The following is a 226613-nucleotide window of genomic DNA, read 5'->3' as shown; positions in this document are numbered from 1 at the left end:
GTCGCTGGCCCAGATGGAATACATGCTGCCGCGCCTGCGTGGTTGGGGTGAGTCGATGTCGCGCCAGGCCGGTGGACGCGCCGGCAGCAATGGCGGCGTCGGCCTGCGCGGCCCGGGTGAGACGAAGATCGAGACCGACCGCCGCCGGATCCGGGAGCGGATGGCCAAGCTGCGGCGCGAGATCCGCGCGATGAAGACCGCGCGGACGGTGAAACGCCTCGAGCGCCACCGCAGCGGTGTCCCGACGATCACCGTCGTCGGATACACCAACGCCGGGAAGTCGAGCCTGGTCAACGCGATGACCGGATCGGGTGTCCTGGTGCAGAACGCCTTGTTCGCGACGCTGGACCCGACGACACGCCGCGCGCGCCTGGACGACGGTCGCGAGGTGGTCTTCACCGACACGGTCGGATTCGTCCGCCACCTGCCGACCCAACTCGTCGAGGCCTTCCGGTCGACCTTGGAGGAGGTCGCCGACGCCGACCTGCTGATCCACGTGGTCGACGGGGCCGAGGCATTCCCGCTCGACCAGGTCGCCGCGGTACGCACCGTGTTGGCCGAGGTACTCGAGGAGAGTGGTGACGGTGCCGCCGCGCCACCGGAGCTGTTGGTGGTCAACAAGATCGACGCGATGGACGGTCTGGCGCGCGCGGAACTGGCGGCAGCGCTGCCGGGGGCGATCTTCATCTCCGCCCGAACCGGGGAAGGCCTCGACGGGCTCTTCAACCGGGTCCGCGACGAGGTGGGCCGCCACGACGTCGAGATCTTCGTCGATGTGCCGTTCGACCGTGGCGACGTCGTCTCGCGGATCCATGCCGACGGCGAAGTCCGATCGACCGAGCATCACGCCACGGGGACGAAAATGAGGATCCGCGTGCCCGCCGCGCTCGCCGGGGAACTCGAGGAGTTCACCCGGACCGGCGGCTGAGGGGTCGTCAGATCCGGCGCATCACCGTCACGACCTTGCCGAGGATGACGGCGCGGTCGCCGGGGATCGGCTCGAACAGCGGGTTGTGCGGCATCAGCCACACGTGGTCGGCGTCGCGCTTGAACGTCTTCACGGTGGCTTCGCCGTCGATCATCGCGGCGACGATGTCGCCGTTGTCGGCGACGTTCTGCTGCCGGACCACCACCCAGTCGCCGTCACAGATCGCGGCGTCGATCATTGATTCGCCGATGACGCGCAACAGGAAGTGGGTGCCGTCCCCGACGAGTTCGCGGGGGAGTGGGAAGACGTCTTCGACGGCCTCCTCGGCGAGGATGGGGCCGCCCGCGGCGATCTGTCCGAGGACCGGCACGTACGTCGGTGCGGGCATCCCGTCGGTCCCGGCCGCGGCGCCTCCGGGCGGCGGCTGGTTCTTGTCCGGCGCGACGTTCACCGCGCGTGGTCGGTGGGGGTCGCGCTTGAGGAGGCCCTTGGTCTCCAGGGTGCGCAACTGGTAGGCCACCGATGAGGTCGACACCAGGCCGACGGCGTCGCCGATCTCGCGGATGCTCGGCGGGTAGCCGCGCTCACGGACCGACTTGCGGATGACTTCCAGCACGTCGCGCTGGCGCTGGGTCAGGGTTGCCTCGACGGCCGCCGGTGAGTCGGTCAGGCCGGCCTGCGGCTTCTTCTTGGCCATGGTTTCTCCTGTTCTCGGTTGAGCCCCACGGTAGCGAAACAAACCGACAGTTTCAAACATTTGTTCGACGTGTCGCGAGACTTTGTCAGACGGGCGTGGTAGAACTTCGAACATCAGTGCATCGAACGTACGAACGAGGAGATCGAAGATGAGCGCATCGGTGATGTACCGCCCGGGCCACCCGCACCACGCCGTTCCGACGTCGCGGCCGATCGCCGCGGCGGGCCATCGGCAGCGTGTGGTCCAGCCGCACCGCGGGCCCGCCCGGTCGGAGGGCCGGGCGCTGCGTGGGCCGCGCGACACGCGGCTGCCCGCACCCCGCCCGGGCCGGGGCAGCGAGTGCACCGGACCGGCCCATGGCCGTCCGCGGGTCGCACGGCCGGCGCCGGACAGCCGGGTGTTCGCCCGGCGCAAGGCCGCCGCGGCCATCCTGGTGGGCGCCGCGCTGGCCGGGCTGGTGTGGCTGTTCGCCATCGTCGGCGGAAACTACGAGGCGGCGTCGGCGCCGGCTCCGGTCGCCACGTCGGTTGTGCATGTTCGCGGCGGCGAGACGCTGACGGCAGTCGCGGCCCGGATCGCACCCGACATGCCGCGACAAGCAGTGGTGAACCAGCTGCGGGCGCTCAATTCGATGACCTCGCCGACGTTGACCGTGGGCCAGGCACTGGTCGTCCCGGTGTACCGCTGATCGGCGTTCGCCGGTGAGGGGCGCACCGGTATTGTTGGGGACATGCATTGCCCCTTCTGCAAGCACGAAGACACCAAGGTCGTGGATTCGCGCCTTGCCGACGAGGGGCAGGCGATCCGCCGCCGCCGTTCCTGTGTCGAGTGTGGCCGCCGGTTCACCACGGTGGAGTCGGCCGTGTTAGCCGTCGTCAAGCGCAACGGGGTGACCGAGCCGTTCAGCCGCGAGAAGGTCATGAAGGGGGTTCGTCGGGCCTGCCAGGGGCGGCAGGTCGACGAGGACGCCCTCGCCCAGTTGGCTGCGCAGGTGGAGGACGCGGTCCGTTCCTCGGGGTCGGCGGAGATACCCAGTCACGAGGTGGGATTGGCCATCCTCGGGCCGCTGCGCGATCTCGACGAGGTGGCCTACCTGCGCTTCGCCTCGGTCTACCGGTCCTTCGAGTCGCTCGACGACTTCCAGCGCGAGATCGACCTGCTGCAGGCCCATCGCGCCTGATTCCGTCAGGTGAAGGCGTCGAATGCCTTGAGCACTCGCTTTTCGGACACCGGATGGGCGGTGCCGAGCCGTTGGGCGAACAATCCGACGCGCAACTCTTCAACCATCCACTGGGCGTAGTCGTTGAACGGTTCGCGGCGGTGTTCGGGCAGCTGGTGGAGCCGTTGGTTCCACCGTTCGATGACGCGGTCGACGGCGGCGAGGGCGTCCCGGTCGCGGGCCGCACCGGTGTCGAGTGATTCGAGTCGGATGATCGCCGCCCGAAGGTAGCGGGGGACCTCGGCGAGGCGGTCGATCGGAGTGCTGCCGATGAAGCCGTCGAAGACGAGGTTGGCCAGCTGTTCGGCGACATCGTCGGCCGCCAGCGTTCCGGTGCGCGAGTCAATGGCCGCGTGGACCTCGGGGACCAGCGCAAACACGTCCAATGCCGCGAAGAAGGCGGTCGGCGCCCGGTCGGTGATCTGCGGGGCGAGGTCCGCGCGCAACGCGGCGAAGGCCGACGGGGTGCGCAGTGCGGATGCGCGGGCGGTGGGTACGGAGTCACGGATGGCGCGGCGGGTGCAGTCGGCCAACAGGGCGTCGAGGTCGGGGTAGGGGTGCTGACTCAGGGCCAGCCGTTGCGCCGGGTTCAACGAGGACGCCGTCTTCCTCGACAAGGCCGGGGTCGACGCGGCGAGCAGCGTGATGACGGCCGGCACCATGGCCGCGTCGCGGGCGGGGGCGGTCGGGAAAAGAGCGGATGCGACGGTCGTCGCGTCGACGGGCGAGAGGCCCGGGTACCGGGTCACCCGCTGCCCGGCGATGTCGGCGGAGACCGACTCCTCGAGATCCCCGAAAGTCTCGGCCGTCCACGTCGAGGCGGTGACCCGATCCGGCGCGGTGCGCGCGCCGGGCGCCTCCTCGTCGCGTTGCAACCGGGCCAGCGAGCGGCTGGTGGCGACGATGTCGCCGCGCTCGTCGACGAGGGCGAAGTTCATTTGGAGGTGGTCGTCGATGCGCGCGAGGTTGAACGTGTCCGGGGTGATCGTCGTCCGCGTCAGGGCCGACAACTCCCGCGCCACGCCGGTGAGCAACGGCTCACTGCGCGGCTTGAGGCGGGCGAGCACCGCTGCGGCGAATTGCGGTGAGGGGGAGGCGAGTCGGCGGATCTGTTTGGGCAGCGTCTTGATGAGGGCGGCCACGAGCTCTTCGCGCATTCCCGGGACCGTCCAGTCGAATCCGGCCGGGCGCACGTGGTCGACGAGGTCGCGCGGGATCTCGACGGTGACGCCGTCGTCGGGGTCCCCGGGGGCGAACTTGTATCTCAGCCGCAGGCGCAACTCGCCCTGTGCCCAGGTTCCCGGATAGTCGGCCTCGGAGACCGGGCTGTGTGCGACGACGTCTTCGGCCCGCAGGTCCAACAGGTCCGGTTCGGTGCGCGCGGCCTGCTTCCACCAGGCGTCGAAATGCTGGGCCGAGACGACGTCGGCCGGGATCCGGGCGTCGTAGAAGGCGAAGAGCTGATCGGCGCTGATGACCAGATCGCGCCGGCGTGCCCGGCTCTCCACCTCCGCCGCATCGTCGAGCAACGCGCGGTTGCGGGCGAAGAAGGCGTGCCGCGTCCGCCAGTCGCCGTCGACGAGGGCGTGGCGGAGGAACAACTCGCGGCACAGCGGCGGGTCGATCTTGGTGTAGGTCACCCGGCGCGACGCGGCGAGCGTGACGCCGAACAGGGTGACGCGCTCGTAAGCCAGGGTCGTCCCCTGCCGCGACGACCAGTGCGGCTCGCTGTAGGAGCGCTTGCAGAGATCGCCGGCGAGGCGCTCGGCCCACGCCGGGTCGATACGCGCCACGGTGCTGGCATAGGTGCGCGAGGTCTCGATGAGTTCGGCCGCCATGAGGAAGGCGGGCGGTTTCTTTGCCAGCGGTGACGACGGGAAGATCATCAGCGAGGTGTTCCGCGCGCCGAGGTATTCCTTGGAGTCGGGCTTGCGTGCGGCGATGTTGGACAAGAGCCCGGCCAGGATCGCCTGGTGGACCGCGTCGGGGTCGCGGTCCCCGGAGCGCTGGACGCCCCAGCCGAGGTCCTTCACCGTTCGCTCGAGCTGTCGGTGCAGGTCGCGCCACTCGCGGATACGGGTCCAGTGGAGGAACTCCCGTTCGCATTGGCGGCGGAATTGGTTGCCCGACAGCGCCTTTCTCGACTCCGCGAGGTAGTCCCACAGGTTCAGCAACGAGAGGAAGTCGGAGCCGGGCTCGTCGAATCGACGGTGGGCCTCGTCGGCGGCCTCCCGCTTGTCGGCCGGACGCAGCCGGACATCGGGGATCGACAGCGCCGATGCGACCACGAGAACGTCGGCGACGCAGCCGAATTCGTGTGCGGCGACGAGCATCCGGGCGGGTCGGGGATCGATGGGCAGCCGGGCCAACGAGCGGCCGACGGCGGTCAGCTTGGGGGCACGGTCGGGTCGGACGGTGATCGCGCCGAGTTCGCCCAGCTCGGCCAGACCGTCGGCGATCGCGCGGCTCGACGGCGGTGAGACGAAACCGAAGTCGGCGATGTCGCCCAGCCGCAGCGACACCATCGAGAGAATGACCCCGGCCAGGTTCGAGCGGAGGATCTCCGGATCGGTGTAGGGCGGGCGCGCCTCGAAATCCTCCTCGTCGTAGAGGCGCAGGCACACGCCGGCCGCGACACGTCCGCAGCGTCCGGCACGCTGGCGCGCACTGGCCTGGGACACGGGCTCGACCGGAAGGCGGGTGACCTTCGTGCGCGGCGAGTAGCGGGAGATTCGCGCCGTACCGGTGTCGACCACGTACCGGATGCCCGGAACGGTGAGGGAGGTCTCGGCGACGTTGGTGGCCAACACGATTCGGCGCCCGTTTGACGGGGTGAAGACGCGGCGCTGCTCGGCGATGGACAGCCGGGCGTAGAGCGGGACGATCTCGGCGCCGTGCGACTCCCGGTGGGCGAGTGCCTTGGCCGTCTCCCTGATGTCGCGCTCGGTGGGCAGGAAGACCAGGATGTCGCCGGTGGCCCCCGCCCAGAGCTCGCTGACCGCGGAGTCGATGGCCGCGGCTTGCTCGGTCTCCGGTGCCGGCGGCCGGTAGCGCAGTTCCACCGGATAGGTCCGCCCCGAGACCTCGATGATCGGCACGCTGTCGGTGGCGGTGGCAAAGTGCCGGGCGAACCGTTCGGGCTCGATCGTCGCCGAGGTGATGATCACCTTGAGGTCGGGTCGGCGGGGCAGCAGTTGCTTGAGGTAGCCGAGGATGAAGTCGATGTTCAGGCTGCGCTCGTGCGCCTCGTCGATGATGAGCGTGTCGTAGGCGCGCAGCATCGGGTCGCTGGCGATCTCGGCCAGCAGGATGCCGTCGGTCATCACCTTCACCAGCGTCGAGTCGGCGACCCGGTCGGAGAAGCGCACGCAATAGCCGACCGCGTCGCCGACGTCGGTCCGGGTCTCCTCGGCGATCCGCTCGGCCACCGACGTGGCGGCGATGCGCCGCGGTTGGGTATGGCCGATGAGGCCGTCCACCCCTCGTCCGGCGGCCAGACAGATCTTCGGCAACTGGGTCGTCTTGCCCGAACCGGTTTCGCCGGCGACCACGATCACCTGGTGCTGCGCGAGTGCGGCGGCGATCTCGTCGCGGCAGCCGCTGACCGGCAGCTCGTCGGGGAAATGGAGGTGGGGTCGCTGGGCGCGCCGCGCCTCGATCAGGCCGGGCCGGGCGCCGCGCGGTCGGGAGGGGCGGGACGGCGACATGATCAGACCAGCCTACGTGGGCGCCGGCCGTCCGGCCCACCCAGACGGGTGTCCCGCGACGGGGCGCACGGTGACACCGCCACCGCGATTCCGCCCACCCGGCGGACTCGCGGAGTCCGCGTCGGCCATGATGGGGGTATGACGTATTCGCTCTGGCACGGTTTCGCCGACATGGCTTCGGTTGTGAAGAACGGCCCGTTCGTCCTCACCCGCGGCGAAGGCGCCTATGTCTTCGATGCCGAGGACAACAGGTATATCGACGCGACGGCGGGTCTGTGGTTCACCAACGTCGGGCACGGTCGTACCGAGATCGCCGACGCGGTGGCCGCCCAGTTGGGCAAGCTCGCCCACTTCTCCGGGTTCGGCGACCACGCCGCCGATGTGTCGATCGAGTTGGCGGAACGCCTGGCGGCGATCGCGCCGGTTGCGGGCAGCAAGATCTTTTTCACCTCGGGCGGTAGCGACGCGGTGGAGACGGCGGCCAAACTGGCCCGGCGCTACTGGCACGAGGTCGGCCAACCGGACCGCACGATCATGGTCGGCCGGTCGAAGGCCTATCACGGCATGCACGTGGCGGGGACGTCGTTGGCGGGGATTCCGGCGAACGGCGAGGGTTACGGCGAGCTGATGCCCGGAGTCGAGTCGATCGCCTGGGACGACGCCAAGAGTCTGCTGGGTCTGATCGAGCGCATCGGCGCCGAGCGCATCGCCGCCTTCTTCTGCGAGCCGATCATCGGGGCCGGCGGGGTGTACCTGCCGCCCGATGGCTACCTCGACGAGGTCCGCGGCATCTGCCGCGACCACGGGATCCTGTTCGTCGCCGACGAGGTGGTCACCGGCTTTGGCCGCGGTGGAGCCCAGGAGTGGTTTGCCTCGTCGCGGTTCGACCTGGCCCCGGACATGATCACCACCGCCAAGGGGCTGACCTCGGGCTACGTTCCGATGGGGGCGGTGTTCATCGCTCCGCACCTCGCCGACCCGTTCTTCGGCGGCGGCGTGTGGTGGCGGCACGGCTACACCTACGGCGGTCATGCCGGCGCGGCTGCCGCGGCGCTGGCCAACCTGGACATCCTCGAGCGGGAGAACCTGCTGCAGCGCGCGAGTGCGTTGGAAGGCGAGTTGGCAGAGGCCTTTTCGCCGCTGGCCGGCCTCGACGCCGTCGCGGAGGTGCGGACGGGGCTGGGGGCGGTCACCGCGGTCCAGCTCGCCGATCCCGCGCAGGCGCCGACCGCGGTGGCGCATCTGCGCCGGGCCGGCGTGGTCACCCGGGCGGCCGGCCAGGGCGCCCTGCAGGTGTCGCCGTCTTTCGTGATGACCACCGAGCAGGTGCGCGACATGGCGGATCGCTTCGGCGGCGTGCTCGAGCAGCTCTGACGAAACAACGCTGCCCCGGCTCCGCGGATTGCGCGGGACCGGGGCAGTGTCGATTGTCCGGTGTGCCTAGCTCAGTGCGCTCTTGGCGGTGAGGGCGGCGGCGACACCGTTGACGGTCGCGGCGACCTTGACGGCCTCCCAGACCTGCTCTTTGGTCAGGCCTGCCTTGCGCACCACGTCGGCATGTGCCGCGGTGCAGTCATGACAGCCGTTGATGGTCGATACGGCCAGGCTCCAGAGTTCGAAGTCGACCTTCTCCACCCCGGGGTTGCCGATGATGTTCATGCGCAGGCCCATGCGGACCTCGCCGTACTCGGCGCCGAGGAAGCTCTTGGCGCGGTAGGCGATATTGTTCATGCCCATGATCGATGCGGCGCCGAGGGCGGCGTTGTAGGCCTCGCCGGACAGGACGTCGGCGGCCTCTTCGCTGATCTCGGCCAGCACCGTGGCGTTACCGGTCGCCACGGCGGCGGCCAGGAACGTGCCCCACAACTGCTGCTCGGTGAGCTCGGTGGTGCGGCTGAGGGTGCCGAGGTTGAGTTTGAGGTCCTTCGCGTACTCGGGAAGGGCTTCCTTGAGGTTGTCGATGCTCATCGGTATCAGACGCTCGCGCTCATCAGCTCGCCGGCGGCGATCGTCGGGTCACCCTTGCGCCAGTTGCAGGCGCACAACTCGTCGGACTGCAGGGCGTCGAGGACGCGGAGCACCTCGTCGACGTTGCGGCCGACCGAACCGGCGGTCACCGACACGAACTGGATCTCGTTGTTCGGGTCGATGATGAAGGTCGCGCGGTCGGCGACGCCATCGGCGTTGAGCACACCGGTGGCCTCCACCAGCTCGCGCTTGAGGTCGCTGAGCATGGGGAAGGGGAGGGTCTTGAGGTCCTCGTGCTGTGCGCGCCACTGGAAGTGGACGAACTCGCTGTCCACCGAGGCGCCCAGCACATGGGTGTCGCGGTCGGCGAACTCGTCGTTGAGCTTGCCGAAAGCGGCGATCTCGGTGGGGCAGACGAAGGTGAAGTCCTTCGGCCAGAAGAACACGATCCGCCACTTGCCGGCGTAGTCGTCGCTGGAGACCTGGGTGAAGTAGTCGTCGGGCTGCTGGGCGTCGACAGCCGAAAGGTCGCCACCGATCACCGCGGTGAGGTTGTAGGCGGGGAACTGGTCGCCGATCGTCAAGAGTGCCATCAGAATCCTTCGTTTCGTTGGGGGCGGATTTCGCTGACTTCCATTGTCGTCGTCGAAGCCTGAAAGGTCTACGTGATTGTTAGCACTATATTGATAGGCATGACCGATGAAAGTTATCAGCCCTCTCCGGCCGGCCTGCGTGCTTTCGTCACCGTGGCCAGAAAGCTCCACTTCGGCAGTGCCGCAACGGAATTGGGGATCAGTCAACCGGCGTTGTCCCAGGCGCTGGCGACGCTGGAGGCTGGTCTGGGCATGCGACTGGTGGAGCGGACAACGCGGCGTGTCTTCTTGACATCGGAGGGCGAAGAACTCCTGCCGAAAGCGGTCGCGGTGGTGCGGGCGATGGATGAGCTGACGTTGGCCGCGCGCGGCGCCGAGGATCCGCTGCAGGGTGCGCTGCGGCTCGGACTGATCCCCACCGTCGCCCCCTACGTCCTGCCGGCGATCCTGGCCGGTGTCGCCGTCGAACTCCCGATTCTGAGATTGCAGGTCGTCGAGGACCAGACCGCGCGTCTACTCGCCCAACTCCGCGACGGCACCATCGACTTGGCCGTCCTGGCCCTGCCCGCCGAGGCGCCGGGGACCGCCGAGGTGCCGATGTACGACGAGGATTTCGTCCTCGCGCTCCCCGCGGGCCATCGGCTGGCCGGCCGCAAGCGGGTCGACCCCGCCGCGATGGCGGAGTTGCCGCTCCTGCTGCTCGACGAGGGCCACTGTATGCGGGACCAGGCGCTGGAGGTCTGCCAACTGGCGGGTTTCCGGCCCGACCTCGGCCAGACCCGGGCCGCCTCGCTGGCCACGGCGGTGCAATGCGTCGAGGGTGGACTCGGCGTCACGCTGATCCCGGCGACCGCGGTCGACGCGGAGACCGCCGGTGGTCGGCTCGCGACGGCGACCTTCGCGGCGCCTCGGCCGGGCCGCCGCATCGGTCTGGTCTACCGCGAATCGGCTGGTCGCGCACAGGCTTACGCGCGCTTTGCTGCGTTGCTGCGGGATGTCATCGTCGCGGCGTCTCCGGGGGTCGGAATCCGGCCGGCGCCCGACACGGTGCCGGGGCAAGCCCAGGGGGTGCGCCGGGGGCGGGCGCCCATTGCTTAGAGTGGTGGCGGACACATTTCGACGACGAGGGATCTCCATGCACCACCTTGGCAGGGCAGCGTTGGCCACCATCACCGCGGCGGCAGCCGTCGCGGTCGCCGTCGTCGGGTCGGGTGACGCCGACGCCGCACCGCGTTACACGGCGAATTACCCGACGCCGATCACCGGTACGAGTACCACGGGAGCCTGGTGGCAGGGATTCCTGCTCAACCGGGCGCAGACGCGCCAGTTCCACGAGGACGGCACGTGGACGCGGTTCAGCTGGTGGGATCCGGCGGCGTACAACAGCGAGATGGCCAGGGCCTTCAACCCCAAGCGCGGTGGCACCGGCTGCATCGTCGTGATGACCGTGGTGCGCAACAAGGCGGGGGTCGTGAGCCTGGCGACCGGACCCAACTACATCCGTGACGAGGCGTACGCCACGCAGCGCCCGGACGCGCCGAACGCACTGTACTGGAGCACCAAGAACTTCCGCTGCGTCTAGCCGGGCGGTCCGGCCAGCGCGGACCACTCGTCGAGCAGGCTCGAGTCGGTGTCGCGGATCATCTCGGCGAGGTTGTCGGTGATCTCGGCGAGACCGGGATTGTCCAGCAGCGCCTGGGGGAGTCCACTGCGCAGCACTCGATAGCAGTCGGAGAGATACCGCAGCACCACGCCTTCGCTTCGCGCCAACCCGTGGCGGGCGATGAACTCGTTGAAGGTCATGTCCGCCTCGAGCATCTCGCGCAGCACCGATTTCGGCGACGGTGGAGTCGACGAGACCCACGGATGACCGCGCCGGTAAATGGCAAAGGCCTCGGTCACGGTGTCGCGCAACGGTTGTGGCCAGGTGACCTCGTCGAGGCGGGCCATGCGCTCCTCGTATTCCATCCCGGCCGCTTTGAACTCGGCCATCGCGGTGTCGCGCGCCGCCTTGCGCTGGGCCACCAGGACCGGGCGGGGATCGTCGAGGGTGGCCTCGATCAACGAGACGATGTCGAGGACGTAGCCGGGGTCTTGGTCGTCGAGCAGGTCGAAGGCGGCCAGGGCAAAGGCGGAGAGCGGATTGGTCAGCGCAAAGTTGGCAGGAACGTCGACCGAGAGCGCGATGCCCTTGCCGTCGGCATCGGGGGAGGGCAGGCGCGTCACGATTCCGGTGTCCAGCAGGTCGCGGTAGAGCGCGATCGTGTGCCGGATGTGCGACAACTGCCGGGACCGCGGTTCATGGTTGCCCTCGAGCAGGTGGCGCAGGGCGGCGAAGCAGTCGCCGGGCCGCGAGACCACTTCCATCAACATGGCCGTGGTCACCTGGAAATGTGAGCGCAGCGGCTCGTCGTCGGCGGTGGTCAATGACTCGAAGGTCTTCTCCCCCCATGAGACGAATCCCTCCGGTGGGCGGCGGCGCACGATTTTGCGCAGCTTCTTCGGATCGCTGCCGGCCTTGGCCACCGCACGCGCGTTCTCCACGTCGTGCTCCGGTGCCTGTGCGACGACATAGCCGACGGTGTCGAACCCGGCCCGGCCCGCACGACCGGCGATCTGGTGGAACTCGCGGGCCCTCAATCGGCGCACCCGTCGCCCGTCGTACTTGCTCAACGACGCGAACAAGACCGTCCGGATCGGGACGTTGATCCCGACACCCAGGGTGTCGGTGCCCGCGACGACGCGCAGCAGTCCCTGCTGGGCGAGCCGTTCCACCAGCCGTCGGTACCGCGGGAGCATCCCCGCGTGGTGCACGCCGATGCCCGACCGCAGGAGTTTGGACAGGGTCTTGCCGAAACCGGTGCCGAAACGGAAGTCGCCGATCGCCTCGGCGATCGCGGCCTTCGTCTCTTTGTCGGCGATGGTCGCGCTGAGTAGGGCCTGTGCCCGTTCGACCGCGGCGGCCTGGGTGAAATGGACGACGTAGACGGGCGCTTTCCCGTCGGCGACGAGGTTCTCGATCGTCTCGTGGATCGGGGTCAGGGTGTAGTCGAACTCCAACGGGACCGGTCGGGCGGCGTCGGTGACGGCCGCGGTGTCGCGACCGGTCCGCTTCTGCAGGTCGTCGACGAAGAACCCGACGTCGCCGAGGGTGGCCGACATCAGGAGGAATTGGGTGCGCGGCAACTCGATGAGCGGCACCTGCCAGGCCCACCCGCGGTCGGGGTCGCCGTAATAGTGGAACTCGTCGGCGACCAACAGGCCGATGCTGGACTCGGGCCCTTCGCGCAAGGCGATGTTCGCCACGACCTCGGCGGTCGCGCAGATGATCGGCGCGTCGGGGTTGACCGTCGCGTCACCGGTCGCCAAGCCGACCTGCTCGGGGCCGAAGACGTCGCACAGCGCGAAGAACTTCTCGCTGACCAGCGCCTTGATCGGGGCGGTGTAGAAGGCGCGCTCGCCCCGGGCGCGGGCAAAGGCGATGGCGCCGGAGGCGACGAGGGATTTGCCCGACCCGGTGGGGGTCGCCAGGATCACGTGGCTGCCGGCGGCCAGCTCCAGAAGCGCCTCGGCCTGGTGCGGGTAGAGCTCGAGACCGGTCCCGGAGGCCCACTGCTCGAACTCGTCGTAGGCGACCGACGGATCGGCACTGACCCGAAGCGGTGCCGGATCAGTGCCGAGGGGTTCGGTCACGCGGTGGCCGGGCCGTCGCCGCCGTCGCCGTCCTCGTCGGCCTGCTGGGCCTGTTCGGCCAGGTAGCGCTGGAACTCGTCGCCGATCTCGTCGGCGCTGGGGAGCGGCTCATCCGCGGCGAGGAGCGAGACCTGCTGTTCCTGCGCCTGGGTGTAGGCGTCGTACTGCGACTCCAGTGCGGCCACCACCGAGGCGATCTCGCCGTTGTTGGCCAGTTCGCTGTCGATCTGCACCCGCAGTGCCTCGGCGGCGCTGTCGAGGGCCTTCGTCGGCAGGTCCAGCGACGTCAGGCCGGCCAACGTGCTCAGCAACCGGGAGGCGGCGGCCGGATAGGTCGACTGCGCCAGGTAGTGAGGCACGTGCACCGAGATCCCGGAGGTCCGGTACCCGTGCTCGGAGAGGCGCAGCTCCAGCATCATCGAGGCGCTGCCGGGCAGTTTCATCGGTGATCCCCACCGCGGCAGGTCGCCGAGGTACTCCACGTCGCTGCCGTGGGCGGTGATCGTCGACGGGCGCGTGTGCGGGACGGCCATCGGGATGGCGTTGAGGCCGATGACGTCGCTGACGCCGAAGCGGTCCGACAGACCGCGGACCGCGGCGGTGAACTGCTCCCACCGCAGATCCGGCTCGACGCCGGAGAGCAGCAGGAAGGGCACACCGGCGTTGTCGCGGATGGCGTGCACGGTCAGCGACGGCATCTCGACGCCGGTGAAGGCCTGGCCGGAGAAGTCCATGACGGGACGGCGCGTCCGGTAGTCGACGAGCTCGTCGGTGTGGAATGTGGCGACCAGCTCGGAGTCGAGGCTGTCGCGCAGATGCCGTGCGGCCACCGCGACGGCGTTGCCGGCGTCGGCGAAGCCGTCAAGGGCGTGGATCAACACGGGTCCCACACCGGCGTCTTCGGCGACGCGGGGTGCGGGGAATTCCAGCTCGTAGAGCGAGCTGTGCTCGGCGGGCTCGAAACCCATTCGTCCTCCTTTGAAGGCGGTTAGTCGATTGTCCCAGATCCGTGACCGGGACTCATACCGCGATCAACGCCGTGCGGCGGGCTGGCATTCCCCGGCGCCGAATGGCACAGTGAAGAATGTGGCAGAAGTGACTGATGGGACGCGGCGTGCCCTGGGTGCCGCGGCGGCGGTTCTCGCGGTGGCGGCGGTGGGTGCGTGCGCCGTCGACGGCGACCCCGTCGATTCCATGGCGCACCGCAGCGTGGCGGCCTCGGCCTTTCCGGTCGAGCCCGGCGCCGAGGTCACCACGATTCCGCCCGCGCAACTCTCGGCCATCGTCGGCGACATCTCCGGTCTACCTGTGGGTGCGCAGATCGACCCGCCCGATTGCGCACCGCAACCGATCTCGCCACTGGCGACCGACACCGCGGTGCAGACCGCATTCGGCCGGGCACCGGCACCCGGCGCGCCACCGCCCGCCTACACGACGGTGATCACGCGCACCGGGGACCGGCTTGACGACCTGGCCGCCACGGTGACCCGCTGCCGGCACTACACCCGCCACTCGGCCGTCCCCGTCGCCATCGACCAGCGGGTCCTCGACGATGTGCCCGCGGTGTCGGGCGCGCGGGTGTTCGGATACGTCCGCCTGGAATCGTCCCCGGGGGTGGCCACCACCCTGTTGGTCGCCCAACGCGGGAACATCCGGGTCTATGCGACGCGTCGGATCGCCGGCGACGCCGACGCCGACGCAGTCGATCCCGCGCTGGTCAGGCTGTTCACCGCGGCTGCGGCCGAGGGCCTGCGCTAGCGGACCCGCGCCCGGTCGCGCGCGGTCGGGGGGAACCGGATCGCCGCCGGCTGCGTCTCAGTTGGCATGACGAACAACGTGCCGACCCTGTCCCTGGACACCACCAGCCTCCTCACCGCGATTCCCGGACTGCTGGGATTCCTCCCCGAACAGTCCTTGGTGGTGATCGCTTTTGACGCCGACTCCTCGATCGCGGTGACCGCCAGACACGACCTGTTGCTCGACCGCGCCGGTGACCCGACGTCGGATATGCACGCGACGATCGCGACGATCGGGCAGGTGTGCGAGCGCGACGGTGTGATGGGCGTGGTGGTCGCCATCGTCGACGACCGATACCCGGAGTTCTCGCCGGTCTACCGGCGGGTCTGCGCACAGGTCGACACGGTGCTGCGGGAGGCCGGGGTACCCGACGGCGTCTGCGCGGGATTCGCGGTCAGCCGGTTCGCGGCGGGGGAGCCGTGGCACGCGCTGTGGTGGGACCTCGGCGGGCCGGGACCGCGCGGGGCACACCGGTGCGACCCGGCGGAGGCCGGCTTCGGGTGGGGCGTGCTCGACGACCCGCAGGCGTCGCCGGTGGCCCTGGAGCGGTCGCTGCGCACGGGTCGGGTGGTATTGGCCAGCCGGGCCGAGATCGCCGACTCGCTGACCCCGGTCGCGCACTGCACCGACGCCGGCTGCGACGGCAAGCGCCGGTCACCGCGCCGAGCGACGACGCCGACCGCGGAGGCCAAACTGCTCCGCAAGGCGCTGCGCCTGCTCACCGGCCCGGCGGCACCCGAGATGACCTGTGCGACCGTGTCACTGTTGGGCCGCGCGGTGACGACCCTCGGGGTACGGGACGCGCTCCTCGCTCTGGCCGGGGGAGAACACCGGTTCACCGCCGAAGCCGCGTGGCGCGAACTCGCCCGGCGCAGTCGGGGAAAGGTGCGCGCGAGTGCCGCCACGATGCTGGCCCACCTGTACTACCTCGGGGGCGAGGGCGCCTACGCCGGCGTCGCGCTTGACGTCGCCCTGACCGAGTGCCCGGACTGGCGCTTGGCGGGATTGCTCAACTCCGCCCTCGTCGGTGGGGTACACCCGTCGATGCTCTGGGAGATCCTCGGCGAGTCGTATGCGGCCGCGGCCGGACTCGGCGTCGACCTGCCCACGCTCTCGCCATACCGCTCGATCTGATCGAACGGCATACGCGGCGAAGCGGCGCGGGAGCGGCTCAGGCCTTCTCGACGAAGATCGAGTGCGCCATGTCCTCGGGGAGTTCGAGGCCGTCGTGGCCGGGGGTGGTGACCACGAACGTCCGGTCCTTGCGGGTCACCGTGACGCGCGCGTTCGGCACGATCCCGACCTCGCGCAGCGTCACGATCAGGTCCTGGTCGGACTGCGCGTGCTCGGAGAGCCGGCGGATGACGACCGCCTGGGGGCCGGACTCGGTCAGTTCGGCCATCCGGACGGCGTGGTCGTCGACCGGCTTGGCCTCGGCGCCGAGGAGTTCCAGACCCGGGATCGGGTTGCCGTACGGCGACGTCGTCGGGTTGTCGAGGACGGCGAGGATCCGCCGTTCGACGTTCTCGCTCATGACGTGTTCCCAGCGGCACGCCTCGTCGTGGACCTCGTCCCAGGGGAGGCCGATGACGTCGACGAGCAACCGCTCGGCGAGGCGGTGCTTGCGCATCACCGCGATCGCGAGATCCCGACCCTTGTCGGTCAGCTCCAGATGGCGGTCACCGGCGACGCGCACCAGGCCGTCGCGTTCCATGCGTGCGACGGTCTGCGACACGGTCGGGCCACTCTGCTCCAACCGCTCGGCGATCCGTGCCCGCAACGGAACGATTCCCTCTTCCTCGAGGTCGTAGATCGTCCGCAGATACATCTCGGTGGTGTCGACAAGATCATTCACGTGAATCCCTGCACCCTTTCATCCCCGCTCGTGCTACCCGCAACCCTACCGTGAAACCACAAGCGGTCGGCGATGTGACGCGCACGGGCTAGCCTGATCATTGTGCCGGACATGACAGCGGGAGCGGTGATTTGGAGCGATGGCTTCGAGGCATACCGCTGGGCCCGCGAACACCCGATGAACCCGGTGCGCCTGGTCCTCACGATGAGTCTGGCGTCTTCGCTGGGCGTCCTCGACGGAATCGACCCGGTGCCGCCACTCGCCATCGACGACACCTCCCTGACCGTGGTGCACACCCAGCACTACATCGACGCGGTCCGCGCGGTCGGCGGGCCCGACGGCGGCTCGAACCGCAGCCTCTACGAGCAGGTGTACGGCCTCGGCGACATGGACAACCCGATCTTCCCCGGGATGCATGAAGCCGCGCGGATGCTGGTCGGGGGCTCGATCGCGGCCGCTGAGGCCATCGCCTCGGGCCGGGTGCGGCGCGCGGTGAACATCGGCGGCGGCATGCACCACGCGATGGCGTCGCGCGCCGCCGGGTTCTGCGTGTACAACGACTGCGCGATCGCCATCGACTGGTTGCTCGACCACGGCTTCGACCGCATCGCCTACATCGACATCGACGCCCACCACGGTGACGGCGTCGAGCGCGCGTTCACCAATGATCCGCGGGTCCTCACCGTCTCCCTGCACCAGCACCCGGCGACCCTGTGGCCCGGGACGGGTTGGCCCACCGAGGTCGGTGGCGCGGATGCGGCGGGTTCCGCGGCCAACGTGGCCCTCATGCCGGGCATCGTGGACTCCCTGTGGTTGCGGGCGTTCCACGCGGTGGTCCCGTCGCTGATCAGGGAGTTCAAGCCGCAGATCATCGTCAGCCAGTGCGGCGCCGACAGCCACTCGGCCGATCCGCTCACCGACCTGAGCCTCACCGTCGACGGTCAGCGCGCCGCGATTCTGGCCATGCGCGACTTGGCCGACAGGTACTGCGAGGGCCGGTGGTTGGCGGTCGGCGGCGGCGGCTACGGGGTGGTCAACGTGGTACCCCGGATCTGGACGCACCTCATCGCCGCGGCCCTCGGCCGCGACATCGATCCGACGCGCGTCATCGGCGAGGCCTGGATGGCCGACGCACACCGCATCGCCGCCACGGTCGCGCCGGAATACACCGCCGAGCCGATCGGCGTCATGGGGGACGGTGGTTCGGTCGACTTCACCCCGTGGGACGGGAACGCCGGGGCGGACCCGCCGACGGGCGTCGACGAGCGCGCCTTCCGACAGACCGACCGTACGATTCTGGCCACCCGCCGGGCGGTGTTCCCGCTGCACGGCCTCGATCCGGAGGACCCCCGTGACTGATCCCGCACCCGCGGACCAGGCTCCCGACTCCCGCCAGCGGTGGGAATACCCGCGGGAGTGGGCCGCCGACGTCCTGGCCTCCGACGGCGGCGTCGTCCACATCCGGCCCATCGTCCCCGACGACGCGGACGACGTCGTCGAGTTCCACGCGGGACTGTCCGAGCGGACCCGCTACATGCGCTACTTCGGGCCGACCCCGACGCTGCCGCCGCGCGAGGTCGCGCGGATGACGACGGTCGACTACCGCGACCGGGTCGCGCTCGTCGCACTGTTGGGCGGCAAGATCATCGCGATCGGCGTGTACGAGGGCCTGGCCGCGGCGGGAAAGCCGCACTCGGCCGAGGTCGCCTTCGTCGTCGACGACGCCCACCAGGGCCGCGGCCTGGGGCCGATCCTGCTCGAACACCTCGCCGGTGCGGCCGCGGAGAACGGCTTCACCCGGTTCGAGGCGGAGGTCCTCGCCGAGAACGCCAACATGGTGACCGTCTTCCGCGATGCCGGGTACCAGCTCAGCCGCAGCTTCGACGGTTCCAACGTCCACGTGGAGTTCCTCATCGATCCCACCGAGGCGCTGTTGTCGGTCCGCAACGGGCGCGAGCGCGCCTCGGAGGCCCGCAGCATCGCGAACCTCGTCCGACCGACGTCGGTGGCCGTCATCGGCGCCTCGTCGGACCGGCGGAAGGTGGGTAACGCCCTCCTCGCCAACATCATGTCGGCGGGGTTCACCGGGCCGGTCTACCCGGTAAACGGCCCGGGGCAGCACGCGGCGGCCGACGCGGAACCGGCGGAGCCCGGCCCGGCGCGCACCCCGTCGGTGTTGGGGATCCGTGCCTATCCGACCGTCCGCGACATCCCCGACCCCGTCGACCTGGCCGTGGTGGCCGTCCCCGCGGCCATCGTCGACGACGTGCTCGACGACTGTCTGGCCAAGGGCGTCAAAACCCTCGTCGTGGTCTCCGCCGGGTTCGCCGAGTCCGGCGAGGCGGGGCAGGAGAACCAGCGCCGCCTCGTCGCCGCCGTGCGGGAGCACGGGATGCGGCTGGTCGGCCCGAACGCGCTGGGTGTGGTCAACAACGACCCGACCGTGTCGTTGAACGCGACGCTCGCGCCGCGGGTCCCCGACGCCGGTCGGGTCGGTTTCTTCTGCCAGTCGGGCACGTTGGGCATCGCGATCCTCGACGCCGCCGCGCGGCGCCAGATCGGCTTGTCGACCTTCGTGTCGGCCGGCAACCGGGCCGACGTGTCCGGCAACGACGTGCTCCAGTACTGGGACTCCGACGATTCCACCGACGTGGTGCTGCTGTACCTGGAGACCTTCGGCAACCCGCGCAAGTTCTCGCGAATCGCCCGTCGGTTGTCGCGGTCGAAACCCATCGTCGCGGTCAACACGCCGGCCGCCGGCGACGACCGCGTCGCGCAGATGGTTTTCGAGCAGGCCGGGGTCATCGGCGTCGGCACCATCTCCGAGCTCTTCGATGCCGGGGCGCTGCTGGCGTATCAGCCGCTTCCGGCGGGGCCGCGGACCACGATCGTCGGCAACTCCTCGGCCCTGGCCGGACTCGCGGCCACGGTCGGCGCCGGGCTGGGCCTCGACGTGGTCGCCACGGTCGACGTCGGTCCCGCGGCGTCGGCCCAGCAGTTCAGCGCGGCGGTGTCTGATGCGGTGAACGGCGACGCGTGCGACGCGGTGATCGCGGTGTTCGTCCCGCCGGTGGCGGTCGAGGCCGACGAGTATGCCGCCGAGTTGCTGACGGCGTGCGCGGGGTCGGCGAAGCCGGTGGTGTCCACCTTCCTCGGCAGTGAGGGACTGCTCACCCCGCCGTCGCACAACGGGGCGCCCGGTACCCCCGGGCGCGGGTCCATTCCGAGCTTCCTCAGCCCGGAACGCGCCGCGGCCGCCCTGGCCCGGGCCTGGCGCTACCACGCGTGGCGGCAGCGGCCGGAGTCGAGTGCGACCCGGCCGGCCGGGACGGATCCAGAACCGGTGCGCGCGCGGATCTTGGAGCTCCTCGCCGAGAACGACAACGAAACGGTGGAACTCGGGGCCGTGGCCACCGCCGAACTGCTCGCCGGGTACGGGATCGACGTGGTGCCGTTCATCGAGGTGCGGTCCATCCACGAGGCCTCCTCGGCGGCCCGAGATCTCGGGTTCCCGGTGGCGGTCAAGGCGGTGTCACCGCTGTGGCGGGGGCGTCCCGACCGGGAGGGCACCCGGCTGGACCTGCCGGACGCCACGTCGGTGGTCACGGCCTACGCCGAGCTGACCGACCTCACCGGTGACGACGTCCTGCACGTGCAGCGCATGGCTCCCAAGGGGGTGGCGACCATGATCCGGGCCGCCACGCACCCGCGGTTCGGCAGTCTGGTCTCCTTCGGTCTGGCCGGATACACCTTCGAGTTGCTCGACGATGCGGCCTACCGGGCCTTGCCGCTGACCGACTTGGATGCGCGGGAACTGGTGGCCGCACCGCGCTCGGCGGCGCTGCTGACCGGATACCAGGGCCAGGCGCCGGTCGACCTCGAGGCGCTCGCCGACTTGCTGATGCGGGTGTCGTTCCTCGTCGAGGACATTCCCGAGGTGCGCGAGGTCGTCTTGGACCAGATCCTCGCCTCCGGTGACGGCGCCCGCGTGCTCAACGCCCAGATGTCGATCGGCCCGGTGTCACGGGGGATGGACACCGGGCCGAGGCGGCTGGGGGATTGACGGTCGGTCAGACGGCGTAGGCGCGCAGACGCTCGGCACGATCGCCGGCGCGCAGCTTCACCATGACCTCGCGCTCGATCTGGCGGACCCGCTCGCGGGACAGTCCGAATGCCCGGCCGATCTGGTCGAGCGTGCGCGGCTGGCCGTCGTCAAGGCCGTAACGCATCCGGATCACCTGCTGCTCGCGGTCGTCGAGGGTGGCGAGCACGCTGCGGATGTCGGAGTGCAGCAGTCCGGCGATAACGACATTCTCGGCCGAGGTGGCCTCGGTGTCCTCGATGAAGTCGCCGAGCGGCGCCTCCTCGTCGGTGCCGACCGGCATGTCCAGGCTCACCGGGTCGCGGCTGTGGTCGAGCAGATCGGCGATCTTCTCCGCCGGGATGCCCGACTCGGCGGCCAACTCGTCGTCGGTGGCCTCGCGGCCGAGCTGCTGGTGCAACTCGCGCTTGATGCGGGCGAGCTTGTTGACCTGCTCGACGAGGTGGACGGGCAGGCGGATGGTCCGGCTCTGGTCGGCCATGCCGCGGGTGATCGCCTGACGGATCCACCAGGTGGCGTAGGTGGAGAACTTGAAGCCCTTGGCGTAGTCGAACTTCTCCATCGCGCGGATCAGACCCAGGTTCCCCTCCTGGATGAGGTCCAGCAGCGGCATCCCGCGACCGGTGTAGCGCTTGGCCAGCGACACGACGAGGCGCAGGTTCGCCTCCAATAGGTGGGCCCGGGCCTGGTCGCCCTGGCGGGCGACCTCGGTCAGATCGCGCTTGCGGGCCGGGCCGAGTCGGGGGCGGGTGGCCAGCAGGTGCTTGGCATACAGCCCGGCCTCGATCTGTTTGGCGAGTTCGACTTCTTCTTCGGCGTTCAGGAGTGCGGTACGGCCGATGCCGTTGAGATAGACGCGCACCAAGTCGGCTGATGGCGATTGCGCATCGAGGTCCGATTCGGTCAGAGCGGGGCGAACAGCGGACTTAGTCGTCATGGGCGGCCTCCTGGGTTCGAGTGCGTACAAACCCCTCAACGCCCACCGGTGCCCGAATAGTTCCCGCGATGGCGAACGGGCTCCTGAGAAGTGGCTGAAAACTCCGGGCGCTACTGCGAGGAATCGCCCGGGGAATCGCCCACGGTCTCGCCGGGGAGCTCGCGCGGATCGGCGAGTTCGGAATCGACGACGGTCGACGGGGCTTCCAGCGCCGCTTCGGCTTCCTCCCGGTGGTGGCCGTAGTGGTATTCGGCCACCTCGTTGCGGCTGCGGGCCGGCCGGTCGTTGGCCACGAGCACCGCCACCCACGGCAGCGGGATCGAGACCGCGACCACCGCCAGCGCGAGAAGCCCGTTGTGCGTCCATCCGTAGACGATGCACGCGAGGATCAGCGCGGGCACGCGGAAGGCCATCATGATCAGGTATTTGCGGACGCGTGCGCGGTGCTGCTCCTCGGGGCTGTTCTCAGCCCGGGTGATGAGGAACGCCTCCTCGGCGGCATGTGCGCGCATACCTCCACTGTCCCACCTCGGCGTGCCGAGCGCACCCCCGGGTTCGGTTGGCGTTCGAGGGCGCAGGCGTCACAATGGATCCATGGCTACCGAGACCATTGAACGGCCCGAGGTCGACGAGCGGACCGACGACGGCACCGACATCCCCAAGGTCTTCCACTACGTGAAGAAGGACAAGATCGCCGAGAGCGCGGTCATGGGCAACCACGTCGTGGCGCTGTGCGGCGAGGTCTTTCCGGTCACCGCGGCACCCAAGCCCGGGTCGCCGGTGTGCGAGAAGTGCAAGAAGATCTACGAGAAGATGCGCAAGGGCTGATTGCTCCTCGTCGGCCTGCTACTCCTCGGCCCCGGTCCGGGGTCGACGCGCCAGTGCGCCACTGCCCAGCCGGGCCGGCAGCCCCTTGATGCCGTCGGTGACCCCGGCGGCGAGTTCGGCCCGCTGTTCGTCGAGCCAGTGCCGGGCCCGCACGCCGCGCGACGGCGATGACGGCCACAGGGACTCGATCGTCGCGTTGAGTTCGGCGCCGAGGACGATCGCGAAGCCGAGGAAGAACGCGAAGAGCAGGAAGGCGATCGGGGTCGCCAGCGCGCCGTAGGTATACCCGCTGCGGGTCAGCGCGGCGAGATAGAGGCGCAGGATGTAGGTGGCGAGCCAGAAGACCGTCGCCGCCACCACCGCGCCCGGGAGCAGCCGGTGCCAGGGCAGCGGGTGGCGCAGGGCCAGGTGGTACAGGGTCGTCAGCATGAGGATCAGCACCAGGCCGACGAGCGGGAAGTAGGCGATGTCGATGACCGTCGACACCGTCGGGCCCCACGACGGGGCGACCATCCGCCGCAGCAGGCTGGGCCCGATGGCGACGAGGGGGAGGACGACCACCGCCCCGGCCAGGAACGCGACGTACACGATGAGGGCGAAGATGCGCTGCCACACCGGGTTGCGCACGCTTTCCTGATGGTGGGCGGTGGTGATCGCGGCGATATAGCAGGACATCGCCGACGATCCGGCCCACAGCGAGATGACGAAGGCCACCGAAGTCACCCCGGCGCGGCCGCGGTTCAGCATGCTGTCGAGGGTCGGGCCGATCAGGTCGTCGACGACGTCGGGGGTGAAGGTCCGTTCCGCGAGTCCCACGATCCGGTCGTGGATGATCGTCGTGATGTCGGGGTTCATCCAACCCAGGAAGTAGCCGATGCTGCCGAGCAGTCCGAGGATCAGCGGGGCGAAGGAGAGTGCCTGCCAGAAGGCGGCCTGGGCCGACCAGCCGATGATTCCGTGGTCCCACGCGCCGACGATCGTGCGCCACACCAACGTGGGGATCCGTCGCCAGAACGGGATACCGGCATCGTCGGGCACCGCCTCGTCGGCGTCGTCGGTGGAGTCGGTGGCGTGGTCGTCGGTCATGACCTGCTCCACCTTTCCCGATGCAGACGCGGCGCCGTGGGTGGCGCGCCGCGCGGTCGGGGCACTAGTAGACTCGGAGGGGTTGTCCGACCGCTAGAGGAGTGTATTCGCGCGTGACATCTGATGCTGTGTCGGCCATGCCGTTGCGCGCGTGGCAGCGCCGGGCGCTCACCAAATATCTGACCGGCAAACCGCGCGATTTCCTCGCCGTCGCCACCCCCGGAGCCGGAAAGACGACGTTCGGTTTGCGGATCGCCGCCGAATTGCTGGCCGACCGGACGGTCGAGGCGGTGACCGTCGTCGCACCCACCGAACACCTCAAGCACCAGTGGGCGCAGGCCGCCGCGCGGGTCGGGATCGCGCTGGACTCGAACTTCTCCAACTCGACCGGCGCGACCAGTTCAGACTTCGACGGCGTCGTCCTGACGTACGCGCAGGTGGCCTCACACCCCTCGCGCCACCGGGTCCGCACTGAGAACCGGCGGACTTTGGTGATCCTCGACGAGGTGCACCACGCGGGCGACGCCAAGTCCTGGGGGGATGCCATCCGGGAGGCGTTCGACGACGCGACCCGACGACTCGCGCTGACCGGTACGCCGTTCCGCTCCGACGACTCGCCCATCCCGTTTGTCGTTTACGAGCCCGAACCCGGCGGTGGCGCGCGATCCAAGGCCGACCACACCTACGGCTATGCCGACGCCCTCGCCGACGGGGTCGTGCGTCCGGTGGTCTTCATGGCGTACTCCGGCCAGGCGAGCTGGCGCACGAGCGCCGGCGAGGAGTACACCGCCCGGCTGGGGGAGCCGCTGTCGGCCGAGCAGACCGCGCGGGCATGGCGCACCGCCCTGGATCCACACGGCGACTGGATCCCGGCCGTCCTGCGGGCCGCGCACACCCGGTTGACCCAGCTGCGGAACTCCGGGGTCCGCGATGCGGGCGGTCTGGTGATCGCCACCGACCAGACGGTGGCGCGCGACTACGCGGAGCTGCTTACCGCGATTTCGGGGTCCAAGGTCGCGCTGGTGTTGTCCGACGATCCGGGCTCGTCCAAGCGCATCGCCGAGTTCGCCGAATCCGACGACATGTGGATGGTTGCGGTGCGCATGGTGTCCGAGGGTGTCGACGTTCCCCGGCTGGCCGTCGGCGTCTACGCGACGAGCGCGGCGACGCCGCTGTACTTCGCGCAGGCCATCGGCCGCTTCGTCCGATCCCGCCGGCCGGGGGAGACCGCCAGCGTCTTCCTGCCGTCGGTGCCGGTGCTGCTCGACCTGGCCAGCCAGCTCGAGGCCGAGCGCGACCACGTCCTGGGCAAGCCGCACCGCGAGGAGGGCCTCGACGACGCGCTCATCGCCGAGGCCAACGCGCAGGTCGATGAACCGGGCGAGGATGAACCCGCCTTCCAGTCGCTGCACGCCGACGCCGAGCTCGACCAGGTCATCTTCGACGGCTCGTCGTTCGGCACGGCGACCTACGCCGGCAGCGAGGAGGAATCGGACTATCTCGGCCTGCCCGGGCTCCTTGACGCCGACCAGGTGCGCGAGCTGCTGTCCCGCCGTCAGAGCGAGCAGATGTCGAAGCGCACGGCCGCGGCTGCGGCGAATCCGCGAGACGGCGCCCCGACGACCAGCACGGCGGCGGCGACGCTGCAGTCGCTGCGCAAGGAGCTGAACTCGTTGGTGGCTTTGCACCACCACCGCACCGGTAAGGCCCACGGCGTCGTGCACCGCGAGCTGCGGGAGCGGCTCGGCGGCCCGCCGACGGCGATGGCCACAGTCGAGCAACTCACCGAAAGGATTCGGGTGCTGCGGGAATGGCGCTGACCCAGCCGTCACCCACAGGGCCGTCACCCACTAGCCGGCGAAACAGCGAAACGCCGCGAGTCTTCAGGCTCGCGGCGTTTCGCTGTCGTAGGTGGATCAGCCGGTCAGACCAGTTCGGCGGTCGGCTCGGTGATGGTCGCGCCCATCTTCGCCAAGCCGGCTTCGTGCTCGGTGAAGTGGTGGCGGCAGAAGAAGAGCTCGCTGCCGGAGGGGAGCACGGCGATCACCTTGGCTGCTGCGCTGCAGCGGTCACACCGATCGGCAGCGGTCAGCATGCGCGTCGTAGTCGTAGTCGTAGCGGTGGTGGTCATGGTTCCTCCGTCCCGGGCGAACAATCGTCCCTCGTGAGAGTAGGCGAGGAATTCCGCCTCTTCACACTCTGTCAGACGTTTGACGGTTCCGGTTTGTTCCCGAGCCCCGGTGTGTCGGATCCCACGTCGCGTTTTCCGGCACCGCTGCAGTGGTCGGAGGCCGGACCGGGGTTGGTCGGCACCGTTCGTGCGCCCGGCGTTGTGCTGGCGTAGTGGACCGGCCCCGACCGGGGCCGCTTTTCGCTATGGGGTTCTCAAGGTACGTGCGCAGCCCCTTCGGAGGCTGCTCTCATCGGGCCGCGGCTGTTGTTAGGCGGCGGCGTGGTCAGCGAGGGTGAGGGTGCGTCGGTGGTGGCAGCGGTAGGTGTGGTGATGCAAGCTGCACAGCAGGACGGTGTTCTTGACGTTCGTCTCCCCACCGTCGGCCCAATGCTGAATATGGTGAGCTTGCTTGGATTGGGCCCGCTCGCTGGCGCTCCCGGCGCCCGGGCACCACGACGGTGGCTTGCCGCAGCCGGGGAATTGGCATCCGCCGTCGCGTGCTTCTAACGCGCGGCGGAGGGTGCCGGTGACGAATGCGGCGAGTTCGTCGTGGTTCATGTGCCCCCCAGGCTCGGGTTCGCGCCATATTGTGCGGACTCGAGTTAGAAACTGTGTGCTGATGTCCTTCTATCTACATCCTACACTAGATCAGGGGTCTGACAACCGCAGATTTATGGTTTGACCTGCAGTGACAATGGAGAAACAGTGAGGCGCCCGCCCCCAATTGGTGGGGGCGGGCGCCTTTGCTGTTTCGATGTCAGGTGACGCGCGGTCAGGTCGATGCGCGCGGACCTCGCTTAGCTTCTAGTCCAAGTAGTCGCGCAGGACCTGTGAACGCGACGGGTGACGCAGTTTGCTCATCGTCTTCGACTCGATCTGCCGGATCCGCTCACGGGTGACCCCGTAAACCTGGCCGATCTCGTCGAGGGTCCGCGGCTGGCCGTCGGTCAGGCCGAAGCGCAACCGGACCACGCCGGCCTCGCGCTCGGACAGGGTCTCCAGCACCGACTGCAGTTGGTCCTGCAGCAGGGTGAAGCTGACCGCGTCGACGGCCACAATGGCCTCGGAGTCCTCGATGAAGTCGCCGAGTTGGCTGTCGCCCTCGTCGCCGATGGTCTGGTCCAGCGAAATGGGCTCGCGCGCGTACTGCTGGATTTCCAGCACCTTCTCCGGCGTGATGTCCATCTCCTTGGCCAACTCCTCCGGAGTCGGCTCGCGACCGAGGTCTTGGAGCAGCTCGCGCTGGATGCGGCCGAGCTTGTTGATCACCTCGACCATGTGCACGGGGATGCGGATGGTGCGGGCCTGGTCGGCCATGGCGCGGGTGATCGCCTGACGGATCCACCAGGTCGCGTAGGTCGAGAACTTGTAGCCCTTGGTGTAGTCGAACTTCTCCACGGCGCGGATCAGACCGAGGTTGCCCTCTTGGATCAGGTCGAGGAAGGCCATCCCGCGGCCGGTGTAGCGCTTGGCGAGGGAGACCACGAGGCGCAGGTTCGCCTCCAGCAGGTGGTTCTTGGCCTTGGTGCCGTCGTAGGCGACCTCGCGCAGCGCGCGTCGCTGGGCCATCGGCACCTTCTCGCCGGAGGCCTGCAGGCGGGTGAGGAGCTCGGCAGCGTACAAACCGGCCTCGATCCGCTTCGCGAGCGCGACCTCCTCCTCGGCGTTGAGCAGTGCGACCTTGCCGATTTGCTTGAGGTAGGCACGGACCGAGTCGGCCGAGGCGGTGAGCTCGGCATCCTTGCGGGCCTGCCGCAGCGCCTCGGACTCTTCCTCGTCCCAGACGAAATCGCTGGACTCCTTGGCGTCCTTCTCGTCCTTGCCGCCCTTGGCGTCGGTGGCCTTCGAGTCGGACTCGTCCTCGTCGCCGGCATCGGCGATATCGGCCTCTACGTCGTTCAGATCGACGTCGGCATCATCGATGTCTTCGATCGAGTCGGGACCTGCGTCCAACTCGGTCTCGTCGACCTGCGGATCCTGCTCGCCCTTGGTGGTTGCCTTCGTACCGGGGGCAGCCTTCTTGGCAGCGGCCTTCTTCGCCGGAGCCTTCTTGGCGGCGGCCTTTTTCGCCGGAGCCTTCTTGGCGGGCGCCGCCTTCTTAGCCGGAGCCTTCTTGGCGGCGGCCTTTTTGGCGGGCGCGGCGGTCGTCGCCGTCTCGGCGGACTCGTCGTCCTTCTTGGCGGTCGCCTTGCGCACGGTCTTCGAGGCGGCGGCGGTCAGCTTCTTCGCCGTGCTCGCAGCCTTGCCGGCCGTGGTCTTCTTCGCCGGGGCGGACGTGCGCGCGGTGGTCTTGGAGGCAGCCACGGACAACCTTTCGAACTCGCAACGGGGCAGCGTCGTGAGACGGGACGGGCAACCGGAATGCGGCTGTGCCGGTGGCGATGTACGACGCGCGGGGTGGGTCTGGTGTGGTTGTGACCGATCGAGCGATCGTCGCAACGCGTTCCATTGTAACGAAACACTCAGGTTTGGGCGGTAACCACCAGGTCAGGCGGCAGGCCTCAGGGCCGCAGACCCGCTTGTGCGGCCATCGCCGCGCCGACGATCCCGGCCGTGTTGCGCAGCGTGGCCGGCGCCGCCGGGGTCGAATTGGTCAGCAGTGGCAGCCACTTGTGCGATTTGCGGCTGATCCCACCGCCGAGGATGAAGAGCTTGGGCGAGAACAACTTCTCATACTCCGCCAGCACCCGGGACAACTCTTTCGCCCACCGGGCGTAGCTCCAGTCGTTGTCCTCCTTCACCCGGGCCGACGCCCGCTCCTCGGCGATCGCGTCGCCGACCTGGAGGTGCCCGAGTTCGGTGTTGGGCAGCAGCCGACCGCCGTCGAACAGGATCGCCGAACCGATACCGGTACCGAGGGTCAACATGATGACCACACCCTCGACGTCGTCGACCTGGCCGCCGTAGCGCGCCTCGGCGAGGCCGGCGGCATCGGCATCGTTGAGCACGGTGAACCCCTCGGCGGACACGTGCTCGCCGAAGAGGGCGTACGCGTCGGTCCCGATCCACCCCTTGTCGATGTTCGCCGCGGTCCGCACAACCCCGTCGACGACCACGCTGGGCAATGTGATCCCCACCCGGCCCGTCCAGGAGAAGTGTTCGACGATCGCGGCCACCGTGGTCGCGACGGCCTTCGGGGTGGCGGGCTGGGGGGTTTTGATCTTGTGTCGATCGCCGACGAGGGTTCCGGTGGTGAGGTCGACGATCCCGCCCTTCACCCCGGATCCTCCGACGTCGACCCCGAAGGCGTAGCGGGGATCGCCCGGGTCGATGGCGACCGGCTCCGGTTCGGCGGTCGTCGTTGCGGTCGAAGCAGCGGACATCGGATCGGCCCCTCTCGGCTCATGCGTCACGGTCGGACGGCGATGGGCCCAGGCTATCGGGGACAATGGGAGGGTGAGCACTTCTCCCGCGAAACCCATCGGCCCGGATTGGACGCCGGCCCAGTTGGTCGAAGTGGCGGTTGCCGTCGCCGAGACCGCGGCCGACCACGTACGCCGCCGCCGCCCGGAGCTCTTCGCCAACGGCGCGGCCAATCGCGGTGTGGTGCAGACGAAGTCGGCTCCGACCGATCCGGTGACGGTGGCCGACACCGAGTCCGAGGACGTCATCCGCGCGGAACTCGCCCAACGGCGCCCGGGGGATGCCGTCCTGGGTGAGGAGGGCGGAGGCGACCGCGAAGCGCCCAGCGGAATCCGGTGGGTGGTCGACCCCATCGACGGGACGGTCAACTTCCTCTACGGGATCCCCGCCTACGCGGTCTCGGTCGCGGCCCAGGTCGACGGCCGGTCGGTGGCCGGTGCGGTGGTCGACGTCGCACGGGGCGTGACTTACCACGCATCACTGGGCGGCGGGGCCTTCCGGACCGACGCCTCGGGCACGATGGCGCTGTCGGCCAGCGCGGCGACCGATCCGGCGCTGGCATTGGTGGCCACCGGCTTCGCCTATTCGGCCCAGCGTCGGCGCGAGCAGGCCCGGATCCTGTGCGACCTGCTGCCCGCCGTCCGCGACATCCGGCGGATCGGCGCCGCAGCCATCGACCTGTGCCTGGTCGCAGAGGGATCAGTCGACGCGCACTACGAGCATGGACTGTCCCCGTGGGACTGGGCGGCGGGGGCGCTCATCGCTGCCGAAGCGGGGGCGGTGGTCATCACCCCGTCGGCCGACTCGCGGTCCGACGCCGGCGACGTCACCGTCGCGATCGCACCGGGGCTCGCCGACCCCTTGCGGGCGGTGCTCGACGGGTGCGGCGCGCTCGCCCCCCTGCCGCTGGCCTGACCGGCACGCCGCGGGTTCGGGACAGTCCCCGGTCAGCACCGCCCGGAGTGGACCGCCCGGATCAGGGCCGGGTCGACGCCGGTCTTGTTGCGGGGGTCGGCCGACCGCAACGCCTCCAGGGCGGCCTGCGCATCGGCGGACTGTTCGGTGCCGGTGAAGTACTCGCCGAGCACCAGGTCGACGTCGGTGCCGGCGCGGCCGTCGGTCACCAGCTGCGCGCATGGGACGGCCAACGACAAGGCCGCGGCACTGGCCTTGCCGGCCTCGCCGAAGCGGATCTGGCCGACACAGTTCAAGTCCCGGTTGGGGTAGACGGGGTCGTCGCCGATGGCGTTGTCCTGGACCGGGGTGAACCCCTGGTTGATCAGCTCGTCGGCGATGGCCTGGGCCTTGCCGCGGTGATTCGACGCGTTGAGCACGCGCACACCGAAGGTCGCGAGGGCAGCCGGTGCCACATCGACGAGGTCGTCGCGGTTCATCGCGGTCAGCTTCGGGGCGGGTGCGGCGTTCGGGGCCGCGGGGACCGCCGAGGCCGCCGACGGTTGGTTGCAGTCGACGGGGACACGCGAATCGGCGCCGCCGGTGAGCGCCACCGTCCAGACGACCGCACCCAGGGCGGCGAGGATGGCGGTGGCGATGATGGCCGGGGTGGGTACGCGCCGGCGGAACGGGCGGCCGTTGTGGTCCTTCGAGTAGCCGTTGGTGATTGAGGCGACCACGCGCACCCTTCCTACTCGTCCTGCAGCGGTTCGTTCTGCCGTGTGCTCCACGCCGAAAACGATGGCGGCGCGGATCTGCGATTCACTGTAGCGGGGTGATGGGAGCGGAGGGTGGACGCCGCGCCCGCGGCGGATAATTGACTTCGCGTCGGCGCCGCGCTAGATTGCGCCTGCCTCGAAACAGCCACCCCGCGAAGCAGCAATGACAAAGTGTGATGTAAATCACAGGGAAAAACGGTTGATCGCGGCAACAAATCCGGGAGTCGCGGCGTTGGAAGGCGACACCGGCGGAGACCACCAGGCGTGCAGGCGCTAGCGACAGGGGATAGGAGCCAGAGACATGGCCACTGATTACGACGCACCACGGCGGACCGAATCTGATGACATCAGCGAAGACTCGCTCGAGGAGTTGAAGGCGCGGCGCAGCGAGGCGCAGGCGGCATCGGTGGACGTCGACGAGGTCGAGACCGCCGAGTCCTTCGAGTTGCCCGGCGCCGACCTGTCCGGTGAGGAGCTCTCGGTCCGGGTCGTGCCCAAGCAGGCCGACGAGTTCACCTGCTCGCGATGCTTCCTCGTCTACCACCGCAGCCGACTGGCCCGGGAAAAGGGCAACGAGCGGATCTGCATCGACTGCGCGTGAGCACACGCCCCGAGTTGGGCGGGCCGGTCAGGCCAGTTCGATATCGGGGCGCGAGACTCGCGGCCGCAGTCGGCTGCGCTTGCGGCGCAGCAGCACGGTGCGCGAACCGTCGGGATAGAGTCGCGTTCGTTTTAACTCCCAGCCGCCGAACTCCGCCTGGATCGCCAGGCGCATGGTCGCGCTGATCCTCGTCACCTCCGGCGGCAACCGCAGCAGCAGCGCTTCGACGTCGTCGGCGACCGTCTCGGCCTCCCAGCCCGGAGGCAGCCGCCCGGTGCGCGTGCCGGGCAGGTCCAACGGTTCACCGTCGACGGGGGGAGTCTCAGGGCTGGACACGCTGCAGCCCCCCGCCGGTGGCCGACAGCACGAACACCACCCCGGATGCCGGATCGACCGCGATCGAGTCCGGCTGGCGCACGGTGGCGAAGCGGGCCCGCTCGCGCGGCTCTCCGGCGGACAGGTCGTATCCCACCACCCGGTTGGCCGCGGTCAGCGACACCCAGAGCAGGTTGCGACGCGAGTCGTAGGCCAGGCCGTACGGGCCGTCGGCGACCGGGAATCGGAACCGCATGATCAGCGGATTGCCGTAGAACCCGAGCAACTGGCCGTCGCGGGGGTTGGCGACGAGGAAGCGGCCGAACCGATCGGCGATCAACGTCGTCGCGCCGTTGCCGGCGCGCAGCGCGGCACCCCGTTCCCCGCCGTTCGGGTCGACCGTGGTCACCAGGGATTGCGCCCGGTCCAAGACGACGATCTGGCGCCGTCCCTCAAACCGGCCGACAGCGACCTCGTCGACGCGCACGAACCCGCCGATGTCGCGGGTCTGGGTCAGCGCCGCGTCGAGGATCAGCAGGTGGCCGTGCTCGGTGCCGACGAAGACCTGGGGGCCGTCCACCGCGACCGACAACCCCGGTCGGGCCAGCGGGCGCACGGTGGTGGTGCCGTCGGCGGCGATGCGGGCCACCGAGGCGGGGCCGACGGCGACGAAGCCGTCACCGTCGGCGGTGATCGCCCGCACCTCGGGAGTGGCTGCCACCAGGGCCGGGCGGCTCGGGTCGGCGGGGGAGAACAGCGACACCGACCGTCCGTCGCGGGCAATCGCCGCCAGTGATCGGGCAGTCGTGGTGAGCGCGATGGCCGACCCCAATCGCGGCGCCTCGACGACGGCGCCCGCCGGCGGCTCGGCGACCGGCGGCGCCGACAGCGGGGTCTGCGGGGCCACCGTCGGCACATCGGGCCGACCGTGCTCGTCACCCGATCCACAACCCGCCACACCGACGGTCAACACGGCGGTGGCGGCGAGAACGACGAGGGCGTGCGGGCGCAAGGACATGCGCCCTATATTGCCAGCACTGGAGTCGTGAACCGTGGCGGCACCACGTCCGACGGGGGCAGACCACCGGCCGCCCCGGCCCGCCGATCCCCCGTGGGTAGGATGGCCCGTCGTGGTGGAGATGACATGGCTGCAGACGATCGTGTTGAGCGTTGTCCAGGGCCTGACCGAGTTCCTGCCGATCTCCTCGTCGGGGCATTTGCTCATCGTGTCCCGGCTCCTGTGGAACGACGACGCGGGCGCGTCGTTCACCGCGGTGTCGCAGCTGGGGACCGAGTTGGCCGTGCTCGTCTTCTTCTTCAAGGACATCGTCCGGATCGTCATCGCCTGGTTCGCCGGGCTGGTCCATGCGGACAAGCGCGGGGTCGACTACCGGGTCGGCTGGGCGGTCATCGTCGCGACCATCCCCATCGGCGTCATCGGCTTCGCCTTCCGGGACCTGATCCGCGATCGCAACCTGTGGCTCACCGCCATCGTGTTGATCCTGTTCTCCGGGGTGTTCTGGCTCGCCGAGCGCTACGCCACCCAGCGGCGATCCCTCGACGACGTCACCATGCGCGACGCCGTGGCGATGGGATTGGCCCAATGCCTGGCGCTCATCCCCGGGGTCTCGCGCTCCGGGGCGTCGGCCAGCGCCGGCCTGTTCGCCGGCCTGGACCGCGAATCGGCCTTCCGGCTGTCCTTCCTCCTGGCCATCCCGGCGGTCTTCGGCGCCGGCCTGTTCAGCCTCCCCGACGCCTTCGAGCCGAGCGTGGAGGGCCTGTCCGCCAGCGGATGGCAGTTGCTCGCCTCGGTGGTCATCGCCTTCGTCGTCGGGTACGCCGCCATCAAATGGTTGCTGCGATTCGTCGCCCACCACTCGATGAACTGGTTCGGCGCCTATCGGGTCGCCCTGGGTCTGGTCCTCATCGCCCTGCTGGCGACCAACACCATCGCCGCGAGCTGAGCGCGGCGCCCGACGGCGCCCGTAAAGTGGACCCATGGCAGTCATCTTGGTGCGACACGGACGCTCGACGGCGAACACCGCCTCGGTGCTCGCCGGACGCAGCCCCGGTGTTGCGCTCGACGACGTGGGGCGCGCCCAGGCCGCCGAACTCCCGGACCGGCTCGGCGAGCGCGGCGCCCGACTGCGCGCGATCGCCCGGTCCCCGTTGCAGCGCTGCGCAGAGACGGTGGCCCCCCTGGTCGCCGGCCTCGTCGACGTCCCCGAGGTGGTGGTCGACGACCTTGCCGAGGTCGACTACGGGGAGTGGACCAACCGGCCGTTGGCCGAGCTCGCCAAGGAACCGCTGTGGCAAACCGTCCAGCGCCAACCGTCGGCCGCCGTCTTCCCCGGTGGGGAGGCCATGTCCGCGATGGCCAGCCGGGCGGTGAGCGCGGTGCGCGAACTCGACGCGCAATACGGCGGCGAGGACGGCTCCGGCCTCTGGGTGGCGTGTACCCACGGCGACATCATCAAGGCCGTCATCGCCGATGCCATGGGACTGCACCTGGACGGCTTCCAGCGCATCGTCGTGGAACCGGCCTCACTGTCGGTGGTCCGCTACCACCCCCGCCAGACCGTGGTGCACACGGTGAACAACACCGCCCGCCTGTCCCTCCCGGCCCCCGGGGCGGAACTGGCGGGGACCGCGGTCGGCGGCGCGACCGGGACGGCGGGAACCGGAGCAGGAGGAGGCCGCTAGATGTCGCGCGCGATTCACGTCTTCCGCACCCCGGACCGCTTCGTCTCCGGCACCGTCGGGGAGCCCGGTGACCGGACCTTCTACGTCCAGGCCGTGCACGCCAACCGGGTGGTGTCGGTGATGCTCGAGAAGCAGCAGGTCGCCATCCTGGCCGACCGCATCGACGCATTGCTCGACGAGGTGGCCCGCCGCTTCGACACGCCGGTTGCCGAGGCCACCGACGAGGTCGAGGACCTGCAACCCCTCGTCACCCCCATCGACGCGGAGTTCCGCGTCGGCACGATGGGGCTGGGCTGGGATGCCAACGAGAATTCCGTCGTCGTCGAACTGCTCGCGGTGACCGAGGAGTCGCTGGACGAGAGCATCGTCCTCGACGACCGTGACGACGGTCCTGACGCGCTGCGCGTGTTCCTCACCACGGAGGCGGCGCGCAGCTTCGCCGCCCGCTCCGAGGCGATCGTGTCGGCCGGCCGGCCGCCCTGTCCGCTGTGCGGTGAGCCGTTGGCCGCCGACGGCCACGTCTGCGTGCGGACCAACGGGTACAAGCGGGAACCGGTCTCGCTGGAGCCCTACGACTTCGACATCGACGACGATTCGGCCTGACCGATGGACGGGACGGGCGCGAACGGTGTGGCGCAGGTGCTGGCCCACGGCGACTTGGAGATCCTGGGCCGGATTCCCCACGCCAGCAATGTCACCCTCGTCGCCCTTGTCCGCGGGGCCGACGGCACCGAGTTCCGCTGCGTCTACAAACCGGTCAGCGGTGAGGCACCGCTCTGGGACTTTCCCGACGGCACGTTGGCCGGGCGCGAAGTCGCCGCCTACGTGGTGTGTGCCGACCTCGGCTGGGACACGGTGCCCGACACGGTGTTTCGTGACGACGGGCCGCTCGGGCCCGGAATGGTCCAGCGCTGGGTCGACATCGCCGACGAGCCCGATCCCGTTGCCCCCGACCTCGTCGACCTGTGCGGTCCGGATTCCGTCGTCGCCGGTTACCTGCCGATTCTGACCGGGTTCGACCCGCGCGGCGACGAGGTGGTCCTGGTGCATGCCGACGATCCGCGGCTGCAGCGGATGGCGGTGCTCGACATCGTGCTCAACAACGCCGACCGCAAGGGCGGCCACATCCTGGCCGGTTCCGACGGGGTGGTGTACGGCATCGACCATGGGATCTGCCTGCATGTCGAGGACAAGCTGCGCACGGTGCTGTGGGGCTGGGCGGGTCGCCCCGCCCCGGGCGGTCTGGTCGTCGACGTCGACGGCTTCGCCGAGCGGTTGGCCGATCCCGACGGGGAGCTCGCCACCACGCTGGGCGCACTGATCACCCCGGATGAGATCGCCGCGCTGCTGACCCGTGCGCGCCGCCTGGTCGACGACCCGGTGCTGCCGGTTCCGCCGGACCACCGGCCGATTCCGTGGCCGCCGTTCTGACCGCATAAGCTGGCGGGCATGCAGTCGTGGTCGTCGCCCGTTGTGCCCGAGCTGGCCGGAACGCCGCCGGCCCTTCGCCTCTACGACACCTCGGCCCGGCAAGTGCTGCCGCTGGCCCCGGGCCCGGTGGCGACGATGTACGTGTGCGGAATCACCCCGTATGACGCCACCCACCTCGGGCATGCCGCCACCTATGTGACGTTCGACCTGGTCAACCGGCTTCTTCGCGACGCCGGCCACGAGGTCCGCTACGTGCAGAACGTCACCGACGTCGACGACCCGCTGTTCGAGCGGGCCGAGCGCGACGGGGTCGATTGGCGCGACCTGGGCAGCAGCGAGATCCAGTTGTTCCGCGACGACATGACCGGGCTGCGTGTGTTGCCGCCGGCCGAGTACGTCGGCGCGATCGAGACGGTCGACGAAGTGGTCGCGATGGTCGGTGCGCTGTTGGAGTCGGGCGCGGCCTACCTCGTCGACGATCCCGAGTACCCCGACGTCTACTACCGCATCGATGCCACCGAGCAGTTCGGCTACGAGTCCGGCTATGACCGGGAGACGATGGCGCGGTTCTTCGCCGAGCGCGGCGGCGACCCGGACCGGCCGGGCAAACGCGACAGCCTCGACGCCCTGCTGTGGCGTGCGCGCCGCGACGGCGAGCCGTTCTGGCCGGCCCCGTTCGGCGAGGGCCGTCCCGGTTGGCACGTCGAATGCTCGGCGATCGCACTGAACCGCCTTGGCATGGGATTCGACATCCAGGGCGGCGGCAACGACCTGATCTTCCCGCACCACGAGTTCTCCGCCGCGCACGGCGAGGCGCTGACCGGCGCGCGCCGTTTCGCCCGTCACTACGTGCACACCGGGATGATGGGGCTCGACGGGGAGAAGATGTCCAAGAGCCGCGGCAACCTGGTGTTCGTGCACAAGCTGCGCGAGGCCGGGGTCGACCCGGGCGCGGTGCGCCTGGCGCTCGCCGCAGAGCACTATCGGGCCGACCGGATGTGGACCGACGCGGTCCTCGACGAGGCGGTGGCGCGGCTGGGCCGGTGGCGCGCGGCGGTGGCGACCGGCGCCGGACCCGACGCGGCCCCGGTCATCGCGCGGGTGCGCGCCCACCTGGCCGACGACCTCGACACCCCCAAAGCCCTTGCCGCCGTCGACGGGTGGGTCGCCGACGTCGAACTGGGCCTCGGTTCGGCGGGGGGCGGGGCCGACGCGGTGGTGACTGCCGTCGACGCGCTCCTCGGCATCGACCTGCGCTAAAGTCCGATCGTGGCTCAGGTGAATCAGATCCCCGCCGACACCGATGAGGGTGTGTGGACGGTCGTGACCCGGACGTCGACCTACCTGTTGGACTTCGGTGAGAAAACCCTGCTGCGCGCCCCCGGTGTGGGCAGCAGCAGCGACGGGACCTGGGAGGTCAGCGAGCTGCGCCGCGACTCCGAAGACATCCCGCTGTTGGGGGTGAAGGTCTGCGAGGTCGGTTCGTCGGCCCAGTTCTGGGTCCGGGCCGTCGACGACCCGGAGGTGCGCACCTGGCGCATCACGACCCCGGTTGTGACGATCGAACGCATCGGCTGACGCCGGATCAGGCCGGGCCCGATCCCGAGTCGCGCCGGCGCAGGTAGCGCTCGAAATCGGCGGCCAACTGCTCGCCGTCGATCTCCGGCAGCGCGTCGGGATCGGTCGACGTCGCATCGTCCTGGGCCTCGAGCTGGCGGATGTAGGCCGCCATATCCTCGTCCTCGCCGGTCATCTCGTCGACGGTGTGCTCCCACTCGGCGACGCGGGTGGGGAGTTGGTCCAGCGGAATCTCCAGGTCGAGTACCTCTTCGAGGCGGCGCAGCAGCGCCAAGGTGGCCTTGGGGTTGGCGGCCGAGGAGATGTAGTGCGGGACGGCGGCCCACAACGAGACCGACGGCACCCCGGCGGCCACCAGCCGGTCCCGCAAGACCCCGGTGATCCCGGTGGGCCCCTCGTATTGCGACTCGGAGAGCCGGTAGCGCTTGGCGGCCTCGGCACTGAACGCCGAACCGCTGACCGGGACTGGTCGGGTGTGCGGGGTGTCGGTCAGCATCGAGCCGAGCATGACCGCCGAGGTCACCCCGGCGATCTCGGCGACCTCGGCAATCTCGTCGACGAACGCCCGCCACCGGAAGTTCGGCTCGATCCCGCGCACCAGCAGGAGGTCGTGGTCGGCGCCGGGCGGGGTGCAATAGGAAAAGGCGGTCGTGGGCCAGTCGATGCGCCGGCTGACCCCGTCGACCAGGCGGACCGTCGGGCGGTTGACTTGGAAGTCGTAGTAGTCGTCGGCGGCGACTTCGCAGACCTGCTCGGCATTCCAGAACAGCGACAGGTGCTCGACCGAACTCGTCGCCGCCTCGCCGGCGTCGTTCCACCCCTCGAAGGCGGCCACCAGCACGGGAGAACGCAATTCGGACAGGATTTTGCGCGGTTCGGTGGCCATGAAACAAGCCTACGGCGGATCGGTTTGATAGGGCGAATACTCTGGAAGGCATGGAAACCGCTTCACCGAACGCCTCGAACTACGACACGACCCTGTTGTCGGCGATGTCGCAGCGCGTACTGATCGGTGACGGTGCGATGGGGACGATGCTGCAGGCGGCGGACCTCACGCTGGACGACTTCCTGGGGCTGGAGGGGTGCAACGAGATCCTCAACGAGACCCGCCCGGACGTGTTGGCCGATATCCACCGCGCCTACTTCGACGCGGGCGCCGATCTCGTCGAGACCAACACCTTCGGCTGCAACCTGTCCAACCTCGGCGATTACGACATCGCCGACCGGATCACCGACCTGGCCTACCGGGGGACCGCGATCGCGCGCGGCGTCGCCGACGAGTTGGGCAAGACCGCCTACGGGACCGACCGGTTCGTCGTCGGGTCGATGGGGCCGGGCACCAAGCTGCCCAGCCTCGGCCACACCACCTTCGACGTTCTGCGCGGCGCCTACGAGCAGTGCGCGACCGGCATGCTCGACGGGGGTGCCGACGCGATCTTGATCGAGACCGCGCAGGACCTGCTGCAGGTCAAGGCCGCCGTGATCGGATCACGGCGGGCGATGGCGCGGGTCGGCCGGCATCTGCCGATCATCGTCCACGTCACCGTCGAGACCACCGGCACGATGCTGCTGGGATCGGAGATCGGTGCGGCCCTGACCGCGTTGGAGCCGCTGGGGATCGACGTCATCGGACTGAACTGCGCGACCGGTCCCGCCGAGATGAGCGAGCACCTGCGGTACCTGTCGCGCCATGCGCGCATCCCGGTGTCGGTGATGCCGAACGCCGGGTTGCCGCTGCTCGGGCCCAACGGGGCGGTCTACCCGCTCACCCCGGAGGAGCTGACGGTGGCGCTGAGCGACTTCGTCTCCGAGTTCGGCCTGTCGATGGTCGGCGGCTGCTGCGGCACGACGCCCGAGCACATCCGGCAGGTGGCGCAGGCGGTCGGCCAGGTGCAGCGCGCCCCCCGCGAACCCGACCATGAATCGGCCACCTCGTCGCTGTACACCTCGGTGCCGTTCGACCAGGACGCGAGCTTCCTGGTGATCGGCGAACGGACCAACTCCAACGGCTCCAAGGCGTTCCGCGACGCGATGATCGCCCAGGACTACCAGCACTGCATCGACGTCGCGAAGGAGCAGACCCGCGACGGCGCGCACATGCTCGACCTCAACGTCGACTATGTGGGGCGCGACGGCGCGCAGGACATGGCGGCGCTCGCCTCGCGCTTCGCCACCGCGTCCACGCTGCCGATCATGATCGACTCGACCGAGCCCGAGGTGATCCGGGCGGGCCTGGAGGCGCTGGGCGGGCGTTGCGCGGTCAACTCGGTGAACTTCGAGGACGGTGACGGGCCCGGTTCGCGGTACCAGCGCATCATGGAACTCGTCGTCGAGCACGGCGCCGCCGTGGTCGCCCTCACCATCGACGAAGAGGGCCAGGCGCGCACCGCCGACCACAAGGTCGGCATCGCCGAACGGCTGATCACCGACATCACCACGACGTGGGGCCTCGCCGAGGAGGACATCATCGTCGACGCCCTGACCTTCCCCATCTCCACCGGGCAGGAAGAGGTCCGCCGCGACGGCATCGAGACAATCGAGGCAATCCGCCGGCTCCGCGAGGCCCACCCGACGATGCACTTCACGCTGGGTATCTCGAACATCTCGTTCGGGTTGAACCCGGCGGCGCGCCAGGTGTTGAACTCGGTCTTCCTGCACGAATGCGTCCAGGCCGGATTGGACACCGCCATCGTGCACGCGTCGAAGATCCTGCCGATGGCGCGGATCCCCGACGAGCAGCGGGAGGTCGCCCTCGACCTGGTCTACGACCGCCGGCGCGACGGTTACGACCCGCTGCAGCGGCTGATGGAGTTGTTCGAGGGGGTGTCGGCGGCGTCGGCGCGCGAGAGCCGGGCCGCCGAACTGGCGGCATTGCCGTTGTTCGAACGCCTCGAGCGGCGCATCGTCGACGGGGAGCGGGCCGGGTTGGAACCCGACCTCGACGACGCGATGGCGCAGGTCCCGCCGCTGGAGATCATCAACAAGACCCTGCTCAACGGGATGAAGACGGTGGGCGAGCTGTTCGGCTCGGGCCAGATGCAGTTGCCCTTCGTCCTGCAGTCCGCCGAGGTGATGAAGGCCGCGGTGGCCCACCTCGAACCGCACATGGAGTCGACCGGTGACAGTGGCAAGGGCCGCATCGTGTTGGCGACGGTGAAGGGCGACGTCCACGACATCGGCAAGAACCTCGTCGACATCATCTTGTCGAACAACGGCTACGAGGTGGTCAACCTCGGGATCAAGCAGCCGATCAATACCATCCTGGAGGCGGCGCGCGACAAGAACGCCGACGTCATCGGGATGTCGGGGCTGTTGGTCAAGTCCACGGTCGTCATGAAGGAGAACCTCGAGGAGATGAACTCCCGGGGGGCCGCCGACATCCCGGTCCTCCTCGGCGGTGCCGCATTGACCCGCGCCTATGTCGAGAACGACTTGACCGAGACCTATGAGGGCGACGTCCACTACGCCCGGGATGCCTTTGAGGGCCTCAAGCTGATGGACGACATCATGGCGGTGAAGCGGGGCGAGGGCCCGGCGCCGGACAGCCCCGAGGCGGTGGCGGCGGCGCAGAAGACCGCCGAGCGCAAGGCCCGGCACGCCCGGTCGAAGGCCATCGCCGCCAAGCGCAAGGCCGCCGAGGTGCCGGTGGAGGTGCCGGACCGCTCCGATGTCGCCGCGGACAACGAGATCCCGGTGCCGCCGTTCTGGGGCAGCCGGATCGTGCGCGGCATCCCCGTCGCCGACTACCTGCAGACCCTCGACGAGCGGGCGCTGTTCCTCGGCCAGTGGGGGTTGCGCGGGGCGCGCGGCGGCGAGGGGCCGACCTATGAGGAACTGGTCGAGACCGAGGGGCGCCCGCGGTTGCGGTACTGGGTCGACCGGCTCGCCACCGAGGGGATCCTGGCGCACGCGGCGGTCGTCTACGGCTACTTCCCGGCGGTGAGCGACGGCGACACCGTCCACGTGCTCACCGAGCCCGATCCCGACGCCCCGGTCCGGGTCAGCATGACTTTCCCGCGCCAGCAGCGGTCGCGCTTCTTGTGCATCGCCGATTTCATCGCCTCCCGCGAGCGGGCGAAGGAGCTGGGCCGCCCAGACGTGTTGCCCTTGCAGCTGGTCACGATGGGGACCGAGATCGCCGACTTCGCCAACACGTTGTTCGCCGCCGACGCCTACCGCGACTATCTCGAGGTACACGGCATCAGCGTCCAGTTCACCGAGGCCCTCGCCGAGCACTGGCACCAGCGGGTCCGGTCGGAACTGGCCTTCGCCGGCGGGTCGATGGCGGCCGAGGACCCCGACGATCCCCAGGGGTTCTTCGACTTGGAGTACCGCGGGGCCCGCTACTCCTTCGGCTACGGGGCCTGCCCGAACCTGGAGGACCGCGCCCACATCGTCGACCTGTTGGAATCGGAGCGGATCGGGGTGACCCTGTCCGAGGAACTGCAGCTACACCCGGAGCAGTCCACCGACGCCTTCGTCCTGCACCACCCCGAGGCCAAGTACTTCAACACCTGAACCGATGAGAGGATGGCCGGGTGACTAACCGGTACCCCGCGGCCGTCCTGTGGGACATGGACGGCACCCTGATCGATTCTGAGCCAATCTGGGACGTCGCCGTCACGGATTTCGCCGCGCGCCACGGCCTGACCGTGACGCCGGAACTGCGCGAGGCGACGCTGGGCAACTCGCTGCCCGACGCCATGGCCAAGGTGTATGACGCGGCCGGGATCGGACCCGGGGACCGCGACACCGCCGCTGACGAACGATGGCTCATCGACCATGCCGGCGGCCTGTTCCAGGCCGGCCTGCCGTGGCGGCCGGGGGCGCAGGAGGCGCTCGACGCCGTCGCCGGGGCCGGGATCGCCATGGTGTTGGTGACCAACACCGTGCGCGAGCTCACCGAGGTCGCGCTGGCGAGCATCGGCCGGTCCCGCTTCAGCGCCACCGTGTGCGGCGACGAGGTGCCGATCGGCAAGCCGTCGCCGTTCCCGTATCTGCGCGCGGTCGACCTGCTCGGTTACGCGGCGTATTCCTGCCTGGTGGTGGAGGACTCGCCGACCGGTGCGGCGTCGTCGGCCGCCGCGGGCTGCCCGTCGCTGATCGTGCCGTCGGCGGTGCCGGTCGACGCGGCGCCCGGACGGGTGTTCCGCGAGTCGCTCGTCGGACTCGGCGTCGAGGAACTGGCCCAGGCCTGGCGCGACGCCCTGGTCGACGGGTGAGGGCTCGACGCTGCCGTCTGTTGGCGGCGTCGGCGCTGGTGCTCGGCGGCCTCATCGTCGGCCCCGCGGGTGCGGCCCGCGCGGCGGGCGTCTGCTCGCCGACGGTCGCGGCCGTCGGGTTCTCCGACGCCTTGGACAAGACGACCGCGGCGGGGGAGTCGGTGGCCGGGATCTCCGCGCTCGCCCACGACCGCCGGTCCGGGCGGTACCTGGCGCTGCCGGACCACACCGAGGCCACCGCCCTGGTGTGGCCACTCGCCGGACTCGACGATGTGCCGGTGGCCCGACCCCGGGTCGCCGGGCCGCCGCTGCGGCTGCGCGGCCCGGACGGCCGGTTGCTGCCCGGCCGGTCCGACACCGAGGGGCTGGCGGTGCTGGCCGACGGGAGTCTCGTGGTGAGCGCGGAGACCGGCCCGGCCCTGCGGGTCTTCGGCCGCGACGGCGCCTGGCGCTATGACGTCCCCGTGCCACCGCGGTTCGCGCCGGCACCGGTCGGGCGCGCGGTGCCCAACGCCGGATTCGAAGGGTTGGCCGCGACGCCGTCGGGGCGGCGGCTGGTCGCCGCCATGGAGCGGCCGCTGCTCGGCGAGGACCCGGGCAGCGTCGTCTTCCTCGACTATCGGATCGGTGCCGCCGGGCGGTTCATCTTGGCCCGCGAACTGCGCTACCGACCCGCCCCGGGGATGCGCGTCGCGGAGATCGCGGCCTACCGCGAGGACCGGCTGGTGGTGCTCGAGGCGGCATACTCGGCCCGCCGGGGAAACAGCGTGGTACTCGCCGACGCGCAGATCGGACCCGCCGCGGGCCCCGGACGCACCCGTGTGGTGCATCGCCGGCCGCTGGCCGACCTGGTGCACTGCCCGACGATGGGGGCGCGCAGCCGGGAGTACCAGCGCAACCCGCTGCTGGACAACTACGAGGCGATGGCGGTGGTGCCCCGCGCCGGTGGGTACACGATCCACCTGGTCTCCGACGACAACCACTCGAAGCACCAGACCACCCGGTTGCTGACGTTGTGGGCCACCCTGCCCTGACCGGGCGCGAGGGAATGCGATTGGGACCGGTGGGGATGACATGGGAAGATGGGAAATCGTGAAAACCTTCGACGAGTTGTTCGCCGAGTTGGGCGAGAAGGCGCGGACCCGCCCCGAGGGCAGTGGCACCGTCGCCGCCCTCGATTCGGGTGTCCACACGCTGGGCAAGAAGATCATCGAGGAGGCCGGCGAGGTGTGGCTCGCGGCCGAGCACGAGTCCGACGAGTCGCTCGGTGAGGAGATCTCGCAGTTGTTGTACTGGCTGCAGGTGATGATGATCAAGCGCGGGCTCGGCCTCGACGACGTGTACCGACATCTGTAGTCCGTCGTTTCCGCCCGATCTGTCCCCCCACTACCGATAGGACACCCATGCTGCGCGTGGCAGTTCCCAACAAGGGCGCGCTTTCCGAGGCCGCCGGTGCGGTGCTCGCCGAGGCCGGATACCGTAAGCGGTCCGACGCCAAAGACCTGACCGTCCTCGACACCGCCAACGACGTCGAGTTCTTCTTCCTGCGCCCCAAAGACATCGCCATCTACGTCGGCCAGGGGACCCTCGACCTCGGTATCACCGGCCGCGACCTGGCCGCCGACTCCGGTGCCGCGGTCGACGAACAACTCGCGATGGGCTTCGGTTCGTCGACGTTCCGCTACGCCGCCCCCGCCGGGCAGGAGTGGTCGGTGGCCGACCTGGCCGGCAAGCGCATCGCGACCTCGTATGAGAACCTCGTGCGCGCCGATCTCGCCGCCAAGGGCATCGACGCGGAGATCATCCGCCTCGACGGCGCGGTGGAGATCTCCATCCAGCTCGGCGTCGCCGACGCGATCGCCGACGTCGTCGGGTCGGGGCGCACCCTGCGCCAGCACTCGCTGGTGGCCTTCGGGGGGTCGCTGTGCGACTCCGAGGGCGTCCTGGTGTCCCGCACGGGGGTCGAGCTGGGCAAGTCGGCCCGTCAGTTCGTGGCCCGGGTGCAGGGCGTGGTGTTCGGCCAGCAGTACGTGATGATCGATTACGACTGCCCGCGCGAGCTCCTCGACCGGGCCTCGCAACTCACCCCCGGGCTGGAGTCGCCGACGGTGGCGCCGATGGCCGATCCCGACTGGGTCGCGGTGCGCGCGATGGTGCCGCGCAAGGAGCACCAGAACCTGATGGATGAACTCGCCGAGCTCGGCGCGAAGGCCATCCTCGCCACCGACATCCGCTCCTGCCGGTTCTGACCGGTCCGCGCCGGCGGCCTCAGTGTGCGCTGAGCAGCACGGTCTGCGCGGTGCGCCCGACGAATCCGTCCTCGTCGTAGAGGTCGGCGAACGTCGCCCCGTAGCCGTCCGGGCCGGCGCAGAGCTCGGCGTCCAAGGCGATCCACGTGCCGACGGGCCGGCGCAGCAGGTGCAGCGTCGTGTCGAGGTTCATCCACGTCCACTGTCGGGGGTCGAGTTCGCTGCCCACGCCGTTGGCCACGTCGGCGACCACGCACAGCGAGTCGAGCAGGTCGGTCGTCTCCCCGGCGACCAGCGCCGGGATGGGGCGGATCCACACCGCCGACAAGCGTCCGTTGCGGCCCGGCACCCAGGCCGTTTCAGTCGTACCGATGAAGCCGACGGTGCCCCAGTCGACGCCGAGCGAGGAATCCGGGGTGACCCCGGCACGGATCTCCAGTTCCCCGGGCAGCGGGGTCATCGGCTCGCGGGGGCTGTGGTCGATGGCCGCCGACGCCGAGCCCCGGGCCACCCAGGCGCGGGCCGTCGCGGCGGTGCGGAAGGCGCCGTTGCCGTCGGCGACCTGCAGCTCGGCGCCGATGAGGCTGATCTGGCGCCCCGGACGCAGGACTTCGCCGCGCACCCGGTTGGTCCCGAGGCCGATGGCGCCGAGAATGTCGGTGGTGATGCGGGAAAAGGCGACCGGACCATCATCGCCGCCGGCCGCATGCCGCAGCGACCGGGCGAGCAGTCCGGTGGGCGGCCCGCCGTGCTGGATGTCGGTGGACCACACCGAGACTACCGATTCCGACGGGGTGAAGTACTCCCACCCGTCACCCGCCTGCGCCTGCGCGGGGTCGGCCGGGAGATAATAGGCATTGTCGGTGATGTACTCGTCCACATCGCCCACGTTATCGGCCGCGAATTGTGGATCAACCCCCGCCCGCGGCGTCACCGCGATTCACGAGGAGAACCATCCGATGCCGACCACCGGGCCGTTCGAGGTCGGAGACCGGGTGCAGCTGACCGACGCCAAGTCGCGCAAGTTCACCGTCATCCTCGAACCCGGCAAACTGTTCCACACCCATCGCGGCGCTATCGCCCACGATGATCTGATCGGTTCGCCGGAGGGCTGCATCGTCGCGGCGACCAGTGGGACCGAATACCTCGCGCTGCGGCCGCTGCTCACCGACTTCGTGCTGTCGATGCCGCGCGGCGCCCAGGTGATCTACCCGAAGGATTCGGCGCAGATCATCACCGAGGGCGACATCCACCCGGGCTGCCGGGTGATCGAGGCCGGCGCCGGATCGGGTGCACTGACGTGTTCGCTGCTGCGGTCGGTGGGCCCGTCGGGCTCGGTGCTCTCCTACGAGATCCGCGACGACCACGCCGACTACGCCCGCCGCAATGTCGAGACCTTCTTCGCCGGTGCGCCGGAGAACTGGGAGCTGCGCGTCGGCGACCTGGCCGACCACGACCCGGCTGACCAGGCCGATCGGATGATCCTGGACATGGTCGCGCCATGGGAGCCGCTGGAGACGGCGCGCCGCACACTCAAACCCGGCGGCGTCCTCGTCGTCTACGTCGCCACCGTGACCCAACTGTCGCGGATCATCGAAGCGCTGCGCGACCAAGAGTGCTGGACCGAGCCGCGCGCCTGGGAGTCGATGGTGCGCGAGTGGAGCGCCGTGGGTCTGGCGGTGCGCCCGGAGCACCGGATGCAGGGACACACCGCCTTCCTGATCACCGCCCGGCGCCTGGCGGACGGGCAGACCACGCTGCGCCCGCACCGGCGACCCACCGGACGGACGAAACCCTCCGGCGGCGAGGACGCGGACACCGCCGCCGAATCGGAGCAGTAGCGCGAATCACCCGGCCCGCCGGACCCGGGTGTGCACATCGGGGGCCGATCGCCGGTAGCGTGGAAGTGGCGCGGGATAGGAGTCAGTCGTGACTAACGAACATTCGGGTATCAACCAGCCGGGCGGCGGGGCCCGCCCCACCGGCACTGCCGAGCAGTTGCAGGAACGGGTCGACAACCTCTCTGCCCGCAACGCGAAGCTCCTCGAGACGCTCAAAGAGGCCCGTCAGCAGCTCGTCGCCCTGCGCGAGGAGGTCGACCGCCTCGGGCAGCCGCCCAGCGGCTACGGCGTGCTGCAGGCCGTCTATGCCGACGATTCGACCGTGGACGTGTTCACCTCCGGCCGCAAGATGCGGTTGACGGTGTCGCCGAACCTGGACGTCGACGAGATGCACATCGGCCAGACGCTGCGCCTCAACGAGGCACTCACCGTCGTCGAACGGTGCGACTTCGACGTGTCCGGCGAGATCGCGACCCTGCGCGAGGTGCTCGCCGACGGGGAACGGGCGCTGGTCGTCGGCCATGCCGACGAAGAGCGCGTGATCGTGCTCGCCGAGCCGCTGCGCCCGTCGACCGACTCCGACGACCAGCGTCGGAAGCTGCGGCCCGGGGATTCGCTGCTCATCGACAACAAGGCCGGGGTCGCGTTCGAGCGCATCCCCAAGGCCGAGGTCGAGGACCTCGTCCTCGAAGAGGTGCCGGATGTGGACTACTCCGACATCGGCGGACTCGGGCGGCAGATCGAACAGATCCGGGATGCGGTCGAACTCCCGTTCCTGCACAAGGAGCTGTTCCGCGAGTACTCGCTGCGTCCGCCCAAGGGGGTCCTGCTCTACGGCCCGCCCGGTTGCGGTAAGACGCTGATCGCCAAGGCGGTCGCCAACTCGTTGGCCCGCAAGATGGCCGAGGCGCGCGGCGACGACGCCCACGAGGCCAAGTCCTACTTCCTCAACATCAAGGGCCCGGAGCTGCTCAACAAGTTCGTCGGCGAGACCGAGCGGCACATCCGCCTGATCTTCCAACGCGCCCGGGAGAAGGCTTCCGAGGGCACGCCGGTGATCGTGTTCTTCGACGAGATGGACTCCATCTTCCGCACCCGCGGGTCGGGCGTCTCCTCCGATGTGGAGACCACCGTCGTCCCGCAGCTGCTCAGTGAGATCGACGGGGTCGAGGGCCTGGAGAACGTCATCGTCATCGGCGCCTCCAACCGCGAGGACATGATCGATCCGGCGATCCTGCGGCCCGGCCGCCTGGACGTGAAGATCAAGATCGAGCGGCCCGACGCGGAGTCGGCCATCGACATCTTCTCCAAGTACCTCACCGAGGACCTGCCGATCCATCCCGACGACATCGCCGAGTTCGGCGGCGACCGTGGGGCGTGCGTGCGCGCCATGATCGAGCGCGTCGTCGACCGGATGTACGCCGAGAGCGAGGACAACCGGTTCCTCGAGGTCACCTACGCCAACGGCGATAAAGAAGTCATGTACTTCAAGGACTTCAACTCCGGTGCGATGATCCAGAACGTCGTCGACCGCGCCAAGAAGTACGCGATCAAGGCGCAGTTGGAGACCGGTCAACCGGGGCTGCGGATCAGCCACCTGCTGGATTCGATCCTCGACGAGTTCGCCGAGAACGAGGACCTGCCGAACACCACGAACCCGGACGACTGGGCGCGCATCTCGGGCAAGAAGGGCGAGCGCATCGTGTACATCCGGACGCTGGTGACCGGCAAGAGCTCGGGTGCGAGCCGCGCGATCGACACGGAGACCTCGACCGGCCAGTACCTCTAGGACGGTCGCCGGGCAGGGGGGCGCTCGCGCACCCCGCCGCGATCACTACGCTGGAGGGTATGCAGCGAATCATCGGGATCGAAGTCGAATACGGCATCTCCGCGCCGGGGGATCCCTCGGCCAACCCGATCATGACCTCGACCCAGGCGGTACTCGCCTATGCGGCGGCGGCCGGGGTGCCCCGGGCCAAGCGGACCCGGTGGGATTACGAGGTCGAGTCGCCGATGCGCGACGCGCGTGGATTCGATCTGGGTCGGTCCAACGGTCCGGCGCCGATCATCGACGCCGACGAGATCGGCGCGGCCAACATGATCCTCACCAACGGGGCGCGGCTCTACGTCGACCACGCGCATCCGGAGTACTCCGCACCGGAGGTCGCCGACCCGCTCGACGCGGTGATCTGGGACAAGGCCGGCGAACGCGTGATGGAGGCCGCCGCCCGCCACGTCGCCAGCGTGCCCGGCGCGCCGCGGCTGCAGTTGTACAAGAACAACATCGACGGCAAGGGTGCCTCGTACGGCACCCATGAGAACTACCTGATGGACCGCAACACCCCGTTCGCCGACATCGTCACCGGGCTGACGCCCTTCTTCGCGTCGCGCCAGGTGATCTGCGGCTCGGGCCGCGTCGGAATCGGCCAGTCCGGCGACGAGGCGGGCTTCCAACTCTCCCAGCGCGCCGACTACATCGAGGTCGAGGTAGGGCTGGAGACGACGCTCAAGCGCGGCATCATCAACACCCGCGACGAGCCGCATGCCGATCCCGACCGCTACCGCCGGCTGCACGTCATCATCGGCGACGCCAACCTGGCCGAGACCGCCACCTACCTGAAGGTGGGCACCACCGCCCTGGTCCTCGACCTGGTCGAGGCGGGGGTCGACCTGTCCGACCTCGAATTGGCCCGTCCGGTCGCCGCCGTGCACACGATCAGCCACGACCCGACGCTCACCGCCACGGTCGCACTCGCCGACGGGCGCGAGATGACCGGACTGGCGCTGCAGCGCGAGTACCTGGCCCGGTGCCAGCGCTTCCACAACCTGCACCACGGCGACGACGAGGCCGCCGCCCGCGTCCTGTCCACCTGGGCCGACGTGCTCGACAAGCTCGAGCGCGACCCGATGGAATGCGCCGACCTGTTGGACTGGCCGGCCAAGCTGCGCCTGTTGGAGGGCTTCCGGCTGCGCGAAGGGTTGTCGTGGTCGGCGCCGCGGTTGGCCCTGATCGACCTGCAGTACTCCGATGTGCGGCTCGACAAGGGCCTGTACAACCGGCTGGTGGCCCGGGGTTCGATGAAACGCCTGGTCGACGAGGCGCAGGTGACCGCAGCGGTGACCGCGCCGCCGCCGGATACGCGCGCCTACTTCCGCGGCGAATGCCTGCGCCGATTCGGTGCCGATATCGCGGCGGCGAGCTGGGATTCGGTGATCTTCGACCTGGGTGGGGATTCGCTCATCCGCATTCCAACGCTGGAACCGTTGCGCGGCAGCCGTTCCCATGTCGGGGAATTACTCGATTCGGTGGCGTCGGCGGCCGAACTCGTCGACGAGTTGACGGCCAAGTAGCCGGGAGCCGACGCACAGGTTCGGATAGGGTGGAATTCAATTCGCTTGAATGGAGGCGGCATGGCCCAGGAACAACAGCGGTCCGGTGGTGGCGGCGACGACGATGATCTCGGTCCCGACGGCTCGGCCGGTCAGGAACGCCGCGAGAAGCTTGCCGAAGACACCGACGACTTGCTCGACGAAATCGACGACGTGTTGGAGGAGAACGCCGAGGACTTCGTGCGCGCATACGTGCAGAAGGGCGGCCAGTGAATCGGTCGCCGGACATCTCGTCGTTCACCGAGTACCTGACCAAACACGCACCCGAGCAGTTGCCCGGTCGCCGGGTCGGATCGGATGTGGCGGTGGGCGCGGTGGATTCGATTCCCCACGGCACGACAATCGTCGCGGTGTCCTATGCCGGCGGGGTGGTCCTCGCCGGTGACCGGCGGGCGACCGCGGGCAACCTGATCGCGACCCGCGACATCCAGAAGGTCTTCATCACCGACGACTACTCGGCCGTCGGCATCGCCGGCACGGCCGGGATCGCAATCGAGATGGTCCGGTTGTTCGCGGTGGAGCTCGAACACTACGAAAAGATCGAGGGCGTCTCGCTGACCCTCGACGGCAAGGTGTCCCGGTTGGCCGCGATGGTGCGCGGCAACCTCGGCGCCGCGCTGCAGGGGTTGGCGGCGATCCCGCTGCTCGTCGGCTACGACGCCGACGCCGCGGATCGTTCGGCGCGGGGACGGATCTTCTCCTTCGACGTCGCCGGCGACCGCCACGAGGAGTTCGGCGGATACCAGGCGATCGGTTCCGGTTCGGTCTTTGCGAAGTCGTCGTTGAAGAAGCTCTACCGCGGCGACCTGACCGCCGACCAGGCGCTGGCCATCGCCGTCGAGGCGCTCTACGACGCCGCCGACGACGATTCGGCGACGGCCGGCCCGGACACGGTCCGCAAGATCTTCCCGACCGCGGTCACCGTCGGGCCCGACGGTGCCGACGAGGTCGCACCGGAGCGGATCGCCGCCGTCGCGGTGGAGATCATCGCCGGCCGGGAGGCGCGCTATGCCGCCGACCGTGGTGCGGACGGGCAGGGGGAGTAGCCGATGACGTTCCCGTATTACGCCAGCGCCGAGCAGATCATGCGCGACCGCTCCGAGCTCGCCCGCAAGGGCATCGCCCGGGGCCGCAGCGTCGTGGCCCTGACGTACGCCGACGGCGTGCTGTTCGTCGCCGAGAACCCGTCGAACACGCTGCGCAAGGTGTCGGAGATCTACGACCGCATCGGATTCGCGGCGGTCGGCAAATACAACGAGTTCGAGAGCCTCCGGCGAGCCGGAATCCAGTTGGCCGACCTGCGCGGATACAGCTACGACCGGGCCGACGTCAGCGGACTGTCGCTGGCCAACGCCTATGCGACCACGCTCGGCACCGTGTTCACCGAACAGCCCAAGCCCTACGAGGTGGAGCTGTGCGTGGCCGAGGTCGCCAAGCCCGGTCGGGACACCCCGTCGCAGTTGTACCGCATCGGCTACGACGGCTCGGTCGTCGACGAGACCCGCTTCCTGGTGATGGGCGGGCACACCGACGCGATCACCTCGGCCCTGGCGGAGTCCTTCGAACCGGGGATGTCGCTCCCGGCGGCGCTGGGCGTCGCGGTGACCGCCCTGGCCAATCCGACCCCGGCGGCCCCCGACGGCGGCCGCCCGGGTGCCAACGGGGGATCCGAACCGGCCGCCCCGGCGCCGCGCGAGCTGACCGCGGCCGACCTCGAAGTCGCCGTCCTCGACCGCACCCGGCCGCGGCGGGCCTTCAAACGACTGGGCCACGACGACGTCGCGGCCCTGCTGGCCCAGGGGTCCGCCACGCCGACCACCACCGGAAAGGACTGACGCCGTGCAGCGCCGGATCATGGGGATCGAGACCGAGTTCGGGGTCACCTGCACCTTCCGGGGGCATCGCCGGCTCAGCCCGGACGAGGTGGCCCGCTACCTGTTCCGGCGCGTCGTCTCCTGGGGCCGGTCGTCGAACGTCTTCCTGGACAACGGGTCGCGTCTGTACCTCGACGTGGGATCGCACCCGGAGTACGCGACGGCCGAGTGCGACGACATCAAGACGCTGATCAACCACGACCGGGCGGGGGAGCGGATCCTCGTCGACCTACTCGTCGACGCACAGAACCGGCTGGCCGACGAGGGGATCGGCGGCGACATCTACCTGTTCAAGAACAACACCGACTCGGCCGGCAACTCCTACGGATGCCACGAGAACTACCTGGTGGTGCGCTCGGGCGAGTTCTCTCGGATTTCCGACGTGCTGTTGCCGTTCCTGGTGACCCGCCAGCTCATCTGCGGCGCGGGCAAGGTGCTGGCCACCCCCAGTTCGGCGCAGTTCTGCCTGTCCCAGCGCGCGGAACACATCTGGGAGGGCGTGTCGAGCGCGACGACCCGCTCGCGGCCGATCATCAACACCCGCGACGAACCGCACGCCGACGCCGAGAAGTACCGGCGCCTCCACGTCATCGTCGGCGATTCGAACATGGCCGAGCCGACCACCATGCTGAAGGTCGGGTCCGCGTTGCTCGTGCTGGAAATGATCGAGGCCGGGGTGAGTTTCCGGGATTTCGCCCTCGACAACCCGATCCGCGCGATCCGCGAGATCAGCCACGATCCGACCGGGCGCCGCCCGGTGCGGCTGGCCGGCGGTCGCGAGGCCAGCGCCTTGGACATCCAGCGCGAGTACCACGCGCGCGCGGTCGAACACCTGGCCAACCGCCAGCCCGACGAGATGCTCAGCCAGGCCGTCGACCTGTGGGGGCGGGTCCTCGACGCGGTGGAGTCCGACGACTTCTCCCGCGTGGATACCGAGATCGACTGGGTGATCAAGCGCAAACTGTTCAACCGCTACCTCGACCGTTATGACATCGACCTGGCCGACCCCAAGATCGCCCAACTCGACCTCGCCTACCACGACATCAAGCCCGGCCGGGGTATCGCCGACGTGCTCACGCGCAAAGGGTTGATCTCACGGGTGACCACCGACGAGGCGATCGACGAAGCCGTGCACACGCCCCCGCAGACCACGCGGGCGCGGCTGCGCGGCGAGTTCATCAGCGCCGCGCAGGCCGCGGGACGCGACTTCACCGTCGACTGGGTGCACCTCAAGCTCAACGACCAGGCCCAGCGGACCGTGCTGTGCAAGGACCCGTTCCGATCGGTGGACGAGCGCGTCGATCGCCTCATCGCCTCGATGTGAGCCCTACTGTGGGAGCCGTGCGCAAACGCGAGAAGGTCGAGCGGCAGCTCAATCTGGTCATCTGCCTGTTGTCGGCGCGCCAGTTCGTCTCCGCCGAGTACATCCGGCGCAATGTGGGCGGCTACTACGAGAACGACAGCAGCGACGACGCGTTCTACCGCATGTTCGAGCGCGACAAGGCCGACCTGCGCAACCTGGGCATCCCGCTGATCACCGGGCCGGCCTCCGGCTCCGGCGAGAGTGAGGACGGGTACCGCATCGACCGGGAGCGCTACGAACTGCCCGACATCCACCTCGAAGCCGATGAGGCGGCCGCGGTCGCACTGGCCACCGCGCTGTGGGACAGCTCCGAGGTGGCCGCGATCGCCCAGAGTGCGGCGCTGAAGTTGCGCGCCGCCGGGATCGACGTCTCCGCCGACCAGGAGTGGGAGGTGGGGCCGTCGTCGGCGGCTCGCGGCGCGGGCGACGAACGCGTGTTGCGCGCGCTGCTGGAGGCCAGTGAACAGCGGCGCGCGGTGGAACTGACCTACCAGCGCCCCGGTGCCCGCCCAGCCCCGCGCCACCTCGAACCGTGGGGCGTGGTCACCCACCGCGGCCGCTGGTATGTCGTGGGATATGACCGGGACCGTGGCGAGCGCCGCACGTTCCGGTTGTCGCGGATCAGCGAGGTGCGTCCGACGGGCAAGCGGGGTGCCTTTGACCCGGGCGCCGGGCCGGGCGAGTTGCGCGCCCTGGTCGCCGAGGCCGCGTCGGCGTTTCGCGCAGAGGTCACCGAGGCGCGGATCTGGGTCGCCGCCGACCGGGCCGCCGGGTTGCGCCGGGTTGCGGTTTCCGCGACCCCACTGGACTTCGACGGCGAACCCGGCGACGAACTCGTCGTGCGGTACGACGTGGCGTCGGCCATGGTGCGATCGGTCCTCTCGGCCGGCCCGGACGCCGTCGTTCTGGAACCGGAGGCGCTGCGGACCGCAGTGATCGCGGCACTGGACGCGATGGCGGTGCCGCGATGACCGATACGACGGTGTCGCGGTTCTCGCGACTGCTGGCCATGGTCCCGTACCTTGCGGCGCGACAGGGGATCGCGGTCACCGAAGCGGCCGCCGACCTGGGCATCACCGAGGCCCAACTCACCAAGGACATCGAGCAGTTGTTCGTGTGCGGGCATCGCACCAACGGCTTCGAGGACCTGATCGACGTCCAATACGACTCCGGATTCGTCCGCGTCGAGTTCACCGCAGGGATGAACCGGCCGCTGCGCCTCACCGCTGCCGAAGCGGCGCTGCTGCAGACCGCGCTCGCGACCCTGGCCGACATCCCCGGGGTGGGTGCCGACGCCATCGCCCGGGCCATGGCGAAGATCGAGTCGGCGCTGGCGGTGCCGGTCCGTCCCGAACGCAAAGGACTGCGAGCCCGCGGCGAGGAACTGGCGGCCGCGGAGGCGGCCCGGCGCGAGGCGGCACGCCGCGAGGACGCGGCGCCGACCGACACGGACAAGGTCCCGACCGGCCGGGAGGCCGTCTACGACGCAGTGCGCGCCTCGGTTCGCGAGCACCGGGCGCTGCGGCTGCGGTATTACACCCCGGCCCGCGACGCGGTCGGGGAACGCGTCGTCGACCCGATCGCGGTCCAGCTCATCGACGGCAACGCGTATCTGCAGGCGTGGTGCCGCCAGTCGGAGGGCATCCGGCTGTTCCGGTTCGATCGGATCGAGGTGGCCGACCTGCTCGACGAGCCCGCCGCCCCGCCGACGACGGCCACCGGCACCACGGCTCCGGCCGGGTGGGAGGGCCAGGACTTGCCGACCGCGGGTATCGAGGTGGACCGCGACGCCCTTTGGGTCATCGAGAAGTATCTCGTCGACCTCGTCGACGACCCGGCCGCGGCCGATGGACCACAGGATTCGCCGGTTCGCGCCCGGGTGCGGTACGGGTCCGACGAGTGGCTGGTCCGCTTCGTCTTGGGGTTCGGCGGCAAGATCGCCGTCATCGACGAACCGAGACTGGCCGCCGAGGTCGCCGACCGCGCCGCGGCGGCACGAGCCCGCTACCGGTAACAGTCGGCGTCGGGGGCTGGTGGACACGACGGTGTCGCGTAGACTGGCCAGCGAGAACTCGCCCCTTTTCGGATCAGGAGAAGCCCATGACCGGGTGGATGCAACCGTCGCACATCATCATCATCGCCATCATCTTCCTGCTCCTTTTCGGTGCCGGTAAGCTGCCCGCCGCGGCACGCGGCCTGGGCCAGTCGCTGCGGATCCTCAAGAGCGAGATGCGCGAGATGACCAAGGACGACTCGGCCGACGATGACTCGACCAAGGACGCGCCGCGACGCGAACTGCCCCCCGGTGAGGCCTCGCTCGACGCCGAATCCTCGTCGGAAAAGAAGTCCGCGTAGCCGACCGTCCGGAAGGAATCTGCCCTTAACCCGCGCGTGCGCATCCCCTTCGATCCCCGCCGACGCCGCAGCAAGGTCAACCCCGACGGCACCATGTCGTTGGTGGACCACCTGCGCGAGTTGCGCGGCCGCCTGATCTTCTCGTTGGTCGCCATCGCCGTGACCACGGTCATCGGCTTCATCTGGTACTCCTACGGTCCGTGGCGGATCGAATCCCTCGGCGAACTGCTGCGCGCCCCGTATTGCAGCCTCCCCGAGAACGTCCGGGTCACCCAGGCGAACGGGGAATGCCGGCTCTTGGCCACCGGGCCGTTCGACCAGTTCATGCTGCGGCTCAAGGTTGCGCTGACCGCCGGGGTCGTGCTCGCCGCGCCGATCTGGTTCTACCAGCTCTGGCAGTTCATCACGCCGGCGTTGCGGCGCAACGAGCGTCGGTACGCCGCCTTCTTCACCATTCTGGCCAGCTTGTTCTTCGTCACCGGGGCGGTGTTGGCCTACTTCGTCGTGGCCCGTGCCTTCCAGTTCCTGATGACCGTCGGCAGCGATGTCCAGGTGTCGTGGTTGACCGGCGACGGCTACTTCGGCTTCGTCCTCAACCTGCTGGTCATCTTCGGCATCAGCTTCGAACTCCCGCTGCTCATCATCGCGCTGAACCTGATCGGCGTGCTGACCTATGAGCGCCTCAAGAACTGGCGGCGCGGTCTGGTGTTCGGCATGTTCGTGTTCGCCGGGGTGGTGACCCCCGGTTCGGATCCGTTCACCATGTTGTCGCTGGCCTTGGCGCTGACCGTGCTGTTGGAGTTCGCCATCCAGTTCGCCCGTGTGCACGACAAGCGCAAGGCCCGGCGGCAGGCCGCGCTCGCCGATCTCGACGTCGACACGGCCAGTTCGATCCCGGCGCCTGGTCCGGCGCCGTCGGCTTCGGTCCTGGCCACGGCTCCCGGCGCGACGGCGACCCGGGAATCCGTTCGCGACGAACAGAACTTCGATGACATCCTGTAGTCGATGACTACCGGATCCCTGCCGACGGGCGCCCTCGCGGATTTCGCCGCGCGGCAGTCCTTCCGCCTCGACGACTTCCAGCGGCGCGCCTGCGAGGCACTGGCCGCCGGTCACGGCGTGCTCGTCTGCGCCCCGACGGGCGCGGGCAAGACCATCGTCGGCGAGTTCGCCGTGCACCTGGCCCTGGCCACCGGGACCAAATGCTTCTACACCACGCCGATCAAGGCGCTGAGCAACCAGAAGTTCCACGACCTCGTCGAGATCCACGGCGCGGGCAACGTCGGTCTGCTCACCGGTGACAACTCGATCAACTCCGACGCGCCGATCGTCGTGATGACCACCGAGGTCGTCCGCAACATGATCTACGCGGATTCGCCGGCCCTGGACGGGCTGTCCTACGTGGTCATGGACGAGGTCCACTTTTTGGCCGACCGGTTCCGCGGCGCGGTGTGGGAAGAGGTCATCCTGCATCTCGACCCCTCGGTGCGCGTGGTGAGCCTGTCGGCGACGGTGTCGAACTCCGAGGAGTTCGGCGCATGGATCCAGACGGTCCGCGGGGATACCACCGTCATCGTCGACGAAGTCCGGCCGGTGCCGCTGTGGCAACACATGCTGGTGGGCAACCGCCTCTTCGACCTCTACGACCGGCGCAGCGTCGGCGAGGGCAAACCGAAGGTGAACTCCGATCTCACCCGCTATATCGCCCACCGCAACCTCTCGGGTGCCCACGATGATGACCGCGACGGCCAATACCGGCGGCCGGGCACCGGCCGGTCGGGGTCCGGCCGGTCGGGTCCCAATCGGTCGGGTCCCAGACGGGGCCGCGGTGGTGCGGGGGACCGGCGCGGAGCCCGGCCCCTGTCGCGTCCCGACATGGTGGCGCGGTTGGACCGCGACGGCCTGCTGCCGGCGATCGACTTCATCTTTTCCCGGGCCGGGTGCGACGCGGCGCTGGCCCAGTGCGTCCGGTCGGGGATCAACCTGCTCGACGACGACCAGCGCACCGAGGCGTTGGCGATCGCTGACCGCCACCTGGCCGAACTGTCGCCGACCGACGCCGAGGTGCTCGGCGCGCAACAGTGGCGGTTGGGTATCGGCCGTGGATTCGCCGCCCATCACGCGGGCCTGCTGCCGACGTTCCGCCACGCGGTCGAGGAGCTCTTCGTCCGGGGGCTGGTGCGCGTGGTCTTCGCCACGGAGACGCTGGCGCTGGGTATCAACATGCCCGCGCGCTCGGTGGTCCTCGAACGACTCGTCAAGTACAACGGCGAGGCGCATGTGGATCTGACGCCGGGGGAGTTCACCCAGCTGACCGGGCGGGCCGGCCGGCGCGGGATCGACACCGAGGGGCACGCCGTGGTGGTGTGGACGCCTCAGCTCCAGGTCGCCGAGGTGGCCGGGCTCGCCGGCGCCCGAACCTTCGCGCTGCGCAGTTCGTTCGCGCCGGAATACAACATGGCGGTCAACCTCATCGACCGGCTCGGCCTGACCGGCTCCCGCGAGTTGCTGCTCCGTTCGTTCGCCCAGTTCCAGGCCGACCGGTCGGTGGTCGGGCGCGCGCGCAAGCTCGACGGGCTCGGCCACGAACTGCGCAAGACAGAAGGCGACCTGCGCCGCGCCGCGCAGCGACACGGGATCGACGAGCCGGATCCGGACGGGCCGGGCGAGCAGTACGGGGGATTCACCGGCTATATGGAGTTGCGCGAGGACATCCGGCGCCGTGAGCGCGACCTCAAGTTCCATCAGCGCAACGACACCCAGATCGAGATCGCCGATGATTTGGCGAATCTCAAACGGGGCCAGATCATCGGGCTCTACGGCAATCGGCACCGCGGCGTCGCGGTCGTCGTGGAGACCGCCGAGAACGTGGTCGACCCCAAGCCGATGGTGGTGGCCGAGGACGGGTGGTGCGGCCGCGTCGGCGTCCGCGACTTCCTCAACCCGCCGACGGTGCTGGGCAACATGCGGCTGGCACGGCACGTCGACCGGCGCACCGGTCGGGGGCGGCGCGACCTGGCCTCGGCGTTGCGGGCCACCGGGGTGAGTCTGCCCAAGGGCAAGCAGCGCAAGCGGTCCGCCGCGGCCGACGACGCCGAGTTGGCCCGATTGCGCGCCCGGTTGCGGGCCCATCCGGCCCACGACGCTGATGACGACGGCGAGCTCACCCGACTCGCCCAGAAGCGCAACCGGCTGCTGCGCGACGTCCGTTCGCTCGACGCGGAGATCGCCGGTCGGACCTCGGAACTCTCGGTGACCTTCGACAAGGTCGTCGCCGTTCTCGTCGAGTTGGGCTACCTGTCCGCGGTGGACGAGGGGATGGTGGTCACCGACGCCGGCATGCGGCTGCGCAAGATTTACAGCGAAAGTGACCTATTGGTCAGCGAATGTCTGCGCGAAGGGGTGTGGGCCGGATTGGCATTCGAAGAACTGGCCGCCGTGGTGGCGAGCCTGGTCTACACCTCACGCCGGGACTCCGCCGCCTCGTCGGACCGGATGCCGGGTTCCGCGGCGCTGCGCGGGGCGCTGTCGGACACGAACCGCATCTGGCGCGACGTCGTCGAAGTGGAGTTGCGCCACGGCGTCGCGCCAACCCGGGAACCGGATACGGGGTTCTCGGTGGCCGTCGCGATGTGGGCCTCGGGGAGGTCCTTGGCCGAGTCGTTGATGGCCGCCGGGGAGGCCGGGGCACTGCTGTCGCCGGGGGACTTCGTCCGGTGGAACCGCCAGGTCATCGATCTGCTCGACCAGATCGCGGGGTGTACCGAACCCGGTGACGGGGTCGGCCGTGCGGCTGTCGCGGCCATCGGCGCCATCCGCCGGGGAGTTGTCGCGGTCGAGATCGGCTGACGTGCGGTAGCGTTGTGCCGTCTGCCACCACCGTTTGGTCGGTGAGCCGTAGCGATGAGGGAGGACCGCCATGACTGATCCGCAGCAGCCGGGCTCGGATGACGCCATTGCCATTGATCCGAGTGACGACGTGACCGCAGTTGTCGAGTCGCCGGGGGCGAACACGGCACCGGCAACGGAGAACGACGTGACGGCGCCGGTGGTCCCCCCGTTGACCGCGCCGCAGGCCCAACCGACCCAACCTGCCCAGCCGGCCGAGCCGGCCCAGCAGTACCCCTCGGCGGCGCAACCGGCCCAGCCCGCCTACCCCGCCCAGCCGGCCTACCCTGCCCAGCCCGGCTATCCCGCCCAGCCGGCCTACCCGGCCCAACCTGGTCAATCGGCCTATCCCGCCCAGCCGAGTGCGGCCCAGCCGGTCCAGGCGGCCTATCCGGCCCAACCCGGACAGGCACCGTACCCGGCGCAGCCGGGACAGGCGTCGTACCCGGCGGAGGGCGGTCAACCGATCTACCCGGCACAGTCGGGCCAGCCGCAGGTGCCGGTCCCGCCCGGCATGTCCGCACCGCAGACGCCCTACGGCCAGCCTGGTCAGCCCGGTCAGCCGCCGTACCCGGGTGCGTTCGGTCAGCCCGCGCCCAAGAAGGGCGGCGCCGCGCTCAAGATCATCCTCGGGATTGTGGGTCTGGTCGTGATCCTCGGCGGGATCACCGCGTTTACCGCCTTCGTGGCACCGGGGTGGGCGCCGAAGAACCTGTCGCAGTCCGGCGCCGAGGCCGGTGTCCGCCAGGTCCTCATGAAGGACTACAAGGTCGAGAAGCTCTCGCAGGTCAGTTGCCCGGACAATCAGCGGGTCAAGCAGGGCGAGTCCTTCAACTGCACCGTGCAGACCAGCGACGGCAAGCAGAAGGTGACCGTCACCTTCACCGACAACAAGGGCGCCTTCGAAGTCGGCCCGCCGCACTAATCGCCGACTGGGCCCTCAATCTCGTCGACTGGGCCCTCAAATCCGTCGACTGGGCCCTCAAATCCGTCGACTGGGCCCGGCGCTACTCCCCGTCGGGCCAGTGCAACGCTGCCGCGAGGCGCCCCAGCGCGGATTCGATGCCCAGTTCGGCCCCGAGTGATGCGAGTGCGTCCGCATCCGCGGGTGCGGCGGGCAACCGGTCGTCGCCGGACTCGATCAACTCGGCATCGGTCTTGACGAATACGACGGTCCGCGCAGCGCTCAGGTAGTCAGCCGATTCGAGTAGCGCGGCTCGAGCCCGCGGCTTGACCGCAGCCGAACCCGCGCCGGCCGCGTGCTCGAGGGCGTCAAGACTGCCGAATTCGACGAGCAGCTTGGCCGCGGTCTTCTCCCCGATGCCGGGCACCCCCGGTAGTCCGTCGGACGGATCGCCGCGCAGAATCGCCATCTCGGCATAGTCCGCACCCGCTCGGGCCGCGGTCAGGCCGTACTTCTCCGCCACCTCGACCGGACCCATCAGTGCCGCCTTGGCCAGGCCCTGGCCCACGTAGAGCACGCGGACGGGGACGGGGTCGTCGGCGACCACTTGGAGGAGGTCGCGGTCCCCGCTGACGACGAGGACGGCGTCGTCGGCCTCGTGGAACGCCAGTGTGCCGATCACGTCGTCGGCTTCGCAGCCGCGGGCCCCGGCCGTCGCGATCCCGGCGTGGCGCAAGACCTCGTCGATCATGTCGACCTGCGGAGTCAGCGTGTCGGGGACCGTCTCGACGTCGTGTCCCGATTCGGACTGATCGGCGGTCTCGGCGACGCGGTGGGCCTTGTAAGACGGGATCAGATCGGTGCGGAACGCCGGCCGCCAATCCAGGTCGAGGCAGACGACGAGCCGGGTCGGCTCATGTTTGGCGACCAGTGCCGCGATGGTGTCGACGAATCCGCGCACCGCGTTGACCGGGCGCCCGTCGGGGGCGGTCACCTTCTCCGGGATGGCGAAGAACGACCGGAACCACAGACTTGCACCGTCGAGCAGCATCAGCGAGGACATGCGTGCCAGTCTCCCACGCACCGTCGGGAGTAGCGTGGAGGAGTAGGGCATGACCGGAACGGGGTGGCAGTGGCGGTGCGGGAGTCGCGGATGTTCGCGTCGCTGTCGCACCGGAACTACCGCATCTACTTCGTCGGCGCGCTGGTGTCCAATATCGGGACATGGATCCAGCGGGTCGCCCAGGATTGGCTCGTCTTGGAGTTGTCCGGGGGTTCCGCGGTGGCCGTGGGCATCACCACGGCCCTCCAGTTCCTCCCGGCATTGCTGCTCTCGCCGGGCGGCGGTCTGCTGGCCGACCGGGTGGACAAGCGCCTCCTGCTGGCCGTGACCCAGACGTGGATGGCCGCCTCCGCCCTGGTCCTGGGGGTCATGGCCATCGCCGGCGTCGCGCGGACTTGGCACGTCTACGTGATCGCGCTGGTGTTCGGCATCGGGTCTGCGGTCGACGTCCCGGCCCGGCAGGCATTTGTGACCGAGGTCGCCGGGCGGGCGAATCTGACGAATGCCATCGGTCTCAACAGTGCGTCCTTCAACGCGGCGCGGTTGATCGGCCCCGGGGTGGCCGGATTGATCATCGGCGTGTGGGGCAGTGGCTGGGCGATCTTGACCAACGCGATCAGCTACGCGGCCATGCTGCTGGCCTTGATGGCATTGCACGTGGCGGATCTCGACCGTACGAAGCCGGTCGCCCGGGCCAAGGGACAGGTTCGCGAGGGCTTTCGTTACGTCGCGGCGCGGCCCGACCTCCTCGTCGCCCTGGGCGTCGGGTTCGCGGTGGGCACGTTCGCCCTGAATTTCCAGCTGACCAATGCGGTCATGGTCAGCAAAGAGTTCGGCCTCGGCGCGCGCGCCTATGGATGGGCCGGGTCGGTGATGGGCATCGGCTCGCTCGCGGGTGCCCTGCTCGCCGCGCGGCGCAGTCGCGCGCCCGCGCTGAAATGCGTCGTCGGGGCTTCTCTCGTCTTCGCGGTGCTGCTCGGCCTGCTCGGATTCATGCCCGGCTACTGGACATACCTGCTGTTGCTTCCGCTGGTCGGTCTGGCCGGGCTGCTGACGATGACGGCGACGAACATGTTCGTCCAGACGACGAGCGATCCGTCACTCCGCGGTCGGGTCATGGCCCTGTACGCGATGGTGATGATGGGCGGCACCCCGATCGGTGCGCCGCTGATGGGCTGGTTGGCGCAGGTCTTCGGCCCCCGGGCACCACTGATCGGCGGGGCGGTGCTGCAAGTGGCAACGATCGGTGCGGTACTCGTGGTCGTGCGTGCGAGATTCGGTTCGGCCGATCAATGGCGGCCTGCCGGGTCAGTCGACCAGGGCGCGGCCCCCGCCGACGAGGTCCCGCCGGAGGTAGCACTCCCACCCGAGTAGCGCCTCGCGCGCGGCATCGTCGAGCGCGCGGATGGCACGCAGAGTGCGGCTGCGCTCGAACTCGGTCCGGTGGGCCTGCAGTGCCCGCCACTTCCTATCGAGGACGCCGCGGACGTCGACGACGTCGTCGATCCGATCGTCGGGGGTGCCGAACCGCATCAGTTCCTCGGCTTCCGCGGGACGGCCGGCCACCCGCGTCGTCATGACCTGTTCCCATGCCTGGCGGGAACGCGATTCGCTCACGGTGACGAAATAGAGGGAGGACACCCGCCACGGCGCGCCCGCATCGAGGTAGAGGTGGGGCTCGGCGGCGGCTTCAGCAGCGGCCAAACACAACCGATGGGTGTGGATGTGATCTGGATGGCCGTAAATACCGAAGGCATCGGTCGTGAGGATGATGTCGGGCCGCAAGTCGCGCACGTGCCGGGTCAGCGCCCCCACCGCATCGTCGAAGGGCACGTCCACCAACGGCGGCAGGTCCGACGAGGTGGGTACGCCACCGTCGGCATAGCCCAGCATGATCGGTTCGCGGGGCAGGCCCAGCGCTTGAAGTGCGTCGACGAGTTCGCGGTGCCGGGGCTGCCCGGCCGCCCAGGTCGTGGTGACGACGTCGGCCTCCCCGCCCGCGGCGCAATGCCGGGCCAGGGTGCCGCCGGTCCAGATCGTCTCGTCGTCGGGGTGGGCCTGTACGCAGAGGATGCGCGGTGGTGTCATCGGCGCCCGATCAACCGCTGACGTTCGAGGTGCATTTGGCGACGATGAGCTTGGGGCTCCCGCCCCGGACGTAGCCGTAGGCCTTGTTGATCGCGGCCTGCCTGGTGGTGCTCCAGGCCCAGCCCCAGGACGCGTCGTTCTGCGATTGGGCCAGGGCCCCGCATGCGTTGCGGAACCACAGCACGCTGGAGCAGCTGGAGACGCCGCACTTGCTGTTGGCCAGGCTTTCCGCGCCCGACTGGGTCGCCGAATTGATCGCCCAGCCGACGTTGCCCGTCGGGATTGACACGGAGAACGCGCCGAAGAGGTTGCGCGACGCCGGCGTGGTGGTCGTCGTCGGCGGGCGATACGGCGTGTAGGTCGTCGTCCAGGGCGACGGGGCCGTCGTCCAGCGGGTGGTGGTCGTCGACGAGGCGCGGGAATCGCTCTTCTTGCCCGACAGGGTGACGACGGCGAAGGTGCCGAGGCCGACCAGCAGCAGCGCGACCAGGGCGATTCCGCCGATGATCAGCGCAATCACCCCGCCGTTGGACTTGCGCGGGGGCGGCGGGCCGTAGCCGCCGGGGCCGAAGCCTGGGCCCTGCCCTGGCGGAGGGTAGCCCGGTCCACCGGCCGGATTGGGGTTCGTCGGCGCCGGATAGGCGTAGCCGGGAGGTGGCGGCGGCGTTCCGGGAGGAGGCATGCCCGGGCCACCCGGCCCCTGCGGTGGGTAGGTCATGGTCCAAGCATAGGCAGGACCGCCCCGTGTCCCGTCGACGATGTGCGCTAATACACTGGTCGAGCGAATGGATGAGACCCCCGGCGGGGCCGGGGCCGACCGAAGGGAATGATCGCGACATGGTGGCACCGGAGACGATGGAGTTCCAGGCCGAGACGCGCCAGCTACTCGACCTGATGGTGCACTCGGTCTACTCGAACAAGGACAGCTTCCTGCGCGAGTTGATCTCGAACTCCTCCGACGCACTCGACAAGCTGCGGCTGGAGTCGTTGCGCGACAAGGAACTCGAGGTCGACACGTCGAACCTCAGGATCACCCTGGTTCCGTCCGCCGACGGTGACGAGCGAACCCTGGTCGTCGCCGACAACGGGATCGGGATGAGCCGCGACGAGGTGGTCGAGCTGATCGGGACCCTGGCGCGTTCGGGCACCGGGGAACTGCGCCGCAAACTCGCCGAGGCGAAGGACGCCGCCGCCTCCGACGCACTGATCGGGCAGTTCGGAATCGGCTTCTACTCCACGTTCATGGTCGCCGACAGGGTCACCCTGGTGACGCGGAAGGCCGGCGAGACGATCGGGACCAAGTGGGAGTCGACCGGTGACGGGACCTACACGATCGAGGCCGTCGACGAGGCCCCGCAGGGGACCAGCGTGACCCTGCAACTCAAGCCCGCCGACACCGAGGACCATCTCCACGACTACGCCGACCCGGCGCAGTTGCGGGCGCTCGTCAAGCGCTACTCCGACTTCATCAGTTGGCCCATCCAGATGGAGGTCCCGGTGACCCCCGGCGATGAGGACGCCGACGGGGATGGCGAGGCGAAAGACGGAGACGCCACCGAATGGGACACGCTCAACTCCGGTAAGGCGCTGTGGGCGCGGCCGCGTAGCGAGGTGTCCGAGGAGGAATACGCCGAGTTCTACCGGCACGTCAGCCATGCCTGGGATTCACCGTTGGAGGTGATTTCGGTCAAGGCCGAGGGCACCTTCGAATACGAGGCGTTGCTCTTCCTGCCGACGCAGCCGCCCTTCGACATGTTCACGCCGCAGCACCGCGGCGGGATCCACCTCTACGTCAAGCGCGTGTTCATCATGGATGACGCCGACCTCCTGCCGGAGTACCTGCGATTCGTCACCGGCGTCGTCGACGCGGCCGACCTGTCGCTGAACGTCTCGCGGGAGATTCTGCAGCAGGATCGGCAGATCCGCGCGATTCGACGACGGCTGACGAAGAAGGTCGTCGCCACCGTCGGCGACTTGCGCTCGTCGCGGCCCGATGACTACGCGACCTTCTGGGAGGGCTTCGGCCGCGTCTTCAAAGAGGGGTTGGTCAACGATCCGGACAACCGCGAGGCGGTGTTGAAGGCCAGCGTGTTCGCCTCGACCCGTGATGGCGACGGCGACGGTTCCGCCTTGACGTCGATCGCCGAGTACGTCGGCAGGATGAAGCCCGGTCAGGACGCGATCTATTACATGACCGGGGAGTCGCAGCAACAGATCCGCAACTCGCCGCACATGGAGGCCTTTGCCGCCAAGGGCATCGAGGTGCTGACGTTGTCGGACCCGGTGGACGAGATCTGGGTCGACGCCGTCGGCGAGTTCGAGGGCCATCGGTTCACGTCGATCGCCAAGGGCACCGTCGATCTCGACGCGGCCGAGTCCGACGAGGACAAGGCTGCCGCTGCGGAGGAATTGGAGAAGCGCGGCGAGGAGTTCGCCGGGTTGCTGTCGTGGCTGGGTGGGGTGCTCGGCGACGACGTCACCGAGGCCCGGCTCTCGACGCGGCTCACCGACTCTGCCGCCTGCCTCGTCGGCGATGCCTATTCGATGTCGCCGCAGTTGGAGAAGCTCTACCGCGCATCGGGGCAGCCGGTCCCACATGTCAAGCGTGCACTGGAGCTCAACCCCGATCACCCGCTGGTCGTCGGATTGAACAAGGCGGTGGCCGACGAGGGGTCACGCGACGGACTCAAGCAGACTGCGCAACTCCTGTACGGCTTGGCGTTGTTGGCCGAGGGCGGCGAGCTCGCCGATCCGGCTGCCTTCGCCAAGACGTTGGCCGACTCGTTGGCGACTCAGCTCGACGCATAGTCATCGACGTCGGGTGGGCCCAGTCGACGAGATCGTGGGCCCACTCGACGGGATTGAGGGCCCAGTCGACGAAGAACAGGGCCCATTCGGCGGATATGAGGGCCCAGTCGGCGGAACTGGAGAGCTAACGGCCGGCGTAGGCCACGAGGCCGGTGATCGGGTGATCCTCGGGGAGGTCGAGCAACTGGGCCACCCCGTCGAGCGGGATCCCGTGGGGATCGGCGACCGTCACGGTCGGATGGGTGTGCGCGAGACGTTCGCGGAACCGGTTCTGCAGCCGGGGGTTGGTGGTGATCACCTTGCCCATCCAGCTGACCCGCCAGCGGTCGCCGGACTGCCAACCGGCCCCGCGTAGCGCCGCGGACACCGAGGCGGCGAGTTCGTCGGCGGCCCCCAGGATGATCTGCTGCGCGACCTCGTCACCGTCGTCGGCCGCCGCGGCGACGACCTTGGCGAAACCGGCCGTGCGCCGGACGCGCAACGGATCGGCCTGGACGATCATGTAGATCTCGGGGAGGGGACCGAACTCGGTCTCGGCCAGACGGGTGAGCGCGGTGCCCGGGCCGCGGCCGTCGAAGGCGCGCAGCGCGGCCTCGACGCCGGCCCGGCCGATCCAATAGCCACTTCCGGAGTCGCCGAACATTCCCCAGCCGTCGACCTTGGCCGTGCTCACCCCGACGCCCAACGTCACCACGCCCGTCCCGGCCGCCACCACCGCGCCCGGCGTCAACCGGTTGGCGCCGAGGAAGGCGGTCACCGAATCGTGCGCGACCGCGACGCGGGTGACGCCGATCGACTCGCAGGCCGCCAGCAGTTCGGCGGGGCGGGTGGCACCCGGGGTGAGCCCCGAGATACCGGCGCCCAACTCCGCACCGGGCAGCTGCCGCCCGCCGAGTGCCTGGCTGACGAGCGCGGCGACCTGCGGGATTACCGGGTGATCGGTGCGCACGCCGGGCACTTCGACTGGGTCGGCGGTATCGGCGGCACCGGCGTTGACGACGCGCACCCGGGCGCCGGTCTGACCGCAGTCGATTGCGATGCGGGGCCGGGGCTGCGCGGCGTCGGACACGGCGTCGGGCCTACTTCCCCTGGAACTTCGGCGGACGCTTCTCGAAGACCGCGGTGATGGCCTCGGTGAGGTCTTCGCTGGGCAGGAAGGCCGCATTCCAGGTGGCGACGTAGCGCAGCGAGTCCTCAACCTGCGCCCGGCGGCTGTGGTCGAGCACGGTCTTGACGCCCTGGACGACGAGCGGCGGGAGGTCGGCGATCTCGCGGGCGGCGGCACGGGCGGCGGCCAACACGGCGTCACCGTCCTCGTACACGTCGTTGACCAGGCCGATCTTCTCGGCGCGGGCGGCGTCGATGTCTTTGCCGGTGAAGGCCAGCTCGCGCAGGTGTCCGTCGCCGACGATGGCGCCGAGGCGGGCCAGCGAACCCATGTCCGCGACGATGGCCACGCGGACCTCGCGCACCGAGAACTTGGCGTCGCTGCTGGCATAGCGGACGTCGGCCGCGGTGATCAGGTCGACACCGCCGCCGATGCACCAACCGGAAATGGCGGCGATGACGGGCTTGCGGCAGTCGGCCACGGCGTTGATCCCCGCCTGCATCCGCTTGATCAGATCGTGGAACTCGGTGCGCGGTCCGGCTTTTGCGTCGGCGGCGAGAACCTTGCCGAAGTCGCCGGACATCGCGGGTAGGTCGAGGCCGAAGGAGAAGTGCTTGCCCGAACCGGCCAGGACCACGGCGCGCACCCCGGGGTCGCCGTCGAGGGCGGTGAAGAGCGGGAGGAGCTCACTCCAGAAGTCCGGCCCCATCGCATTGCCCTTGCCGGGGCCGATCAGGGTGACTTCGGCGATTCCGTCGTCGACGGAGACGTCGAACGCTTTCCATTCCTGCACATTCGTCATGGGTGATTACGGTACCCCGGCGCCGTAGACGACTCCGCGCCGATACCGAGAAGTGCGCAGTTGTAACGTGTTCTAGAAGTGGCCTAAGCGATTGCGAGGTAGGGGATGTCGTTGATTGGCGATTTCGGGGTGGATCCGATGACCCCGGAACAGTTCGACGCGGAGGCGGCGCTGTTCGGCCCGCTGACCGATTCGGTCCGGACGCTGATGGAGGCGACGCTGATGTCGGAGGCCGAGGCCGACGATGTCGCGCGGGCGCGGGCCCTCGTCGATGAGGCGGCCGCGTTGCTGAACACCCGGCGCGGCGGCATCGCGCTGGGGACGCGGTGGGGTACCGACGGAATCCGACGGTCGTGGGGCAATGCGGTGATGGGCTTGCGCAACCCGGTCGCCCCGCCGTTGGAATTCACCCACGACGACGACGGGCCGTCATGGGCGGAAGCCGAGCTCGGCGGTCTCTACGAGGGGCCACCCGGGCTGGTGCACGGCGGGGTGGTGGCGCTGCTCCTCGACCAGGCGCTGGGATCAGCAGCCTTCTACGCGGGTTCACCCGGGATGACGGGCACGCTGACGGTCCGCTACCGGCAGGGCACCAAGCTCGGCCCGGTCCGGGTCGAGGCCGCCTTGGACCGTGTCGAAGGGGTGAAGTCTTTCGTCGTCGGCACGGTCATCACCCCCGACGGGGTGTGTGCCGAGGCCGAGGGGATCTTCATCCTGCCGCGCGAGGTCCGCCACCTGGCGGGTGAGCTGGCGCAGTCGTTCCACCCGGGCGAAGGCTGAGGCGTGTCAGAATCCGGCGCATCCCGCGCCGGTTGGGGACAATGGGCGCCGTGAGCACCACAGCGTCGGTCATCGCCCTGTCCACCCCCCGCGCCGCCGAAGCGGTGGCGGCCTACACCGAACTCTTGGGGCCGGGCATCCCCGACGGTCGGGCGCATTACTGGCATACCGGCTCGACCATGCTGGTGGTCACCGAGGGAGACCCCGATGCCCGGGTGTTGGTACCGGCCGCCGAATTGGTCCGCGGTGCGGCCGCGGAGGAGGCGGTCACCCTCCTGAAGCGCAGGGCGATCCCGACGGCGCCGGCCGAGCCCATCGGCGGGGCCGCCGTCCACACCGCCGCAGACCTGCCGATCGGGGTGATCGACACCGCTGCACTCGACACCGCTGCACTCGACACCGCTGCACTCGACCCCGGTGCGGGCGGTCCGGCGACCGAGTCAGCGCCCGGCCCATCGGAGGTCACCCGTCTCGACCACATCGTCATGAGCGCACCCTCGCGAGACGGCGCCCTGGCGTTGTTCGGTGCGGGGCTGGGATTCGACTTCCGCCTCGAGCAGCGGTTCACCCCTGCTCGCGGAGGGGAGGCGGTGCACCAATTGTTCTTGCGCGGCGCCGGATCGGTCGTCGAGATCCTGGTCAGCCCGCAGGCGCCGCGGATCGACCTGTGGGGACTGGCCTGGACCAGTGCCGACCCGGACGCCACGCATGCGCGGCTGACCGACCGCGGCGCGGACCTGAGTGAGATCCGGCGCGGCCACAAGCCCGGCACGCGCGTGTTCACGATCCGCGGCGACGACCTGGTCCTGCCGACCATCGTGATCGGCCACGACTGACCTCTCCAACGGCCCTGGGGGTTAACCCCCGCCGGGTTGTCCGGTTAACGCCGTTTCGTCCGCGCCGCGCGATGCCTAGATTCAAGGCATGGCTGTTGCAACCGACGTCCTACCCGCCCCGCCGCGCGAACCGATCGCGAATGCGGTGCCCCGCCGCGGCACGAGGGGGCGGATCGGCGTAGTCCCCACCGCGTCGATGCTGACCACCGCGGCCATCGCCACGGTGTGGTTCTGGATTCCGTTGGGCATCCTCATCGTCGCGCTGTCGTCGATTCCGTCGGTGATCGGTTTCCTCATCGCCGCGGTGATCTTCGTCTACCTCATGCGCGGTGTCGAATGGGTGGAGCGCCACCGCAGCGAGGCGGTGTTCGGCATGGGCATCGGCGTCCCGCCGCGGCGAATGTCGCCGTACTCCGGATTCCAGGGCTGGGCGCACCAACTGTGGCTGGATTCGACCAGCGCGCGCTTCTGGAAGGGCGCCGCCCACCACTACCTGCGGATGCTCTACGACATGCTGGCCGCGGGGCTCGCCCTCGCCCTGGTGGCATTCGCCTTTCTGGGACCGGCCGCGGCCACCGCCGTGCGGCGCAGCGACGCCGAGGCCGGGTTGAGCTTCCTGCCTCCGGCGCTCGCCTGGGTGTTCGCGGTCGTGGCGGTCGTCGCAGCGGTGGCGGTCCTCGTCTTCGCGCCGGCACTCGACGCCGTGATCGACCGCTGGTTGCTGTCCCCGTCGCCGACGGCGGTCCTGCGGCGTCAGGTCGACGCGCTGGCCGACGCCCGGCAGGGGGCGGTGTCCTCGGCGCAATCGGAGCGGTACCGCATCGAGCGCGACCTCCACGACAGCGTGCAGCCGCGGCTGGTGTCGCTGGCAATGACGATCGGGTTGGCCCGGACCAAGCTGGACACCGATCCACCCGCTGCTGCAGCGTTGATCGACGAGGCGCATGCCGACGCCAAGAGCGCGTTGGTCGAGCTGCGCAACGTCGTGCGCGGCATCGCGCCGACGATCCTGGCCGACCGCGGCCTGGACGCGGCACTGTCCTCGGTCGTCGGGCGGGCCGAGACCTCGGGTGTGGCGACGACGCTCGACGTCGACCTGCCCCGGCGCCTGCCCGACGAGGTGGAATCGGTGGCCTACTTCGTCGTCGCCGAGGCGCTGACCAATATCGCCAAGCATGCGGCCGCCACGCAGGCGGTGGTCACCGTGCGATTCGACGAGGCCACCGGCCTGCTCCACGTGTCGGTCTTCGACGACGGTCGGGGCGGCGCGGTCATCGACGCGGGGGACACCGCCACCGGGTTGGCCGGCCTCGCCGCGCGGGTGCGGGCCGCGGGCGGCTCGTTCGATGTCTCGAGTCCGAGCACCGGGCCGACCATCGTTACGGCGGTGCTGCCATGCGCATCGTGATCGCCGAGGATTCCGCCCTGCTGCGGGCCGGAATCGAGCGCATCCTGGCCGACGCCGGACACCAGGTCGTGGCCGGGGTGCCCGACGCCACCAACCTGCTGCACCTGGTGGAACGCGAACGGCCCGACCTGGCCATCGTCGACGTGCGAATGCCGCCGACCTTCACCGACGAGGGGATCCGCGCCGCCGCCGTGTTGCGCAGCCAGAACCCCGAATCCCCGGTGCTGATCCTGTCGCACTATGTGGAGGAGCGCTATGCGTCGGACCTCATCGCCTCCGACACCAAGGGATTCGGCTATCTGCTGAAGGACCGGGTGGCCGACGTGCCCGCGTTCCTCGACGCGGTGGAGGTGGTCGGCGGCGGGGGAACCGTGCTGGACCCCGAGGTGGTGTCCCAGATCCTCGTCCGTTCGCATCGGCGCAGCGCGCTGGACCAGCTGACCCAACGCGAGCGCGACGTCCTGCAACTGATGGCCGAGGGCAAGACGAATGCGGCCATCGCGGCCGGCCTCCACGTCTCGGTCGGTTCGGCCGAGAAACATATCGCCTCCATCTTCGCCAAGCTCGGGTTGGCGGCCGATGACAGCGGGAACCGCCGGGTACTGGCCGTTCTGCGCTACCTCGAGAACTGACCCGAACCGCCCACCCCGGAAGGACACCCCATGACGGTCACCACCACCCCCGCCCCGGTCGACCCGCCCCCGAGTTTGACGCCGGGCGGCCGCACCGCGGTCCGCACGCTGTTGGTCCTCGCCGCCACCTCGGTCCTGGTCGTCGGCCTGGCGGGATTGGGAGTCCTGGCCTGTGGGGTGAGCAGCGTCCGCGTGGTCGCCGATCACCGGGTCCTTCCGGGCGACATGGACACGCTGGTCATCGACACCGGGTCGGTGCCGGTGGCGGTCCGCGTCGATACGGGCCGAGACACCCGGGAGGCGACCGCGGACCTGCGGTTGGCCACCACGTCGGGCAGCGGGCGGCACCGGCTGGTCGTCGACACCGACGGCACCCACAGCCGCATCCGGATCACCGGAGCGCCTGCGTCAGGGTTCTCCTGGGCGCGCGGCGGCGAGATCGTCGTCTCGGTGCCGCGGGAGCAGGCGCGCCGGATGACGGTGCGCACCGAACAGCAGTACGGTGCGGCGATCGTCACCGCCGACCTCGACCGGCTCGTCGCCAACGTCCGCAACGGCGCGGTCGTGCTGCGGGGCTCGGCCCGGGCCATCGAGGCGCATACCGTCAACGGCGAAATCGTCGCCCGCGAGCCCATCGCGGTCACCGAGAGCTTCCTCGCCACGGCGACGTCGGGTGATATCACCGTCGACTTCCGCGACACCGCGCCGCGCCGGGTCGAGGCGACCACCCGCGACGGCGAGGTGATCCTGGGGCTGCCCGAGCGCGGCCCCTACCTGGTCCGGGTACAGGCGGGCGACTCGGCGAAGGTCCGGGTGCCCGAGACCACCGACGCCGCGGCCGCGGTGAGCGAGGTCATCGCACGGTCGGACAACGGGGCCGTCGTCGTCGACCGCGTCGCCCCGCGCGGATAGCGGGCGGGCCGGCGGAATTCGCGAGGCCCCCGACGGGTTGTCCCAGGCATGACCGACTTCGCCGACGAGGCTGCCTTCGACCCGACGATCACCGCCGGAGCGGAGATCGAATTGGGGCTGGACACGTTCGGCGACATCACCGTCGACGAGTCGGGGACCCGCCTGAGTGGGGCGCAAGTCATTCGCAACGTCGTCGACGAGGCGGTGTTGGCCGACAGCCTCGGCGTCGACTTCATCGGCCTCGGCGAGCACCACCGCGACGACTTCGCGATCACCGCTCCCGACGTGGTGCTGGCGGCCATCGGGGGACAGACCTCGCGGATCCGGCTGGGCAGCGCGGTCACCGTGCTGAGCTCCGACGACCCGATTCGCGTCTACGAGCGGTTCGCGACCCTCGACGCGCTGACGAACGGCCGCGCCGAGGTGATCCTGGGCCGCGGATCGTTCACCGAGTCCTTCCCGCTCTTCGGATACGACCTCGACGACTACGAGATGTTGTTCGAAGAGAAACTCGCCCTGTTCGCGCGGTTGCGCACGGAACGCCCGGTCACCTGGTCGGGCACGCACCGCACGCCGCTGACCGCGCAGGAGGTGTACCCGAAGACCGAGTCCGGGTCGGTGACGGCGTGGATCGGGGTGGGCGGCAGCCCGGAGTCGGTGGTCCGCTCGGTCAGCCACCAGATCCCGATGATGCTCGCGATCATCGGCGGCGCCCCCGCGCGGTTCGGCCCGTATGTGGACCTGTATCGCCGGGCCCAGCAGCAACTGGCCCCGGAGACCGGGCAGCGGGCGCCGATGCCGTTGGGTGCGCATTCGCCCGGACACATCGCCGACACCGACCAGCAGGCGATCGACGAGTACTGGCCGCACTACCGCGCGATGAACGACCGCATCGGCCGGGAACGCGGCTGGCCGGCGGCGACGAAGGACAAGCTGGTCGCCGAGGCCCGCAACGGCTCGCAATACGTCGGGTCGCCCGAGACGGTGGCCGCCCGGATCGCCGAGACCGCTCGGAATCTGGGATTGTCGCGGTTCGACCTCAAGTACGCCTCGGGGACGATGCCGCACGAGATGCTGATGCACAGCATCGAGCTCTACGGCACCCGCGTCATCCCGCGGGTGCGCGACCTGCTGTCCGGCGACTGATACCGACGGGCCTCAGGCGCGAAAGCGCCGCAGCCGCAGGCTGTTTCCGACGACGAAGACGCTGGAGAAGGCCATCGCGGCACCGGCGAGCATCGGGTTGAGCAGGCCCAGGGCGGCCAGCGGGATCGCGGCCACGTTGTAGGCGAAAGCCCAGAACAGGTTCGTCTTGATCGTCCGCAGCGTCGCCCGGGACAGCCGGATCGCCGTCGCCGCGCCGCGCAGGTCGTCGTTGACCAGGGTGATGTCGGAGGCCTCGATCGCCACGTCGGTACCGGCCCCCATCGCCAGCCCGAGATCGGCCTGCGCGAGCGCCGCGGCGTCGTTGACCCCGTCGCCGACCATGGCCACGGTCCGGCCGTCTTGCTGCAGCGCGGAGATCGCGGCGACCTTGTCGGCGGGCAGCACCTCGGCGATGACCTCGTCGATGCCGACGGCGTCGGCGACGGTGTGGGCGACCGCCCGGTTGTCGCCGGTCAGCAGCACCGGGTGCAGGCCGAGGTCCTTGAGGTGGGCCACCGCCTGGGCGCTCGTCGGTTTGACCGAGTCGGCCACGACGAGCAGACCGGCCGGTGCGGCGTCGACGGCCACCGCGACCACGGTGTGCCCGAGCTGCTGCGACGCGGTGAACGCCGTGTCCAGGTCGGGCGGCAGCGCAATCCCGTTCTCGGCCAGCAGTGCGGGTCGGCCGATCAGGACCTCCCGGCCGCCGACGGTGCCGCGCACCCCGTTGCCGGCGAGGTTGGCGAAGCCGGTCACCTCGGGCAGGTCGCCGGCCTCGGCCCGCGCGCCGCGCGCGATGGCCGCGGCGATCGGGTGCTCCGAGGCGTCTTCGACGGCACCGGTGGTCCGGATCAACTCGGTGCGGTCGACTCCCTCGGCGGGGATGGCGTCGACGAGGGTCATCTCGCCGGTGGTCACGGTTCCGGTCTTGTCCATGACGACGGTGTCGACCCGCCGGGTGGACTCGAGGATCTCCGGGCCCTTGATGAGGATGCCCATCTGGGCGCCGCGGCCGGTGCCGACCAGCAGCGCCGTCGGGGTGGCCAGCCCCAGCGCGCACGGGCAGGCGATGATGAGGACAGCCACGGCGGCGGTGAAGGCGGTGGTGGCACCCGCGCCCGCGCCCAACCAGACCCCGAGGGTCGCCACCGCGATCACCAAGACGACCGGGACGAAGACACCGGCGATCCGGTCGGCGAGGCGGGCGACCGGTGCCTTGCCCGATTGAGCTTGAGTGACCAACCGGGCCATCCCGGCCAGCGTGGTGGCGTCGCCGACCCGGGTCGCCCGGACCACCAGCCGTCCACCGGAGTTGACCGTCGCACCGATCACCGCCGAGTCGGGGCCGACCTCGACCGGCACTGATTCGCCGGTCAACATCGATTCGTCCACCGCGGAGGTGCCGCTGACGACCACCCCGTCGGTGGCGACCTTCTCACCCGGGCGGACGACGAACTCGTCGCCGACCCGCAGCTCGGCGACGGGGATCCGACGCTCGGTGCCGTCGCGCAGCACGGCGACGTCCTTGGCGCCCAGGTCGAGGAGTGCGCGGAGCGCGGCCCCGGCCTCGCGCTTGGCACGCTTCTCGAAGTACCGCCCGGCCAGGATGAACATGATCACCCCGGCCGCGACTTCGAGGTAGATGTGCGACGCGCCGTCGCCGCGGGTGACGGCGAGGGAGAACGGGTGGCGCAGACCGGGTTCGCCGGCGGTCCCGAGGAACAGTGCGTAGAGCGACCAGGTGAACGCGGCGAGCGTTCCCACCGAAACGAGGGTGTCCATCGTCGCCGCTCCGTGGCGCAGGTTGATCCACGCGGCCCGGTGGAACGGCCAACCGGCCCAGACGACGACCGGGGCGGCCAGGGTCAGGCTGGCCCACTGCCAGTAGGTGAACTGCCAGGCCGGGACCATCGCGAGGACGATCACCGGTATCGACAGGATCACCGCGCCGATCAGGCGGTTGCGCAGCCCGGTCAGCTCGGCCTCGGCGGCGAGGGTCGCGGGGTCGGCGGCGTCGGACGAGTCGCGCGCCGGCGGCTCGGGCAGGCGGGCGGTGTATCCGGCGCCCTCGACCTCGGCGACCAGGTCGGCGGGGTCCATCGTCGACGGGGCGCTGACATGGGCGGATTCCGTCGCGTAGTTGACCTCGGCGGTGACCCCGTCGAGCTTGTTGAGCTTGCGCTCGATCCGGTTGGCGCACGAGGCGCAGGTCATCCCGCCGATGGCCAGGTCGAGGACCGTGGTGTCGCCGGTGGTCTCGGTGTCGGGTGCCGACATGGCGGCGGCTCCTCTCGAATCGGTGGTGGTGCTCAGTGCGCGGCGTCGACCACGAAGGCGGCGGTGCGCACGACGCCGTCGACCTGGAAGTCGAAGTAGAGCAGGTAGCGCCCGCTCGACGGGACCTGTGCGTGGAAGGCGACCGTGCCGGATTCCCCGTGCGCGCCGTGCTCCCCGCTGTCCCCGTGGCCTTCGTGTCCTCCCTGGCCGCCGTGATTGCCCTCGGCGGTGTCGAGCGGGTGGACGTGGGTGTAGGCGAGGTCGCCGCTGCGCAGCGCCACCAGATGTCCCCGGGCGCCGAGGTAGGGCTGCAACGGCGCCGGGTGCCCGTCGTGGGCCACCCGGATGGTCAGCGTCTGCGCCGCATCGGGGGAGAGGTCGCCGGTCAGCGTCGCGGTGAACCCGTCGACGGTGCTGATCCGGCTCGGCGGGGCCGAGACCGGGGCGAAGTCGCCGCCGACCTGCAGGTCGCTGCCCAGGACGACCGGTGTGTCACCGTCTCGGTCGCCGGGGACGAAGTCGGCCAGGACCCGGTAGGTGCCCGCGGCCGCGGCGCGCCACGGGGTGCGCCACACGCCTGCCCCGTCGCGCTGCGGATGCAGGTGGGCGAAATGTGCCCCGTCGGCGCGCACCACGATCAGGTGCAGCTGCTTCTCGTGGGCGGTGCGGAAGTCGGTGAGCGGCTTGCCGTCGGCGCCGGTGATGGAAAAGTGCAGCGTCGCGGTGTCGCCGGCCCGTACGGGGCCGGTGAGCCCGGTCAGCGCATAGCCCTGCGCCGTGCGGCTGGTGCCGGCGACGGCGGCGTGGTCATCGTCGTGGGTGCCGTGGGCGGTGGACTGGTCGTGCTGATTGGGGGAGGCGTCGCGCCCGTGTTGGTCGGGGACGGCATAGCGCCCCACCAGCAATGCGGCCACGAAGACGGCGACCAGCCCGGCGGCGAACAGGGCCAGGCGGCTCGGCGCGTTCACCCCGGCCCCGTCAGGCCCGGACTGCGGAGTAGCCGGCCTCGGTGACCGCGGCCAGGATCGCGGCGTCGTCGACGTCGCCGGCGGCGGTGACGGTCAGCGAACCGGTGGCGGAGCTGACCTGGACGTCGGTGACGCCGGCCACCCCGTCGACTTCTTCGCGGACCGACGCCTCGCAATGCCCGCAGGTCATCCCGGTGACTTGGTACTGAGCCGTGCTCATGGCAACCCCTCGCTGGTCGGGGCGGTTCGCTGCCGAACCGCCGATACCCCCCCAAGGTATACCCAGGGGGGGTATCGGTCAAGACTCGTCGGAGCGGGTGGAACCGGTCCTAGTCGCGCACCTCGAGGACCTCGTAGGCGCCGTCGGCGTACTCGGCGCGGATGCGCTTCTTGTCGAACTTGCCGACCGACGTCTTGGGGACCTCGGTGACGAAGGCCCAGCGCTCGGGCAATTGCCAGCGGGGGACCAGGTCGCCGAGGTGGGCGCGCAGCTTGGTCGGGTCCGCGTCGGTCGCGTCGGCGACGACGGCCAGCACAAACGGCCGCTCATCCCACTTGTCGTCGGGAACCGCCACGACGGCGGCCTCGGTGACGGCCGGGTTGGACATGATGGTGTTCTCCAACTCGACCGAGGAGATCCACTCGCCGCCGGTCTTGATCAGGTCCTTGGTCCGGTCGACGATCGTCATGTACCCGTCCGGGCTGATGGTCGCGACGTCGCCGGTGCGCAGCCAGCCGTCGGCGAACTTGTCGTCGTTGGAGACGTTGCCCTCCGGCGAGTAGTAGGCGCCGGTGATCCACGGCCCACGGACCTGCAGCTCGCCGGCCGCCTCGCCGTCCCACGGCAGGATCGAACCGTCGTCGGCGACCAGGCGGGCCTCCACCGAGGCGGGGAAGCGGCCCTGGGTGACGCGATAGGCGAAGGCGTCGTCGTCGGCAACGCCGAACGGCGGTCGCGACACGGTGCCCAGCGGCGACGTCTCGGTCATGCCCCAGGCGTGGGTGATCGGTGCGCCGAACCCGTCGAACTGGCGGATCATCGACGGCGGGACCGCCGCTCCGCCGACGACCACCTCGCGCAGGTGGCTGATGTCCTGCGGCGTGGCGGCCAGCTGCGCGGCCACGCCCTGCCAGATCGTCGGCACCGCGGCGGCGAAGGTCGGCTTCGCGGCGGCCATGATCGCCAGCAGCGGCTCGGGCTGCAGGAACCGGTCCGGCATGACCAGCGTGAGACCGGCCATCATCGCCGCGTAGGGCAGGCCCCACGACATGACGTGGAACATCGGCACGATCGCCAGCACCGAGTCGGTGTTGCCCAGTCCCATGCCCGACGAACTGCAGACCTGCATCGAGTGCAGCCAGATGCTCCGGTGGCTGTACACGACGCCCTTCGGGTCGCCGGTGGTGCCGGAGGTGTAACACATCACCGCGGCGTCGGTCTCGCTGATCTCGGGCCATTCGTAGGTGGTCGGCTCGTCGGCGATGAGTTCGTCGAAGGAGTGCACGGTGATGCCCTCGGGGGCCTCGAAGGCGCTGGCCGGTCCGTTGGCGACGATGATGTGGCGCACCCCCGGGGTGCCCTTCACATACTGCGCGAGCATCGGGGCGAGCGAGGCGTCGACGATGATGGCCTGGTCGTCGGCGTGGTTGATGATGAAGACCGCCTGCTCCGGCGAGAGCCGCAGGTTCAGGGTGTGCAGAACCGCGCCCATCGCGGGGACCGCGCCGTAGGCGATCTGGTGCTCGTTGTTGTTCCACATGAACGTGGCGACGCGGTCACCCCGGTTGATGCCGAGCTTGGCCAAGGCATGCGCAAGCTGCGCGCTGCGGTCGCCGAGCTCCGGGAAGGAGATGGGGCGCAACTCGGAACCGGTCCAAGTGGTGACCCCGGTTTCGGGGAAAGTGCGACGGCTGTACTCCACCAGTCGCGCAATGGTCAGCTCGCCGGTCTGCATGGTCGATGCGATCACAATCCTGCCTTCCTAGTCATGGTGTGACTCAACTTACAGCCAGGCGTGCAGACCGGATATCGGGGTCCGATTTCGGTGATTGGGCCGGGAGATCAGAGCTGCGCGGCGGCGTTCTCGTCGAGGAACCAGACCGTGGCGTCCCGTCCGTGGGCCCCGGCGCACGGCCAATCGGCCGCCGCCGCGCCGTGCACGCCGGCGGCGACCGCCTCGGCCTTGTCGGCGCCGGCCACCAGGAACCACACCTGCCGTGACGAGTTCACCGCGGGCAGCGTCAGGGTGATGCGCCGCGGCGGCGGCTTGGGTGAGTCGGTGACCGCGACCACCGACCGGGAGGTCTCGGCGACGGCGGGCGTGTGGGGGAACAGGGAGTTGATGTGGCCCTCTCCGCCCATCCCCAGCAGGTGGACGTCGAATACCGCGCCGTCGGGCCCCGGCTCGAGTGCATCGACGACCGCCCCGTACGCCGCCGCGGCGGCCACGATGTCGTCGCCGAACTCGCCGTCGGAGGCGGGCATCTCGAACACGCGGCACCCGGAGGCGTCGGGGTCGTCGAGGAGGGCGGCGCGGGCCTGGCCGACATTGCGGTCCCCGTCGTCGGCAGGGACGAACCGGTCGTCGCCGAAGTAGAGGTGCAGCGCCGGGAAGTCGATCTCGGCCGCCCGGCCGACGAGCGCCTCGAGCAGTGCGATGCCGTTGCTGCCGCCGGTGAGGACGACCCGGGCCAGGCCGCGTTCGCGCTGGGCCGCGGCGATGGTGTCGACGAGCCGGTCGGCGGCGGCGGCCACCAGGCCCGCGGCACCGGGGTGGATCGACGTCTGTGGTGCGGGGGTCTGTGGTGCGGGGGTCATCTCATCACCTCGTGGTGTGCAGGAGCCGTTTCGTGCCGTGCAGCGCACGGGCATAGGTCTCGTCGGGGTCGAGGCGGCGGAGTTCCTCGGCGAGGCACTCGCCGGTGGTCCGCTCGCGCCAAGGACTGCGCACATCGGGGCGACCGGGGTCGCGCACCAGGGTGTCCGGTCCGTCGGCGGTCAGGGAGAGCAGGCCGTCGGCACAGTCGATGTCGACGCCGAGGTCCCCGGTGAGGCGTTCGGTCGGGACGCGCAGGCATTCGGCCAACCAACCCGCGAGCAGGTCCAATCCGACCGACGGGCCCGGGCCGCTCACCCGCACCGCCAGCGGCTTGCGCGCGGGCACCCGGTCGAAAGCGGCGGCCAGCAGGGCCCGCCACGGGGTGATCTGCGCCCATGCGATGTCGGTGTCGCCGGGGGAGTAGCTGCGCAGGCGCTGGGCCACGATCCCCTGGGCGTCGAAGCGGTTGGTCCCGTCGAGGATGCGCCGGCCGGCCAAGGCGCCCAACCGGTCGCGGGCCGGGTTCTTCGGGGAGGTACCCGGCCACCAGGTGACCACCGGGGTGTCCGGCAGCAGGAACGGCGTCACCACCGCGTGCGCGTGGGCGCCGAGTTCTCCGAACAGGTGCAGGACCACGACCTCCGACGCGCCGGCGTCACCGCCGACCCGGATCTCGGCGTCGAGCCGGGCGCCCTTGCGGCGGTCGGCCGCCGCGGCGACGATGACGCGGCAGGGGTGTTCGCGGCTGGCCTCGTTGGCCGCGGCGATGGCCGCCTCGGTGTCATCCCCGGGCTCGGTCTTGACGATGAGCGTCAGGACGCGACCGATCGTCACCGCGCCGCCCAGGTCGCGCATCCGCACGAGTTCCTTGGAGATCTCGGTGGTCGAGGTGTCTGAGAGTGTCTTGATCATGGTCGCCGCCAGCTCCGGCCGGTGCGCGCGAGCATCTCGTCGGCGCTGTGCGGCCCCCAGGTGCCCGATTCGTAGGTCTCCGGTTTGCCCTTCTTGGCCCACGAGTCGAGGACGGGGTCGAGGATCTCCCAGGACAACTCGACCTCCTCGTTGACCGGGAACAACGACGGTTCGCCCAGGAGCACGTCGAGGATGAGGCGCTCGTAGGCCTCCGGCGAGGCGACGGTGAACGCCTCGCCATAGCTGAAGTCCATGTTCACGTCGCGCACCTCCATCGACGATCCCGGCACCTTCGAGCCGAATCGCAGCGTCACCCCCTCGTCGGGCTGTACCCGGATGACCAGGGCGTTCTGTCCGAGCTCCTCGGTCATCGTCGCATCGAAGGGCAGGTGCGGCGCCCGTTTGAACACCAGCGCGATCTCGGTGACGCGGCGCCCCAGGCGTTTGCCGGTGCGCAGGTAGAACGGCACACCCGCCCATCGGCGCGTGTCGACCTCCAGCGCGATGGCCGCATAGGTCTCGGTCGTCGAGTCGTGGGCGAAGCCCTCCTCGTCGAGCAGGCCGCAGACCTTCTCGTTGCCCTGCCAGCCGGGGCCGTACTGGCCGCGCGCGGAGTTCTCCGCCAGCGGCAGGATGTTGCGCGTGGCGGAGAGGACCTTGATCTTCTCCGCCTGCAACTCGGACGGGGCGAACGACACCGGTTCCTCCATGGCCACCAGCGCCAACAACTGCAGCAGGTGGTTCTGGATGACGTCGCGCGCGGCGCCGATGCCGTCGTAATAGCCGGCACGGCCGCCCAGACCGATGTCTTCGGCCATGGTGATTTGGACGTGGTCGATGTAGTGGGCGCTCCACACCGGGTCGAACAGCTGGTTGGCAAAGCGCAGCGCCAGGATGTTCTGCACGGTCTCCTTGCCGAGGTAGTGGTCGATGCGGAACACCGAGTCCTCGGGGAAGACGCTGTTGACGACCTCGTTGAGTTTGCGCGCACTCGCCAGGTCGTGCCCGAAGGGCTTCTCGATCACCACGCGCCGCCACCGACCCTCATGCGGTTGGGCCAGTTCGGAGCGCTTCAGCTGGTCGCAGACCACGGGGAAGGCGTCGGGCGGAACCGAGAGGTAGAAGGCGTGGTTGCCGTCGGTGCCGCGTTCGGCGTCGAGGGCGGTCAGCGTCGACGACAACCGCGCGAAGGCGTCGTCGTCGTCGAAGGTGCCCTGGACGAACCGGAAGCCCTTGGCCAACTCGCGCCACACGTCCTCGCGGAACGGGGTGCGGGAATGGGCGCGCACCGCGTCGTGGACGATCTGGGCGAAGTCCTCGTCGGCCCAGTCGCGCCGGGCGAACCCGACGAGGGCGAAACCGCTCGGCAGCAGCCCGCGGTTGGCCAGGTCGTAGATCGCCGGCATCAACTTGCGGCGCGCGAGGTCACCGGTGACGCCGAAGATCACCATGCTGCACGGGCCGGCGATCCGGGGTAGCCGCTTGTCGTTCTCGTCGCGGAGCGGGTTGTGCCGACGTGCGGCACGGGCGGACGGCACCGGCGTCAGGCCTTGGCGCCGAGTTGGTCCGCCGTCGCGGCCAGCAGATCCGACCACGCGTCGATGAACTTGGTGACGCCCTCGTCCTCGAGTAGGACGAAGACGTCGTCCAGATCGACGCCGGCGGCGGCGATCTGGGTCATCGTCTCCCGGGCCGAGGCCTCCTGGCCGATGATCGACTCGCGGTCGACCCATCCGTGGTCGGCAAAGGCCTCCATGGTCTTGCCCGGCATCGTGTTCACGGTGTCGGGGGCGACCAGCTCGGAGACGTAGAGCGTGTCGGCGTAGTCGGGGTTCTTGGTGCCCGTCGACGCCCACAGCGCCCGCTGCGGCCGGGCGCCCTGCGCGGCCAGATCGGGGAACCGGACCTCCCGGGTGAAGACGTCGAGGTAGCGCGCGTAGGCGAGGCGGGCGTTGGCCAGCCCGGCCTTGCCGCGCAGGGCCAGCGCCTCGTCGGTGCCGATCGCCTCGAGACGCTTGTCGATCTCGGTGTCGACGCGCGAGACGAAGAAGGACGCCACCGAGTGCAGGGTCGCGATGTCGTGGCCGGCGGCGAGCGCGGCGTCGAGCCCGTCGAGGAAGGCCTCGATGACCTCGCCGTAGCGGTCGACGGAGAAGATCAGCGTCACGTTGACGCTGATGCCCTCGGCCAGCACCCGGGTGATCGCCGGCAGACCGGCTTTGGTGGCCGGGATCTTGATGAGCAGGTTGGGCCGGTCGACCGCCTGCCACAGCTCGATCGCCTGCGCGACGGTGCCGTCGGTGTCGTGGGCCAGGCGCGGATCCACCTCGATCGACACCCGGCCGTCGACGCCGTCGGACTCGACGAAGACCGGTGCGAAGACGTCGCACGCGTCGCGCACGTCGTCGGTGGTGATGGTGCGGATCGCGGCGTCGACATCGGCGCCGCCGGCGGCCAGCGCGGCAACCTGCTCGGCGTAGCTGTCGCCGGCGGACAGGGCGGCCTGGAAGATCGACGGGTTGGTCGTCACGCCGACCACCGACCGGGTCGCGATCAACTCGGCCAGCCGGCCGCTGCGCAGCAAATCGCGCGACAGGTCGTCGAGCCAGACCGAGACCCCGGCCTCACTCAGTTCCGCCAAACGCTCGTTCGTACTCATTCGGGCCACTCCTTCAGATGGTGGGTCGGCCGCGCCGGCCGGGTGGTTACTTCGCCTTGGCGATGGAGCGCTGCGCCGCCTCGGTGACGGCGGCGGCGGTCACGCCGAACTTCTCGTACAAAACCTCGTATCCGGCCGAGGCGCCGTAGTGCTCGATGGAGACGATCTCGCCGGCGTCGCCGACGAATCGGTACCAGGTCAATGCGATTCCGGCCTCCACCGCGACCCGCGCCCGGACCTGCGGCGGCAGCACCGAATCCCGGTACTCCTGCGGCTGTGCGTCGAACCATTCGACGCAGGGCATGGAGACGACGCGGGCGTCGACGCCGGTCTCGGCCAGGGCGGCCCGGGCCTGCACGGCAAGCTGGACCTCCGAGCCGGTGGCGATGAGGACGACGTCGGGGGTCTCGCCCGTCGAGTCGGCGAGGATGTAGCCGCCGGCGGCCACGCCCTCCGCGGACGTGCCCTCCAGTACCGGCACGTTCTGCCGGGTCAGGGCCAGGCCCGCCGGGTTGTCGCGCCGGGTCAAGACCTGTGCCCAGGCGTGGGCGGTTTCGTTGGCGTCGGCCGGGCGGATCACGTCGAGGTGGGGGATCGCCCGCAGCGCGGCCAGGTGCTCGATGGGCTGATGGGTCGGCCCGTCCTCGCCGAGGCCGATCGAGTCGTGGGTCCACACGTAGATCGGGTCGATCTCCATCAGCGCGGCCAGTCGGACGGCCGGGCGCATGTAGTCGGCGAACTGCAGGAAGGTGCCGCCGTAGGCGCGCGTCGGGCCGTGCAGCACGATGCCCGAGAGGATGGCGCCCATCGCGTGCTCGCGGATCCCGAAGTGCAGGGTGCGCCCGTACGGGTCGGCGGTCCAGGTCGACGTGGAGATCGACGCCGGGCCAAAGGATTTCGCCCCGGCGATGGTCGTGTTGTTCGACCCGGCGAGGTCGGCCGAGCCGCCCCACAGCTCGGGCAGCACCGGGCCGAGCGCGCCGAGCACCTTGCCCGAGGCGCTGCGGGTTGCGACGGACTCGCCGGCATTCCAGCTCGGCAGGGCGTCGCGCCAGCCGTCGGGGAGTTCGTGGGCGTGCAGCCGGTCGAACAGTGCCTTGCGGTCCGGCGCACCGGCGGCCCAGGCGTCGAAGGCGGCGGTCCAGTCGGCCCGCACCGCGGCGGCCCGCTCGGCCAGCGAGCGGGTGTGGCTGATGACCTCGTCGGATACCGCGAAGTCGGCCTCGGGGTCGAAGCCGAGGATCTTCTTCGTCTCGGCGATCTCCTCGGCGCCCAGGGCCGCGCCGTGGGCCGAGCCGGTGTTCATCTTGGTCGGCGCCGGGTAGCCGATTACGGTGCGCAGGCAGATCAGCGACGGACGGTCGGTCACCGCCTTGGCCGCCTGCACGGCTGCCTCGATCCCGACGACGTTCTCTCCGCCGTCGACGTTCTGCACGTGCCATCCGTAGGACCGGTAGCGCTCGGCGACGTCCTCGGACAGGGCGATGTCGGTGTCGTCCTCGATAGAGATCTGGTTCTGGTCGTAGAAGACGATCAGGTTGCCCAACTGCTGGGTCCCGGCCAGCGAACTGGCCTCGCCGGTGACGCCCTCTTGGATGTCGCCGTCGGAGGCGATGACATAGATGAAGTGGTCGAAGGGGCTGGCGCCCGGCGCGGCGTCGGGGTCGAACAGGCCGCGCTCGTAGCGCGACGCCATGCTCATGCCGACGGCGGAGGCAAGGCCCTGGCCGAGCGGGCCGGTGGTGATCTCCACGCCCTTGGTGTGGCGGTACTCCGGGTGGCCGGGGGTCAGCGAGCCCCAGGTGCGAAGGGCTTTGAGGTCGTCGAGTTCGAGTCCGAAACCGCCGAGGTACAGCTGGACGTACAGGGTCAGACTGCTGTGCCCGCAGGACAGGACGAACCGGTCGCGGCCCACCCACTCGGGGTCGGTCGGGTCGTGGCGGAGGACGCGCTGGAACAGGGTGTAGGCCAGCGGGGCCAGGCTCATCGCGGTGCCGGGGTGGCCGCTGCCGCACTTCTGCACGGCGTCGGCGGCGAGCAGCCGGGCGGTGTCCACCGCGGCGGTGTCGACATCGGTCCAGTCGTCGGGATGGGCGGGCTGGGTCAGCTTGGCGATCTCGTCGGTGTGGACCACGGTGGTGCGTTCTCCTGGGATGGGCGTGACGGTGTCAGCTTCAGCCTAGTAGGGAAGTGGCCCGACGACAGAAGGGGCGGCGGTGAACGGCCCGGTTCGGTCGCCGGCGAGTCCCGGTCTACACTTCGTAGTAGTGCGATCCGCGGTCGACCGGTCCGGTCCCGCGGAAAGAGTCCCAACAAGTGCGGAGTGGCATGGTGAGCGGTGAGCGCGCGGGCACGAGCCCGGTGGTCGATCACTCGCCCGAAGATTCGGTGCCCACGCGCGTGCGCAACATCCTTGCGGCCTATATCGCCCTGACCAAGCCGCGGGTGATCGAGCTGTTGCTGGTCGCGACCATCCCGGTGATGCTCCAAGCCGACCGCGGCCACGTCGACATCGGGTTGATCGCGGCGACGCTCATCGGCGGTTGGTTGGGTGCGGCGAGCGCCAACACCCTGAACATGGTCGCCGACGCCGACATCGACCAGAAGATGCGGCGGACCCAGCGCCGGCCGTTGGCCCGCCACGCGGTGACCCCGCGCGCGGCACTCGTCTTCGGCATCGTGCTCGGCGCGGCGTCGTTCGTCGTCCTGTGGCGGTTCGCCAACCTGCTGGCGGCGATCCTGGTGATGATCACGATCGCCTTCTACGTCGGCGTCTACACCTTGATCCTCAAACGCCGCACGTCGCAGAACGTGGTGTGGGGCGGTGCGGCAGGATGCATGCCGACCCTCGTCGGCTGGGCCGCGGTCACCGGATCGCTGAGTTGGCAGCCGGTCGTGCTGTTCCTGGTGATCTTCTTCTGGACGCCGCCGCACACCTGGGCGTTGGCCATGCGCTACCGCGAGGATTACGAGGCGGCCGGGGTGCCGATGCTGCCGGTGGTGGCGACCGAGGAGTACGTCACCCGCCAGATGGTGATCTACACCGTCGCGACGGTGGTGACCTCCCTGGTGCTGATCCCGGCGACCGGAGTCATCTACGCCGCCGTCGCGATCGCCGCGGGTGCCTGGTTCACCCAGCGCGTGTGGAAGCTGTACCGCGAGACGCGGGCCGGCAAGGAAGTCGTCCCGCTCAAGGTCTTCCTCCAGTCCAACGAGTACCTGGCCGCCCTGTTCTGCGGTCTGGCCATCGACGCGGTGTTCCACCTGCCGACCATCGCGTCTTACTTCTCCTGAGCCGGGCCCTCGATCCCGCTGCGGTCGGGTGCTAGGCGGTCAACACGATCGACCCGGTCGTCTTCCGCGACTCGAGATCTCGATGCGCTTGTGCCGCGTCGGCGAGCCGGTAGTGCGCCCCGACGCGGATGGCCACCGCACCGCCGGCCACCGCCTCGACGAAACGGGTGCTGCGCAGGGCGAACTCCGCGGCGTCGGCGATGAAGTGCGCGAGCGTCGGGCGGGTCACCGACAACGACCCGGCGCCGTTGAGCCGCTGCAGGTCGAAGGGGGGAACCGGACCGCTGGCGGCGCCGAAGAGGACGACGGTGCCGCGGATCCGCGTCGCGGCAAGACTCTGCTCGAAGGTGTCCGCACCGACCCCGTCGTAGGCCACCGCCACGCCCTTGCCGTCGGTGAGGTCGGCGACGCGGGCGGCCAGGTCCGGGCCGTAGCGCAGCACGTGGGTGGCCCCGGCACCGCGGGACAGTGTTTCCTTCTCGTCGGAGGAGACCGTGGTGATGACGGTGATCCCGGCCGCGACGGCCAGCTGGGTCAGGATCAGGCCGACCCCGCCGGCCCCGGCGTGCACGAGAATGGTGTCCCCGGCGCGCGGATGGGCGGCACCGTCGAGGAGGTAGTCGGCGGTGAGCCCCTGCAACAGCATCGTCCCGGCCGCGTCGTCGGCAATCGCTGCGGGGACGGGCACCGCGCGATCGGCACCGACGACGACCCGCTGCGCATACGACCCGGCCGCATCGCACCAGGCGACCCGGTCGCCGACGGCGATCCCCGTGACGCCCTCGCCGACGACGGCCACGACGCCGGCACCCTCGGATCCCGGGATGTAGGGCGGATGGCTGGGGTACAGGCCGCGGCGCAGATAGGTGTCGATGAAGTTCACCCCGGCCGCCCGCGTGTCGACGACGACCTGCCCCGGGCCGGGTACCGGATCCGGTGCCTCCTGCCAGGCCAGGACGTCGGGTCCGCCGTGTTCGGTCACCACGATCGCGTGCATGTTCCCAGTTGTACACCCGGTGCGCCGGGCCGCAACACCGGCGACCCGCCGCGGCCCGGCGGCGAAGTATCATCGTTGCCATGAGCGAGGACAGCGCGCAGACGACTGCCGAGACCACCGGCCCCTCCGCCCCCGCCGGGGTGGTCCATTCCATCCGTCGGTACGTGAGCCGCGAGGGCGGTTCGGCGACCGCGGTCCTGCAGCCGATCGGCGAGGCCGGGGTGCGCATCACCCTCGTCGGCGGCGACGGCGGATACCTTGGCGACCGCGTGGTCGCCGACGAGGCGACCGCCCAGGCGGTGGTCGACGCGGTGGACGGGCTGAGCGTCTCCGACGAGTGGACCCGCGAACTGGTCTCGACCGCGCGGATTGCGCCGTCGCACTGGCGCAAGATGGCCGGCTGGGTGGCCCACCAGACCCGGTTCCCGAAGGCCCGCAACAGCGCCGAGCTCGACTGATTCGCCCCCGCGACCTGCGAATCTACGACACTGCGTAGTATGAGCGTCGTGGCCGCCAACCCGATCGTCGCGACGTGGTACCGCGTCGTCGACCTCCTGCCCCTGCCCGGACTCCGCACGCAGCGGCGCATCGCGCTCGCCGCCTTGCTGGCCCAAGCGCTGATCGCCCTCACCGGTTCGGTGGTCCGCGTGACCGGGTCCGGTCTGGGCTGTCCGACCTGGCCGAAGTGCCACGACGACTCGCTGCTGCCGCTGCCTTCCGAAGAGGTGCCCTGGTGGCACCAGGCCATCGAATTCGGCAACCGACAGATCGCCGTGTGGATCGTCGTCACCACCGCCGCCGCGGTCGTCCTGGCCGTGTCCCGGGCACGTCGGCGCCGCGAGGTCCTCGTCTACGCGTGGATCCTGCCCGCCTCGACGGTGGCGCAGGCGGTCCTCGGCGGGATCACCGTGCTGACCGGCTTGAAGTGGTGGGTGGTCGGCGCCCACCTGCTCGTCTCGGCGGCGATGGTCTGGATCGCGGCCACCCTCTACGCGAAGGTCGCCCAGCCCGACGACGGGGTCCGCGTCGATGCGGCGCCGCCGACGGCCCGCCGCCTCGTCGCCGCCTCGGTGGTGGCGTTGTCCCTGGCGCTGGCCGCGGGGGTGACGGTCACCGGTGCCGGACCCCACGCCGGCGACCGCACCAGGCCCGAGGCGATCGACCGGCTCAAGGTGAGCATTCCGCTGCTGACCACCGTGCACGGATTGCTCGTCGTGGTCTACTTGGCGCTGATCCTGGCGGCGCTCCTGGTGATCCGTCGCGCTGAACCCGACCCGGTCGTCCTGCGGCGCAGTCGCATCGTCATCATCGCCGTGGTGGCGCAGTCGTTGATCGGCATCGTCCAGTACTTCACCAACGTCCCGGCGCTGCTCGTGGTGCTCCACGTGGCCGGCGCGTGTTCGGTGGTCGCCGAAACGGCCATTCTGTACCAGGTCATGCGTCCCCGCGTCGCGGTGGGCGAGCGCGACGAGCTCAGTCGAATCTGAACCACTTCACCGCCGCGGCGGTGCCCAGCACGGCCCACACGGCTAACACAAGGAAGGCGGGGAGGGCGAAGCGGCCCTCGCCCGCCTCGCGCAGCGCGTCGGCCAGGGCACCCGACGGGGTACCGCGGGCGAAGGTGCGCGCCCCGTCGGGGACGCGCGAACCCAAAACCACCAGGCTCGCGAAACCGGCCAGGACGAACCAGATCAGGTTGGCCGCGGCGAGGACGACTTCCGCCTTGCCGGTGCCGCCCAGCGCCAGCCCCAAGGCCGCGAACATCACCGTGCCGAGCACGATCGCGACGGCCGCATAGCCCATCCCGCCCGCGTTGGGCCGCCAGCCGAACACGGCCGCGATGCCGCTGAGCAGGACCATCTGCGCGAGGACGACGATCAGCACGGCGATCGACTTCCCGGCGATGATGCCCCACCGCGGGATGGCGGTGGCCCCGAGGCGCTTGAGCGCGCCGTAACGGCGGTCGAATCCGACCGCGATCGCCTGGCCGGTGAACGCCGTCGACATGATCGCGACGGCCAGGATCACCGGCAAGAAGGTGTGGGCGCGGGCCGAAGGGGAGTCGCCGGCATCGGTGGACAGCGGGATCAGGCACAGGCCGATGAGCAGGGTGATCGGGATGAACATCGTCAGCAGCAACTGCTCGCCGTTGCGCAGCAGCAGGCGCAGCTCCAGCGCGGACTGGGCGGCGATCATCGACGCGACCGGTGCGGGCCGGGGCGCCGGCGCGAAGACGCCCGGCTCGAAGGCGGGGGCGGTGTCGGTACTCATGCACGGACCTCCCGGCCGGTCAGATTGAGGAAGACGTCCTGCAGGCTCGACCCGTCGACGCGCAACTCGGTGATCTGTACGTCCTGTTCGGCGCACCACGCGGTGACCGCGGCGATCGCTGTCGGCGTCGTGGGGCCGCGCAGCAGGTAGGTGCCCGGCGCCGTCTCCGCGCCGGTGACCGGCGCGCCCCCGCAGGCACGGCTGACCGCGCCGGCGGTGTCGGTGATCGCGATCCCGGCGGCCGCGGAGATCCGCAGACCGCCCGCATCGTGGGAGGTCAGCTCCTGCGGGGTTCCCGAGGCGACGACGCGCCCGGCGTCGATGATGACGATGTCGTCGGCCAGCCCCTCGGCCTCGTCGAGCATGTGGGTGGTCAGCAGCACGCTCACGCCGTCGGCGCGCAGGGCGGTGATGAGGTCCCACACGACGATCCGCGCGTGGGCGTCGAGGCCGGCGGTCGGCTCGTCGAGGAAGACGAGCTCCGGCCGTCCTACCAGCGCACAGGCCAGCGACAGCCGCTGTTGCTGGCCACCGGAGAGGCGGCGGAACGGGACCTTGCCGACCGAGCTCAGGCCGAGGACGTCCAGCAACCACTCGGGATCGAGGGGGTTGGCGCTGTAGGCGGCACACAGGCGCAGCATCTCGGCCGCGCGGGCGCCCGGGTAGGCGCCGCCGCCCTGCAGCATCACGCCGATGCGGGCGCGCAGCGCATCGTTATCGGCGCGCGGGTCGAGTCCGAGCACGCGCACCTCGCCGGCGTCGGGGGCGGTGAAGCCCTCGCAGATCTCCACCGTCGTCGTCTTACCCGCCCCGTTGGGGCCGAGTAGCGCCAGCACCGAGCCGCGGCGCATCGTCAGGTCGATCCCGTCGACCGCGGTGACGGTGCCGTAGGACTTGCGCAGGCCGGTGAGGCGGACGGCGGCGTCATCGCGGGGTGGAGCGGTTCGGGACACGCCCTCCACCCTATTCGCCGCCGCCGGACCGCCCGATCGAGGGCAGCCACTTGGGTTTCTCCTCGAAGAACAGGGCGGTGAGCACGGCGACCATCATGATCGCCGCCAGCAGTCCCTGCGCCAACACGATGCCGGTGGTGTTGGAACTCGTCGGCATGACGACGGTGGCGATGAGCGCCGACGAGGCGATCGCGCCGATGCGGAACCAGCGGTCGGAGGCCCAGGCCGCCAGCGGGATGACCGCCCACAGCAGGTACCAGGCCTGGGCGAAGGGGGAGAAGGCGACGATGGTGGCCATCGAGATGCCGAGCGCGCCGATCGGGTGGATGCGCCCGCCGAGGGCGGCCAGCAGCCAGCGGATGATGAACGCCCCGGCGATCAGTTGGCCCAGCGGGCGGACGATGTCGAGAATCGCCTGGGTGTGATCGCCCAGCCCCAGCCCGATGCCGGTGCGGCCGGCGCCGACCGACAGCAGGGTCGGCATCGACATCCACGAGCGGACGATGTCGCCGGTCGACAAGGTCCGCGTCCAGCCGAACCCCAGTCCGGTGCCGACGCAGATCCCGACGATCACCACGACCGCGATGGCGCCCATGAGCAATGCCGAGCGCGCCAGCGCGACCACCGTGTGCCGGTAGGTCGTCCACCACTCCCGTATGGGCAGCCCCCGCAGGGTGGGCAGGGTCGCGCCCCACCGCCGTGCGAGTGCGACGCCGAGGAAGCCCATTGCGATGATCGAGGTCGCCTTGATCATCGACGACATGGCGATGACGCCGGCGCCCGCGATCAGCAGCCAACCGGCGGCCGACGGCAACCACCGCCACCGTGAACTGTGCAGGGCCCGCCCGGAGTCGACGGCGGCCAGCCCCAATTCGAGGCCGACGAGCATCATGCCCAGCATCAGCGACTCGTTGTGGATGCCGCCGACGAGGTGCAGGATCACCAGCGGGTTCATCGCGCCGAGCCACAGCGCGGCGATCGGGGAGACGCCGCACCGGCGTGCGAGCCGCGGCAGGGCCCAGACGATCATCGCCACACCCGACAACGCCAGCATGCGGTGGAGGAAGATCCCCACGGTGATGTTGTCGCCGGTCAACGCGGTGATGTGCTGGCCCAGCCACAAGAACAGCGGCCCGTAGGGCGCCGGGGTGTCCTTCCAGATGTTGGGCACCGAGCCGGCCAGTTCGTAGAGCGGGTGATCGGGCGGCAGGCCGTTCAGCGGGCTGACCGTGTACGGGTCGTTGCCGATGTAGGCGATCGCGCTCTGCGCCAGGTAGGAGTAGATGTCCTTCGACAGCAGCGGCGGCGCGACGATGATCGGGGCGATCCACAGCAGCAGCGTGTGGTCGGCCTGGCGTCGGGTCATCCGGCGGGCAGGGGTGGTGCCGTGGAAGACCTCGACGCTGAGCCGGCCCACGGCGAAACGACCGATCAGCAGCCAGGCGACCACGAGCATCAGGGTGCCGCCGATCGACAGCGACAGCGCGGTGCCGAACATCCGCGACGGCAGCGACAGCAGGCGCATCCCGGCCACCGGATTCTGGCTGACCGGGATCGCGCCGGTCCCCAGCGAACCGATGAGCAGCAGAATCGAGCCGGTGGCGCCGAAGATTTTGATCCTCGTCAGGCGTTTGTTCTCGTCGGCGTCGAGGGGGCCGACCTCGGGCTCGTCGGTGTGCAACCCCGCGACGGAGGCGCCGAACTCCGATTCGTCGTCGCGGTTCGGCGGCGCCGGCTCGCCGGCCCGCTTGCGGCGCGGGGACAACCCGAGGTAGTCGAGCAGGGAGGAGGCCACGAGACAGAACTGTAGTCGGCGCCGACGCGGTCTCGGACGGGGTCCGAGGGTAAGGCCACCCTTGCTTGTGGGGCCGGAATCAATTACGTCACACTTGTGTTGTGAAAAGCATGACCACTTCCCGACGAACCCGGCGCGCCGACGGCGCGGTGGGCGTCGGTGAGCTGGTCCGGCCGGGCGGATCGACCGACGGCCAGACGCGCCAGGCCGTCGTCGAGCTCCTTGGGGCCGACGGCCCCCTGACGGCCGGCGATATCGCCGACCGGCTCGGAATCAGCCCGGCCGGCGTGCGCCGCCACCTCGATGCCCTGCTGGCGACCGGCGACGTCGAGACCGCTCAGACCGGCCAGGGATTCGGCGGCGGCCAGCGCGGCCGGGGCCGACCCGCCAAATGGTTCCAGCTGACCGCGGCCGGCCGCGGCAAGTTGCGCCACGCCTACGACGACCTGGCCAGTGCGGCGCTGCGTGCGCTACGCAGCGCCGGCGGTGACGACGCGATCGCCGCGTTCGCCCACGAGCGCATCGAGCGGGTGACCGCCGAGGTCGTTCCGGCCGCCGACGCCGATGCCGTTCCGGACACGATCGAGCAGATCGCCTCGGCCCTGACCGGCGCCGGGTACGCCGCCAACACGCGTGCGGTCGGGTCCGGTGTGCAGATCTGCCAGCACCACTGCCCGGTCGCGCACGTCGCGGCCGAGTTCCCCGAGCTGTGCGAAGCCGAGACGCAGCGCTTCACCGAACTCCTCGGCACCCACGTCCAGCGCCTGGCGACCATCGCCAACGGCGACTGTGCCTGTACGACCCATATCCCGTTGACAGCCCCGGTAACCGGCGCACAGCCCGCGCCGATCGAAAAGGAAGGCTCCTGATGACGCTCACCGAGCAGACACAGACCCCGACGCCCGCGACACCGATGACCCAGGACGAGACGATCGCCTCCCTGGGCCACTACGGCTACGGGTGGGCGGATTCCGATGAGGCCGGTGCGTCGGCCAAGCGCGGTCTGTCCGAGGCCGTCGTCGCCGACATCTCGGCGAAGAAGAACGAGCCGGAGTGGATGCTCGAGGCCCGGCTCAAGGCGCTGCGCATCTTCGACCGCAAGCCGATGCCGACCTGGGGCGCCGAACTCGACGAGATCGACTTCGACAACATCAAGTACTTCGTGCGTTCCACCGAGAAGCAGGCCGAATCCTGGGAGGACCTGCCCGAGGACATCCGCAACACCTACGACCGGCTGGGCATCCCGGAAGCCGAGAAGCAGCGCCTCGTCGCCGGCGTCGCCGCGCAGTACGAGTCCGAGGTCGTCTACCACCAGATCCGCGAGGACCTGGAGGAGAAGGGCGTCATCTTCCTCGACACCGACTCCGGCCTGCGCGAGCACCCGGAACTGTTCCAGGAGTACTTCGGCTCGGTGATCCCGGCCGGCGACAACAAGTTCTCCGCGCTCAACACGGCCGTCTGGTCGGGTGGGTCGTTCATCTACGTGCCGCCGGGCGTGCACGTGGACATCCCGCTGCAGGCCTACTTCCGGATCAACACCGAGAACATGGGCCAGTTCGAGCGGACGCTGATCATCGTCGACGAGGACGCCTACGTCCACTACGTCGAGGGGTGCACCGCGCCGATCTACAAGTCGGACTCGCTGCACTCGGCCGTCGTCGAGATCATCGTCAAGAAGGGTGGTCGGTGCCGCTACACCACCATCCAGAACTGGTCGAACAACGTCTACAACCTGGTCACCAAGCGCGCCAAGGCCGAGGCCGGCGCGACCATGGAGTGGGTCGACGGGAACATCGGGTCCAAGGTGACCATGAAGTACCCGGCGGTGTGGCTGACCGGCGAGTACGCCAAGGGCGAGGTCCTCTCGGTGGCCTTTGCCGGGGCGGGCCAGCACCAGGACACCGGCTCGAAGATGGTCCACCTGGCGCCGAACACCTCGAGCAACATCGTCTCCAAGTCGGTGGCGCGCGGCGGCGGCCGGTCGTCGTACCGCGGCTTGATCAAGATCAACCCGGGTGCGCACGGCAGCCGGTCGACGGTGAAGTGTGACGCGCTGCTGGTCGACCAGATCAGCCGCAGCGACACCTACCCCTACGTCGACATCCGCGAGGACGACGTCACCATGGGCCACGAGGCGACCGTCTCCAAGGTCTCCGACGACCAGCTGTTCTACCTGATGAGCCGCGGTCTCACCGAGGACGAGGCGATGGCCATGGTGGTGCGCGGCTTCGTCGAGCCCATCGCCAAGGAACTGCCGATGGAGTACGCGCTCGAACTCAACCGGCTCATCGAGCTGCAAATGGAAGGAGCCGTCGGCTGATGTCGGACAGCACCACGCAGAGCAACCCCGCGGCGACGGTCGTCGCCAACAAGGGCGAACTCTTCACGTCGTTCGACGTCGAGGCCTTCGAGGTCCCCGGGCAGCACGAGGAGGCATGGCGGTTCACCCCGTTCCGCCGCCTCCGCGGCCTGCACAACGGCACGGCGCCGGCCACCGGAACCGCGGCCGTCGAGGTCGGGACCGCCGACGCGAGCCTGCCCGACGGGCTGACCGTGGAAACCGTCGCCCGCGGCGACGAGCGCCTGGGCCAGGGCGGCGTTCCCTTCGACCGCGTTGCGGCACAAGCGTTCTCGTCGTTCCCCGAGGCCACCATCCTCACCGTCGCGGCCGAGGCCGTCCTCGACGAGCCGGTCAATGTCGTCATCACCGGTCCGGGCGAGGGGGAGACGGCTTACGGCCATCTCCAGGTCCGGGTCGAGCGGTTCGCCAAGGCCGTCATCGTGCTCGACCAGCGCGGCAGCGGCACCTACGCGGAGAACATCGAGTTCATCGTCGGGGACGGCGCCCACCTGACCGTCGTCAACCTGCACGAGTGGGCCGATGACACGGTGCACGTCGCGACACACCACGCGCTGCTGCAGCGCGACGCCACGCTGCGCCACTTCGCGATCTCCCTCGGCGGCAACCTGGTGCGGCTCTCACCCATCGTGCGCTATGCCGCTCCCGGTGGCGACGCCGAGATGTGGGGCCTGTACTTCGCCGACGCCGGCCAGCACCTCGAACAGCGACTGCTCGTCGACCACTCGCAGCCCCACTGCCGCTCTTTCGTCACCTACAAGGGTGCGCTGCGGGGCGACCCGTCGGGCGACAAGCGCAAAGAGGCGCACACCGTGTGGATCGGCGACGTCCTGATCCGCCCGGCGGCCGAGGGGACCGACACCTACGAGCTGAACCGCAACCTGGTCCTCACCGACGGTGCGCGGGCCGACTCCGTGCCGAACCTGGAGATCGAGACCGGCGAGATCGTCGGCGCGGGCCACGCGAGCGCCACCGGCCGATTCGACGACGAGCAGCTGTTCTACCTGATGGCCCGCGGGATCCCCGAGGACGCCGCCCGCCGCCTCGTCGTGCGCGGATTCTTCGGCGAGGTCATCGCCAAGATCCCGGTGCCCGCCCTGCGCGACCGGCTGACCGAGGCCGTCGAGGCCGAACTGGCCGTCGGCGGCGTCTGACCCCGCCACCCAGCCCACCAACCACCATTACCAAGGACCTGAGAAGTGACCACACTGGAAATCCGCGACCTGCACGTGAAAGTCGCCACCACCGACCCCGACGCCGAGCCGATCGAGATCCTCAAGGGCGTCAACCTGACCGTGAAGTCGGGTGAGACGCACGCGATCATGGGCCCCAACGGCTCGGGCAAGTCCACGCTCTCCTACGCGATCGCCGGCCATCCCAAGTACGAGGTCACCAGCGGATCCATCACCCTCGACGGTGAGGACGTGCTGGAGATGTCGGTGGACGAGCGGGCCCGCGCCGGACTGTTCCTGGCCATGCAGTACCCGGTCGAGGTCCCCGGTGTCTCGATGTCGAACTTCCTGCGCACCGCCGCCACCGCCGTGCGCGGCGAGGCGCCGAAGCTGCGCCACTGGGTCAAGGAGACCAAGGAGGCGATGGCCGCCCTGGAGATCGACCCGGCGTTCGCCGAGCGCAGCGTCAACGAGGGGTTCTCCGGCGGCGAGAAGAAGCGCCACGAGATCCTGCAGCTCGACCTGCTCAAGCCGAAGATCGCCATCCTCGACGAGACCGACTCGGGTCTCGACGTCGACGCCCTGCGCATCGTCTCCGAAGGCGTGAACCGCTACAAGGAGCAGGAGGACGGCGGCGTCCTGCTGATCACGCACTACACGCGGATCCTGCGCTACATCAAGCCCGACTACGTGCACGTCTTCGTCGACGGGCGGATTGTCGAGTCGGCCGGCCCCGAGCTCGCCGACGAGTTGGAGAACAACGGCTACGTGCGGTTCACCAGCGGCGCGAGCGCCTGACCACACCGGCCGACGACGAGGGGAGAGCAACGTGAGCATCGCCCGGGAGGAGACCACGACGCCGCTCGACGTCGTCGCGGTACGCGCCGATTTCCCGATCCTGGCCCGACGGGTCCGGGACGGTAAACCGCTGGCGTACTTGGATTCCGGAGCGACGTCGCAGCGACCGTTGCAGGTTCTCGACGCCGAGCGCGACTTCCTCGTCAGCCACAACGCGGCGGTCCACCGCGGTGCTCACCAGCTCGCCGAGGAGGCGACCGACGCCTACGAGCATGCGCGGGAGGTCATCGCGCGGTTCGTCGGCGTGGGCGCCGATGAGATCGTGTTCACCAAGAATGCGACCGAATCGCTGAACCTCGTCGCCTGTGCGCTGTCCGACGACCGGGCCGGTGGCGTTTTTGGCGGCAAGCCCCTCGGTCCGGGCGACACGATCGTCGTCACCGAGCTCGAACACCACGCGAACCTGGTGCCGTGGCAAGAGGTTTGCCGGCGCACCGGTGCCACGCTGCGGTGGTACGGCGTCACCGACGACGGCCGGATTGATCTGGATTCGCTGACTCTCGACGGGTCGGTGCGCGTTGTCGCCTTCACCCACCAGAGCAACGTCACCGGTGCAGTCGCCGACGTCGCCGAAATTGTCCGGCGGGCCCGAGAGGTCGGCGCCCTCGTCGTCCTCGATGCCTGCCAGTCGGTTCCGCACATGGCGGTCGACTTCGCCGCGCTCGACGTCGACTTCGCCGCCTTCTCCGGCCACAAGATGTTCGGGCCGTCCGGCGTCGGCGTGCTCTACGGCCGTTCCCGGCTGCTCGAGCAACTGCCACCGTTCCTCACCGGCGGATCGATGATCGAGACCGTCACGATGGAGTCGTCGACGTATGCGGCGCCGCCCCAGCGGTTCGAGGCCGGCGTGCCGATGACCTCGCAGGCCGTCGGGCTCGGTGCGGCCGTCGACTACCTGGACTCGCTGGGCATGGAGGCGGTGGCGCAGCACGAGCACGCGTTGACCGCGGCGGCACTGGCCGCGTTGGGGCAGATCGACGGATTGCGGATCATCGGGCCCACCGACACGGTGAATCGCGGCGGCGCGGTGAGCTTCGTCGTCGACGGGGTCCACGCCCACGACCTCGGCCAGATCCTCGACGACGAGGGGGTCGCGATCCGCGTCGGACACCACTGCGCGTGGCCGATGCACCGGCGGTTCGGCATCGCCGCTTCGGCCCGGGCCACCTTCGCCGCCTACAACACCGTCGACGAGGTCGACCGGCTGGCCGCCGCGATCGTCCGCGCCCAGTCCTTCTTCGGGGGGCGCTGAGGATGCGGATGGAACAGATGTACCAGGACGTCATCCTGGACCACTACAAGCACCCGCACGGCCGGGGGCTGCGCGAGCCGTTCGGTGCCGAGGTCCACCATGTGAACCCGACGTGCGGCGACGAGGTCACCCTGCGCGTCGCGCTGTCCGATGACGGAGCGTCGGTGGCCGACGTCTCCTACGGCGGTCAGGGCTGCTCGATTTCCCAGGCCTCGACATCGGTGCTGTACGACCAGCTGGTCGGGCTGCCGGTCGACGAGGCGCTGGGCGTCGTCGAGTCGTTCACCACGATGATGACCTCCCGGGGGCAGGATTCCGGCGACGACGAGGTGATCGGGGACGGGATCGCCTTCGCCGGGGTGAGCAAGTATCCGGCCCGGGTGAAGTGTGCGCTGCTGGGGTGGATGGCGTTCAAGGATGCGTTGAGCCGGGCCGTCGACGACGCCCCAGAGACCAAGACCAAGGAAGAGGAGCCGGCATGACCGACACCGAGCCGCAAGCAGAACCAACCACCTCGCTGCCGAAACTCGAGGACGTCGAGGAGGCCATGCGCGACGTCGTCGACCCCGAGCTGGGGATCAACGTCGTCGACCTCGGTCTGGTCTACGGCATGGAGGTCACCGACGAGGCGGTCGCCAAGCTCGACATGACGCTGACCTCGGCGGCCTGCCCGCTGCAGGACGTCATCGAGGACCAGTCGCGGGCCGCGCTCATCTCGAGCGGGTTGTGTACCGAGTTGGAGATCAACTGGGTGTGGCTCCCGCCGTGGGGTCCGGAGAAGATCACCGACGACGGTCGCGAGCAGTTGCGGGCACTGGGCTTCACCGTCTAGCCAGTCGTTTCGCACCGTCGACTGGGCCCTCATTCTCGTCGACTGGGCCCTCATTCCCGTCGACTGGGCCCTCATTCCCGTCGACTGGGCCCTCATTCCCGTCGACTGGGCCCTCATTCCCGCCGACTGGGCCCTCGATCTTGTCGACTGGGCCCTCGATCTTGTCGGCTGGGCCCTCATTCTCGTCGACTGGGCCCTCATTCTCGTCGACTGGACCCAAGGTCGACGCGGAGAGTTCCCGCTGCCAGACAATGGGTGGGCACGCGTCTGCCCAGTTGACTTACTGGGAGGGTGCCGCCCTTGTTGCGGCGGAGCGTGATCACCTGGCGTTTGACTCTCCCCGGCGGCGTAGACGAGGGCCCAGTCGGCGAAGATCAGGGCCCAGTCGGCGACAATGAGGGCCCAGTCGGCGAAGGGTTGGGGAGCGGAAAGGCGACCGACAGCCCCCGTCTAGTCTGGTGCACATGCAACGACTTCACATGGCATCGATTCTCGGTGCGGGCGTCCTCGCAGCTGCTCTGACCGGCTGCAATTCCGTCGACAACCCGATCGGGCAGGGCGGAGAGGCATCGGTCAAGGTCGACGGCGTGGCGCTGAATCTGCCGGACAAGAGCGTCGGTTGCGTGACGAGCAACGGACGGATCAACATCTCGGTCGGCTCGAAGCAGAACAACTCCGGCATCGCCGCGGTGATCACCGACGGGGACAACCCGCAGGTCCTGTCGGTGGGCCTGGGTGCCGTCGATGGCGTCACCCTGGGCTTCGTCAGCGGGATTCCCGGTGGTGGCAGTGCGACGGTGACCAAATCGCTGAAGACCTACACTATCGCCGGCGAGGCCACCGGGGTCAACATCTCCAACCTGACCCAGCCGTCGAAGAAGCACTTCGAACTGAAGGTCCGCTGCCCCTAGCGGTCAGACCGCGGCCGGCACCTGCGCACGACGACTGGCCTTGGGGCGCGCCGAACCCAGCCGTCCGGACTCGGCGAGGAATCCGACCAGGTCGGCAACGGTTTCGGCGCTGTTCCTGGGGGAGTAGCCGAGTTCGGTGCGCGCCTTGTCAATGTCGATCTTCGGCGCTGACTGGATGGCGCCGAGCGAGGCGCGCGACACGAGGTCGGAGCCGAAGAGGTGTCCGATCGGTTCGGCGATCGCAATGACCGCGTTGAGGATCCCGGTGGGGATGGCGAAGGCCGGGCGCAGGCGGCCGGTCGCACCGGCGGCCTCGCACAGCGCATCCATCAGCCGCACGTGCTCGCCGCCGATGATGTAGTTCTCCCCGGTTCGACCGTGCTCGCCCGCCAAGATGAGCCCGCGAGCGACGTCGCGCACATCGACGAGGTCGAATCCGCCCTCGATGAAGACGGGGACGAAACCGCGTGCCCCGTCGCGCAGGATGCCGTTGATCCGCGACAGCGGGCGTCCGTGCGCCCCGTCGACGGGTCCGTAAACCCCGGTGGGGTTGGCGATGACGGCGTCGAGGCCCTCGGCGATCACCGTTCGCAGTTCCTGCTCGCCGGCCCACTTGGAGCGGTCGTAGACCGGTATGTGGGCGTCGGCCGACCGGACTGACTTCTCGTCGATGGTGCCGCCGCAGCTGTACTGGTCGAAGGAGTGGATCGAACTACAGTGCACGAAGCGGCCCACGCCGGCGGCCAGCGCGGCCCGCGCTACGACCGCGACGCCCTCGGTGTTGACCCGCCAGGCAATCGGGTCCTCTTGCTTCAGGGTGATCATCGCGACCAGGTGGTAGACGCGGTCGACACCGCGGAGCGCGGCGGTCATCGCCTCGACGTCGAAGATGTCGATCTCGCGCCACTCGCAGGAATCCTGCGTCGCGCCGGCGTCGGCGGGGATCTCGCGGTCGATGGCCAGGACCTCATGACCGTCGGCGACGAGCGCCTCGATCAGGTTGGTCCCGACGTACCCGGCCGCTCCGGTCACCGCTGCACGCATGGATCACTCCTCAAGTCTTGGGGATTGGGGTCAAGGGGATTCGTTCCAAGAACTGGAACACGTTCTAGAACGTGTTCTAGTTCACGGTACGCGAGGGAGTGGCCGATGTCACGTCGTCGCCCGCGGATACCTGTTTGGGCGGCTTCGCCGCGGCGTCCTAGATTGGTGGGATGAATCAGGGTGGTGAGACGACTGCGGTTCTCGACTTGCGGGAGGTCACGTTCCGCCGCGACGGCGTGGAGATCCTGCACGGCGTCGACCTGACCATCGGTCGCGGCGAGCACTGGGCGATGCTCGGCCCCAACGGGGCGGGCAAGAGCACCGTGGTGAGCTTCTGCGCCGCGCGGGCACACCCGACGTCGGGCACCGTCACGGTGCTCGGGCACCAGCTCGGCCGCGTCGACGTGGCGGAGATCCGCCGCCTCATCGGCCACGTCGATCCGCGCTACCGACTGTCGTCACCGCTGACCGCGCGCCAAGTCGTCCTGACCGGGCTCACCGGCACGATCGATCTGCCGATTCGCTGGGATCCCACACCCGCCCAGGTGGCGCGCGCCGACGCACTCCTCGACGACGCGGGGTTGGCGGCCCATCGGGATTCGACCTGGCCGACGATGTCGCAAGGCGAACGGGGACGGGCGCTGATCGCCCGCGCGCTGATCGCGCAGCCGCGCCTGCTCCTGCTCGACGAGCCGACAACCGGACTCGACGTCGCGGCGCGAGAGCAATACCTGACGACGATGGACCGGCTCGCGCTCGCCGACCCTGACATGACGTCGGTGCTCGTCACCCACCACCTCGAAGAGCTGCCGACGACCACCACCCATGCGGTGTTGATCTCCGACGGCCGGGTCACCGCGGCCGGCCCGGTGCGGGAAACGCTGACTACCGCCGCCGTCAGCGAGGCCTTTCACCACCCGATCACCGTCGCCTACGACAGCGGGCGGTTTTCCGCGCGGGCGTCCTGAGGGCGGGTCAGCGACGGGCCAACCGGCGCGGCGGGTACAGCCGCTCGGCCAGGCCGACCTTGGCGGCGCTGTTGCGGTCGCGGGCATCAGGGGAGAAGCCGCCTCCCGTCGGGCGCTCCGGCACCGTCGCGTCGGTGACGACGGTCCACCGCGAACCCGCGTCGACCAGCGACTGGTGTTTGGCCCCGTAGTAGTCCGGCTTCGCGACGATCGCGGCACCGCTGTCCCCCGCGGCGGCGGCGATCAGATGCGGGTGGAAACGCGTGGTCAACCAGGTCTGTCCCTGGCCGATCGGCAGGCCGTCGCGCCACACCGACAGGAACGGCACGACGCGCGCGCCGGCGAGGCGGTCACCGAGCCGTTTGACGACGGCGTAGTCGTGTCCGGGGATCGCTTCGAGGACGGTGACCCGCTCCGCCGGCACCCGCCAGTGGTCCAGGGTGGCGGCGGTGAACTCGGCGAGGGCATCGATCCCGGTCGACCCGGCGAAGGCGAAGTCGTCGACCAGGTCGGATTGGATACACACGACCACCCCGTCGTCGGGCAGCACGGCCCCGCCGCGGCGCTTGCGGACCTGCTCGACGAGCCGGTCGCCCCACCCCCGCGACGGCAGGTCCAACCAGACGTCGTCACCGGTCTGGCAGGGGCTCCCGCCGCCCGCCAACGCGACCCCGTCGAGAGCGGCCAGTGACGCCGCGTCGCGGACGTCGAACACGTCGAAACCGCGCAGTGCCTCGACCACCGCGGCCCATTCGTCCTGCGGCAGCAGCGGCAACAGACCGTGTCCGGTGGCGTACACCCCGGCCCCGGTGGCGGTGCCGACGGCCGCCATCGCGGTGACGATTCCGGTGTGATGACTCCACTGGCGGTTGAGGTAGCCGCCGCCGACCAGATGGATCGAGGACGCCCGGCGCAACAGGTCGACGCCCTCGCCCAGGCGGGGTGCGACGCCCAACTCGGCGGCCGCGCGGGCCACCCACTCCCACGGGCGTTGCGGATCGACCTTCTCGTCGGTCTGCTCGTCCGCCGCCACGGCACGGCCGTGCTCGGCGAGGCGCCACAGCGTGTCGGTGAACACGGCACGGGGATTGGCATCGCGCAGCAAGAGGGCCGCTTGGCCCGGCGTGTGGCAATCGAGCACGACGGTGGCCCGCGGGCGGACCCGACGAAGGTGCGACAGCCAGATCCGCGCGATGAGTTCGTCGCCGTAATTGGGGTAGCCCGACGGTGCGACGAGGTAGACGACCTCCTCCGGGCGGACGGCACGGGCGATGCGGGTGGTCACGCTCGGCGAGGTCATAGCGCAGCATGCTACCGGGACCGCTTTGTCGGATGCGTCCGGCTGCGGATGCCCCGCCGGTGCCGTTAGGGTTGGCCGGCAGGCAGAAACAAGGGCGCGGCGGTCGGTGCCGCGCGGAAATTCACGACGTTGAGGAGTGATCGGCGTGGCCGGAGAATGGCGTCCAGACCCGGGTGGTCAATACGAGGTCCGATGGTGGGACGGGCAACAGTGGACCGATCAGGTCGGGGCCGGCGGCCAGGTGTTCACCGCACCTCTCGCCGCGCCATCGGCGGCCCAACCGCAGGCCCCCCTACAACCTCAGCAACCTCAGCAACCTCAGCAACCTCAGCAACCTCAGCAACAGCAGCAACCGCAACATCCCCAGCAACCCCAGCAGTTCGCCCAGCATCCGGTGAACCCGACGGACTCGTTTGCCGGGATCAGCGGCGAGCTGGTCGACGGCCGGTACAGCGAGAACGAGGAAGCCGCGGTCGCCAACCAGAATCAGCGCATGCTGCGCGTGCGGATCGGCGAGCCGTTCTTCGCCCGGCAGGGGGCGATGGTCGCCTACCAGGGCAACGTCGACTTCGCCTTCGAGGGCGGCGGCGCGTCGCGGTTCATCAAGAAGGCGCTCACCGGCGAAGGGCTGCCGCTGATGCGGTGCTCGGGTCAGGGCGACGTCTTCCTCGCCGACCTGGCCAAGGATGTGCACCTGCTAAAGCTGGAGAACAGTGCGCTGTCGATCAGCGGCAAGAACGTGCTGGCCTTCTCGTCGAGCCTGGAGTGGAACATCGAACGGGTCAAAGGCGGCAGCATGCTGACCGGCGGGCTGTTCAACACCCTGCTGCGCGGAACCGGCTGGGTGGCCCTGACCACCGACGGACCGCCGGTGGTGCTCAACGCCGCCGAGGCGCCCACCTTTGCCGACACCGACGCGATCGTGGCCTGGTCGGCGAACCTGCAGACCAGCCTGGTGTCCAGCATGAAGGCCAGCGCGTTGATCGGGCGCGGCTCGGGCGAGGCCGTGCAGGTCGCCTTCAGCGGTCCCGGCTTCGTGATCGTGCAGCCGTCGGAGGGGATCCAGTTCCCGGTCGCCTGACCGTCGGGAAGCCCCCGCGGGCTAGCGCCGCGGGGGCGGGTGCCCGGGTCGGGCCCCGGGCTGCTCGCGCAGCACGACGGTCGTCGTGGCCGTGGACAGGGTGAGGATCACTCCGGCCACCCGGTAGGTCGGTGCTTGCCGGATGAAGTTCGAGGCCCACGTGTCGGCCAGGTTGCGCGGCGGCAGGCACGCCATCCTCGTCGACGCGAGTTGCGAGAAGTGCAGCCGCCCGCCGCGTGCCTTGGCGGTGCCCATCATGCGGTTGCACCCGGCGGTCAGGCTGACCCGGTCTTTCTCGCCGAAGGAGATCTGCAGCGGACCGCCGCCCGGGATGGGCGCCGGCAGGACCGAGGTGGACACAAAGGTGCGCCCGGTCAAGCCGGGCACCGCGCCGGCGGGGGAGGCCGGGACGGCCAGCAGGGCGGCGCCGGCGGCGGTCGCGAAAGTGGCGGTGGCCATGCGGCGCACAGTGGGGTGGTCCATGGGGCCACGGTACCGCCGGGCGCCGCTATCGGTCACCGGTTGGTGCTGGTGCGCTACCGTGGGGACGCTGACGAAACCAACTCAGGAGACGGATTAGCCGGTGGGCAAGCTTTCCAACACGATGTGGCGGCTCCTCGGAGCCCAAAGCGGTCGCAACCAGTCGAAATCAGTGGCGCTGATCAAGAAGGCCGCCACCCACGACGACTGGGCCGCCGGGCTCGACGACGACGAGTTCGGCGCTGCGGCGCGCGAGCTGGAGATCGCCACCGACCTGGTCGACCGCGCGAAGTTCCTCGCGCTGGTCCGCGAGGCGGCCGACCGTTCGCTCTCGCTGCGCCCTTACGACGTCCAGCTGCAGGGTTCGCTGCGCATGCTCGAGGGCGACGTGGTGGAGATGGCCACCGGTGAGGGCAAGACCCTCTCCGGCGCGATTGCCGCCATCGGCTACGCGCTGATCGGCCACAAGGTGCACGTGATCTCGGTCAACGACTACCTGGCCACCCGCGACGCGGAATGGATGCGCCCGCTGTTCGACATGTTCGGCATCAGCGTCGGGTCGGTCGAGGAGTCCTCGACCGCCGCCGACCGCATCGCCGCCTATGACTCCGACGTCACCTATGGTTCGGTCAACGAGATCGGGTTCGACGTCCTGCGCGACCAACTCGCCACGCGGGAGGACGATCTGGTCGCCCCCACCCCCGACGTCGCGATCATCGACGAGGCCGACTCCGTCCTCGTCGACGAGGCGCTGGTGCCGCTGATCCTGGCCGGTTCCTCGACCGGCGAGGTCGCCGACGCCGCCATCGCCGCGGTCGTGTCGCGGATGAAGACCAAGCACTACGAGATCGACACCGAGGGCCGCAACATCAGCCTCACCGACGAGGGGGCGGCATTCGTCGAGCAGGAGCTCGGTGTCGACCTCTACAGCGAGGCGCACGTCGGCACGACGCTGGTCCACACCAACATCGCGTTGTACGCGTACTACCTCCTCGAGCGCGATGTCCACTACATCGTGCGCGACGGCGAGGTGAAGCTGATCAACGCCTCGCGCGGCCGGGTCGCCCAGCTGCAGCGCTGGCCCGACGGGGTCCAGGCCGCGGTCGAGCTCAAAGAGCGGCTCGACCAGACCGACTCCGGCGAGGTCATCGACACCATCACGGTGCAGGCCCTCATCGGCCGGTACCCCAAGGTCTGCGGCATGACCGGCACGGCGCTCGCCGCCGGCGAGCAACTCCGCCAGTTCTACGACCTCTACGTCTCGCAGATCCCGCCGAACACCGAGAACATCCGCGAGGACGAGCCCGACCGCGTCTATGACACCAAGGCCAACAAGGTCGAGGCGATCGTCGACTACGTCAAGGAGATCCACGAGATCGGCCAGCCGATCCTGATCGGCACCCACGACGTCGCGGAATCGGAGGAGTTGGCCTACTTCCTGGAGAAGGCCGGGGTCTCGTGCGTGGTCCTCAACGCGAAGAACGACGCCGAGGAGGCGGCGATCATCGCCGACGCCGGCAAGCTCGACGCGGTGACCGTGTCGACCCAGATGGCCGGTCGCGGTACCGACATCCGCCTCGGCGGTGCCGAGGCCACCACCGAGGAGCACGACGAGGTCGTCGAGCTCGGCGGGCTCTGCGTGATCGGCACCGGGCGCTACGACACCGAGCGGCTCGACAACCAGCTTCGCGGTCGTGCCGGGCGCCAGGGCGATCCGGGCCGGTCGGTGTTCTTCTCGTCGCTGGAAGACCCGCTGGTCACGCGCAACTTGTCGTTCAAGCGCGACCCGGAGTCCAACGAGCCGGACGGGTCGATGGGATCGCGCGGCGTCGAGCTCATCGAGCAGGCCCAGCGCGTCGCCGAGGGCGTGATGCTCGAGCTGCACGCCAACACCTGGCGGTACAACAAGCTGGTGAACCAGCAGCGGGACATCATCGTCGGGCGCCGCATGGAGCTGCTGCGCACCGATGAGGCGCTGACCAGCCTCGCCGAGCTCGAGCCGGTCCGGTACCAGGCCCTGCTCGACGGCCGCCTGCCCGCCCCGAAGAAGGTCGACGAGAAGAAGGCCGATACCAAGAAGGCGGACGCCGACGACAAGAAGGCCGACGAGAAGGCGGACGCCGACGACAAGAAGTCCGACGAGAAGAAGGCCGACGAGAAGAAGTCCACGGACAAGAAGACCGCAGACAAGAAGGATGCGGACGACACCAGCGACTTCGGGCCGATCACCGAGAAGGTCGACAAGGGCGTCCTCGAACAGGCCGCGCGCGAGATCATGCTCTACCACCTGGACCGGGCGTGGAGCGATCATCTGGCCTTCGTCTCCGACGTGCGCTCGAGCATCCACCTGCGCGCGATCGGGCGGGAATCCCCGCTCGACGAGTTCCACAAGCTGATTCTCGCCGAGTTCACCACGTTGCCCGCCGAAGCGGTCGAGGCGGCGCGGGAGACCTTCCGGACCGCCACGATCACCAATGAGGGGGTCGACCTCGACGGCGCCGGCCGGCACCGTTCCACGTCGACGTGGACCTACATGGTGCACGACAACCTCTTCTCCTCGGGCGGCGCCAAGATGCTGCAGGGCATCATCGGCGTCTTCCGCTAGGCGGCACGGATGAGCGGGGAGGGGGAGCGCGGCGACCGGGTCGTCACGGTGCCTAACGCGCTGAGCGTGCTGCGGTTGGCCCTGGTCCCGGTCTTCCTCTACGTGCTGTTGGTGGCCAAGGCCGACGGCTGGGCGTTTGCCATTCTGATCGCCTCGGGATTCTCCGATTGGCTCGACGGCAAGATCGCGCGCTGGCTCGACCAATCGTCGTCGCTGGGGGCGTTGCTCGACCCGCTCGCCGACCGGATCTACATCATCGCGATCCCGTTGGCCTTCGGCATCCGCGGTTTCATCCCGTGGTGGCTGATCGGGATCATCGTCGCCCGCGACGTGTTGTTGGCCCTGCAGGTCCCCCTGTTGCGCCGACGCGGCATCGTGGCGCTCCCGGTGCTCTACGTCGGCAAGGCCGCGACGTTTGCACTGATGAGTGCGTTCCCGTGGATCCTGTTCGGCCAGCTCGACAACGTGGCCGGGCGGATCGCGCTACCGTTCGGCTGGGCGCTGCTGATCTGGGGCGTGGCGATGTACCTGTGGACCTTCTTGCTGTACTGGTACCAGACGGTACTGGTCATGCGCGCTCCCGCCGATGACCGACGACCCTCGGTGCGCACGGCGCGAGCAGACCCGCTACCGTTATCGCCGACGAAGGGAAGGCAAGTGGCTGAATCGAACGTTCCCGAGGACCTGCGCTACACCGTGGAGCACGAGTGGGTGGTGAAGGTCGACGAGACGACGGTACGAGTCGGGATCACCGACTACGCGCAGGACCAGCTCGGCGACGTGGTGTTCGTGCAGTTGCCCGGCGCGGGTGAGAGCGTGACCACCGGCGAGTCCTTCGCCGAGGTCGAATCGACCAAGAGCGTGTCGGACATCTACAGTCCCCTCGACGGTGAAGTCGTCGCGGTGAACGACGCGCTGGAGGCCTCACCGGATCTGGTGAACTCCGACGCCTACGGGGCCGGCTGGTTGGCCGAGCTGCGGGTGGGGTCGGGGACGGCCGACGACCTCTTGGGCACGTTGCTCGACGCGGCGGCCTACACCGAGCAGATCTCCGGGTAGCCGGACCGTCGGACCCTACCCAGAGGTAACGACTTGGGTTCGGGCCGTCCCACCGTCACCAACGACGGCGTGGGAACACCGATGCACCGGTATGATCGACAGTGCTTGTCACGGTGGTTTGGGGCACCGGGTCGGTGACGAAAGACTCTGCGAAGCATGGAATTCGCGGCGCGCGACGGACTTCAGCGTGCGCGCGCCGCTGATGAGAAGACGACAGGAGAAGTGGTGAGCGACAAGGACAACGGGTTTGAGGCACCGGTCGAGACGACCTCGGTGTTTCGCGAGGAGATCATCAAGGAGCTGGACGCTTCGAGCGCGTCCGGCGGCGAACCCGCCGACCTCGGTGTGGAGCGCCTCGCGCCGGGAACGGCGTTGCTGGTGGTCAAGCGCGGCCCGAACGCCGGATCGCGCTTCCTCCTCGACCAGGCGGCCACCTCGGCCGGTCGGCATCCCGACAGTGACATCTTCCTCGACGACGTGACCGTCAGCCGGCGCCATGCGGAGTTCCGCCTCGGTGACGGCGACTTCCAGGTCGTCGACGTGGGCAGCCTCAACGGGACCTACGTCAACCGCGAGCCGGTCGACGTGGCGACGCTGGGCAATGGCGACGAGGTGCAGATCGGCAAGTTCCGACTCGTGTTCCTCTCCGGTCCCCGAGACGGTTCCGCTGCCTCGTGACCGGATCGCCCGCTCCGCAGCAGCGGAGCGAGTCGACGATGTCGATCGGCTCGGTTCTCGCCCTGCTGCGTGATGATTTTCCCGACGTCACGATCTCCAAGATCCGATTCCTCGAGTCCGAGGGCCTGGTCACCCCGGAGCGCGCGCCGTCGGGCTACCGCCGGTTCAGCGAGGCCGACTATCGGCGGCTGAAGTTCGTCTTGACCGCGCAGCGCGACCGCTACCTTCCGCTGAAGGTCATCCGCGAACAGCTCGACGCCATGGATGGCGAGGAGCGCAACGGGGTGGCGATGCTGTCGTCGGCCCGCGGTTCGGTGGCCCCGGCGACGGACTTCGGCGAGCGCAGCGGCCGGATCTCCCGCGAGGAGTTGATGGAGCGCACCGGCGCCGATTCCGGCTTCGTCACCGAACTCATGCGCAACGGATTGCTGAGTTCGGGAGCCGGCGGCTTCTTCGACGAGGATGCGGTACGGCTCGTCGAGGCCGCGGCCGCCCTGGCCAACTACGGCCTGCAGACCCGCCATCTCCGTGCGTTCAAGGTTTCCGCCGACCGCGAGGCGGGCCTCGTCGGGCAGATCGCGAGTCCGATCGCGAAGGGCAAGGGGACCGGCGCCCGCGACCGGGCCGACGAGCTCGTCCGCGAGATCGCCGCACTGTCGGTCACCCTGCACACCCAGCTGGTGAAGGCCGCGGTCCGCGACATTCTCGACTGATCGGCGATTGCGCCCGGATCGATTCCGGCGCTGCTCGCAGCGTCCGGGTGGCGTGTAGATTTATCGGTATGGGTCAGATGGAAGTCGTGGGGATCCGCGTCGAATCGCCCGCGGCGCAGCCGGTGCTACTCCTGCGGGAGATCGGTGGCGAGCGCTATTTGGCCATCTGGATCGGCCAGAACGAAGCCGCCTCAATCGCCCTGCACCAGAAGGGGATTGAACCCCCTCGGCCGCTGACCCACGATCTCATCGTCGACCTCGTCGAGACGTTCGGCCAGGAGCTCGAGCAAGTCCGCATCGTCGACATGCGCGAGGGCACGTTCTACGCCGAGATGGTGTTTTCCGATTCGGTCGTCGTCTCCGCCCGGCCGTCCGACGCGGTCGCCGTGGCCATGCGCACCGGTGCGGAGATCCACGCCAGCGAGGAACTCCTCGTCGAGGCCGGCCTGGTGATTCCCGACGAGGACGAGGTGGAGGGGACCGGGCTCAAGGAAGACGAGGTCGAGCGCTTCAAGGAGTTCTTGGACAACGTCTCCCCGGATGATTTCAACCTCGGCGGCGAGTGAGTGGCCCGGAGCCACAAGGTCACAGTTCGATCTCTACCTCAACTTTAGGGTTAGTCCTCCGCGAGTCGCGTTGCCCGAGGGGGCCCCGGTTGCCTACCGTTATCTCCGATGGCCGGAGCAGTACCGGCGTATCCTGGTGACCAGCGATGGCGAGGAGACAGCAGTGGGCGACGACATGACCCCGGACGATTCGGATCGGACGGGCGCGCAGGGGTCCCTGGCCGATGTAGCGCCCGGACTCTTCCCCGGCGACGTCGTCCCCGACGAACTGGTCGGGTATCGGGTGCCCAGCGCGTGCCAGATCGCCGGGATCACCTACCGCCAGCTCGACTACTGGGCGCGGACCTCGCTGGTCGTGCCCTCGATCCGCGGGGCCGCGGGATCGGGCAGCCAACGGCTCTACTCCTTCAAGGACATCCTGGTCCTCAAGATCGTCAAGCGACTCCTCGACACCGGGATCTCGCTGCAGAACATCCGCGTCGCGGTGGACCACCTGCGCCAGCGCGGCGTCGAGGACTTGGCCCGCGTGACCCTGTTCTCCGACGGCACCACCGTCTACGAGTGCACCTCCGCCGAGGAGGTCATCGACCTCCTCCAGGGCGGTCAGGGCGTGTTCGGCATCGCCGTCTCCGGCGCGATGCGCGAACTCACCGGCACCATCGCCGACTTCCCCGGGGAGCGCGCCGACGGCGGCGAGTCCGCGACCTCGCCGGAAGACGAGCTCGCCGCGCGGCGCCGCGCGCGCAAGACCGGCTAGGCGCCGGGTAGAATCACTCTCGCGCCGCTACCCGGTGGGAGAGCGTCACCGTTACCGGTGACCGCCGAAGGAGCAACACCTCTCCGTCAATCTCTCAGGCACCCGGACCGCTGGGCTGACGGCGTCTCTGGAAAGAGTCGGGTTCACCCGACCGCCCACGGGGAAAGACTGCCGGAACGGCGGTTCAAACTCTCAGGCACCATGACAGAGGGAGAGGGCACCGGCACCGCGCAAGAGAGTCGCAACAGATGTCCTCGAACCAGCTCACCCCGCCCCTGTTCGCCGATCGGCACATCGGTCCCGACGCCGACGAACTGAGCCGCATCCTCGCCGCCATCGGCGTCGAATCCCTCGACGAACTGGCCACCGGCGCGGTCCCCGGGAGTATCGCCGACCCGGTCGAGGGCGGCATCCCGGCCGGCCTCGCGTCGCTGCCCGCGCCGTTGACCGAGACCGAGGCCACCGCGCGGCTGCGTGAACTGGCCGACCGCAACACCGTGCGCCGCTCGATGATCGGGCTCGGCTATTACGGTACGCACACCCCCGGCGTCATCCGCCGCAACATCCTCGAGAATCCTGCCTGGTACACCGCGTACACGCCCTACCAGCCGGAGATCAGCCAGGGGCGCCTCGAGGCGCTGCTGAACTTCCAGACGATGGTCGCCGACCTCACCGGCATGGCCGTGGCCAACGCCTCCATGCTCGACGAGGCGACCGCCGCGGCCGAGGCGATGACCCTGATGCTGCGTGCCACGAAGAACAAGTCGCGGCGCCTGATCGTCGACGCCGACCTCTTCCCGCAGACCCGGGCGGTCATCGAGACCCGGGCCGAGCCGCTCGGGATCGACGTCGTCGCCGCCGAGCTCGACCCGAGCATCGACGGGGCCGGGCTGCCGCCGGGCGATTTCTACGGTGTCATCACCCAGGTGCCCGGTGCCTCCGGTCGCCTCGTCGACGCCGCCCCCATCATCGCCGCGGCGCATGAGCGCGACGCCATGGTCGCCGTGGGGGTCGACCTGCTTGCGGCGACGCTGACCACCCCACCGGGGGAGCAGGGCGCCGACGCCTGTTTCGGCACCACGCAGCGCTTCGGCGTGCCGATGGGATTCGGCGGCCCCCACGCCGGCTACCTCTCGGTGGACACCAAACTGACCCGGCAACTGCCCGGGCGGCTCGTCGGCGTGTCCAAGGACGCCGACGGCAACATCGCTTACCGGTTGTCGCTGCAGACCCGCGAGCAACACATCCGGCGGGAGAAGGCCACCAGCAACATCTGTACCGCCCAGGTCCTCCTCGCCATCATGGCGGCCATGTACGCCGGGTATCACGGTCCCGACGGGCTGCGCGCGATCGCCCGGCGCACCCATGAGCGGGCCGCCACGATCGCCGACGGACTGGGCTCGGTGGTCGTGCACGACCGATTCTTCGACACCGTCCTCGCGCAGGTTCCGGGGCGGGCCGACGCGGTCGTCGCCGCGGCCCGCGATCGTGACATCGATCTGCGCCGCGTCGACGACGACCACGTGGCGATCGCGTGCGACGAGACGACCACCGACACCGATGTGGCCGATGTGCTGGCCGCGTTCGGCGAGGCGGGCGCATCGTCGACGGCGGGTTCGTCGACGCGTGTCGACATCGAGACGCGGACCTCGGAGTACCTGACCCATCCGGCGTTCAACCGGTACCGCACCGAGACGGCGATGCTGCGCTACCTGCGCTCGCTCTCGGACAAGGACATCGCCCTGGACCGCAGCATGATCCCGCTCGGCTCCTGCACCATGAAGCTCAACGCCACCACGGAGATGGAGCCGGTCACCTGGCCGGAGTTCGCGAATCTGCACCCGTTCGCGCCGGCCGAGGACACCGCGGGAATCCGCGAACTCATCGACGAATTGTCGGGCTGGCTCGCCGCCATCACCGGCTACGACAAGGTCAGCCTCCAGCCCAACGCCGGTTCCCAGGGCGAATACGCCGGCCTGTTGGCGATCCGACGCTACCACCTTGCCAACGGCGACGCGCAGCGCGACGTCTGCCTGATCCCGGCCAGCGCGCACGGCACCAACGCCGCGTCGGCGGTGATGGCCGGGATGCGCGTGGTGGTGGTGGCCTGCCGCGACAACGGCGACGTCGACACCGACGACTTGGCCGCGAAGATCGCCGCGCACGGCCCGAACCTGGCGGCGACCATGATCACCTATCCGTCGACGCACGGGGTGTTCGAGGATGCGATCGGTCAGATCTGCGCCGCGGTGCACGACGCCGGCGGCCAGGTCTACATCGACGGGGCGAACCTCAACGCCCTCGTCGGGGTGGCGCGGCCGGGGCACTTCGGCGGCGACGTCAGCCACCTCAACCTGCACAAGACCTTCTGCATCCCGCACGGCGGCGGTGGCCCCGGGGTGGGGCCGATCGGGGTGCGCGAGCACCTCTCGCCCCACCTGCCCGGCCATCCGCTCGCGCCGGAGCTCTCGTCGGATCCGTCCACCGCGCTGACGATCAGCGCCGCGCCCTACGGCTCGGCCTCGATTCTGCCGATCACCTACGCGTACATCCTGATGATGGGGGCGGCCGGGTTGCGCCGGGCGACGCTGAGCGCGATCGCGTCGGCGAACTACATCGCCCGCCGCCTCGGCGACCATTACCCGGTGCTCTACACCGGCGACGGCGGCTGGGTGGCCCACGAGTGCATCCTCGACCTGCGCGGTCTGACCAAGGACACCGGGGTGACCGTCGACGACGTCGCCAAGCGCCTGGCGGACTACGGTTTCCATGCGCCGACCATGAGCTTCCCGGTCGCCGGCACCCTGATGGTGGAGCCGACCGAGAGCGAGAACCTCGACGAGCTCGACGCCTTCTGCGACGCGATGGTTGCCATCCGCGGTGAGATCGACAAGGTCGGGTCGGGGCAGTGGCCGGTGGAGGACAACCCGCTCCGGGGCGCTCCGCACACCACCGAGGCGCTGGTCGGCGAGTGGGATCACCCCTACACCCGCGAGGAGGCGGTGTTCCCCAACGGCCTGCCCTCCGCGGGGGCGCGGGCCAAGGCCTGGCCGGCGGTGCGCCGCATCGACGGCGCCTTCGGCGACCGCAACCTGGTCTGCAGTTGCCCGCCGGTGGAGGCCTTCGCCGACTAGCGGAAGACCAGTTTGGTGATCGCGGCGCTGGCGGCGGCTTCGGGCCTCGCCAGCGGATCGCGCACCGCGGGGAAACTCACCGCAGAGTTGCCCATGGACGGTTGGGCCCGTTCGGTGCGGAAGCCGAGGCCGGTGAGCAGTGCCGCCTGCGCCGGCATCTTCACGAAGTCGACGAAGTCGACCACCCCGTCGGATTGGGCCGCGCTGACCTTGTCATCGGCGAGGCGTAACACGGGGTAGTCGGCGACCGGCGTCGCCCCGGACGGGAAGAACGCCCGCATCGAGGTGTCGACCGCGCCGGTCCGGGCCAAGAGGTAGAGCTGTTGTTCGGTGATCGGGACCGCGTGCATGCCGCGGCGCGGATCGGCCCGGGAGATCGCCACGGCCGCCGGTGCGGCCGCACCCTCCGGAGTGGTCGGGGCGGCGTCGAGCACCGCCTTGATGCCGTCGGCGACGGGGCGCGACTCGGCCTGGGCGGCGGTCAGCGGGCCGGATGTGCGGCTGACACCGGCGGCGATGGCCTGTGCGGACAGCACGGTGGCATCGGCGGCGACGCCCACCGGCATCGCCAGGCGCAACGGACCCCAGGTGGGCAGGCCGAAATCGGCCATCGCGTTGGGCCGTTTCGCCAGCCCGGGCAGGTCGGACCACGCGAGTTTTCCGGCCGCGTTGTCGGCGAATTCCGAGCGCATCGCCAGCACGACCGGAGAGGAGGCCAGGGAATCGGGTGATCCTTCCACGGCATTCGGCTTGCCGGTGGTCAGTTCAGCGGCCCAGAGGGAAGATTGAGGGATCCAGGCGACCGGATGGGGACCCATCGACTCGGTGTCCCAGGTGCCGCGCAGGCCCTCGAGGACGACTTTCGAGTCCGACGGTCGCACCGAGACGGTGACGCAGTGGTCGCGGACTACGGGCCTGGTGGCGTTATAGCGTTTGGCAATCTCGCCGAGGACCTCGGCGATGTCGGGACTGGCGATGATCGGGATCGTCGCCGGTCCCTCCACGCATTTGCCGGCCGCCTGGTCGCCCTGGCGGTCGACCCGGCTGCGAGCCTGGAACCAGGCAACGCCGAGGCCGACGACTAAAAGCACGACGAGAACGGTGGCGAGGAGCGGATGCCCCTCGCCACCAGAACCGTGCTTGTTAGGCTGACGCACCGTTGGCCGCTTTGTACTCGCGGCGACGACGGTGCAGAATCGGCTCGGTGTAGCCGCTCGGCTGCGTCGCACCCTCGAGGATCAACGCCTTCGCCGCCTGGAAGGCGATGTTGGTGTCGAAGTCCGGTGCCATCGGCGAGTAGTCCGGGTCATCGGCGTTCTGCCGGTCGACCACCGGTGCCATCCGCTCCAGCGCCGAGACGATGTCCGCCTCGGTGACGATGCCGTGGCGCAGCCAGTTGGCCAGCAGCTGGCTGGAGATGCGCAGCGTCGCACGGTCCTCCATCAGCGCCACGTCGTGGATGTCGGGAACCTTCGAACAACCGACGCCGTGATCGATCCAGCGGACCACGTAGCCCAGGATCGACTGGCAGTTGTTGTCGAGCTCCTCGCGCTTCTCCGCGTCGGACCAATCGGTCTTCGGCGCCAGCGGGATGGTGAGGATGTCGTCGATCGAGGCGGGCTCGCGCTTGGCGATCTCGTCCTGGACCTTGAAGACGTCGACCTCGTGGTAGTGCGTGGCGTGCAGTGTGGCGGCCGTCGGCGACGGCACCCACGCGGTGGTGGCGCCGGCGCGCGGCTGCGCACCCTTCTGCGCGACCATGTCCGCCATGAGGTCGGTCATCGCCCACATGCCCTTGCCGATCTGCGCCTTGTGCGACAGTCCGGCGGCCAGGCCGATGTCGACGTTCGAGTCCTCGTAGGCCTTGATCCAGGTCTGGGACTTCATCTCGCCCTTGCGGATCATCGGCCCGGCCTCCATGGAGGTGTGGATCTCGTCGCCGGTGCGGTCGAGGAAGCCGGTGTTGATGAACACCACGCGGTCCTCGGCGGCCTTGATCGCGGCCTTGAGGTTGGCCGTGGTGCGGCGCTCCTCGTCCATGATGCCGACCTTGAGGGTGTTGCGCGGGACGCCGATGACATCCTCCACGGCGGCGAACAGGTCGCTGGTGAAGGCGACCTCGTCGGGGCCGTGCATCTTCGGCTTCACGATGTAGATCGACCCGGTCCGCGAGTTCTGCAGGCCCTCCGACGAGAGTCCGAACTTGCCGAGAAGCGAGGTGACCAGCGCGTCGAGGATCCCTTCGGGCACCTCGTTGCCGTCGGCGTCGAGGATGGCCGGGTTGGTCATCAGGTGGCCGACGTTGCGGACGAACAGCAGGGACCGGCCGTGCAGCTCGACGGTCGATCCGTCGGGAGCAGTGTAGGTGCGGTTCGGGTTCAGCACGCGGGTGAAGGTCTTCCCGCCCTTGCTGACCTCCTCGGCGAGGTCGCCGCGGTTGAGGCCCAGCCAGTTGCGGTACCCGACGACCTTGTCCTCGGCGTCGACGGCGGCAACCGAGTCTTCGAAGTCCATGATCGTGGTGATCGCGGACTCGAGCTCCACGTCCTTGATCCCGGCCTTGTCGGTCGAGCCGACAGGCGACTCGGCGTCGAAGAGGATGTCGACGTGCAGACCGTTGTGGCGCAGCAGGATCGACGACGGGGCGAGGGCATCGCCGCGGTATCCGACGAAGGCGTCCGGGTCGGCGAAAGTGGTCACCTCGGTGTCGTCACCGAGAATGACGTTCACCTTGGTGCCGTCGATGACGTAGCGCGTCGCGTCGGCGTGGCTGCCGTGCTCGAGCGGGACGGCGGTGTCGAGGAACTTCTTGGCGTAGGCGATGACCTTGTCACCGCGGACCTTGTTGTACGACTTGCCCTTCTCGGCACCGTCGGCCTCGGAGATCACGTCGGTGCCGTACAGCGCGTCGTACAGCGAGCCCCACCGTGCGTTGGCGGCGTTGATCGCGAACCGGGCGTTGAGGATCGGCACGACGAGCTGCGGACCGGCGGTCTGGGAGATTTCGGTGTCGACACCGCTGGTGCCGATCTCGAAGTCCTCCGGCGGCGTGACGAGGTAGCCGATCTCGCCGAGGAACTGCTTGTAAGCGTCGAAGTCAACCTTGCCGTCGGTGGCGGGGTGGTCCCGGTGCCACTGATCGATCTTGGTCTGCAGCTCGTCACGGACCTTCAGCAGCTCGCGGTTGCGCGGCGCGAAGGTGTTGATGACGTCTGCGGCGCCGGCCCAGAACGCCTCCTGGTCTACACCGCTGCCAGGCAACGCCTCATCGTTGATGAAGTCGTAGAGGACCGGGGAGACCTGGAGTCCGTGGACGGTGACGCGATCAGACATGTCAGCCTTTCTTATGAGTGATACGGGGCGAATATGCCCTGGTAGTCAGCACAAGTGCCGCCGTACATCCTACCCCTTCGCCGCAACGGCCAAGGCGGTGGTGTCCGCATCCGACACTAACCGTCAGAGGCCCGCGATTAATCCCTCGACGACGGCCAACACGCGTCCCCGCAGGTCGGCACCGTCGGCGGCGATGGCTTGTTGCTCGCGGACGTACTCCGCCTTCCCCGTCGGCGTCTCGATCCGGATCGGTTCGTAGCCGAGGTCGGCGAGGTCGTACGGGCTGGCGCGCATGTCGATCTCGCGGGCTCGGTGGGCCAGTTCGAAGGCATCGGCGACCAGGTCGGACTCCAGCAGCGGGCTGAGCTTGGCGCCGACGCGGTACAGGTCCATCGTCGCGTGCAGGCATCCGGGCTGCTCGTGGTCGAGCTGCGCCTGCCTGGTCAACGCAGCGGCGTTGCGGGCGCGCGCTGGGTCGGTGAAGAAGCGGAAGGCGTCGAAGTGGCTGCACACGAGTTGGTTCGCCTCGACCACCGCGTCGGTGCCCGCCGGGCCGAGGCGCAGCGGAATCCGGTGGCGCGGGGCGCCGGAGCGGTAGACCATGGCCCACTCGTGCAGGCCGAAACAGCCGAGGCGGGGCGCCCGGGCGGCGGTGGCCACCAACAGGGCCCGAGTCGTCCGCAGCGTGCGTTCGCGCCGCTGCAGGTACTCGCGGCCGACGGTGACACCGCCGGCGACCGGCCGGTAGCCGCGGGCCCCGGCGTAGGGGTGGTCCCCGGCATCGGGAGCGGCCAGGACGGTGCCGTATCCCGGGTGCCAGCGCCGCAACTGGGCCGGTCGGTACGGGTAGTAGGTGAACAGGAAGTCGACGACGGGGTGCTTGCCGCCGGTGTGTCGGGCGTCGAGATAGTCGCCGATGAGCGCGTCGATCCTGTCGCGGTGCCGGTCGGCGCGCGCCGTCCACTGCGCGGGCGACAGGGTGGCCGTCGTGCCGGTGTCGGGGGTCGCCACCGGGTGCCCCGCCTTCGCCGCTGCCGCCTTCGCCGCTGCCGCCTTCGCCGCTGCCGCCATCGTCGCCGTCGCCGTCGCCTCAGACCCGGTGGGTGGCGTCCCGGACGGTGCCGAGAAGATCTTCGACGAGGTCGGCGAGGGCCACCAGCCCGATCGTCGCGCCCTCGTCGTCGACGACGGCGGCCAAGTGTGAACTGGTGCGGCGCAGTTCGGCCATCGCGTCGTCGAGCAGTGTCGCGGCGGTCAGTACCGGGAGGGGGCGGATCTCGTCGGCGCCGATGATCGTTCCCGGGCCGCGGTTGTCGTCGACGATCGCCCCCAGGACGTCTTTGAGGTGCAGGTATCCGGCGGGGGTGCCGTCCTCGGCGCGGACCGGGAAGCGTGAGTACCCGGTCTCGACGACGGCTTCTTCGACAGTGCGCAGCGTGGGTCCGCTCTGGCCGTGTTCGACGTCGACGAATCGGACCCGGGCGAGCGGGATCATCACATCGGCGACGGTGTGCCCGACGCTGGCCAGTGCCCGGGTGAGGCGCTGGTGCTCCTCGTCGTCGAGGAGTCCCTCGTCGCGCGAATCGCTGATCATCACCGCGAGTTCGCCCTGTGACACCGTCGAGTCTAGTTCGTCGCGCGGCGTGACGCGCATGGCGCGCAGCGAGATGTTGGCGATCCAGTTGTAGACGGCGATGATCGGCCGGGTCAGCCGCACGAAGAACAGGTGGATCGGCACCAGCAACATGGCCGCGCGCTCCGGGCCGGCCAGTGCGATGTTCTTCGGGACCATTTCGCCGAGCAGGATGTGCAGGATCACCACGAGGGTCAGCGACACGGTGAAGCTGATCGGGTGCAGCAGGCCGTGCGGGACCGAGGCCCACTCCAACGGCTTCTCCAGCAGGTGCGCGATGGCCGGTTCGCCGACGCGGCCGAGCAGGATCGAGCAGATGGTGATGCCCAACTGCGCCCCGGCCAGCATGATCGACAGGCGTTCGGAGGCGCGGATCACCGTCCGGGCCCGGGCTTGCCCGTCCTCGGCGAGGGCCTCCAGACGGTCGCGCCGCGCCGAGATCAACGAGAACTCGGCGGCCACGAAGAAGGCGTTGGCCGCGAGTAGCGCGACGGTCAGTGCGACGCCGACCCAGTCACTCATGAGTCCACTCCGGTGGTCGTTGCGGTGTCGTCGTCGGGCAGCGGTTGCAGCGACACCGTGTCGATGCGGCGCCCGTCCATGGCGGTCACGCGGGCCCGCCAGCGCTGTTCGGCGGGACCGTGCCCGTTACCGTCGGATTCCTCGTCGTCGTCGTGGCGGTCGTCGCGGCCGCGGGCCAGCGACTCCAGCACCACTTCGTCGCCGACGGCGGCAATCCGCTCCAGGCGGTACATGACCAGGCCGCCGAGGGTGTCGTAGGCGCCCTCCGGGGCCCGCAGGCCGGTGGCGTCCTCCAACTCGTCGAGCCGCAGCAACCCGGAGCAGAGGAAGCCGGCGCCGTCGGTGGTGACCTCGTCGCTCTCGTCGTCGTGTTCGTCGGTGACCGCGCCGACGATCTCCTCGATCACGTCTTCGGTGGTGACGATGCCGGCGGTTCCGCCGTATTCGTCGATGACCACGCACACCTCGAGGCCGGCACCCGCGAGCTGTTCGACGACGGCGTCGCCGTCGAGACTGGCCGGGACCGTGGCCACCGGCCAGACGAGGGTGTCGAGGCGGGTGGTGCGCAGCTCGTCGTGGGGCACCGAGAACGCCTGCTTGATGTGGACGACGCCGACCAGGTTGTCCAGGTCGCCCTCGTGGCAGACCGGGAACCGGCTGTGGCCGGTGTCGGCGGCGACGCGGACCAGGTCGTCGACGGTGTCGGCGGGGCCGAGGGTGGTCACCCGCACGCGCGGGGTCATCAGGTCTTCTGCGGTCAACTCGCCGAAGCGCAGCGACCGGTCGACGAGTTCGGCGGTGTCGGCGTCGATGGACCCGTGAAGCGCGGAGTTGCGGACCAGGGAGGCGAGTTCCTGGGGCGAGCGGGCCGAGGCGAGCTCTTCGGCGGGTTCGACGCCGAGCCGGCGCACCAGCCAGTTGGCCGTGCCGTTGAGCCCGTTGATCGCCCATTTGAACACCGCCGAGAACGCGATCATGGGTGCGGCGGTGAGCCGGGCGGTGGCCAGCGGCAGCGCGATCGCCAGGTTCTTGGGGATGAGTTCGCCCAACACCATCGACAAAGAGGTCGCCAGGACGAGCGCCAGGACCGCGGTGAGTCCGGCGTGCAGGCCGGTCGGGACGCGCAGCGCCGACAGCGCCGGGTTGATGAACTGGGCGAGCACCGGCTCGGCGAGATAGCCGGTGATCAGGGTGGTGATGGTGATACCGAGCTGGGCGCCGGACAGTTGGAACGACAGTGTGCGGTGGGCGCGGTCGACCTGTCGGGAGCGCCGGTCGCCGCGGGTCGCGACGTCGTCGGTGACCGTCGAGCGCTCCAGGGCGGTGAGCGAGAACTCGGCGGCGACGAAGACCGCCGTGCCGAGGGTCAGTGCGATGAACCCGACCACGGCGCCGACGGTCATGGCTATGTCAGTCCAGTCCATCGGTCACCACCCGCCCGGGAGGGGGCGACCCTCGGCGAAGCCGGCCGCCGATTGGACGCCCAGCACCACCTTGTCGTGGAGCTCGGCGAGGGAGCGCGCGCCGGTGTAGGTGGCCGTGGAGCGGACGCCGGAGCAGATCTGGTCGATCAAGTCCTCCACGCTGGGCCGCTGCGGGTCGACGCGGATCCGCGAGCTGGAGATGCCCTCCTCGAAGAGCGACTTCCGGGCGCGGTCGTAGGCGTTGTCGTCGGCCGACCTGGCGGCGACGGCCCGCTTGGACGCCATCCCGAAACTCTCCTTGTAGGGGCCGTTCTCGTCGACGAGCAACTCGCCCGGGGCCTCGTAGGTGCCGGCGAACCACGAACCGATCATGACATTGGACGCGCCCGCCGCGATGGCCAATGCGACATCCCGCGGATGGCGAACACCGCCGTCGGCCCAGGCGTGCGCGCCGAGTTCCCGTGCCGCGGCGGCACATTCGACGACCGCGGAGAACTGTGGTCGGCCGACGCCGGTCACCATCCGCGTCGTGCACATGGCCCCTGGGCCGACGCCGACCTTCACGATCGAGGCGCCGGCCTCGACGAGGTCGCGGGTCGCGGCGGCCGAGACGACGTTGCCGGCGACCAGCGGCAGACCCAGATCGGCGCCGGCCACCGCGCGCAGTGCGCTGATCATCTTCGCCTGGTGCCCGTGGGCGGTGTCGATCACGAGGACGTCCGCCCCCGCGGCGGCCAACTTCTCGGCACGGCCCACCACGTCGCCGTTGATTCCGACCGCAGCCGCCACCCGAAGGCGCCCCTGCTCGTCGACGGCGGGGGAGTAGATGCCCGATCGCAGCGCTCCGACCCGGGTGAGCACCCCGACCAGGGTGCCGCCGGGCTTGGTGAGCACCGCCAGATCCGCGTGCTCGCCGACGAGGGTGTCGAACACGGCACGGCGGGCGGTGCCGGCGTCGAGGCGGACGAAGTCGGTGTCGAGGACCGCCCGCACCCGGCTGAACCGGTCCACTCCGGCGAAGGACGCCTCGGTCACCAGGCCCAACGGGACGAAACCCTCGTCGACGACGACCGCGGCGCCGTGTGCGCGCTTGGTGAGCAGAGCCTGGGCCTCGGCGACCGAGTTCTCCGGGGAGAGCAGGACCGGGGTGTCGGCGACCAGGTCGCGCGACTTCACATAGGCGATCTGCTCGGCGGCCGCGGGGATCGGCAGATCCTGCGGTAGGACGACCAGGCCGCCGCGGCGCGCAACGGTTTCGGCCATCCGGCGCCCGGCGACGGCCGTCATGTTCGCCACGACCACCGGGATCGTCGTTCCCGAGCCGTCGACGGTGGCCATGTCGACGTCGAACCGCGACTCGACGTCGGATCGGTTCGGGATGATGAAGACGTCGTCGTAGGTCAGGTCGTAGTCGGGGCGGGTCCCGGCGTAGAAGCGCATCGGCGGCTCGGTGTGGGTGCTTTCGTCAGTTCAGGCGGTGACTTCGGTGTGGTCGCCGCTCCACAGGGTGTGGAAGCTGCCCGGCTCGTCGATCCGCCGGTAGGTGTGGGCGCCGAAGTAGTCGCGCAGACCCTGGGTGAGGGCGGCCGGCAGACGCGGCGCGCGCAGGCCGTCGTAGTAGGCCAGCGACGAACCGAAGGCCGGCACCGGGATACCCATCTGGGCGGCGGTCGCCACAACACGGCGCCACGAGTCGATTCCCGACTCGACGGCGTCGCGGAAGTAGGGGGCAAGCAACAACGATGGCAAGTCGCTCCCGGCGTCGTACGCCTCGCGGATCCGGTCGAGGAATTGGGCTCGGATGATGCAGCCGCCGCGCCAAATCGTGGCCAGAGCGCCCGGATCGACGTTCCAACCATATTCGCGGCTGCCGGCGGCGATCTGGTCGAAGCCCTGGGCGTAGGCGACCACCTTCGACGCATAGAGCGCGGCCTTGATGTCGTCGATGAAGGCGCGCGGATCGGCCGGCGCGGGCGCGAGGGTGCCGGCTGCCAGTCCCTCGGCGGCGTCGCGCTGGGCGCGCGAACTCGACAGCGCGCGGGCGAAGACCGCCTCGGCGATGCCGGTGACCGGGATGCCCAGGTCCAAGGCCGACTTGACCGTCCAGCGGCCGGTGCCCTTCTGACCGGCCTCGTCGACGATCACGTCGACCAGCGGCTTGCCGGTCTTGGCGTCGACCTGGGCGAGGACCTCGGCGGTGATCTCGATCAGGTAGCTGGCGAGTTCGGTGTTGTTCCACTCGGCGAAGACCGCTGCCATGTCTGCCGCCGACATGCCCAACGCCTGTCGCATGAGGTCGTAGGCCTCGCCGATGAGCTGCATGTCGGCGTATTCGATGCCGTTGTGGACCATCTTGACGAAGTGGCCGCTGCCGTCGGGGCCGATGTGGGTGCAGCACGGCTCACCGTCGACCTGCGCGGCAACCTTCTCCAGCATGGGGCCGACGGCGGCATAGGACTCGGCGGGGCCGCCGGGCATGATGGCCGGGCCGAGGAGGGCGCCCTCTTCGCCGCCGGAGATGCCAGCGCCGATGAACAGCAGGCCCCGCTCGGCGAGGCTGGCCTCGCGGCGGATCGTGTCGGTGTACAGGGCGTTGCCGCCGTCGATGATGATGTCGCCGGGCTCGAAGACGGCGGCGAGTTCCTCGATGACGGCGTCGGTCGCATCGCCGGCCTGGACCATGATGAGTGCGCGGCGCGGTCGTTCCAGCGCTGCGGCGAACTCGGCCATCGTCTCGGTGCGCACGAAGTCGCCGTCACCGCCGTGGTCGGCGATCAGGGCGTCGGTCTTGGCGATCGACCGGTTGTGCACCGCCACCGTGTATCCATTGCGGGCGAAGTTGCGGGCGATGTTGGACCCCATCACGGCGAGTCCGGTCACCCCGATTTGGGCATTGGCGGAAGGTGCAGTCATGGCTGTCAGCTTAACCACCGATGAGTCGGGACAACTCGACCAGCCACGGTATGGCCACGGCGAGGGTCGGCACGATCAGGAGCGCGGCGGCGGCGGCGTAGGCGGTGACCGCGACCCGTGCGGAGTTGGGGGCGGCCAGCCGCGTGATCCGGGCCAGGGTGGTGGAACCGCCGGCGGCGAGCGCCCCGACCGGTGCGCTGGAGTCGGAGACGGCGACGAGGGCGCGTGCCAGCGTCGTCGGGCTGGTCGACCGTACCGCCTGGTCGTCGGCGAGCGCTTCGGCGAGGAGTTCGACCGAGCCGAGTGCTGATTTGCTGCGGACGAAGTGGGGGAATGCGGTCTGCAGGGCGATGAACGCCTCGATCACCAGATCGTGGCGGGCGCGCAGGTGGGCGCGTTCGTGCGCGAGGACGGCACGCAGCTCATCGTCGGAGAGACAGGCGACGGCGCCGTCGGTGACGACGACGCGGCGCTGGCGCCCCGGAAGGCAATAGGCGAGAGGTTTGTCGACGGCCAGACGCCGGATGTAGCGGGCGCGCAACGGGTGCCCGTCGCCCACGACCGGGTCGTCGATGGTGGCGATCAAATCGACGAGGTCGCGGTGCGCGGCTCGTCGGGCGCGGGTGCGGACCCCGACGCGGATCGTCGTGACGGTCAGTCGGATGCCGACCAGCACGGTCGCGGCGAAGGCGCCGACCGACAGCAGCCACAGCGGCCAGCCCAGGCGCTCAATCTCGGCGGAGATACTCGTGGTGGGCGTGCCGTCGGGACCGGGGCGCAGCAGGTTCGCCGCGATGGCCAAGCCGGCGCTGAATGCAGACAGGATGGCGGCGATGGCGATCGCCTGCCACAGCGTCATCGCCGCGCGAGGGGCGCGCATCGGCCACTGCGCACGTGACAGCCACTCCGGGACGGGCCCGATGAGTAGCAGGCACAGCAGGCCGAACGCGACCGCGGTCACGTCGGTTCGTCGGATTTCGTCGAGATGCCGCGGCTGCGCTCGAGGTCGTCGAGGGCGGCGCGCAGCGCGGCGGCTTCGTCAGCGCCCACCTGTCCGACGAAGGAGACCAGGGCGGCCTCCCGCGAGCCGGGGGCGTCGGCGGAATCGAGGACGTCGACCATCAGACTCGCGACGAGGTCCTCGCGGTGGTGGGCCGCCTGGTACTTGTGGGCGCGGTCGTCGCGGATCTGGGACACCAGTCCCTTCTTTGCCAGGCGCTGGAGCACGGTCATCACCGTCGTGTAGGCGAGGTTGCGCGACTGATTCAGCGCCTCATGTACCTGCCGGACGGTTTGCGGGGTGCTCGAAGCCCAGAGCGCGTCCATGACCGCTCGTTCGAGATCTCCCAACCCGTTCACCTTTTTCATTCTACCGATGCGGGCGCGGTCGGATCGGATTGGTGTGGTGCGTGCGTCCATTGTGGCGGTCACTGCTGCTCCTGGGGGTAATCGATCGACTCTTACGGCGGGAGTTGACAACTAGGTAAGGCTAGCCTACATTACTAATTACGCGGATTGAGCGAGTGTCCTGAGGGCTGCAGAGACCCCCAATCCACGTCGCACGGCAGGCCCCACGTCGTAGGAGAACGTGGGGCCTGCCGCTGTTTTCGGGTCAGGTGCCGGGGGATAGCCTGGGGTTATGACCGAGAACACACCAGCACCCGACAGTCCGTCCGGCCTCGACGCCCACCTGGGAATGCGCTTCATCGAGGCCACCGGCGACGGCGTCGTCACCGAGATCGACATCACCGAGAAGCACCATCAGCCGTTCGGCATCGTCCACGGCGGCGTGTACTGCGCGATGGCGGAGAGCGTCGCGAGCATCTCCGGATTCCTCTGGCTGGAGCAGACCGGCATCGGCGGGACCGCCGTCGGTGTGAACAACAGCACAGATTTCCTCAAGTCGGTCTCCACCGGCACGATCGTCGCGCGCTCGGTTCCGATCCACCGCGGCAAGCGCCAGCAGCTGTGGCAGGTCGACATGAGCCTTCCCGACGGGACGCTGCTCGCCCAGGGCCGCGTTCGCCTCCAGAACATCTGAGGCCCTCAGTCCGAGCGCTGCGCCAAGTCGAGGTCTGCGCTAACTCGAGGTCTGGGCTAAGTCGAGGTCTGGTGACAGATAGCGACACCAAACCTCGAGTTAGTCGTCGCGAGTTATCCCTCGACACGCAGTTGTGCACAGGCGTGACACGCGGGCCTATCCATCGCCTCGACGGCTGCGCAGCATGGGGGCATGGCTGATCGATTTCACCTCGACGAGATCCTGTACGCACAGGACGGTGTGATCAGCCGGCGCCAGGCATTGGACTGCGGGCTCACCGTCGGCCAGGTCCGCACGCGGCTGCGTCGTGGTGAGTGGGTTTCTGTAGTCCGGGGTGTATCTGACGCACACCGGTCGGCCTTGGCCGCCGCGGGGTTGGGGGATCCCGGCAGCGGTCCGATCCACATCGCCGTCGACTGTCGGGCGCACATCCCGAACCTCGAGCGCGTGGTTCGGAATTCGATGCGATCGCGGTCCTCGCCGACGTGGTCCGCGAGCGACTGACCACGCCGCAACGGCTGCTCGCCGATCTGGACTCGCGCGATCGGTATCGGCGGCGTGCGTTGATCCGCGGCGTCCTGGCCGATGTGGCCGGCGGCGCGTGCTCGGTCCTCGAACACGCCTACCTGAGCGGCGTCGAACGCCCGCACCGTCTGCCACGACCCCGACGGCAGACGCCGACCGGTGTGGGTCGCCGCGGCCTGCGCGACATCGAGTACGAGGAGTGGGGGCTGATCATCGAACTCGACGGGCGATTCGGTCACGACGAAGCACGCTCCCGCGACGCCGATCTGGAGCGAGACCTCGACGCAGCCGTGTTCGCCGGAAAGGAATCGCTGCGCCTCGGCTGGGGCCAGGTCGTCGGCCGCCCCTGCCTCACCGCCGCGAAAGTCGCCGCCAAGCTGCGCCGACTCGGTTGGTCGGGACAGCTTGCCCGGTGTCCGAAGTGCCCTAAGTCGAGGTCTGGTGACACAGGGCGACACCAGACCTCGAGTTAGTGGCTCAGGCGCCCTGTTTGCGTTGCGCGCGGGCGAGCTTTTCCTGGATCTCCTCGGCTTCACGTCGTTCCAAGGCCGACAGTGCGCCCATCGCGGTGCGGGCGTAAACCTGCTGCTCGGTGACGGCGAGTTGGGTGCGGCCGCGCGTGGTGAAGGCGAAGAACCAGTTGATAAAGGTGTTCAGGCGGTTGCGGAAACCCACCAGGTAGACCAGGTGCAGCGCCAACCAGCCCAACCAGGCGAAGTAGCCCTCGGTCTCGAACTTCTTCTTGGTGAACGGAAGGGGCACCTGCATCACCGCGGCATACCGCGAGATGGTGGCCATCGAACCCTTGTCGAAGTACGAGAACGGTTTGCGCTGGTCGGGGGTCTGGCCCTTCAGGCCGGCCTTGATCGCGTCGGCGGCGTAGCGCCCGCCCTGGATCGCGCCCTGCGCGACGCCGGGCACCCCGTCGACGGCCATCATGTCGCCGACGACGAAGACGTTGGGGTTGTCCGGCACCGTGAGGTCCGGCCCGACCTTCACCCGGCCGGCACGGTCGAGCTCCACCCCGGTCTGCTCGGTGAGGATCGAGCCCAGCGCGCTGGCCTGCACTCCGGCCGACCACACCTTGCACTGGGCCTCGATCCGGCGGACCGTCCCGTCGGGGTCCTTCACCTCGAGGCCGTCGTAATCGAGGTTGGTCACCATGGCGTCGAGCTGGATCTCCACGCCCATCTTCTCCAGCCGCTTCTGCGCCTTGGCGCTCAGCTTCGGGCCGAAGGGCGCGAGCACCGCCGACGCCGCGTCGAGCAGGATGACCCGTGCCTTTGTCGGATCGATGTGGCGGAACGAGCCCTTGAGCGTCCGGTCGGCCATCTCCGCGATCTGCCCGGCCATCTCCACACCGGTGGGGCCGGCGCCGATGACGACGAAGGTGAGCAGCTTTTCCCGCTCGGCCGGGTCGTCGGACAGCTCGGCCTGCTCGAAGGCACCCAGGATGCGGCCGCGCAGCTCGAGGGCGTGGTCGATGGTCTTCATGCCGGGTGCGTACTCGGCGAAGTGATCGTTGCCGAAGTACGACTGGTCGGCGCCCGCGGCGATGATCAGGCTGTCATAGGGCGTCACCGTCACGCGGGTCAGCAGGCGCGAGGTCACGGTCTGGGCGTTGACGTCGATTTCGAAGACGTCGCCGAGCAGGACGCGGGTGTTCTTCTGGTCGCGCAGGATGATGCGCGTCGCGGGGGCGATCTCGCCCTCGGACACGATTCCCGTCGCGACCTGGTACAGCATCGGCTGGAACAGGTGGTGGGTGGTCCGGGCGATCAGCGTGATGTCGACATCGGCGCGCTTGAGGCGCTGCGCGGCGAACAGGCCGCCGAATCCGGAGCCGATGATGACGACGTGGTGCCGAGCGGGGCTGGTTGGGGTATCACTCGTGGTCACACGCCAACCTTATCGCCTCAGGCGCCGTGGAGTGCGTCGGGCAGGCGGTGACGTCCGCGACGCTTTTCTGATTCCGCGACGTGGTCGAGGTGGGCGCGCCACTGGTGGCGCAGGATCTCGAACTCCTCGTCGACCGAACCGCCGCGCGCGGAGGCGGGGCGCATCCCGATCTTCTCCAACACCCGGCGGGAGGCGATGTTCTCTTCCGCCGCACCGGCGAAGACGCGTTCGGCCGGTTGGGCGGTGAAGGCCGCCGCCACCATTGCGCGGGCGGCCTCGGTGGCCAACCCGCGCCCCCACATGCCGCGGGGGAGGCGATACGAAAGTTCCAGTTCGCGCCGCCGGCCACCGTGGCGGGGCCGCCGCAGCGCCACCCACCCGGCGAACTCCGCGGTGGGCTTGTGGATGAGCGTCCAGATCCCGGTGCCGTGCGCGGCGAACTCGGCCCTGGCACGGGGAATCGTCCAGTCGACGATCTGTGCCCGCGAGGTGGGCTCCCCGTCGCTCACGAAACGCATGACCAGGGGATCGGCGTCGAGCGCGACGAACAGCTCGGCGTCGTCGGGTAGCACCGGGCGCAACCACAGCCTCGGGGTATCGACGATCACGCCGCCGATTCTACCGGTGCCGCAGCCCTATTCGGGGTTGCCACTCCGGCGGCGAAATGCCGCCGGCGGACCTTGGTGTTCCTCGAGGATGGCGCGGACCGTGTCGGGGATCGGCGTCGGCTTGCCGTCGCGGTCCATGGTGACGACGGTCGTCTCGGCGATCGCGCACACCGTGCCTTTCGGGTCGACCAGTTCGTAGCCGAACTCGAACGAGGCGCGTCCGATCGCGCTGATCGAGCAGATGATCCGCACCGGTTCGACGGTGTAGTGCAGGATCGCCCGGTATTCGATCTCCTGGCGCGCGACGAGGAGGTGGATGCCCTTGCGGCCGTCACCGAACCACCGGTTGAACGCCTCCACGCGGGACTGCTCGAAGAGCCGCGCGATCTGGACGTTGTTGATGTGGGCCAGGGCATCCATGTCGCCCCAGCGCAGGTGGACCTCGAAGACGTCGGGAGAATCGCTCACCCGGGCCAGAGTAGCGAGGGCCGATTCGGGCGGTGTGCCAGCCCGCCAACGTCGGACCCGGCGATAGGATCGCCGAGATGCTCACAGTTCACCGTGCCGAGCGCGCAGACACCTTGGCCGAGGTGCTCGCCGCGACGATGGCCGTCCCGCTGGACGACCCGATGGCCGCCGAGGTCGTCGCCGTCGCCGCCAACGGGGTGCAGCGGTGGCTGGCGCAGCGACTCGCGCAGACCCTGGGCGCGGGGCCGGCCGGCGACGGGATCGCGGCGAACATCGAATTCGTGGCTGCGGCACAGCTTCTCGCCCGCGTTGTGGACCCCTACGCCGACGACTACGGCGTGGCAGCGTCACCGTGGGAGCCCGAGGCGCTGGTGTGGTCGGTGCTCGCCGGGCTCGACGAGATGGTCGGCGACCCGGCGTTGGCGATGCTCGCGCGGCATATCGACGCCGGCGACGACGGATGGCGGGGGCGCCGACTGGCGACCGCGACGACGATCGCGCGGCTGTTCTGGTCGTACGGCTGGCAGCGGCCGCGAATGATTGCGGCGTGGGCGCGCGGGGAGGACACCGACGGCGCCGTCGTCAGCGGCGAAGCGGGCGTGCTCGACCTGTCGCACACGTGGCAGCCGAAGCTGTGGCGGCAGGTGCGCGGGCACATCGGGACACCGCACGTCGCCGAGGTTCTCGACGACTTGGTGGCGTCGGTGCGGGCCGACCCGACGCGGATGGACCTGCCCGAGCGGGTTTCGCTGTTCGGCCCGACGCGAATCCCACAGATGCTGCGCGAACTCATGGACGCCCTGGCGAGTCACCGGGACGTCGCGCTGTACCTGCCGCATCCGAGTCCGGCGCTGTGGCGGGAGATAGCGGCGAAGCCGGTCGCGCCCGGCCCGGAACCGCGGGCGCTGCGCGTGCCCCCGCCGATCGTGAACCCGGCACTGGCCAGCCTCTCGCGCGATGTCCAGGAGCTGCAGGAATCGCTCGGCGCGACCATCGGCCGCGACGACTACCACCCGGGCAGCGCCCCCGCGACGACCCTGCTCGGCGCACTGCAATCCGCGCTCCGCGAGGACACCGCCGACCTCGTCGCCGGGTTGTCGGCGGACTCTTCGCTGGAATTCCACTCGTGCCACGGGCGCGAGCGCCAGGTGGAGGTGGTGCGGGAACGGTTGCTGCACCTCTTCGACGAGGACGAGACGCTCGAGCCGCGGGATGTGCTGATCATGTGCCCCGACATCGAGGAGTTTGCCCCCCTCATCACCGGGGCGTTCGGCCGGAGCGGTGCCGAGCGCACCGACTCCGACCACCCGGCCACCGCGCTGCGGGTGCGCCTGGCCGACCGGGGCCTGCTGGCGACCAACGACGTGCTCGGCGTCGTGGCGCGGGTGATCGCCCTGGGCGTCGGGCGCGTGACGGTCAGCGACCTGCTCGACCTCGCCGCCGCGGATCCGGTCCGCCGTCGTTTCGGTTTCACCGACGACGATCTGGACAACCTCGGCTCGTGGGCCCAACGGGCCAACATCCGATGGGGGATCGACGCACAGCAGCGCGCGAGGTACGGGTTGGCCGGCTTCCCGCAGGGCACGGCCGAGGCGGGACTCTCGCGGCTGCTGCTGTCGGTCGCTGCCGATGAGGCGGCCGGCCGGTGGCTGGGCACGGCACTCCCGCTGGGCGGTATCGATTCCAGTGACACCGCGGTCGTCGGGCGGTTCGCCGAGCTCACCGAACGTTTGGGCTCGCTGCTCGCACGATTCGACGCCGAGCGGCCCGCCACCGCGTGGGCCGACGTGCTCACCGACGTCGTCGACCAGCTCACCCTCTGCGACCGCGACTCGGAATGGCAACGCGCGCAGGCTGTTCGGCTGATCCGCGATTCGCTGTCCGACGGTCTGTCGCTCGGGCCGTCGGATGTGCGCGACCTCGTCGACGACCTCGTCGGAGCGGCACCGACCCGCGCCAATTTCTGCACCGGGGAGTTGACGGTCTGCTCGATGGTGCCGATGCGGTCGGTGCCGCACCGCGCGATCATCCTGCTCGGCATGGATGCCGAGGCGTTCCCGCGCACCCAGTCGGTCGACGGTGACGACATCCTCGCCGTCGAGCCCCTCGTCGGGGAACGGTCGCGCCGCGACGAGGACCGGCAGGCCTTCCTCGACGCGATCACCGCCGCCGGCGAGCATCTGATCGTCTGCTACACCGGCGCCGACCCGATCAACGGATCGGCGGTACCGCCGTCGGTCGTCGTCAGCGAACTCCTCGACATGGTCGGCACCATCGCGGGTGCCGAGGTTGCCTCGCAGGTCGTGCGGTCCCATCCGTTGCACGCCTTCGACGGCCAGAACTTCCGTGCGCCCCAACCGTTTTCATTCGACCGGTCGTTGCTCGCCGGGGCGCGCACATTGGACCGGATGACCACGGGCGGTCGGGTCGGGCGCCGGTGGCCGGTGATCGGCGAGGAGTCGTACCCGCCACCACCAACCGGTGACGTCGACCTCACCGATCTGATCGCCTTCATCGTGAACCCGGCCGACGGGTTCCTGCGGCAGCGCCTCGGGGTGATGGTGCCGCGGTTCGACGAGGCGCCGTCGGACCAGCTGTCGGTCGACCTCGACAGTCTGGAGAAGTGGGCGGTGGGTGATCGGCTGCTGGCGGCGTTGCTCGCCGGGGCGGAACCGGCGGATGCCCGAGCAGCCGAGTTGCGCCGCGGGACCTTGCCGCCGTTCGAGCTCGGGCAACGGGTGCTGGCCCCGATTGCTGCGAAGGCCGAAGCACTGGCCGACCGGGCGGCGGTGGAACGCCGCGGGTCGGCGCGCACCATCGACATCCGCGTCGAACTGCCCGGCGGGCGCCGGCTCTACGGGACGGTTGGCGACGTCTACGACGACGGGCCGGTCGCGGTCACCTACTCGGGGCTGCGCGGCAAGCAACGCCTGGCGGCGTGGATCTCGCTGTTGGCGTTGACCGCCGGGTCGGCGGAGAAGGTGGCGGGTGCCTGCGTGATCGGCGGGTACGGCAAGGGCACCGGGATCCGCCGCTACACACCGGTCGACGATGCGGCCGACGTGTTGGCCGCCCTCGTCGCGCTGCGCGACACCGGCCTGGCGCAGCCGTTCTCGCTGGATCTGGCCGCCGCCGAGTCGGCCGCGGAATCCTATGACCGGTCCGGCAACCCGGCGGAGGCGATCGACCGCGCCCGCGGGCGCTATACCTACGACAAGTACAACCACAACGAGTCCGCCTCGCTGCTGCTCACCGGTGACCCGGCGACTGCGCTGACCTTCGACCGGTGGGCCCGCCGGATTCCCGACGACCTGGGCATCGACACCCCGTGGGTCGCCGGCAGCGGGCTCCCGGGGTTCTTGCAGGCCTCACTGTTGTTGTTCGCCCCGCTGCGCCAACAGGAGGTGACGCGGTGAACCCGACGCCGTTCGACCTGTCCGATCCGCTGCCGTCAGGGACCCTGGTGCTCGAGGCCAGTGCGGGCACCGGCAAGACGTACGCAATCGCGGCGCTGGCGGTGCGGTTCATCGCCGAGGGCACCCCGGTCTCCCGGTTGCTGATGGCCACGTTCTCCAATGCCGCGTCGACCGAACTGCGCGACCGGACCCGCGCCCGGCTGCGTGACTGCGTCGATGCCCTTGCCGACCCCGCCTCGGCCGCGGACAGCCCGGAGCCGCTGATCGCACTGCTCGCCGACGGGGATCCGGGCGAGGTGCGGATGCGCCGGACGCGCCTGATGGCGGCCCTCTCGGATTTCGACGCGGCGACGATGGCGACCACCCACACGTTCTGCAACCGGATGTTGACGGTGCTCGGCTTCCTCGGCGAGCGCGACCAGCACCACACGCTGGTGGAGGACGTCGACGACATCGCCCGCGAAACCGGTCGCGACCTGTACCTGCAGAAGTTTGCCGGGGCCCCCGACGACGATTACGCCTTCGCCACCGGCGAGGAGATCGCTCGCGACGTCGTCCGCGACCCCGCGACTGTTCTCGCCCCGGGCGTGCACGACGCGCTGTCGGACGCCGGCACCACCTGGGTGCGGTTCGCCGGGGCGGTCCGCGACCGGGTGGGTGTGCGCAAGCGCTGGTCGCGGTTGCGGACCTACGACGACTTGCAGGGCCGGCTGCACGAGCTGATCGTCGACGACGAGTGGGGGCCGGCGGCGTGTCAGCGGATCCGCGACCGCTTCGAGGTGGTCCTCGTCGACGAGTTCCAGGACACCGATCCGCAGCAGTGGGAGATCCTGCGCCGCTGTTTCCACGGGCATCGCCCGATGGTGCTGGTGGGCGACCCGAAGCAGTCCATCTACGCCTTCCGGGGTGCGGAGGTGCTCAGCTACCTGGCTGCGGCCCAGGAGGCGCAGGAGCAGCGCAACCTCGTCGACAATTGGCGTTCGGACGGTCCGCTGGTCGATGCGCTCGGCGCCGTGCTGGTCGATGCCGAGCTCGGCGACCCGCGGATTGCGGTCCGACCGGTCACCGCCCGGCACAAGACGTCCCGGATCTTCGGCGCGCCGCCGCTGCGGCTGCGGTTCTTCAACCGCCGCGACTTCACCGTGCACAGCGCGGACGGCACGACCCCTAAGGTCCACGGGGTGCGCGAGCGGGTCATCGCCGACGTGGCCGCCGATATCGCCACCACGTTGGCGTCTGGGGCGACCATCCTCGTCGACGACGGCGACGGGCCGGTGCGGCGGCGGATCGAGCCCGGCGACATCGCGGTGTTGCTGCGCGCCAACGCCACCATCGAGCCGCTGCAGCGGGCGCTCGAGGCCTTCGGCGTGGCCACCGTCGTCGCCGGTGGACAGAGCGTCTTCGGCACCGAGGCCGCGCGGTTCTGGTGGTATGTGCTGTCGGCGATGGACAAGCCGTCGGATGCGCGTCGGGTGCGGTCGGCGGCGTTGACGCCGTTGCTGGGCGTCGAGCCGCTCGCGCTCGAGGCCGGCGGCGATGCCGGCGTGGGGGATCTGGCCGCCGCACTCGCCGGGTGGGCGCGGGTCTTCGAGAAGAGCGGGCCGACGGCGATGACCACCCGGCTCATGGCCGACCGCGGAACCGCCGAGCGCGTCCTCGCTCTGTCCGGCGGGGAGCGGCTGCTCACCGATCTGCTGCAGGTGGCCTCGCTGCTGGGTGAGCACGTGGCCGAAACCGGTTGCGGTATCAGCGGATTGGCGTTGTGGCTCGGCGAGTGCGTCGCCGACACCAAGGCGGCGTCGCGCCGCTCCAACCAGACGCGGAGGTTGCACCGCGATACCGCCGCGGTGCAGTTGATGACGGTGCACGCGAGCAAGGGACTGGAGTTCCCGATCGTCTACGTGCCGTTCGGGTGGGACGGTGCGCGCAAGTTCGACCCCAAGACGTTCACGTTCCACGACGACGCCGGGGTGCGCTACATCGACGTCGGCGGCGAGCGGGCGGCCGGCCATCGCGACCGAAAGATGCGGTCGGACGCCGAGTCGGCCGGCGAGGACCTGCGGCTGCTCTACGTCGCGCTGACCCGGGCCCGGTCGCAGGTCGTCGCATGGTGGGCGCCGAGCACGACCACCGCCACGGGTGCGATGCACCGGGTGTTGTTCACCGCGCTGGAGCGGTCCGCGGCGATGCGTTCGGGCCGTCGGTACCCGATCCCGGATCAGGTCGCGCTGCTCGACGACGCGCGAGAGGAGATGGAGCTGCGCGAGGTCGCCTCCTTCCACGAGGGGATCAGTGTCGAAGCCGCGGGCGACCATCGGCCGCCGCCGCGCTGGCAGCCCGCGGAGCCGGCGGAGGCCGACGGGGAGATGGCCGTGGCGGTCTTCGATCGCGAGGTCGACGCCGATTTCCGGCGCACGTCGTATTCGGCGATCGTGCGGGCCGCCCATGAGGCCGCCCACGCGGCCCGGACCGGCGCCGACGTCGGAGCCGAGACCGCGGGCGAGGGCGGTACGTCGACGGTCGGGAGCGAGCCCGACGATGCCGTCGTGCGGGTGGGCGAGTTGCTCGATGAGCCGCGCGACGCCGCCGACACCGGATCCGTGGGCGCCGCGACCACGACTGCCGATGGGTCCGGCGAGATGACGGGCATGCCGTCGTTGATGAACGGCCTGCCGTTCGGCGCACGGTTCGGCACCTTGGTGCACGAGGTGCTCGAGCATGTGGACACCCGGGCGGCCGACCGGCTCGCACATATCCGCCAACTGTGTGTCGACGGCGCGCGGCGGACCGCGTTCGACGTCGACATCGACGTGTTGGCCACCGCGCTCGACGGGGTGCTGACGACGCCGATCGGATTCGGTGATCTGTGGGATGTGAAGCCGTCGGATCGGTTGAGCGAGATGGACTTCGAACTGCCGCTCGCTGACGTCGACGGTGGTTTCAACCTGGCGTCGGTGGCGGAGCTGATGCGCCGCCACCTGCCCGACCACGATCCACTGCGGCCCTATGCCGACGAGGTGGCGGCAGTGTCCGACGAGCGGTTCCACGGATTCCTGACCGGCAGTATTGACTCGGTGTTGCGGGTTCGGGAGGCAGGCATGTCGCGGTTCGTCGTCGTCGACTACAAGACGAACCGAATCCAGCCCGGCGACCTCGTCGCCGAGGTCTTCTCCGCCGAGGCGATGGCACAGGAGATGATGACCGCCCACTATCCCCTGCAGGCCTTGCTGTATTCGGTGGCGCTGCACCGGTACCTGCGTTGGCGGCTGCCCGACTATTCGCCGGAGCGGAATCTCGGGCCGGTCCAGTACCACTTCGTGCGCGGCATGGTCGGGCCCGAAACCCCGTCGGGCTGTGGCGTTTTCACCTGGGACGTGCCGACCGCGCTCGTCGTCGAGCTGTCGGATCTGCTGGCGGGGGTGCGGCCGTGAGTGAGAGTCCGGGGACCCGGGCGTCCGAGGGTGATTCGATGTCGGCCGATATCGCGGTCGGCGCCACGGGCATCCTGCGCGCATTCAACGAGGCGGGCGTCATCGGCTCCGCCGACATCCAGGTGGCGCAGCGGCTCTCGGCGTTGTCCGACGAGACTGCTGCCGACGAGGTGCTGCTGGCAGCGGCGCTGGCGGTGCGGGCGGTGCGAACCGGGTCGATCTGTGTGGCGCTTGCGCGGGCGGCCGAGCTCGACCCCGACCCCGATCACCCGTTGCCGTGGCCGAGCGCCGATGCGATGGTCGAGGCACTGCGGGCGAGCACACTGGTCGTCGGCGGGCGGTTCGGTCCGCTGCGGCCCTTGGCGCTCGTCGACTCTGACGACGGTCCGCTGGTCTACCTGCGCAAATACTTCGAACAGGAGCAGGTCATCCGCGGCATCCTCGACGCACGCGCGTCGAGTCGACCGCCCGTCGACGTGGCACGTGCGCAGGCGGCGATCGACGAGGTCTTCACCGCGGCCGGCGACGACGATCCGGGTCCCGAATATGACCGGCAGCGGGCGGCGGCCGCCTTGGCGGTGACGTCGTGGACCACGGTGTTGGTCGGGGGACCGGGCACCGGCAAGACGCACACCGTGGCACGGATTCTGGGGGTTCTGGAGCGGGTACTCGGCGGCGACGTCCGCATCGGGATGTGCGCGCCGACCGGGCGGGCGGCGGCACAGTTGCAGGCGTCGATCAACGACTACGACGGGCTGGCGGCCACGCCGGTCGCGCACACCGTGCACGCACTGTTGGGGATCTGGCGCGACGGCACCGTCCGGCACGGGCCGAACAACCGGTTGCCCTACGACGTCGTGGTCGTCGACGAGACGTCCATGCTGTCGGTGACCGCGATGAGCCTCCTGCTGGCCGCCGTGCGCGACGACACCCGACTCATCCTCGTCGGCGACCCACACCAGCTGGTCTCGGTGGAGGCGGGCGCCGTGCTCACCGACCTGACCGATCGGTCGCTGCGGTCGACATCGCCGTTACCGGTGGGCTTCGCCGAGTTGGCCGGGTTGCCCGAGGCGGACTTCTCCGACGAGGAGACCGTGCAGCTCGGCGACGGGGTCATTACCCTGCGGTGGGGCTACCGCTTCGGCACGGTGATCGGCGACGTGGCCGAGGCGGTGAACCGCGGCGATGCCGACGAGGTGATGAGGCTCATCGACGCCGACGGTGGGGAGCACATCGAACTCGTCGATCCCGAGGACCTCGACGATGTCCACACCGACACCGTCGCGTGGCTCTCGGCCCTGCGGACCGCCGGCGAAGCGGGCGATGCACCGGCAGCGGTGAAGGCCTTGGGGCAGTACCGGGTGCTGTGCGCGCACCGCGACGGTCGGTACGGGGTCGGCTGGTGGTCGCGCACCATCGATAGGTGGCGCGAGTCCGGTCGTCGCACGGGTCCGTGGCCGGTGGGCGAGCCGCTGCTGGTGACCACCACCGACAAACGGGCCGGCATCTACAACGGTGACACCGGCGTCGTGGTCCGCGCCGATGGGGGAGTGCGCGTCGCCTTCGACAAGTACGGCGACATCGTGACGCTGCACCCGTCTCAGCTGGCCGACGCGATCCCGGCCGCCGCGATGACGATCCACCGCAGCCAGGGCAGCCAGTTCGACGTGGTGACCGTGGTCCTACCGCCCGCGGAGTCGGCGTTGCTGACCCGCGAACTGCTGTACACCGCCATCACCCGCGCCCGGAAGCGTGTCCGGATCGTGGGTACGGCCGACTGGTTGCGTGCCGCCGTCGACCGTCGCGTCGCCCGGGCCAGCGGTCTCCGCGGCGAGGTGAGCGAATGGACGTCGCCGGGATGAGAAGTGGCGAACTCAATGGCGGCATTCGATCCGTCGACGATTGGCCGTACGTCGGTGACATCCCCTATTGCCCGTGAGAGCTCGTCGTCACGGGTCAGCTCACCCGGCCCATGTCGTCGGCGATGGTGGCGCTGAGCTCGGTGAGGGCTTGGCGCGCTGCGCGGCTGACCTGGTCGAGGTCGACGATGGAGCCCTCGGCGAGGTGTTCGTCATAGGGCAGCTCGTGCACGGCACGGCATTTGGTGAGGAAGTGCTGTGCGAGCTGGTCGGGGTCGATCCGCGACGAGCCGGCGCGCGAGCTACTGATCACCAACACCGCGTTGGACACGAGGTGGCCATACCCGTGGGCCTGCAGCCAGTCGAGCGTGGCGTCGGCGCTGCGCGCCCCGTCGAGGGCGGGCGAGGTGACCAGGATGATCGAGTGCGCGAGGTCGAGGACGCCGCGCATCGCCGAGTGGCTCAAACCGGTTCCGCAGTCGGTGAGAATGATGTTGTAGTAGCGCCGCAGGATCGCCATCACCTGGCGGTACTCTTCCTCGCTGAAGGATTCGGCTGCTGCCGGATCGCGTTCAGAGGCGAGGACTTCCAGGCGATTCGGCGCCTGCGACGTGTGGGCGCGAACATCGGAGTATCGCTGAATCGTGGTGTCGGCGATGAGGTCGCGGACAGTCGAATTCGTCTGGAGCGGAACGCGCTGGGCAAGTGTGCCGAGGTCGGGATTGGCGTCGACGGCGATCACGCGGTCACCGCGCAGTGTGGCGAACGTCGCCCCCAGGCCAACGGTCGTCGTCGTTTTGCCGACCCCGCCCTTCAGGGAGAGAACGGCGATTCGGTAGTCACCGCGGATGGGTTGGTTCACGCGGGCCAGCAACTGCTCGTGGATGCTGACCTGGTTGGCATGGCCGCGGCGGCCGAACCCCGGCATGCCCCGCCAACGCTGGCGCAGACTCGGCCGGGTCATTGACGCGAGGTTGTCGATGGCCGGTGGGCGCTGAGCGTGCTGAGGGAATCCTGGCGGGGGACCGGGCGCGTACTGGGCCGGTCGAGTCGGGACCGGCGGGGGCATCGGGTTGGCCGGAGGCGGCGGTACCGCGGGATGGGTGGTCGCAGGTCGCTGGATGTTCGCAGTGGGTTGCGTCGGGTGAATCGCAGGCGGCGGGGTCGCCGGAGCCGGCGAAACCGACGGCGATGCCTGCCGGGTGACCGGCTGGTTCGCGGCCGTATCGTCATTCGGTTGGTCGTCGCCGACCGGCACCCAACTGGGTAGGGCGGGCGACGGCGATTCCGATGCCGCCTGCGCTTCGTCAGCCATGAATACTCCCCGGTGGGTTCACCTGCGGCGTCCAGGACGGGCCGCCAACGGGGTGAGGCTACCACTGGTCAGATAAGCCCCGCCCGGTCCAGTGCAGGTACGATGGCTGGCGTTGTACACGACCTAGTGGGGGCTACCGCTTTATGGCTGACGAATACTCCGACGACGTCTTTGTGGACCCACCGTGGCTGCAGTCGGGTGCCGGAGCGCCGGTGAGTGCTCCGCCACCACCGCCGGCCGTGCCGATGCTGGAGCTTGACGGAGCCGTCCTCGGGGAGAACTCCCACCTCGGTCCGTTGCCGGGCCAAGGCAAGGACGACACCGATCCGGAGCCGCCGAAGGACTCCGTTTCGGAATCCCCGGCGCCCGCCGTCGCGCCGTCGCAGGCTGCGGGCACCGAACCTGCTCCCGCAGCTCAAATTCAACCGCCTGCTCCGGCTCAGCCGGCTCCGGCTCAGCCGGCACCGACGCCGGTGGCACCGCCCGCGCCGATCCCGCCGCAGGGCGTGGCGCAGGCCGGGGGGCAGATCCCTCCACAGGCACCCGTCGGGCCCGGACCGATCCCGCAGGTGCCCATCCCGCCGGGTCCTCCGCAAGGCCCGATTCCGCAGCAGCCGATTCCGCAGCAGCCGATGCCGCCGGGGCCGTTCTATCAGGGGCCGATGCCTCAGCCGCAGCAGATGCCAGTCCAGGGCCAGATGCCGCCCCAGGGCTACTACGAGCAGATGCCGGGCCAGCCCCCGATGCCGCCGCAGGGTCAGCTGCCTGGCCAGCCCCCGATGCCCCTACAGGGCTACTACGACCAGATGCCGCCGCAGGGCTACTTCGGGCAGCAGCCCGGCCCGCTGGCGGCCCCGGTCCCGCCGCAGGTGGCCCATGCCATGCAACAGCAGGGCCCGCAGTCCCACCCGGGGCTGAGTGAGCCCCAACCGCGCAAGCTCGCCCAGCAGGGCTGGCGAAAGGCCGTCAACTCGGCGTCGGGCGGGTTGATCAAGCTTGGCGAGAGCAAGAGCCAACAGCAGCTCAATGCCCTGGTCGAACGAGTGCGGGCCCCGATCAGCGGACAGTTCAACCTTGCGGTGCTGTCGCTCAAGGGGGGAGTCGGCAAGACGACGACCACCGTCGGCATCGGCTCGGCATTCGCGTCGCTGCGCGGTGACCGCGTGATCGCCGTCGACGCCAATCCTGACTTGGGGACGCTGGCCAGCCGGGTGCCGCGGCAGACCAACTCGACGGTGCGCACCCTGTTGAACGCCGAGCGCACCGAGACCTACTCCGACGTGCGGATGCACACCTCGCAATCGGTGTCACGCCTGGAAGTCCTTGCCTCCGAGCGCGATCCGGTGATCTCCGAGTCGTTCAGCGAGGACGAGTACCGTCAGGCGATTGCCGTTCTCGAGCGGCACTACAACATCATCCTCACCGACTGCGGCACCGGACTGATGCATTCCGCGATGGGCGGGGTCTTGGACCTGGCCGATGCCCTGGTCATCATCAGTTCACCGGCGATCGACGGTGCGGAGAGCGCGACGGCGACGTTGGACTGGCTCAGCCTGCACGGCTACCAGCACCTCGTGCGCCAGGCCGTCGTGGTCATTTCGGCATCCAAACCGGGTGGCGCGCTCATCGATGTCGACATGTTGACCCAGCACTTCCTGGGCAAGGTGCGCGCGGTTCAGGTCATTCCCTACGACGAGCACCTCGCCGTCGGGAGTCACATCGACCTCGACTCGTTGCATCAGCGCACGCGCGTCGCGTTCTTGGAGCTCGCCGCCACGGTCGCCGACTCGTTCAACCAGCCCGCGGGCAACACGTGGGGCCAGATGCCGGCCCATGCGGTCCCGCAGGCCGGGTACGACGCGCCCCCGGCCGGCCCCGAGCAGGGCTGCCCGTGATCCGAGTGGGTCAGTCGCGGGGCTTGCGCCAGCCGCAGTAGGTGACCACCGGTTCATGCCGTGGCCGGATCCAGTTGTTGACACCGGGGATGGTGGCGCACTGGTCGACTTGGTCGCCGGGCAGGATCGAGATGACGCGGAAAGCGTAGCCGGCGCAGGCGGGCGAGGGGACCACCCACTTGGTGGCGTCGTCGTAGCAGTTCCCGACGTGCAGGTTGACTTTGAGGCAGTAGGACCGTGCCGAGGAGAGTTCGAAGTGGCCGACCTCTTTTCCGCAGGTCGCCGCGGTCTTCTCGATCCTCATGACCTGGTAGGTGGCGTTCGGCGAGTCGCACGGCGCCTTCCTCGGGGCGTCGGGCAGCCCGGAAACGCAGTCGCCGACGGCGAAGGCCGCGGTGGGCTCGCCGGATCCTCGGTTGGAAGCGAACAGGGCGACGATGCCGATCGCGGCGAGGAGCAGCACCGCACCCACGGCGAGTCCGACGATCAAGCCGGGGCGCTTACGCGACGGGACCGGAGTGTTCGGCGGGGGCGCTGACGGCGGCCTGGGTGGTTGGTACACGGTCAGTCAGCCTAACTTATGCTGGTCGGAGTACCCGGTCAGGTTTGAGCCGGCGTGGAACGACGTTTGGGGAGGCTGTGGAGGAAGACGCGCAGGAGGAGGCCGTGCAGGAGGAGACCGCGCAGACGGCATCGTCGAATTCGGAGTGGTCGTTGCCGACGGTGGGGCGTGCCGCGACGCGGTCGGGTTCGATCGTCGTTGAGACGACTGAGCAGGGTTTGCCGCGGGCGATCACCATCGAGGCGTCGGAGATGGATCAGCCGGCGTCGGCGTTGGCCCGGCGCATTCTTCGGCTGTGTCAACAGTCCGCCCTGCAGGCGGGTCTGCGCCGGCGTGAGCAATTGGTTGCGGCGGGCGTTGACTCGCAAACCCTCTCATATCTGGGTCTTCCCACAGCCGACGACGTGCTGGCGGCCGAGGATGAATCCGACGACGCGCCGCCCGAGACATGGATGCGACGCGCATGAGTGAACAGACCGGGCAGCAGCCCTGGCCGATGAAACCCGACGGCTTCCCGGCCCCGGCTCCGATTCCCGATTCGCCGCCGATGCCGCCGCCGCAGCCCATAACCTTCGACGATCTGCAGGCCACTGCCACCGCAGCGTTGGATCGCATCCAGACGGCCGCCGAGAGTGTGGGTGCGATCAGCGTCCGTGAGTCCTCCGAGGACGGCAATGTCACCGTCGACGTGAACGGCAAGGGCGAACTGGTCGGATTGTGGCTGGACGACGCGGCGATGACCCAATCCGGAAGCGAACTGGGTGCGCTGATCGTCGCCACCGCGTCGGCCGCGGTCGCCAAGGCATTTGCCACTGTGGGTGACGTCATCGCCGGACTCAATGACCAGAATGCCGGCGCGGACAGCGCCGGATCAGACTGAGGGCCGACACGCTCAATTGCTGGGTGCCGCGGCGCCGCTCTTTACGTGGTTCTTGAGGTCGCTCATCTCGTCGGTGAGGAGCGTGACCAACTCGCCGGGGGAGACGGGCTTGGCAGACCGCTTGCGGCGTCCGTACACGGCGTAGCGTCCGTCTCCGGTGATATCGGCGACGAGGATGCTGCTTCGCGAGAGAACCGTCGTCGTCTGTGGGTCGAGTTGTTCGAGGCGGAATTCGCCGAGTAGGTCGGCGGGTGCGTTCACGAGCGTGTGGCGGGCGCGGGCCTGGTCCTCGTCGTCGGTGCTCGTCAGGACCGAATCGGGTAGGCCGTCCTCGGAGTCGCCCGGCTTCAGGTCGGCGACGGGCGGAAGACGGCCGGGGCCGATGCGGGGAAGTGCCGCGACGACTTCGGTGATCCACGTGGCCAAGGTGGTAGCGGTGATGGTGATGATGCCACCGGTGGCGGCGTGCGGATCTGTGGGATCAGTGTTCTGCGACGCGATGACGGCATGGCCGTCGCGGAACCCTGAGGCGATCCGGACGCCGCGGTCGGGCGCCGTGGGAGGGGTAGCGATGACGGCGAGGCGGTGTGTCGGCCCCGCCAGCACCTGTAGTGCTGTCACCTGCGCCGGGGTGATCGTCCCGGCGAGCCGCGAGGCGGTGTTCTCGAGGAGGACGTCAGCGGCATGGTCATCGGAGTCGGCGAGTCGGGCCGACAGAGGTGCGGGCAGCTGGTCGAGTCCGGCGACGCCGAACAAGACGGCTGTTTCGATCGGCGTCAGGCTCCAGGTACTCATTCGTTGATGACCGGTGGTGCGGTGGTGGGGGCTTCGCCGATGATTTCCTCGGTGTTCTTCTCGGAGACGAGGTAGTCGGCGGCTTTGTGTTCTTTGCCGTCGGCGCTCTTGGAGGCTGCGCCGCGTCCGGCCATGGGGCCGCCGGCGCCGGGGGAGCCGGCGCGGGCGAGTTTCGCCGCGTTCGCTGCGTTGGCGGGATTGGCCCCGGCCAGCCCGGTGGGCCGCGCTGCCTTGGCAGCGTTGGCCGCTGCACCCAGCCCGCCGCCACCGCCGCCCCCGCCTTTGCCGCCGCCGACTTTGCCGCCGCCCAGGCCGGCGAGCTTGGTCTTGAGGTTCTTCTTCGAACCCGGATCCAGCGCTCCAGGGGCACCCGTCTTGTTGGCCCCGGCACCCAGGTCGGGGGTTTTCGGCGTGCCCGCTCCGGTCGACGGCGCCCCGGCGTTGGGGGTGTTGGTCTTGGCAGGTGCGTTGACCTTGAGGTTCGTTTTGGGCACGTTGACCCCGCCGGGGGATGGGGCGCCACCGCCGCCGGTGTTACCGGTGCCGCCGGTGCCCCCGGGGGACGTCGCCCCGGGGAGGTTGGCGGTACCGATCACCGGGGTGTGCAGCTTCACGTCCCCGACTTTGTGATTGTTGATCGCTTCTGCCGACGGGTTGTGGACGCCTTGAACGATCTCGTTCAGGCGGCGTTGCTCCTCTTGTGCTCGTTCGCGTTCGTCGAAGGGGCTGCTGCCGGTGAGGATGTCGCCGAGGATTTCGCCAGCGCTGTGACCTTGATCAGAGTTGGCCGCGATCTGACTCTGGGTGGTCGCGAAGTTCTGGGAGGTGGCGGTGAGATAGTTCGACATCTTGGTCGCGTTCTGGTGGATCGGTACGCCCGAGGTGGAGAACGTGTTTGTCGAGGTGAGCATCTGATTAGCCAGGTCGCCGGTCCACTGATTGGACATCACAGTGGTGATCGAGGACAGCAGATCCTTCGATGCTGTCTCGACCTTGGCACCCGCGTTCGACCAGTCGTCGGCGCCTTGGCTGATCTCGTCGGGTACCATCGACGACCCGCCACCCTTGATGTATTTGGTGTCGAGACCGCCAGGTTCGGGCGGGACGTGGCCGCCGCGACCCTCGTTCTCCGAGTTGCTGGTGTTGGGTGTGGTCCCACCCAGCATTGCCTTCACCGATTGGGGTGTTGGACCTCCCCCGATGAACGCCCTCCCGAGCGCACCGATGAAATCCGAGAACGGATTACCCACTAGAATGCTCCATTATTCGTTAGCTGCAGTGTTTACCGCTAAACTACTTAATTCCGGCTTGCTTTATCATCGTGGCGATTTCGGATTCCTCCGCGGTAATGATTCTTCCGGCATATTGGAAGGCTAGCTGCATGTCTCTCGCTATTGAGATGCATTGTTGCAGCTGGTCCACCCATTTTTCCGCTTGTTCAGAATAGAATCCTCGGGCCGATATTGCAGATCCGAAGCTCCCGAAACCCTTGATTGACTTGATTTCATTGGCGTTCGTTGATATGAGGGTGATATCGTCGATGTATGTCTGGCACGCATCCGAAGCAGCTTTCGCGGCGTATTTTTCGAAGGTGATATCTCCGCGAGCTGCGCGTGCCTTGAGTTTCAGCCAGTCGTTATTCAGTTGTCCCAGTGTCACGGTATTTGACATCGGTACTCCGATCTACTATTTCGTTAGTGGTGCCGTAGGAATGAACGGCTGGAATAGGCGCGCGCCTCGTGTTGCGTTGTTGCAGGCCTGTTCCTGAGTCAAGTGATAGCCAAGGTCGTCGCGTGCGGTGTAGTTGGCAGTACCGAACACTGTGCCGACGGAAATCATGCACTCGTGGAGGCCACGGCCTGGACCCCAGCCCTGAACTCGGAAGTAGCTGGCGGGTTGGCCATTGAGGTCGATGTGTCGCTTGTCGACTCGGTCGGGGTTGTCGAGGTGTTCTTGGTATGTGTGGACAAGGAAACTCACGGAGAACTTCCACGTATTAGTCGCATTGTATCTAACACCTGGTGGTTGGGGTGAACGGTAGAAGCAGCTGGCCATGACGGCGTAGGGTCGGTGGCGGTCGCCGCCGGTGCGTCGGGTGGTGGGGTCGAGGCCGGCTTGGCGGACAACACTGTCGGGGACGCCGACACACGGGTCGGGGAGGTGGCCTGTCCAGCCTGATTGGGAGCCGCGAATCCCGGACAGGGTGGGGGTGGGGTCGGCCTTGGTGGTCGACACTTTTCCGCTGATGAGGGCGACGGCGGCAATGAGGACGGCGACTAACGCGAGGGTGGCGAGGGTGAGGCCGATGGCCAGTCCGGTGCGTTTCTTGCGCGGTCGGGGCGGAAAAGGTGGCGGTGTTTGGGCTGGTCCAGCGGGGTAGCCATATGGTGGTGGGCCGGTTGGTGGCAGGGGGCCGTTGGGTGGTTGGTAGCCCGGTGGTGGCATGCTCACGGTCGGATCGTTTCCCCTCGTCAACGCCGTCGCGCGGCGAACGCCTCAACGCTACCGCACGCCCCGGCCGGGTTCACCACGACCATGCCCATCCGCCAGCTCCTACTTTGCGAGCGCAGCGGTCGGGATGAAGGGTTGGAATAATCGGGCATTGCGCAAGGTGGTCTCACAGGTCTGCTCTTGAGTGAGGCGATACCTGGTGTTGTCGTTGACGGAGTAGCTGGCGGTGCCGAAGACCGTGCCGACGGCGATGGAGCAGCGGTGTAATCCAGAGGTCGGCTCCCAGCCTTCGACGCGGTAGAAGCTGGCGGGTTGGCCGTTAAGGTCGATGTGTCGCTTGTCGACTCGGTCCCGATTGTCGAGGTGTTCTTGATACGTGTACACGAAAAAGCTCACCACGAATGTCACGGTATCGGATGCGGTGGAAATGGGGCCGGGCGGTTGGGGGGAGCGGTAGAAGCAGGTGGTCATGACGGCGTCGGGTCGGTGGCGGTCGTAGCCGGTGCGTCGGGTGGTGGGGTCGAGTCCGGCTTGGCGGACGACACTGTCGGGGACGCCGACACACGGGTCGGGGAGGTGGCCCATCCAGCCCGTCTTCTCACTGTTTGCACCGGGCGGTAGCACGAGGGTGGGCGTGGGGTCGGCCTTGGTCATCGACACTCTTCCGCTGATGAGGGCGACGGCGGCGATGAGGATGGCGACTAGGATCAGGGCGGCGAGGGTGAGGCCGATGGCGAGTCCGGTGCGCTTTTTGCGTGGCCGCGACGGAAGCGGTGGGGGCGGTGTTTGTGCTGGTCCAGCGGGGTATCCATATGGTGGTGGGCCGGTTGGGGACAGGGGGCCGTTAGGTGGTGGGTAGCCCGGTGGTGGCATGCTCACGGTCGGATCGTCTCCCTCGTCAACGGTCTAAGTGATGGGTCCGCCCGATCTCTCCGGTCACTCGCTGCCGGACCGCTCATCGTGAATTCCTCCCCGGACGGCGGAGGATCAGTGCCGGATCGTCGAGAAGCATTTCCAGGGATTCCATACTCGACCATCCGTTGACCATCACTGCGCCGGTGGCGTCGACGCGGATTTCGAGCCGGTCCCCGATGGCGCGGAGTTTTTGCTCGAGGTGACGGTAGCGGTCGGTGAGGAACTCGAATCGCTGGTTCGTCGATCCGACCCACGGACGACGATGATCGGGTCTCTCGCGCTCATAGCGGCCGGTGACCAGCAGGTCAGTGGCGGCGAGAAGCTCGGCGGATCCGGTTGGCGCGCCCGCGCCGGTCAGCTCGGGCAGGTCGTACCCGGTGAAGGTCATGACGGACAGGCCGCGTGCACGCACCGCGTCGGCGAGGGCGGCCAAGGCAACGGCCTGTTCGAAGGGTTCCCCGCCGAGGAGGGTAATGCCGTCGACGTCGGCGGCGGACACGTCGTCGACGAGATCCGCGACGCGCCTATCCGTTCCGCCTTTCGTTCCCCACAGGTGCGGGTTGAAACACCCGGGGCATTGGAGGCTGCAACCCTGGACCCACAGGGCGAAACGGGTGCCCGGGCCTTCGGCGACCGTCGACGACACGGTCGCACCAACACGGACGGTGAAATCCGCAGACGACTCAGTAGTCAATGCGCCGTCCGCGTCCTGTTGTCGGCGGCGGGGGAGTCGCGGGGGGAGCTGGCGGTGCCGGCTGGATTGGCGGTGTGTTTGTCGGCGGAGGATCGTCGTAGGACATCCACCGCAGGTTCGCAATGAGGTGCGGCATCAGCCGCGTACGCGCGACGAGATCGTCGAAGGACCGGTACCGGCCCGACGCCTCCCGCTCGGCGACGACGACGTCGGCCGTGGACGCGGCGATCCGGGCTGAGGCCGCGAGATGGGGGCCGGTGCAGGTGTTGATGTCGACCGGAGCCTGGGTGACGGGTGGCCCGGCCCAATATTGTGATGCATCCGCCGGGCCCAGCAAGGGGCGGGGAAGGTGCGCGCTGGCTGGCAGATTCGGAGGGTAGCCATTCGCCGGCGCGGGCGGGTACGCATTCGCATTCGCATTCGCGTTCGCGGGGGCCGGTGTCGGCGGGGGCGCGGCATTCGCCTCGAGGACGGCATCCTCGTACCAGGGGATGGTCGATGCGCGCCAACGCAGATAGGTCTGGTTGAGGACGAAGCCGAGCGTGATCGCGACAAACCAGAGGAAGAACGTCAACAGCACGGCTGTCATTCCCGACAATTGCTGGGCGACCGAGTCAGCGTTGTACCTGGGGTCGTCTCTTGCGGGCGCAAACGCCAGCAGTGCGAATGCCAAGATCTGGCCGAGGGCGAGGCCTAGCGTGCAGCCCCATGCAAACCGGTTGGTGCGCATCCGGATAGCGACGTAGAGGAACCCTGCCCAGGGCAGGAGAAAGCACCCGAGGATTGGCAAGACCAGCCACCAACTGTGCCGCAATCGCCAGCGACTGTCGGCGAGGAGTGCCGCCGCCCTAGGACTGAGTGGGGAGTTCGTCATCGTTCTCGGTGTGAATCTCGGTCTCGGTCGTCGCCGTCGTCGTCGCGGCATGGTATTCGTCGGTGAACTCACTGCTGACCGCGGTGGCCTCCAAGATCTGCTCCAACACCGGGATGGCGTCGAGGCAGTCGGCGCCGAAGAAGCCGAGGGTCTTGGCGGTCACCGTGCCGTCGGGTGCGATCTGGATTCGGAGGCGGCGTTTCACGCGGTCACCTCGTCGACGTCGAGGATCAGGGTCACGGTGCTGTCATCCTCCAACTTCTCCGACATCACACTCATCCCGGCTTGTGGTGCACGCGCCTTGAGACGTTCGACGACGGTCTGCTGGACGCGCCGTCCGTAGGCCTGGTCGAGGGCCTGGACGATCCCGACGGCCTTCTGCTGGTCGACGTCCCCTGTGAACACCGCCTGCCAGATGCCCTGGGCGTCGCGGTGCAAGGCTCCGCCGACGCCGCGCCAGCGCACCTGGATGGCGTTGGCCTCGCGGTGCTCGACGATGGCACCGGTGTCTTGTAATGCGGCGACCAGCAGATTCTCGTCGCGCATCCGGGTTTGGACCTCGCAGACCGTCGCGTTGTTCGGCCCCCGACGGGACCGGATGGCTGCTGTGCGCTGACCGCGGCGATGGCCGCGGGCAGTAGGACGATGGCGATACTCATATCACTCTTTTCCGTCGCTGGTTCAGAACTCGATGATGCGACCGCCCCGGGTGCGCGTTGAGTCGGTGTTATCGGGGGAGTGGTCATCTCCGGATGGAGCGGTCTCGGCGAGGGGCTGGGTGGCCGCATAGCCGGTGCGGTCCTGCTCGGATGTGGCGGCGACGGCTCGTGTGGCGGCCCAGGCGCGGACCGCCTCGATCTGCTCGGCCTGGGTGACGGCGAGTGGGATCATCGATTCGATGGCCCGACGCAGATCGGCTTCGGTCAGGGTGCGACGATCGGCAAAGGCGTCGAAGAGTCCGGCGATGACGGCCTGCTCGATCTCGGCGCCGGTGTATCCCTCCGACGCGGCGACCAGCCCGGCCACCAGCTCGTCGGAAATCGCCAACCCGGCCGCCTTCGAATTCGCGAGCCCGCGATCCAGATGGACCCGCCAAATGTCGGCGCGCTCGGGTGCCGTCGGCAGATCGACGAAGAAGATCTCGTCGAAACGGCCTTTGCGTAGCAGCTCTGGGGGCAACTGTTCAACGCGGTTGGCGGTGGCCACGACGAAGACCGGGGCCTGCTTTTCCTGCATCCAGGTGAGGAACGACCCGAAAACGCGGCTGGAGGTGCCGGAGTCGCCGCTGCTGTTGGTGGGGGCGAAGCCCTTCTCGATCTCGTCGACCCACAACACACACGGTGCGGTGGCCTCGGCGGCCTGGATCGCTGAGCGCATGTTCTGTTCCGACGACCCGACGAGGCCGGCGAACACCTTGCCGATGTCCATGCGAAGCAGTGGCAGCTCCCACGCCGCGGCGATGGCCTTGGCGGTCAACGACTTTCCACAACCCGGCACGCCGGTCATCAGCAGTCCCCGCGGCGCGGGCAGGCCGTAGTCGGTGGCCTCGCCGAGCCACGACCCGTTGCGCTTGGCGAGCCATCGCTTCAGATTCTGCAGACCACCGACATCGTCGAGGTCAATCTTCGAGTCGACGAACTCGAGGAGACCCGACTTGCGCACGGTTTGGCGCTTCTCGTCGAGCACGATGCGGACATCGTCGACGTTGAGGATCCCGTCGTCGGCCATGGCCCGGGCGAAGGCGTTGTTCGCCTCGTTGGCGGTAAGGCCCAGGGCTGCTTTGACCAGGCGCTCGTAACCGTCCTCATCGAGGTCGATCCGGATGTTGCCGCCGGCATTGGCCGCGACCATCTCGTCGAGCGCGGCGCGGAGCTCGGGCTCGTCGGGAAGCGGGAAGTCCAGGACGACGACGTCCTTCTCCAGATCAGGGGGCACGGTGAAGTGTGGCGAGATCAGGATGAGCGACCTTGCGTTTATGCCCTGGCTGAATGACGACGCGAGGTCGCGCAGGGCGCGGATCAGCGACGGTTCGGCGGGGCGGCGGCGGTCGCCGAGGAACTGGTGGAGGTCGTGCATGACGAACACGCCCGGATCCTGCTGGTGCAGGACCCAGTCGAGTGCGGACGCGGGGTCGGCGGTGTTCGAGGCGGAGTCGCCATCCGGACCGACGAAGCCGCGCGTGGCGGTCCAGATGTGCAGCGGTCGCGGGGTGCGGATCAGTTCCGGATCAGACAGGATGGTGCGCACCGAATCCAGAACGCGGTGCTCTTCGAAAGTCTCGACGGCGATGATCGGGAACCGGGCGCGCAGCATCATCGTCACATCGGTGCGGAACCGCTCTGCGCGACTGGTCATCGGGTCGTCACCCTTCGTTCTCGAGACGCGAAGGCGCCGATCGGCGCGCGCTGGTCTCGTGGGTGCGGCATGGAAGGAGTCTATGTGAGGGGTTCGATGAGGTGGTGATGTGCCCTGGTGCCGAATTCAGTTGGCGGGTGGCCGCTGCTTCTTCCCGAGCTGAACGGAGGACGGAATCGTGCCGGCTATGACAAACAGCAACAGCCAAATGGGGCCTCCGCCGTAGATCGACCACGAACTGGAGGCAACCTTGCCGGTAGCGATGAGGATGATCAAGGCGAGCCCGGCGAGGACGGCGGCACTACGCGCGGGAAGGGTTGCTTTGCCCAGGCGAGAACAATGACGGCGAGATAGGTTGCCGCCATCGCTCGGCCGATGTAGACGTACGCACGTTCCTCGCTCTGCCCTTGGGCCCAGATGGAAGTAGAAAGGGCGAGGGTAAACAGGAGGCCGAGGGCGGCATACGCGATCGTTCTTCCGCGCCCCTCTTGCGCTTCCTCGGGACTATTCGGGGAATGGCTCACCTGCGACATGCTTGGTTCGCGGCGGAGTCTATTGATATCAAGGGTTACTCAGCGGCGACGGCGGACAGCGCCAGTGAAAGTAAAGATAACCATGGGCAACAGCATCACATTGAACGCCAATGCCTGACCAAGGTCGACGTGGGTTACCGTCGTGGCTAGTAGTGGAACCCCGAGCGCAACGACAACCATCGCCAAGCATAGCGCCTGTATGGCCGTGTTTGGGATCGGTCGGCTCGCCATCGTAACGATTGCGACAGTCATAAAGAGCAAGGCGACCAGCGCTGATGCCAGTACGACGGGCCATGCCTCGAACCCGCTGACCAAGGCTAGGACTGCCGCTCCACCCCCGGCTAAGAGGCAACCGGGGATAGCGGCGATGAGGACTTGTACTCTCGCAAGCCGATCGAAGTGGTCATGGTGCACCAATGTGACTTCCTCCTGGGTTGGAGCAGTAGTGTGTGTTGCCCTGACTTGGCTCATCTTCGCGGAATCGCCGGTTCGCGTGGCTGTGACCTGTAGTGATGGTGTCGCAGGGGACACTAACCTCGATCTTTCGTGAGGTGCCGCTCCCGGCCTGATCGGTTCGGATTGATTGCGGCAGAACAGATTATGTCCTGTGGATATGACAGGGCGACCGTTGTCGCTGGTGGCGGCCGGGTTTCACGTCACCGGCGGTGGTCTTTCGGGGTTGGTTGGTCGGGTCGGGTCCGGCAGGTCAGCGGCTGGTGCGGTAGCCCTCGAGGCGGTGCAGGCCTGCAATCAGCAGTGCTGTCCATCGGTGGTGCTGGTCGTAACGCAACCGGCGGGTGCGGGCGTGGCGGGCCAGGCGGGCGGCGGTCGCCCACAGGCGTAGGCGGAGGCGTTTGATTTCCCAGGTGCGCGCATCGGTGCCGGTCAGCGCGAGCATCTGGGTCCAGGCGGTCAGGTCGGTGGCCAACTCAGTGATGGCGAGCCAGATCTGGTTCTTGGTGAAGTCGTGGTACGGCAGGTTCGTCATGCCGGTCGCTTTCGCGGCCCGGATGCGGTCTTCGCACCGGGCCCGCAGCCGGTGCCGTACTTCGAGGTCGGCGAGTTGCCCGCGGCTGCTGTTGGTGACAAAGCAGGTCAGGCGCCATCCGTTGGTGTCGGTGAACCGCAACTGGGCGCCGGGGTGGGGGCGTTCGCGGCGCACGATCACCCGCATACCCGGCGGATAGCCGGTCAAAGACAGGACCCCGGTCAGTTCGGCGACCTGGGCCCCGTCACGGGGCTGGCCGTCGGCGTTGTAGGCCTGGGTCCACACCGATGCGGGCAGCACTTCGACCGCGGCGGCCATGGCCGGGGTCATACCAATCCCACACGAATACGACAGGCCCCGTTTGTGCAGGTAATTCAGGAATCCTTTGGTGCCGCCAGCACTATCGGTGCGGATGAGGATCTTGCGGCCGGCCCGCCAACACAGACCCGGGATCTGGGCCAGGGCCCGGTGAAGGACGGTGATGTGGTCGGCGGCGGTGTTCGCCCCAGCATTCCCGGCCCGCAACAATCCTGCGGCGGCTTCCCCTGTTCCACCGGGGCCGTGGTCGATGAACGCCAGCAGCGGGTGGAACCCGAACCCCCGCTTATAGGTCGGGGCCGCGTCCTGTTTCTCCGAGTGCGCGGTCACCAGGGTCGCATCCAGATCGATGACCAACGGGTGGTGTTCATCGATCCGATGGTTCGGGGCATGCTCACCGGCCAACTCCCACACCGTCTTTCGTGCCACAGCCCGCGCGCCGGCGATCGCGGCCAGCGCCGCGACCGGTTCGTCGGCCAGGGTCGCGATCAGGCGAGAGACGGTCGGATCCGAGGCCACCGGCCCGAACACCGTCTCGCGGCCACGCAGCACCGCCAGATCAGCGGCGCAGTCGGCGCCGCCGACCATCGCCACAGCCAGATCCAAGACGATCTTGCCCGGATCATGGGTCGCATAGTCCTTGCGCCACGGCGTCAGCGCATCACTCAACAGCCTCGGAAGGCCTGCGACCTCGGCTGTGCGGGTCACCAACGCCAAACCCGCATGCGACACGATCCCCGCACCGTCACCGGTGACCGTCGACTGCGGATAGAACAGGGTAGAGTTACTCACCAGAAAGGTGCTCCTTCGTCCTCGCTTGGTCGTGCTGTCGCAAGAACGATTATTCCAGGTCAGAGCACCTTTCTTTATGTCCTGGGCCGCGTGTTCGTCAATTCGCTATGAAATAGCGAGGCTAATCGACGGGTTCTAGGCTGGGCGGGTGGCCTTCGTTCGGACTGTGAAGACTGCCTCGGGAGCGCTGAGCGGCTCGCGGCCGGGCAGATCCACCTGGATCTGGGGCTGGCCGCGGAGGCTTCGGGCGGGCCGATACCAATCGAGTCCACTAGCGATGCGTCGGGATGTGGGGGTACATGGCGGCGGCCAGGCGCGTCGCGTGTCCGCAGAGTTCCTCGTCGGGACGCGCGTCGTCGGAGTCGACGCGGAAGGTGACGGTGCCGAACGCTGTGCCCACGAGGACCGAGCATTCTTTCCCGATATGACCGGACAGGCGTGGGCCGGGCTTGTATTGGACGGCGGGTTGGCCGAAGACAGTCGCATCGGTGGTGACGTACTTTCCGCGTCGGGCATTCGCCGCCTCGTGGTGGAAACTGTTGGTGGCGTATGTGGTGGTGGCCTCAACGGAGGGCGTAACCGTGAGTTGGCAGGCGCGACGGGCACCGGAGTATTCGGTGGCTGCGGTGGGGGACAGTTCGAGAACGCGGATCTTGGTGCCCAAGCCGGACCTCTTCAGTGCCGCGCGTGGAAAGGCGCACGGGTCGGGTAGGTGGTCGTTCCACGGCGATTCTGGACCTTCGACGGTGGCGGTGGCCACGGTCGAGGTGGGGGTGGCGGGGAAGTTGCTTCGGTCACCAGCGGTTCCGGCTGCGACGAAGGCAACCCCGAGGATCACGGCAACGGCGACGATTGCGAATACCCGGAACTCGGTGGCGTAGCGGCGCCGTGACGGGATGCCGACCGCGGCACAGGAGAGACCGAGCAGGATGAGGATGATGAACCCCGTGGCCTTCATCGGTGGCGACAGATTCGACGTTTCGTCGCCAAAACCGGCGGCGAACGCGCCCAGCGAGTTGACGACCACGATGCTGCCCGCCAGCCCGGCCACGGTCCGTGTCCGCGCCCTTTGCTGCCGCATGACCGCCGAGAGCATCACGGCCAAAAAGAGCAGCAGCGATATGAGTGACGGTGCAACGTAGGGCCAGGGCGTCTCGAAATCCAGGTCGCTCCCGCTCGCATCGCGAGCGGCGCGCCAGAGCGCGACCACAGACACTAGCGCCGACGCGAGGACCCCCGCTCCGCCGACAACGACAATCGGCACGCGAAGCCCCGGCGAGCCATTACGCTGCTCAAGCTGTAACTTGTTGATGTAACTGTTCGACGACATAGGCGCGTTCATATTGGTCCTGGCATTTCTGGTATGGGTGGCGTTATGTAGAGGTGCGAAGGGTCGTTAGAACGAGACCACAGACACCACCAAGGAGTCCCGTTCCAGCAACAACGAACAACCCGTACGCGAAGCCGCGTACCGATGGCAAACGGGCATGGCCTTTGGCGACACGCGAGGAGGCAAGGCCCGAGGGTATGGTAGACATACTGAGCGATTCCATATTGGGGGAGGAATAGCGGTCAGCTAGACACCTCAGTAGACCGACCACCTGTTGGTTCCATCGGTTACGGTTGCGTCCGAGTACCCCCTTGTCGTTGCAGGTGGCCACTGGCCACCGGGATAGTCGGATTCATCCTGGAACTCGCTGCGCAATGACCTCGTATCGCCCTTCTTTGTGAGCAGGAAGGTCTGGAGTGCAACTACTGCGGTCATCATTATCGTCATACACTTCATGGCTGTGAGGCAACCTGCCGCGGCGGCCGGGATTGCTCCAACACCCGAGCATGCAGCCGCGACTTCCGCAGTAACCTCCACGACAAGCTGGGCTGCCGCTACGAGGACAGCCGAATAGAATACCGCGCCGGCAGCGCCAGTACTCTGTGCCCCATCCTGAATATTCCGGGCAACCGATCCGATCCCTTTTGTAGCGTTGTTTTGGTCACTGCGCACACGGTCATATTTCACCCAAGCCATGCCCTCCCAATGGCTTGCGAGTGTGATTTCCGGATCTTTCATGCCGCCGGCAGTCTTTCCGGCCTTCTTGCTTATGGCAGACCAATCGTCGGGCACCTTTAGCAGGAAAAATGGCGCCTGGACCCACTTGAGGTGCTCAGCAATCCACTTGGCGACCCGAGAGACCGCTTCCATGAACCTCTCGGCTGCCGATATTACTGCTTGCGATATTCGTAGAATTACTCTAATGAGGAATCGGTTGGCGACTTCTTCAAATGTACGTCGAATATCTTCTATCTGCTCAATAAGTTGTTCGAGCCGCCGACGGAGGTCGTTGATTATCTGTTCGAGCTGTGCGAGCACAAATATCAGTGTCCTTATCGGTTGCTAGGTGACGGGAAGGTAATTATTTCTCACCAAAGATTTTTTAGTCTATGGACGCCATTGCGTTCTTCTGCTTCGTAGGTATTAGCCGCGTCTTGGAGTGTTTCGCCGATTGCGGTCATCTCTTTTGCGGCTTGTCTGGATAGCGTAGTTACGGAGTCAATCGCCTCGTTGTATGCCTTTAGGAAGTCGGAAAACAACCACCCGCCTCCTCCGGACCACTTCAGTCCCGTCGCATCATGTGAAAGCGATGTCATCATTGCGCTCTTGTCGTGCCAAAGTGGTCCAGCCGCCTTGAGTTCAGCAATTGCTACCCACAGCTCATCGGGTGGTGGCATTGTCTTATTGGGCCTTTCCAGTGTCGTTTGTGAGGTCGCCAAGGACGCCGAAGAGTCTTCCAAGGAGATTGTCTGCTTCACCGCGATTCTGGCGAATTTTGCTCTTCAATGACGCGACCACTGGTCGCGCTTCCTCGAATGTTCGCTCGAGTTCGCTTGTCAGTTCGTTGGCGGATCTCTGGGCGGCCCAGTCTGGATCGATACTCAAATCCAACATGCCAATCGGGCCGACCGTGATCGATATCGTATTCTCACGATTGGTCACCGAGCGGGAAAGCTCCTCCGCGTCGGCATTCTCGGCAAAGGCGAGCACTTCTTCGAGCGTCTGGCTCAGGCTCGCTCCGGGGACCGCGTCGGGGACTTCCAGTTCCACTCGTGGCTGCTGAACCCCCGGGCCGGCGACTTCGAGCGCCTCGGAGGCGCGTTTCCAGGCCTCGGCCGCGGCGGCGGTCATCGCGTCGGTGATTGCACTGTCAAGGACTACTTGTTTCTTGAGCCAATCGCTGAGGATGGTTATCTCGCTGGGCAAATCGTCAGAGCCGAGTCGTACGGTGACACAGCCGCTCTCGTCAGAGCCAATCCGAGGAATCTGTGGATTTCGGGACCATTGGTCAAGGGTCGTCAGACCTTGAATTGTGCTGGCTACCTCGTCCTGGGCTTCCTGGAGCTCCCGTAGTAGATCTTCGAACTCGTCCAAGTGCTCCCCCTAGTTGTGGTGTCCCGCCGGATTCGCACGCTGGGATAGCGGAGTCGGCTTGTCGGTTGGCGGTAGCTTACATGTCGCCTACCGTCGCGCAACGAGCGATTGCGACATCCGAATGACCGGGTCCCGAACCGTGGAGTGCTCAGTGGGTTGGAGACTGGCTCGCTTGTGGTGATCGGTCAGTGGCGCGGCACGTTTCGGTGCGTCGATTCGCCTCGGCGAGTCCCGTGCACCGGACGGGCGACCCGCAGGGTAGGGTCTACCCATTGAATCGGAGCCAGGGTCATCCAGGTGACCGTGGAGTGTTGACAGCGGGGATGTGGCCGGACAAGATCTTCGGCGCGGGTTGGGGGCCAAGCGGCTCGCTCGACCCAGGCCGACAGCGACCGATCGCGAACCAGCACCTATGAGTACGAGTAGCGGCAGGCCACCGCGGCTGCGTGAAACGGAGGGACGACGATGAACGAGGTTTCTGCAGAGAGCGACGCCATCCGGGCGTATGGGGTCGCCTCGTCGGGTATCGGGGACGTGATCGCGACCGCCAGTGGCGTGAACCTCGCGGCCAACGTGGCCGTGATGGTTCCCGTGTTCGGTCTCATCGGCCAAGACTTCCTGGCCTCCTTCGGACTCGCCCAGTTCAACAACGTTGTCTCCTCGGGAATGCTCGCCGCGGTTCACCAAGGCACCGCGCTGTCGTCGATCGCGGCTGCCGGCGGCTATGACCAGACCGATGCGCACACTGCATCCGCACTGAAGTCGGCAGGCAAGACGCTGTGACCCCGACGTCGGCGGGTGGGGCGCCGACCGGCATGGACCTGCTGATGCAGAGTCCGGTCGCCCCGATGCTCAACGCGCCGGTTCCTGATTTTCTCAATCACCTTGGGCTGCCCCCGTTGCCGCAGATCCCTGCTGGTCTCCCGCCACTGCCGGGTCTCCCCGAGTTGCCGGTCATCGACGTCGAGGCGCTGTTCAAGCCGTTGACCAACATGCTCGCCGGCTTCGGCACCGGCAACCTGGGGTCGGCGCCGTTCGACCCGACGCAGATCTTCAGCCAGCTCTCCTCCGCATTGCAGACCGCGGTGGGTCTCGGTTCCACCGCCATGCAGGCGGTTCAACCGCTCTGGAGTGGAGTGGCATCCATGGCCGCGATGGCCACCGGGACCGCGGCACAGGCCAACGGCGCGGCGACCAGTACTCAGAGCAGCGGGATTTCGGGCACCACCACCTCCGCGTCAGCGGTGGTCGCACGCAATGCGGCCCTGCTGCAAGGCGTCATCTCCAGCTTCGCCGGCGTCGTCGCCACAATGAACGTCGCGATCTTCTCCCCGCCGGGGGCGATTGCGTTGCTGGGCATCGCCGCAGCACATCTCAATGCGGGCCTGGCGATCGTCGCCGAGGCGCGCGCCGAACTGTCGGTCCATACCGGGCAGATGCTCGCGCAGGCGGCGCCGATCGCGATCACCGCCGTGCCGCAGGCGCTCTCCGCCGCGACCTCCGGAATCAGCTCGGCGGCCCAGGGACTGACATCGGCGGTCTCGTCGCTCGGCGGTGCGGCCAACCAAGTCGGCAAGCCGGTGCCCAAGCCGAACCTCAAATCCCGCCAGGACGCCCTGCGTGCCAAGAAGGACCGAGACAAGCTCGGCAAGGGCGGCGCAGGCAAGGGTGGCGGTAAGGGCGGCGGTGGTGGCGGCGGCGGTGGCGGCGTCGCGACGCCGCTGGGCGCGCGTACCGCTGAGCCGTTGAACACTTCGCCCAACCGGACCGGGTCTGTCCGGTCGGTTTCCGGCGAGATGGTAACGGGTACCAGGTCCACCGTCAGCGAGACCACCAGTGGGTTCATGCCGATGGGTGGCGCTGGGGCGGCGGGTGCCGGTGCGGCAGCTGCCGGCAGTAGCAGCAGCGGTGGCCACGAACGCAACCAGGCGTTCAACGTCTCCCACACCGAGCTCGTCGGTGACCTGCCCACGGCGTCCCCGGCGACCGTCGGCGCCCCTGACAGCACCGTTCTCAACCTCGACACCGGTCACGGACCGGCCGTCGAGCCCGACCTGACAACCTGACTGCGAAGGAATCGAAGTCGTGACCAACACCCCGCTCTCCGTCGACACCGCTGCGACGAGCCGCTCGGCCGCCAACCTCGACGACGTCGCGAAACGGCTCGACCGCGTCATGAACCAGGCCCGGGAGGCGCTGAAGGTGTCTGCGGCCGGCACCGACAAGGTTTCGGTCGCGGCGGCGCACAGTTTCAACACCGTCGCCACCACGTTCGACGAGCAGCTGGCGAAGGGGACCGCGACGATGCGCGAGGTGTCGGCGGCGATCACGACCCACGGTTCGTCGGTGACCAAGGTCGACAGCGAGAACGCCACGACGATCGTCTTCGTCTAACCAAGCAACCGCGGCGATGCCGACTGGCGCGGGCCGCGTTCGGACAACGCGACTAGGGGAGTGACTTGCCCGGATTCACCGGCGAGGTGTGGCAGCGCCATCCTGCCGAGAAGCTTGCGCGCGACATCATGAACGGGGTCGGTCCGAAGGCACTCTTTGAGTCGGGACTGACCTGGTTGTCCATCGAAACCGAGCTCAACGAGCTCACCGCGGATGTTGCCCACATCATCAAGTCGGTCGACGAGGGGTGGCACGGCAGCGGCGGCGATGGCATGGTCGGGGCGTTGCGGAAGCTGCACGCCTGGCTGGTCGAAACCGCTGACATGGCCCACCACAATGCGAAGGCCGCCGAGGTGCAGGCCGTCGCGACGACCGTCGCACGCACCACGATGCCGCAGGCCGCCGAGGTGGAGTCGCTGACCGAGCTGCACGACTCGATGAAGGCCATGGACTTCCCCGCCGGCAGCATGCTGGGCGGCGGCATGGCGTTCGTCGAATCCTCACTCAAGACGGTCAAGGCGAATGCTGCCCGGGTGATGGAGACCTACGAGCAGGCCACCACTCCCGTCGCCCAACCATGGGAGCCGGTCGTCGCGCCGGTCAAACTGGTCAAGGTCGTCACGGTGAAGCGACCGGAGGCGCTGGGCGGCACCGGCGCGGCGTCGGGCGCGGTGGGGCTGCCCGCCGGGGCGCTCGCGGCACTCGGCGCGATGATGGCGCCCACCGCGCGCACCGTCGACACCAGTGAGCACAACGCCCGCAAGACCACCGTCAAGGGTGCAGACAAAGCGGCCGTCGAGGGTGAGTCAGTCACCCAGACGGAGGTCGCCCACATGACCGAGGTCGACGAGTCGACCACCACGCATGCGCCGATGGCCGGTCCGGTCGGCGCGTCATCGGCTGCCGCGGGTTCCGCGCAGACCGTTAGCCAGCTGAACCTGACCTCCGTCGACGAGGGTGACTCCGCGGTGGCGGTCGGCGAACAGACCGCGGCACCCGCGGTGTTCGGCGCCACGGAAGAGGCCTCGACGTGAGTGTGATTGCCGCGACTGACAGCCTCGTCCTCTCCGTCGACGAGTTGACCGTGCTGTGCGGGGTCCTCGGACTGCAAGTGTTGCCGACCGTTCTCGCCGTCGACCTCGACGCCACCGCCGACGAGGCCGCTCAGCTCACCGCTCGCGCAGCGTTGACCGAGCGCGGCATCCTCGAGGCCGACGACGATATCGATTTCGCCTTGGCCGAGTGGCTGCGCGCGCTGGCCAACCCGGCGTGGACCATCGAGTGCCGCCGGATCGACCCGCAGCAGATACTGCGGCTGTGCCTGGTCGCACGCGGCAGTGCCCGGCTCCTCGTCGTTCGACAAGGCGAAACCTTCACCCTCACACCGCAGACCCTCCCGCGCGACGGCGAGTTGGTCGTCGCGGCGCTTGTCCCACACCTGGGTGTCGGTGCGCCGGCGCGGATTGGCGAGTTCCGGTGTCCCAGTGATGATCTGGACCGCCACATGGCCTCGGCGCGCACCGCGCAGGAATATGCCGCCGCGTTCGCAGCACTTGGCGAGGACGCGACGCTGGCCGGCCAACTGGGGACGCTCCTCACGACTTGCACTGGTCAGACTGAGATCGTCTTGTACCATTCGGCGTTGACCGTCCCGCGCGTGGTCGCAATCCTCGACACGCCGTACGGGCGGATCGTCTCCACCGCGCTCGCCGAGTTCGGTGATCCACGGCGGTGGACCACCATCGCCCCGGGAAGTCGGGAACGTGTGCGCGACGCACTGGCCCGACTGCTTATCGAGCTACCCGAGGGGGCCTGACATGGTCAGTGCTTGCCGGGGGAAGAAGGGCGGCCCGTGCCGCTTCATGTATGCCGAGGCTTTCGATCGCCGGATGCTGAGGTCACTCAGAAAGGAGAGTCCAGATGGCTGGAACTCAGATTGATATCGCAGGGATGCAGGCGGCCAAGTCGAAGGCCGAGAGTGTCCACGGAGAGATGAACGGTCTGCTCTCGCGCGTCCGCTCCACCATGGAGCAGAGCAGCGGGGTCTGGAAGGGCGATGCGCAGGCGGCCTTCACCGTTGTCAGCAACGAGTACAACAGTGCGGCTCAGAAGATGAGCACGGCGATGGACGAGATGATCCAGAAACTGCAGGCGAGCCTCACCAAGTACGGCGCCCAGGAAGACGACACCACGGCTGCGGTGAAGTCCGCCGGCGGCGGCCTCAACATGAACGTCTGACGACGACTCACCTTCGAAAGGAACACTTCAATGATCCACTACAACTACGCAGGCATCGCGAGTGTCATGGCCGAGGCCACGCAGCAGAAGACCCAGCTCATTCAGCTGGTGCAGGACATGACCGGTATCAAGAACTCCACGCAGTCGCTGTGGGAGGACCCGGAGTCGGCCGAGGCCTTCCGCGCCGCCTACACCAAGTGGCTGCAGGGCTCGGAGGAGTTGCAGGGCGTGCTCGGCAACATCATCAACGCCGCCTCGCAGGGCAGTGACAACATGAACGGCACCAACAAGGCAATCGCCAACACCTGGGTCTGATTCATACCGATAGTGCCGAGGTTTGCTGCCGCTCTGTGGCAGTAAACCTCGGCACTGTTGCGTTGGACCGACGGCGGGCTATCTCACCTTCTGGGACGCGAACAATTGGCGTTCCTCGTTGGTCGACACGAGGCGCAGATTGGTGCGGGAACCGGGACTGACGACGGTGACCGTCGTCGGATCGTCGGCGTTCTGGTGGAAGGCGACGTCGACGCCCTCTTGCAGGGACAGTGACGCTGCGGGCCGACGGTTGACGCGGATGTGGGTGGGGATCGCGGGATCCTCGACCGCGTCATCGGAATCGAGCAGGCACAAGGTGTACTGCGGGATGCCCGGTTGGGCCGGCATCCGCCACGACGACACCCAGAGACTGGCCGGGGCCGCCACCGCGTCGACCATCGTGCGCCACACCTCAGGGCGGTCGGTGTCGATGAGGATTCGGGCGCCGATGATTCCGGCACGCAACACGATCTGCTGCGCGAGCGTCAAACCGCCCCAGACCTCGACGCGTTTCACGCCGGGGCCGAAGAGGTTCATCGCGACGGCCCGGCCTTGCTCGTCGGCGCCCACCAATTGGCCACAGCCGCCGACGGCGAGGTGGATCGCGTCGAGGTCCTCCACGGTGCCCAGGCCCTCGGCGGCGGGGAAGTGTTGCCGACCCAACGGCAGCGTCGACCGCAATGCCGGCAGCTGATACCCCTCGAGGAGGGTCAGCTCGGGTACCGGTGGCTGGCTGAGCGGGCCCGTCGTGCCGTAGCGCACCAACGTGTCGATAGCGTGCATACCCGACCCACCGTCGTTCTGGACCGCCGTGCGTGTGGTCACCGAGATTCCCGGATGCGACCAAATGTCCTGCAACGCAGCGACATCCAGGCCTGGACCGAGCGAGTACACGGTACTGCGATAGCCTGCCCAGTCGACCCCGCCCCACGTCTCGGACGCGTTCGGCAGCCGCATCCCATCCAACAGCTGGCTCGAGAGCGCGGTGATCTCGGCGGCGGTCAGGGCCGTAGCGTGATAGGACTCGGCGGCCATCCGGTTGGCCAGCCGGCGCGTCGCCGACATGGCGGTGCGCAGCGCACCGGCCGGACCGCCGCCGCGGGATACGACGGCGTCGGGACAGTGCGACGGGTTGAGTCGCATGACCAAGAACACGTCCTGGTGCGCCACCGCGCCGAGCGTCCCGATCAGTTCGGTGTACACGCGGGCCAGATACGGACTGGTCCGCGTCTGCCAGCCGTGGGTGATGATGTCGATCGACGTCACTTCGATGTCGAACTGGTGGAGTGCGCGGGCGATGGTGCCGACGTTCAGCGTCCGCTCCGGCCCGACGCCGGGACTCAGCCTGGTCAGTTCGCCCGGACGGGTGGCGATCCGAAGCGCGGATAGCAGTTCGGTGCCGTCCCAGAACAGGCCGATCAGCCCGCCGTCGGGTGTGGGAACGTCGAACGGCGGGCGTTGCGTGGACTTCTCGCCGCGCCCGCGGCGCACGAACGCCAGGCGCCGCTGGATGTGGGCGCCCAAGGGCATGCCCCCGCGCGGGGTGGCCAGGGCCATGGCGAGTGCAATGGCGACGACGACGGTGATCAGTGCGTTCGCCCACCACGCCAGGGGGGTGAGGGTCAGTAGTACGAATAGGCCCAGAGCGAGAAGTTCGGCGACGACGATGGTCCACAACGGCACCGATTTGTACAGCGGTTGCGGGTGTTCGGTGAGCGGCGACGTGTCGGGCCGCGGGGGCCGGTACTGCCCGTCGGGGTGCATGAGAACGGTGCCCGCCGGTGCCAATGCGGTCCGGCCGGCTACCAGCGGCGTCGCATCAGTCGCACGGCCTTTCGCTCCCCACCTCACGACGGGAGATGCTAGCAGGACGGGTGGTCAGCGCCTGCGGGCAGGCAAGTATCGTCGTAGCGACGACTGCGCGCCGCCGGCCACCCGGTGGCCATGACCGGGGGATCCACTCAATGGCGAAACGCACCACGAAGCCTCAAGTCAACGGCTATCGGTTCTTGGTGCGTCGGCTCGAGCACGCGCTGGTCCGCCGTGATGTGCGCATGATCCAGGATCCGATGAGCGCCCAGGTGAAGTCGCTGATGGTAGGCGCGGTCTTCACGGTGCTGATCATCCTCGTCGGGCTGGTCATGTCGTTCTTCAAGCCGCAGGGATCGGTCGGCGACGCCAAGATCCTGGTGTCAAAGACGTCGGGATCGTTGTTCGCCGTCGTCGGCGACCGGGTACACCCGGTGCTCAACCTCGCCTCGGCGCGGCTCGCCACCGGATCGGCCGAGGTGCCCAAGTCGGTGAAGGAGTCGCTGCTCGACAAGTACCCGCGTGGGCCGCTGATCGGCATCCCCGGCGCCCCGTGGTCGTTGGATGCGCACGGCGCCGGCAGCGACAGCAACTGGGCGGTCTGCGACAAGACCTCCAACCCGAACAACGAGAGCAGTGGAATCACCGTGTCCGTCATCGTCGGCGGGATCGGGGCGGGACAGCGCCTCGGATCGTCGACGGCCGCGCTGGTGCAGGTCGACGGTAAGGCGTACTTGATCACCAACAACACGCGGGCCGAGGTCGACACTGATTCCTATGCCGTCGTTGACGCGCTGAAGCTGCAGGGTTTGAAGGGGCGCCCGGTGTCGCGTGCGCTGCTCAACGCGATCCCCGCGTCGCGCGCGATCGTCGCGCCCACGATTGCCGACGTCGGCAAGCCGAATCGGTTCTCGTTGCCGAAGTCGGCGACCATCGGGTCGATCCTCGAATCCGACGCGGTCACCGGCAAGGAAATGTTCGCCCTGACCAAAGACGGAATCGAACCGATCACCAAGCTCGTGGCATCGATGATCCAGGTCCGCTACCGCTCGTCGGTCGTGCCGGTGCGCCCGGCCGACCTCGCCGGTGTCCCGCGGGTCCGCACACTGAGCGTCGAGTCCTACCCCAAGCAGGCGCCGCGCGTGATCGGGAACCCGGTCGCGCTGTGCTACGACTGGACGCCGGCCGGTATCGCGGTGGTTAGCGGAGCCGATCTGCCGGTGCCGGCCGGGGCGAAGCTGATGTCCGTCGTCGCCGGTAAGCGGACCGGGGCGCAGGCCGACGAGGTGGCACTGCCGCCGGGCAAGGGCTGGGCGGTCCGCACCACGGGGAGCACCTCCGACAGCAAGCGGGCCGACTCGTACTTCTTCATCAGCGACACCGGCGTCCGCTATGCCGTGCCCGACGACCAGGTGGCGACACTGAATCTGCCGGAGCCGCAGCGTGCCCCGTGGGCGGTGGTGTCGCTGCTTCCGTCCGGGCCGATGCTTTCACGCGAGGCAGCGCTGGTCACCCACAACGACATTGCAAGCGGTGAGCGCTAGTCGCTGCCGCGACGGTGAGCGCTAGTCGCTGTCGCGACGGTGAGCGCTAGTCGCTGCCGCGACGTCAGAAGTCGATGCCCTCAACGAGCTTGCGCCGGTCGTGCGCGGGCCGGGTCCGCGTGAACACGGCGAGAAGCAGCACAATGCCGCCGAGCAACGCGCCCCCCGTCGCGATCCACGGAGCCCACGACTTCGTCGGTTCCGGCGGAGGCGCGGCGACCTTCCCGGTGGCGTAGGGCTGAGCCAGCATCGAACTGGGCGGCACCTCGTCGGCCAGCGCGGCGACGGGGTCGATGATCCCGTATCCGATCGAGGTGTCCCGCGGGCCCGGGCCGTGCGCGGTCCGGCGGATGCGGTCCATCACCTCGCCCGCCGTCATCTTGGGGTAGCGGGCGCGGACCAGGGCGGCGAGACCGGAGACGTACGCGGCGGAGTAACTCGTGCCCTGCAACGGAACGAACTTACCTTGCGCGATTTCGCCGTTGATGATCTCGGGGCCCTTGCGCCGCGACGAGAGAGAAACGATGTCGGAGCCGGGGGCGGCGACGGCAACCCACGGCCCGGCGAGGCTGAACTGCGACACCGAACCATCGGATTCGACCGACGCGACGGCCAGCGAGTAGTCGGAGTACCAGGCCGGAGTCGCGACGGTGGTGACCGAGGTCCACGGATCCGACGTCGCCGGTGGCGGGTTCTGCGGCTTGCAGCCCGACGAATTACCGATATTGCCGGCGGCGACCACCACCACGACGTTGCGCCGGTACGCCCACGCCAACGCCCGTCCCAGGTCGCGGCCCTCTTGTCCAGCCGATCCGGCACTCATGCACGCGACCTGGGAGATGTTGATGACCGTGGCACCCAGTTCGACCGCACGAACGATGGCGCGGGCCATCGTCGTCGTGTTTCCGTAGCCGTTGCTGGTCTTGCCGGACTTGTTCCCGTCGCTGCTGTTCTTCTCGCGGAACGAGGGACTGGATTGGCGGATCGCGATGATGGTGGCCTCGGGGGCCACGCCCGCGAACGCGTCGTTGGTGCTGGGTTTGGCGGCGATCAGACCGGCCACTGCGGTGCCGTGGCCGTCGCAGTCGGCGGTGCCGTCGCCGGCGGACACGTAGTCGCCGCCCGGTACGACCCGTAGTCGCGGCTGCGGGGTGACGCCGGTGTCGATGACGGCGACGCGCTGACCGGCGCCCCGGGAGAACGCCCACGCCTTGGCGATCTCCAGTGAGGCGAACGGGGGTGACGGCATGGTGACGTCGGTGCCATTGGTCGCCGGCTCGGCACACACCACACTCTGCTGCGTCGGTTCCGACGGGGCCACCGGACCCGCACCGGGAGGTCCGCCGCTCACTTTCGGCGGAGTGATGGCGGTGGCCATCGGGGCACCGAGGGACCCGCCGACGACGATGGCGACCGCCGCCAGACGGGCCGCGGTGCCGCGGCGGAGCAGGCTCGGGCGCGCCATGGATTCAGAGCCCGCGGGCCAGGCCGAACAGCCCGGCGATCCCCGCTGCGAGCGGGACACAGATGGTGATGAGGACGTATTCGAGGATTTCGCCCGCTCGACGGATCGGCGGTGTGTAGTCCCGATTGGCGACGATCACGCCGGCATAGCCCGCGCCGGCGGCCACGATGAGGAGTCCGGCGTAGCCGACGATCGCCCACCAGCCGCCGGTGAGGATGACCATGATGCCCAGTCCGATGGCGCCGGCCAAGCCGGCGCCGATCATCGCACCGGCCGCGCTGACATCGCGGTGCAGCCGTCCGCGGGAGGCGATACCGATGCTGACCAACAGGGCCAACAGGAAGGCCTGCCAATGGGCGCCGCGGTACGGGTAGGCGGTGACCGTCGCAGCGGCGACAGCGACGACCGAACTGCCCAGCACCAGGCCGGCGAGGTAACTGTTGGCGGCCTTGGCGCGGATCTCCAACGCCTGCGACTGCGGCATCGCCAGGTTCGCAATGGCTGCGACACCCTGTTCGACGTTGATCGCCGGGTCGGAATCGTCGTCGGCCAACGGCTCACCGACGTTGGGCACCGTCGGAATGGGCAGGCGCGCCAACAGAATTGTGAATCGGGGGCCGACGAACGCGGCGAACATGGCCGTGACCGCGATGATGGCCGTCGACTTCTCCAACTCAGCGCCCCACAAGGTCTGCAGTAGCGCACCGACGGCCGCGAGCGTCGCTCCGGAGATCAGCGCCATGTGTGCCAGGGGACTCCCCGTCGTCACCCGCAGCGAAAGGATCGCGACGACGGCGGCGAGGGCAAATCCGAGGAAGAACGCCAATGCCACATGGGCGGATCCGACCACGAGCCAGCCGGCAGCGAATGCGGCGGTACAGGACGCGCACGTCAGCAACGCACCCACGGTGCGGTCGCCGAGGCGGTGCACGCTGACCATCGCGCCCACCAGGAACAGGATGGCGCCGACAGCGGCAACAGCGAGGGCACCCCAGCGATTTGGGTCGGATGCGGCGGGCAGCACGGTGATGGTCCCGGCAAGCGTGGCTGCCGCAATGGCGATCGCGCCCATCCAGCGCGCCGAGCGCGGCGACCACGACCCGAACTCACGGGCGTTGATACCCGCGATCGCCTCGATCACGTCGTCATAGATGACCGGGATCTCGGTGGTCGACTCGGTGCGAAGCACCAGGAGGTCACCGTCGCGGACACCAGCAGAGGCGAGGGAGAGGTTGTCGTCGAGGGGCCGCTGGCCGACTCGGCTCAACGTCCACTGCTCGGTCAGATCCGGGGGCACCTCGGCGGGCTCGTCGAATTCGTTGCGCAGCAACAGGCGGGCGAGTTCGGGCAACAGCGCCGCGACGGAAGCCTCGGACGGTACGCCGACGTCGATCTGGCGACGACCGCACAGCACCGAGATCCGCGTCAGTTCCGTCGCCATCACGTCGGCACCGGATGCCGAATCAGTCGAATCTGCCGTCGATGACAAAGGATCAGTCACCTGCAAGCCCCCTCTAATCAGCCGTCGGGGATGCTACACGAGCCCGCCTCCCGCCAACTCGCCACGCCTCGTGCGTTAGCATTGCGACGGCCAAAATCGCCGCAGCATTCGCGGCCGTATCGACCGGGCACGGGTGGGGGGCGCTATGACGACCGATGGATTCGTCCGGCGGGCCCGACGCAAACAACCGCGTCCGCCCGGCGGAGATTTGGCGCTTCAGCCGCCGCCCGAGATCCCGCGCGCAGTGCCGCCGAACATCCTGTTGCGTCTACTGCCCGTCGTCATGGTCGTCGCGATGGTCGGCATGATCGCCCTGTTCATCACCATCGGCGGGTCCGCAGCCCTGCGCAACCCGATGATGCTGATGTTCCCGATGATGATGATGGTCTCGATGGCCGGCATGTTCTTCGGCGGCGGCAACCGGGGCAACGGCAAGCGCGCCGCCGAGTTGAATGAAGAACGCAAGGATTATCTGCGCTACCTCGGGCGGATGCGCGAGGAAGTGGAGACGACGACCAAGGATCAGCACGACTCGCTGGCCTGGTCGCACCCCGAGCCAGCGGCCCTGCTGCCCGCGATCGGCGGCACCCGCATGTGGGAGCGCCGCCCCGACGACCCCGACTTCTGCCATGTCCGCGTCGGCATCGGCTCGCAGCGGCTCGCGACGCGCCTCTCACCGCCGGACACCGGGCCGCTGGAAGACCTGGAACCGGTGTCGATGATGGCCCTGCGCCGCTTCATCCGCTCCCACACCGTGGCGCGGGGGATGCCGACCGCGGTGTCGATGCGCGGTTTCGCCTCAATCGGAATCGAGGGCTCAACGGAGCGGGTCCACGCGCTGTTGCGATCGATGCTGGTACAGATCGCGACGATGCACGGGCCCGACCACGTGCGCATCGCGGTGATCTGCGCCGACCCCGACGCCGAGGCGTGGTCGTGGTTGAAGTGGGTGCCGCACGCCCTGCACCCGGCCGAGACCGATGGCATCGGTCCGGCCCGCATGTTGTACCGCTCGTTGGGCGACTTCGACAAGAACCACGGACCCGACCTCATCGAACGCGGCCGATGGGCGCGCAGCGCCCCGCCGACCCAGGGGCGCGTGCAGTGGGTGGTCGTGCTGGCCGACGGGTACGTCTCCGGTAGTGAACCGGTCATCAACGACGGCGGCCTGGACTCGGTGACGGTTATCGACATCCGCGGCGCGGCGTACGAGTTGACCGCCCGCAAGGGCCTGCAGCTGGAGATCAAAGACGACGGGGTGCTGGCGGCGCGCACGGCCACCGACTCCGAGGAGTTCGCCGTGGCCGACCAGGTCAGCGTCTCGCTCGCCGAGACGATTGCCCGTCGCATGGCGCGCTATCGCCTCGCCACGGCCGCGCAGTTGGTCAACCTGACTCCCGACACCGAGGTGTCGGACCCTGGCTTGATGCGGCTGATCGGCGCCGGCGATGCCGGGCGAATCGATCCGGCGGTCGTGTGGCGGACCCGGTCGGCGCGGGAACGACTGCGTGTTCCGATCGGCATCCGTCGCGACGGCAGTCCCATGGAGTTGGACATCAAGGAAGCGGCCGAGTACGGGATGGGCCCGCACGGTCTGTGTATCGGCGCCACCGGCTCGGGTAAGTCGGAGTTTCTGCGCACCCTGGTGCTGTCCATGGTCGCCACCCATTCGCCCGACGCGCTGAACCTCGTCCTGGTCGACTTCAAGGGCGGTGCGACGTTCCTCGGGCTCGACGAACTGCCGCACGTCGCCGCAGTCATCACGAACCTCGAAGAGGAACTCGCGATGGTCGACCGCATGCGCGATGCGCTGGCGGGCGAGATGAATCGGCGGCAGGAACTACTGCGCTCTGCGGGCAACTTCGCCAACGTCGGAGACTACGAGAAGGCTCGTCGCAACGGCGCCGAGCTGGACCCGCTCCCGGCGCTGTTCATCGTCGTCGACGAGTTCTCCGAACTCCTATCGCAGAAGCCGGACTTCGCCGAGCTGTTCGTCATGATCGGCCGCCTCGGACGTTCGCTGCACGTGCACCTGCTGCTCGCATCGCAGCGCCTGGAGGAGGGCAAGCTGCGCGGGTTGGACTCGCACCTGTCTTACCGAATCGGCCTGAAGACGTTCTCCGCGGCGGAGTCCCGGGCGGTCCTCGGCGTTCCCGACGCCTACCACCTGCCCAGCTTGCCCGGCTCGGCCTTCCTCAAGTCCGACGCCGACGATCCGGTGCGGTTCAACGCCTCCTACGTCTCCGGTCCGTACCTGCCCGGGGTGGACGAGGCCGGCGGCGGTTCCGGCCTGGGACGGCGCACGTTGGGCGGGGGAGCGCTGAAGCTGTTCACCGCCAGCCCGGTGGCCGTCGACGCCGTCGAGTCGACTTCCGACGAACCGGCCGCAGTCCGCCCGAGCGCCGAACCGCAACCGTTGATCCGCGACGGCCGCACGGTGACGCTGCTGGACATGGTCGTCAGCCGCCTCGTCGGCCACGGGCGTCCCGCGCACGAAGTCTGGCTCCCGCCGTTGGAGGCGTCGCCGGCGGTCAACAACCTGTTCCCGAACGACGATTGGCGTTCCCCCGACGTCGTCCGCGGGGCGCTCGTGGTGCCCTTGGGCATCGAGGACCGGCCCTACGATCAGCGTCGGGACACCCTCTACGTCGACGTATCCGGGGCGCAGGGCCACGTCGCGATCGTCGGCGGGCCGCAATCGGGCAAGTCGACGACGGTTCGCTCGTTCATCATGGCCACCGCCGCCACGCACTCGCCGGCCGAAGCCCAGTTCTACTGCCTCGATTTCGGTGGCGGGACGCTGACCGGCCTCGCCGGACTGTCCCACGTCGGATCGGTTGCCACGCGGATGGAGGACGACCGGGCGCGACGGACCGTCGCCGAGATGGTCGCCCTGCTGCGTCAACGGGAGGCTCGGTTCCGGGACTGGGGAATCGAGTCGATCCGCGACTTCCGACGCCGCAAGAGGGCGGCCCTGGCGGCTGGCGCCGACGACCCGGTGCTCGAGGACGAGTTCGGCGACGTCTTCCTCGTCGTCGATGGTTGGTCGGTCATCCGCGGCGAATACGAGATGCTCGAAGAGCAGCTGACCGCGCTGGCGGGCCAGGGTCTGTCCTACGGCATCCACCTGGTGCTGACCGCATCGCGCTGGATGGAGATCCGGCCCGCGGTGAAGGACCTCATCGGAACCCGCCTGGAGTTGCGGCTCGGTGACCCGGCGGACTCGGAAATCGACCGCAAGGTGGCCCAGCTCGTGCCCAACGGGCGCCCCGGCCGTGGCCTGACGCCCAGCGCGCTGCACATGTTGATTGCGCTGCCGCGACTGGACGGCAGTTCCGACCCGACCACGCTGCAGGAGGGGATAGTCGATTCGATCGCCCAGGTCGCCGACGCATACGGCGACCTCGTGGCGCCCGATGTGCGCATGCTGCCCGAACGCGTCGACCGAGCCGAACTCGCCGCACGGGCATGGGAGATCCACGAACGCAAGCCGACCTCGGTGGCGTTGGGTGTCAACGAAGCCGAACTGGCCCCGATCGTGCTGAACTTTGCCGCGCAGCCCCACCTGCTCGTCTTTGGCGACACGGAGTGTGGCAAGACCGCGTTGATGCGCACCCTGCTCCGCGGCCTGGTGGAGAACTCCACGCCGGCCCAGACCAAGATTGTCCTCGTCGACTACCGCCGCACCCTGCTGGGCGAGGTCGAGGGGAACCACCTCGCCGGGTACGCCACGCAGGCCGGTACGACGGCGCAGCTTCTAACCGACCTGGCCGGAGTGCTCGAAAGCCGCCAGCCCGGCCCGGACATCACCCCCAAGGAGCTGCGCGATCGAACCTGGTGGGAGGGACCCGAGTTCTACGTCGTTGTCGACGACTACGACATGGTCGCGGTGGCCTCCGGCAACCCGATCACACCGATCCTGGACTATCTTGCGCAAGCGCGCGACGTAGGTCTGCACCTGATTCTGGCGCGCCGTGCCGGCGGCGCGTCGCGGGCGCTGTACGACCCGATCATCGCCCGCATGAAGGATGTGTCCGCCGACGGTCTGGTGATGAGCGGCAGCAAGGAAGAGGGAATCCTGCTGGGCACGACGAAATGTGCGCCGCGGCCGCCGGGTCAGGCGATGCTGGTTTCCCGCCACCATGGCGAAGGACTCGTGCAGGTGGCCTGGAGCCCGCCGAAGGATATCTGAGCGGTCGGCGTGCAGTGGCCGCGCGCAGCGGGCCGACCCGCCGACGCGTTAGACCGGCAGTCGCAATCCGCTCAGGACGGAGGACAACGCGGCCTGCATGTCCTCGGCGGTGATCGTGGTCAAGTCTTCGGTGGAGAGTTCGGCGATGTCGACGTCGCCGGAGCTGAGTCGGAACTCGCGCTCTTCCTCGGCCGCCTCCACCACGTTGCGCACAAACCGACCGTTGCCGGCGAGGTCGATGAGTCGCTGCCGAGGTGCGGTGGGGTCGTTTGACGTCCGCTCGAACAGCGGGCCGCAGGCGTCGTGAAGCAAAGCGACCGCCTCCGGGGTCAACAGCGAATCACGGCCATCGGCAAGGACTTCGGCGATCTGGGCGAGTTCGGCCGGCGAGTACGACTCGAATCCGATCCGGCGGGCGAACCGCGACGCCAGGCCTTCATTCGTGGCCAGGAAGCGGTCGATCTCGCCGTCGTATCCGGCGATGATCACAATGAGCCGATCGCGATCGGCCTCCATGCGGGCCAGCAGCGTGTCAACGGCCTCCCGGCCGAAGGCGTCGCCGCCGGAGAGGCCGTCCTGGATGAGGGTGTAGGCCTCGTCGATGAACAGCACACCGTCGAGGGCGGAGTCGATGAGCGCCGACGTCTTCGGGGCGGTGGCACCGAGGTGCTGGCCGACGAAGTCGCGGCGGCTGGCCTCGACGAGCTTGTCTGACTTGATCAGGCCCAGGCCGCAGTAGATCTTGGCGACGACGCGGGCGATCGTCGTCTTACCTGTTCCCGGTGGCCCGGTGAAGACCAGGTGCTGGCTGCGCGCCGTCGTGGCGAGCCCTTTGTCCGCCCGTACCTTGGCCAGCTGTGCCGCCGACTTGAGCTTGGCGACCTGGGTCTTCACCGACCCGAGCCCCACCTGGCGGTCCAATTCGGCCTGCGCCTGTGTCAGCAGCGCGACCTGGTCCGAGGACTGCTCGTCGGCAGCTTCCTTCGGCACCGAGTCGGGGTCCCACCGGTCGGTGCGCCGCTCGACGTCGGCTGGATCGGTGATGATCAAGCGAAGGCGCGGATCCTGCAGGGCCTTCGCATTGGCCTCGAAACCGGGGTCGCGGGAGTAGATCTCCTCGAAGATGGCCCGTGCTTCGTCCTCTTTGTCGTCGGCGCGCAGGCACAGGCCGCGCACGTGGCGCGCCATGGTCGCCGCCGCCGGGATCGGACCCTCCTCGGCTTGCGACAGGCGGCGGATCGCCTCGCCGAACAATCCGGTGCGGGCACACGCGGTGCCCACCATGACGTCGGCGCCGGCACGCATGTACTCGTCGGTCCACTCGCCGGAGCCACTGAGCGTCTTCATCACATCGGGCCAGCGTTGGGTGACGAAGTGAAGCAGCCCTCGCACGTAATCGGTGATCGGGGTGCGCTGGGCGCCGTTGAGGACTTCGTCGGCGGCGGTGTAGTCCTGGTCGGCGATGAGCGACGCCGCGTAGGCGGCCTCGACGTCGGTCCGGCTCAGGATCGGGTAGTCGATGTAGTAGCCGGTAGCAAAACGGGCGTCGATGGCCGTGGGGTGTAGGCCGTTGCGACGGAACTCCAGGTGAAAGTTGGACCGCGAGCGGAAGAGGTTGAAGATGACGGCCCCGTCGCGGTCACCGCAGGCGATCCGACCCAACCAAGCGTCACACATGTCCGGCTCGGCCTCGCTGGCGCGGGTGAAGGCGAGTAGCGCCTGCTTGGCGTCGGGGGCCGCTTCCTGGTCGTCGAGCGGGACACCGAGCGAAAGAACGCCGATGTCGAAGAGTTGACGCGTCTGCCGCGGGTCGACCACTGTGCCCCCATAACTCAGGTGTGCTGCAACAGCGGCGAGTTTACGCGACGGTGCCGGGCGCCCGGAGCGCGACATCGGCGCCTGGGTAGGCATGGTTTGTCGTTCGACGGTGCTAACGTCGTAATCGATGTTAGCGAATTCGACGATCGGGTTGGGAGGGGCCATGACCTCGGCATCATCATTCGAGCCCATTCAGCGGTATCTGGCGGGAGAACTCGGGTTTGAGGACGCGCTGCACGCCGTCACCGGGCTCAGCGTCGGCCGATCGGCGCTCGTCGGGGTCCTGGAGACCCTGGCGGCCGACGGCGGATTGGCCAATGCGGCGCTGTCTTTCCACGACGAGAAGCTGTTGTCCGAGGCCGGTTTCCACGAGAAGCCCGGGGCGGTTGCGGTCATGACCCTGCAGCGCGACGTTCAGCTGCAGCAGATCATCTCCGAGTCGCTGACGGTGAACGAGGTGGCCGAGCGGCTGGGGGTGACGACCGCGCGCGTGCGCCAGCGCATTGCCGCGCGGACGCTGTGGTCTTACCTGTGGGGTGAACGCCGCCTCATGCCGTCCGCGCAGTTCACCCCCAGCGGGGTCGTGCCGCACATCGACGAGGTCATCGCCCGGCTGCGCCCGGACTCGCACCCGCTGGAGGTGCACAAGATCCTGACCGTGCCGCAACCGTCGTTGACCCGGAAGGGCAGTAATCCGCAGTCGGTTGCCGACTTTCTGAGTCGGGCCCCGGTCACCGACGAAGAGTTGCAGCACGTCCTGGATCTCGTGAGCGCCGCATCGTGGTCGACGGTCTAGGGGGGCCGCCCGGCGTCGATGACCTGCGGTCACTCGGCGTGCGGCGCGAAGAGATGGTGAAACTGCCGTCCGAAGTCGTCTGGCGGGTCCATGCGACGGCAGGGGAACACGTGTTGCCGTGGAACTTCCCGCGGACGTGGGGGCCGGTGCTGCGTTTCGACCACCACCCGCAGCCGCTGGGCATGCATCCGGAGAGTGGGATCTGGTACGGCTCCGCGAGCCCGCGCGGCGCGCTGGCCGAGGTGTTCCAAGAAACGCGGCTGATCGACCGGTTCCACGGCACGCCATATCTCACCGCGTCGCGGTTCACGCGCAAGCTCGCACTGCTCGACGTCGGGGGTATCGGGCGGGGCGCCTGGTTGACCCGGGCGGGGGGACAATTCGCGCTGGATTCCGCACCACACCGCGTCGCCCAGCAATGGGCGCACGCGATTCACGAGGCGTACGAGGATGTCGACGGCATCGCGTATCGGGGCCGGTTCGCCGGAGGCCCCTGTGTCGCACTGTTCGAGCGGGGGGCCGACGCGTTGCCGGATCGGCCCGAGTTGTCGCTGCCGCTGTCGCACCCGGGGTTGCATGCCGGGATCGCCACCGCTGCGCTCGAACTGGGTTACACGGTGTTGTAGGTGGCGACATGACCTATGGCGGACAGTATCCGAGCACGGGTGGGTTCTCCAGCACGGGTACCGGCCGGCACCGCTCGGTGGGGGCGGACGAGGTCGATCTGACCAAGACGACCGCCTATACCGCCGGGCAATACGCCCAGCCCCGTCCGGAGCCGTATTACGCGCCCGAACCCGACTACCCGGCGGATCCGGTCGAGTTCGACGACCCGGTCGAGCCGTCGGGCGATGGGCGCCCGCCGCGGAGTCCGTGGGTTCTGGCGACCATCGTCGGAATCACCGTCTTCCTCGCGACGATCACCATCGGCGGCACGTTGCTGGCGGTGAACGACAGTCGGGCCCGTCGGGCCGAGAATTATGGCGAAGGTCCGCCGACGTCGACGGTGACGATGACCGAGTCGATCACGACGACGGAGACGACCACGGTCACGTCCACGCCGTCGCGCTCGCCGCGTTCGTCGGCGGCTCCGTACGGCGATGACGACGACTCGTCCTCGGCGGAGACGGCCTCGTCGGGGTGGTATGCCCAGTATGGGTCGTTCACCAGCCTGGACAGTGCGCGCGACCTCGCTTCACGGGTCGGCGCCGAGGTCTACAACGGCGAGGAGTTCGGTCAGCCCGGCCAGTTCGTCGTGGCCCAGCGCGAGTATTCGCAGAGCTCGGCCCGCGACGCCTGTGACATCGCCGAACAGTCGTGCATCGTGAAGCAGGTCGACTAGGCCCTAGGCTGGGATCCATGGCCACCCCTGACGAAGCAGCCGACCTCGCTACGCGACTGCTCGACGCGCACGTCGCCCACGAGCTCGGGCAGCTGCTGGACCCGCAGGCCTTCGAGTCGGCAATCGTCGAGGAGGTCGATCGCTTCCTGGCGATGGCCGACACCCTCACCCTGTCGCAGGCGGTGGATCCCGAGCCCGTGCAAGCCGTGGCGCGCAAGTACGCCGCGCAGGTACCGGTCGAGGGTGCGATCCCGGAACTCGTCGGCGAGATTGCGCGGTTGCTCTACCGGCACGGGGTCAACGACGAGTACCGGTTCTCGGATCTCATCGGGGACCGTCAGTTCGACGAATTGACCACGGCGGTGGGCGAATTGGGCGTCGTCCGACGGATTGTGCGTCGCGTGCTGAGCGAGCCGTCGACCGTCGACACCGCCGTTGAGATGGTGACCCGGGCGGTCGATGCCGCCTTGGAGGAGCCGGAAGCGGCCGGGGAGCCATCCGCCGCGGAACTGTCGGCCTGGTTGCGCAGCCGCGTCGGACGCGGGGCACGCGGCTTGGCACGGTCGGTGCGCCCGGTGATCGACGGCACGGTCGAGCGGGTGACGCGAACCGGCGCGGCGATAGTGCTGCGCGGCAACGAGTCTGATGCCGAGGGACTGCTCGTGGACGCGGCGCGCGAGGTCTGGCGGACCAATCGCGACGAGCCGGTCGGCGCCTATCGGGACCTCGTTGCCGAAGAGGACGTCGACGACATCGTCGTGCTGGTCTTCGAGTTCTGGCGCGAGTTCCGCAACACCGCCTTCCTGCGCACGCTGCTCGACGAGGGTGTGGGCTACGTTTTTGACAAGTACGGCGACACCCCGCTGACCGAGCTGCTGGGTGAGGTCGGGGTCTTCCGTGCCGATCTGATCGAAGAGGGATTGCGGTTCGGGCCGCCGGTCATCGCGAGGCTCCACGAACGGGGATTCCTCGACGAGGTGGTGCGCCACCGGTTGGCCGGCTTCTACCAATCGCCTCGGTTCCGGGCGGCGTTCGAGGAGGGGCAGGGCCCAGTCGGCGGAAGATAGGGCCCACTCGACGGAAGATTAGGGCCCACTCGGCGGAAGATAGGGCCCACTCGGCGGAAATGAGGGCCCAGTCGGCGGTTAGGGAGAGCCGTTGATGACCGCCGCCTTCGCGGCCTGGAACTCGTCGTCGGTCAACAAGCCGCGTTCGTGCAGATCGGCCAGCTTCACCAACTCGTCGACAATGGTCGGATCGGCCGATGGTTCGGGTGGCGGTGGCGTCTTCTTCACGAGGCTGATGCCCGGTGACGGTTGCGGGGCGAGGAGCCGGTCGAGGAACGGTTGGAGGAACTTGCGCTCATCGATCAGCGCGATGCCGAATTCCACCTTGGTGTCGCCGGTTACGCCGATCAGATAGCTGAAGACGAGGCGTTTGTCGAAGTGGACGTCGGTCAGCTCGCCACGGCGGACCTGCAGTTCGATAGGGTGCTCCGACGACTTGGGCACGCCGACGATCCGCTGGTCGGTGACGGCCACCCCGATCGTCACGGGGCCGGCCGACGTGACATCGGCGACGGCCAGGAGCCGTTCATCCGGTGCGAGGAACGCAGCCATGATCCGGGCACAGCTGTTGGCGTTCGCCGACTTGAACATGGGCGACTTGGCGAATTCAGTCACGGTTGCGCCGATCAGGACAGTTCGTAACGCGCGAACTCGGTTCGCGACAGTCTGAAGCCGTAGTTTTGGGGGCCGGTGCAGTAGAGCGCTTCGTTGGACGAGTAGCAGGTGAACTCCGCACCCGAGGCCGAGAAATGCACGGACTCACCGTAATTCAGGACCGGTCCGGGATCGCGCCAGGTGCCCTGCAGAATCGTCGAGCACGGTGGCCGGTCGTACTTGAACCAGCCGACGATCCGGACGCGCTCCTCGGAGTCGCCCTCGTAGAAGCCGCACCGCGAGGCGACCGGAGACTGGTTGGGCCCGTCATGGATCTCGCAGATGAACTCGCTGCCGATAAAGCATCTGATGTTGCTGCTCGGGACGCTGAACGCGTAGGAGGCCACCGACGTCGGCGGGTTCAGCGTGAAGCGGGAGGAGTCCACCGCGGTGTACAACCCAGAGCCGCCCGGTGGCAGCGAGGTGGTCGCGGGCGGCGCCGTGGTCGTGGTGGTCGGCTCCGAAGTTTGCTCGGCGGTGGGCGACGGTTCATCGGACAGCGTCGTCGTCACCGTCACCGTCGGCTTTGCGGAATCGGGCCCGCCGAGGCCGACCCGGTCGCAGGACGCGAGGGCGCCGACGAGCAATGCCGCCGCTGCCGCGGCGAGGACAACCCTGGACTTGGTCATGTGAGCTCCTCCGTTGGCGCCGGGATCAACCGGGTCAGGGCGTGGCTGCGGCGGTTGACCGACTCGCACCCGTCGTCGGTGACGATGACGATGTCTTCGATCCGGGCACCCCACCGGCCGTCGAAGTAGATGCCCGGTTCGACGCTGAACGCCATCCCCGGGGCCAGCACCAGGTCGTTGCCCGCGACGATGTAGGGCTCCTCGTGGACCGACAACCCGATTCCGTGTCCGGTGCGGTGGATGAACTTGTCGGCGAGGCCCGCGGCGGCCAGGCGCTCGCGCGCCACAGCATCGACCGACTCGGCGGTCACCCCGGGGCGAACGGCGGCAACCGCCGCCTGCTGCGCCTCTTCGAGCGCTTCGTAGGCGACGACGATCTCGGCGGGTACATCGCCGAAACAGTAGGTGCGGGTGCAGTCGGAGTTGTAGCCCGGATCGACCGGGCCGCCGATGTCGATGACGACGACGTCGTCGGCCTCGATCACGCGGTCGGAATGCTCGTGGTGGGGATCGGCACCGTTGGGGCCGGACCCGACGATGACGAATGCGGCCGCACTGTGCCCCTCGGCGATCAACGCGTCGGCGATGTCGGCGGCAACCTGCGCCTCGGTGCGACCGGGCCGCAGCCATTCACCCATGCGCGCATGCACGCGGTCGATCGCCGCGCCGGCGCGGCGCAGGGCCTCGATCTCGTCGTCGTCCTTGATCATCCGCAGGTCGCGCAGGATGTCGGTGGCCAGGCGCGGCGCTGTCCCGGTCACCGCCATGAGTGGGACGAGGTGACCGGCCGTCATCGAATCCGACACGGCCACCACAGGATTCGGCGGGAGCCCGGCCAGTGCCAACGCGTAGGGATCCTGACCGTCGACCCAGGGGGAGAAGTCGACACCGAGTTCACCGGCTGCCGAATCGGCGAAGGTGGCGACCTCCAGCCGCGGCACCACCAGGCTGGGATCACCGGCAGCGGGAACGACCAATGCGCTGAGGCGCTCGAAGGTCTGCGCATCCGACCCGATCAGATACTCCAGATCAGGGCCGGGCGTGACGATGAGCGCAGTGACCCCCGCGTCGGCGGCGAGTTGCGCGGCGCGGGTCAGCCGGCGGTCGTAGACGGCGGTGGGGAAGCGGGCGGCCATGATCGCCACCCTATCCGCGCGGAGTGACAGAACGGCCGAGGAACGCCGCCGATCCCATCACGCGGTCCACCGGGATCTCGATGACGACTCGTTGCGGATTCGGCTGGGGCACCCGGTAGCGCAGGCCGTATCGACGCTCGGCCTCGGCGATCCGATCCGGTTCGCGCGACACGCTGACCGGTCCCTCCAGCGTCAACCACCGCGGACCGTCGACGTGGGTGACGGCGGCCCGCTCGCACCGGTCGGCATTGCGGACCTTCTGGCTGCCTTCGCGGGTGATCACCCGGACCAGACCTGCATCCGGGTCGTAGGTGAAGCCCACCGCCACGACGTGCGGGGATCCATCCGCCCGGGTGGTCGCCAGGGTGGCCAGGTGGCGCTCGGTCAAAAAGGCCAGCGCATCGTCAGTCAGGTCATCGGGTCCGCTCACCCGGACAACGGTAGTCGGATCGACCGGGGCTGGTGGGATGGGATACTGACTGCCGTGACTGGATCAATCCTGCTGTTCGGCGGGCGAAGCGAAATCGGCCTGGCCGTGGCGATCCGGATGGCGCAGGGACAACACGTCGTCCTGGCGGCCCGCAGGTCCGACGATCTCGGCGACGAAACGGCCGCCCTGCTCGAGGCCGGGGCCACCGGGGTCGACTGCGTCGAGTTCGACGCGGAGGACACCGATGCGCATCCGGCGCTCATCGCCGAGCTGATGGCGCACGGCCCGGTCGAGACGGCCATTGTCGCCTTCGGGATCCTGGGCGACGCGGCCAAAGCCGAAGCCGACGTGGAGCACGCCCTCCAGATAGCCCGCGTCGACTACCTCGCCCAGGTATCGATCATCACCCTGCTGGCCAACGCGCTGCGGGACCAGGGCAGCGGGACGATCATCGCCTTCTCATCGATCGCCGGGCAGCGCGTGCGCCGTGCCAACTACGTTTACGGCTCGACGAAGGCCGGGCTCGACGGTTTTGCATCGGGGCTGTCGGACGCGCTGCACGGCAGCGGGGTGCGGCTGCTGCTGGTGCGTTCGGGATTCGTCATCGGCGCGATGACCCGCGAACTGATGGAGAGCGGGGTGAAACCGGCGCCGTTCTCCAAGACGGCCGACCAGGTCGCCGACGCCGTCGTGCGCGCTGACCGCCGGGGCAAGACCGTGGTCTGGGTGCCCTGGGCCATCGCGCCGATGACGCTGGTGTTCCGCCTGCTGCCCCGGTCGATCTGGCGCCGGATGCCCCGATGACCGACCGGGAATCCCGCGCCCCGCGGTTCGTCGTCGTCGGAATCGGCGCCGACGGATGGGATGGCCTGTCCGGCGCCGCCCGCCGCGAACTGGTCTCGGCGACCAGGGTTTTCGGGTCGGCCCGCCAATTGGCGCTCCTCGGTTCTGCCGTCGACGCCGAGCAAACGGCGTGGCGCAGCCCGATGAGCGCGCACCTGCGCGGACTGCTCGCCGACCCCGGCCCCACGCCGGTCCACCTGCTGGCCTCCGGCGACCCGATGTTCCACGGTCTCGGCGCCACCGTCGTCGACGCGGTGGGCGCCGCCGACGTCCGGATCCTGACCCATCCGTCCAGCGTGAGCCTGGCCGCCTCACGGTTGGGGTGGGACCTCGGCGGGGTGCGCGTCGTTTCGCTGGTCACCGGCGAGGCCGACGAGGTCGCGGCGCAGGCGGGCGAGGGCCGACGACTGCTGGTCCTGTCGCGTGACGCATCCTCGCCGGCCGCGATTGCGGCAATACTGCGCGAATACGGGTGGGGCGCGTCGTCGATGACGGTGCTCGAGCAACTCGGCGGGCCGGACGAACGCAGGCACGAATCCACCGCCGCGGAATGGTCGCTGCCCGAAGGGGATCCGCTCAACGTGGTGGCCGTCGACTGCGCGGGCCCGGTGCGGCACCTGGCTCCGGGCCTGCCGGACGAGTCCTTCGACCACGACGGCCAGCTCACCAAACAAGCGGTGCGCGCGCTGACCGTCGCCGCCCTCGCCCCCGTCGACGGGCAGGTGCTGTGGGACGTGGGTGCCGGATCGGGCAGCGTCGGCATCGAATGGTTGCGGGTCAATCCGACCGGGCGGGCCGTCGCCGTCGAGCGCGACCCGACACGCTCGGCGCGCATCGCCGCGAACGCGCGACGACACGGCGTGACCGGACGCCTGCGCGTCGTCGACGGGGAGGTCGCGGCCGTCGTGCCGACCCTCGGCGGACCCGGCCCCGACGCGGTCTTCGCCGGTGGCGGGCTCACCCGGGAGGTCTTTTCCCTTCTCTGGCACGCACTCTCGACCGGCGGGACCTTGGTCGCCAACGCCGTCGCGATCCCCACGCAGCAGTTGGTGGTCGATCTCGCCGCCGAGTACGGCGGAACCCTGCGCCGGATTGGGATGGAGGAGGCCGGACCGCTGGGCCGCCTCACCGCGTGGCGCCCGGCACTGCCCATCGTGCAGTGGACCGTGGCGAAGGGCAGCCGATGACCGTCTACTTCATCGGTGCCGGTCCGGGCGCCGCCGACCTCATCACCGTCCGTGGCGCCGAGTTGCTACGGCGCTGCCCGGTCTGCCTGTACGCCGGGTCGTTGGTGCCGGCGCAACTGCTCGACCTATGCCCGCCCGACGCGCAGCGGGTCAACACCGCGCGGATGCCGCTGGAGGAGATCATCGAACGTCTCGTGGTCGCCGACGCCGCCGGGCACGACGTCGCCCGACTGCATTCCGGTGATCCCTCGCTGTACTCGGCGGTCGCCGAGCAACAGCGCCGTCTCCGCGAGAAGGATGTCACCACCGCGATCGTCCCCGGTGTCCCGGCCTTCGCGGCCGCCGCCGCGGCGTTGGACACCGAACTCACCATTCCCGGCGTCGGCCAGAGCCTGCTGATCACCCGGGTCTCCACCCTGTCCACCGACATGCCGCCGGGGGAGACCCTCGCCGAATTGGCGTCGACCGGGGTTACCCTCGCCCTGCACCTGGCGGCCCGTCAGGCCCCGGGCATCGTCGACGCGCTGACGCCGTTTTACGGTGCCGACTGCCCGACCGCGACGGTGGCCTTCGCCAGCCGCGACGACGAGCAGATCGTGCGCAGCCCGCTCGCGGAACTGCCGGCGGCGTTGGCCGCGGCGGGGATCGTGCGCACGGCGGTGATCTTCGTCGGACGGGTGCTGACCAGCGATCCGACGGCCACCGACAGCTACCTCTATTCGCAGGCCCGGGTCGCCAAGATCCGCGGTCGCGACCAGCCCCACCTCGGCCCGGAGACGCTGTGAACGGTCCGGTCTTGATCCTCGGCGGTACCGGGGAGGCGCGCGAGTTGGCCGCCCGCCTCGTCGCCGACGGCATACCCGTCGTGAGTTCACTGGCCGGGCGAGTCGCCAACCCGAGACTCCCAGCCGGGCCGGTGCGGATCGGCGGTTTCGGCGGGGTGGCCGGACTCGCGCGATGGCTGGCGGAGCAAGAACCACGGGTGGTGATCGACGCGACCCACCCCTTCGCCGCGCGCATCTCGCGCCACGCCGTCGAGGCGACATCCCAGACCGGGGTGCCGTTGGTGCGCCTGCTGCGCCCGGCCTGGGAACCCGAGCCGACCGACCGGTGGACGCGTGTGCCCGACATCGCCGCCGCCGCCGAGGCGGTTCAGGACTCGTCGGCGTCGCGGGTGCTGCTCACCACCGGTCGCCAGGACGTCGGAGCCTTCGCCGGCATCACCGGGCCGTGGTTCCTGATCCGCGTCGTCGATCCACCGACCGCGGACCTGCCGCCCGGTCACGAGGTGCTGCGCTCGCGCGGGCCCTACCGGCTCGAGGATGAACGGGAGCTGTTGCGCGCCAACCGGATCGACCTGCTGGTGACCAAGAACAGCGGGGGCGGGCTGACCCGGGCGAAACTGGTCGCAGCGCGGGAACTGGGGATTCCGGTGGTCATGGTGGATCGACCGCCCGAAACAGCGGCCCGGATCGTCAACAGCGTCGAGGACGCTGCCAGAATCGTCGGGGAATAGCGGCCTCGAGGGCATATTGCCCTCGACCCCCCGATTTCTGGACAGTTTCTGTCAGGAGTCGTAGCGGCGAGGCGTGAAAACCAATCGACCGCCGGGGCGCTGTGCGACCGTCGTCGTCGACGAGCCGACGATGACCAGGGTGCGCATGTCCACGACGGACGGGTCGAATTCGCCGAGTGTCGTCGCGGTCAACGCCTCACCGGGCCCCCCGACGTCGCGGCCCAACAAGACCACGCGGTCGGGGGAAACCAGCTCCGACAGCAGGGCTTTCAGGTCCGCGACCTGGTGGTTGCGGCTTGCCGACCCCGGGTTGTAGATCGCCAGCACCAGATCGGCGCCAACCGCCGCCCGTACCCGCTGCTCGATCACCGTCCACGGCTTGAGCCGGTCGGACAGCGAGATGAGGGCCAGGTCGTGGCCGAGCGGGGCGCCGAAGGCGGCCGCCACCGCCGAGGCCGCGGTGACCCCGGGAAGCACCTGTACCGCGACGTCGGCGTAATCCGGCTCGGCGGCCACCTCGGCGACCGCCGTCGCCATGGCGAACACGCCGGGATCGCCCGAGGAGACCACGACCACCCGGCGGCCGCGCCGGGCCAAATCGAGGGCGAACTCGGCTCGCTGCGACTCGACGCGGTTGTCGCTGGCATGAACCTGCTGGCCCGGACGGGCCGTCACCCGGGCGAGGTAGGTGGTGTATCCGACGAGGTCGGTGGCCGCGGCCAACGCGGCGCGCACCTCCGGTGTCTGCTGGCGCGTCGGACCCGGGCCGAGCCCGACGACGGTGACGCCGCCGCGCGAGGCGGGTGCCGGCGCGGCGGCGAGCGGGTTGTTGATGGCGCCGGGCACCACGACCATCGAGAAATAGGGCACCGTCGACGGATCCACCTCGGCGAGGCGGGCAACGCGCTGTCGGTCGGTGGTGGCCCGCTCGACATACCAGGCCTCGTCGAGCCGGCCGGCCCGCTCCAAGGCCGCGCGAACCCGCTCGAACGTGCGCCCGAGCTTGAGTACGGCGATCGCCGAGCCGCTGGCGAGATGCTCGACCAACTCCTCGTCGGGGGCGGTGCCGGGCAGGACGACGAGGTTTTCCTCGCCTTCCACCAGCGGGATGCCCAGCGCGGCGCTGGCCCCCGACACCGAGGTGACCCCGGGGACGATCTCGGTGGGGAAGCGCTGCGCCAGGCGCTTGTGCATGTGCATGTACGAGCTGAAGAACAGCGGGTCGCCCTCGGCGAGGAGGACGACGTCGCGACCGGCGGCGAGGTGGGCGGCGAGCAGTTCCGCGCTGTCGCGGTAGAAGTCGGCCATCGCGCCGTCGTAGCCGCCCGGGTGGTCGACGGTCTCCGTCGTCACCGGGTACATCAGGCGTTCCTCGATCTGACCGTCGCGCAGATAGGGTTCGGCCACGCCGCGGGCGATGCTGCGGCCGTGCCGCGCGCAGTGGTAGGCGACGACGTCGGCGGCGGAGATCAGCCGGGCCGCCTTGACGGTGACCAGTTCGGAATCGCCGGGCCCCAGCCCGACGCCGTAGAGCGTGCCGGTCATCGTTCGCTCGCCGTGGCCAGCGCGTTGACCGCGGCGGCGGTGATCGCCGAACCGCCGCGCCGGCCGAGGACGGTGAGGTACTCCAGGTCGGTGCGGTCGGCCAGTGCCGCGCAGGACTCGGCCGCCCCGACGAAACCGACCGGGGCGCCGACGACGGCCGCCGGTCGGGGCGCGCCGTCGTCGATGAGTTCGAGCAGGGCGAACAAGGCGGTTGGGGCGTTGCCGATTGCGACCACGGCGCCCTCGAGGTGGGGCAGCCACAGTTGCAGCGCGGCGGCGGTGCGAGTGGTGTCGAGCTCGGCGGCGAGGGCAGGCACTCCCGGATCGGAGAGGAAGCACTTCACGTCGTTGTCGGCGGGCAGGCGCCGCCGCGTGATGCCCGAGGCCACCATCGAGGCGTCACACAGGATCGGTGCGCCCGCAGCGAGAGCCGACCGCGCCGCGGTGACGACGCCGGGGGTGGCGCGCACATCCGCGGGGAGGTCGGTCTGGCCGCAGGCGTGGATCATCCGCACGACGACGGTGGCGGCGTCCTCGTCGAATGCCGACAGGTCGGCTTCGGCACGGATGATGGCAAACGAGCGTTCGTAGATCGCGGCGCCGTCGCGCAGGTAGTCGGCCATGACGCCTGAGCCTAGTGCCCGCCCCGGCCGAGGATGCTCTCAGCCGACCCGTGTCCGGCGATAGCTGCCGTCGGGCTGCGCCTCGACCCGGACGTGCGGGACCGTCGGCGAGCCGCATCCGCGCGAGCAGCCGACCCAGTGTTCACGCAGGCCGACCCCGGCTGCCTGTGCTTCGACGTGGCCGGCGGCGTTGGCGCGCACGTCGGTAAGCGACTTGGCGCAACCGGGGGAGCCGGCACAGCAGGAGACCCGGGCCCACGGGGAAGCGGCGTCGAAGATCAGACCCATCGGGGCCAGCACGCGCAGGACGGTGTCGGCGACGGCCTCGGTGAGGTCGACGAGGAGGATCTCGCGGTGCGGGGTGATGATGATCGGGGCGTCCACCGCAGAGAGGAAGGTCGCGGTCCGGGCCGGCAACCGCCCGGCCGGGGTGACCGCGCCGAGCGTGACCGATCCGTCGTCCTGCGGGAGCCATCCGACGAGCGGGGCCGACTCGGTCGCGGGTGGCGTGTCGGCCGGTGGCGATGCCGTGGAATGGCGCGCGTGTAGTCGGGCGGCCGCAGCGGCCTCGAGTTCACCGATCCGCCATGCGGTGCCACGGTTGGCCGCGAAGTCTGCGGCGACGGCGAGCACGGCGTCGACCGCACGGCCCCGGGGTAGGGTGCCGGCCGAACGGCCCCCGACGACGAGGACCGCGGAGTCGTCGGAGCGCCACACGAGTGCCACATCGGGACGGTGGGTGAGGATGTCGCCGCGGCCGTCGTCGATGCCGAACAGGAAGCGCCCGGTCAACCCGGCAACCTCGCCGTCGCGCAGCCGCCGGTCCAATTCGGCAACCGTCGTCTCGACCTGGCCGTGTCCGCCGATCCGACCGGCCAGCGGCGAGGCGAGGATGTTGCGGACGGTGTCGGACGGCCCGTCGGAGCCGAGTCCGGCCGCCAAGATCTCGTGGGCCGCCGCATCGGGATCACCCAGTCCGCGAAGTTGGAGGTTGCCGCGGCTGGTCAGTTCCAGGTGGCCGTCGCCATGGCGTTGCGCCACCTCGCCGACGACCGCCAGCTGGTCGGGGCGGAGCCGCCCGCCCGGCACCCGGATGCGCGCCAACGCGCCGTCGCTCGCGCCGTGCGTGGTGAGCACGCCGGGACAGCGGTCGGCTTCGGCGCGGTGCGGGGCTGTGCGGTGGGGGGCTGGGGGCACCACTCCAGCGTACGACCGAACGGGCGCTCACCTAGGGTGGAGCCCGTGATCCTGCTGCTTTCGACCTCCGACACCGACCTCATCACCGCGGCCGCCAGCGGAGCGCCGTTCACCGTGGCGAACCCGGCCCGAATCCTCGTCGAGGAGATCCCCGACCTGGCGCGCGACGCCGACCTCGTCGTCGTCCGCATCCTGGGCGGCCGGCGGGCGTGGGAAGAGGGCATCGACGCGGTACTGGCCACCGGAAAGCCGGTCGTCGTGCTGTCGGGCGAGCAGCAGCCCGATCCCGACCTGATGGCGTGCTCCACGGTGCCCGCCGGCGTCGCGGCGCAGACGCACAACTATTTCGCCGCCGGCGGCGTCGACAACCTCGTCAACGCGCACAACTTCCTCTCCGACACCGTGCTGCTGACCGGGCTGGGGTTCGGCGAGCCCGAGATCACCCCGATGTGGGGCGTGCTCGAGCGAGAGGCGGCGGCGCTACCTGACGATGCGGTCACCGTCGCGGTGCTCTACTACCGGGCCCAACACCTGGCGGGCAACACCCGCTACGTCGACGCGCTGTGCGAGGCGCTGGAGCATGCCGGGGCCCGGGCGCTGCCGGTGTTCTGCGCGTCACTGCGCACCGCCCCCGACGAACTGATCGACCTGCTCGGCACCGCGGACGCACTGATCGCGACGGTGCTGGCAGCCGGCGGGACCACGCCGGCGGAGGCGTCGGCGGGTGGACAGGACGAGGCGTGGGACGTCGAACGCCTTGCCGCACTGGACATTCCGATTCTGCAGGGACTGGCTGTCACGGGCTCGCGCGAGCAGTGGGAGGCCAATGACGACGGCCTCTCCCCGCTGGACGTCGCCAGCCAGGTCGCGGTCCCGGAGTTCGACGGCCGCATCATCACGGTGCCATTCTCGTTCAAGGAGTTCGACGACGACGGGCTGCCCTGGTACCAGCCAGATCCCGAGCGCTGTGCCCGCGTCGCCGGTATCGCCGTGCGCCACGCGCGGTTGCGCCACCTGCCCAACTCCGACAAGCGGCTGGCCGTCGTGCTGTCGGCGTATCCGACCAAACATGCGCGCATCGGCAATGCCGTCGGCCTGGACACCCCGAAGTCGTTGCTGCGGTTGCTGACCGCGTTGGGCGAACACGGCTACGCACTGGGCGATCAGGCGCAGATCCCGGGTCTGGTTGACGACGACTCCGATGCGCTGATGCACGCCCTCATCGAGGCCGGCGGCCAAGACCCGGCGTGGCTGACCGACGAGGTATTGGCGGCGAACCCGATCCGCGTCGCCGCGTCGGACTACCGGCAGTGGTTCGCAACGCTGCCCGCCGACCTGCGCGAGGCCGTCGAGGAGAAGTGGGGACCGGCGCCGGGCGAACTCTTCGTCGACCGGTCGAGCAACCCCGAGGGCGACATCGTCATCGCGGCCATGGCTTTCGGCAACGTGGTGCTGATGGTGCAACCGCCGCGCGGATTCGGCGAGAACCCCGTCGCGATCTATCACGACCCCGACCTGCCGCCGTCGCACCACTACCTGGCCGCCTACCGCTGGTTGGCCTCGTCGCCGCGCGCCGACGGGTGGGGTTTCGGGGCCGACGCGGTGGTCCACGTGGGCAAGCACGGCAACCTCGAATGGCTGCCGGGCAAGACGCTGGGGATGTCGGCGTCGTGCGGCACCGATGCCGCGCTCGGCGACCTGCCGCTGGTCTACCCCTTCCTGGTCAACGACCCCGGCGAGGGAACGCAGGCCAAGCGACGCGCCCATGCCGTGCTCGTCGACCATCTGATCCCGCCGATGGCCCGGGCCGAGTCGTACGGCGACATCGCACGTCTAGAGCAGCTGCTCGACGAGCACGCCAACATCGCCGCCCTCGATCCGGCCAAGCTCCCTGCCATCCGCCAGCAGATCTGGACGCTGTTGACCGCGGCCAAGATGGACCACGACCTCGGGCTGAGCGAACGGCCTGACGAAGAGGTGTTCGACGACATGCTGCTGCACGTCGACGGATGGCTGTGCGAGATCAAGGACGTCCAGATTCGCGACGGGCTGCACATCCTCGGCGAGGCTCCGGTCGACGAGGCGGAGATCGACCTGGTGCTGGCGATGCTGCGGGCCCGCCAACTGTGGGGCGGCACCCAGGCGCTGCCGGGTTTGCGCGAGGCGCTGGGGCTGACCGAGGGTGACGGCGCTGCCGACGGGGAGCGGACGCACACCGTCGACGCGGTGGAAACCCAGGCGCGCGACCTTGTTTCGCGGTGCCACAAGGGGGACTGGTCCGACGAGGCGGTCGCCGACGCGGCGGCCGGACTGCCCCCGGCGGTGGGCGACGTGCTCCGATTTGCCGCGAGCCAGGTGGTGCCGCGGCTCCGGGCCACCGATCAGGAGGTCAGGCGGGTGCTGCACGCGCTCGACGGCGGGTTCATCCCGGCCGGTCCGAGCGGGTCGCCGCTGCGCGGTCTCATCAACGTGCTGCCCACCGGGCGCAACTTCTACTCCGTGGACCCGAAGGCCGTGCCGAGCAGGCTGGCCTGGGAGACCGGTCGCGCCATGGCCGATTCTCTGCTGGAGCGGTACCTGGCCGATCACGGCGAGTATCCGCGCTCGGTCGGGTTGTCGGTGTGGGGGACCAGTGCGATGCGCACGTCCGGCGACGACATCGCCGAGGTACTGGCCCTGCTCGGCGTCGAGCCGGTGTGGGATGAGGCGTCGCGGCGCGTCGTCGACCTCGATCTCATCGACCTCGCCGAGTTGGGGCGGCCGCGCATCGACGTGACCGTGCGCATCTCCGGCTTCTTCCGCGACGCCTTCCCGCACGTCGTCACAATGCTCGACGACGCGGTCGCCCTCGTTGCGGCGGCCGACGAGCCCGATGAGCAGAATTACGTCGCCGCCCACGTGCGCGAGTCGCTCGCCGAGCACGGCGACCGCCGTCGGGCCACCACGCGGGTCTTCGGCTCCAAGCCGGGGACCTACGGTGCCGGACTGCTGCAGCTGATCGATTCGCAGCAGTGGCGCTCGGACGAGGACTTGGCCGCGGTCTACACCGCGTGGGGCGGGTATGCGTACGGGCGCGAGCTCGACGGCAAGGAGGCGGTCGACGACATGCGCAGTGCCTACCGGCGCATCAACGTCGCGGCCAAGAACACCGATACCCGCGAGCACGACATCGCCGACTCCGACGACTACTTCCAGTACCACGGCGGCATGGTCGCGACGGTCCGCGCGCTCACCGGATCCGACCCGGAGGCCTACATCGGTGACTCGACTCGGCCGGACGCGGTGCGCACCCGCACGCTGTCCGAGGAGACGACCCGCGTGTTCCGGGCACGGGTGGTGAATCCGCGGTGGATCTCGGCGATGCAGCGCCACGGGTACAAGGGCGCTTTCGAGATGGCGGCCACCGTCGACTATCTGTTCGGCTACGACGCCACCACCAACGTCGTCGCAGACTGGATGTACGAGCAGCTCACCGAGTCCTACGTGCTCGACGAGGCGAACCGCGAGTTCTTGGAGAAGTCCAACCCGTGGGCGCTGCACGGCATCACCGAGCGCCTCCTCGAAGCCGCCGAGCGCGACCTGTGGGAGGCGCCGCCCGCCGAGATGCTCGACGAGCTCCGTCGTATCTATTTGGAGACCGAAGGCGACATCGAGGGTCGCGCCGACGACTGATCGACTGGGCCCTCTTTTCCGTCGAGTGGGCCCTCGATCCCGTCGAGTGGGCCCTCGATCCCGTCGAGTGGGCCCTCGAATCAGCAAGTCTTGAATGTGGTGCCCTAGTAGGGGCCTTTGAGGTCGGTGATGTCCCACATCCACACCTGACCCGGCCTGGTGGCCGCCAGCACCGGCGCGGAGCGTGCCCGTCGACGCCGATGACTCTGTGGTGGGCGTGGCGGTAATTCCACGATCTGAATGCCACCGCGGCCAACGCCAGGGCCCAGTCGGCGGGGATGAGGGCCCAGTCGGCGGTTAGGGGGTCGGGGAGGCGGAAGCCACGCGGGCGAGGATGGCGGCGGCCAACTCGTCGGGACGCTCGTCGGGGATCCAGTGCGACGCGCCTTCGACGACGACCAGGTCGAACGGCGCGTCCACATACTTCGCCGATCCGGCGGCCTGTTTGATGCCGAGCGCTGCGTCGTCGTCGCTCCAGACCATTGTCGTCGGCACGGAAACCTTCCCGACCATGGTTTTCGGCGTCGAGAAGGGGAGTGCGCGGTACCAGCCCAAGCCGCCGCGTAGCGCACCGGCGGCGACGATCTCATGGCGGAACCGCTCGATCATCTCCGGCGTCATTCCCATCGAGGCCATTGCCTTGCCGGCCGGGCCGGATTTCGACGCCAGAATCTTCTCGGGGACCCCGGGTAGCTGGAAGAACGCCATGTACCAGGACCGCAGCAGCTGGTTGCTCGTGCCCATCGACCCGACGAAGGCCATCGGGTGGCCCACCGAGACCGCCGTCAAACTTGTCACCTTGTCCGGATACGCCGCGGCGGTGGCCCAGGCCGCGGCGGCGCCCCAGTCGTGCCCGACGATGTGCGCCGGCTTTCCGATCACATCGATCAGGGCGCTCGCATCACCGGCCAGATGCGTCAGCGAATAGGCTTTGCGGCCCTTCGGCCGGGCACCCGGGGAGTATCCGCGCTGGTCGGGCGCGACGGTCCGATATCCCTGTTCGTGCAAGAGTGGGGCCACACGGTCCCACGACGAGGCGCGCTGCGGGAAACCGTGGAGGAGGACGATCGGTTCGCCGTCGGCCGGGCCGGAGTCGACGACGTCGAAGGTCAGTCCGTCGTTGCTGAAGGTTGTGATGGGGGGCACGTTTGTCGAACCTAGCCCCATCGGGAGCAAAATGGGAGTCTCCGACGTTGAGCAGGAAAGACGGAAGGACATTCCCATGAGGATTCGTTGGATCCTGCTGCTGTACATCGTGGTGGAACTCGCCGCGTTCATCGGCCTGTCGTCCTGGCTCGGCGCCGGCTGGGCCATTCTCATCACCCTCGCCGCGGCGGTCGCCGGCTACGTGTTCCTCGCCTCGCGCGGGCGACGCGTCATCGCCGATCTGGGCCGGGCGGCGCGCAACGAGATCCGCCCGAGCGAGCCGCTGCCCGACACCGCACTGTTGGGCATGTCCTCGGTGCTCGTGATCCTGCCCGGCCTGGTGACCAGCCTCCTGGGGGTCGCGCTGATGGCCGGCCCGGTCCGCCGCGCCGCACGCCCGGTGGTCACTGCCTTCGGCGCGCGCCGTTTCGCCGGGCTCGTCTCCGCGGTCGGTGCGCGCACCGTGTTCCTCGGGGGCGAGGTGATCGATGGCGACGTGATCGACAGTGACGTGATCGACGGCGACGTGGTCGCGGGCAGCGTCGTCAACAGCGGTGCGAACGCCCACGGCCCGACGCCGCGGCCCGGGCAACAGCGCCAATTGCCTCCCGCGCACTGACTCCGGGCGGCGGCACGGCAAAATAGCACCCATGGCGACGCAACTGCTGTGCGGTGGCACCATCCACACGCCCGCCAACCCGGACGCGACGGCGATGGCCGTCGCCGATGGCATGGTCGTGTGGGTCGGCTACGACGACGTCGGTCGGCGGCTGCACCCCGATGCCGAGGTCATCGACCTCGACGGCCGCTTCGTCGGCCCCGGGTTTGTCGACTCCCACGTGCATCTCACCGCGACCGGGCTGGCCACCACCGGTCTGGACCTGTCGCAAGCGCGCAGCCGCAGCGACTTCCTCGCACGGCTGCGCACCCATGCTCAGCAACTCCCAGCCGACGAGGTCGTCTGGGCCCACGGATGGGACGAGTCGGCCTGGTCGGGCGCCGACGCGCAGGACGCCCTCCCACCGACGACGGCGCAGATCGACGACGCGGTCGGGCCGCGCCCGGCCTATCTGATCCGCGTCGACGAGCATTCCGCGCTCGTCTCCACAGCGTTGCGTGCCCGGGTCGACGGGTTGTCTGGCCTCGCCGGCCACTCGGCGGACGGCGCGGTGACCGCCGAGGCCCACCACGCGGTCCGCGCAGCGGCGCGACAAGCGCTGACCCCGTCGGTCCGGACCGAGGCGCGACGCCGCGCACTGGATGCGATGGCCGAGCTCGGCGTCGTGTCCGTGCACGAGAACGGCGGGCCCGAGATCGGCGGCCTCGACGACTTCCGCGAAGTGCTCGCGACCGACACCGGCATCGAGGTCGTCGGGCTGTGGGGGGAGGCGGTCGCCGACGTCGAGCACGCGCGCAACTTGCTCGCGACGACGGGCGCCTGGGGATTGGCCGGCGACGTCTTCGTCGACGGGTCGCTCGGGTCGCACACCGCGTGGCTGGACCAGCCGTACACCGACGCCCCAGACACCCGCGGAACCGCCTACCTCGACGCCGATCGCGTCTACGCCCACCTGCGGGCGTTGACCGAGTTGCGCCGCCAGGGTGGGTTTCACGTCATCGGCGACGCGGCGATGGCAACGGTCACCGGCGCGTTGGCGCGGCTGGCCGACGAGGTGGGCACCCCGGCCGTCGCGGCATGCGCCCACCGCGTCGAGCACGCCGAGATGGTCACCGACGCCCAGCGCGAGGTGCTGGCCCGCTGCGGCGTGATCGCCGTGATGCAACCGGCCTTCGACGCCCGGTGGGGCGGCCCCGGTCAGCTGTACGAGCAGCGGCTCGGCACCCCCCGCTACTCGACGCTCAACGACTTCGCGGCACTTGCCAAAGCCGGTGTGGCGCTGGCCTTCTCGTCGGATTCGCCGGTGACCCCGGTCTCGCCGTGGGCCACCGTCGGCGCGGCCGTCGGGCATCACCGGTCCGCGTCGGCGGTGTCGGCGCGTGCCGCGTACGGAGCTTGCACCCGCGGCGGCTGGCGGGCCGCCGGGCGCAACGACGGCCTCACGGGGGTGCTGGTACCCGGTGCACCGGCGAGCTACGCGGTGTTCGACGTCGACCGTCTCGTGGTCGCCGGTTCCGACGACAAGGTCCAGCGCTGGTCGACCGACCCCCGCTCCCGGGTCCCGGCGCTGCCCGACGTGTCGCCCGGCGCCGCTGCGCCGACCTGCGTGCGAACGGTCCACCGGGACACCATCCTTTACGACTCCGGTGCCCTGGGTTCGGCGGCGGGGACCGCATGACCCGTCTGATCCGACCCGCGGCCGCGCTGGCCGCCGGGCTGGCCATGTGGGCCGCCTTCCCGCCGAGCAACCTGTGGTTCCTCGCGGTGGTCTCGCTCGGCGTACTGGCCGTCGTCATCGGCACCGGGGATTGCCGGGTCCGCGACGGCGCACTGGCGGGACTGCTCTTCGGGGCCGGGTTCTACGTGCCGCTGCTGCCGTGGATCGGTGAGTACGTCGGCCCGCTCCCGTGGTTGGCCCTGGCGGCCGCTTTGGCCGCGTACACCGCCTTGTTCGGCGCGATGGCGGCGGTCAGCATGCGCCTGCCGCTGCCGCCGCTCTGGTTCGCCCTGACCTGGGTCCTCGTCGAGGTCCTGCGATCCTCCTTCCCCTTCGGTGGATTCCCGTGGGGCAGAACGGCGTTCAGTCAGGCCGACGGGCCACTGCTGCCGCTGGCATCGCTCGTCGGCGCCACCGGGCTCACGTTCGGCGTCGCGCTCTTCGGCGCCTCGGTGGCGTGGGTGTTCGTACTCGGCTTCCGGGCCTGGCGGCGGGGCCCGCGACCGGCGACCGAGGAACACCGCGCGGTGTCGGCCGGGGTGGTCACCGCCGTCGTGACGGTCCTGCTGGCGCTGTCGGCCCCCCTGTTGGCCATCCTGGTCACGCCGGGCAGCCTGGACCGCGTCCTGTCCCCGACGACGACGAGGGTGGCCGTGGTGCAGGGGAACGTGCCGCGCCTCGGGTTGGACTTCAACGCACAGCGACGAGCCGTTCTCGACTACCACGTCCGCGAGACCATGCACCTGGCGCAGGACATTGCGCGCGGCCGCACGCCGGCGCCCGACGTCGTGGTGTGGCCGGAGAACGCGTCCGACATCTCACCGCTGGACAATCCCGATGCGGCGGCCGAGATCGAGGCCGCGGCCAAGGCGGTCAAGGCGCCGATCGTGTTGGGCACCATCGTGGCCGGCCCGGACGGGACCCCGCGCAACACGGTCCTGGTGTGGGATCCGACGCAGGGGATCGTCGACCGCTACGACAAGCACATCATCCAGCCGTTCGGCGAGTACCTGCCGTGGCGCGGCTTCTTCCGGTTGTTCTCCTCCTATGCCGACCTGGCCGGGGATTTCCGGCCGGGGAGCGGCCCGTCGGTGGTTCGCATCCCGGCAAAATCCGGTCCAGTGGTCGCAGGAGTCGCGACGTGCTGGGAGATCGCCTTCGACCGGGCGGCGCGCGCCTCGGTCGAGCAGGGCGCCCAAGTGTTGATCGTCCCGACCAACAATGCGACCTTCGGGCGGTCGGCGATGACCTACCAGCAACTGGCGATGTCGCAGGTACGGGCGGTCGAGCACGGTCGGACCGTTTTGGTCGCCGCCACCTCGGGCGTCAGCGCGATCATCGCCCCGGACGGCACGATCACCGCGCGCACCGAGGTGTTCACCCCGGCGGTGCTGGCGGACAAGGTGCCGCTGCGCACCGAGCGCACCGTGGCCACCCGTCTGGGCGGGATCCCGACCGTCGTCCTGTGTATTGCAGCGGTCGCCGCGTTTTTGTTCGCCCTGGCCACGCATACTAAGTTCAGTCGGAACCCGTTGCGCGGCACAGCCGGGCAAACGGACGAAGCAAAGGAGCTCGATGAGTAACGTGATCGGCCCGACCGGTGAGAACGTGCTGGTGGTCATCCCGACGTACAACGAGAGTGAGAACCTCCCGATCATCGTCGACCGGCTGCTGTCGGCCTTGGCCGGGGTGCACGTCCTCGTCGTCGACGACTCCAGCCCCGACGGAACCGGTGAGATCGCCGACCGGCTGGCCGCCGAGGACGAGGCCGGCCGGATCCACGTGCTGCACCGGACGGAGAAGGACGGCTTGGGCAAGGCCTACCTCGCCGGATTCACCTGGGGCCTCGCCCGCGAGTACGCGGTCCTGGTGGAGATGGATGCCGACGGCTCGCACGCCCCCGAGCAACTGCACCGGCTGCTCGACGCGGTGAACGCGGGCGCCGACCTGGCCATCGGGTCGCGGTACGTGACGGGCGGGTCCACGGTCAACTGGCCCAAGCGCCGGGAGTTCCTCTCCCGCGGGGCCAACACTTACGCCCGTCTGGCGTTGGGCTCGTCGATCCGCGACATCACCGCCGGATTCCGGGCGTATCGCCGCGAGGTGTTGGAGAGCTTCGACTTCGCCGCCATCGACTCGGCCGGCTACTGCTTCCAGATCGATCTGGCCTGGCGCGCGGTGCAGGGCGGGTTCACCGTCACCGAGGTGCCGATCACGTTCACCGAGCGCGCCATCGGCGAATCCAAGATGGACGGCGGGGTCATCACCGAGGCTTTCCTGCAGGTCGCCCGATGGGGGATGGACAGCCGGTTCGGCCGCAGCAAGCACGGCTAGGCACCCGCCCTACTACCGACATAAACGACTGAGCCCGGCCGCGTGATGCGGCCGGGCTCAGTCGATCAGGTTCGCGGGACTATCCGCGGCGACGCTTCTTCAGCAGGTCGAGGCGCTCGTTGAGCAGCACCTCGAGCTCTTCCTCGCTGCGGCGCTCGAGCAGCATGTCCCAGTGGGTGCGCGGCGGCTTCGCCTTCTTCTCCTCGGGGACCTCGCCTTCGACGATGGTGCCCTCCATGCCGTTCTTGCACGGCCACTTCGCGGGGATCTCCGCGTCGTCGGCGAACGGGACGTCGAACACCTCGCCGTTGTCGGTCTTGTACTGGACGATTCGGCGGGGAGCCAGATCGTGATCGCGATCGGTTTCGTAGCTGACCGCGCCGAGTCGGCTTCCGCGAAGCACTCGATCTGCCATGGTGTGGTGTCCTCTCCAGTCTGGGCCGAACACGGCGCCCCGAATCCGAGCCGGGTGCCGCGCGACCTCCCATTCTACGCGAATGCGGCGTGTCGCTCCGCAGCGCCGCTGCGACGGCGATCGGGTAGCGTTTTCCTCCATGACCGCCGATACCCAGCGCCGCCGCGACCGTCAGGTCGCCTGCGCCTGGTGCGGGCGCGAAATCGAGGATTCAACGCTCGGCCGACGGCGGAAGTACTGCCGGCAATCGTGCCGACAGCGCGCCTATGAGCAACGAACGCTCACCGCGGGCACCAATATTCCCGACGACGCGGTGATCTTGCGGCCCGACGAGGTCCGCGACCTGGCCGACCGGCTCTTCGAGCTGCGGTGCGCGGCCGAGGATCTGCGCACCGCGGTGGCCGAGGACGCGGATTCGGCCACCCTGGCCGGTCTCGCCGACGTCGTCGTGGACCTCGCCGTTGCCGCGGAACGTGTCCGATGAGCCCGGCCGACTCGCCGAAGAAGGCGGCCAAACGTGCGGTGAGGAAGACCGACAAGGGTGACGCCTCGGTCGCGAAGCGGGCCGCCGAACTGCTGGCCCGCACCGACTCCAGCGACGGCGTCGTGTCGTTGGCCCGGGCCGCACGCAGTCTCATCCCGGAGTCGCCGGTGGTGGGTGAGGACCGGTCCAGCGATCGCCTGGCCAGGCTGATCGCGCAGGCCCGCGGCGAGCAGCCCTCGGCGGTGCGGGAGCTCGGACTCGCCGGCGTCGAGGTGTGGCAGACGCTGACCAGGCGCCGGGGCGGCAAGGGCGTGGCCCGCATCCCCGACGAGCCGGTCGCGACGACCATCATGTTCACCGATCTCGTCGCCTTCTCGACGTGGGCGCTGCGCGCCGGCGACGACCACGTCCTCGAGCTGATCCGGGCGGTCGACCAGGCGACCGCCACCGTCTTGCGACGACGCGGGGGACAGGTGGTGAAAACCCTCGGCGACGGCACGATGGCGGCCTTCACCGACGCGGGCCAGGCCATCCTCGCGGCTTTCGAGGCGGTCACCGCGGTTAACGCGATCGAGGTCGCCGGCTATCGCCCGCAACTGCGCGTCGGCCTGCACACGGGCATGCCCCGGGCCGTCGACGGAGACTTCTTGGGCATCGACGTGAACATCGCGGCCCGAGTCGGCGCCGCGGCCGGAGCGGGTGAGGTCTTCGTCAGCGATGCCGTCGTCGCCGAGGTCGATCCGACACAGTTCGTGTTGCGGCGCAAGCGTTTCCGCGCGAAGGGCGTGCCGAAGGAGACCGTGGTGTACTCGGTCGTCCCCAAGTTGTGAGTCGGGTGTGGTGACCACCGACGACGCAGCGGCGCGACCGCTGGACCGCCGGTTCTTCGGGCAGCCGTGGGGGCTGGCGACGCTGTTCAGCATCGAGACCTGGGAGCGGTTCTCGTTCTACGGGATGCAGGCGATCCTCGCCTACTACCTCTACTACACCGTGGCGCAGGGCGGTTTGGGTCTGGACCGCTCGTCGGCGACGAGCATCGTCGGGGCCTATGGCGGCCTGGTGTACCTGTCGACGATCGTCGGCGCCTGGCTCGCCGACCGGGTCCTGGGCGCCGATCGGACGTTGCTCACCGGCGCCGTCGTCATCATGGCCGGCCACATCAGCCTGGCGCTGCTGCCGGGGTTGTGGGGCGTCGGCATCGGTCTGGTCCTGGTCGCATTCGGCAGCGGGGCCCTGAAGACCAGTGCGACGACCATGGTCGGCGGGCTCTATGAGCCGGGGGACCGCCGTCGCGACGCCGGTTTCTCGCTGTACTACATGGGGGTGAACCTGGGCGGCTTCCTCGGTCCACTGGCGACCGGGGCCGCCCAGCGGGGAGCGGGATTCCACCTCGGCTTCGGCCTCGCGGCAATCGGCATGGGCGTCGGCCTCATCGGATACGTGGCGATGCGCGGGTCGCTGCGGGGGCTCGGCGACGGCGTTCCCGATCCGCTCCCGCGGTCGCAACGGCGCCGGTGGATCGTGACCGCCGTCGTCGCCGTGGTCGCCGTCGGGGCCGCCGCGGCAGGCGGGTGGTTGCGCGCCGACCGGCTGGCCACCGTCGTCGCGGTGGTGACCGCCCTCGCCGCGCTGGGATTGTTCGCGGTGATCCTGCGCAGCGCCCACGTCGACGCGACGGAACGCCGACGGGTGGTCGCGTTCATCCCGCTCTTCGGTGCGTCGGTGGTGTTCTGGTCGCTCTACCAGCAGCAGTTCACCACGGTCGCGGTGTATGCCGACGAGCGGCTGAACCGCAGCATCGGAGGCTGGGAGGTGCCGGCCTCCTGGGTGCAGTCGATCAACCCCGTCTTCATCATCGTGTTCGCCGGCGTGTTCGCCGCCCTGTGGACGGCCCTCGGGTCCGCGCAGCCCTCGGCGCCGGCGAAGTTCGCTCTGGGCACCGGCCTGATGGGCGTGGCATTCCTGTGTTTCCTACCGATGTCGGGCGGCGGCCCCGGCAGTGCCCCGCTACTCGGCCTCGTCGGGATCCTGCTGTTGTTCACCTTCGCCGAACTCCTGCTGTCGCCGGTGGGGTTGTCACTGGCCACCCGGTTGGCACCGCGGGCATTCACCTCGCAGATGGTGGCGCTGTTCTTCCTGTCCGTGGCATTGGGGACAGCGTTGTCGGGGGTGTTGGCACGGTGGTATTCGGCCGATTCGGAAGTGCCCTACTTCCTCACCCTCGGACTCGCCTCACTCGCCGTCGCCGGGCTCGTCGCCGCCGCGACACCGTGGATCCGCAGGGGGATGGGCGAGGCCTGAGGCCGGGCTACTCGGTCTCGACCGCGTGCTTCACGGCCTTGATCTTCTGGCCGCGCACCTTGTAGTTGACGATGAAGATCACGATCACCAGGGCGATCACGGCACCGATGATCGCCCCCACGAGCGTCCCGCCCTGGAATCCGGGCGCGTTCTGTTCCAGCAGGCGCCGCCCGATCTGCGCCGAGTTGTTGGTGCCCGAGTGGACCGCAAGCGTCAGCAGGTTGGGGATCGCGAACACGACGCCGACGATGAGGAAGAGGACGCCGATGACGTGCTTGAGGCGTCCCCAGGAGGCCACCGCCATGGCGAAACACACGATGGGGACCAGGGTGCACACCACGCCGAAGGTGATCCCCATGAAGGTGCCGCTGGTCAGGCTGCCGTCGACGAGGCGGCCGATCCGCTCACCCCACTGCCGCGGGACGAAGGCCGCCAGGATGAAGTAGGCGATGACCAGGATCGCGACGCCGATGAGGGCGAGTAGCAGGCGTTTGACCAGGTGACTGACCTTCTCCCCGAAGGACGGGCCCTTGGGGGCCGGCGCGGGAGGGGTGTCCTCGACCGGTGGGTGACCCTCGGCCGGTGCGGGAACGGCCGGGTCGGTGGGGACAACGTTCGGCGAGTCATCGTTGGTCATGCGGCTACTGTGGCACACCTTTGCCGGTTTGTGGTGGCAAAGACGCGGGCGTCGCGCGGCGGCCGACACCGCGGCCGTCGGGGGTGTTACAGGCGCCAGACCAGTGCCGCACCGAGGGCGCCGGTGGCGTTGATCGCCCAGTGCAGGGCGATCGGTGGCAGGAGGCTGTCGGTCTTGTAGCGCAGCCAGCCGAAGACGAAGCCCGCCGCGGTGGTCGCGACCACCGCCAGGACGACACCGGCGATCCGGCCGGCGCCGCCGCCGCCCACCGCGTCGCGCAGTCCTTGGTTGCTGCCCGACAGGTTCAACGACGAGGTGATGTGCCACAGGCCGAAGAGCACCGCGCCGACCGACAGGGCGACCGGGGCCGACCACGTCCGCATCAGGGCGCCTTGGAGGACGCCGCGGAACAGCAGTTCCTCGGGCAGCACTGTCTGCAGGGGGATGACCACGAATGCGGCCAACAGGGCGGTGCGGGCCGAGCGGTACCGCTCTTCGAGGAAGAACTCCCGCAGCGGCGGAATCGCCACCGCCACGCCGATGACGACGACCACGATCGCCACCACGGCCGCGGCCCAGGGGAGTCCGGCCCGGAGTTGGGGCAGGGTGGCGCCCAGATCGCGCCAGTGCAGCCCGCTGATGAGGGCTGCGGCCCCCAACAGCAACGCCGTCGTCGGGATGACCAGGATGATCAGGCGGCCGTGGGCGTAGTGGGCGATGAGGTTGGCGCTCGCGATCACGAAGATGATCGTCGCGATCAACGCGGGGTGCAGACGGTCGATCGCGGTCAGCTGGGCCATTGGCCGATGCTATCGGGTGGGGCCTCACGGTGGCACACTGTCAGGGTCATGGCACTCTTCGACGACGCCGAGCTCGAGCGCTATTACCGGCGCATCGAGGCGCGGACCGGCAGTGATCGCACCGAGCGCACCGAGCGTGCAGCGCTCACTGAGCGCACCGACCGCGCGGCGGTCGAGGATCCGCGCGTGGAACAAGCCGATGCCGTGTGTCCCACCCCGGACAAATCCGGACACGCCACTGCACGCGAGGCCTGGTTGGCGGTGTCGGTCCTGCGCGCGGGGCGGCTGCGGCGGCCCACCCTCGACGTCTACCGCTGCCGGTGCGGGCTGTGGCACATCACGAGCCGCGACACGAACTGACGTTGCCGCCAAGTGTGACGCCCGACAACACTAGGCTCGACTGTATGGAACACCTCAGCGGACTCGACGCCAGCTTCTTGTACCTGGAAACCCCCGAGCAGCTGATGCACGTGTGCGCCCTCTTCGTGCTCGATCCCGCCACGAGCCCCGGCGGCTACGAGTTCGGCAAGTTCCGCGACGCCCTCGACGTCGCCGTCGCCGGGATCCCGCAGTTCACCCGGAAGGTCCGCAAGGTTCCGTTCGAGATCGCCCACCCGGTGTGGGTGCACGACACCCATTTCGACATCAACCGGCACGTGCACCGCGTCGCACTCCCCGGTGACGGCGGATACGCCGAGCTCATCGAGCTGATCACCCACCTCGCGTCGCTGCCGCTCAGCCGCCACCATCCGCTGTGGGAGATGTGGGTGATCGAGGGCTACCACGACACGGGTCGCGGCTCGGCGGCGGAGAAGTCCGCCGATCTGGCTGGGGCGAGCGACAAGGTCGTCGTCTTCGCGAAGATGCACCATGCCGCGGTCGACGGTGCGTCGGGCGCCAGCATCGTGTCGCACCTGTGTGCGCTGGAACCCGACGCCGCGCCGGTGGCCGCGACGATGGGCGCCGACTACGACGACGCCGACCAGGGCGAGCCGGGGGCGTTGGAGATCTTCGGACGCGGCTTCGTGGCCAGCTTGGCGCGTCCCTTCAACCTGACCCGCATCATCCAACCATCGGTCGACGTGGTGGTCAAGACCGTCGAACGGATGCGTCGCGGGACCGCCATGGCCCCGCCGTTCAAGGCGCCGCGCACCCCGTTCAACAACAACATCACCGGCCAGCGCTCGATCGGCGTCACTGACATGCTGCTCGACGACTTCAAGGAGATCCGGCGCCTCAGTGGGGCGACGGTCAACGACGTGGTGCTGACCATCGCCGGCGGGGCGCTGCGGCGCTATCTGGCCGACCACAACGACCTGCCGGACGCACCGCTGTTGGCGACGGTTCCGGTTTCGGTGCGGGAAGAATCCCAGCGGTCCGAGGGGATGAACAAGGTTTCGGCGCTGTTCGCCCGGCTCGGCACCGACATCGACGACCCGTGGGAGCGACTCATCGCGATGGGGGAGGCGAACCGCAACGCCAAAGAGCATCAGAAGGCGATTCCTGCTGACGCACTGCAGGATTGGGCCGAGTTCGCCCCGCCGCGCACCTTCGGTCTCGCCATGCGCACCTATGCCGCGCTGCGGATCTCCGAGCGCGGCCCGGTGGTGCACAACCTCGTCATCTCCAACGTGCCGGGTCCGCAGATGCCGCTCTACTTCATGGGGGCCAAGATCGACGCCCTGTACCCGTTGGGGCCGATCTTCCACGGCGCCGGGCTCAACGTGACAGTGCTGTCGAACAACGGCATCGTGCACGTCGGGATCATCGCGTGCCCGGCGGCCGTGCCCGATCCAGAACTACTCGTCGACTATTTCCCGCTGGAGTTGACCAAGCTGCGGGAACAGGCCGAACAACTCGCCTAGGCGGTCCCGACGACCGAGGCCAGGTCGTTGATCTGCTTCTCGTCGCGGGCGGTGACCAGCATCGTGGTCACGCCGGCGGCTTCCCACTCGCGGACCTTGGCCCGCACATAGTCGACGTCACCGACGATCGCCGCGTCGTCGACGACCGCATCGGGGATGATCGCCGCGGCCTCGTCCTTGCGGTTGCTGCGGAACAGCGCAGTCACCTCGTCGACGACGTCGGCGTACCCCATCCGGCGGTAGACGTCGGCGTGGAAGTTGGTGTCCTCGCTGCCCATCCCGCCCATGTACAGCGCGACAAACGGTTTGATCGCGGTCATCGCGGCCGCACGGTCGTCGGTGACGACGATCTGCGCGGTGGCACAGATCTCGAAGTCTTCGCGGCTGCGCCGGGCACCGGCACGCGCGAATCCCTCGTCGAGCCACTCGTTGTACTGGTCGGCGAGGCGGGGCGTGTAGAAGATCGGCAACCAGCCGTCGGCGATCTCGGCGGCCAGGGCGATGTTCTTGGGGCCTTCGGCACCGAGGAAGATCGGGATGTCCGAGCGCAACGGATGGGTGATCGACTTGAGCGGCTTACCCAGACCGGTCGTGCCCTCGCCGGTCAGTGGCAGCGGGTAGTGCGGGCCGTCGCTGGTGACAGGTGCTTCGCGGGCCCAGACCTGGCGCATGATGTCGATGTACTCACGGGTCCGGGCGAGGGGCTTGGGGAACTTCTGTCCGTACCAACCCTCGACGACCTGGGGGCCGGAGACGCCGAGGCCGACGATGTGGCGGCCGCCGGACAGGTGGTCGAGCGTCAGCGCAGCCATCGCGCAGGCGGTGGGTGTGCGGGCCGACAACTGCAGGACGGAGGTGCCCAGGCGGACCTTCTCGGTCTGTGAACCCCACCAGGCCAGCGGCGTGTAGGCATCTGATCCCCACGCCTCGGCGGTGAAGACGGCGTCAAAGCCGGCGGCTTCGGCGGCCCGGGCCAATTCGCCGTGATTCGGAACGGGGTCGGCGCCCCAGTACCCCAACTGCAGACCAAGTTTCATAAGGGCAACCTACCCGCTGTGTCCGATCACGCAATGGGGTCGGGGTGCTTCGGCGGCTTTTCGGCACCGAGGCTCAAGAGGGCGGCGATGGCGTCGATCAGGCCGGTGCGGGCCTCGTCGAGGTCACCATAGGTACCCAACATCCGCTCTGAGGTGAGGCCGCGCATGGCTGCGGGGATCAGTGCGGCCATCTGCCGGACGCGGACCGGGTCGACGTCGAGATCGGCGAAGGCCCGCTCGCATGCCTCGTCCCATCCGGGTTTCCACGAGGCGAACTCCGCGGCGGTAAGTGGGAAGTCGCGTTCGAGTTCGTCGACGTCGCGGGGCAGCGCGGCGCGCAGTGTCTCGATCGCCAGTGATTCGGGCGTGCGCAGCCCGACGAGCATCACGTCGACGAGCGCGGTCACCCGCTGCGTCAGCGTGCCGCCCGGGTGGGCGCTGGCGGGGAGGTCCCCGCGCAGGTCGGCGGTGTGGCGGAGGACGGCGGCCCACAGTCCGTCGATGTCGCCGAACTGGTATTTGACCGCCCCCCAGGTGACGCCGATGTCGCGGGCGATCCGGTTGCCCGACACCGCCGCAGGGTCGCCGGTGGCCAGCGAGGCGATCGCCGCGGCGATCATGTTCTCGCGCGTGGCCGTCCCGCGGCGATTGGCCCGCCGGCCGGGTGCCGTCTCGGTGGTCATGACCATGATCCTAGGCGAAACGACCCATTTTCATAGAGGGTTCTATGTAGTGTTTCTCGCATGGCCCGCACCCCACTTTCCATGGAGCCCACCGGCTGGTTCCAGGTCGCCTGGTCGTCGGAGATCGCCATCGGCGACGTCCACACGATGACGTACTTCGGCCGCGACCTGGTCGCGTGGCGGTCGGCGTCGGGACGGCTGTCGATCTTCGACGCCTACTGCGAACACCTGGGCGCCCACCTCGGTCACGGCGGTCACGTCGACGGGGAGAACCTCGTCTGCCCGTTCCACGGCTGGGAGTGGAACCAAGACGGCCGCAACGTGTGCATCCCGTACGAAAAGCGTCCCAATCGGGGCAGGCGCATCCGCAGCTACCCGGCGTGCGAGCGCAACGAGGCCGTCTGGATGTGGTTCGACGCCGACGACAAGAAGCCCTACTTCGACGTCCCCGACATGTTCGCCGACTTTGACGACGACCAGACCGCCGCCGACTACTACCCGCCGGTGCCGGCGGCGACCCTGTTCCGCTCGCGGCTGGAGATGCATCCCCAGTACGTGCTGGAGAACGGGGTGGACTTCGCGCACTTCAAGTTCGTGCACAAGACTCCGTTCATGCCGGAGTTCACCCGGCATGACTTCTCCGGGCCGATCTCCTTCGTCGACTTCACCATCGCCTTCGACGAGGGTGCGACGCTGGAGTCCACCAGCAGTCGCGTCGAATCGATCAACGCCGGTCTGGGCTGCTCGCTGACAAAGAGCTTCGGCATGCTCGACAACCGGACCATGCCGGCCATCACCCCCGTCGACGACCACACCTGCGACGTCCGCTTCACCGTGTGGATCGGGCGCAAGCCGGGGGAGGAGACCGGCCCGATCACCGACTACGGAACGGCGATGGCCGGGCTCATCATCGAGCAGTTCGAAGCCGATATCGAGATCTGGTCGCACCAGCGGTATTCCGATCCGCCGGCGCTGTCGCCGAAGGAGTTCGCCGGGTTCACCGCCTTGCGCCACTGGGCCCAACAGTTCTACCCCGAGGGCGAGGTCCTCGCCGTCGACCCCAATCGCCCGTACAGCGGCGCCATCGTGAGAGGACACGCATGACCACCACCGACAAGATCCGCGTCTTCCAGGTCGCGACTGGAAACCTGGGCACCGAGATGATCGGGCGAATCCAGGCACATCCGGATCTCGAACTCGTCGGACTGCACTGCTACACCGCGGACAAGATCGGCCGGGACGCCGGCGAGATCGTCGGGATCGGCCCGATCGGGGTGGTGGCCACCGGGACGGTGGCCGAGATCATCGCCGCGCGCCCCGACGTGGTGACCTTTCACGGCGTCTTCCCCGACGAGGATCTCTACGTCGAGGTACTCGAAGCGGGGATCAACGTGGTGACCACGGCGGACTGGATCACCGGATTCCACCGCGACACCAACCACCCCCATCCGTCGGGCCGCAAGGTCAGCGACGTGATTGCCGCCGCGTGTCAGGTGGGGCAGGCCACGTTCTACGGAACCGGGATGAATCCGGGTTTGAACCAAATCCTCGCGATCGCCAACTCGGCGGATGTCGCCGACATCGAGAACGTCACCGTCACCGAGTCGGTCGACGTGTCCTGCCACCACTCCGTCGACACGTGGAAGGCGGTCGGGTACGGGCGGCCGATCGACGACCCGACGATCCCGGACTCGTTGTACAAGTACACCGCGGTCTTCGCCGACTCGGTTTATCTGATGGCCCAAGCCTTCGACCTGACGCTCGACGAGGTGACGTTCAGTTACGAGCTCGGCGCGTGCACCAAGGACGTCGACCTGGGGTGGTACTTCCTGCCGGAGGGATCGCTGGGCGCCAACTACATCAAGTACCAGGGCATGGTCGACGGGGTGCCCCGCGTTGAGTCCCACCTCGAATGGCAGATGACGCCCCACACCGACCCGGCTTGGAACATCCGTGGCTGCTACATCACCCAGATCACCGGTGATCCGATGATCTACAACAAGCACATGGTGTTCCCGGCCAAGGGCGTCGACCTGTCGAACCCGGAGAACTTCGCCTCGATCGGCATGACGGTCACCGGCCTTCCGGCTCTGAACTCACTGAGGTCGGTCGTCGCGGCGGCACCCGGGATTGTCACCAGCAACGACCTTCCGCTGCGCGCCTTTGCCGGGAGGTTCAAGCTCTAGTGCGCGTGTGGCTGCAACTCGACGGGTCGCTGCCGCGGGCCGGGGAGAACGCGCGCGCACTCGCCGGGCGGGGCGCCGATGGGGCATTCACCTTCGAAGGACCCCACGACGTGTTCCTTCCCCTGGTGCCCGCCGCGCAGACGTCACTAGACCTGATGACCAACGTCGCCATCGTCGGACCCCGCAGCCCGGTTCATCTGGCGCATGCGGCCTACGACCTACAAGCGTTGTCGAAGGGCCGATTCCGGTTGGGGCTGGGTTCGCAGATCAAGGTTCACGTCGAGAAGCGCTATGGCGCCACGTGGCATCCGCCGGCGCGCTTCGTCGGCGAAACAGTTCGGGCGGTCAAGGCGGTCTTCGCGGCGTGGGAGGGCGAGCGGCCGTTGGACTTCCGCGGCGAATTCCACACGCACACCCTGATGCCGCCGAACTTCAACCCCGGACCCAATCGATACGGTCGGCCGCCCGTCCTCATGGGCGCGCTCGGGCCGATCATGACGCGCACGGCCGCCGAGGTTGCCGACGGTCTGCTCGTCATGCCGTTCAACACGATTCGCCATTTCGCCGACCGGACCATGCCCGCCGTCGAGGAGGGGCTGCGGCGGTCGGGGCGCTCGATCGGCGAGTTCCCCATCATCCCGCAGGTCATGGTCGCCGTCGGGAACGACGACGCCCAGTTACGCGCGGCAGTCGACGGGGTGGCCTTCCTCATCGCGTTCTACGGCTCGACGCCCGCCTACCGCCCCGTCCTCGATGCGGAGGGGTGGGGCGAGATCCATCCCGAGCTGAACCGGCTGTCGAAACAGGGCGACTATCCGGCGATGCGATCGCTGATCACCGACGAGATGGTGGCGCGGATCGGCATAGTCGGAAACCCGGCCGACTGTGCGGCCGAAATCCGCCGCCGCTTCGGTGACGTTGCCGACGAGGTCTGCTGCTACTTCCCGGCATACGAGCCCGACGGTGCCGCAGTCTCCGACCTGGTGGCCGAACTGCATGCCGCGGGAGTGGCCGGGGTCGTTCATGCGCCGTAGGGCGTAGTGGACCGGCCCCGACCGGGCCGCTTTCGCTATGGAGTTCTCAAGGTACGTGTGTGGCCCCATGGTTGTTCGGGACCGAAGGTGCTGCGCTGGGTCGAAATCGCTGGGTGGAAGGCTGAGGCGAATGTGGCCGGGTTTAGGCGGCGGCGTGGTCAGCGAGGGTGAGGGTGCGTCGGTGGTGGCAGCGGATCCAGTCACCTCTTTCAGGCGTTGGGCCCGGCAAATCATCCGCAGCCGACACCAAATCATCGGCCAGGTCGGTGACGAATGCGGCGAGTTCGTCGTGGTTCATGTGCCCCCCCAGATCCGAGTTCGCATCACATTGTGCGAACCCGCGTTAGAAACTTCGTGCTGCTGGTCTTCTATCTACAAAGAACACTAGATCAGAGGTCTGACACAGCCCGAAAATATCGCTGGAACTGCGGTGATGGCGATCGGGAAGACGGCGGAATGCTCCCACTCCAGGGCAGCCCAGGGGGAGAGGAATCAGAGCGCGCACTCGTTACGGAGTGGCCCAACGGTTGGCGATGAGCTGCATACCGCTGCTGCCCATCGGGGCCACGGCCTCGTAGAGGCGGTAGTACTCGGTATGGCTGATGTACCAGCGCCCGTCGATGCGTCGGTAGCGGTCGGAGTAGTAGGAAGTACCGGTGATGACCGTGTCGAAGTCCGGGGCGATGACGACGTCGGACATCGACCAACTGCCCGTCGCCGAATCACCGTCGACGACGATCTCCGGATTGCCGAAGGTGTGGGTGGACACGATGCTGCCGGTCAGCGACGTGCGCATGTAGTCGACGATGGCGGCACGTCCGTCGAAGTGCAGCGGCTCGCCCTGGGTGACCGTGCCGTACCGGGCCGTCGCGTCCTCGCTCAGCGTCTCGCCGAACTCGTCCCACAGTCGGTTGTCGAGACAACGCCCGTAGCGGTACTTGAGAGTGATGATGTCGTGGATGTCGGCCAACGCGGCGGCATCGAGGCTCATGGATTCCTCACAGATCGGGGAGCGGGAGGTCGAAGTTGGGGGCGAGGAGGCCGCCGTCGACCTCCAGCACCTTTCCGGTGAGATATGCACCGGCGTCCGAGGCGAGGAAGAGTGCGGTGGCGGCGATCTCCTCGGGTTTGCCGAGACGGTGCGCAGGGGTGCGCTCCTCAATGGCGCCGCGCATTCCGTCGTCGGCCGCCACCACCTCGAGGGCCGACGTCAGAATCGCCCCCGGGGCGATCGCGTTGACGCGGATCCGGGGATTGAGGTCCAGCGCGGCGACGCGGGTGTAGTGCGCCAGTGCGGCCTTCACCGTGCCGTAGACGGCGAACCCACGGCCTGGAAGCCGGCCGACCGCCGAGGTGATGTTGATGACCGAGCCGCCGTCGGGGTTCTTGAGCAGATGCGGGACAGAGGCGACCAGGATCTCGTGTGCCACAGTCACATTGAAGTTGAACGCGCGGTCGAGGTCTTTGCCGCGCGTGTCGAGGAAGGGCTTCGGATAGGCGCCGCCGACGTTGTTGACCAAGATGTCGAGCCGGCCCAATTCGGCGATGGCCGCATCGACGAGAAGCGACGGCTCCGCCTCCGACAGGTCGGCCGGCACCACGACGGCACGCCGGCCGGTGGCCCGGATGCGCTCGGCGACCGAGTCGAGGTCGGCGGCGGTGCGCGCGGAGATGACGACGTCCGCACCGGCTTCGGCAAAAGCAACGGCGGTGGCGGCGCCGAGGCCGCGCCCAGCCCCGGTGACGATGGCGGCTTTTCCGTCCAGACGGAACATGTCGAGGATCACCGGCCACACATTACGCTTGACGCATGGCTGCCAACCTTGAAGTCGTTGCCGGAGACGAATGCGTCTGCGCCTGTCATCGGGACCCGTCGATCCAGCATGTCGTTGCCTGCTGCGCGGACTGCGAGCAGTGCGCGACGCGGGTCGTGACGGGCTCGCTGTCCACGCACAAACCGTCGCGGTGCGCGGGATTCCGGTCCGGACGGTTGGCCCTGCACGTCGACGCGGTGATCAGTGTGCTCGCCGGCATCGCGGTGATCGTCTTGGGTCTGGTCCACACCGTGATGCCGACGGCCGTGCACGCTGTTGTCGGCGTTGCACTCGCAGCGTGGGGTGTCGCCCTGTGGTTGGCGCCCGCGCGGTGGCCGTTGCGAGCGGTGCTCGCCGTGGTGACGGCCGTCAACATCGTCGCGCTGATCGCGTTGGTGGTCGTTGTCGCCGTCGCGTCCGGCGACCTGAGGTGGCTCGCCCTCGTCGGCGCGCTCGTCGTCGTGATCATCGGGATCTGGGAGTGGTTGGCGCTGCGCAAGACCCAGGGCCCCGTCGGCGAAACCCGCTGAGACCGTCCCGGTCAGGGGCGCCGCCGCTGTCCGAGGTAGAAGCGGGCCGCCTCGGCGATCGCGTCGGGGGTCGGAGCGGGAGCCCACCCGAGTTCGCCGACGGCTTTGCCGTGGTCCATCCGCGGCATGATGTGCATGAGCCGCACCGAGGTCGGCGTCAACAATGACGTGGTGCGCCGCAGTCGCGGGGCCAGACTGGCGGCACCGGCCATCGCCGTGAGCCGTCGAACCGAGACGGCTTTCGACGGTGGTTCGACACCGACCGCCTCGCACGCGACAGCGAAAATCTCCTTCGGCGACATGTATCGCTCCGCGACGATATAGCGCTCACCAGGGCGGCCGCGGTCGGCGGCGAGCGTCATCGCACGGGCGGCGTCGGCAATTCCCACCACTTCGGCTCCGATGCCCTCGACGTAGAAGGGCATCTTGCCGTAGACGGCGGCTTTGACCATTCCGCCGTGCGGGGTGGGGAGATAGTCGCCGGCCCCGTAGGTGTTCGCGACGCACATGGCCACCGCGGGCAGCCCGTGGGTGTCCCGGTATGTCATCACCATGTCCTCGGCGGCCACCCGGGTCTGCACGTACTCGCCACCACGGCGCATCCAGTTGTTGCGCACCTCCTCGGTGGCCGGCCCAGCCGCGGGTATGCCGATGGTGGCCACCGAACTCGTGAACACGAACCGGCGCAGATCGGCTCGTGCGACGACGTCGAGGACCCCGCGCAAACCCTCGACGTTGGTCCGCCACATCGGCGTCGCATCGCGCAACCACGGGCGTGCGTCGACGACGCAGTAGTAGACGACGTCACACCCGGCGATGGCGGCGTGCATCGAGGCGGGGTCGAAGATGTCGCCGGTCACCCGTTCGACCTCGAGGCCGTCGATTCCGCGTGTATCGCTCGTCGTGCGCACCACCGCCCGCACCTCCTCGCCGCAATCGACGAGGTCGCGCACCACATGGGCCCCGAGGAAGCCGCTGGCCCCGATGACGACGCTCTTGCCCGTCGGCAAGGCGGTCAGACCAGCCGGTCGGCGAGCCACCCGGTGACGTCGGCGATGACCGTGTCCCGGTTGGTCTCGTTGAGGATCTCGTGGCGGGCGCCTTCGTAAACGATGGGCGTGACGTCGAGCCCGGCGGCACGGAATCGCTCGACGAGCGGCTCGAACAGCCCGAGTCCGCCGTTGACCGGATCCTGGTCGCCGACGGCGATCAACACCGGCAGACCGGACCGGATCTGTGCGACGTTCGCCGGATCGGCAAGAGCGCGGGCGCCGACGAACATCGCGGCACCCGCCTCGACGTCGAGACCGAAACCGCACAGCGGGTCGGCGACGTAGCGGTCGACCTGCTCCTCGTCGCGGCTGAGCCAGTCGTAGTCGGTGCGCGCCGGGGCGAAGGCGGCGTTGAACATGGCCAGGTCCAGCGGGGCGGACAGGTCCAGGGCGGGTTCGAGGATGTCCATCGCGGCGGTCCCGGACAGCACCACCGCGTCGAATACCTCGCTGTCGGCCAGCAGGGCCTGCTGGGTGGCGAACGATCCCATACTGTGTGCGACCAGGCCCAGCCGGAGTCCGGGTTCGCGTTCGCGGATCAACCGCCCGAACTCGCCGATGTCGGCGACGAGCCCGGCCCAGCCGTCCGCGCCGATCGCGCCCGGCTCGCCGGCGATGCTGGCCCCGTGCCCGCGCTGGTCATATCCGTAGACGGCGAATCCCTGCGCGCACAGGGCGTCGGCCAGACCCTGATACCGCAGCACGTGCTCGCCCATGCCGTGGACGATCTCGACGGCCGCGCGCGGCGGCCCCTCGGGAGCCCAGTGGTACGCGGCCAGGGTGGTGCCGGTGCTGTCGGTGAAGTCGAACTGCTGGGGCGAAACCATGGTCGGGCCTTTCAATCGGGTCAGTCGCGGCGGAGCGCCAGGACCGGGATGGTGCGGATGCCGGCAACTTTTTCGGCGTACCCGGCGAATCCCGGATAGCGCCGGGCCTGTTCGTCGAAGACGCGGTCCCGCTCGGGGCCGACGAGCTCGCGCACTCCCACGTCGTAGGTATCGGACCCCACCTCGACGCGCGCGGTCCCCGCGGCGACGAGGTTGTGGTACCAAGCTGGATTGGTCGGTGCCCCGGCCTTGGAGGCGAAAACATAGATGGTCTTCTCGTCGTCCTCGTCGGGCAGATACATCATCGGGGTGACGTATGCCGTGCCGGATTTACGCCCGACGTGGTGGACCAGGACCATCGGCGCGCCCTCGAAGGCGCCGCCCACTTTGCCGTTGTTCTCGCGGAATTCGTTGATGATCGCGGTGTTCCAGTCACTCATTGCGCATCCCGTCGGTTGTCTCGGTGCCCCCAATTATGCTGACGTCGAGGGTGACCGAGGAGGGTTTGTGGGTAACGAGCCAAGCGAACGGGCCGATGTGGCCGAACTCCGACGACGACGCGCACTGACCGAGGACCCGGCGCGCGCGGATGTGGTGGCCAAACGCCACGCGAAGGGTGGTCGGACGGCCCGGGAGAATGTCGCCGACCTCGTCGATGAGGATTCGTGGGTCGAGTGGGGCCGCTACGCCGTCGCCGGCCAACGGATGCGCCGGTCGCGCGACGAACTGATCGCCACCACGCCGGCCGACGGAATCGTCGCGGGGATGGGATCGGTGGACGGTCGGGCGACGGCGGTACTGGCCTATGACTACACCGTGATGGCCGGTACCCAGGGGATGCGCGGCCACAAGAAGACCGACCGGATGTTCGACGTCATCGAACGCACCGGTGTCCCGGTGGTGTTCTTCGCCGAGGGCGGTGGCGGGCGGCCCAACGACACCGATTTCCCACTGGTCAGCGCCCTGGACGCCGAGTCTTTCGCGCTGTGGGCGAGCCTGTCGGGCAAGTCGCCGCGCATCAGCATCGTGAACGGGTCGTGCTTCGCGGGCAATGCCGTCATTGCCGGTTGCTCGGACTTCCTCATCGCCACCGCGTCGGCGTCGATCGGCATGGCCGGACCGGCGATGATCGCCGGCGGCGGGCTGGGGGAGTACGCGGCCGAGGAGATCGGCCCGGTCTCCATGCAGGAACCCAACGGGGTCGTCGACCTCGTCGTCGCCGACGAGGCCGAGGCGACCGCCGCGGCCCGCCGGTTGTTGGGCTACTTCCACGGCCCGACCGACGACTGGAAGGCGCACGACCAGGATCCGTTGCGCGATGCGGTGCCGGAGAGCAGTCGCACCGCCTTCGACACCGTCCCGGTCATCACGCGGCTGGCCGATCGGGATTCGGTGACCATTCTGCGGCCCAAGTTTGCGCCCGAGATGATCACCGCGCTCGTGCGGATCGAAGGGCGTCCGGTGGGGATCCTGGCCAACAACAGCATGCACATGGCCGGCACGGTCACCGGACCGGGAAGCGACAAGGCGGCGCGTTTCGTGCAGCTGTGCGACTCGTTCGGGATTCCCCTGGTGTCGCTGCTGGACACCCCGGGCTACATGGTCGGCCCCGACTACGAGCGCGACGCGCTGGTCCGCCACTGCAGCCGACTACTCATCGCCGCGGGCGCCATGCGGGTGCCGAGCATCGCGGTGATCCTGCGCCGTGCCTACGGATTGGGTGCGCAGGCCATGTGCTTCGGGAGTCTCAAAGCGCCGTTGATCACCATGGCCTGGCCGGGCGCGACGCTCGGCGCCATGGGCCCCGAGGGGGCGGTGCGGCTCGCCGCCCGCAAGGAACTCGCCGCCATCGACGACGACGCAGAGCGCGAAAAGCGGGTTCGAGAGCTGACCGCCATGCTCAATGAATCATCGCGGTCGTTCAACGCGGCCGAAGTGTTCGAGGTCGAGGACATCGTCGATCCGGCACAGACGCGGCAGGCGATCGCCCACACGTTGGCCGCCGCCGGACCGGTGACGGGGAGCGGACGCCCCGTCGACGCTTGGTGACCGGCTAACCCACCAACAACCGGTCGGTCCGGTTCAGGGTCAGTGCGGCGATGACGACGCCGATCGTCACGCCGATGAGCGTGTCGCCGACGCGGGGGAGAAGATGGTGGAGCAGGAGTATCCGCGCCGCGACTAGAGGTCCAGCGCGGACCAGACCAGGTCAAGGATCTGCGCCCGACGGGCGGACGTAGCCGGCGCGTCGCCGTAGAACCCGTTGATGATGAGGCCGTCGACCAGAACGCCGATCAGATCTGCTGAAGCGTCGACATCGCGGACCGCGGTGTCGGCGAGGAAGCCGCGTACGCGGGCACTCCACCACTCGTTGAACCGTGCCAGTTCGGTGGCGACCACGGCTTGATCTGCCGCCGCGACGATGGCTGCGAGCCAGAACCTGTGGGCGGTTTGCGACCGCCCGATCAAGGCCCAATCGAGCAGCGCGCGCAGACCCTCCGCGCCGGACCTGCCGCCAATCACCTCATCGGCTTCACTGATCCGGCGATTGACTTCACCGCGAACGGCGACGCGGAGCAGGTCGTCACGCGACTCGACGTAGTGGGTGACCGCCGACGTCGAGGCGCCGATGCGATCGGCGACGGCCCGCATGGTGGCGGCGGCGAAACCGGACTCGCCGACGATGTCGACCACGGCCGCGTTGATCGTCGCGCGACGGGCTTCGGGATCGACGAGTCGGGGCATGGCACCATCCTAGTAGATGTGTCACACTTGTTATACAACGCACGTTTCATATACGGGGAGAGCGTCGTGGCACAGGAAGCCGATGTGGTGGTGATCGGAGCGGGGTTCGCCGGACTGACGGCGGCCCGCGCTCTGCTCGAGGCAGGCGCCTCGGTCCGGGTGCTCGAGGCTGCGAGCCGCGTAGGCGGTCGGGCCTTGACGGAGACGTCGGCCGCGAACAGTGCCGTCGACCTGGGTGGGCAGTGGGTGGGTTCGCAGCACAGCGAGCTTCGGGCGTTAGTCGCGGACATGGGGATAGACCTGTTCCCGTCTTACGACGTGGGTAAGCAGACGGTTCTCGTCGGCGGGAGACCGATCCCGCTGGTCTCGATGACAGGGGCCGGAGTTGCGGTGGGCCTGACCCGGTTGGCGCTTGCCGTTCGCTCTGGGGTGGGGGTCCGCGATGACCGTCGGCTGAGTGATTGGCTGGCGACGGTCAAGCCGAAGCAGGCGCGGCGCCTCCTTGACGTCGCACTGACCGAGCTCACCTGCCGCCACGCCGACGATGTGTCGATCTCGGCAGTCGCCGACATGTTCGCCGGGTCCGGGGGCATCAGGGAAATGCTGACCGTGAGGGGAGGCGCTCAAGACTCGCTCATCGTCGGGGGAGCGGGCGCCCTCGCCGAGGCGATGGCCGACGAGCTCGGCGATCGTATCGCTCTGAACGAGCGGGTCACCGAGATCGAGCAGTCGACAGCGGGGGTGACCGTCGGCACTGCCGGGGGAGCGATGCGCGCGAGTCGCGTCATCATCGCGGTGGCGCCGCCGGCTACGACGCGCATCGTTTACCGACCCGCGTTGCCCGGCGCACACACAGAACTGCAGCACAGCCTCCGCATGGGGTCGGTGTACAAGGCCGTCGCTGTCTACCCGCGACCGTTCTGGCGCGACCACGGCTGCGACGGCCAGGCGTTGATGCTCGACGGTCCGATCCGGTCAGCTTTCGATGTCTCGCCGCCCGACGGCCCCGGACATCTGTGCGTCCTGGTGCCCGGACCGGCTGCGGTGGGCCTGGACGCATTGAGCGCTGATGCTCGTCGGGTCGCCGTTCTTAGAGCGGTCGCCGACCACTTCGGGCCGGGAGTCGCCAGCCCGCTGAGCTTTCACGAGAAGTCGTGGCAGCACGACCAGTTCGCCGAGGGGGGATATATGGGTCTGCCGACTCTGCGTCAACTTGCCGCTGTCCGCGCCGAGCGAGCCCGACCGACGGGACGCATCCACTGGGCCGGAACCGAGACTGCAGACCGTTTCAACGGGTACTTCGAAGGGGCGATCCGGTCGGGTCGCCGCGCAGCCGGCGAGGCCCTGGCAGCACTCTGACTGTCCGCATTGCCGGAATCGCCGCAGCTCATTCATAAAAACTAGCGGGGTTGAAGGGTGCGATTCGGCCCCGTTCGGCGCCTGGGCGTGGTTATCGTGCGGACGGTGTGCCGCATGGCGCGCACTGACGGATCCATTTCGCGGCTATTGAGAGGGAACCCATGAACAGGACTGTGTTGCGCCGCTCGGCGGGGATTGTTGCGAGTGTGGCGGCCGCCGCCGCCATTGTTGCGGGATGCGACAGCAACAGCGGGAATGACACATCCGCGAGCCCGAGCGAGGCCACGTCGGCGTCGGCACCCGCCGTTGCCGACGTCAAGCTCAAGGGTGCCGACGGCACCGAGGTGACGCTGTCCGGCCCGATCGCCGCCAAGTACTCGGCGCTGAGCGCCGAGCAGAAAAAGGATCTCGGGGTACCGCTCACCGGCGACCGCAACGCCGGAACGCGGTCGAGTGGCGTCGTGTTCCAGCAGTTCAAGGGCGGGGTCATCACCGCGAAGAACAAGGAGGCGGGCACCCCGGCCTACATCACCTGGGGCAAGATCCGCGATGCGTGGAACGTCAACCGCGCCCCCGACGGCAAGCCGTCGGCCACGGGGAAGAACGGCTCGGCCGGTCCGCTGGGGGCGGCGACGAGCGACGAATTCACCGTCGGCCACTACAAGCGGTCCAACTTCGAGCACGGCAAGATCGTTTTCAACACGACCAACGGCAAGGTGACGGTCACGGTCAACGGCAAGGTGGTGCCGACGAAGTAGTCGCCACCACTGTCGCCGGTCAGCTGATCGCGAGCTGGCCGGCGATGGCCACCGTGATCAGATCACGGATGGTCTCGGTGAAGTCCATCTGGGTGGCGGCGACGGCGGGGTCGCTCTCGTAGGCCGCCTGCAGCGCGGCCGGTGGGCGGGTCTGCGGCCAGGCCCCGGCGGTGAGTAGCAGGGTGTATGCGATCACCTGGTAGGCCTGTGCGGCGGTGAGGTCGGGGATCGCGCGGACGATCGCCGCCACGATCGTTTCGACTTCGCGACCGATGGCGTGCTTGTGGCGCAGTGCCACCTCGGGGGAGATGTTGTGCTCCAACACCGCCGACTGGGCACTGACGAGGTCGCACATGATCGGCCGGGCGGCGATCGAATCGGCGATCGTCGCGGCCACCTGCCGAATCTGGGTGTCGCGCCGCGCCGTCGATGCGGCGAGAGCGCCGTCGAGGTGGGCGGCCGCCGGTTGTCCGGGACGGGTGGTCGCTGGACCGTGCGAGCGAGGTTGAACAGGTGTTCCCGCTCGGCGTCGTCGAGTCGCAGAGCGCGCGCCACGGCGTGCAGCACACTGTCCGACGCCGCCGCGAGGCCGCCGCGTGCGAGCCGCGTGTAGTACTCCACGCTCACACCCGCCAGGAGGGCGACCTCTTCGCGGCGCAGTCCCGGAACCCGCCGTGTGCCCCCGAACGTCGGCAGCCCCGTGTCTTCGGGCTGGATCTTCGCACGACGGGTGATGAGGAATTCGCGGATCTCACCTCGCTGGTCCATGGTTCCAGCCTAGGACTGCGCGCCTCGCTGTTCGACCCCGTTGGCCGCGCGTCGGTCGACGATGAGAAGCGGAATGAGACGCACGAACGTCACCATGACGACCAGTTCGACGAGCGTCTGGGTGACGACGACGAGGGGCGCGAGGTCGTAGGCCGACGGCAGTGCGAGCACCAAGGGCAGGACCACCAGCGAGTTCCGGGTGACGCCGCTGAACACGACGCTGCGCCGCCCCGGGGCATCCAGGCGGGCCACTCGCCCGGCCGCGGCACCGACGACGGTCATGACGAGGGTGAACAACACGTAGACCGGGATGACTGCGGCCAACGAGCCGATCTGCTCGCGGACCCCGGCGATCTGGGATGCGACGACCACGGCGAGGGTGGCGACCATCAACGGCACCATCGCACCGGTGGCGAGTGTTTCGACGGCGCCCCACCTGGTGCGGGCACTGGCGAGCTGGGTCAGCCCGGCGGCGATCAACGGGAGGACGATCAACACCACGAACGCCTGCGCGAACGGTGCGAATTCGACCGTGCGCACGAAGTCCGTGCCGACGAAGAACCACAGGTATGCGGGCAGGCACAGCATCTGCACGATCATCAGCAGCGGTGCGGCTGCGAGGAGTCGGTCCGTCGCCCCGCCGGCCAGTCCGCTGAACACGATGACGTAGTCGATACACGGGGTGAGCAGGACGAACAGCACGCCGATGAGCAGTGCTTGGTCGTCGGCGACCAGGCGGGACACGGTGAAGACGACGAGGGGGACGGCGACGAAGTTCACCGCGAGGACCGTCGTCAGGAACCGCCAGTCGCGCAGCGCCTCACCGATCCGGGCGAACGGGATCCCGAGGAAGGTCGCGTAGAGGAGCAGGCCGAGGAGGGGCTCGATCGACGACTCGGCGGTACCGACGACTGAGGGAACGGTCACGCCCACCGCGGCGCCCGAGGCGATGCCCGCCAAATAGAGCGGCACCTGGTGCCGCTCGAGCCAGGCCACGCCCCCGGGTCGCCTCACGCGGGTTCCCGCTCCCGGTTCTCCTCGCGCCACACCAGCACACCCGCAACAAGCGCGAGCACGATGACGACACCGGCGAAGACGGTTCCGGCGGTGCGGACGCCGACCGCCGTCGCCAGGACGCCTTCGGCGACCACGGGCACGCTGATTGCGATGTAGGTGATCACGAAGTAGGCCGACGTCGTGGCGGCGCGGTGCTCGGGCGGGGACAGCGCGGCGATTCCCGACAGGCCGCGGGTGAACGCCACGCCCTGGCCGCTGCCGCCGATGACCCCGGCGGCGGCGAGCAACTCCCAGTTGCCGGCCTGGAGGGCGGCGATGAGCAAGGACATCCCGACGACCATCAGCGCGATCGCGACCGCCTCGGCGATCTCATCGGCCAACCGGCGCCCGCCGATCTGCCCGATCAACGATCCGGCCATCACGGTGACCGCGAGCAGGGCTTGCCCGATGGTCGAGTCGATGCCGGTGTACCGGGCCGCAATCGTGGGCGCGAGGGCGGTGAACAACCCCATCACGGCGAAGCCGGCGAAACCGAGGAGCGCGGCGCGGATGAAGAACGGCCGGACGACCGGCGGGACCGTCAGGGGGAGGAACCCGAGCCGCTCCTCGCGGTGGCGTCCGCGGGTTTCGGGGACGACGAGGACGAGGCCGGCGGCCAGCACCATCAGCCCCAGGTGGACCCAGTAGGAGGTGCGCAGCGGCTGCGGCGCCCACGTGACGAGCATGGCGGCGATGACCGGACCCAACCCGAGACCGCCGACGGTGGCGAGGGTCGCCAACAGCGGCGCCCGGGTAGCGAGCCGGCCGCGGGCCATCTCGATCACCGCCACCGATGCGGTGCCGACGAACACGCCGGCCGACATCCCGGAGACGATACGGGCGATGAGCAGCATTGCGGTGTTGTCGGCGAGCAGGAAGACCGCGTCGGAGGCGGCGGCGAAGACGATGCCGAGCGCGAGTACCGGCCGTCGCCCGAGGACGTCGGACCAGGTGCCGAATGCCATCAGCGCGGCGAGCACGCCCACCGCGTACATCGCGTACACGACCGTGACGGTCAGAACCGAGAACCCGAAGGCGCGTTCGTATTCCGCATAGATGGGCGTCGGCATCGTCGTGCCGATCATGACCGCCGCGAGCACGACCATGAGGGCGGCGGTCTGCGGCCCGCGGCTGGACGCGGGCTCGACGGGGTCGTTGGCGGGAACCGACATATCGGTGGTGGTCTCGATTCGTTGCTGGGGCACCGGGATTCAATTGTCCATGGCGCGGGCGTACATGTGGGGGATGACGTCCTCGGAACGCCCGGTTTCCTCGATGTTGTGGCGGATCCAGTGATCGGCGGTGCGTGCGGAGTAGAACAGCGGCCGCACCGCGTTCACCGCTCGCCACGGCCCGGACTCGAATCCGATGGTGGTCTCGGCGTAAAACCGGAGGCCGCCCGTCGTCGGGCCGTAGAGATGCACGATCCGCCCGACACGCACGCCGGCCTTGTGGATGTCGAAGGTGAACTCTTCCTCGTCGAGGCGGGTGGTGGTGACGGTGGCGTGGATGCGCTCGCGGTAGTCGTTGAACTGCTCATCGATGGTGAACGTGGTGTCCGTCCCGATCTTGGCGGCGGGAGTCGCCACCGGCGCAGGGGTCACCGCGATGTGGTCGCGGTGGTGCCACAGGTGGTAGTGGCTGACCTCGGGGCCGGTGAAGTCGACGCCGTTCCAGGTCGTCGTCCCGGCGAGGTTCTCGAACCACCAGCGCATCATTTCCGGGGTCACCCCGGCGATGGTGTCGTGTTCGATTCTCACCCGGATCAGTCCGGAACGGGTGAACTCGACGTCGACCCATTTCGCCGATGAGACCGGCTTGAACGCCAGCGTGCCCGCGCGTTCGAGTGCTTCGCGGGCTTGGAGACGGTCGTGCCGCAACGCGGACAGTTCGGATCCCGCGGTCTGACGCACCGCGCCGTCGATCGGCACCTCAAGCTTCCGGAAGGGTCGACGAGCGCCTACTTCCGCACGCGGGCGAGCCTGCTCACGGCCGCCACCCAGCGACTGGGGGAACTCGATCTCGCGTCCATCGAGGGCCTGACCGCCGCCATTCCGACCGTGGCGGATAAGGAGACGCCCGGGCGCCTCGTTGCGGCCATCGTCGATGACTGGACCGCCCCGTCGGCGGCACCGCGCCAGCTGGCACGGATCGAACTGCAACTCGAGGGGGTGCGGACACCCGACGTCGCCGCAGCGCTCGCCAATTACCGCGCTGCGTTCATCGGCTTGGCCCAAGCAGTGCTCGAAGCACGTGTCGTGTCGGAGTCGGACACCGAGTCGGACACCGAGTCGCCGGTGGACGTGACCGCGATGGCCGGAGTACTCACCGCCGTCGTCGACGGGCTGATTGCCGACCGCCTGCTGCACGGGCGCACGGCGGTGCGCGACGACCGACTCGTCGACACGCTCGATCAGTTGCTCTTCCCGCTGCACCTGCCTTCGTCGCCGGCCGCCGCGGCAGATGCTGCGGCCCAACCGGTGGTGCCGACTATTAAGTCAAAACCAGCGCGATTCGAGCACTAGCCAGCGATTCGATGCTGCAGAACACTAGCCGATAAGGGGAGCCATTTGCGTACCTGACCTGAACTATCCAAAGGAGAAAATAATGACAGCAAGCGTCGAGACGGTCGATGCGGTCGTAGTCGGTGGCGGTTTCGGTGGTATCCGAACCGTCGACCTGTTCAAGAACAAACTCGGCCTCGACAAGGTCGTCGGCATCGAGAAAGGCAAGGCCTTGGGCGGGACGTGGTACTGGAATCAGTACCCCGGCGCCCAGACCGACACCGAGACTTGGGTTTATCGCTTCTCTGACGATCGTAGTGCCCCGAACTGGAACTCGCGATATCTCAAGGCAGAGCAACTGCAGGAGCAAATCCACGATACGGCCGAGAAGAGCGGTGTCCTGGACAACTATATCTTTGACAACTCCGTGGTCTCGGCTCACTACGATGAGGAATCCAAGCGGTGGAACATCGTCACCGATAAGGGCCGGCAATTCGCCGCGACTTACCTGGTCACCGCGCTCGGTATCCTCACCAATCCTTACGTGCCCGACTGGCCGGGTAAGGATGTTTTTGAGGGCGAAGCCTTCCACTCGGCACGGTGGCCGAAAGACCTCGATCTGACCGACAAGCGCGTGGCTGTCATCGGCACCGGCCCCTCGGGCAGCCAGATTGCGGCCACGATTCACCCGCTCGCCAAGGAGGTCACGGTCTTCCAGCGTCGGGCACAGTATGTCGTCCCGATCAACAACCGGGAGGTGGACGAGGCGGAGAAGCAGGAGATCGTGGCGAACTATGACGCCATCTGGGACACGGTCTTCACTTCACGATTCGCCATGGGGTTCGTCGAGGGCAGCAAATCCGCCCTGGAGGTCTCCGAAGCAGAACGCCAGGAGGTGTATGAGCGAGTCTGGAACAAGGGCGGCGGCTTCCGGTTCTTCTTCGAGACATTCGCCGACATTGCCACCAACGAGGAGGCGAATGAAACCGCGGGAGACTTCGTGCGCGGCAAGATCGCATCGATTGTCAAAGACCCGAAGACCGCCGAACTGCTCCAGCCCACCGGCCTTTACGGAGGCCGGCCGCTGTCCGCCGACGGCTACTACGAAGCCTTCAACGAGCCGCACGTCTCTCTTGTTGATATCAGCGAGAACGAGATCGCAGAGATCACGCCGACCGGCGTGAAGCTGGAAGACGGGCAGACATTCGATGTCGACGTCATTGTCTATGCGACCGGTTTCGACGGCGTCGACGGGGCTTACCGCAATATCGACGTCACCGGCCGGGGCGGGGTCAAGTTGTTTGATGTGTGGAAAGACGAGTCGAACGCCCTCTATGGCGTCAGCGTATCGGGATTCCCCAACTTGTTCACGGTGACCGGACCGGGAGGTCCGTTCGCAAACATGCTGCCGACGATCGAGCTGCAGACCGGTTTTATCGCCCAGTTGGTGGAGGAGGCTCAGGCGCGACAACAGCCGGTCGACGCCAATGCCGAGGCGCAGGTCCGCTGGTCCGAGACCGTTCAGGAGATCTCGAAGCTGACCGTCTTCGACAAGGTCAAGTCGTGGATCCAAAACGACAACATCGAAGGGAAGAAGAAGTACAGCGCGTTCTTCCTGGGCGGGCTGCAGACTTACGACAGCAAGCTGAACGAGGAAGCCGCCGCGAAGTACCCTTCCTTCGAGTTCAGCGCCTGAGTCGGGACCAGAATCCCGTCTTGGTCGACACAACCGCCCGGCGCCATTGCGTGCGCCGGGCGGTTTGTCGCCTTCTATCATTACGTCACTGTGACGGTTCGTGGTGGGGTCATCAGCGGGGGGCTTGAGCGTTGAGGACTGTCGGGGCCGGCGCCTAGAGTCTAGAAGCTGACGAGCACGGGTCCGCCGTCTGGAGCCTGAGGCGGACAAGCCATGCGTGGCAGACGCCAGGCCGCTCGGAGACCGCAACGACGCCACGCGGCCAGCTGGAACCAATCGAATTGCGCGCAGGCCGAGAACGGTGAGGCCGAGCCTTCTCATCGTCGATGAGTCTGCTGATCTGTTTCCGCTCGTCGTCGTTATGCCGATAAGATACATTATGTTAAGTGAACCGTCGCATCGCGCAGCCACAAACCTCAAGCAAGCGCCCCCCCCTGTCGGATGAGCGCCGGAGTACAGCGGATCGAGGCCGACGCCAACGCGCAGGACAAGTGGATGTCGCATGTCGACGAGATGGCGGCCGGCACTCTCTTCCAGACCGCGGACTCGTGGTACGTGGGGGCCAACATCCCGGGCAAGCCGCGCGGGTTCAGCTTCTACATCGGCCCCGGCTACATCAGCCGCTGCAGCGAGGTCGCGTCGAACGGTTATCCCGGATTCACGCTCGCCTGACGACCCACCCGTCACAACAACCCACCCGCAACAAAACAACATCGCAAAGGACAGCAATCATGCGTATCACCCGCAAAGGCGAGTTCCCCGGTTTCCCCGGCTCGCCCGACAACTTCACCGGCGATGTCACCTTCACTGACATCTACATGACCGACGAGCCCGGCCGGATCGTCGGCGGCACCGTCAAGTTCTCCGCCGGTGCCCGCACCCACTGGCACAGCCACCCCTTCGGCCAGATCCTCATCGTCACCGAGGGCACCGGCTGGACCCAGTGCGAGGGCCAAGAGCGCGTCGAGATCAACGAGGGCGACATCATCACCTGCCCCTCGGACATCCGGCACTGGCACGGTGCGACGTCGGCCACCGGCATGACACACATCGCCGTCGCCGAGGGTATAGACGGCGCCTACGCCGACTGGCAAGAGCCAGTCACAGACGAGCAGTACCTGAACTGATCTCGGCGTGAACTGGAGGCATGCGGTCGCTGAAACACCGACACATCAAGACGCTCATCGAAAGCGCGCAGCGGGCCCCGCACGCAGATAGTTCTCCGTCCGGGGCGCACAAGCCCGCGGAGTGGTCGATGCCGGCGAGGCCCTCTTGCGCCAGCTCGAAGAGCTTTCGAGCGGAGACGCTGTAGAGGTGCAGCTCGACATCGGGGCGCTGCTCGACATCCCCCTGGCCGTGGCGCGCCGGCACCTAGCCAGCGCACCCCGCCTCACGAGACACAAGTCACGTCCCAGCCGCATTTCGCGATACCAGTTGCCTAGCGGTGGTACCCGACTCTGTACCAAGGACTTCCCCACTACTGCCGTCGCACGCAAGCCTTCGACAGTCGTGAATACGCAGTGATCGAATATGCAGCGTCTCCAGTTGATCGTCGCATCGAGCAGCCACAGACCTCAAGCAAGCGCCCCACAACCACGCCAACCTACGCTGTATATGTCACTGCGCATGACCGTCATCGCGCAAGTCCCAGAAACGCCATCAACGAGCGTTCGACTTCAATGAGCTGTTCGGATGTCAGACGGCCGACACGCGTCTGAACATTCGACCGCCGTACCGCGGTTAGCTTGTCAACCATCACGTCACTGTCCCACTCGAGGCCCGAGATCGAATCGCGATCACCCGGGATACGAATACGCAGCAGAGGTGCATCGATGAGCTTGCTCGTCATTGGCGCAACGACCACCGAAAGGGTCGAATCGAACAGGTCATCCTGCACGATGACGGCCGGCCGCGGTTTGGACGCATACACACCACCCGCGACTGTCCAGATTTCGCCGCGAATCACGCCTCGTCGTCCCAAGGCGCGGCGACAGCCTCGACGAAATCCTGCTCATCCCCATCGGCGTCGGCCTCTGCCACGAGAATCGATTGCTGGTGGGCTTGCGCGGCAAACTCTGGCGTTCGTACGTCAGGAACCCAGACCTGCAACGGTCGCAAGCCTCGCTCACGCATCCGGCGCCGGTACTCGCCAACCCTGTCCCTCACCGCCATGTCCACATGTTACATGTAACGCTTCGGCGTGGCCAGGGTGCGCTATTGCGCAGGCTGGAGGGTGCCTACCCCCCAAACGCCTACGACAGAACGCACCTCGTGTCCGGCGACGGTATCCGCAGATCCACCAGGTACTCCGCGACCGCGGTGTTGACGCAGTCGCTGGTCCCTGCGTACGCGACGGTGTGTTGTTCTCCCTCGACGGTCAGTACCGCCCCGCCAGGCGCTGTGGCCAGCGCGACGCCGCTGGCGTACGGGGTCGACGGATCGCCGGTCACCGAGATCACCAGTGATTGCGGCAGATCGACGATGTTGTTCGCGTAGGGATATCCCAGTGTCGGCTTGCCGGGCCAGAACTCGCACGGGTCGCGGGTGACCGATCCTCGACCTGCATCGGTGAACGGGGCGGCCTGCTGGATTTCGCGTTTGAGCGCACTCTCCTGCTGTGGCGTGTGGCGATCCTCGTCCATGCAGTTGATGGCGAAGATCGCCTGGCTGAAGTTTCCATACCGGCCGTCGGGTGTCCGGCCGGCGAAGCTGTCGGCGACCTTCTGCAGCGTCGCGAACTCCCCGTGTTGCAGTTCCCCCAATCCCTTGATGAGGACCGGCCAGACCGCCGAGACATGCCAGACCGCCGAGACATAGAGACCCGATGTCACGGCTCTGTA

213 protein-coding genes, 2 pseudogenes and 1 riboswitch (2 of these 216 only partly in view) are annotated in these 226613 nt (G+C 68.9%); of the genes and pseudogenes, 114 read left to right on the top strand and 101 right to left on the bottom strand.

The window, feature by feature from the left end:
* A protein-coding gene (hflX, locus tag nbrcactino_RS10980) for a GTPase HflX (RefSeq protein ID WP_228460780.1) crosses the window boundary here: on the top strand, positions 1-928 show its 3' portion. The gene continues 494 nt to the left of window position 1, outside the view; 928 of the gene's 1422 nt are visible here — the last part of the coding sequence; its start codon lies off the left edge, out of view; it ends in the stop codon at positions 926-928.
* A 7-nt stretch (positions 929-935) separates the two neighbouring features.
* Here hflX and lexA read toward each other — a convergent pair whose 3' ends face one another.
* The gene (lexA, locus tag nbrcactino_RS10975; protein WP_161927380.1) at positions 936-1625 is read right to left on the bottom strand and encodes a transcriptional repressor LexA; all 690 of its coding nucleotides are present in this window, start codon (positions 1623-1625) and stop codon (positions 936-938) included.
* 148 nt (positions 1626-1773) lie between these two features.
* Here lexA and nbrcactino_RS18195 point away from each other — a divergent pair, with 148 nt between their 5' ends.
* Both nbrcactino_RS18195 and nrdR read left to right on the top strand, forming a co-directional pair.
* Positions 1774-2313, top strand: coding sequence for a LysM peptidoglycan-binding domain-containing protein (locus nbrcactino_RS18195; protein WP_228460779.1), 540 nt, complete (start codon positions 1774-1776; stop codon positions 2311-2313).
* Positions 2314-2355: 42 nt separating this feature from the next.
* Complete coding sequence (nrdR, locus tag nbrcactino_RS10965; protein ID WP_161927379.1) at positions 2356-2805, top strand: transcriptional regulator NrdR; 450 nt, start codon at positions 2356-2358, stop codon at positions 2803-2805.
* Between the two features lie 5 nt (positions 2806-2810).
* Here nrdR and hrpA read toward each other — a convergent pair whose 3' ends face one another.
* Positions 2811-6551, bottom strand: coding sequence for an ATP-dependent RNA helicase HrpA (gene hrpA / locus nbrcactino_RS10960; protein WP_161927378.1), 3741 nt, complete (start codon positions 6549-6551; stop codon positions 2811-2813).
* Positions 6552-6689: 138 nt separating this feature from the next.
* Between hrpA and nbrcactino_RS10955 the strand changes: the two genes are divergently transcribed.
* A complete protein-coding gene (locus nbrcactino_RS10955) occupies positions 6690-7925 on the top strand; it encodes an aminotransferase family protein (protein WP_161927377.1) in 1236 nt (411 codons plus the stop codon).
* A gap of 66 nt (positions 7926-7991) precedes the next feature.
* On the opposite strand, the gene ahpD is transcribed toward nbrcactino_RS10955, so the two are convergent.
* Together ahpD and nbrcactino_RS10945 are read right to left on the bottom strand one after the other, a co-directional pair.
* Positions 7992-8519: an alkylhydroperoxidase, AhpD family gene (gene ahpD / locus nbrcactino_RS10950; protein ID WP_161927376.1), complete on the bottom strand. Its 528-nt coding sequence runs from the start codon at positions 8517-8519 to the stop codon at positions 7992-7994.
* Positions 8520-8524: 5 nt separating this feature from the next.
* Positions 8525-9112, bottom strand: coding sequence for a peroxiredoxin (locus tag nbrcactino_RS10945; RefSeq protein ID WP_161927375.1), 588 nt, complete (start codon positions 9110-9112; stop codon positions 8525-8527).
* Between the two features lie 99 nt (positions 9113-9211).
* Here nbrcactino_RS10945 and nbrcactino_RS10940 point away from each other — a divergent pair, with 99 nt between their 5' ends.
* Together nbrcactino_RS10940 and nbrcactino_RS10935 are read left to right on the top strand one after the other, a co-directional pair.
* Positions 9212-10210: a hydrogen peroxide-inducible genes activator gene (locus nbrcactino_RS10940; RefSeq protein WP_161927374.1), complete on the top strand. Its 999-nt coding sequence runs from the start codon at positions 9212-9214 to the stop codon at positions 10208-10210.
* Positions 10211-10247: 37 nt separating this feature from the next.
* Positions 10248-10694 (top strand): hypothetical protein, encoded by a 447-nt coding sequence (locus tag nbrcactino_RS10935; RefSeq protein ID WP_161927373.1) that lies wholly within the window; start codon positions 10248-10250, stop codon positions 10692-10694.
* Here the strand turns inward: nbrcactino_RS10935 and nbrcactino_RS10930 are convergent.
* Together nbrcactino_RS10930 and nbrcactino_RS10925 are read right to left on the bottom strand one after the other, a co-directional pair.
* Complete coding sequence (locus nbrcactino_RS10930; protein WP_161927372.1) at positions 10691-12805, bottom strand: DEAD/DEAH box helicase; 2115 nt, start codon at positions 12803-12805, stop codon at positions 10691-10693. The two genes, nbrcactino_RS10935 and nbrcactino_RS10930, sit on opposite strands and share 4 nt — an antisense overlap.
* Positions 12802-13773 carry a proteasome assembly chaperone family protein gene (locus tag nbrcactino_RS10925; protein WP_161927371.1) on the bottom strand — a complete coding sequence of 324 codons (972 nt, stop codon included), beginning with the start codon at positions 13771-13773 and terminating at the stop codon, positions 12802-12804. The genes nbrcactino_RS10930 and nbrcactino_RS10925 overlap by 4 nt, the downstream gene beginning before the upstream one ends.
* A gap of 118 nt (positions 13774-13891) precedes the next feature.
* Here nbrcactino_RS10925 and nbrcactino_RS10920 point away from each other — a divergent pair, with 118 nt between their 5' ends.
* A complete protein-coding gene (locus nbrcactino_RS10920; RefSeq protein WP_161927370.1) occupies positions 13892-14563 on the top strand; it encodes a hypothetical protein in 672 nt (223 codons plus the stop codon).
* A 66-nt stretch (positions 14564-14629) separates the two neighbouring features.
* Positions 14630-15736 (top strand): DUF4192 domain-containing protein, encoded by a 1107-nt coding sequence (locus nbrcactino_RS10915; RefSeq protein ID WP_161927369.1) that lies wholly within the window; start codon positions 14630-14632, stop codon positions 15734-15736.
* Positions 15737-15773: 37 nt separating this feature from the next.
* Here the strand turns inward: nbrcactino_RS10915 and nbrcactino_RS10910 are convergent, their stop codons facing one another.
* Positions 15774-16457: an iron-dependent transcriptional repressor DtxR gene (locus tag nbrcactino_RS10910; RefSeq protein WP_161927368.1), complete on the bottom strand. Its 684-nt coding sequence runs from the start codon at positions 16455-16457 to the stop codon at positions 15774-15776.
* Between the two features lie 111 nt (positions 16458-16568).
* On the opposite strand from nbrcactino_RS10910, the gene nbrcactino_RS10905 reads away from it, so the two are divergent.
* Together nbrcactino_RS10905 and nbrcactino_RS10900 are read left to right on the top strand one after the other, a co-directional pair.
* Positions 16569-17816 carry an acetoin utilization protein AcuC gene (locus nbrcactino_RS10905; protein ID WP_161927367.1) on the top strand — a complete coding sequence of 416 codons (1248 nt, stop codon included), beginning with the start codon at positions 16569-16571 and terminating at the stop codon, positions 17814-17816.
* Complete coding sequence (locus nbrcactino_RS10900) at positions 17809-20520, top strand: bifunctional acetate--CoA ligase family protein/GNAT family N-acetyltransferase (protein WP_228460778.1); 2712 nt, start codon at positions 17809-17811, stop codon at positions 20518-20520. Before nbrcactino_RS10905 ends, nbrcactino_RS10900 begins: the two co-directional genes overlap by 8 nt.
* 7 nt (positions 20521-20527) lie before the next feature.
* On the opposite strand, the gene nbrcactino_RS10895 is transcribed toward nbrcactino_RS10900, so the two are convergent.
* Positions 20528-21496, bottom strand: a complete 969-nt coding sequence (locus tag nbrcactino_RS10895; RefSeq protein WP_161927366.1) for a sigma-70 family RNA polymerase sigma factor — start codon at positions 21494-21496, stop codon at positions 20528-20530.
* 110 nt (positions 21497-21606) lie between these two features.
* A complete protein-coding gene (locus nbrcactino_RS10890; RefSeq protein ID WP_161927365.1) occupies positions 21607-22008 on the bottom strand; it encodes a DUF3099 domain-containing protein in 402 nt (133 codons plus the stop codon).
* Positions 22009-22090: 82 nt separating this feature from the next.
* On the opposite strand from nbrcactino_RS10890, the gene nbrcactino_RS10885 reads away from it, so the two are divergent.
* On the top strand, positions 22091-22324 hold the full coding sequence (locus nbrcactino_RS10885; protein WP_161927364.1) for a DUF3039 domain-containing protein: 234 nt from the start codon (positions 22091-22093) through the stop codon (positions 22322-22324).
* An 18-nt stretch (positions 22325-22342) separates the two neighbouring features.
* On the opposite strand, the gene nbrcactino_RS10880 is transcribed toward nbrcactino_RS10885, so the two are convergent.
* Complete coding sequence (locus nbrcactino_RS10880; RefSeq protein WP_161927363.1) at positions 22343-23410, bottom strand: YihY/virulence factor BrkB family protein; 1068 nt, start codon at positions 23408-23410, stop codon at positions 22343-22345.
* Between the two features lie 137 nt (positions 23411-23547).
* Here nbrcactino_RS10880 and nbrcactino_RS10875 point away from each other — a divergent pair, with 137 nt between their 5' ends.
* A complete protein-coding gene (locus nbrcactino_RS10875; RefSeq protein ID WP_161927722.1) occupies positions 23548-25230 on the top strand; it encodes a DEAD/DEAH box helicase in 1683 nt (560 codons plus the stop codon).
* Between the two features lie 104 nt (positions 25231-25334).
* Here the strand turns inward: nbrcactino_RS10875 and nbrcactino_RS10870 are convergent, their stop codons facing one another.
* The 4 genes from nbrcactino_RS10870 to ppgK all read right to left on the bottom strand — a co-directional run bounded on the left by nbrcactino_RS10870 (position 25335) and on the right by ppgK (position 28906).
* Complete coding sequence (locus tag nbrcactino_RS10870; protein WP_161927362.1) at positions 25335-25541, bottom strand: DUF7455 domain-containing protein; 207 nt, start codon at positions 25539-25541, stop codon at positions 25335-25337.
* A gap of 309 nt (positions 25542-25850) precedes the next feature.
* Complete coding sequence (locus nbrcactino_RS10865; protein ID WP_161927361.1) at positions 25851-26141, bottom strand: HNH endonuclease signature motif containing protein; 291 nt, start codon at positions 26139-26141, stop codon at positions 25851-25853.
* Positions 26142-26387: 246 nt separating this feature from the next.
* A complete protein-coding gene (locus tag nbrcactino_RS10860; RefSeq protein ID WP_161927360.1) occupies positions 26388-27887 on the bottom strand; it encodes an RNA polymerase sigma factor in 1500 nt (499 codons plus the stop codon).
* Between the two features lie 197 nt (positions 27888-28084).
* Positions 28085-28906 (bottom strand): polyphosphate--glucose phosphotransferase, encoded by an 822-nt coding sequence (ppgK, locus tag nbrcactino_RS10855; RefSeq protein ID WP_161927359.1) that lies wholly within the window; start codon positions 28904-28906, stop codon positions 28085-28087.
* Between the two features lie 73 nt (positions 28907-28979).
* Between ppgK and nbrcactino_RS10850 the strand changes: the two genes are divergently transcribed.
* The gene (locus nbrcactino_RS10850; protein WP_228460777.1) at positions 28980-29861 is read left to right on the top strand and encodes an inositol monophosphatase family protein; all 882 of its coding nucleotides are present in this window, start codon (positions 28980-28982) and stop codon (positions 29859-29861) included.
* Between the two features lie 32 nt (positions 29862-29893).
* On the opposite strand, the gene cei is transcribed toward nbrcactino_RS10850, so the two are convergent.
* Positions 29894-30580, bottom strand: a complete 687-nt coding sequence (cei, locus tag nbrcactino_RS10845; protein WP_161927357.1) for an envelope integrity protein Cei — start codon at positions 30578-30580, stop codon at positions 29894-29896.
* 340 nt (positions 30581-30920) lie between these two features.
* On the opposite strand from cei, the gene nbrcactino_RS10840 reads away from it, so the two are divergent.
* Positions 30921-31220 carry a DUF4193 domain-containing protein gene (locus nbrcactino_RS10840; protein WP_161927356.1) on the top strand — a complete coding sequence of 100 codons (300 nt, stop codon included), beginning with the start codon at positions 30921-30923 and terminating at the stop codon, positions 31218-31220.
* A 27-nt stretch (positions 31221-31247) separates the two neighbouring features.
* Here nbrcactino_RS10840 and nbrcactino_RS10835 read toward each other — a convergent pair whose 3' ends face one another.
* Positions 31248-31511, bottom strand: coding sequence for a DUF5703 family protein (locus tag nbrcactino_RS10835; protein ID WP_161927721.1), 264 nt, complete (start codon positions 31509-31511; stop codon positions 31248-31250).
* 31 nt (positions 31512-31542) lie between these two features.
* The gene (locus tag nbrcactino_RS10830) at positions 31543-32553 is read right to left on the bottom strand and encodes a YncE family protein (protein ID WP_161927355.1); all 1011 of its coding nucleotides are present in this window, start codon (positions 32551-32553) and stop codon (positions 31543-31545) included.
* Positions 32554-32674: 121 nt separating this feature from the next.
* Here nbrcactino_RS10830 and nbrcactino_RS10825 point away from each other — a divergent pair, with 121 nt between their 5' ends.
* From nbrcactino_RS10825 to nbrcactino_RS10800, 6 genes are read left to right on the top strand one after another with little or no spacing between them, the layout of a single operon-like run.
* Positions 32675-33499, top strand: coding sequence for an undecaprenyl-diphosphate phosphatase (locus tag nbrcactino_RS10825; RefSeq protein ID WP_161927720.1), 825 nt, complete (start codon positions 32675-32677; stop codon positions 33497-33499).
* A gap of 34 nt (positions 33500-33533) precedes the next feature.
* Positions 33534-34238, top strand: a complete 705-nt coding sequence (locus tag nbrcactino_RS10820) for an MSMEG_4193 family putative phosphomutase (protein WP_161927354.1) — start codon at positions 33534-33536, stop codon at positions 34236-34238.
* Positions 34239-34841, top strand: coding sequence for a DUF3090 domain-containing protein (locus tag nbrcactino_RS10815; protein ID WP_161927353.1), 603 nt, complete (start codon positions 34239-34241; stop codon positions 34839-34841).
* Between the two features lie 3 nt (positions 34842-34844).
* Positions 34845-35669: an SCO1664 family protein gene (locus tag nbrcactino_RS10810; protein WP_161927352.1), complete on the top strand. Its 825-nt coding sequence runs from the start codon at positions 34845-34847 to the stop codon at positions 35667-35669.
* 18 nt (positions 35670-35687) lie between these two features.
* Positions 35688-36929 carry a cysteine--1-D-myo-inosityl 2-amino-2-deoxy-alpha-D-glucopyranoside ligase gene (gene mshC, locus nbrcactino_RS10805; RefSeq protein ID WP_161927351.1) on the top strand — a complete coding sequence of 414 codons (1242 nt, stop codon included), beginning with the start codon at positions 35688-35690 and terminating at the stop codon, positions 36927-36929.
* 9 nt (positions 36930-36938) lie between these two features.
* Positions 36939-37247 carry a hypothetical protein gene (locus nbrcactino_RS10800; RefSeq protein WP_161927350.1) on the top strand — a complete coding sequence of 103 codons (309 nt, stop codon included), beginning with the start codon at positions 36939-36941 and terminating at the stop codon, positions 37245-37247.
* 7 nt (positions 37248-37254) lie between these two features.
* On the opposite strand, the gene nbrcactino_RS10795 is transcribed toward nbrcactino_RS10800, so the two are convergent.
* Entirely contained in the window at positions 37255-38133 is an 879-nt protein-coding gene (locus nbrcactino_RS10795; RefSeq protein ID WP_161927349.1) for a PAC2 family protein, read from the bottom strand.
* A 50-nt stretch (positions 38134-38183) separates the two neighbouring features.
* Here nbrcactino_RS10795 and metH point away from each other — a divergent pair, with 50 nt between their 5' ends.
* Genes metH through hisG form a run of 5 tightly spaced genes read left to right on the top strand, consistent with a single transcriptional unit; the run spans position 38184 to position 44718 of the window.
* Positions 38184-41765, top strand: a complete 3582-nt coding sequence (gene metH, locus nbrcactino_RS10790; RefSeq protein WP_161927348.1) for a methionine synthase — start codon at positions 38184-38186, stop codon at positions 41763-41765.
* Between the two features lie 20 nt (positions 41766-41785).
* The gene (locus tag nbrcactino_RS10785) at positions 41786-42469 is read left to right on the top strand and encodes an HAD family hydrolase (protein WP_371864530.1); all 684 of its coding nucleotides are present in this window, start codon (positions 41786-41788) and stop codon (positions 42467-42469) included.
* A complete protein-coding gene (locus nbrcactino_RS10780) occupies positions 42466-43503 on the top strand; it encodes an esterase-like activity of phytase family protein (protein WP_161927347.1) in 1038 nt (345 codons plus the stop codon). The genes nbrcactino_RS10785 and nbrcactino_RS10780 overlap by 4 nt, the downstream gene beginning before the upstream one ends.
* A gap of 58 nt (positions 43504-43561) precedes the next feature.
* Positions 43562-43825, top strand: a complete 264-nt coding sequence (locus nbrcactino_RS10775) for a phosphoribosyl-ATP diphosphatase (RefSeq protein WP_161927718.1) — start codon at positions 43562-43564, stop codon at positions 43823-43825.
* Positions 43826-43872: 47 nt separating this feature from the next.
* Complete coding sequence (gene hisG, locus nbrcactino_RS10770; protein WP_161927346.1) at positions 43873-44718, top strand: ATP phosphoribosyltransferase; 846 nt, start codon at positions 43873-43875, stop codon at positions 44716-44718.
* A gap of 19 nt (positions 44719-44737) precedes the next feature.
* Here hisG and nbrcactino_RS10765 read toward each other — a convergent pair whose 3' ends face one another.
* The gene (locus nbrcactino_RS10765; RefSeq protein WP_228460776.1) at positions 44738-45598 is read right to left on the bottom strand and encodes a thioesterase family protein; all 861 of its coding nucleotides are present in this window, start codon (positions 45596-45598) and stop codon (positions 44738-44740) included.
* 79 nt (positions 45599-45677) lie between these two features.
* Between nbrcactino_RS10765 and nbrcactino_RS10760 the strand changes: the two genes are divergently transcribed.
* The 13 genes from nbrcactino_RS10760 to nbrcactino_RS10700 all read left to right on the top strand — a co-directional run bounded on the left by nbrcactino_RS10760 (position 45678) and on the right by nbrcactino_RS10700 (position 60354).
* Positions 45678-46559, top strand: coding sequence for a tRNA (adenine-N1)-methyltransferase (locus nbrcactino_RS10760; protein ID WP_161927345.1), 882 nt, complete (start codon positions 45678-45680; stop codon positions 46557-46559).
* 109 nt (positions 46560-46668) lie between these two features.
* Positions 46669-48348, top strand: coding sequence for a proteasome ATPase (arc, locus tag nbrcactino_RS10755; protein ID WP_228460835.1), 1680 nt, complete (start codon positions 46669-46671; stop codon positions 48346-48348).
* Between the two features lie 59 nt (positions 48349-48407).
* Positions 48408-49910: a depupylase/deamidase Dop gene (gene dop / locus nbrcactino_RS10750; protein WP_161927343.1), complete on the top strand. Its 1503-nt coding sequence runs from the start codon at positions 48408-48410 to the stop codon at positions 49908-49910.
* A 60-nt stretch (positions 49911-49970) separates the two neighbouring features.
* The gene (locus tag nbrcactino_RS10745; protein ID WP_161927342.1) at positions 49971-50162 is read left to right on the top strand and encodes a ubiquitin-like protein Pup; all 192 of its coding nucleotides are present in this window, start codon (positions 49971-49973) and stop codon (positions 50160-50162) included.
* Positions 50159-50995 carry a proteasome subunit beta gene (gene prcB, locus nbrcactino_RS10740; RefSeq protein ID WP_186343340.1) on the top strand — a complete coding sequence of 279 codons (837 nt, stop codon included), beginning with the start codon at positions 50159-50161 and terminating at the stop codon, positions 50993-50995. The genes nbrcactino_RS10745 and prcB overlap by 4 nt, the downstream gene beginning before the upstream one ends.
* Positions 50996-50998: 3 nt before the next feature.
* Positions 50999-51784, top strand: a complete 786-nt coding sequence (prcA, locus tag nbrcactino_RS10735; RefSeq protein WP_161927341.1) for a proteasome subunit alpha — start codon at positions 50999-51001, stop codon at positions 51782-51784.
* A gap of 4 nt (positions 51785-51788) precedes the next feature.
* Positions 51789-53147: a Pup--protein ligase gene (pafA, locus tag nbrcactino_RS10730; protein WP_161927340.1), complete on the top strand. Its 1359-nt coding sequence runs from the start codon at positions 51789-51791 to the stop codon at positions 53145-53147.
* A gap of 17 nt (positions 53148-53164) precedes the next feature.
* Positions 53165-54157, top strand: a complete 993-nt coding sequence (locus tag nbrcactino_RS10725; RefSeq protein ID WP_161927339.1) for a helix-turn-helix transcriptional regulator — start codon at positions 53165-53167, stop codon at positions 54155-54157.
* A complete protein-coding gene (locus nbrcactino_RS10720) occupies positions 54154-55200 on the top strand; it encodes a helix-turn-helix transcriptional regulator (protein ID WP_161927338.1) in 1047 nt (348 codons plus the stop codon). Before nbrcactino_RS10725 ends, nbrcactino_RS10720 begins: the two co-directional genes overlap by 4 nt.
* Positions 55201-55286: 86 nt before the next feature.
* Positions 55287-55541 carry a Sec-independent protein translocase subunit TatA gene (gene tatA, locus nbrcactino_RS10715; RefSeq protein WP_161927337.1) on the top strand — a complete coding sequence of 85 codons (255 nt, stop codon included), beginning with the start codon at positions 55287-55289 and terminating at the stop codon, positions 55539-55541.
* A 36-nt stretch (positions 55542-55577) separates the two neighbouring features.
* The gene (gene tatC, locus nbrcactino_RS10710) at positions 55578-56543 is read left to right on the top strand and encodes a twin-arginine translocase subunit TatC (protein WP_161927336.1); all 966 of its coding nucleotides are present in this window, start codon (positions 55578-55580) and stop codon (positions 56541-56543) included.
* A gap of 3 nt (positions 56544-56546) precedes the next feature.
* Positions 56547-59390 carry a DEAD/DEAH box helicase gene (locus nbrcactino_RS10705; RefSeq protein WP_161927335.1) on the top strand — a complete coding sequence of 948 codons (2844 nt, stop codon included), beginning with the start codon at positions 56547-56549 and terminating at the stop codon, positions 59388-59390.
* Positions 59391-59460: 70 nt separating this feature from the next.
* Positions 59461-60354, top strand: coding sequence for a DUF4333 domain-containing protein (locus nbrcactino_RS10700; protein ID WP_161927334.1), 894 nt, complete (start codon positions 59461-59463; stop codon positions 60352-60354).
* A gap of 82 nt (positions 60355-60436) precedes the next feature.
* Here nbrcactino_RS10700 and nbrcactino_RS10695 read toward each other — a convergent pair whose 3' ends face one another.
* Entirely contained in the window at positions 60437-61384 is a 948-nt protein-coding gene (locus tag nbrcactino_RS10695) for a 5'-3' exonuclease (protein ID WP_161927715.1), read from the bottom strand.
* 102 nt (positions 61385-61486) lie between these two features.
* Between nbrcactino_RS10695 and nbrcactino_RS10690 the strand changes: the two genes are divergently transcribed.
* Positions 61487-62770 carry an MFS transporter gene (locus nbrcactino_RS10690; protein ID WP_161927714.1) on the top strand — a complete coding sequence of 428 codons (1284 nt, stop codon included), beginning with the start codon at positions 61487-61489 and terminating at the stop codon, positions 62768-62770.
* On the opposite strand, the gene nbrcactino_RS10685 is transcribed toward nbrcactino_RS10690, so the two are convergent.
* Complete coding sequence (locus tag nbrcactino_RS10685; RefSeq protein ID WP_161927333.1) at positions 62705-63484, bottom strand: PIG-L family deacetylase; 780 nt, start codon at positions 63482-63484, stop codon at positions 62705-62707. The two genes, nbrcactino_RS10690 and nbrcactino_RS10685, sit on opposite strands and share 66 nt — an antisense overlap.
* Positions 63485-63494: 10 nt before the next feature.
* Positions 63495-64202 (bottom strand): DUF4189 domain-containing protein, encoded by a 708-nt coding sequence (locus tag nbrcactino_RS10680; protein ID WP_161927332.1) that lies wholly within the window; start codon positions 64200-64202, stop codon positions 63495-63497.
* 119 nt (positions 64203-64321) lie between these two features.
* On the opposite strand from nbrcactino_RS10680, the gene htpG reads away from it, so the two are divergent.
* A complete protein-coding gene (gene htpG, locus nbrcactino_RS10675; RefSeq protein WP_161927331.1) occupies positions 64322-66292 on the top strand; it encodes a molecular chaperone HtpG in 1971 nt (656 codons plus the stop codon).
* A 124-nt stretch (positions 66293-66416) separates the two neighbouring features.
* Here the strand turns inward: htpG and nbrcactino_RS10670 are convergent, their stop codons facing one another.
* Entirely contained in the window at positions 66417-67361 is a 945-nt protein-coding gene (locus nbrcactino_RS10670) for an N-acetylglucosamine kinase (protein WP_228460775.1), read from the bottom strand.
* 10 nt (positions 67362-67371) lie between these two features.
* Entirely contained in the window at positions 67372-68202 is an 831-nt protein-coding gene (locus nbrcactino_RS10665; protein ID WP_161927329.1) for a crotonase/enoyl-CoA hydratase family protein, read from the bottom strand.
* 138 nt (positions 68203-68340) lie between these two features.
* On the opposite strand from nbrcactino_RS10665, the gene nbrcactino_RS10660 reads away from it, so the two are divergent.
* From nbrcactino_RS10660 to nbrcactino_RS10635, 6 genes are all read left to right on the top strand, one after another.
* Entirely contained in the window at positions 68341-68982 is a 642-nt protein-coding gene (locus nbrcactino_RS10660) for a PaaI family thioesterase (protein WP_228460774.1), read from the top strand.
* Between the two features lie 50 nt (positions 68983-69032).
* Positions 69033-69818, top strand: a complete 786-nt coding sequence (locus nbrcactino_RS10655; protein ID WP_161927327.1) for a VOC family protein — start codon at positions 69033-69035, stop codon at positions 69816-69818.
* 88 nt (positions 69819-69906) lie between these two features.
* Positions 69907-71226: a sensor histidine kinase gene (locus nbrcactino_RS10650; protein ID WP_161927326.1), complete on the top strand. Its 1320-nt coding sequence runs from the start codon at positions 69907-69909 to the stop codon at positions 71224-71226.
* Complete coding sequence (locus nbrcactino_RS10645) at positions 71214-71858, top strand: response regulator transcription factor (protein ID WP_161927325.1); 645 nt, start codon at positions 71214-71216, stop codon at positions 71856-71858. The genes nbrcactino_RS10650 and nbrcactino_RS10645 overlap by 13 nt, the downstream gene beginning before the upstream one ends.
* Positions 71859-71888: 30 nt before the next feature.
* On the top strand, positions 71889-72770 hold the full coding sequence (locus nbrcactino_RS10640) for a DUF4097 family beta strand repeat-containing protein (RefSeq protein ID WP_161927324.1): 882 nt from the start codon (positions 71889-71891) through the stop codon (positions 72768-72770).
* A gap of 48 nt (positions 72771-72818) precedes the next feature.
* Positions 72819-73916, top strand: coding sequence for an LLM class flavin-dependent oxidoreductase (locus nbrcactino_RS10635; protein ID WP_161927323.1), 1098 nt, complete (start codon positions 72819-72821; stop codon positions 73914-73916).
* A gap of 12 nt (positions 73917-73928) precedes the next feature.
* Here the strand turns inward: nbrcactino_RS10635 and nbrcactino_RS10630 are convergent, their stop codons facing one another.
* The 9 genes from nbrcactino_RS10630 to tkt all read right to left on the bottom strand — a co-directional run bounded on the left by nbrcactino_RS10630 (position 73929) and on the right by tkt (position 85685).
* On the bottom strand, positions 73929-76193 hold the full coding sequence (locus nbrcactino_RS10630) for a heavy metal translocating P-type ATPase (RefSeq protein ID WP_161927322.1): 2265 nt from the start codon (positions 76191-76193) through the stop codon (positions 73929-73931).
* A 32-nt stretch (positions 76194-76225) separates the two neighbouring features.
* Complete coding sequence (locus nbrcactino_RS10625) at positions 76226-77161, bottom strand: DUF8832 domain-containing protein (protein ID WP_161927321.1); 936 nt, start codon at positions 77159-77161, stop codon at positions 76226-76228.
* A gap of 10 nt (positions 77162-77171) precedes the next feature.
* Complete coding sequence (locus tag nbrcactino_RS10620) at positions 77172-77381, bottom strand: heavy-metal-associated domain-containing protein (protein WP_161927320.1); 210 nt, start codon at positions 77379-77381, stop codon at positions 77172-77174.
* 109 nt (positions 77382-77490) lie between these two features.
* Positions 77491-79131: a long-chain fatty acid--CoA ligase gene (locus nbrcactino_RS10615; RefSeq protein WP_161927319.1), complete on the bottom strand. Its 1641-nt coding sequence runs from the start codon at positions 79129-79131 to the stop codon at positions 77491-77493.
* 92 nt (positions 79132-79223) lie between these two features.
* A complete protein-coding gene (pgl, locus tag nbrcactino_RS10610; protein ID WP_161927318.1) occupies positions 79224-79979 on the bottom strand; it encodes a 6-phosphogluconolactonase in 756 nt (251 codons plus the stop codon).
* Between the two features lie 4 nt (positions 79980-79983).
* Complete coding sequence (locus nbrcactino_RS10605; RefSeq protein ID WP_161927317.1) at positions 79984-80892, bottom strand: glucose-6-phosphate dehydrogenase assembly protein OpcA; 909 nt, start codon at positions 80890-80892, stop codon at positions 79984-79986.
* The gene (gene zwf / locus nbrcactino_RS10600) at positions 80889-82430 is read right to left on the bottom strand and encodes a glucose-6-phosphate dehydrogenase (protein ID WP_161927713.1); all 1542 of its coding nucleotides are present in this window, start codon (positions 82428-82430) and stop codon (positions 80889-80891) included. Before zwf ends, nbrcactino_RS10605 begins: the two co-directional genes overlap by 4 nt.
* Positions 82431-82435: 5 nt before the next feature.
* The gene (gene tal, locus nbrcactino_RS10595) at positions 82436-83551 is read right to left on the bottom strand and encodes a transaldolase (protein ID WP_161927316.1); all 1116 of its coding nucleotides are present in this window, start codon (positions 83549-83551) and stop codon (positions 82436-82438) included.
* A gap of 46 nt (positions 83552-83597) precedes the next feature.
* Positions 83598-85685, bottom strand: coding sequence for a transketolase (tkt, locus tag nbrcactino_RS10590; RefSeq protein WP_161927315.1), 2088 nt, complete (start codon positions 85683-85685; stop codon positions 83598-83600).
* A gap of 194 nt (positions 85686-85879) precedes the next feature.
* On the opposite strand from tkt, the gene nbrcactino_RS10585 reads away from it, so the two are divergent.
* Complete coding sequence (locus nbrcactino_RS10585) at positions 85880-86845, top strand: heme o synthase (protein ID WP_161927712.1); 966 nt, start codon at positions 85880-85882, stop codon at positions 86843-86845.
* A gap of 31 nt (positions 86846-86876) precedes the next feature.
* Here the strand turns inward: nbrcactino_RS10585 and nbrcactino_RS10580 are convergent, their stop codons facing one another.
* The gene (locus nbrcactino_RS10580; RefSeq protein ID WP_161927314.1) at positions 86877-87842 is read right to left on the bottom strand and encodes a quinone oxidoreductase family protein; all 966 of its coding nucleotides are present in this window, start codon (positions 87840-87842) and stop codon (positions 86877-86879) included.
* 80 nt (positions 87843-87922) lie between these two features.
* On the opposite strand from nbrcactino_RS10580, the gene nbrcactino_RS10575 reads away from it, so the two are divergent.
* Both nbrcactino_RS10575 and nbrcactino_RS10570 read left to right on the top strand, forming a co-directional pair.
* Complete coding sequence (locus nbrcactino_RS10575) at positions 87923-88300, top strand: hypothetical protein (protein WP_161927313.1); 378 nt, start codon at positions 87923-87925, stop codon at positions 88298-88300.
* Positions 88301-88339: 39 nt separating this feature from the next.
* Positions 88340-89329, top strand: coding sequence for a COX15/CtaA family protein (locus nbrcactino_RS10570; RefSeq protein WP_161927312.1), 990 nt, complete (start codon positions 88340-88342; stop codon positions 89327-89329).
* Here the strand turns inward: nbrcactino_RS10570 and nbrcactino_RS10565 are convergent.
* From nbrcactino_RS10565 to mptB, 3 genes are read right to left on the bottom strand one after another with little or no spacing between them, the layout of a single operon-like run.
* Positions 89316-90113, bottom strand: a complete 798-nt coding sequence (locus nbrcactino_RS10565) for an ABC transporter permease (protein WP_161927311.1) — start codon at positions 90111-90113, stop codon at positions 89316-89318. The genes nbrcactino_RS10570 and nbrcactino_RS10565 overlap by 14 nt on opposite strands.
* A complete protein-coding gene (locus nbrcactino_RS10560; protein ID WP_161927310.1) occupies positions 90110-91075 on the bottom strand; it encodes an ABC transporter ATP-binding protein in 966 nt (321 codons plus the stop codon). The genes nbrcactino_RS10565 and nbrcactino_RS10560 overlap by 4 nt, the downstream gene beginning before the upstream one ends.
* A gap of 1 nt (position 91076) precedes the next feature.
* A complete protein-coding gene (gene mptB, locus nbrcactino_RS10555; RefSeq protein WP_161927309.1) occupies positions 91077-92861 on the bottom strand; it encodes a polyprenol phosphomannose-dependent alpha 1,6 mannosyltransferase MptB in 1785 nt (594 codons plus the stop codon).
* Between the two features lie 110 nt (positions 92862-92971).
* Here mptB and nbrcactino_RS10550 point away from each other — a divergent pair, with 110 nt between their 5' ends.
* The 8 genes from nbrcactino_RS10550 (at position 92972) to nbrcactino_RS10515 (ending at position 100245) form a co-directional block, all read left to right on the top strand.
* Positions 92972-93730 carry a helix-turn-helix transcriptional regulator gene (locus nbrcactino_RS10550; RefSeq protein ID WP_161927308.1) on the top strand — a complete coding sequence of 253 codons (759 nt, stop codon included), beginning with the start codon at positions 92972-92974 and terminating at the stop codon, positions 93728-93730.
* A complete protein-coding gene (gene sufB / locus nbrcactino_RS10545) occupies positions 93730-95181 on the top strand; it encodes a Fe-S cluster assembly protein SufB (RefSeq protein ID WP_161927307.1) in 1452 nt (483 codons plus the stop codon). The genes nbrcactino_RS10550 and sufB overlap by 1 nt, the downstream gene beginning before the upstream one ends.
* Complete coding sequence (gene sufD / locus nbrcactino_RS10540; protein WP_161927306.1) at positions 95181-96374, top strand: Fe-S cluster assembly protein SufD; 1194 nt, start codon at positions 95181-95183, stop codon at positions 96372-96374. The genes sufB and sufD overlap by 1 nt, the downstream gene beginning before the upstream one ends.
* A gap of 45 nt (positions 96375-96419) precedes the next feature.
* Complete coding sequence (gene sufC, locus nbrcactino_RS10535; protein WP_161927305.1) at positions 96420-97190, top strand: Fe-S cluster assembly ATPase SufC; 771 nt, start codon at positions 96420-96422, stop codon at positions 97188-97190.
* Between the two features lie 31 nt (positions 97191-97221).
* On the top strand, positions 97222-98502 hold the full coding sequence (locus nbrcactino_RS10530; protein ID WP_161927304.1) for a SufS family cysteine desulfurase: 1281 nt from the start codon (positions 97222-97224) through the stop codon (positions 98500-98502).
* Between the two features lie 2 nt (positions 98503-98504).
* On the top strand, positions 98505-98984 hold the full coding sequence (gene sufU, locus nbrcactino_RS10525; RefSeq protein WP_161927303.1) for a Fe-S cluster assembly sulfur transfer protein SufU: 480 nt from the start codon (positions 98505-98507) through the stop codon (positions 98982-98984).
* Positions 98981-99334 (top strand): metal-sulfur cluster assembly factor, encoded by a 354-nt coding sequence (locus tag nbrcactino_RS10520; RefSeq protein WP_161927302.1) that lies wholly within the window; start codon positions 98981-98983, stop codon positions 99332-99334. The genes sufU and nbrcactino_RS10520 overlap by 4 nt, the downstream gene beginning before the upstream one ends.
* Before the next feature lie 464 nt (positions 99335-99798).
* Positions 99799-100245, top strand: coding sequence for a lipoprotein LpqH (locus nbrcactino_RS10515; protein ID WP_161927301.1), 447 nt, complete (start codon positions 99799-99801; stop codon positions 100243-100245).
* Between the two features lie 3 nt (positions 100246-100248).
* On the opposite strand, the gene nbrcactino_RS10510 is transcribed toward nbrcactino_RS10515, so the two are convergent.
* The gene (locus nbrcactino_RS10510; RefSeq protein ID WP_161927300.1) at positions 100249-101289 is read right to left on the bottom strand and encodes an NAD-dependent epimerase/dehydratase family protein; all 1041 of its coding nucleotides are present in this window, start codon (positions 101287-101289) and stop codon (positions 100249-100251) included.
* A gap of 170 nt (positions 101290-101459) precedes the next feature.
* Here nbrcactino_RS10510 and nbrcactino_RS10505 point away from each other — a divergent pair, with 170 nt between their 5' ends.
* Positions 101460-102257, top strand: a complete 798-nt coding sequence (locus nbrcactino_RS10505) for an ABC transporter ATP-binding protein (RefSeq protein WP_161927299.1) — start codon at positions 101460-101462, stop codon at positions 102255-102257.
* A 7-nt stretch (positions 102258-102264) separates the two neighbouring features.
* On the opposite strand, the gene nbrcactino_RS10500 is transcribed toward nbrcactino_RS10505, so the two are convergent.
* Positions 102265-103557 (bottom strand): polysaccharide pyruvyl transferase family protein, encoded by a 1293-nt coding sequence (locus tag nbrcactino_RS10500; protein ID WP_186343339.1) that lies wholly within the window; start codon positions 103555-103557, stop codon positions 102265-102267.
* Positions 103558-103702: 145 nt separating this feature from the next.
* Here nbrcactino_RS10500 and nbrcactino_RS10495 point away from each other — a divergent pair, with 145 nt between their 5' ends.
* Positions 103703-104638 (top strand): AIM24 family protein, encoded by a 936-nt coding sequence (locus nbrcactino_RS10495; protein ID WP_161927298.1) that lies wholly within the window; start codon positions 103703-103705, stop codon positions 104636-104638.
* Positions 104639-104659: 21 nt separating this feature from the next.
* On the opposite strand, the gene nbrcactino_RS10490 is transcribed toward nbrcactino_RS10495, so the two are convergent.
* Positions 104660-105121 carry an META domain-containing protein gene (locus nbrcactino_RS10490; protein ID WP_161927297.1) on the bottom strand — a complete coding sequence of 154 codons (462 nt, stop codon included), beginning with the start codon at positions 105119-105121 and terminating at the stop codon, positions 104660-104662.
* 100 nt (positions 105122-105221) lie between these two features.
* Between nbrcactino_RS10490 and secA2 the strand changes: the two genes are divergently transcribed.
* The 8 genes and pseudogenes from secA2 (at position 105222) to gcvP (ending at position 114630) form a co-directional block, all read left to right on the top strand.
* Positions 105222-107723 carry an accessory Sec system translocase SecA2 gene (gene secA2, locus nbrcactino_RS10485; protein ID WP_161927296.1) on the top strand — a complete coding sequence of 834 codons (2502 nt, stop codon included), beginning with the start codon at positions 105222-105224 and terminating at the stop codon, positions 107721-107723.
* A 9-nt stretch (positions 107724-107732) separates the two neighbouring features.
* Positions 107733-108299, top strand: a pseudogene (locus tag nbrcactino_RS10480) (CDP-alcohol phosphatidyltransferase family protein); the annotation flags it as partial.
* Positions 108294-108782 carry a glycine cleavage system protein GcvH gene (gene gcvH / locus nbrcactino_RS10475; RefSeq protein ID WP_228460833.1) on the top strand — a complete coding sequence of 163 codons (489 nt, stop codon included), beginning with the start codon at positions 108294-108296 and terminating at the stop codon, positions 108780-108782. The pseudogene nbrcactino_RS10480 and the gene gcvH, both read left to right, overlap by 6 nt.
* Positions 108783-109004: 222 nt before the next feature.
* Positions 109005-109460 carry a glycogen accumulation regulator GarA gene (gene garA, locus nbrcactino_RS10470; protein WP_161927709.1) on the top strand — a complete coding sequence of 152 codons (456 nt, stop codon included), beginning with the start codon at positions 109005-109007 and terminating at the stop codon, positions 109458-109460.
* Positions 109457-110173, top strand: coding sequence for a transcriptional regulator FtsR (gene ftsR, locus nbrcactino_RS10465; RefSeq protein ID WP_443093403.1), 717 nt, complete (start codon positions 109457-109459; stop codon positions 110171-110173). Before garA ends, ftsR begins: the two co-directional genes overlap by 4 nt.
* A gap of 68 nt (positions 110174-110241) precedes the next feature.
* Entirely contained in the window at positions 110242-110739 is a 498-nt protein-coding gene (locus tag nbrcactino_RS10460) for a bifunctional nuclease family protein (protein WP_161927295.1), read from the top strand.
* 175 nt (positions 110740-110914) lie between these two features.
* Positions 110915-111496 (top strand): MerR family transcriptional regulator, encoded by a 582-nt coding sequence (locus nbrcactino_RS10455; RefSeq protein ID WP_228460832.1) that lies wholly within the window; start codon positions 110915-110917, stop codon positions 111494-111496.
* A 25-nt stretch (positions 111497-111521) separates the two neighbouring features.
* Positions 111522-111616: riboswitch (glycine riboswitch) on the top strand.
* A 128-nt stretch (positions 111617-111744) separates the two neighbouring features.
* Positions 111745-114630: an aminomethyl-transferring glycine dehydrogenase gene (gcvP, locus tag nbrcactino_RS10450; protein ID WP_161927294.1), complete on the top strand. Its 2886-nt coding sequence runs from the start codon at positions 111745-111747 to the stop codon at positions 114628-114630.
* On the opposite strand, the gene nbrcactino_RS10445 is transcribed toward gcvP, so the two are convergent.
* The 9 genes from nbrcactino_RS10445 to nbrcactino_RS10405 all read right to left on the bottom strand — a co-directional run bounded on the left by nbrcactino_RS10445 (position 114627) and on the right by nbrcactino_RS10405 (position 125823).
* Positions 114627-115787 carry a type 2 periplasmic-binding domain-containing protein gene (locus nbrcactino_RS10445; RefSeq protein ID WP_161927293.1) on the bottom strand — a complete coding sequence of 387 codons (1161 nt, stop codon included), beginning with the start codon at positions 115785-115787 and terminating at the stop codon, positions 114627-114629. The genes gcvP and nbrcactino_RS10445 overlap by 4 nt on opposite strands.
* Positions 115774-117963 (bottom strand): malate synthase G, encoded by a 2190-nt coding sequence (locus nbrcactino_RS10440; protein WP_161927292.1) that lies wholly within the window; start codon positions 117961-117963, stop codon positions 115774-115776. The genes nbrcactino_RS10445 and nbrcactino_RS10440 overlap by 14 nt, the downstream gene beginning before the upstream one ends.
* A 123-nt stretch (positions 117964-118086) precedes the next feature.
* Complete coding sequence (locus tag nbrcactino_RS10435) at positions 118087-119034, bottom strand: 3-methyladenine DNA glycosylase (protein WP_228460772.1); 948 nt, start codon at positions 119032-119034, stop codon at positions 118087-118089.
* A 19-nt stretch (positions 119035-119053) separates the two neighbouring features.
* Positions 119054-120118 carry a hemolysin family protein gene (locus nbrcactino_RS10430; RefSeq protein ID WP_161927291.1) on the bottom strand — a complete coding sequence of 355 codons (1065 nt, stop codon included), beginning with the start codon at positions 120116-120118 and terminating at the stop codon, positions 119054-119056.
* The gene (locus nbrcactino_RS10425; RefSeq protein WP_161927290.1) at positions 120115-121542 is read right to left on the bottom strand and encodes a hemolysin family protein; all 1428 of its coding nucleotides are present in this window, start codon (positions 121540-121542) and stop codon (positions 120115-120117) included. The genes nbrcactino_RS10430 and nbrcactino_RS10425 overlap by 4 nt, the downstream gene beginning before the upstream one ends.
* A 3-nt stretch (positions 121543-121545) precedes the next feature.
* The gene (guaB1, locus tag nbrcactino_RS10420; RefSeq protein ID WP_161927289.1) at positions 121546-122982 is read right to left on the bottom strand and encodes a GMP reductase; all 1437 of its coding nucleotides are present in this window, start codon (positions 122980-122982) and stop codon (positions 121546-121548) included.
* Between the two features lie 30 nt (positions 122983-123012).
* Positions 123013-124455 carry an NADP-dependent phosphogluconate dehydrogenase gene (gnd, locus tag nbrcactino_RS10415; protein WP_161927288.1) on the bottom strand — a complete coding sequence of 481 codons (1443 nt, stop codon included), beginning with the start codon at positions 124453-124455 and terminating at the stop codon, positions 123013-123015.
* A 10-nt stretch (positions 124456-124465) separates the two neighbouring features.
* Complete coding sequence (locus nbrcactino_RS10410) at positions 124466-125416, bottom strand: M56 family metallopeptidase (protein ID WP_161927287.1); 951 nt, start codon at positions 125414-125416, stop codon at positions 124466-124468.
* On the bottom strand, positions 125413-125823 hold the full coding sequence (locus nbrcactino_RS10405; RefSeq protein WP_161927286.1) for a BlaI/MecI/CopY family transcriptional regulator: 411 nt from the start codon (positions 125821-125823) through the stop codon (positions 125413-125415). Before nbrcactino_RS10405 ends, nbrcactino_RS10410 begins: the two co-directional genes overlap by 4 nt.
* Positions 125824-126094: 271 nt before the next feature.
* On the opposite strand from nbrcactino_RS10405, the gene nbrcactino_RS10400 reads away from it, so the two are divergent.
* The 3 genes from nbrcactino_RS10400 to nbrcactino_RS18420 all read left to right on the top strand — a co-directional run bounded on the left by nbrcactino_RS10400 (position 126095) and on the right by nbrcactino_RS18420 (position 127494).
* Positions 126095-126496 (top strand): PaaI family thioesterase, encoded by a 402-nt coding sequence (locus tag nbrcactino_RS10400; protein WP_161927285.1) that lies wholly within the window; start codon positions 126095-126097, stop codon positions 126494-126496.
* 192 nt (positions 126497-126688) lie between these two features.
* Positions 126689-127000, top strand: a complete 312-nt coding sequence (locus tag nbrcactino_RS18425; protein WP_308470343.1) for a hypothetical protein — start codon at positions 126689-126691, stop codon at positions 126998-127000.
* The gene (locus nbrcactino_RS18420) at positions 126982-127494 is read left to right on the top strand and encodes a hypothetical protein (protein WP_308470342.1); all 513 of its coding nucleotides are present in this window, start codon (positions 126982-126984) and stop codon (positions 127492-127494) included. Before nbrcactino_RS18425 ends, nbrcactino_RS18420 begins: the two co-directional genes overlap by 19 nt.
* A gap of 4 nt (positions 127495-127498) precedes the next feature.
* Here the strand turns inward: nbrcactino_RS18420 and nbrcactino_RS10390 are convergent, their stop codons facing one another.
* Genes nbrcactino_RS10390 through nbrcactino_RS10380 form a run of 3 tightly spaced genes read right to left on the bottom strand, consistent with a single transcriptional unit; the run spans position 127499 to position 129996 of the window.
* The gene (locus nbrcactino_RS10390; protein WP_161927284.1) at positions 127499-128920 is read right to left on the bottom strand and encodes an NAD(P)/FAD-dependent oxidoreductase; all 1422 of its coding nucleotides are present in this window, start codon (positions 128918-128920) and stop codon (positions 127499-127501) included.
* Positions 128921-128937: 17 nt separating this feature from the next.
* Positions 128938-129528, bottom strand: a complete 591-nt coding sequence (locus nbrcactino_RS10385) for a GNAT family N-acetyltransferase (protein WP_161927283.1) — start codon at positions 129526-129528, stop codon at positions 128938-128940.
* Between the two features lie 27 nt (positions 129529-129555).
* On the bottom strand, positions 129556-129996 hold the full coding sequence (locus nbrcactino_RS10380) for an acyl-CoA thioesterase (protein ID WP_161927282.1): 441 nt from the start codon (positions 129994-129996) through the stop codon (positions 129556-129558).
* A 77-nt stretch (positions 129997-130073) separates the two neighbouring features.
* Between nbrcactino_RS10380 and recC the strand changes: the two genes are divergently transcribed.
* Genes recC through recD form a run of 3 tightly spaced genes read left to right on the top strand, consistent with a single transcriptional unit; the run spans position 130074 to position 138705 of the window.
* Positions 130074-133412: an exodeoxyribonuclease V subunit gamma gene (gene recC, locus nbrcactino_RS10375; protein WP_161927281.1), complete on the top strand. Its 3339-nt coding sequence runs from the start codon at positions 130074-130076 to the stop codon at positions 133410-133412.
* Positions 133409-136843 (top strand): UvrD-helicase domain-containing protein, encoded by a 3435-nt coding sequence (locus tag nbrcactino_RS10370; RefSeq protein ID WP_161927280.1) that lies wholly within the window; start codon positions 133409-133411, stop codon positions 136841-136843. The genes recC and nbrcactino_RS10370 overlap by 4 nt, the downstream gene beginning before the upstream one ends.
* Positions 136844-136881: 38 nt before the next feature.
* The gene (gene recD / locus nbrcactino_RS10365; protein ID WP_161927279.1) at positions 136882-138705 is read left to right on the top strand and encodes an exodeoxyribonuclease V subunit alpha; all 1824 of its coding nucleotides are present in this window, start codon (positions 136882-136884) and stop codon (positions 138703-138705) included.
* 94 nt (positions 138706-138799) lie between these two features.
* Here recD and nbrcactino_RS18515 read toward each other — a convergent pair whose 3' ends face one another.
* Positions 138800-140017, bottom strand: a complete 1218-nt coding sequence (locus nbrcactino_RS18515; protein ID WP_186343338.1) for a MinD/ParA family ATP-binding protein — start codon at positions 140015-140017, stop codon at positions 138800-138802.
* A 143-nt stretch (positions 140018-140160) separates the two neighbouring features.
* Here nbrcactino_RS18515 and nbrcactino_RS10355 point away from each other — a divergent pair, with 143 nt between their 5' ends.
* Positions 140161-141912, top strand: coding sequence for a MinD/ParA family ATP-binding protein (locus nbrcactino_RS10355; RefSeq protein WP_161927277.1), 1752 nt, complete (start codon positions 140161-140163; stop codon positions 141910-141912).
* A 10-nt stretch (positions 141913-141922) separates the two neighbouring features.
* Here nbrcactino_RS10355 and nbrcactino_RS10350 read toward each other — a convergent pair whose 3' ends face one another.
* Positions 141923-142402: an LppU/SCO3897 family protein gene (locus tag nbrcactino_RS10350; RefSeq protein ID WP_161927276.1), complete on the bottom strand. Its 480-nt coding sequence runs from the start codon at positions 142400-142402 to the stop codon at positions 141923-141925.
* A gap of 149 nt (positions 142403-142551) precedes the next feature.
* Here nbrcactino_RS10350 and nbrcactino_RS10345 point away from each other — a divergent pair, with 149 nt between their 5' ends.
* On the top strand, positions 142552-142941 hold the full coding sequence (locus nbrcactino_RS10345) for a DUF2694 domain-containing protein (RefSeq protein ID WP_228460771.1): 390 nt from the start codon (positions 142552-142554) through the stop codon (positions 142939-142941).
* A complete protein-coding gene (locus nbrcactino_RS18015; RefSeq protein WP_186343337.1) occupies positions 142923-143354 on the top strand; it encodes a YbaB/EbfC family nucleoid-associated protein in 432 nt (143 codons plus the stop codon). The genes nbrcactino_RS10345 and nbrcactino_RS18015 overlap by 19 nt, the downstream gene beginning before the upstream one ends.
* Positions 143355-143366: 12 nt before the next feature.
* Here nbrcactino_RS18015 and nbrcactino_RS10340 read toward each other — a convergent pair whose 3' ends face one another.
* From nbrcactino_RS10340 to nbrcactino_RS10270, 15 genes are all read right to left on the bottom strand, one after another.
* Positions 143367-144149, bottom strand: coding sequence for an ESX secretion-associated protein EspG (locus nbrcactino_RS10340; protein ID WP_161927275.1), 783 nt, complete (start codon positions 144147-144149; stop codon positions 143367-143369).
* Positions 144146-145324 carry a hypothetical protein gene (locus nbrcactino_RS10335; protein WP_161927274.1) on the bottom strand — a complete coding sequence of 393 codons (1179 nt, stop codon included), beginning with the start codon at positions 145322-145324 and terminating at the stop codon, positions 144146-144148. The genes nbrcactino_RS10340 and nbrcactino_RS10335 overlap by 4 nt, the downstream gene beginning before the upstream one ends.
* 118 nt (positions 145325-145442) lie before the next feature.
* Positions 145443-145820, bottom strand: a complete 378-nt coding sequence (locus tag nbrcactino_RS10330) for a hypothetical protein (protein WP_161927273.1) — start codon at positions 145818-145820, stop codon at positions 145443-145445.
* A gap of 15 nt (positions 145821-145835) precedes the next feature.
* The gene (locus tag nbrcactino_RS18510) at positions 145836-146594 is read right to left on the bottom strand and encodes a DUF3558 family protein (RefSeq protein WP_371864568.1); all 759 of its coding nucleotides are present in this window, start codon (positions 146592-146594) and stop codon (positions 145836-145838) included.
* Between the two features lie 108 nt (positions 146595-146702).
* Positions 146703-147254 carry a DUF3558 family protein gene (locus nbrcactino_RS10320; RefSeq protein ID WP_161927271.1) on the bottom strand — a complete coding sequence of 184 codons (552 nt, stop codon included), beginning with the start codon at positions 147252-147254 and terminating at the stop codon, positions 146703-146705.
* 301 nt (positions 147255-147555) lie between these two features.
* Positions 147556-148161 (bottom strand): 4Fe-4S single cluster domain-containing protein, encoded by a 606-nt coding sequence (locus nbrcactino_RS10315; protein WP_228460770.1) that lies wholly within the window; start codon positions 148159-148161, stop codon positions 147556-147558.
* A 37-nt stretch (positions 148162-148198) separates the two neighbouring features.
* Positions 148199-149083, bottom strand: a complete 885-nt coding sequence (locus nbrcactino_RS10310; RefSeq protein WP_503826575.1) for a helix-hairpin-helix domain-containing protein — start codon at positions 149081-149083, stop codon at positions 148199-148201.
* Complete coding sequence (locus tag nbrcactino_RS10305; RefSeq protein WP_161927268.1) at positions 149058-149288, bottom strand: DUF2997 domain-containing protein; 231 nt, start codon at positions 149286-149288, stop codon at positions 149058-149060. Before nbrcactino_RS10305 ends, nbrcactino_RS10310 begins: the two co-directional genes overlap by 26 nt.
* Positions 149285-149629, bottom strand: coding sequence for a hypothetical protein (locus nbrcactino_RS10300; protein ID WP_161927267.1), 345 nt, complete (start codon positions 149627-149629; stop codon positions 149285-149287). Before nbrcactino_RS10300 ends, nbrcactino_RS10305 begins: the two co-directional genes overlap by 4 nt.
* A gap of 135 nt (positions 149630-149764) precedes the next feature.
* The gene (locus nbrcactino_RS10295; protein WP_161927266.1) at positions 149765-151438 is read right to left on the bottom strand and encodes a Ycf46 family AAA ATPase; all 1674 of its coding nucleotides are present in this window, start codon (positions 151436-151438) and stop codon (positions 149765-149767) included.
* Positions 151439-152677: 1239 nt separating this feature from the next.
* Positions 152678-154069: an IS1380 family transposase gene (locus nbrcactino_RS10290; protein ID WP_161927265.1), complete on the bottom strand. Its 1392-nt coding sequence runs from the start codon at positions 154067-154069 to the stop codon at positions 152678-152680.
* Positions 154070-154340: 271 nt separating this feature from the next.
* Positions 154341-155399: a DUF3558 family protein gene (locus nbrcactino_RS10285; RefSeq protein WP_161927264.1), complete on the bottom strand. Its 1059-nt coding sequence runs from the start codon at positions 155397-155399 to the stop codon at positions 154341-154343.
* A gap of 255 nt (positions 155400-155654) precedes the next feature.
* Positions 155655-156437, bottom strand: a complete 783-nt coding sequence (locus nbrcactino_RS10280; RefSeq protein WP_161927263.1) for a hypothetical protein — start codon at positions 156435-156437, stop codon at positions 155655-155657.
* A 50-nt stretch (positions 156438-156487) separates the two neighbouring features.
* The gene (locus nbrcactino_RS10275) at positions 156488-156796 is read right to left on the bottom strand and encodes a hypothetical protein (protein ID WP_161927262.1); all 309 of its coding nucleotides are present in this window, start codon (positions 156794-156796) and stop codon (positions 156488-156490) included.
* 4 nt (positions 156797-156800) lie between these two features.
* Positions 156801-157493 (bottom strand): hypothetical protein, encoded by a 693-nt coding sequence (locus tag nbrcactino_RS10270; RefSeq protein ID WP_161927261.1) that lies wholly within the window; start codon positions 157491-157493, stop codon positions 156801-156803.
* A 465-nt stretch (positions 157494-157958) separates the two neighbouring features.
* On the opposite strand from nbrcactino_RS10270, the gene nbrcactino_RS10265 reads away from it, so the two are divergent.
* The 7 genes from nbrcactino_RS10265 (at position 157959) to nbrcactino_RS10235 (ending at position 162440) form a co-directional block, all read left to right on the top strand.
* Positions 157959-158276 (top strand): type VII secretion target, encoded by a 318-nt coding sequence (locus nbrcactino_RS10265; protein ID WP_161927260.1) that lies wholly within the window; start codon positions 157959-157961, stop codon positions 158274-158276.
* Entirely contained in the window at positions 158273-159559 is a 1287-nt protein-coding gene (locus tag nbrcactino_RS10260; protein ID WP_161927259.1) for a hypothetical protein, read from the top strand. The genes nbrcactino_RS10265 and nbrcactino_RS10260 overlap by 4 nt, the downstream gene beginning before the upstream one ends.
* Positions 159560-159578: 19 nt before the next feature.
* Complete coding sequence (locus nbrcactino_RS10255) at positions 159579-159887, top strand: PE domain-containing protein (protein ID WP_161927258.1); 309 nt, start codon at positions 159579-159581, stop codon at positions 159885-159887.
* 65 nt (positions 159888-159952) lie between these two features.
* A complete protein-coding gene (locus nbrcactino_RS10250) occupies positions 159953-160921 on the top strand; it encodes a PPE domain-containing protein (RefSeq protein ID WP_161927257.1) in 969 nt (322 codons plus the stop codon).
* Positions 160918-161703, top strand: a complete 786-nt coding sequence (locus tag nbrcactino_RS10245) for an ESX secretion-associated protein EspG (RefSeq protein WP_161927256.1) — start codon at positions 160918-160920, stop codon at positions 161701-161703. The genes nbrcactino_RS10250 and nbrcactino_RS10245 overlap by 4 nt, the downstream gene beginning before the upstream one ends.
* Before the next feature lie 104 nt (positions 161704-161807).
* Complete coding sequence (locus tag nbrcactino_RS10240; RefSeq protein ID WP_161927255.1) at positions 161808-162125, top strand: WXG100 family type VII secretion target; 318 nt, start codon at positions 161808-161810, stop codon at positions 162123-162125.
* A gap of 30 nt (positions 162126-162155) precedes the next feature.
* On the top strand, positions 162156-162440 hold the full coding sequence (locus tag nbrcactino_RS10235; RefSeq protein ID WP_161927254.1) for a WXG100 family type VII secretion target: 285 nt from the start codon (positions 162156-162158) through the stop codon (positions 162438-162440).
* A gap of 78 nt (positions 162441-162518) precedes the next feature.
* Here nbrcactino_RS10235 and eccE read toward each other — a convergent pair whose 3' ends face one another.
* Positions 162519-164291, bottom strand: coding sequence for a type VII secretion protein EccE (eccE, locus tag nbrcactino_RS10230; RefSeq protein WP_161927253.1), 1773 nt, complete (start codon positions 164289-164291; stop codon positions 162519-162521).
* A gap of 113 nt (positions 164292-164404) precedes the next feature.
* On the opposite strand from eccE, the gene eccB reads away from it, so the two are divergent.
* Positions 164405-165793 carry a type VII secretion protein EccB gene (gene eccB, locus nbrcactino_RS10225; protein WP_161927252.1) on the top strand — a complete coding sequence of 463 codons (1389 nt, stop codon included), beginning with the start codon at positions 164405-164407 and terminating at the stop codon, positions 165791-165793.
* Between the two features lie 64 nt (positions 165794-165857).
* Here the strand turns inward: eccB and mycP are convergent, their stop codons facing one another.
* Entirely contained in the window at positions 165858-167258 is a 1401-nt protein-coding gene (gene mycP, locus nbrcactino_RS10220) for a type VII secretion-associated serine protease mycosin (protein ID WP_161927251.1), read from the bottom strand.
* 4 nt (positions 167259-167262) lie between these two features.
* Entirely contained in the window at positions 167263-168759 is a 1497-nt protein-coding gene (gene eccD / locus nbrcactino_RS10215) for a type VII secretion integral membrane protein EccD (protein ID WP_161927250.1), read from the bottom strand.
* A 145-nt stretch (positions 168760-168904) separates the two neighbouring features.
* Here eccD and eccCa point away from each other — a divergent pair, with 145 nt between their 5' ends.
* Entirely contained in the window at positions 168905-172951 is a 4047-nt protein-coding gene (gene eccCa, locus nbrcactino_RS10210) for a type VII secretion protein EccCa (RefSeq protein ID WP_161927249.1), read from the top strand.
* 48 nt (positions 172952-172999) lie between these two features.
* Here the strand turns inward: eccCa and eccA are convergent, their stop codons facing one another.
* The gene (eccA, locus tag nbrcactino_RS10205; RefSeq protein ID WP_186343336.1) at positions 173000-174769 is read right to left on the bottom strand and encodes a type VII secretion AAA-ATPase EccA; all 1770 of its coding nucleotides are present in this window, start codon (positions 174767-174769) and stop codon (positions 173000-173002) included.
* 163 nt (positions 174770-174932) lie between these two features.
* Between eccA and nbrcactino_RS10200 the strand changes: the two genes are divergently transcribed.
* Genes nbrcactino_RS10200 through nbrcactino_RS10185 form a run of 4 tightly spaced genes read left to right on the top strand, consistent with a single transcriptional unit; the run spans position 174933 to position 177974 of the window.
* Positions 174933-175565 carry a DUF4279 domain-containing protein gene (locus tag nbrcactino_RS10200; protein WP_161927248.1) on the top strand — a complete coding sequence of 211 codons (633 nt, stop codon included), beginning with the start codon at positions 174933-174935 and terminating at the stop codon, positions 175563-175565.
* 53 nt (positions 175566-175618) lie between these two features.
* Positions 175619-176191: an RES family NAD+ phosphorylase gene (locus nbrcactino_RS10195; RefSeq protein WP_186343335.1), complete on the top strand. Its 573-nt coding sequence runs from the start codon at positions 175619-175621 to the stop codon at positions 176189-176191.
* An 8-nt stretch (positions 176192-176199) separates the two neighbouring features.
* Positions 176200-176907, top strand: coding sequence for a hypothetical protein (locus nbrcactino_RS10190; RefSeq protein ID WP_161927246.1), 708 nt, complete (start codon positions 176200-176202; stop codon positions 176905-176907).
* Between the two features lie 17 nt (positions 176908-176924).
* A complete protein-coding gene (locus tag nbrcactino_RS10185; RefSeq protein WP_161927245.1) occupies positions 176925-177974 on the top strand; it encodes a hypothetical protein in 1050 nt (349 codons plus the stop codon).
* Positions 177975-178052: 78 nt separating this feature from the next.
* Here the strand turns inward: nbrcactino_RS10185 and nbrcactino_RS10180 are convergent, their stop codons facing one another.
* From nbrcactino_RS10180 to nbrcactino_RS10165, 4 genes are read right to left on the bottom strand one after another with little or no spacing between them, the layout of a single operon-like run.
* Complete coding sequence (locus nbrcactino_RS10180; protein ID WP_161927244.1) at positions 178053-178589, bottom strand: SHOCT domain-containing protein; 537 nt, start codon at positions 178587-178589, stop codon at positions 178053-178055.
* Between the two features lie 11 nt (positions 178590-178600).
* A complete protein-coding gene (locus nbrcactino_RS10175; protein ID WP_161927243.1) occupies positions 178601-179257 on the bottom strand; it encodes a hypothetical protein in 657 nt (218 codons plus the stop codon).
* On the bottom strand, positions 179254-180393 hold the full coding sequence (locus nbrcactino_RS10170) for a M24 family metallopeptidase (protein ID WP_161927242.1): 1140 nt from the start codon (positions 180391-180393) through the stop codon (positions 179254-179256). Before nbrcactino_RS10170 ends, nbrcactino_RS10175 begins: the two co-directional genes overlap by 4 nt.
* Positions 180394-180403: 10 nt before the next feature.
* Positions 180404-180823: a pyridoxamine 5'-phosphate oxidase family protein gene (locus nbrcactino_RS10165; RefSeq protein WP_161927241.1), complete on the bottom strand. Its 420-nt coding sequence runs from the start codon at positions 180821-180823 to the stop codon at positions 180404-180406.
* Between the two features lie 54 nt (positions 180824-180877).
* On the opposite strand from nbrcactino_RS10165, the gene dprE2 reads away from it, so the two are divergent.
* Genes dprE2 through nbrcactino_RS10145 form a run of 4 tightly spaced genes read left to right on the top strand, consistent with a single transcriptional unit; the run spans position 180878 to position 184369 of the window.
* Positions 180878-181627: a decaprenylphospho-beta-D-erythro-pentofuranosid-2-ulose 2-reductase gene (dprE2, locus tag nbrcactino_RS10160; protein WP_161927240.1), complete on the top strand. Its 750-nt coding sequence runs from the start codon at positions 180878-180880 to the stop codon at positions 181625-181627.
* A complete protein-coding gene (cbiE, locus tag nbrcactino_RS10155; RefSeq protein ID WP_161927239.1) occupies positions 181624-182853 on the top strand; it encodes a precorrin-6y C5,15-methyltransferase (decarboxylating) subunit CbiE in 1230 nt (409 codons plus the stop codon). Before dprE2 ends, cbiE begins: the two co-directional genes overlap by 4 nt.
* The gene (locus nbrcactino_RS10150) at positions 182850-183638 is read left to right on the top strand and encodes a cobalt-precorrin-4/precorrin-4 C(11)-methyltransferase (protein ID WP_161927238.1); all 789 of its coding nucleotides are present in this window, start codon (positions 182850-182852) and stop codon (positions 183636-183638) included. The genes cbiE and nbrcactino_RS10150 overlap by 4 nt, the downstream gene beginning before the upstream one ends.
* Positions 183635-184369: a cobalt-precorrin-6A reductase gene (locus nbrcactino_RS10145; RefSeq protein ID WP_161927237.1), complete on the top strand. Its 735-nt coding sequence runs from the start codon at positions 183635-183637 to the stop codon at positions 184367-184369. Before nbrcactino_RS10150 ends, nbrcactino_RS10145 begins: the two co-directional genes overlap by 4 nt.
* A gap of 51 nt (positions 184370-184420) precedes the next feature.
* On the opposite strand, the gene nbrcactino_RS10140 is transcribed toward nbrcactino_RS10145, so the two are convergent.
* The 3 genes from nbrcactino_RS10140 to cobG are packed head-to-tail and all read right to left on the bottom strand — an operon-like array spanning position 184421 to position 187734.
* Complete coding sequence (locus nbrcactino_RS10140; protein WP_161927236.1) at positions 184421-185914, bottom strand: precorrin-2 C(20)-methyltransferase; 1494 nt, start codon at positions 185912-185914, stop codon at positions 184421-184423.
* Entirely contained in the window at positions 185911-186537 is a 627-nt protein-coding gene (locus nbrcactino_RS10135; RefSeq protein WP_161927235.1) for a precorrin-8X methylmutase, read from the bottom strand. The genes nbrcactino_RS10140 and nbrcactino_RS10135 overlap by 4 nt, the downstream gene beginning before the upstream one ends.
* Positions 186538-186576: 39 nt before the next feature.
* Positions 186577-187734, bottom strand: a complete 1158-nt coding sequence (gene cobG / locus nbrcactino_RS10130; RefSeq protein ID WP_161927234.1) for a precorrin-3B synthase — start codon at positions 187732-187734, stop codon at positions 186577-186579.
* A gap of 45 nt (positions 187735-187779) precedes the next feature.
* Here cobG and cobN point away from each other — a divergent pair, with 45 nt between their 5' ends.
* Positions 187780-191406 carry a cobaltochelatase subunit CobN gene (cobN, locus tag nbrcactino_RS10125; protein WP_161927233.1) on the top strand — a complete coding sequence of 1209 codons (3627 nt, stop codon included), beginning with the start codon at positions 187780-187782 and terminating at the stop codon, positions 191404-191406.
* 297 nt (positions 191407-191703) lie between these two features.
* Here the strand turns inward: cobN and nbrcactino_RS10120 are convergent, their stop codons facing one another.
* Positions 191704-192573: an alpha/beta fold hydrolase gene (locus tag nbrcactino_RS10120; RefSeq protein WP_161927232.1), complete on the bottom strand. Its 870-nt coding sequence runs from the start codon at positions 192571-192573 to the stop codon at positions 191704-191706.
* 55 nt (positions 192574-192628) lie between these two features.
* Between nbrcactino_RS10120 and nbrcactino_RS10115 the strand changes: the two genes are divergently transcribed.
* The 4 genes from nbrcactino_RS10115 to nbrcactino_RS10100 are packed head-to-tail and all read left to right on the top strand — an operon-like array spanning position 192629 to position 197222.
* Complete coding sequence (locus nbrcactino_RS10115) at positions 192629-193171, top strand: FxsA family protein (protein WP_161927231.1); 543 nt, start codon at positions 192629-192631, stop codon at positions 193169-193171.
* A gap of 31 nt (positions 193172-193202) precedes the next feature.
* Positions 193203-194849, top strand: coding sequence for an amidohydrolase (locus nbrcactino_RS10110; protein WP_161927230.1), 1647 nt, complete (start codon positions 193203-193205; stop codon positions 194847-194849).
* The gene (gene lnt, locus nbrcactino_RS10105) at positions 194846-196471 is read left to right on the top strand and encodes an apolipoprotein N-acyltransferase (protein WP_161927229.1); all 1626 of its coding nucleotides are present in this window, start codon (positions 194846-194848) and stop codon (positions 196469-196471) included. Before nbrcactino_RS10110 ends, lnt begins: the two co-directional genes overlap by 4 nt.
* Positions 196464-197222, top strand: a complete 759-nt coding sequence (locus nbrcactino_RS10100; RefSeq protein WP_161927228.1) for a polyprenol monophosphomannose synthase — start codon at positions 196464-196466, stop codon at positions 197220-197222. The genes lnt and nbrcactino_RS10100 overlap by 8 nt, the downstream gene beginning before the upstream one ends.
* A 79-nt stretch (positions 197223-197301) precedes the next feature.
* Here nbrcactino_RS10100 and nbrcactino_RS10095 read toward each other — a convergent pair whose 3' ends face one another.
* The gene (locus nbrcactino_RS10095; protein WP_161927227.1) at positions 197302-197637 is read right to left on the bottom strand and encodes an RNA polymerase-binding protein RbpA; all 336 of its coding nucleotides are present in this window, start codon (positions 197635-197637) and stop codon (positions 197302-197304) included.
* Between the two features lie 139 nt (positions 197638-197776).
* On the opposite strand from nbrcactino_RS10095, the gene nbrcactino_RS10090 reads away from it, so the two are divergent.
* The 3 genes from nbrcactino_RS10090 to nbrcactino_RS10080 are packed head-to-tail and all read left to right on the top strand — an operon-like array spanning position 197777 to position 200422.
* The gene (locus nbrcactino_RS10090; RefSeq protein ID WP_161927226.1) at positions 197777-198121 is read left to right on the top strand and encodes a hypothetical protein; all 345 of its coding nucleotides are present in this window, start codon (positions 197777-197779) and stop codon (positions 198119-198121) included.
* Positions 198118-198951, top strand: coding sequence for an adenylate/guanylate cyclase domain-containing protein (locus tag nbrcactino_RS10085; protein WP_161927225.1), 834 nt, complete (start codon positions 198118-198120; stop codon positions 198949-198951). The genes nbrcactino_RS10090 and nbrcactino_RS10085 overlap by 4 nt, the downstream gene beginning before the upstream one ends.
* 7 nt (positions 198952-198958) lie before the next feature.
* The gene (locus nbrcactino_RS10080) at positions 198959-200422 is read left to right on the top strand and encodes a peptide MFS transporter (protein WP_371864523.1); all 1464 of its coding nucleotides are present in this window, start codon (positions 198959-198961) and stop codon (positions 200420-200422) included.
* A 7-nt stretch (positions 200423-200429) separates the two neighbouring features.
* On the opposite strand, the gene nbrcactino_RS10075 is transcribed toward nbrcactino_RS10080, so the two are convergent.
* Both nbrcactino_RS10075 and nbrcactino_RS10070 read right to left on the bottom strand, forming a co-directional pair.
* On the bottom strand, positions 200430-201059 hold the full coding sequence (locus nbrcactino_RS10075) for a hypothetical protein (RefSeq protein ID WP_161927224.1): 630 nt from the start codon (positions 201057-201059) through the stop codon (positions 200430-200432).
* Between the two features lie 86 nt (positions 201060-201145).
* On the bottom strand, positions 201146-201859 hold the full coding sequence (locus nbrcactino_RS10070; RefSeq protein ID WP_161927223.1) for a CPBP family intramembrane glutamic endopeptidase: 714 nt from the start codon (positions 201857-201859) through the stop codon (positions 201146-201148).
* A 48-nt stretch (positions 201860-201907) separates the two neighbouring features.
* On the opposite strand from nbrcactino_RS10070, the gene nbrcactino_RS10065 reads away from it, so the two are divergent.
* Together nbrcactino_RS10065 and nbrcactino_RS10060 are read left to right on the top strand one after the other, a co-directional pair.
* The gene (locus nbrcactino_RS10065; RefSeq protein WP_228460767.1) at positions 201908-202219 is read left to right on the top strand and encodes a hypothetical protein; all 312 of its coding nucleotides are present in this window, start codon (positions 201908-201910) and stop codon (positions 202217-202219) included.
* Positions 202220-202263: 44 nt separating this feature from the next.
* The gene (locus nbrcactino_RS10060; RefSeq protein ID WP_161927221.1) at positions 202264-203724 is read left to right on the top strand and encodes a WS/DGAT/MGAT family O-acyltransferase; all 1461 of its coding nucleotides are present in this window, start codon (positions 202264-202266) and stop codon (positions 203722-203724) included.
* On the opposite strand, the gene nbrcactino_RS10055 is transcribed toward nbrcactino_RS10060, so the two are convergent.
* Positions 203721-204761 carry an LLM class F420-dependent oxidoreductase gene (locus nbrcactino_RS10055; protein WP_161927220.1) on the bottom strand — a complete coding sequence of 347 codons (1041 nt, stop codon included), beginning with the start codon at positions 204759-204761 and terminating at the stop codon, positions 203721-203723. The two genes, nbrcactino_RS10060 and nbrcactino_RS10055, sit on opposite strands and share 4 nt — an antisense overlap.
* A 26-nt stretch (positions 204762-204787) precedes the next feature.
* Positions 204788-205444, bottom strand: a complete 657-nt coding sequence (locus tag nbrcactino_RS10050; RefSeq protein ID WP_161927219.1) for a TetR/AcrR family transcriptional regulator — start codon at positions 205442-205444, stop codon at positions 204788-204790.
* A 60-nt stretch (positions 205445-205504) separates the two neighbouring features.
* On the opposite strand from nbrcactino_RS10050, the gene nbrcactino_RS10045 reads away from it, so the two are divergent.
* Genes nbrcactino_RS10045 through nbrcactino_RS10035 form a run of 3 tightly spaced genes read left to right on the top strand, consistent with a single transcriptional unit; the run spans position 205505 to position 208664 of the window.
* A complete protein-coding gene (locus tag nbrcactino_RS10045) occupies positions 205505-206548 on the top strand; it encodes a Rieske 2Fe-2S domain-containing protein (RefSeq protein WP_161927218.1) in 1044 nt (347 codons plus the stop codon).
* On the top strand, positions 206545-207630 hold the full coding sequence (locus nbrcactino_RS10040; protein WP_161927217.1) for an NAD(P)H-dependent amine dehydrogenase family protein: 1086 nt from the start codon (positions 206545-206547) through the stop codon (positions 207628-207630). The genes nbrcactino_RS10045 and nbrcactino_RS10040 overlap by 4 nt, the downstream gene beginning before the upstream one ends.
* The gene (locus nbrcactino_RS10035) at positions 207630-208664 is read left to right on the top strand and encodes a TIGR03617 family F420-dependent LLM class oxidoreductase (RefSeq protein WP_161927216.1); all 1035 of its coding nucleotides are present in this window, start codon (positions 207630-207632) and stop codon (positions 208662-208664) included. Before nbrcactino_RS10040 ends, nbrcactino_RS10035 begins: the two co-directional genes overlap by 1 nt.
* 142 nt (positions 208665-208806) lie before the next feature.
* On the opposite strand, the gene nbrcactino_RS10030 is transcribed toward nbrcactino_RS10035, so the two are convergent.
* The 3 genes from nbrcactino_RS10030 to nbrcactino_RS10020 form a co-directional block, all read right to left on the bottom strand.
* Positions 208807-208962: a hypothetical protein gene (locus tag nbrcactino_RS10030; protein ID WP_161927215.1), complete on the bottom strand. Its 156-nt coding sequence runs from the start codon at positions 208960-208962 to the stop codon at positions 208807-208809.
* Between the two features lie 210 nt (positions 208963-209172).
* Entirely contained in the window at positions 209173-209655 is a 483-nt protein-coding gene (locus nbrcactino_RS10025; RefSeq protein ID WP_161927214.1) for a nuclear transport factor 2 family protein, read from the bottom strand.
* Between the two features lie 7 nt (positions 209656-209662).
* Positions 209663-210451, bottom strand: coding sequence for an SDR family oxidoreductase (locus tag nbrcactino_RS10020; RefSeq protein WP_161927213.1), 789 nt, complete (start codon positions 210449-210451; stop codon positions 209663-209665).
* A 23-nt stretch (positions 210452-210474) separates the two neighbouring features.
* Here nbrcactino_RS10020 and nbrcactino_RS10015 point away from each other — a divergent pair, with 23 nt between their 5' ends.
* Positions 210475-211008, top strand: coding sequence for a hypothetical protein (locus tag nbrcactino_RS10015; protein ID WP_161927212.1), 534 nt, complete (start codon positions 210475-210477; stop codon positions 211006-211008).
* Positions 211009-211019: 11 nt separating this feature from the next.
* Here the strand turns inward: nbrcactino_RS10015 and nbrcactino_RS10010 are convergent, their stop codons facing one another.
* From nbrcactino_RS10010 to nbrcactino_RS10000, 3 genes are read right to left on the bottom strand one after another with little or no spacing between them, the layout of a single operon-like run.
* Positions 211020-212018, bottom strand: a complete 999-nt coding sequence (locus nbrcactino_RS10010) for an NAD-dependent epimerase/dehydratase family protein (protein ID WP_161927211.1) — start codon at positions 212016-212018, stop codon at positions 211020-211022.
* A gap of 5 nt (positions 212019-212023) precedes the next feature.
* A complete protein-coding gene (locus tag nbrcactino_RS10005; protein ID WP_161927210.1) occupies positions 212024-212887 on the bottom strand; it encodes an alpha/beta fold hydrolase in 864 nt (287 codons plus the stop codon).
* 20 nt (positions 212888-212907) lie between these two features.
* Entirely contained in the window at positions 212908-213327 is a 420-nt protein-coding gene (locus tag nbrcactino_RS10000) for a nitroreductase family deazaflavin-dependent oxidoreductase (RefSeq protein WP_161927209.1), read from the bottom strand.
* 67 nt (positions 213328-213394) lie between these two features.
* On the opposite strand from nbrcactino_RS10000, the gene nbrcactino_RS09995 reads away from it, so the two are divergent.
* Positions 213395-214936, top strand: coding sequence for an acyl-CoA carboxylase subunit beta (locus nbrcactino_RS09995; protein WP_161927208.1), 1542 nt, complete (start codon positions 213395-213397; stop codon positions 214934-214936).
* A 132-nt stretch (positions 214937-215068) separates the two neighbouring features.
* Here the strand turns inward: nbrcactino_RS09995 and nbrcactino_RS09990 are convergent, their stop codons facing one another.
* The gene (locus tag nbrcactino_RS09990; RefSeq protein WP_161927207.1) at positions 215069-215632 is read right to left on the bottom strand and encodes a TetR/AcrR family transcriptional regulator; all 564 of its coding nucleotides are present in this window, start codon (positions 215630-215632) and stop codon (positions 215069-215071) included.
* Between the two features lie 66 nt (positions 215633-215698).
* On the opposite strand from nbrcactino_RS09990, the gene nbrcactino_RS09985 reads away from it, so the two are divergent.
* Both nbrcactino_RS09985 and nbrcactino_RS09980 read left to right on the top strand, forming a co-directional pair.
* Complete coding sequence (locus nbrcactino_RS09985) at positions 215699-216991, top strand: flavin monoamine oxidase family protein (RefSeq protein WP_161927206.1); 1293 nt, start codon at positions 215699-215701, stop codon at positions 216989-216991.
* A 161-nt stretch (positions 216992-217152) separates the two neighbouring features.
* Complete coding sequence (locus tag nbrcactino_RS09980) at positions 217153-217749, top strand: LGFP repeat-containing protein (protein ID WP_161927205.1); 597 nt, start codon at positions 217153-217155, stop codon at positions 217747-217749.
* Between the two features lie 19 nt (positions 217750-217768).
* Here the strand turns inward: nbrcactino_RS09980 and nbrcactino_RS09975 are convergent, their stop codons facing one another.
* The 5 genes and pseudogenes from nbrcactino_RS09975 to nbrcactino_RS09955 all read right to left on the bottom strand — a co-directional run bounded on the left by nbrcactino_RS09975 (position 217769) and on the right by nbrcactino_RS09955 (position 221453).
* A complete protein-coding gene (locus nbrcactino_RS09975) occupies positions 217769-218146 on the bottom strand; it encodes a hypothetical protein (RefSeq protein WP_228460766.1) in 378 nt (125 codons plus the stop codon).
* 74 nt (positions 218147-218220) lie between these two features.
* A pseudogene (locus nbrcactino_RS09970) lies at positions 218221-218517 on the bottom strand (helix-turn-helix domain-containing protein); the annotation flags it as partial.
* Between the two features lie 9 nt (positions 218518-218526).
* Positions 218527-219531: an arsenic resistance protein gene (locus nbrcactino_RS09965; RefSeq protein WP_228460765.1), complete on the bottom strand. Its 1005-nt coding sequence runs from the start codon at positions 219529-219531 to the stop codon at positions 218527-218529.
* Positions 219528-220778 carry an MFS transporter gene (locus tag nbrcactino_RS09960; RefSeq protein ID WP_228460764.1) on the bottom strand — a complete coding sequence of 417 codons (1251 nt, stop codon included), beginning with the start codon at positions 220776-220778 and terminating at the stop codon, positions 219528-219530. The genes nbrcactino_RS09965 and nbrcactino_RS09960 overlap by 4 nt, the downstream gene beginning before the upstream one ends.
* Before the next feature lie 6 nt (positions 220779-220784).
* Complete coding sequence (locus tag nbrcactino_RS09955; RefSeq protein ID WP_161927203.1) at positions 220785-221453, bottom strand: hypothetical protein; 669 nt, start codon at positions 221451-221453, stop codon at positions 220785-220787.
* Between nbrcactino_RS09955 and nbrcactino_RS09950 the strand changes: the two genes are divergently transcribed.
* The 4 genes from nbrcactino_RS09950 to nbrcactino_RS09935 all read left to right on the top strand — a co-directional run bounded on the left by nbrcactino_RS09950 (position 221445) and on the right by nbrcactino_RS09935 (position 224900).
* Positions 221445-222098 carry a TetR/AcrR family transcriptional regulator gene (locus nbrcactino_RS09950; RefSeq protein WP_161927202.1) on the top strand — a complete coding sequence of 218 codons (654 nt, stop codon included), beginning with the start codon at positions 221445-221447 and terminating at the stop codon, positions 222096-222098. The two genes, nbrcactino_RS09955 and nbrcactino_RS09950, sit on opposite strands and share 9 nt — an antisense overlap.
* Positions 222099-222180: 82 nt before the next feature.
* Positions 222181-223773: a flavin-containing monooxygenase gene (locus tag nbrcactino_RS09945; protein WP_161927201.1), complete on the top strand. Its 1593-nt coding sequence runs from the start codon at positions 222181-222183 to the stop codon at positions 223771-223773.
* Positions 223774-224214: 441 nt separating this feature from the next.
* Positions 224215-224445 (top strand): hypothetical protein, encoded by a 231-nt coding sequence (locus tag nbrcactino_RS09940; protein ID WP_161927200.1) that lies wholly within the window; start codon positions 224215-224217, stop codon positions 224443-224445.
* A 59-nt stretch (positions 224446-224504) separates the two neighbouring features.
* Complete coding sequence (locus tag nbrcactino_RS09935) at positions 224505-224900, top strand: (R)-mandelonitrile lyase (RefSeq protein WP_161927199.1); 396 nt, start codon at positions 224505-224507, stop codon at positions 224898-224900.
* A 506-nt stretch (positions 224901-225406) separates the two neighbouring features.
* Here nbrcactino_RS09935 and nbrcactino_RS09930 read toward each other — a convergent pair.
* The 3 genes from nbrcactino_RS09930 to nbrcactino_RS09920 all read right to left on the bottom strand — a co-directional run.
* Entirely contained in the window at positions 225407-225739 is a 333-nt protein-coding gene (locus nbrcactino_RS09930; protein ID WP_161927198.1) for a type II toxin-antitoxin system PemK/MazF family toxin, read from the bottom strand.
* Complete coding sequence (locus nbrcactino_RS09925) at positions 225736-225945, bottom strand: antitoxin MazE-like protein (protein ID WP_161927197.1); 210 nt, start codon at positions 225943-225945, stop codon at positions 225736-225738. Before nbrcactino_RS09925 ends, nbrcactino_RS09930 begins: the two co-directional genes overlap by 4 nt.
* An 80-nt stretch (positions 225946-226025) precedes the next feature.
* On the bottom strand, positions 226026-226613 hold the 3' end of the coding sequence (locus tag nbrcactino_RS09920; protein ID WP_228460763.1) for an alpha/beta hydrolase. It continues 756 nt past the right edge of the window; only the last 588 of its 1344 coding nucleotides appear in the window; the start codon falls outside the window, past its right edge; the stop codon is at positions 226026-226028.

This window comes from Gordonia crocea (assembly GCF_009932435.1).
In the GTDB taxonomy this organism is placed as follows: Bacteria; Actinomycetota; Actinomycetes; order Mycobacteriales; family Mycobacteriaceae; genus Gordonia; species Gordonia crocea.
The sequence above is the reverse complement of the archived record's forward strand: the minus strand, read 5'-3'. Positions and strand labels throughout refer to the sequence as shown.

What these genes read in the sequence shown, in the direction of transcription:
- lexA (WP_161927380.1), bottom strand. Translation starts at nt 1,625, where the DNA reads ATGGCCAAGAAGAAGCCGCAGGCCGGCCTGACCGACTCACCGGCGGCC.
- nbrcactino_RS18195 (WP_228460779.1), top strand. Translation starts at nt 1,774, where the DNA reads ATGAGCGCATCGGTGATGTACCGCCCGGGCCACCCGCACCACGCCGTT.
- nrdR (WP_161927379.1), top strand. Translation starts at nt 2,356, where the DNA reads ATGCATTGCCCCTTCTGCAAGCACGAAGACACCAAGGTCGTGGATTCG.
- hrpA (WP_161927378.1), bottom strand. Translation starts at nt 6,551, where the DNA reads ATGTCGCCGTCCCGCCCCTCCCGACCGCGCGGCGCCCGGCCCGGCCTG.
- nbrcactino_RS10955 (WP_161927377.1), top strand. Translation starts at nt 6,690, where the DNA reads ATGACGTATTCGCTCTGGCACGGTTTCGCCGACATGGCTTCGGTTGTG.
- ahpD (WP_161927376.1), bottom strand. Translation starts at nt 8,519, where the DNA reads ATGAGCATCGACAACCTCAAGGAAGCCCTTCCCGAGTACGCGAAGGAC.
- nbrcactino_RS10945 (WP_161927375.1), bottom strand. Translation starts at nt 9,112, where the DNA reads ATGGCACTCTTGACGATCGGCGACCAGTTCCCCGCCTACAACCTCACC.
- nbrcactino_RS10940 (WP_161927374.1), top strand. Translation starts at nt 9,212, where the DNA reads ATGACCGATGAAAGTTATCAGCCCTCTCCGGCCGGCCTGCGTGCTTTC.
- nbrcactino_RS10935 (WP_161927373.1), top strand. Translation starts at nt 10,248, where the DNA reads ATGCACCACCTTGGCAGGGCAGCGTTGGCCACCATCACCGCGGCGGCA.
- nbrcactino_RS10925 (WP_161927371.1), bottom strand. Translation starts at nt 13,773, where the DNA reads ATGGGTTTCGAGCCCGCCGAGCACAGCTCGCTCTACGAGCTGGAATTC.
- nbrcactino_RS10915 (WP_161927369.1), top strand. Translation starts at nt 14,630, where the DNA reads ATGACGAACAACGTGCCGACCCTGTCCCTGGACACCACCAGCCTCCTC.
- nbrcactino_RS10905 (WP_161927367.1), top strand. Translation starts at nt 16,569, where the DNA reads ATGACAGCGGGAGCGGTGATTTGGAGCGATGGCTTCGAGGCATACCGC.
- nbrcactino_RS10895 (WP_161927366.1), bottom strand. Translation starts at nt 21,496, where the DNA reads ATGACGACTAAGTCCGCTGTTCGCCCCGCTCTGACCGAATCGGACCTC.
- nbrcactino_RS10890 (WP_161927365.1), bottom strand. Translation starts at nt 22,008, where the DNA reads ATGCGCGCACATGCCGCCGAGGAGGCGTTCCTCATCACCCGGGCTGAG.
- nbrcactino_RS10885 (WP_161927364.1), top strand. Translation starts at nt 22,091, where the DNA reads ATGGCTACCGAGACCATTGAACGGCCCGAGGTCGACGAGCGGACCGAC.
- nbrcactino_RS10880 (WP_161927363.1), bottom strand. Translation starts at nt 23,410, where the DNA reads ATGACCGACGACCACGCCACCGACTCCACCGACGACGCCGACGAGGCG.
- nbrcactino_RS10875 (WP_161927722.1), top strand. Translation starts at nt 23,548, where the DNA reads ATGCCGTTGCGCGCGTGGCAGCGCCGGGCGCTCACCAAATATCTGACC.
- nbrcactino_RS10870 (WP_161927362.1), bottom strand. Translation starts at nt 25,541, where the DNA reads ATGACCACCACCGCTACGACTACGACTACGACGCGCATGCTGACCGCT.
- nbrcactino_RS10865 (WP_161927361.1), bottom strand. Translation starts at nt 26,141, where the DNA reads ATGAACCACGACGAACTCGCCGCATTCGTCACCGGCACCCTCCGCCGC.
- ppgK (WP_161927359.1), bottom strand. Translation starts at nt 28,906, where the DNA reads ATGTCCGCTGCTTCGACCGCAACGACGACCGCCGAACCGGAGCCGGTC.
- nbrcactino_RS10840 (WP_161927356.1), top strand. Translation starts at nt 30,921, where the DNA reads ATGGCCACTGATTACGACGCACCACGGCGGACCGAATCTGATGACATC.
- nbrcactino_RS10830 (WP_161927355.1), bottom strand. Translation starts at nt 32,553, where the DNA reads ATGTCCTTGCGCCCGCACGCCCTCGTCGTTCTCGCCGCCACCGCCGTG.
- nbrcactino_RS10825 (WP_161927720.1), top strand. Translation starts at nt 32,675, where the DNA reads ATGACATGGCTGCAGACGATCGTGTTGAGCGTTGTCCAGGGCCTGACC.
- nbrcactino_RS10820 (WP_161927354.1), top strand. Translation starts at nt 33,534, where the DNA reads ATGGCAGTCATCTTGGTGCGACACGGACGCTCGACGGCGAACACCGCC.
- nbrcactino_RS10815 (WP_161927353.1), top strand. Translation starts at nt 34,239, where the DNA reads ATGTCGCGCGCGATTCACGTCTTCCGCACCCCGGACCGCTTCGTCTCC.
- nbrcactino_RS10810 (WP_161927352.1), top strand. Translation starts at nt 34,845, where the DNA reads ATGGACGGGACGGGCGCGAACGGTGTGGCGCAGGTGCTGGCCCACGGC.
- mshC (WP_161927351.1), top strand. Translation starts at nt 35,688, where the DNA reads ATGCAGTCGTGGTCGTCGCCCGTTGTGCCCGAGCTGGCCGGAACGCCG.
- nbrcactino_RS10795 (WP_161927349.1), bottom strand. Translation starts at nt 38,133, where the DNA reads ATGGCCACCGAACCGCGCAAAATCCTGTCCGAATTGCGTTCTCCCGTG.
- metH (WP_161927348.1), top strand. Translation starts at nt 38,184, where the DNA reads ATGGAAACCGCTTCACCGAACGCCTCGAACTACGACACGACCCTGTTG.
- hisG (WP_161927346.1), top strand. Translation starts at nt 43,873, where the DNA reads ATGCTGCGCGTGGCAGTTCCCAACAAGGGCGCGCTTTCCGAGGCCGCC.
- nbrcactino_RS10760 (WP_161927345.1), top strand. Translation starts at nt 45,678, where the DNA reads ATGCCGACCACCGGGCCGTTCGAGGTCGGAGACCGGGTGCAGCTGACC.
- dop (WP_161927343.1), top strand. Translation starts at nt 48,408, where the DNA reads ATGCAGCGAATCATCGGGATCGAAGTCGAATACGGCATCTCCGCGCCG.
- nbrcactino_RS10745 (WP_161927342.1), top strand. Translation starts at nt 49,971, where the DNA reads ATGGCCCAGGAACAACAGCGGTCCGGTGGTGGCGGCGACGACGATGAT.
- prcA (WP_161927341.1), top strand. Translation starts at nt 50,999, where the DNA reads ATGACGTTCCCGTATTACGCCAGCGCCGAGCAGATCATGCGCGACCGC.
- nbrcactino_RS10720 (WP_161927338.1), top strand. Translation starts at nt 54,154, where the DNA reads ATGACCGATACGACGGTGTCGCGGTTCTCGCGACTGCTGGCCATGGTC.
- tatA (WP_161927337.1), top strand. Translation starts at nt 55,287, where the DNA reads ATGACCGGGTGGATGCAACCGTCGCACATCATCATCATCGCCATCATC.
- nbrcactino_RS10705 (WP_161927335.1), top strand. Translation starts at nt 56,547, where the DNA reads ATGACTACCGGATCCCTGCCGACGGGCGCCCTCGCGGATTTCGCCGCG.
- nbrcactino_RS10700 (WP_161927334.1), top strand. Translation starts at nt 59,461, where the DNA reads ATGACTGATCCGCAGCAGCCGGGCTCGGATGACGCCATTGCCATTGAT.
- nbrcactino_RS10695 (WP_161927715.1), bottom strand. Translation starts at nt 61,384, where the DNA reads ATGCTGCTCGACGGTGCAAGTCTGTGGTTCCGGTCGTTCTTCGCCATC.
- nbrcactino_RS10690 (WP_161927714.1), top strand. Translation starts at nt 61,487, where the DNA reads ATGTTCGCGTCGCTGTCGCACCGGAACTACCGCATCTACTTCGTCGGC.
- nbrcactino_RS10685 (WP_161927333.1), bottom strand. Translation starts at nt 63,484, where the DNA reads ATGACACCACCGCGCATCCTCTGCGTACAGGCCCACCCCGACGACGAG.
- nbrcactino_RS10680 (WP_161927332.1), bottom strand. Translation starts at nt 64,202, where the DNA reads ATGACCTACCCACCGCAGGGGCCGGGTGGCCCGGGCATGCCTCCTCCC.
- htpG (WP_161927331.1), top strand. Translation starts at nt 64,322, where the DNA reads ATGGTGGCACCGGAGACGATGGAGTTCCAGGCCGAGACGCGCCAGCTA.
- nbrcactino_RS10665 (WP_161927329.1), bottom strand. Translation starts at nt 68,202, where the DNA reads ATGACGAATGTGCAGGAATGGAAAGCGTTCGACGTCTCCGTCGACGAC.
- nbrcactino_RS10660 (WP_228460774.1), top strand. Translation starts at nt 68,341, where the DNA reads ATGACCCCGGAACAGTTCGACGCGGAGGCGGCGCTGTTCGGCCCGCTG.
- nbrcactino_RS10650 (WP_161927326.1), top strand. Translation starts at nt 69,907, where the DNA reads ATGGCTGTTGCAACCGACGTCCTACCCGCCCCGCCGCGCGAACCGATC.
- nbrcactino_RS10645 (WP_161927325.1), top strand. Translation starts at nt 71,214, where the DNA reads ATGCGCATCGTGATCGCCGAGGATTCCGCCCTGCTGCGGGCCGGAATC.
- nbrcactino_RS10640 (WP_161927324.1), top strand. Translation starts at nt 71,889, where the DNA reads ATGACGGTCACCACCACCCCCGCCCCGGTCGACCCGCCCCCGAGTTTG.
- nbrcactino_RS10635 (WP_161927323.1), top strand. Translation starts at nt 72,819, where the DNA reads ATGACCGACTTCGCCGACGAGGCTGCCTTCGACCCGACGATCACCGCC.
- nbrcactino_RS10630 (WP_161927322.1), bottom strand. Translation starts at nt 76,193, where the DNA reads ATGTCGGCACCCGACACCGAGACCACCGGCGACACCACGGTCCTCGAC.
- nbrcactino_RS10620 (WP_161927320.1), bottom strand. Translation starts at nt 77,381, where the DNA reads ATGAGCACGGCTCAGTACCAAGTCACCGGGATGACCTGCGGGCATTGC.
- pgl (WP_161927318.1), bottom strand. Translation starts at nt 79,979, where the DNA reads ATGACCCCCGCACCACAGACCCCCGCACCACAGACGTCGATCCACCCC.
- nbrcactino_RS10605 (WP_161927317.1), bottom strand. Translation starts at nt 80,892, where the DNA reads ATGATCAAGACACTCTCAGACACCTCGACCACCGAGATCTCCAAGGAA.
- tal (WP_161927316.1), bottom strand. Translation starts at nt 83,551, where the DNA reads ATGAGTACGAACGAGCGTTTGGCGGAACTGAGTGAGGCCGGGGTCTCG.
- nbrcactino_RS10585 (WP_161927712.1), top strand. Translation starts at nt 85,880, where the DNA reads ATGGTGAGCGGTGAGCGCGCGGGCACGAGCCCGGTGGTCGATCACTCG.
- nbrcactino_RS10580 (WP_161927314.1), bottom strand. Translation starts at nt 87,842, where the DNA reads ATGCACGCGATCGTGGTGACCGAACACGGCGGACCCGACGTCCTGGCC.
- nbrcactino_RS10575 (WP_161927313.1), top strand. Translation starts at nt 87,923, where the DNA reads ATGAGCGAGGACAGCGCGCAGACGACTGCCGAGACCACCGGCCCCTCC.
- nbrcactino_RS10570 (WP_161927312.1), top strand. Translation starts at nt 88,340, where the DNA reads ATGAGCGTCGTGGCCGCCAACCCGATCGTCGCGACGTGGTACCGCGTC.
- nbrcactino_RS10565 (WP_161927311.1), bottom strand. Translation starts at nt 90,113, where the DNA reads ATGAGTACCGACACCGCCCCCGCCTTCGAGCCGGGCGTCTTCGCGCCG.
- nbrcactino_RS10550 (WP_161927308.1), top strand. Translation starts at nt 92,972, where the DNA reads ATGACCACTTCCCGACGAACCCGGCGCGCCGACGGCGCGGTGGGCGTC.
- sufB (WP_161927307.1), top strand. Translation starts at nt 93,730, where the DNA reads ATGACGCTCACCGAGCAGACACAGACCCCGACGCCCGCGACACCGATG.
- sufD (WP_161927306.1), top strand. Translation starts at nt 95,181, where the DNA reads ATGTCGGACAGCACCACGCAGAGCAACCCCGCGGCGACGGTCGTCGCC.
- sufU (WP_161927303.1), top strand. Translation starts at nt 98,505, where the DNA reads ATGCGGATGGAACAGATGTACCAGGACGTCATCCTGGACCACTACAAG.
- nbrcactino_RS10520 (WP_161927302.1), top strand. Translation starts at nt 98,981, where the DNA reads ATGACCGACACCGAGCCGCAAGCAGAACCAACCACCTCGCTGCCGAAA.
- nbrcactino_RS10515 (WP_161927301.1), top strand. Translation starts at nt 99,799, where the DNA reads ATGCAACGACTTCACATGGCATCGATTCTCGGTGCGGGCGTCCTCGCA.
- nbrcactino_RS10510 (WP_161927300.1), bottom strand. Translation starts at nt 101,289, where the DNA reads ATGCGTGCAGCGGTGACCGGAGCGGCCGGGTACGTCGGGACCAACCTG.
- nbrcactino_RS10505 (WP_161927299.1), top strand. Translation starts at nt 101,460, where the DNA reads ATGAATCAGGGTGGTGAGACGACTGCGGTTCTCGACTTGCGGGAGGTC.
- nbrcactino_RS10500 (WP_186343339.1), bottom strand. Translation starts at nt 103,557, where the DNA reads ATGACCTCGCCGAGCGTGACCACCCGCATCGCCCGTGCCGTCCGCCCG.
- nbrcactino_RS10490 (WP_161927297.1), bottom strand. Translation starts at nt 105,121, where the DNA reads ATGGACCACCCCACTGTGCGCCGCATGGCCACCGCCACTTTCGCGACC.
- gcvH (WP_228460833.1), top strand. Translation starts at nt 108,294, where the DNA reads ATGCGCGCTCCCGCCGATGACCGACGACCCTCGGTGCGCACGGCGCGA.
- nbrcactino_RS10460 (WP_161927295.1), top strand. Translation starts at nt 110,242, where the DNA reads ATGGGTCAGATGGAAGTCGTGGGGATCCGCGTCGAATCGCCCGCGGCG.
- nbrcactino_RS10455 (WP_228460832.1), top strand. Translation starts at nt 110,915, where the DNA reads ATGACCCCGGACGATTCGGATCGGACGGGCGCGCAGGGGTCCCTGGCC.
- gcvP (WP_161927294.1), top strand. Translation starts at nt 111,745, where the DNA reads ATGTCCTCGAACCAGCTCACCCCGCCCCTGTTCGCCGATCGGCACATC.
- nbrcactino_RS10440 (WP_161927292.1), bottom strand. Translation starts at nt 117,963, where the DNA reads ATGTCTGATCGCGTCACCGTCCACGGACTCCAGGTCTCCCCGGTCCTC.
- nbrcactino_RS10435 (WP_228460772.1), bottom strand. Translation starts at nt 119,034, where the DNA reads ATGGCGGCAGCGGCGAAGGCGGCAGCGGCGAAGGCGGCAGCGGCGAAG.
- nbrcactino_RS10430 (WP_161927291.1), bottom strand. Translation starts at nt 120,118, where the DNA reads ATGAGTGACTGGGTCGGCGTCGCACTGACCGTCGCGCTACTCGCGGCC.
- nbrcactino_RS10425 (WP_161927290.1), bottom strand. Translation starts at nt 121,542, where the DNA reads ATGGACTGGACTGACATAGCCATGACCGTCGGCGCCGTGGTCGGGTTC.
- guaB1 (WP_161927289.1), bottom strand. Translation starts at nt 122,982, where the DNA reads ATGCGCTTCTACGCCGGGACCCGCCCCGACTACGACCTGACCTACGAC.
- gnd (WP_161927288.1), bottom strand. Translation starts at nt 124,455, where the DNA reads ATGACTGCACCTTCCGCCAATGCCCAAATCGGGGTGACCGGACTCGCC.
- nbrcactino_RS10405 (WP_161927286.1), bottom strand. Translation starts at nt 125,823, where the DNA reads ATGAAAAAGGTGAACGGGTTGGGAGATCTCGAACGAGCGGTCATGGAC.
- nbrcactino_RS10400 (WP_161927285.1), top strand. Translation starts at nt 126,095, where the DNA reads ATGACCGAGAACACACCAGCACCCGACAGTCCGTCCGGCCTCGACGCC.
- nbrcactino_RS18425 (WP_308470343.1), top strand. Translation starts at nt 126,689, where the DNA reads ATGGCTGATCGATTTCACCTCGACGAGATCCTGTACGCACAGGACGGT.
- recC (WP_161927281.1), top strand. Translation starts at nt 130,074, where the DNA reads ATGCTCACAGTTCACCGTGCCGAGCGCGCAGACACCTTGGCCGAGGTG.
- recD (WP_161927279.1), top strand. Translation starts at nt 136,882, where the DNA reads ATGTCGGCCGATATCGCGGTCGGCGCCACGGGCATCCTGCGCGCATTC.
- nbrcactino_RS18515 (WP_186343338.1), bottom strand. Translation starts at nt 140,017, where the DNA reads ATGGCTGACGAAGCGCAGGCGGCATCGGAATCGCCGTCGCCCGCCCTA.
- nbrcactino_RS10355 (WP_161927277.1), top strand. Translation starts at nt 140,161, where the DNA reads ATGGCTGACGAATACTCCGACGACGTCTTTGTGGACCCACCGTGGCTG.
- nbrcactino_RS18015 (WP_186343337.1), top strand. Translation starts at nt 142,923, where the DNA reads ATGGATGCGACGCGCATGAGTGAACAGACCGGGCAGCAGCCCTGGCCG.
- nbrcactino_RS10340 (WP_161927275.1), bottom strand. Translation starts at nt 144,149, where the DNA reads ATGAGTACCTGGAGCCTGACGCCGATCGAAACAGCCGTCTTGTTCGGC.
- nbrcactino_RS10330 (WP_161927273.1), bottom strand. Translation starts at nt 145,820, where the DNA reads ATGTCAAATACCGTGACACTGGGACAACTGAATAACGACTGGCTGAAA.
- nbrcactino_RS18510 (WP_371864568.1), bottom strand. Translation starts at nt 146,594, where the DNA reads ATGCCACCACCGGGCTACCAACCACCCAACGGCCCCCTGCCACCAACC.
- nbrcactino_RS10320 (WP_161927271.1), bottom strand. Translation starts at nt 147,254, where the DNA reads ATGACCAAGGCCGACCCCACGCCCACCCTCGTGCTACCGCCCGGTGCA.
- nbrcactino_RS10310 (WP_503826575.1), bottom strand. Translation starts at nt 149,083, where the DNA reads ATGACGAACTCCCCACTCAGTCCTAGGGCGGCGGCACTCCTCGCCGAC.
- nbrcactino_RS10300 (WP_161927267.1), bottom strand. Translation starts at nt 149,629, where the DNA reads ATGCGCGACGAGAATCTGCTGGTCGCCGCATTACAAGACACCGGTGCC.
- nbrcactino_RS10295 (WP_161927266.1), bottom strand. Translation starts at nt 151,438, where the DNA reads ATGACCAGTCGCGCAGAGCGGTTCCGCACCGATGTGACGATGATGCTG.
- nbrcactino_RS10285 (WP_161927264.1), bottom strand. Translation starts at nt 155,399, where the DNA reads ATGTCGTCGAACAGTTACATCAACAAGTTACAGCTTGAGCAGCGTAAT.
- nbrcactino_RS10275 (WP_161927262.1), bottom strand. Translation starts at nt 156,796, where the DNA reads ATGCCACCACCCGATGAGCTGTGGGTAGCAATTGCTGAACTCAAGGCG.
- nbrcactino_RS10265 (WP_161927260.1), top strand. Translation starts at nt 157,959, where the DNA reads ATGAACGAGGTTTCTGCAGAGAGCGACGCCATCCGGGCGTATGGGGTC.
- nbrcactino_RS10240 (WP_161927255.1), top strand. Translation starts at nt 161,808, where the DNA reads ATGGCTGGAACTCAGATTGATATCGCAGGGATGCAGGCGGCCAAGTCG.
- nbrcactino_RS10235 (WP_161927254.1), top strand. Translation starts at nt 162,156, where the DNA reads ATGATCCACTACAACTACGCAGGCATCGCGAGTGTCATGGCCGAGGCC.
- eccB (WP_161927252.1), top strand. Translation starts at nt 164,405, where the DNA reads ATGGCGAAACGCACCACGAAGCCTCAAGTCAACGGCTATCGGTTCTTG.
- mycP (WP_161927251.1), bottom strand. Translation starts at nt 167,258, where the DNA reads ATGGCGCGCCCGAGCCTGCTCCGCCGCGGCACCGCGGCCCGTCTGGCG.
- eccCa (WP_161927249.1), top strand. Translation starts at nt 168,905, where the DNA reads ATGACGACCGATGGATTCGTCCGGCGGGCCCGACGCAAACAACCGCGT.
- nbrcactino_RS10200 (WP_161927248.1), top strand. Translation starts at nt 174,933, where the DNA reads ATGACCTCGGCATCATCATTCGAGCCCATTCAGCGGTATCTGGCGGGA.
- nbrcactino_RS10195 (WP_186343335.1), top strand. Translation starts at nt 175,619, where the DNA reads ATGGTGAAACTGCCGTCCGAAGTCGTCTGGCGGGTCCATGCGACGGCA.
- nbrcactino_RS10190 (WP_161927246.1), top strand. Translation starts at nt 176,200, where the DNA reads ATGACCTATGGCGGACAGTATCCGAGCACGGGTGGGTTCTCCAGCACG.
- nbrcactino_RS10185 (WP_161927245.1), top strand. Translation starts at nt 176,925, where the DNA reads ATGGCCACCCCTGACGAAGCAGCCGACCTCGCTACGCGACTGCTCGAC.
- nbrcactino_RS10175 (WP_161927243.1), bottom strand. Translation starts at nt 179,257, where the DNA reads ATGACCAAGTCCAGGGTTGTCCTCGCCGCGGCAGCGGCGGCATTGCTC.
- nbrcactino_RS10170 (WP_161927242.1), bottom strand. Translation starts at nt 180,393, where the DNA reads ATGGCCGCCCGCTTCCCCACCGCCGTCTACGACCGCCGGCTGACCCGC.
- cbiE (WP_161927239.1), top strand. Translation starts at nt 181,624, where the DNA reads ATGACCGACCGGGAATCCCGCGCCCCGCGGTTCGTCGTCGTCGGAATC.
- nbrcactino_RS10150 (WP_161927238.1), top strand. Translation starts at nt 182,850, where the DNA reads ATGACCGTCTACTTCATCGGTGCCGGTCCGGGCGCCGCCGACCTCATC.
- nbrcactino_RS10140 (WP_161927236.1), bottom strand. Translation starts at nt 185,914, where the DNA reads ATGACCGGCACGCTCTACGGCGTCGGGCTGGGGCCCGGCGATTCCGAA.
- nbrcactino_RS10135 (WP_161927235.1), bottom strand. Translation starts at nt 186,537, where the DNA reads ATGGCCGACTACCTGCGCGACGGCGCCGCGATCTACGAACGCTCGTTT.
- nbrcactino_RS10120 (WP_161927232.1), bottom strand. Translation starts at nt 192,573, where the DNA reads ATGGGGCTAGGTTCGACAAACGTGCCCCCCATCACAACCTTCAGCAAC.
- nbrcactino_RS10115 (WP_161927231.1), top strand. Translation starts at nt 192,629, where the DNA reads ATGAGGATTCGTTGGATCCTGCTGCTGTACATCGTGGTGGAACTCGCC.
- nbrcactino_RS10110 (WP_161927230.1), top strand. Translation starts at nt 193,203, where the DNA reads ATGGCGACGCAACTGCTGTGCGGTGGCACCATCCACACGCCCGCCAAC.
- lnt (WP_161927229.1), top strand. Translation starts at nt 194,846, where the DNA reads ATGACCCGTCTGATCCGACCCGCGGCCGCGCTGGCCGCCGGGCTGGCC.
- nbrcactino_RS10100 (WP_161927228.1), top strand. Translation starts at nt 196,464, where the DNA reads ATGAGTAACGTGATCGGCCCGACCGGTGAGAACGTGCTGGTGGTCATC.
- nbrcactino_RS10095 (WP_161927227.1), bottom strand. Translation starts at nt 197,637, where the DNA reads ATGGCAGATCGAGTGCTTCGCGGAAGCCGACTCGGCGCGGTCAGCTAC.
- nbrcactino_RS10090 (WP_161927226.1), top strand. Translation starts at nt 197,777, where the DNA reads ATGACCGCCGATACCCAGCGCCGCCGCGACCGTCAGGTCGCCTGCGCC.
- nbrcactino_RS10085 (WP_161927225.1), top strand. Translation starts at nt 198,118, where the DNA reads ATGAGCCCGGCCGACTCGCCGAAGAAGGCGGCCAAACGTGCGGTGAGG.
- nbrcactino_RS10075 (WP_161927224.1), bottom strand. Translation starts at nt 201,059, where the DNA reads ATGACCAACGATGACTCGCCGAACGTTGTCCCCACCGACCCGGCCGTT.
- nbrcactino_RS10070 (WP_161927223.1), bottom strand. Translation starts at nt 201,859, where the DNA reads ATGGCCCAGCTGACCGCGATCGACCGTCTGCACCCCGCGTTGATCGCG.
- nbrcactino_RS10065 (WP_228460767.1), top strand. Translation starts at nt 201,908, where the DNA reads ATGGCACTCTTCGACGACGCCGAGCTCGAGCGCTATTACCGGCGCATC.
- nbrcactino_RS10060 (WP_161927221.1), top strand. Translation starts at nt 202,264, where the DNA reads ATGGAACACCTCAGCGGACTCGACGCCAGCTTCTTGTACCTGGAAACC.
- nbrcactino_RS10055 (WP_161927220.1), bottom strand. Translation starts at nt 204,761, where the DNA reads ATGAAACTTGGTCTGCAGTTGGGGTACTGGGGCGCCGACCCCGTTCCG.
- nbrcactino_RS10050 (WP_161927219.1), bottom strand. Translation starts at nt 205,444, where the DNA reads ATGACCACCGAGACGGCACCCGGCCGGCGGGCCAATCGCCGCGGGACG.
- nbrcactino_RS10045 (WP_161927218.1), top strand. Translation starts at nt 205,505, where the DNA reads ATGGCCCGCACCCCACTTTCCATGGAGCCCACCGGCTGGTTCCAGGTC.
- nbrcactino_RS10040 (WP_161927217.1), top strand. Translation starts at nt 206,545, where the DNA reads ATGACCACCACCGACAAGATCCGCGTCTTCCAGGTCGCGACTGGAAAC.
- nbrcactino_RS10030 (WP_161927215.1), bottom strand. Translation starts at nt 208,962, where the DNA reads ATGAACCACGACGAACTCGCCGCATTCGTCACCGACCTGGCCGATGAT.
- nbrcactino_RS10025 (WP_161927214.1), bottom strand. Translation starts at nt 209,655, where the DNA reads ATGAGCCTCGATGCCGCCGCGTTGGCCGACATCCACGACATCATCACT.
- nbrcactino_RS10015 (WP_161927212.1), top strand. Translation starts at nt 210,475, where the DNA reads ATGGCTGCCAACCTTGAAGTCGTTGCCGGAGACGAATGCGTCTGCGCC.
- nbrcactino_RS10005 (WP_161927210.1), bottom strand. Translation starts at nt 212,887, where the DNA reads ATGGTTTCGCCCCAGCAGTTCGACTTCACCGACAGCACCGGCACCACC.
- nbrcactino_RS10000 (WP_161927209.1), bottom strand. Translation starts at nt 213,327, where the DNA reads ATGAGTGACTGGAACACCGCGATCATCAACGAATTCCGCGAGAACAAC.
- nbrcactino_RS09990 (WP_161927207.1), bottom strand. Translation starts at nt 215,632, where the DNA reads ATGCCCCGACTCGTCGATCCCGAAGCCCGTCGCGCGACGATCAACGCG.
- nbrcactino_RS09980 (WP_161927205.1), top strand. Translation starts at nt 217,153, where the DNA reads ATGAACAGGACTGTGTTGCGCCGCTCGGCGGGGATTGTTGCGAGTGTG.
- nbrcactino_RS09945 (WP_161927201.1), top strand. Translation starts at nt 222,181, where the DNA reads ATGACAGCAAGCGTCGAGACGGTCGATGCGGTCGTAGTCGGTGGCGGT.
- nbrcactino_RS09940 (WP_161927200.1), top strand. Translation starts at nt 224,215, where the DNA reads ATGAGCGCCGGAGTACAGCGGATCGAGGCCGACGCCAACGCGCAGGAC.
- nbrcactino_RS09935 (WP_161927199.1), top strand. Translation starts at nt 224,505, where the DNA reads ATGCGTATCACCCGCAAAGGCGAGTTCCCCGGTTTCCCCGGCTCGCCC.
- nbrcactino_RS09925 (WP_161927197.1), bottom strand. Translation starts at nt 225,945, where the DNA reads ATGGCGGTGAGGGACAGGGTTGGCGAGTACCGGCGCCGGATGCGTGAG.